Consider the following 169,379-nt stretch of genomic DNA (forward strand, 5'->3'; position numbering starts at 1 on the left):
TTCACTTCACATGCGCAAGTTCGTTAGCTCACACAGGATGGGCTAATGTTGAGGCGTTTGCGCTAAGGTCAGCACCTTTAGCTGACGGGTCCCTTTTTATCTTTTCCTCAATTTGAACATACACTCAACTTAAATCAATAACATTGCATCACCAAAGCTAAAAAAGCGATACTTCTCTCTAACCGCCTCTTTGTATGCATAGAGAACATGCTCTCGACCAGCAAGAGCGCTCACTAGCATAATTAATGTCGATTTTGGCAAATGAAAATTCGTTATCATTCCGTCGATAGCTTTAAATTCATAACCAGGATAGATGAATATATCTGTCCAGCCATTAGTCTCTACAAAGTGACCTTGATGAGAAGATGCAATTGTTTCAAGGGTTCTTGTAGAAGTCGTACCAACGGAAATAATTCTTCCGCCTTCTTCCCGTGTCTGGTTCAACAAATCTGCTGTCTCTTTAGACATTCGATAGAACTCAGAATGCATATCATGTTCCTCAATTTCATCAACATTGACAGGTCTAAACGTACCTAGTCCAACATGTAAAGTAATGTATGCAACCCGTATTCCTTGGTCCTGTATTTGCTTAAGAAGATCTTCGGTAAAATGCAACCCCGCTGTTGGAGCAGCCGCTGATCCTCTTTCCTTCGCATAGACAGTTTGATAGCGATCTTGATCCTCAAGCTGTGTCTTAATATATGGGGGAAGGGGCATTTTTCCAAGTTGATCAAGCACTTCATAAAAGATGCCCTCATATTGAAATTCAAGAATTCGGCCACCATGTTCTAATTCATCTAGGCATACAGCTTTTAATTGACCATCGCCAAAAGTTAGTGTCATGCCCTTTTTCAATCTTTTAGCAGGCTTTACTAATGTCTCCCATTGATCCCCATTTAATTGTTTCAATAATAATACTTCAACTTTCGCACCAGTATCAACTTTTAAACCAAATAATCTGGCGGGTAGCACTTTTGTATCATTTAAAACTAAACAATCCCCTTTACGTAAAAATGCTATCAAATTATGAAAAGTCTCATGCGAGATTTTACCTGTTTCCTTATCCAAAACCATTAATCGGCTAGATGAACGGTTTTCTAGTGGGACTTGTGCAATTAATTCTTCTGGTAATTCAAAATCAAACTGTTCTAATTTCACTACTGCTTAAACCTCCCAATTATAACAAAACGTATGGCTTGTTAAGACGTACAAATCCAAAGTTTAAAGGATGAACAGGAATATTAGCCCGGTCCTTAAAGGAACGGTATTCTGCTCCATATTTTATGAGCTTAGGTAAAAGGGAACTGAGAAGTATTGGTAAGGCCGTCAAACAAATTCCTGTACCTTAAGAAAAGTGGCTTTCTCATCACAGGATTTGGCCTCGGATCGATCTACTTTCAAGAGTTAGATAGCCTATAGGAGATAAAGGCGCCCCAGCCTTAAGTTATCCCCATAATAACGTAGATTTGTTAGACGCTAGAATTTAAAGCTAGGTGATAAAAAAAGTATTCAAACCTATTCATATCATACTATTTTATCATTTCCTAAACAAATACAAAACCACTGTTAATATTACACTTATTAATATAGATGTCACAATTGGGAAATAAAATGTGAAATTTTCCTTCTTTATGATAATATCGCCAGGTAGTTTGCCTATCTTCACAAATTGCGATAAAAAGCCAATCGCAAAAATAACTCCTCCTATAATCATCAGAAGCTTTGCTATCCCATTCATTTTTCCGGAACCTCTAAGTGAAAATAGTCATAAACAAGATCTGTCACCATTCTTCCTCTTGGTGTTCTTTGTAAAAAGCCTATTTGCATTAAATAAGGTTCATAGACGTCTTCAATTGTCATCGCTTCTTCACCGATGCTTGCAGCGATTGTATTTAGCCCAACTGGTCCGCCCCGAAACTTTTCAATCATCCCTTTTAAAAGTTTATGATCAATATTATCAAGCCCTAAACGATCGACTTGAAGTAATTCTAAAGCCTGATCCGCAAGTTGGCGAGTGATGATTCCATCTCCTCTTACTTGAGCAAAATCACGTACCCGTCGCAATAAACGGTTAGCAATACGTGGAGTTCCCCGCGAACGCCGGGCAATTTCAATTGCTCCTTGCCCATCAATCTCAGTATCCAATATTTCAGCCGTACGTTTGACAATGTTTGTTAATTGGTCCTCTGTGTAATATTCGAGGCGACTTAATACACCGAAACGATCACGTAATGGAGCTGAGACAGAACCTGCTCTTGTTGTGGCACCAACAAGTGTAAATGGTGGAAGATCGAGGCGAACAGACCTAGATTCTGGACCTTTCCCTATTACAATATCTAAGCAATAATCCTCCATTGCAGGATATAGCACCTCTTCAATCGCCCGAGGTAAACGATGAATCTCATCGATAAACAATACTTCGCCTGGTTCAAGAGAAGTTAAGATAGCTGCTAAATCGCCTGGTCTTTCAATTGCAGGGCCAGAAGTGGTCCGCACATTAACACCCATTTCATTAGCAATAACAACAGCTAAAGTCGTCTTACCTAGCCCTGGTGGTCCATAAAGGAGCACATGATCTAGAGTTTCTTTCCTCAGTTTTGCCGCTTCAATAAAAACAGCTAAATTTTTCTTAACCTCATCTTGTCCGATATACTGGGATAAAGTTTGCGGACGGAGACTTTGTTCAAAAGATAGATCATTGACAATCGCTTCGCTAGACAATACTCGTTCTTCCATCCTACCTCTTCCTTTCTAATGAGTGTTCAAAAAGGAGGATAAAAAGGACCAAGAAGTTCAAAGCGGCGCAGTTTCAAGCAGCGGACTTGTACAGGATGTACTGACTTCCGTGTTGCCCACAGGGCATGAGCGCTTTTAACGGAAGATCCTTGTCCCCTGATACATGAGTATTGGAGAAACAAGCCAACGTAGAAATTCGAAGCGTCATTTTTACCGGACTTTTTGAACGACCCCTTCTATCAACTCATTAATAATTGTAAAGCTTGTTTAATATATTGGTCTGTTGTTAAATCTTTTCCTTGAAGTTTTGGTTCAACCTTCCTTAACTCACGTTCCGAATATCCAAGTGATGCCAAAGCTAATAATGCCTCTTTCAATTCATCCTCTGGCTCATCGGGAATAAGGAATTCTTTTTGAACAGTACTAGCCACTTCCGGCAATGCAACGACATCATTTAATTTCCCTTTTAAATCTAAAATCATTTGCCTTGCTGTTTTCTTGCCTACACCAGGAAATTTAACAAGAAACTTTTCATCTTCATTTTCAATTGCGCGAATAACCTGGGCTGGCTCTCCATAAGCCAAAATGGCTAACGCTCCTTTTGGGCCAATCCCAGAGACATTCAAAAGTTTCTTAAACATGACTTTTTCTTCAAATGTCGCAAATCCATATAATGCGATAAGGTCTTCCCGAACATGTTGATATGTATAAACAACTGTTTCAACGTCCTGATTCTTTGAAAAAACAAATGGATTAGGTGTAAGAATTTGATAGCCTATTCCATTGTTTTCTAAAACGATATATTCGGGTCCAATTTGCTCTATCATCCCTTTTATATACTCGTACACAACTTTCTCTCCTCTTTCATGCTAACCATTATTGTATCATAAAACCTCCTTGGTTACCGCAAACTTAAAGCCTGAACCTTAAAAAGTCAGGCTTTTTTTTCCACCGTATTATTTTCAGTAGAATATTGCTTCATCGCTTCTAATACTTCTGTAAACGTCTCTTTTGTTTGAATTGGAATCCCCTTTTTAAGCTCTTCTCTTTTCTTTCCTTCTAATTTTTCCATATCAATTTGAAAAAAAGAATGGATAATGTCCGCTTCATCAGGACTTCCATTAAAAATCGACAATGTGCCGTCCTCTTGAAGGCCAAAGAATCCATTAACCTTTAATAAGGGAGAGATATCGTTTATTTCCATTTCAAAAGTGACTCGTTTTTCATCTATATCAATAAGCTGCCATTTTTCATATTTTGCCCAGAAATCCTCTAATGCCCATATTGTCTCGTTCACAACTTCTTCACTAATGTCACCATCTAGGTATCTCCTTTGTAATGAGACCTCGATCTCAAGAGGGCTGTCAGGAATATATACAGGAGATTCTTGTTGTTCCATAGCTGTTAATTGCGCTTGTGTCCTCTGAAATTCCCATATTGGCTGGTGCAATAAACTAACTATACCTAAAATCAAAAATGAAATAAGCAATTTTCCCGTGAATTTCATACGGATCACCTCTTTGCCTATAAATTTAATTCTTAGAATCTATATTGCCCAAAAAGTAATCTCTATATCCACTCTTCTATATTTTGATTCTTTTCATATAGTTACTCAAATTGTAAACAAATGCTCATATAGTTTTGTAAACATCCAGCATGATAATAAATTAAGTTTTCCTGTAAAAATGAGCATAGACAAAGTCCATATGACTTTGTCTATGCTTTGACCCTTTAATATTTAATTAAGTACCAATTTAACTTTCATGTGGGTTATGTGTAGTGGTTCAAGAAAATGAGTATTGCCCTATTAGCTTATAGGTTAAATTCTTATGAAATAAAAATTCCTATTTTTATTCTGAATCCGCAAAATTGTGATAAACTTCTTGTACATCATCATCATCTTCAAGCATTTCCAACATTTTTTGCATTTTCTCCGCCTGTTCACCCTCAAGATGTGTGTAAGTTTGTGGAACCATTGTTATCTCAGCAGTAGCAAATGTTAAACCTTGGTTTTCCAGATTTTCCTTTACCTCTATAAAACTTTCAGGGGCAGTATAAATTTCAAATGCTTCTTCACTTGCTTCCATTTCTTCGCCACCAGCTTCAATGACAGATAAAAGCATATCATCTTCATCTATATTTACATTTTGACGATCTACAGCTAAATATCCCTTTCGATCAAACATATAGGAGACACAGCCTGTTTCGCCAAGATTCCCATCATTTTTATTAAATGCTACTCTCACATTGGTCGCAGTTCTATTTTTATTATCTGTTAAGCACATCACCATTACTGCTGTACCATTAGGACCATATCCTTCATACACAATTTCTTCATAATGTTCCGTATCTTTGTTTCCTGTTGCCTTGTCAATTGCCCGTTGAATGTTATCATTGGGCATATTCTCTGCCTTTGCTTTTTCCACCACAAGTCGCAAGGAAGGATTTGTACTAGAATCAGGACCACCCTGTTTTGCGGCAACATAGATTTCCTTAGCTATTTTTTGAAATATTTTTCCCCGTTTAGCATCTTGCGCATTTTTCCTATTTTGAATATTTTTCCATTTCGAATGTCCTGCCATGTTATGAACCCCTTTCCCCTGACTTATCCCTTTAACTATACCGAAAGTAGGGGTGGTGGGCAATCTTTCAAACTTTATCTATATAGATTTGACCTTTTTCATGATTTCCTTACTAAATTTTATTCTTTCTTTAAATTGTTTAAGTAATAAAGCCTCCATCGTTGACCATCTTCTTCTTTGTTCGAGCGTGTGACTTCTAGTAAAGTGCAACCATTCTCTAAAAATATCAGTTGGATAGACAAGAGCTGTTAAAAATGCTTCTTTAGTTTTAAATGGTTGAAGAGTTTGAAAAGAAAACAAGCGTTCCACGTCCCAGCCTAGATGTGGTAAAACCCGATTGGAAAGCTGCAAATAATCTATATGGGGAGGTGCCAAAGCAATTAAATCAAAATCAATTAGCCATAATTGGCCGTTTTTATCTCTAATAAAATTATGACTAGCTACATCCCCATGAATAATACAGTTAGGCTCTTCTTTAAAAAAAGCAGCCTGGTTTTGCAGTTTATCTAAAGCCCATTCCCCAAGTTCTGCAAAATAATTTAAATGAGAACGTAGCGGATGCTGAGAATATAGAGGCAGTGTATATCGATAGTCGATTAATCTCTTCTTCCATTTATTTATTTGTTCAAAAACGGGTATTTGCTCTTTTACAACATTAGATAAATTAGTCGTTGCATGATGATATTTTCGCAGCAAAAAGCAGACATCCCTGATGTCAGATTCATGCGAATAACTAACTTTTCGCCCTTTTTTTGCTTCTATAAATTGAATGAGTCCAAAAACTTTATTTTCTTGTACAAATGGTTTTGGATGAAAAGAATAAATTTGGGTAAAACCACTTTTCTTTAATTGTTCAGTAAAGGATACCTGTCTTTTAAAAGTTTCTAATGAAGAAAATCCTTTCAAAATCCAATCCTGATTCTGTGTGCTCACTTTCCATACCATGTTTTTTATTGGGTTTATCCGAATAAAAGGAAGATCAAAATTCTCTTTTAATAAAAGAAGGAGACGGCGTTTCATTCCGTCTCTTTCTTCAAAAAAGTCTTTATTCATCTTCTTCCCCATTTTCATGGCGCATCGGCATTGCATAAGAAGGAGGCATCGCTGTTCCCATAGGTGGATACCCTTGGTACATCTGTCCCTGATGCATCGGCATTGGTTGAGCATGCATACCATAAGGTTGCTGAGGATAGTAAGATGTTTGATTTCCACATCCGCAATCCCCTACTGGATTCGCAAAATTAGCCTGTGGCATCATCGGTTGCTGAAATCCTGGTGCCGGCATACCCGTAAAAGGATAAGGCTGAGCCATTCCCGGCATCATTCCCATTTGCTGATAATCTGAGGAACTCTCTACTTGATTATACGCTTCAGCATAATGGGTGTGATGCATATCTAAAGACTCATCCCATTCCCAATACGTTTGTGGACCATAACCAGTCATTGGAGCACTAGCCATAGGTGCTGTATGGAAAGGCATCATAGGTGTAGACGTCATTGCTCCTTGAACCTGTGGCATCATATACCCTTGATATGGATGTGGTTGTGGGTATGGATAACATGGATCAAAACATGGTTGTGGAACAGGATAACATCCATACATAGGCTGCTGAATCGGCATTTCTGGTGAATAAGACGATTCCTCTTTATGATGATGAACAGGTTTCTCCTTTGGTGGCGCTGGCTGTGCCATTTGCTGGGTCTGCATTTGTTGCATATTCATCATATAATAATTGTTAATATCTATCTCCGGTAATGGCTGTGGCTGAGGCATTACAGGTTGATAGATATGATGTGGTTTCTCTTTCTTTGGTTTTTCCTTTGGTGGCTTTGCAACTGGCATTGGTGCTTCCTTTTTAGGTAAAAATGGATGTTCCGCCTTAGGCATTTCTTTCTTTCCTGTTGGGTGATGATGAATCGGTTTCTCTTTTGCGCCTCCACCAGAATGACCAGGTACTTTAATTTTCATTCCTGGCATAATCATTTCAGGATTAGACAATTGCGCATTTAATTTTTTTAATTCATCGAAATTCACGCCATACTTTTGGGCAATATTCCATAATGTTTCTCCTTTTTGTACAATATGGATTTTCACAAATTTTCCCTCCTCAAGCTCAGTCTATATAGTGTATGAATGTTTGGGCAAAATGCTAATAATCTTCATCAAAACTTATGAGATTGGGCGTTTATTTATGACAAATCGAGTTTGTCTAAGTTCAATAATGAAGGAAGAACTAGGAATATGATAAAATAGGCTTAGAATATGGAATGGAGGGATTGCATGAAGGAAGAAGGAAAAAAAATACTTGGGGAAGAAAGAAGAGAAAAACTGCTTTCCTTATTACAAGAAAGTCATTCTCCCATTACCGGAAGTGAACTTGCGAAAAAAACAGGGGTTAGTCGGCAAGTAATCGTTGGAGATATTAATTTATTAAAGGCGCGAAATATTCCTATTATGGCTACAAGTCAAGGCTACTTGTATATACGGCCCGCTCAGAATAATTTTCTTATTGAAAAAACGATCGTTTGCTCCCACTCACGTAGCCAAACAAAAGAAGAATTGAATATTTTGGTCGACCATGGGATTACCGTGAAAAATGTTGCTATCGAACACCCCATTTATGGAGATCTTACTGCCTCCTTGATGGTTTCGAACCGAAAAGAAGTTGAACATTTTCTAAATAAAGTCAAATTAACAAACTCTTCCCTTTTAGCTGATCTAACTTCTGGTATTCACTTACATACGTTAGCGGCGCCTAGTAACGAAGCGATCGAAAAAGCAGAGAAAGAATTGAAAGCAGCGGGAATATTAGTTGATGAAAATTAAATACCTTATCCAGACTAAGATTCTGGATAAGGTGTTTCTTTCACAACTTATATTTAGTTCCAAATAGAAATTCGATCGGTAATCAAGCATCTTAACGTATGGTAATCGCTTGGATAGAGATATCTAGAAAAGTTTGATTTTATAAACAGATTTCTTCTCTGTTTAACCTCCCGAACTCAATACATCGACTTTATCAACAAATTCCAATCGATTTAGCTCAGCAAGAAGATCGTCAATTTCAACATTCATACTTGCGATATCAAGTGAAAGTGTAACATTCGCTCGTCCTTGTAAAGGTATTGTTTGGTGTATGGTTAGCACATTACAAGCATAGTTGGCTACAGTGGCCAGTAATGTTGATAAAGCACCTGGGCGATCTTCAAGGTAAAAAAACAACGAAATAATTTTTTCTTTTACAACCCTGTGAAAAGGTAGAACAGTGTCTCGATATTTATAAAATGCACTGCGACTTAAATCAACTTGTTGGACAGCGTCCCAAATAGAAACAGACTTTTTCCGTTCAATCAATTCTTTCGCTTCCAATGTTTTTTTCATCGCTTCAGGCAAAACATCTTCACGCACTAAATAAAACTTTTTTTGATATTCTCTCTTCCCCAATATCCTCTCCCCCATTCACCACAGGTCCTATTCAACAAATTCAAATTCAAATTCGAGAATTCGAATAATATCTCCATCCTTCGCTCCACGTTCACGTAAAGCATCATCGACACCCATTCCCCTCATTTGCCTAGCAAAACGTCGGACCGATTCATCCCTTGAAAAATCAGTCATTTTAAATAATCGCTCGATCACATCTCCACTTATTACAAAAGCACTATCTGGATCTCTTGTGATCGTAAATTGATCGGGATCTTTCTCATGCCGGTAAACAACTCGATGAATTTCCGCATCAGTATCTACGATATCATAAAGTGGGAATTCCGGAGTTGTTTCTAATTGATTCGCTACTTCAAATAGTAAATCCCTGACCCCTTGTCTCGTAAGCGCGGAAATCGGATAAATCGGATACTCTTCCTTTAGTTTATTTCGAAATACACTTAAATTTTCCTCTGCTTCTGGCATGTCCATTTTATTGGCAACAATAATTTGAGGGCGCTCCATCAAGCGAAGATTATACTTTTCTAACTCTTGATTAATAGTCTGAAAATCTTCAAATGGATCTCTGCCCTCCATGCCAGACATATCAATCACATGAACAATGACTCTTGTTCGCTCAATATGTCGCAAAAATTGGTGACCAAGACCAACTCCTTCATGCGCTCCTTCTATTAGGCCTGGCAAATCAGCCATCACAAAACTACGGCTATCTTCTGTCTCAACCACACCCAGATTAGGAACAATTGTTGTGAAATGGTATTCGGCTATTTTGGGTTTAGCAGCAGAAACAACAGAAAGAAGAGTGGATTTGCCTACACTTGGAAAGCCAACAAGACCAACATCAGCAAGGATTTTCAGTTCAAGAACTACATCTCTTTCTTGACCTGGCTCACCATTTTCTGCCATTTCTGGAGCAGGATTTGCCGGTGTCGCAAAACGGATATTTCCTCTCCCCCCACGTCCTCCTCTAGCCACTACAGCTTTCTGTCCATGTTCTACAAGATCTGCGATAACCTCTTCTGTCTCAAGATCTTTTACAACGGTTCCTGGAGGAACTTTTACAACTAAATCTTCAGCACCTTTACCATGCTTACTTTTTGACATTCCATGCTCGCCTCGAGATGCTTTGAAGTGCCGCTGATACCGGAAGTCCATCAGTGTACGTAATCCTTCATCTACCTGGAAAACAACATCTGCACCTTTTCCACCATCTCCGCCAGCTGGTCCACCCATTGCCACGTATTTTTCTCTGCGGAAGGCAACCATTCCATTGCCGCCATCCCCACCTTTCACATAAACCTTTACCTGATCGACAAACACAATGATCACTCCATTTCATCAAAAATAACTTTACATATAAAATTTCTTTCACTTATTTCTTGAAGGTTAATGTGAATTTGCTCCTCTTTATGATGTAATAACCATTGCTCGAACGCCCGTAAATCTTTTAACTTTCCCACAAAATCAAAATGCAAGGAAAGGCTATTTTCCAAAGGTTCAATCGATATATATAATTGATTCCCATATAATGGATGAAGCGCATTTGAAATAGTTTGAAAAAAACCTTTCATCCAATTCGTCAATGCCCAATCATTTATGGAACGGGTAGGCAAATCATTCATAAACTCATACTCTATCTGAAATGTATGACCTTCCCCTCCCCAATTATGAAGTAGAAGTAATGTCGCAAATTCCGGCAATCCTAAATTTGTCAATTTCGTTTCTTGTTGAGATTCCAACACAATTTCTTCAATCACACGTTCAGCTTGGTCCACTTTTCCTAACGCCAGATAACCCTTGATTAATTGAATACGATTAAGCCAATCATGGCGTGAGTGTTGCAATAAAGTAAGTGTTTCTTCTTTACCTTTCATCATTATATCCTTTCCACCATTCTTCAATCGTTTCTATAATATATCAAAAAGAAGCTAATTAGTAGAAATACGTGTCAAAAAGGACGATAAAAAGAACCATGTTCAATAAAGGCCAGTGGCAACAATCCCATCATTTGCTGCCAGATCGACCTATCAGCCGACAGTTTAAAGTGAACATCAATATCCCAACTATACATGGCGACTCGCAATTAACTTAACAGGAAAGCCCTCTATCGTACACAAAGCTCACTTTATCATTTTGCTTGAAAATAAAAAAGCTCTAGCCAAATTTGGTTAGAGCTTTTCTGTGATCTATCTTATGCTACTGGGTATACGCTAACTTTTTTCTTGTTACGACCAACACGTTCAAAGCGAACCACACCATCAGTTTTTGCAAATAGTGTATCATCACTTCCACGGCCAACATTTTCCCCAGGATGAATTTTTGTTCCGCGTTGACGGTATAAAATTGATCCACCAGTTACAAATTGACCATCTGCACGTTTCGCACCCAATCGTTTTGATTCAGAATCACGACCGTTTTTAGTAGAACCTACCCCTTTTTTCGAAGCGAAAAATTGAAGATCCAATCTTAGCATTTGATTCACCTCCACGTTAACGCAAATGCCTTAGAGAGCCTAACAAGAAAATATTCAAAATCGAAAAAATTCGTTTTAGGGTTTTATCTTCTCAGATTATTTGACCTTGAGAGGCTAGGCACTTGCTAATTCTAGCTAAATTAAGTTTTATTTTATAAATTTGATTTTAACAAATTCAGGATATTCTCTTTCTATCGTCTGCAAGGAAACAAGCATACCTTCTAATAATAACTGAACCTGTTTTTTCACTTCTCCCTCTAATGAATGAGGAAGGAGACATTTTAGAAAACCATCTTCTTCAATTGTGATATTAGGTTCAATAGAAGTGAGAGCCATAACTGCATTTAAGCTGCCAAATGCAACAGCTGAAACTCCTGCACATACAATATCTTTGCCTTTGTCAGCAAATTGAGCATGACCTTCCATTGTAAAACCACTAATGTCGCCATCAGCTGAATGGCTAATTCTAATTTGAATCATAGAATCAACTTCACTTAAGCATTGATCTTTTCAATGACTAGTTTTGTATAAGGCTGACGATGCCCTTGTTTTTTATGATAATTTTTCTTTGGCTTATATTTGAAAACAACAATTTTCTTTTGACGGCCTTGTTTTTCAACTTTAGCTGTAACCGTAGCTCCCTCAACAAATGGGCTCCCTACTTTTACATCTTCGCCACCAACAAAAAGAACTTTGTCAAAAGTAAAAGAATCACCTTCAGTAGCATCTACCTTTTCAACGTAGATAACTTGTCCTTCTTCGACTTTAACTTGTTTTCCACCAGTTTCAATAATTGCGTACATAATCGCACCTCCCTATTAGACTAAGACTCGCCATTTGCAGGTGTTCTATCAGAAAAGGCACTGAAGCTAATTTCAAACTTCTTTTCAAAAATAGAAACTTCTAACGTTATACCTGTTATGTGCGGTTGTAGCTCAGGCGCTACAAACTAACATAAAAAATTTTAGCATATACAATTAGTATCTGTCAATAGCCGTTTGATGTTTAAGTTTACATGAAAAATAACCCGGGGCTATATAATAAAAAGACATGCAAAAGCCCAATCACATTTTCTCGATAGATATGCTATTTAGACTGGTGTAGGGGAAATCTGCGGCGGCAAATATAAATTGTTTAGTGAGTCAATTTCATCATTGCTTATAAATGATCAATAAACGATGTTAAAGGAGATTGAATTGTTAGTCCATGTATTTACTTAACTTAGTTGATTGGAGCGAAGGTGGCGACTCTTGGGGGATTAGCGTGACAGGTGAGATCCCGCAGGAGCACATATGAGCTGCCCCCCGGAAATCGTCCACCTGAAATGTAAATCAACGTTGTTCGGATTTGATTGCTAAAACCTCTATTATGCAATTGATTCTAGTAATTAAAGAATAAAGGTGATTAACTCGCATAAACAAGATCCATTAAACGAGCTCTAACTTTTTTCTCTGAAAAATATGCATAAAGGAGTTCATTCTCGTCCAATTGAAATTCTCCTTCCGAATTTCCATCAATATCAATTAAATGTTTATATCCGCGCTTGAATTTACTTAATATGTCAAAAACATAATCATCCCTATCTGCCTGTATTGTTTGTAAACGAGAAATACTTTGTTGCTCTCCAAAATGGCGTTCTAACAGGAAGCGCATTAGCATATATTTTCGCTGCTTCCATTCCGTCCATAAACAAGTATCTAAATAAATTAAAATAGCCCAAATATTGATATTGAAAGGATCAATCATAATAACAAGCATATGAAAAATCAACAAAATCACAAATGAAATAATAACAGACATACGAAGGGAATCAAGATAAGGTTTATAAGTAGAGAGATATAGATGAACTAACTTACCGCCATCAAGAGGACGAATTGGCAAAAGATTAAAAAACATAATCATCCAATTATATTGGACGATTTGCTGAGCATAATCTGCTGATATCAATCCTCCCATATAAAGAACTGGTATCAGTCCAGCTATCCATAGATGTTGAAGTGGACCTCCCACAATCACACAGAAATCTTCTAACATACTTCGATTTCCATGTTCATCTACATCACAAAAACCCCCAAATGGGAGAAGCATTACTCTTTTTATTTTCCAATTAAAAAACTGAGCGACAAGGGCATGACCCATTTCATGAATAAAAACGATCGCAAAGAGGGCGAGCAACTCCCAAAAGTATCCGGTCATCACACTTAGCCCTGCTATAATCCATAATAATGAATGGACTCTGATTTTTGTGAAAACACGCCCGTATTTATTCAAATTTCATCACCTGAATAGGATCAATAAACGTATCATGTTGCTTAATTGCAAAATAAAACTCTCCTGTTTCTCGATCCTCACCTGAAGAAACAGTACCTATAATTTGCCCTGCCTTTACTTTTTCCAGTGATTTCACAGAAATATGCTCCAACTTACCATACCATGTTTCCGAATAATCTGAGTGTTGAATAATAACGGTATTGCCAATGCCTTCCTTCTTACCAGCAAACGTGACCGTTCCAGCTGATATCGCCTCTACTTTAGCTTCTGTTCCCGTTTCCATGATGATTCCCTGTTGCTCTTCTGAAAAAGGTTCCAATATTTTTCCTGTTACAGGCATAGCGAAACTCTCCTGCTGACTCTCTCGTTTAGAATCTGATTGTACAGGAAACAGAGCAAGTGGTTGTCCAAATTTTTCTTCATACCAGTCCGCCACGACAGCAAATTGGAATTCACGTTCAAATGTTTTTTTAATACCAGCTCTTGCTTCTTCCATTTTTTGTGAAGGTGATTGAAAAATAATTGCAATAAGAAGAACGAGAATGGCAGAGATAAATATTTTCATAAAAAAGACTTCTTTTTTAAAAAGTGGATGGATCGATTCGTTAGGGTCTGATTCAAACACAAAATTTTCCCCACCATCCTGTTCAAAAAATGTCTCTTCCACTTTTCGATCACGTGTAACACCATATTGTCTCCTTCTTTTATTCAATTCTCTGCGAATTTGTTCCACTCTATGACGATCCATTCTCCTCCATCCCCTTTAACTATTTTTACTACCATATGACTTGTCCTGATTAAATATGCAAAAGAGATGGTTCTTAATAAAACAGTTGGATTACGGATAAAAAACAAACATAAACAATGCTTGGAACTAGGACTACGATCACGATTATCAATGTCATAAGGTCATTGATGCAGAGCAGCTAAGCGATTCTCCATATTTCGTAACACTACTATTCTGTCTTACTGTTGCCATGCAAAATAAAGATTGAAAATGTTTTAATTGCGAAGCTGCGATAGCCAACTTTAAAAAGGGGATTTAAACTGCTTTTGGAAAGTAAAAAGTATTAAGTTAACTTAGCAAATCCCAAGGGAAGTAAGAGATCGGCAAGACTTTGAAGTCTCAGTCTAGAATGGGTGTGACATTCCCACATTGAATGGGAACATATTCTGTTTGTAGTATTCAAAAGCTATATTTCATTTCATTCTATGTCCGAAGATCAAAAAAAGCTTCCACACCAAAAATGTGAAAGCTTTTTTAAGTAATATTATGATGAACTACTAAATAACTTCTTCAATTTTACAAAGAATCCAGATTTTTCACCATCAAGAGATTGTAAGGGAACTGACTCCCCTAAAATTCTTCTTGCTATATTCCTATATGCAATGGAGGCTTTACTATTAGGATTTAGAGCAATTGGCTCTCCTTGATTTGACGATTTAATCACTTCTGCATCATCTTGAACGATCCCCAGTAGATCAATCGATAAATGCTGAGCAATTTCATCAACATCTAAAACATCGCCATCTTTCATCATTTGACTACGAATTCGATTGATAATCAATTTCGGTGGTTCAATCGTTTCTTCCTTTTCTAAAAGCCCAATAATTCGATCCGCATCTCTGACAGCGGAAATTTCAGGTGTAGTCACAACAATCGCACTATCTGCTCCAGCGACAGCATTTTTATATCCTTGCTCAATCCCAGCTGGGCAATCTATTAAAATATAATCATAATCCAGTTTCATATCAGATACAAGCTGTTTCATTTGCTCAGGAGATACAGCGGTTTTATCACTCGTTTGTGCTGCTGGTAATAGAAATAAACGATCATCAAACCTTTTATCCTTCACTAATGCTTGATGTGGCTTACATTTTCCTTCCACAACATCAACAAGATCGTAAATAATGCGACTTTCTAAGCCTAATACCACATCTAGGTTTCTTAGTCCTATATCTGTATCGATCAAACAAACTTTTTTCCCTTGCAGGGCAAGGGCTGTTCCAAGATTTGCGGAGGTTGTTGTTTTCCCAACTCCTCCTTTACCTGATGTAATAACAATCGCCTCACCCATTCTAACGTCCCCCTTTGAATCTCGTAATATTCGGTCTAATATGTTTCAAATTTTGCAATCTATCAATCATAATTTGTTGTGAATCATCTATGTAGGCACATTCCATTTGATGGTGGCCATCCTGATCATGATAATCAGGGGCCCTTGTGATACATTCAGAAATTCGCAATTGTGATGGTGTCATAAAAGAAGCTACAATAACGGCTTCCTTTTTTCCTGAAAAACCAGCATGGGCGATTCCCTTTAATGCTCCCATGATAAAGATATTGCCACCAGCTCGAACGGTCCCACCAGGATTAACGTCTCCCACAAGTAATAAGTCGCCGGGAACTTCCAATACTTGTCCTGATCTAACTATTGTAGTAACTGAAGTGATAAATTGCTCATCGATAATCCGCTGTGATTCTTCCTTTGTTAGAACATTGCTCACAATCTCCTCAACTACGAGATTTTTTTGATAACATATTCGCTCTTTAAGTTCCTCTTGTTGCTCTTCCGTCAAAAAGCGATTACCAGCTTGAATGCGTACGGAGATAAGGGGACTATCATTTTCTCGTCCTTGTAAGTCCACTAACTTCTGATCCAATTCTTGTAGCAATGATTCATATGAACATGTATCGTTTAATTGTAATGAAAGACCATTTTTCGTTCCTTTTATCATGACATTTTGTCTATTTTTCATAAGTAGCGGGCAAAGGAGACGTTCTATCGTTGACTGTGCCCTATTATCTCCTTTCAACAACTAACTTCCATTGGTTCATTTATTATATTTTAACGCAAAGAACCAAAATCGTCATCTCTTGCTCATTCGACAAATCTTGAAAAAGTCCTCTTTTTAAGTAGGCGCTTAGCCTTAATAAGCAAAAAATTTAATTCCGTACAAGCATAGATGGCATTTTTTATAGATGATTTAGCAAAAAATACGATTCTGCCATGAGGTCGAGGAACTCACATCAAGTAAATTTCTAAAGTCGAAATGATTATAATTTCCTAGATCACATCATTTATTCGTGAAGTTCAATTTTTTTATGTTTTGACAATAGTTTCTTGAATGGAAAATAAATAACCAAGAAAAAGATTTGATTTATAATGAGTGTAGGCCATAATCTCTGATTAAGAAAAGTATGTGTGTCCACATTACGTTGTAGTACAAATACATTCATTCCATACACTACAAATTCAACCATTCCAACACATAAAAGGGAAATAAAAAAGGTGGTAATAATATTTGCTTGAACCACTCTTGCCATCTTAGAAGCTAAATAAACAGCAATTGGGAGAAGAAATAAATAAACACCAATTATCTCCGTATAATAAATATCAAATAACAAACCGAAAATAGCCGCATAAATCAGGGTTTGATTACGCAAATAGAAAATTCCCATGACAATGAAAAGGACTAATAAAAAATGAGGAACTAATAGGATATCTAATTTAAATAGACCTGGAGGTGTTAACTCTACAAAAACACTTTCACAATAAAAGCATAAGGTTAAAAGAAGAGGAAGAACCAAGCGTTTCATCATTCTTCCTCCTTATCTAAGTTAGATTGTTTCCCCATCGTCCGTGCAACAACCATAACATGTTCGAAATCATAAAAATGTGCAGATGGTTCAATATAAGCAATTTGAGTCAGCCCAAATCGATCCATTTCTACAGATTTTACTTTTCCGATATCAAGCGTTTTTGGGAAAACTCCGCCAAGACCGGAAGTTATCACATTTTGTCCTTCTTTAATTTTTTTATCAACAGGAATATCCTTCATTAATAATAATTTTTTCTCGGAATCATAGCCATTGATTAAACCAAAAATCTTATCTTTTCCTTGAATTTGCGCTGACACCCTATTCTGGGTGTTTTCTGATGTTAATAACTCAACGGTCGCTGTCATCGGGGAAACACTGATCACTTTACCAACTAATCCTTTTGCAGTGATAACAGCCATCTCCGTGTCTACACCACTATTCGTTCCCTTGTTAATAATAAATTTTTCATCCCATCTTTCTGGATTACGGCTAATAACAGTGGCTTGAATGGTTTCATATTCACGCAAATCATCCGTTTTCTTAAGGACATTTCTTAATTCCTTATTATCTTCTTTTAAATCGGCAATTTCCTTTTCTAACTTAGCCAAACCTTCTAATCGAGATTTCAATTTCTTATTTTCAGTATATGTATTTTTTAAATCTTCTACATTTCCAAAGAAATTAGCAATTCCATGAGCTGGTCTAGAAACGATCGATTGACCGAAACCAACCACATCTTTAAAGAATTGCTCAGGTTTTGAAATATTGTCCTTATCTCTCAAGGAAAAACCAATAAGTGAAACCAGGACAATAAGACTGACTAATAATATAATTAGACGTTTATTCAGAAAAAAATGGGGCATTCGATACACCTCTAACTTTCAAAACGGAATAACTTAACAGTAATAGGAGCCTTTTCGCTAAAGGCGCAAGGATGAATGGTAAAAAACCAGAGCAAAAAACACACCATTCTGAGGCATTTCTTGCAGGCTTAAAAGTAGAAGCGCCAGCAGTAAGAACCGGCGCATCTTTTCTTATCGAGAATCTTTTGCTTTATTCTTAAATAGATCGATATGGTCTAAAGCTTTTCCTGTTCCAATTGCTACACAATCAAGTGGCTCATCAGCAATTAATACGGGCATTTCCGTTTCTTTACTCATCACCTTATCTAGATTATGTAATAAAGCTCCGCCACCTGTTAAGACAATTCCACGGTCCATAATATCGGCAGCTAATTCTGGCGGTGTCTTTTCTAATGTATTTTTCACCCCATCAATAATAGCCGTTACAGTATCGCTAAGTGCACCAGAAATTTCTTCTGCAGAAATTTCGATTGTTTTTGGCAGACCAGTAAGTAAATCGCGGCCACGGATCTCCATCGGTGCAAGTCCCTCTGTTTCCCCCGCTGAGCCTATCTCAACTTTAATCGCCTCTGCTGTCCGATCCCCAATTAATAAATTATATTTTTTACGAATATAAGCGATAATTGATTCATCGAAGTTGTCTCCAGCAGTGCGAATCGACATACTTGTGACAATTCCCCCTAGAGAGATAACAGCCACTTCTGTTGTTCCACCACCTATATCTACAACCATACTTCCTGTTGGTTCCCATACTGGTAAATCTGCACCGATCGCCGCAGCAAAAGGCTCCTCGATTGGATAAGCATCACGGGCTCCAGCTTCTCTCGTAGCATCAAGCACAGCTCTTTGCTCTACAGCCGTAATACCTGAAGGAACACAAACCATAACATATGGTTTGCCACCCATACCCTTTCCTTTAACTGCTTGTTTAATATAATACTTCATCATCGCTGCTGTTGTTTCATAATCGGCAATAACACCGTCTTTCATTGGGCGTAAGGCAATGATATTCCCAGGTGTTCGGCCGATCATATTTCTTGCATCATTTCCCACTGCAACAATTTTCTTTGTATCTGTTTGTAATGCAACAACAGATGGTTCTCGTAAAACAATACCTTTTCCTTTTGCAAAAACTAGGGTATTAGCCGTTCCTAAATCAATCCCTAGATCTTTCGTTCCAAATCCAAACATTGTATGTATCTCCCTTTCTCATGCCATATGTCTCATAAGACATTTTCTATAATTCATTTGGCAAAATTCGCGATTTTTCGTATTTTACATAGACTTGCTCTACTAAATACTACATTATTATTCAAAATGCCAGTATTATTATATCTTAACCTTTTTCAAAATAACAGTCTCACATATACCCTTTTTCTTTCATACTGACATATTTTTTATCCCCAATGATTAAATGATCTAAAACTTCAATCCCTAGCATTTTCCCACACTCAGTTAAACGTCGGGTTACCTCAATGTCTTCACGGGAGGGTGTTGGATCTCCTGATGGATGATTGTGGAAGCAAATAATCGAGGCTGCAGCACGCCGGAACGCCTCTCTAAACACTTCCCTCGGATGGACGATCGACGCATTTAGACTTCCTATAAAAATAGTTTGGCGGTGGATCACTTGATTTTTCGTATTTAGATATAAGGCCACAAAATGTTCTTGAGTAAGAAAACGCATGTCATTCATCACATAATTGGCCCCATCTTCAGGACTTCTAATAACATAGCGATCATCATACGTTAAATTGCTTATTCTTCTCCCTAATTCGACAGCTGCCACTAATTGAACTGCTTTCGCTTTGCCAATTCCCTTAACACTTATAAGTTCTTCAAAAGCTGCGTCTTTTAACCACATGAGCCCATCAAATTTTGTTAAAAGACGATTGGCTAATTGAAGGACAGATTCTGACTTTGTTCCTGTTCTTAAAAGAATTGCAACTATTTCTTGAGTAGATAAGCTTTCTGGTCCTGTTTTAATCAAGCGCTCACGAGGACGGTCATCGACAGGGAAATCTCTAATCATTAACGCCTTTTTAGTTTCCAATATACTCCTCCTTATTATATAGATGTTTACGAATAAGGAACAAGCCTCTTTTCCATAAAAAGACGAAATAATCGGGAGATCGGTAGACCTACAACGGAATAATAATCCCCTTGAATAGATTTGACGAATAAGGAGCCCAAACCTTGAATGCCATATGCTCCTGCCTTATCAAAGGGTTCACCATTATCTAAATACTTTTCAATTTCTTGATCTGTTAATGGCCAAAAATCAACTGCCGTTTTCTCATAAAATGATTCTGTATGCTGTTCATTGACCAACGTAACACCTGTGTAAACAAAATGTCTCTTCCCAGAAAGTTCACATAGCATATCTTTCGCTTCTTTTCTACTTTTAGGTTTACCAAGTATCTTCTCATTCGAGACAACGATTGTATCTGCAGCAATAATAGTAGAAGAAGGAAATTGTTGAGCGGCTACATTCGCTTTTCGAGAGGATAACATAATCACAATCTCTCCAGGTGGTAATTTTTGATTAACAGATTCATCCACATTAGGTGAAAAAGTAGTAAATGGAATGTTTAATTTTTTAAGGAGATCTTTTCTGCGGGGTGATGTTGAAGCCAAGATGAGGTTCTTCATGTAGTTATCCTACCTTTCTCAAGAATGGGAGATACATGCTTTTATCCTACCAAGAAAAGAACAAAGGCGCAAGCACCTGTTCAATGACGTATAATTTATTAGATAATATGAATGAAGGGCTAAAAAAGACGCCTCGTCTTTGCAACAATGTCAACTGTGAGGTCATGTCGCTTCATCTGCACTAGTACATCCTGTACTACTCTAACATCTTGGTGACCCGAGATAATGGAAATGCAACACACTGAACGATGAAAAACGAAAAGCAGTTGCTAGGGGTTGACAGGAGTATTTGACTCAGGCTTCTACCGCCTGACTGCAGTCTATTATTACACCCATCCGCTAAGTACAAGGATTTGTTGTAAAAGTAAAGTCGTATTCGAATATTAGATAATACAAAGAAACAGAGAGGAAACTGATAGATTTACATAAAATAAGCAGCCACTCAAGAGGATTGGCTACTTATTTTATAATATATCGACATATAATCTAATAAAGCCTGTTGAACTTTTAATGTTTCAGCTTGATTACCAGAAGCTTGCTCAAGACTTTTGATAGCTGCCTGCAATTTTCCCTGCAAATTCACAGCTTCCTTATTTTCGTAAGACTCCTTATGCGAATCTATTAATTGTAAACCAGCTCGTAAAACATCCTCATTGGCCTCTCCGCCCAACTCTATCTTTACCATTTCCCCAGCAATATCTTTAAAGTAATTAACTTCTTTTGAGAATTGCTCAGCCTGTGCTTTGGAACCTAATGTGATGCTGCTTTCCCCTAATGGTAATTCTGTAGCCCACACATCTATTAAACCATTCTCCTTCTCATTTTTCTCCCAAGCCTTCGCCTCTTGAAGGTCCCCTGCTACCCCTAGGAACAAATAATATTTTCCATCCATTTCCAAAATTGTTGTAGCATAGTTTTGATTGGCCAATTCCTTTGCTACAGATTCAGCATTCTCATTAGAAGAAAAAACACCTGCCTGCAGAACAGGTAACGTCATTGCCGGTAATGTTGTTTCGAAATTCGTAGTAGCATCCTTCTTTTGTTCCCCTGTATTAGGTGCTGGAGCAGTTGGATTTTGTTCTACAGTAGTAGCTTGTATATCTTCTTTTTTCATAATTTCTAAAATAAAAGTCCCAAGTAACAATCCCACTGTTATGGCCAGTACAAAAGATACAATCAATTTTTTAATCCCCAATTTAAATGGGCCACTTCCAACTCTATGAATATTTGGACGTTTTTTTGTTTCGGTATGATGATTCACTTTAAATTCAGGAATTTCCGTTTCCTCTTCATTTGGTAGAATCCATTCAAACTCTTCTTCATCTAGCATATCCTCTGAGGAAGCTGCGGATGTTTCTTCTGAAGCCGCTTGCCAATCATGAACAACCGTTTTTTCCTCAAAAGGGCGTTCTTTACCATTTAATTTGATTTTAATTGTTGATTTTTGGCCATTTTCTTCTTCCATTCTGATTACCTCCCGCCCAGTAATTTCCCTCATGCTATCATACAAGCCAAAAAAAAAGACGAAACTTTTGTCGCCTAGCAAAAAAAGGTTTTCGTCATTTTTTTTAACAGACTTAATGATGTACAATGCTAGATATTTCTACGTACAATAATCAGATGAAAGGAAACTAGCAAACTTAATTTTGAAGAGCCTTAATACAATAAAGATTGATACCAGGCTAAGATAGGCTGATAATAAAAATAAGTAATAAGGGTTCCAATGGCTATAAAAGGGCCAAAGGGAATTGGTTTTTTTCTTTCAAAAATTCCGCAAGTCATTCCAATGATCCCAAGAACAGCTCCTAGAATATTAGCAAAAAAGAAGGAAATTAGCATGAATTTCGGCCCGATAACAAAACCTATCACTGTAAATAACTTAATATCTCCTCCCCCCATCCCACCTTTTGATAGAATTGCAATTAGTAATAATAGGAGAAATGCAATGGCCGCGCCTAGGAGTGAATTCCACCATGGTTGTAAGGGCTGAATGATACGTTCTATAATAAACAAAATCGCAAAAAAGAGGAGGATTTTATCGGGAATAAGCATGAATTTTATATCAGTAATAAAAATAATGACAAATAATGTAATTAAGGTCCAAGCAATCACTAATTCGAATGTCCAACCAATTTTTGCGAAAGCATAGACAAACAAAAAAGCTGTTGTCAATTCCATTATTGGGTAAAAGAGGGAAATGGGCTGTTTACATTGCTTACATTTCCCTTTTTGAATCACGAAAGACAATACTGGTATCAATTCTACAATCGTTAGCGATTTTCCACATCCAGGACATGACGATCGCGGCTTTATGATCGATTGCTTGGCGGGAACTCTTAATCCTACGACATTTAGAAATGACCCTAATAGAAGAGCGTAAATAAAAATAATGATTTCCATCGTTTTTAACCGCCTTTATTTCATTAGGTACACGGAAAATTATGTGAAATAAGAATCGTTTTTGGGTCCATCATCCATTGCCCCACTTATACATACTATACGCCGAAAATTCAGCAGGCATGGAGTATATCTACCTGAATCTGTATTACATATGGGTACGGTTCTTCTTAAACATCAAGAGAGGAAGATTCCTTTCTTAACCGAATCATATCTTTCAAATAAGGCTTTATTTCTGATATAAAGTAAAGTGATCCTGTAATCGCTAATATATCAGTCTCTTTTACCGATAAAACAAGCTTTTGGATCAGGTTTTTCCAATCTTTATCACAGTAAATCGCTTTACCACCAGATTGCAATTCTAATTCGTCCGTTGAAGCAGCTCTTGGAAAATCAAACTCAGTTAAATAAAGTTCAGCATTCATTGAATGTAAAATTGTAAACATTTCCGTTAAATCTTTATCTTTTAAAGCAGAGAAAACAATTTTGATTTCTTTTTCAGGGAAATGAGTTTCGACTGCTTCCTTGAAGGCTTGTAATCCTTGTAAATTATGGGCACCATCAATGAAGATCATCGGACGGTCGTTTAGGCGTTCCAGCCTCCCTGGCCAAAAAGCCTCTCGCAAACCATTACGATATGCCTCTTCTCGGATATTAAGTAATCCTTTAAATTGCAGATAAGTTAATACAGCTAAAGCTGCTGCTGCATTTTCAGTCTGATGTCGACCTAGCAGAGAAACATTTATGTGATCGTATGAGCCCCATTGCGATTGATAAGTAAATTGCTCACCATTTTCAATAGGATGATATTCCTTTATTTGGAACTCCTTGCCTATTTGATAAAATGGCGCTTTTTGCCGGATCGCTTCTTTCTTTAGCACAAATAAGACTCCCTTATCTTGTGCTGTTGTAAAAATAGGGATACCCTGCTTAATGATACCAGCTTTTTGATAAGCAATCTCCTCAAGCGTATTACCTAATATTTGCATATGGTCCATGCCAACATTAGTTATAATGGAGGCAATCGGGCGAATGACATTAGTGGAATCATACCTTCCGCCTAAACCTACTTCAAATAAAGCAAAATCCACCTGTTGAATCTCACTAAAATAATAAAATGCCATCGTCGTAATCACTTCAAATTCTGTTGCTGGCCCTAATTCAGTTTGTGCTAATTCCTCAGCAATTGGCTTTATTATATTTACTAATGAAGTGATTTCTTCATTTGCAACTGGCTTTCCATTGACACTAATTCGCTCGTTAAATTGTTCAATATATGGTGAAGTGAACGTACCTACCTGATAATCTGCTTCATTTAATATCGAGCGCAAGTAGGCCACGGTAGAACCTTTTCCATTTGTTCCACCTATATGGATCACTCGTAAATTCTTCTCAGGATTTCCCAGTCGAGCTAGCATCCATTCCATGCGCTTTATTCCTGGTTTTATTCCTAAACGAAGCCGTGAATGGATCCAGTGAAGTGCCTCTTTATATGTATGTACCATTCTCACACTCCCTGTTCTGAATAAAGTGGGATCGTTCCATTCATGTAGAAAACAATCCCACTCTATTTTTACATTTCTTTTAACTCAGTTATTCTTTTCTCAACTGTTTGTTTTTTCTCTAGGTAATCTTTTTCCTTTGCTCTTTCTTCGTTGACGACCGCTTCCGGAGCTTTAGCAACAAATCTTTCATTTGCTAGCTTTTTCTGCACTCTTTCTACTTCTTTGTTCCATTTATTCCACTCTTTTTGCAATCGAGCAAGCTCTTCTTCTATATTGATGAGATCTGCTAAAGGTAAAAATAACTCTACTCCTGTCACCACAGCGGACATCGCTTTTTCTGGCATTTCTATATTGGTTCCTAACTCTAGGTTTTGTGGATTACAGAACTTTTCAATATACTTTTTATTATTCTCTAAGGCTGTTAAGATCTTCTCGTCTTTTGCTTTTAACAGAAGTTTAATTTGTTTACTCATCGGCGTGTTTACTTCAGCCCGAATATTACGAACCGAACGAATAATGTCCATGAGTAATTTCATTTCATTGGCAGCTTCATGATCTGTATAACGAGTATCCACCGTAGGCCATTGACTAACTGTGATGGATTCCCCTTTATGAGGTAGATGCTGCCAAATCTCTTCCGTAATAAATGGCATGAATGGGTGAAGTAGTCTTAGTGTTTGATCCAAAACATGTGCTAGAACTGAGCGAGTCATCTTCTTGGCTGTTTCATCTTCACCGTATAGAGGTAGTTTTGCCATCTCAATATACCAGTCACAGAAATCATCCCAAATAAAGTTGTACAGTGCTCTACCTACTTCTCCAAACTCATACTTCTCAGCCAGTTTCGTGACAGCATCAATTGTGTCATTCAATCGAGTCAAGATCCACTTATCGGCCACAGATTGCTTACCTGTTAGATCAATTTCGTCATACGTCATCCCATCCATGTTCATAAGGGCAAATCTGGAAGCATTCCAAATTTTATTAGCAAAATTCCAGATTGATTCAATCTTCTCCATACTAAAACGTAAATCCTGACCTGGTGAACTACCTGTTGCCAAGAAATAACGAAGTGTATCCGCACCATACTTGTCAATGACATCCATCGGGTCAATCCCATTTCCCAGTGATTTACTCATCTTACGGCCATCTTCAGCACGGATTAATCCATGGATCAAAACATCTTTAAAAGGTCTTTGATCTGTAAATTTCTTCGCTTGAAAAATCATACGGGATACCCAAAATGAAATAATATCGTATCCAGTTACTAAACAATCGGTTGGGTAATAATGTTTGAAATCTTCCGCTTCGGTATCAGGCCATCCCATTGTGGAAAAAGGCCAGAGAGCTGAACTAAACCATGTATCCAATACATCTTGTTCTTGTTCCCAGTTTTCCTCATCTGCTGGTGCTTCATGTCCTACATAAATTTCACCAGTTTGTTTATGGTACCAAGCCGGTATTCTATGTCCCCACCATAGTTGACGAGAAATACACCAATCATGAATATTTTCCATCCAATGCATATAGGTTTTTTCAAAACGCTCAGGGACAAAATGAACTTTCTCTTCACTTTGTTGAAGTTCGATTGCCTTTTCAGCAAGAGGCTGCATTTTAACGAACCATTGTGTGGATAAATAAGGTTCTACTACTGCGCCACTACGTTCTGAATGGCCAACAGAATGAAGATGATCCTCAATTTCAAATAGCACTCCAGCTTCTTGTAAATCTTTAACAATTTGTTTGCGGCAATCAAAGCGATCCATTCCTTGATACTTACCGGCGTTCTCGTTCATTGTGCCATCTTCATTCATAACAAGTACACGTTCTAGTTGATGACGATTTCCTACCTCAAAGTCATTAGGATCATGTGCTGGCGTAATTTTTACGGCACCTGAACCAAATTCCATATCTACATAATGATCGGCTACAATTGGGATTTCCCGTCCTACAATCGGAAGTTTGACTGTCTTCCCAATTAAATGTTGATAGCGTTCATCGCTTGGATGTACCGCAACGGCTGTATCTCCTAACATCGTTTCAGGTCTTGTTGTCGCAATCTCAATAAAGCCTGAACCATCTGCAAGTGGGTAATTCATATGATAAAAGGCCCCTTGTACATCCTTATGAATCACTTCGATATCAGATAAAGCTGTTTTCGTTGCAGGATCCCAATTGATAATATATTCACCACGATATATGAGGCCTTCTTCGTATAAAGTGACAAATACTTCCCGTACGGCTTTAGATAGCCCCTCATCTAAAGTAAATCTCTCTTTTGTGTAATCTAAGCCAAGTCCTAGTTTTGCCCATTGTTTACGGATAAATGTGGCATATTCTTCTTTCCATTTCCATGTTTCTTCTAGAAATTTCTCTCTCCCTAGATCATACCGACTTTTTCCTTCTTCCCGAAGTTTTTCCTCAACCTTTGCCTGTGTTGCAATTCCAGCATGATCCATTCCAGGTAACCACAATACATCATAACCTTGCATTCTTTTCATGCGGGTTAGAATATCCTGTAAAGTTGTATCCCAAGCATGCCCTAAATGAAGTTTTCCAGTAACATTCGGAGGAGGAATTACGATTGTGTATGGTTTTTTATTCACATCATTTTGCGCTTCAAAAAATTTCCCTTGTAACCACCAATCATACCTTCCTTGCTCAATTTTTTGTGGCTCATACTTGGTGGACATTGTAATATTTTCCATTCCGATTCTCCCTTTCACTTTATATAAAAATCAAAAAGCTCCCATCGTCAAAAGGACGAAGGGAGCAGATTCGCGGTACCACCTTTTTACACGATCCCATCATTCATAGCAGGATCGGCACTTCAACAAGATAACGACTTTATAACCGACTTTCACTACTTTACTTTCATGAAAGCTGCTCAAGGGTGACTTCTCTTAGGGTCACTTAGAAAATCTCCCACCATTGATTTTCCTCTCTGAAAGTAACGATCCAAGATACTCTTCCCTATCTATGCATTTAATTCAATTTAATTTATTCTATAGTAGCGAATAAAGAGGGATGATGTCAATCATTTTTCACATTCATTTACATTTTAGGCTATTTTTAAGAAATTTATCCTTTGAAAATAAACTTTTTAGTGCAACGCTGACTTGAGAGGCATTCCACCGGGCTCCAACATAACCCAGAGTAAGGATTTTTTTCGATGTTACTTTTCACATGTACTCCGTCCCAAGCCAACGCCGGCAAACTCACAACATTGGTGGTTCCGAGATTAGTCAAATTACACTTTCTTATCCTACCAATAAGAAGGTGAATTTCCCTTGCTTCTTGAATATCCTTTGTTACTCTAATTTATTTGTCTCAAGAAGCTTTTTGACCCTCTTTGTATATTCGTTCTTGGGATATCCATTATAAAGGCCCATTGCCAAACGAACGGGGTCCCCGAAAAAGAATCGCTCATAATGAGTTTGCCTTGTACCGAATGGACTCATGCATAGGTCCCAAACTATTCGGAATAACATCACACGGTCTTCTGCAGTTGAATTGGCGCCTTGTAAGTAAGTATCAATATAACTCCGGACAGAAGATGCAAAACTATTTTCAGTTGGAAGTAAGATAAGCCCGCTTCCACCTAATAATTGCAAGATTTCCACCAATCGGGGGTATATTCTTGGGTAATAGTGAATAGCCACAAGTAAAGGCTTTGCATCTGGCGTCATCATCCCCCACTTATCTAATCTCGCGTTCACTTGGGAAGACAAGTGAAGTCCCTTCATAATTTCGAGTGTGGTAATTATTTCACTTACCTTATCTTGGATATGTTGGTACTCCCCAATATTAATCGCCTCGATTATGGATTCCGCCAAACCTAAAATAAATTCTGTTTTTACAATCATTCGCACCACTGCTTGAAATAGTAACATCGTATTAAAATTAGCTTCTGTAAAAAAACGATGGGCAATATTAAGATCTTTATATAAAAACACTTTTTCCCAGGGGACGAGAACATGATCAAACACGACAATTGAATCCATCTCTTCAAATCTTGACCCAAGTGGATAATTGAAAGACGAATCATCATCGTTTACAAACGATTCTCGGCAGATGAACTTTAAACCTTCTGTGTTCGAAGGGATTGTAAAACCATAAATATAAGCTTCTTCAATGAAATTACCACCAGCCGGTAAAACTAGAACTTCATCTGTGATCCCACCTTGTGTTGCTAACAACCTAGCTCCCTGAATAATGATCCCTTCGTGGTTCTCTCCAATGACTTTTGCTGCAATATTTTCTTCGGAATACGAATCCTCCAAATAGCTAATAGAACGGTTCACTTGTGGATTGATAAACGTATGGGTAAAAGTAAGATCTTGTTCCATCGCATTTTCGTAACTTCTAAGAATATGATCACCAAATTTTTTATCTTTTGCAGCAAAAATTTTATGAGAAGCTGCCAACACCATCATTCCTGTATTTACGTAATCTGGGGAGCGACCCAATAATCCAAAGTTCGTACGCGCCCATAGCTCTGTTGCTTTTTTACGAAAAAGCAAATCATCTTTCGTTTTAGGCTGTTGATAAGAAAAATTTACGTTCTTTTCTATTTGCGGGGAAATGAATGTAAGGATACTTCTTAATACTGGATCATTTTGCATATCAAAGAGTTGCGCTTTACTCTTAATCGCCCCACGAAATGCAGGATGCTTCGACACTTTTCCGGCTATTTGCTGACCATCCAACCATATATCACTTTTTAAATGATCGATTCTGTTCATATACTCTTTTCCAGAAATCGTCATTACTATCGCCCCTTCTTGATCAATTAGATATAATTTTATGCGGTGCGAAGCGATAGAATTACAAAAAATAAAAACCTTGAGGGATAGTTTGGGGAGAGAGATAGGCACGAAATAATCCAACCGAACATAATTTATGATAAATACTTCGACAGAAGGTGAAATAATGAAAAGAAGATTTAATACGTATGCCTTTCAAAATTCAATGAGGAATTTTAAAGCAGTATGCCGTCAACTTGTTGTACCAATTTGTATTTTCCAAGGCATTCGCACGTTAATTTTCCCAACCATTCTAGATGTTTTTTTATGCATAATATTGATTGCGGCAGCCCTAAGCTTACATTTTGAATGGATCTAAAACCCCTTCCTAAATTTACTCGGAAGGGGCTGAGGTATCCTGGTTTTTCTTTCGCTGTTCTCTTTCTTCTAACCTCATTACCACATATTCTGTGTTTTTCATTCGCCAATACTGTTTCTGTAATCTTTGAACAAATTTAATTTCATTTTTTTTCGTTTCGCTAGAAAAGTACTTTTCAATTATGGAAAAGATGGAGCTTGGATAAGCCAAATAACTTAAAAACAACTGCATCTCTTCATCTGTAAAGGGAAAATAGCGGAAATAAGCATCTAACCACTCCATCCCATGGTCAAATGCCTGAGGTCGTGTTTGGAATGCGCGATCCAGGAAAGGCAATAAATCATGAATTGGTGAAGCAATTCCCGTTCTTTCAAAATTAGTAAAATAACCTAATCCATTTTGATCATAAAGAAAATGTTCATTTGATAATTTCCCATGTATCACGACACTTCTAGCTTTGGTTTCCTCGGATGTAGACTCATGCCACTCCTTCAATTTATTAATTGCATAACGTTGGCCACCTGAAATTTCACTGTAAATAGTACACAATAATAATTGAAATGGCGACATATACAATTGTCTTTCACTTTGCTCAATGAACTTTTCTAATACATCTTGTTCTAACTCCCATCGTGTAGCCATTCTTTCAAAATGTTCTTCCCTTTCTTCCCCATTAACCGGCACTTCACGAACGGTTACCGTATGAAGTCGCGCTAATTCACGAAAGAGATCAAGATGTTTTTGGACATGTGCTTCTCGTTCTTTATTGTCTAACCATGGCATTAAATAATAAAGAGAATTCCCTCTCAAAATAGCATGGCGTCCGTCTAATGTGGGATATATGGGTACTATCCGATTGTAACCTTGTTGATATAACTGTTGTATATAGGATAAGAAATCTAAGCCCTGTTTAGCGTCCATTCGCTTTAAAGCAAATTCACCCTTATCTGTATACGCCTTATATACCTTGCCTTGTTTTTCTGCAAACCTTAAATTTAACCCATACATTTCTACTAAACTTTTTATTTTCTTTGATGATTCATTATCCATATCATCACCCATTTTGCTCTCATTCACTAAGTAAAATCACTTTTTCACAATCCACAAAGACATCAATCTTTACAGGCGAATTGAAATTAAAAAACTATGCTTAAACAATAGAAAAAGGGAGGACGACATATGCCATCCTCTACTTCCTTTTTAATGGATGAATTTTAGTGGGTATATACAGTACTTGCCCTTCATATACCTCATCACTTTCACCAAGTTGATTAGCTCTCAATAATTGTTGGGTAGTAATATTATAACGGTCTGCTAAGTTTTCAATGGAATCACCATGTTGCACTAAGCGAACTCTCATTTTAGTTACAGATTCTTCCTCTTTTCTAGCAAAAAAATCAGCAAATGAAATTGATTGGTATTTGTCTTTCTTTTTCTTTGTCTTTTGGCTCTTTTCTTCCTCGTATTCTATGAGGCTACTTGATTCCACCTCATATGATGAAGATTCTTGAAAATGAATTGACGAGGATTCTGGGACTCTTAGTTCATCTACCTGCACACTACTCTCTTCTTTAATCGAGTCTAGATTTAACTTTGGTACTTGCCGAAGTATAGTAGTAAGGAGGTTTTCTTCCTCCTCATCTTCACTTTTATTTTCCTCTACCTCAACTTCATTCTTATTTTCCTCAACCTTAATTTTTTCTTCTACTTGTTGCTCCTCTGCAGTGTTCCTTTCCGCTCTTGAGTTAACTACTGTCAAGTTGCTCGCATCTAAACTTTCAATGTTTTGCTCCTCTTCTGCTGCTTCTTTCACTTCTATCTCCTGATTTGACTCGACAGCGTCTTCTCTATTATCAGATTGCATTGGCAGCTGATGTTGAAATGGAGATGGTTTCTCATCATCCTCCTCAATCTTTTCCTCGAGTTCAGGTAAAATTCTCGCCTCTACCTCAAATGATTCATACAAGTCATTCTCACTATCTAAGGAAGGTTTTTGACTGTCTGTATTTATTGTTTCTTGAAATAATTCAATTTTAACTTCTTCTCTTTCCTCCTCCCCATCATCCTGATCAGTATTTTCCTCTGAAAAAGTTGCATCTGTTGCCACCTGATTCAGCTCTTGTCTGTCTTCTTCCTCTAATAATGGCTCAATCGAATCATTCGTTTCTTGTAATGTGGCAGCGTCGAGGATGACCTCTTCTTTATCCTCATAGATGCCGTTAATATGAATATCTGCTAGTACTTGAAGTCTATTATTTTCAGGTAATGCATAATCAAATGAGTAGATCTCGATCTCTAACTCCCCGATATCGACAATCCTTCTTTTTGGAATCGTGATATCAACGGGAAAACGATGAGAAAACTCGCCAATTTCATCATTCCTGATTTCTACATTTTGTATATAATGCCGATTGTTTTCAGGAATTTCCGGTACCGTATCATTTCCAGGAGAATGATTATATTCTCCGCTAAGTTCGAGGGTTCCTTTTAATACGACAAACTCTTCCTCATCCATTATGTTAATATTAGGATCCAATGATATGGATAAAAGATCCTCAACTTCATGTCCTTTTTCAAACCAAACCGTTTCCTCCAATGGAAATTTAAGTGATGTTTGTTGGCGATCAGGCAAATTCATTCCTCCTCTCGTTCCAATGAAAATATTACTCCCTATACTCTATGACTCTTCAAGGTTATTTATGAAAAAAGAAAAAGAATGGCACAATGCCATTCTTTTTCTTTTTAGCTTTTTAATTTTGCAAATGCCCGCTCAGCGGCTTGGATCGTTTTTTCAATATCCTTATCAGTGTGAGCGGTAGAAAGAAAAATCCCCTCAAATTGTGATGGTGGCAAAAAGACACCTAGCTCAGCCATTTCTTTATAATAGGCTGCAAATAATTGTAAATCAGATGTTTTCGCTTTTTCAAAATTATATACATCCTCATTTGTAAAAAAGAGACCAATCATCGAACCAGCGCGATTAATGGTATGCGGGATATCATGCTGTTCTGCAGCTGCTTTTAATCCTTCTTCTAACAAATCTCCTTTACGGATAAACTCCTTATAAGAATCAGGTGTTAATTGAATAAGGGTTTCATACCCAGCTGTCATTGCTATCGGATTTCCCGACAAAGTTCCAGCCTGATAAATCGGTCCACTAGGGGCAACTTTTTCCATAATCTCAGCCTTACCACCGAATGCCCCTACAGGAAGACCCCCACCAATTACCTTACCAAGACAGGTTAAATCAGGTAGAATATCGAAGTACCCTTGAGCACAATTATAGCCTACGCGGAATCCAGTCATCACTTCATCAAAAATAAGCAGTGAGCCGTATTCTATTGTCAGCTCACGAAGTCCTTGTAAAAATCCAGGTTGAGGTGGAACAACACCCATATTTCCTGCAACAGGTTCTACGATGACACCTGCAATATCTTCTCCAAATTGTTCAAAGGCCGCTTTAGCTCCTTCAAGATCATTATAAGCTACTGTAATCGTATTTTTAGCTATCCCCTCTGGAACACCGGGACTATCAGGCAAACCAAGTGTTGCTACTCCAGAGCCAGCCTTAATTAGCAAGGAATCACCATGACCATGATAACAGCCTTCAAACTTCAATATTTTATTTCGTCCTGTATACCCTCGTGCAGCCCGGAGTGCACTCATCGTCGCTTCTGTACCTGATGAAACCATCCTAATCATTTCAATGGAAGGTACTCTTTCAATGACAAGTTCTGCCAATTTATTCTCCATAATAGTTGGTGCCCCGAAACTTGTACCATTTTCCGCTGTTTTTTTCAAAGCTTCTACAACTTTTTCATTCGCATGTCCAAGAATTAATGGTCCCCATGAGAGCACATAATCAATATATTCATTGCCATCAAGGTCATAAATATAAGCTCCCTTTCCTCTTTCCATAAAGATCGGATCCATATCAACGGATTTAAACGCCCGTACTGGACTATTGACCCCTCCTGGCATCAAATGTATTGCTTTCTCATAAGCCTTTCGGGAATTTTCATAAGAACGCATGTATTGTATACCTCCATTATGATTTATTTTACTATTTCTAATCTATTTCCTATCTTTCCTCATGCTGATCGCCGAACAAGGCACTTACGCTTCTCTAAGCCATTGCGCTACATCTTTAGCAAAGTACGAAATAATTAAATCGGCACCTGCCCTTTTCATACTTGTTAATGATTCTATTACGATTGCTTTCTCATCAATCCAACCATTCGCGGCTGCCGCTTTCACCATAGAATACTCCCCACTCACATTATAAGCGACAATTGGCAAATGACATTCATTTTTTACATCGCGAATAATATCCATATAGGATAGAGCTGGTTTTACAATCAGAAAATCGGCGCCTTCTTTAATGTCTGAATGTGCTTCTCTTAATGCTTCTAAACGGTTGGCCGGATCCATTTGATAGGTTTTTCGATCTCCAAACTGCGGGGCACTATTAGCCGCTTCTCGGAATGGACCATAAAAAGCAGAAGAATATTTCACCGCATAAGACATAATCGGAATTTCTTTAAAACCAGCCTCATCCAAACCATGGCGAATAGCAACGACAAATCCATCCATCATATTAGAAGGAGCAATGATATCCGCCCCTGCCTGTGCTTGACTAACAGCAGTTTTGACTAATAGCTCCAAACTTTCATCATTAAGAACTTCTCCATCTTTTACAACTCCACAATGGCCATGATCCGTATACTCACATAGACAAGTATCTGCGACAACAAGTAGTTCTGGATAATGCTTTTTCACCTCACGAGTTGCTTCCTGTACAATTCCGTGATCATGAAAAGCCCCCGTACCACAGTCATCTTTCTCAACAGGGACCCCAAACAAAATGACCGCTTTTATACCAAGCTGGACAATCTCATCGAGCTCCTGCTTCATTAAATCTAGTGAGATTTGATAAATCCCTGGCATAGAGGAAATTTCTTGTTTCTGTTGTTCCCCCTCCACAATAAAAAGCGGATAGATAAAATCTTCTGCTCTTAAATGGGTTTCACGAACTAACGCTCTCATATTTGCAGAACTTCGCAAACGTCTATGTCGATCAAAATTCATGTCCATCATTCCTTTGCTCTTTTTGAAAAAAATTGTAAATCTCTTGAAACAACTCATCCATTGTAAACTTTTCTGGACAAATTTGGACGTGATATCCTTTATTTTCTATGACTTGTTTTGTTACTGTTCCTATTGCAGCCAAAGTCAAACGATGTACATGTTCGCTTGCTGGCTTTTTCACTATTTTCATAAAATGATTAAATGTAGAAGGACTTGTAAAGGTAGCGATATCCAAAGTATCTTCAACTAATAATTTTAGCAATTGATCACTCTGCACAACCGGAAAAAAAGTTTCATATACAATCCACTCATCCGCTAAGATTCCTCGACTGCGGAATCCTTCTGCGATCGTTTTTCTCGCTAAATTCCCCTTAGGAATAAGTATCTTCTTTGCCGAATATTTTGTTTGGAAGAACTCTCGAACGAAATCCTCTGCCGTAAAAACATGGGGCATAAAACATGAATCGATATGATAGCGATCTAAAGCCTCTTTCGTCTTTTCTCCGACAACTGCAAATTGAATAGATTGACTGAAGCTGTGAAATTCGTCCAATTGATTTTTCACCTGTTCAAAAAAGTAATACACACCATTTTTGCTAGTAAAAATGATCCAATCATATTCGCTAAGATGTTGCAGATAATGGGATTGATTGGGATCTGTAAAATGCCGAAAATCAATAAGCGGAATCATATGGGGGATTCCCCCCGCAGATGCCACATCCATGCAAAACTTCTCGCCTTGCTCTCCACCCCTAGTAATTAAAACATGTTGTCCTCTTAAGGGCTTTTGCCTAAGATTCATTAGCCAAATCTTCCCTTACTTGATCAATCAATGCCTTTGCTCCTTGTTCACTTAAAAGAGAAGCAGCTTGCTCTCCAACTAATTTTGGTTCCATCCCTTTAAGAGTTTCTTTGTAAATTTTTTTCCCATCCGGTGAAGCAACTAGTGCCGTTAATTGAACTTGTTTATCATCAAATAGTTCCGCTAAACCAGCAATCGGAACTTGGCAACTTCCCTCCATTTTATGGAGAAAGGCTCTCTCCGCTTCAACAGTTTGTGCTGTTTTTTCACAAGTTAGCTTGCTTAAAAGTCCAAGTAATTCTGCGTCATTTTCACGGCATTCAATCCCTAATGCACCTTGGCCAATTGCAGGTAAACAAGTTTCTGGCTCAAGGTATTCCGTAATAAGATCTTCATCCCAATCCATACGTTTTAATCCAGCTGCTGCCAGAATAATTGCATCATAATCACCTGTTTTTAATTTCGATAAACGAGTTTCAATATTTCCTCGTATCCACTTAATTTCAAGATCTGGACGCATCGCCAAAATTTGCGCACTTCTTCTCAGGCTACTTGTTCCAATTTTGGCACCTGATGGCAAATCTTTTAGGCGAATATGTTGGTTGGAGATAAAAACATCTCGATAGTCCTCTCGTTCTGGTATGCTCCCAATCATTAAGCCATCCGGAAGAACAGCTGGAACATCCTTCATACTATGAACTGCCATATCAATCTCTCCATCTAGAAGTGCTTGCTCAATTTCTTTTACAAATAAGCCTTTCCCACCAACTTTTGATAGAGTGACATCAAGGATCCGATCCCCTTTAGTCATAATTTCCTTAATTTCAAATTCAAACGGGCCACCTATTTTTTCTAACTGTTCACGCACCCAATTTGTTTGTGTAAGGGCTAGATTACTTCTTCTAGACCCAATTACAATTTTTCTCACCTGTATTTCCTCCTTAAAAAGCAAATTTTACTACAAATAAGTCTCTCTTTTGTTCAGACAATTCATAAATAGCTATTAACGCTATTATATTAGTGATACCAAATATGAAAAGTAGACATACGGCTAGCCAAAAAGAAATTAATCAATAAAATTAAAAAGGCTGCACAATTCCATATGGCTAAGCGTTTCCCATTGATTTCTTTTTTTAACCGTAAAAAAAGCCAAATACCATAAATTATGATTAGTAAAAACGAACCTACAATTTTGGGATCATACCATTGAAAAACGGAAAGCTTTATTAATGCCCATTGTAAGCCGAGAATTAAGCTTAATAATAGGATAGGCACTCCCGTGACATTTAAAACATAAGACATCTTCTCTAATCTCTTTAAATCTCCTAAACGCCACAAAGTTTTGAACCATTTTTTCTCTTTTAATAGTTTATATTGCAATAAATATAGGAGTGAAAATACAAATGACAGAGTAAAGGCTCCATAAGAAAAGATAGCCATTGTGACATGAATAAATAATAACTCTGAAATAAGTTGATCACCCATTGAAGGCATTTGTCCAGGGGCAAATGCATGTATCGTCATAATCGTGAATCCAACAATATTTGTAAAAAAAATTGTAAAATCGACTTTAGAAATTTTGTGAATAGCCAAGGATAAAGTAATTAATACCCAAGAATAAAAATAAAGCCCCTCAAAAAGGGTAAGGATCGGAAATCTTCCTGTATGGAACATATAGAAAAACAAAAAAATTGTTTGTAATAACCAAACAATTGATAACAGATAGAAGGCAAGCTGACTTGCCTTCCGGTTTTGTCCAATAAAATCAATAAAATAAAATAATATCGACAAGGCATAGAGGACAATTATAAGCTCAGGTAATCTAACCATCATAAGTGAAATCATCATTATTCCCTCTTATGATTGAAAAAGGGGAGCTTTTTTACTAGCTGCTTCTTTTGTTATTGGTTTAACCTTTGTTTCTTTTGTATATTCATCTTCATCTGTTTCTAATTGAAAGATTTGCTGAAATAGAGCTATTTTCTCCGCTGCTTGTGGTTCACTAGCCATTTCTTTAATTTGTAAAATTGGATCCTTCAATAGCTGGTTAATAATACTTTTTGTATGTTTATTGAGCACCTTTTTCTCTCTAGCTGATAAGGTAGGCATTTTTCGCTCAATACTCTCCATTGTTTCAGCTTGAATCGCAAGTGCTTTTTCACGTAATGAGGTAATCACGGGTACAACTCCCAGAGTATGAAGCCATTCGTGAAAATCATTTAATTCTTCATTAATCATGATATAAATTTTTTCTGCCGCTAATCTGCGTTCTTCTAGATTAGCTTCAACGATTCCTTCCAAATCATCTATATCATATAAAAATGCATTTTCTAATTGTCCAATCTCAGGATCCAAGTCACGAGGAACCGCAATATCTAAGAGAAATAAAGGTCTTGCTCTTCTCATTTTTTCCATTTCTTCAAGCATGTCTTTTTTGATGATATAACCATTCGCACCTGTTGAACTTATGACAATGTCCGCTTCCATCACGGCGCATTGTAATTCATTTAGTGACTTAGCTTTACCAGCAAATTTCTGTGCAAGCTGTTGGGATTTTTCAAATGTACGATTAATAACCGTCACCTGCTTGGCCCCGTTTGAATATAGATTTTTTATTGCCAATTCACCCATTTTTCCAGCGCCAATAACCAAGACATGTTTATCCCGTAGATCTCCAAAGATTTTCTTTGCTAGCTCAACTGCAGCGTAACTAATGGAAACAGCATTTGCCCCGATATCTGTCTCAGAATGAGCCTTTTTCGCAAGGGCAATCGCTTGTTTCATTAAATGATTAAAGACAGTTCCAGTTGTTTTATTTTCTTGGGCGCTCAAAAAACTATTACGAATTTGCCCTAATATTTGAGTTTCCCCAATGACCATAGAATTTAGACCACAGATCACTTTAAACAGATGTTCTACAGCCAGTTCTTTTTCATGAATATATAAATAATCCGCAAATTCCTCGGGATCCATTTGAAACCAATTCGCTAAAAAAGATTTTACGTAATATCGACCAGTATGGATCTGATCAACGACCGCGTAAATTTCAGTTCGATTACATGTAGAAACAATGACATTCTCAAGAATACTTTTCTGTTGCTTTAAGGATGCCATTGCTAAAGGCAGCTCAGATTCGGAGAACGCTAGACGCTCCCTTATTTCCACTGGAGCTGTCTTATGATTTAGGCCAACAACAATAATATGCATTTGAAAAATGGCACCTCCAGTTTAAGTCCATCAAAGACTGTTATCTTTATTATAACATGCTTATTTAGAAGAATTCTAAAAAGATGTGAACACATATTGAAATCCTATGCTATATTTATTTAAAAGACATTCAAAAAGAAGAAGAAAAGGACCCAATACATTCAAAATTCCATAATTTGTACAATGGATTCTTGTAAGCCCGCAAAGCGATTTAATTTTTCAGGAAATACGATATCACCATAAAAAATTGAGATGTCCCTTTTACTACTCTTTTTGGATAATCACTTTATGGAAGTTGAGGATGTTTCATGAAAAAGCCACCCTATCTTCTCTCAGGAATTATATTATTTGGATTCGGTATATATTTTCTTTTACAACAGTATCAGTTTTCCCTATTTAATGGTTTTTACTCTTGGCCAACCCTATTTCTAATTGTAGGAATAGCTTTTCTAATAAATGGCTATGGCGGAAAAGATTATTCATTTATATTTCCCGGAGTCTTATTTACTGGAATTGGTATTCACTTCCATATTGCCCAGCAATTAGGGGGAACGATCGATTTTCCTGGTATCTTTTTACTGTTAATTTCAATCGGATTATTACTTTCCTATATAAAAACTGGTAATGGTCTATTCCAAGGGATTCTATTTCTCGCCATTTCTTTATTATTACTGTTTTTTGATAAATTAAAAGAATGGTTGTTACATAGTGGACATAAGCTTGTCTGGATTGATCAAGCATGGCCATATCTTTTAATCGTTTTTGGTTTATATTTTTTATTTTTCCATAAAAGAAAATAAAGGGTATCCGAACTATCATGTAGAAAATATGTAGTCCTAGCTCGTCTAACAAATGGAATTGCAAGAAACCTACGGAGGTCAGCTAGTCGACGCCGATACTAGAACATTACGTATGCAAGACCCATAGTGTGCAACATTCCATTCGCGTTATTCAAATTTTTCCTTCATGCTACATTATTTCCGATTGTCTAAAATAAGAAAGCAACTTGAGATAAGGCCTTCCGTATGACTACGGAGGCCTCATGTTGTTCGTACATCTATAAGCTATCTTTTTCATTCGGAAATACTACTACCAGACAATAAAAGATAAACTACAGAAAATTGCAATACCCACTTTTTTTGATCTAATTATAATTTATGTGAATATTTTTCTAATATACGCCAAGCTTTGTCTTTTCCCATTCCTGTTTCTGATGAAAATAAAACAATCTCATCATCTTGCTTTAATTTCAGCGTTTCTTTCACTACCTTTTTGTGTTTTTCCCATTTTCCTTTTGGGATCTTATCCGCCTTTGTAGCAATAACCGCACATGGAATTTCATAGAATTTTAAAAAGTCGTACATTAAAACATCGTCTTTTGTTGGTGGATGTCTTAAATCAACTATAAGCAAAACCGCACATAATTCCTCTCTAGTTGTGAGATAAGTCTCAATCATTTCTCCCCATGCTTCACGTTCCTTTTTTGATACTTTAGCAAAACCATAACCTGGAACATCGACAAAATATAAGGCATCTTCGATTTTGTAATAATTTAATGTCTGTGTTTTTCCTGGTTTTGAGGAAGTACGTGCAAGACTCTTGCGGTTAATCATTTTATTTATAAAGGACGATTTTCCTACATTGGATCTTCCGGCTAACGCAAATTCAGGAAATCCTTCGCCAGGATACTGTTCTGGTTTTACCGCACTTATGATAAACTCTGCATTATTTACCTTCATTTTTTTCCCCCGATAATGCAATTTTCAATACTTCGTCTACATGAGAAACTGGGATAAAAGTAAGATCTTTTCGAACACTTTCAGGTATATCTTCTATATCTTTTTCATTTTCTTTCGGCATAATGATTGTTGTAATCCCTGCTCTATGAGCCCCTAGTGATTTCTCTTTTAATCCACCTATTGGCAAAACCCTTCCTCTTAGAGTAATCTCTCCAGTCATGCCAATTTCCTTTTTAACGGGATTTTTGGTTAACGCGGAGATAAGCGCAGTTGCAATAGTAATTCCAGCTGATGGCCCATCTTTTGGAACAGCCCCTTCAGGAACATGGATATGAATATCTGTTGTTTCATGAAAATCTCTCTCAAGCTTAAGTTCAGTTGCCTTCGATCTAACATAACTAAAGGCCGCCTGTGCGGATTCCTTCATTACGTCTCCCAATTTCCCCGTTAGTATCAATTTGCCCTTACCAGGAGATAAGGAGACTTCTATTTGTAATGTATCTCCTCCAACTGAAGTATAAGCTAGTCCTGTTGCTACTCCTATTTGATCCTCAATTTCAGCCTGTCCATAACTATATTTTTTCTTTCCTAATAATTCCATTAAGTATTTATCCGTTACAACGACTCTTTTCTTTTCACCAGAAACAATGATTTTTGCTGCTTTTCTACAAACAGAAGCAAGTTGACGATCTAATTCACGAACACCAGCTTCCCGAGTATAATAACGGACTAATAGTTTAATCGCATCATCTCTTAATTGGAGTTGAGCTTTAGTAAGCCCGTGATCCTCAATCTGCCTTGGCAATAGATGATCTTTCGCAATATGAATTTTTTCTAATTCAGTATAACCGGGAATTGAAATAATTTCCATCCGATCCCGTAGCGGACCTGGAATAGAAGCTAAATCATTAGCAGTTGCCAAAAACATTACCTTTGATAAATCATATGGTTCTTCAATATAATGATCACTAAAACTACCGTTTTGGGCAGGGTCCAATACTTCTAACATCGCTGATGAGGGGTCACCGCGAAAATCATTGGACATTTTATCAATTTCATCTAGTAGAAATACGGGATTAATTGAGCCCGCTTTTTTCATCCCTTGGATAATTCTACCAGGCATGGCTCCTACATAAGTACGACGATGTCCACGTATTTCTGATTCATCACGCACTCCCCCTAACGAAATACGAACGAAGTTTCTCCCCATTGATTCTGCAATTGATCGTGCTAAACTAGTTTTTCCAACTCCTGGTGGTCCAACAAGGCATAAAATCGGACTTCGTAATGAATTTGTTAATTGTTGTACCGCAAGATATTCTAGTACTCGTTCTTTTACTTTCTCAAGTCCATAATGATCTCGCTCTAATATTTTTTCTGCTTTTCGAATGTTTAAATCATCTTTTGTAGCGTTTAACCATGGTAGCGAGATTAGCCAGTCAATATAAGTGCGAATAACAGAACTTTCTGCAGAGGAGGAAGGGATCTTTTCATACCGGTCTAACTCTTTTAATGCAATCTTTTCTACGTTTTCTGGCATATGTGCTTCGCGGATTTTTTCCGATAAATCTGCTACTTCACCAGTTTTTCCCTCTTTGTCCCCTAGTTCTTTTTGAATAGCTTTCATCTGCTCACGCAAATAATATTCTTTTTGCGTGCGATCAATCGATTGTTTCACTCTTTGACCAATTTTCTTCTCTAAATTTAATACTTCTCTTTCATTATGAACAATATTGATCACTTTTGTTAATCTTTCTTTTACATCAATTATTTCCAGTATCTCCTGCTTATCTTGAATTTTCAAAGGTAAATGTGATGCAATAATATCAGCCATCCGACCAGGCTCATCTATATCAGCCACTGTTGCAAAAGTTTCTGATGATACCTTTTTCGAAAGCTTAATATATTGTTCGAAGTATTCAAGCATCGTTCTCTTTAATGCTTGAATTTCAACATCTTGACTTATATCTATATCTTCATCATATCGTTCAAGATCTACAGCATAATATAAGCCTTGGTCCTTTATAGTTTTTATCTTTGCGCGACTCAATCCCTCAACAAGAACACGGATTGTTCCATTAGGCAACTTTAACATTTGCTTAACCTTTGTTAATGTGCCTATCTCAAATAAATCCTCATCTTCTGGTGATTCAATCTCGATATCTTTTTGGGTTGTCAAAAAGATTAAATGATCATTTAACATAGCCTGTTCCAAAGCTTGAACAGAGCGTTCTCTCCCCACGTCAAGGTGCAGTACCATTGTTGGAAAAACGAGCATTCCTCGCAGTGGCAATAGAGGCACTAATGGCTCTATTTTTTTCGTCATATTTACTACCTCCGTGCTAATTTTTAGACAAATGCGGAAACCTCTAAAAGGATTAAACAACTATGGGTATAGGTGTATATCTTTATCACCGTGAATTACTACCGCCTTATTTCATCTTGCTTAGACAATTCCATTTTTACCTTTCCACCTAGCCAATTATTTCCCCAAAGTCTAAGAAAAGAGAAAGCGCCTTTAAGGGCGCCCTCCATTTTTTATTTTCCTTATTCGTTCTTGTGTCCATTTTAGCTTATCTAACCATATGATGTCGAGAAAGTGCTCTTATCATATTGATTTATACACTTTTTTTATTAGGGGGAGAAAATTCAGGTAGAATACGCTCATGCCCCGGCTTTTTAACCAAAGCTACATCTAAAGCTTCTTCTAAACGGCTAACAGGAATAACAGTAACTTTATCTATTTCTTTTAAATTGGATTGCATATTTTCTTCAGGGATTAGCACTGTTTTGGCGCCCGCGATTTGTGCCGCCTTCACTTTTGAATATACGCCACCAACAGGTTTTACATCCCCATGGATTCCTATTTCTCCTGTCATGGCCACTGTGTGTTCAACGGGTATTTTATAAATAGCCGAATAAATTCCTACAGCCATTGCAACACCTGCCGAAGGACCATCTGCCGGAATCCCTCCAGGGAAATTCACATGTATATCATACTGCTTAACTGGCACTCCCATTGTTTTCAATACCGTAAGCACATTTTCGATTGAGCCTTTTGCCATACTTTTTCTCTTAACTGTCTTTCCTTGGCCATTAATATTTTCCTCTTCTATAATCCCGGTAATTTGCACCGTGCCTTTATCAGATGGAAGAACCATTACTTCAATGTCTAAAAGCATTCCACTATTAGGCCCTGTCACTGCTAGACCATTTACGACCCCTGCTTTTGATTGTGAGTGGATGGATTTTTCATGCCGAGGGACAAGCTGACTTGAGCGAATGACCCATTCAATATCCGAGTCTTGAATATAATCTCTATCCTCTATGATTGCTAAACCAGCAGACGTCTGAATCATATTAACTGCTTCCCGTCCATTTCTTGCATAAGAGGATAGTAAAGCTAGGCCCTTCTCATCGATTGTAAAATTGATTTTGTCCACAGCCTTGTTTGCAACAATTTCAATTTCTCCCTTTTCAAGTTCATGGAAAAATACTTCCATACATCTTGAACGAATGGCTGGTGGAATTTCATTAGGGGTGCGTGTTGTTGCCCCGATCAAACGAAAGTCTGCGGGAAGACCACGCTTAAAAATATCATGAATATGAGTAGGAATTTGATTGTTTTCTGAACTATAATAGGCGCTTTCAAAAAAGACTTTGCGATCTTCTAATACTTTTAATAATTTATTCATTTGGATCGGATGGAGCTCACCGATTTCATCAATAAATAAAACGCCGCCATGAGCATTGGAAACAGCCCCTTGCTTTGGCTGAGGAATTCCCGCTTGCCCCATCGCACCAGCACCTTGATAAATTGGATCATGAACAGAACCGATTAGAGGATCTGCAATCCCTCTTTCATCAAACCTGGCTGTCGTTGCATCTAGTTCCACAAATACTGAATCCAGTTGAAAGGGTGAACGCTGATTTTTCTTAGCTTCTTCTAAAACGAGTCTGGCAGCAGCTGTTTTTCCTACACCTGGTGGTCCGTAAATAATCACATGTTGAGGATTTGGCCCACATAGGGCTGCCTTTAGCGCTTTAATTCCATCTTCTTGCCCTACAATATCCGAAAATTTCGCAGGTCTTACTCTTTCTGCTAAAGGTTCTGTTAATTTAATTCCGCGCATTTTTCTAAGATGATCCATTTCCTTTTTTGATTCCTTATCAATGGTAACCTTTTGAGATCTTTGATTCATTAATAAATTTAAAAAGTACAGTCCAATAATGATACCAAAAAACAACTGAACCATCATAATGATCGCTGTCCAATTCATACTTTTCCCTCCCGGAAGACACTAATAACGTCTATCTTTTCTCACGAATCTACTGACAATTGAATCCCACTTAAAAATTCGAAGAAGTAAAAATCATAAGGGGAGCAACTGTAGCTAAACTTACAATCAGTAAAGATGAAAGCATCCATTGATTGTAGTCTTACTTTATCTATTAGTATCTCCGCTTCAAAGAAGGAATAAACCATCATTTTCTTCACAATGTACGGTTTTTGTTATTGCATTTATAATAAACATTTTTTCTTTTTTAAGAAAAGGTGTTAAGGCCAGTTTACTTTTAAAGCTGAGATTTTTAGCTAAAAGGGAAAGGTCCTGTCACAACCCAATAAACTCGTTTTTTCTCGGATTAGGCTATAATTTACAGGCATGAAAAAGAGCTTGGATTTAATATCCAAGCTCTTCATAACTATTCAATTGAATTCATTTAAGCAGAATTTTTTTCTGATCCCTTAATAACAGTTCCATCCTCAAGTACAAGCTTAGGTGGATTATTATGCAAAACAGAATCTTTTGTAATAATACACTTTTTAATATCATCTCGTGATGGTAAGTCAAACATTACATCGAGCATAAGCATTTCAATAATGGATCTTAAGCCACGAGCTCCTGTTTTTCTTTCAATCGCTTTTTTCGCGATTTCATGAAGGGCTTCATCTTCAAATTCAAGATCAACTTCATCCATATCGAGCATTTTTTTATACTGTTTAACAAGTGCGTTTTTCGGTTGGGTTAAAATTTCAATTAGCGCTTCTTCATCTAACTGTTCTAGGTTGGCAATAACAGGTAGACGTCCGATAAATTCTGGTATTAAACCAAAACGGAGTAAATCTTCTGGAAGAATTTCAGATAAAATTTCTTTATTCTCCTCTTGACCTTTCACATCAGCGCCAAATCCGATTACTTTTTGACCAAGTCGGCGCTTAATAATCTGTTCAACACCGTCGAAAGCTCCGCCACAGATAAATAAAATATTCGTTGTATCAATTTGAATAAACTCTTGATGCGGATGCTTTCTGCCGCCTTGTGGTGGCACACTTGCTACTGTACCTTCTAAGATTTTAAGTAAAGCCTGTTGTACACCCTCACCAGAAACATCTCTTGTAATGGAAGTATTTTCGGATTTTCTTGCAACCTTATCGATCTCATCAATATAGATGATACCACGCTCTGCTTTTTCCACATCATAATCAGCGGATTGAATTAGTTTGAGTAAGATATTTTCTACATCTTCCCCTACATACCCAGCTTCCGTTAAGGAAGTTGCATCGGCAATCGCAAAGGGTACATTTAAAATTCGAGCCAATGTTTGTGCAAGCAAGGTTTTACCGCTTCCAGTTGGACCTATTAAGCAAATGTTACTTTTTGCTAGCTCAACATCATCAATCTTACTATTTGCATTAATACGCTTGTAGTGATTATACACTGCGACAGCTAAGGACTTTTTCGCCTGTTCTTGGCCAATTACGTATTCATCTAAAATTTCCCTAATTTCGCGTGGTTTAGGGATATCTTTAAATTCTACTTCTTCTTCAGTCCCTAGTTCTTCCTCCACAATTTCTGTACATAGCTCAATGCATTCATCACATATATATACACCAGGTCCAGCCACTAATTTCCTAACCTGTTCTTGTGTTTTACCACAAAAAGAACATTTCAACTGACCTTTTTCCTCGTTAAATTTAAACATGATCTCACCCCTATAATAAGCTATATCCTTCCATATAACCTTCATATTAACAAGCCATAGCTATGTATTGCATTGTACCACATTCCGTAATGTAATAACCATTATTCAAACTCATGCTGGATCCATAAAGGATCAATATGTATTCTTTTTGGCAAAACAAGGCACGGATCTTACCTGTGCCTTGTTTATCAATTCTTATATCTTATGTGTATGTTTATGTTTTTTATGCATTTGTTTTGCTATTTTCAACTAGAACATCAATTGCTTTTTGCAATTTCAAATCTGCTTTTAGACTGCTCATATTCGCACTCATTATCTTTTTAACTTCATCCACTTCCATCTTGTACATCTCAGCCATTTTGTTCAATTCTTCATCAACAGCTGAGTCATCTACCTCGAGATTTTCAGCTTTAGCAATTGCTTCTAAAGTAAGGGAAGTTTTAACGCGTTTTTCAGCATCTTCCTTCATTTGGCTACGAAGGTCTTCTTCGCTTTGACCAGAGAATTGGAAATAAAGATCAAGATTCATTCCTTGCATTTGCAAGCGTTGCTCAAATTCTTGCATCATTTGGTCCATTTCATTGTCTACCATTACTTCTGGAAGATCAATTTCAGCATTTTCTGTAGCTTTTTCTACTAAGTCATTTTTTAGCTTTTGTTCAGCCTCATTTTTCTTTTCTTCCGTAAGTCTGTTTTTGATGTTAGCCTTAAGTTCTTCTAGTGTTTCTGCTTCTTCGTCAACATCTTTTGCAAATTCATCATCAAGCTCAGGAAGTTCTTTCGCTTTGATCTCATGAAGCTTAACCTTAAATGTAGCTTCCTTCCCTGCTAATTCTGCCGCATGGTACTCCTCAGGGAATGTAACTACTACATCTTTCTCTTCTCCTGATTTTACCCCAATAAGTTGTTCTTCAAACCCAGGAATGAAAGATCCTGAACCAATTTCTAGAGAATAGTTGTCAGATTGTCCACCTTCAAAGGCTTCCCCATCAACAAATCCTTCGAAATCAATTACTACCGTATCGCCATCTTCCACAGCACCATCTTCTTTAACAACAAGCTCAGCTTGACGCTCTTGAAGTGTTTTTAATTCTTCTTCCACATCATTATCTGATACAGAATCATCTAGTTTTTCTACTTCAAGACCTTTGTATTCACCTAATTTTACCTCTGGTTTTACGATGACTGTTGCAGTGAAAATTAATTCCTTCCCTTTTTCCATCTGCTCAATGTCGATCTCAGGGCGATCTACAGGCTCAATTCCCGCTTCTTCTACAGCCTTAGCGTAGGACTCAGGAAGAATGAAATCAAGTGCATCTTGGAATAAACTTTCTACTCCAAAACGTTTTTCAAATAATGGACGTGGAACTTTTCCTTTACGGAATCCAGGAATATTAATATCCTTAGAAACCTTTTTAAAAGCCTGGTCCAAACCTTCATTAACAGTTTTTACGTCTACCTCCACTGTTAATACACCTTTATTACCTTCAAGCTTTTCCCATTTTGCTGACATTTTAATACCTCCAACAATATATACTCAGTTGTCTTACTGCTTATTTGCGGTTACTCGCTTCACTATGTATGTTCCACTATCTTATACACAATCCAGCATAACCATTACATTATAACATAGGATACCTTTGTTTCAAATATTGGAATTAAACAATAGTCGAAGAAATTTCCTCCAATTTTAAGATAAAAGCGAAAGTGGTGCTTAACTCCTCTTCACCTATATCGTAAAATTCCGCTAGTTTTTTTGAATTCCAACTTTCCCCATATATTTCATATCCCATCGCACGGTAAGCAGCTGCCCACACTGACGGATTAACCGGCTCCCATTCAAAAGGATAAAGACAATAGGAATGTCGTTTTATCATATCAAGAATCTGTTCCAGTAAAACAGGATTATGATCTCTTAATTCGGTTTCCACCTGTTCCTTTACTGTAAGAAAGAAGGGAATTTCCTCAACAGAAGGAAGCTCTATGGGACTCAATGTTTTTTCCACATCAAATTTTTCCACCAAAATAAATTGGTCAATTTTATTCTCTTGAAGAAGTGTGAGAATGACCGTTTTAATAAACGGATGAACCTTTTTAGCAGAAAGCATATCTATTAAAGAATCCAAATAAGGATGGATATTTTTATCCTTCAACATACCTAATCCAATCAATTGATCTTGAGAGCTTTGTTCTTGATGGATAAACGAAGTTTCTTCCTCTATATTTGCAGAATTTCCCACCCCTTGATTTCTAGCAGCTTTTTCACTTAATTGCAGTAATTGCAAAAAATGCTCTGCTTTTTCAGGAGGGATTTCATTTTCTTCAAATAACGGTTTTAAAGTCGAAACGACTTGTTGATAATCGTTTAATTGAATTAATATCATTAAATATATATCAAGAACGTCATAAAAACTGCCAACACCACTTTTTAGAAGCTCCTCAGCCATTTGCCTAGAATCATGATAATCCCCATTCTCATACAAAGCTGCAAGATAGGCTGCTGAAATCTGTGGATCGGTTGAATCCATTTGATACGCCTGTTTTAGCAAATCAACCGCTTCTTGAAATTGATGAGCTTCCAAGCTAGATACGCCTTTTTCGTAATAACGGTCCTTCAGTCCTGGAAAAGGGATAATAATTGCTGAATCACGATTGTTTTGATCTTTTTTCATGATAGAACCGCCCATCATTTAGGTTAGAAAATAGTTTAACAAAACATGACAAAGAACACAAATAGATTGAATGAGTATAAGCGCAAAATACGTAACCATCTTTTCATGTTTACTGAGCACCTTAGACTTTTGTGGTATAAATGAACAACTTTTTAATACTTTAAAATGTAGCAACCATCTTGTTTTTTGATGTAAGAAAAAGCACCTCATAGGGTGCCTCGATAAAATCTTCTGCAATTTATTCATTGATATTAAGACGTATTTCCTCCGACTCTTCTTGAATTTGCCCAATTAGTGATATAACAGATCCAGCTGCCTGAACCCAACTTCCAGCAACCCCAATTTGTTCTTGCTCAGAGTTACTACCCTGCAAAGCTTCAATACCACCTATAGCCTGTAAAGAGTTACCAATGCCTTGCAATAAGTTTCCAGTGATATTCTCTAATCTGCCATCTTCCGTGCTATCAAAAAATTCATCGGCAACTCCTACAAAACTCCCTAACGCCTGGATCCAGGTGCCCGTAATAATAAGGTTTTGTTCCGTTTCTTCATCAGATGTACCATAAAGTAAGATTCCAGCAATTACCGTTGAATTACCTGTAGCCTGGAGTTCATCGCCCAATTTTTCAAAGGATACTGTACCTTGTCCGTCAGCGGACAATGCACTCCCTAAAGCTTGCAATGTATTTCCCACCAAACGAAATAGGTAGCTTTGATTTTCGTTTAAATGAAATTGACTTGTGCTACCAATTGCCGCTTGGATAGTTCCGATTGCCGAGAGTAGAGAACCAATTATTTCCTTATAATGACTATTCATTTACGATCAAATCCAAATTACATTGATTTTGATTATTCTATTCAAATTTTATCGATCTGTGTTCTTTGTCATCATATCACATATTAAATGGAGCCAATAACAGAAGCAGAGGAAAGCCTTTTTGTAATCTTTGAATAAGGTTTATTAATTTAACAAAATAAAGCTTAATAAAAGAGCAAAATCTAAAATTTATCATTTTCCGACAAAAGACGCCCTCTTCAATTTTGTGCAGGGCATAGCCCAAAAATAAGTGGGAGATGAATGACGGTTGGGGTATCCAGAACGCACGTTTGTATGGTACATTATTCCTGTAAGTTGTTCTTTGAAAACTGAAGATATGAGGTTGTGACAGGAAAAACGTCTGTCACGTAAAATCTTCAACGTTCTATCGCCTCCACGCATTCCGAAGTTGCGAAAACCAAGCTAAAGTAGGGTGCGTGGCGAGTCAACGTATAGGATATATAAAGCTTTCACCGTAGGGACTACGGGTAGAGCCTGCTAAAATAACCGAGGGATGCCTTGGTATTCGCAGGAATCTCTCACTTCAAATTTCGTTAGAAATTAAGTGGTGAGTAGTTCAAATTTGCATAATGAGCCCTTTTCCCTTTGCCCGGGGCAAAGGGTGGTTTCAATTGCTTCGTTTCCATAATAATTTCATCAATATTCATTTGCCTATCTATATATACCTCTCCAATTTTTATTACAATACAGCTTTTGGCTAATGGAATCCATTCACTATCTGGCCCGTTTGCGTAACACAATTCATCTTGCCATTTAATTGTATTAAATATTATAATAATTAATTTCACTTTATTTCACCGCTACATTTTGACTAACTAACCGCCTATTTTACCTGTTTACTATAAAAAAGAATATATCCATTTTTTAAAGAAATAATAAGGCCATATTAAACAGTGGGGTTGGTAATATGACGGAAAAACAAATTGAAGATTTCGATAGGGTTATTTCTGCAGGCAAGGAATTTATTGCTGCGAATATTCATTATTGGAAAGAGTAACTTATATCGATACTTGGCAGTTTTGGCTCACATTATTTTTAGTTTTAGGCCCACTCATTGTATTGCTTTTTACGATTAACCATGAAAAAATATTTTTATTAGGATTTTATGGATGGAGTATTCATGTTTGGTTTGGATATATAGATACAGCTTATATCTATCTAGGCTATGTCAACTATCCTTACTACCTATTCCCTTTTTTCCATCTTTTTCATTCGAATCCTCATTAATACCTGTTTTTGCAATGCTAACGTATCAATGGACAATCACCTGAGGAGGCTTGACACTAGGGAACGCAGGCCTGCATGACCCACATCCTGTAGGCCTTCGGAAAGCGAAGTATATTTCCGGAGTGGGTTATTTTCACGCTAATAGTTCGGACTTTACCCAAGCGAAAACACTTTTGTCCCAGCCTCTCTTTTCTTATACGCAAATTTCCCATCTGCAATCAATACATAGATTTTTATTAATACCAATTTGAACTGGAGGTCTTATGAAAAAGAGATAACACAGCTTTAAGAAAACCTCTATCCCAAATGGATATTTTTTTGTTTATCAGGCATAGCTCCTCATTATAATCACTTAAGTTTTCACCTATAAACTTCTTCACTATCAGATTAAGCATGGACCCTTATCTAAGGTTGTGGCCAGCTATTATCTATTCTCCCTAAAAACCTTAAGCTTCTTTTCTATCTTGATGATATAAAGAATGTTGGACAATTTAAACAAACTGAATTTAGTGGCCTCCATAATATTTAAACGGTAGTGTGCCACTTTACTGGTAAAGCCATAAATGTTTTACCTTTTTATGTTTCGGGTACTTCATTCATAACTACTTATAAGGAGTGATAAAAATGAGTGACGGATATAAAGATAAGATTAAAGGTGCTACAGATAAAATAAAAGGTGAAGCTAAATCACAATATGGTAAAGCAACAGATGATACAAAGAAAGTGGCCGAAGGCGAATTTGATAAGGCTAAAGGTGAGGCAAAAACAAAATTAGGGGATATTAAAAATTCTTTTAGCAAGAAGAAATAAGACGGAAAATTCATATTCATATCGGTGCTCTTGAAGAGGAGATTGTTAGTCTTGGACAAGCAAAGGTTGAGACGAAAACTAAAGTGTTCAGCTTCAAAGACGAATAACAATGCATTACCTTAGCAAAATATATTTCCAATGCGGGTTAAATGTAACATAGTTGTTCGGCTTTCCCTTTGGCGAAAACACTTTTGTCCCAGCCTTTTATTAATCAGTTATCCATAAAAAAACTTAAAACTCCCTTTATTAAGCCTTAGATAAAACTATCAAACAAATCACAAGAGCCCCGAAGGACTCTCATTGGGATGTTGTCATGAAACAAACTCAGCTTTATTCATCGCGACTTGATCAGTATCTGCACTTACAAGTGAAGTAGCAGAAAATATTAAACCTAGTGCTAAAGCGCCTACGACAATTTTCTTCTTCATTATCTTACCTCCTCTCGATGAAGATAATATTCAGCAGAAGAGGATGATATCCTTTATTTACAACAAAAAGAGCCCGCTTTATTTAAACCCCTCAGGTTCTATATTTTTTCTCTTCCAAACTGGCCAATTCATTTGGATAAATTCCTGGGTTGTTAGGAATCAGAAAAAGAGGCGAAAATAAATAGGCTACTGTATTTGAAAAAACATAGTGTAATAGCTTGTGTAAAAAATTTTAAAAACCTATTCTTTCTCGTTCTATTAGTAAAGAATAAAAAATGCCGTCAACCTTGATATACAAAGATTGACGGCATTTCTAAGTTTTTATTTTTTGCTCGTTCCGACTTAATGACGTCCCAGGAGGGATTCGAACCCCCGACCCACAGCTTAGAAGGCTGTTGCTCTATCCTGCTGAGCTACTGGGACATTTTGTAAAAGACATTCTTAATTATATAGTCGGTTTAAGATAAAGTCAACAGTTTTTCTAAAACTTTTTTATTCTGTATCTCATTAATGGTGAAAGATACACCAATGAAGCAACTAAAACCTGATATACTAAGCATCTATTTTAATTTAAAAATTGGCCAATTGTAGTAATGACCAATTTTGTAAGGATTATTTTTCTTTTGATATTCTTTGAAATTCCCTTCGGAGAGATTTAACTTCTTCTTGTTGGTCATTAAAAAAACGAACTGTACATATATCCTCTTTTTGTTCGATAATGGCATAAGTTTGTTCATTTCCGCCTCTTGGGAGCAGAATGCTTCCTGGATTTAAAAATAACGTTCCCGCTATTTTTTCTACTCCTAGTATATGTGAATGCCCAAAAAAGACAAAATCCGCCCCAAATTCTTCGGCACGATAAGCTATATTTTGCAGGGAAGATTTAATTTGAAACAAATGGCCATGTGTCACATAAATTTTATATCCTTGTACATCCAATAATAACTCATCTGGAAATTGTTGATCCAAATCACAGTTACCTTTCACTATATGAAATCCTTTAAGAACTGGGTCTACTGCACGTAATTCTGAATCACCACAGTGGATCAATGCATCAACATCGTTTTCATAACTATTTTTCAATGTTTTTATCAGGGAGCGATCTCCGTGACTATCACTCACTATCAGTAACTTCATTTACATGCTCCTCTCGGAAGATTTTCAATATAATTTTATTTTAGCAAAGAAACATAGGAAAAGATATTGAACGACCATGACTTGTATAAAATATGCAAAAAAATTATAAGGAATAAGCGGGAGTAAAAATTCCCTACTTATTCCTTATAGATTAATCTATGTCGCCTACTTTTTCTTTCAATTCGTATAACTCTCTTTTTAATTCTTTGATGATTTCTTGATAGTTTGGATCACTATATACATTATTAAGTTCATACGGATCCTCTTGAAGATCGAATAATTCCCATTCAATCTCTTTTTTAATATTCTGTGTACCTGGTAGCCCAAATCCTTCACCATAATAGCAAATCAACTTATAGTGATGGGTTCTGATTCCATAATGTGCAGCAACGTTATGTTCAGGATCCATATGCTCCCAATATCGATAGTACATAGAGGTTTGCCAATCTTCAGGGGGTGCTCCGGTTAAAATTGGCCGCAAACTCGCACCCTGCATATCTTCAGGTGCTTGGATTCCAGCGAAATCTAAAAATGTTTGGGCAAAATCTACATTAAGCGCAAACGAATCTGTTACACTACCAGGCTTTATTTCTTTTGGGTAGCGAATTAAAAACGGCATCCGTAAAGATTCTTCATACATAAATCGTTTATCATACCATCCATGATCCCCAAGAAAGAAGCCTTGATCTGAAGTATAGATTACAATCGTATTTTCCCTGATCCCGTTTTCATCTATATAATCCAGCAGACGTCCAACATTATCATCAATAGAAGCAATGCACCGAAGATAATCTTTAATATATCTTTGATAATACCAACTTTTTAATTCACCTGGTGTTAAACCTCCAGGAGGATCTTCCTTCACATCTCTTTTGCGTAAATCTCGGCCCACTCGCATTTGCGCTTCTATAGCCGCAGAAGAACGAGTGTCATAATCATCATGAAATGTTTCAGGCTCCGGGATCTCAACATCTTTGTATAAGTCCATATATTTTTCGTCTGGATCCCATGGACGATGTGGTGCTTTATGGTGACACATCATAAAAAATGGCTTATTTCGATCTCTCTTCTCCAACCATTTTAAACTTAAATCAGTCGTAATTTCTGTCGCATATCCAGGGAATACTTTCTTCTCTCCCATTTCAATCATTTCCGGATCATGATAGGCTCCTTGACCAGGGAATATATTCCAATAATCAAATCCAGTTGGATCACTGTTTCCTCCATGCCCCAAATGCCACTTTCCAATCATAGCCGTTTGATAGCCATTCTCCTGTAAAATTTTCGCCACATGCTGTTGGCGTGCATCAAAGTCTTCGTATAATGTTCGCACACCGTTTAAATGATTATACTTACCTGTTAAAATTGCCGCTCGACTAGGTGCGCATATTGAATTCGTGCAAAAACAATTATCTAGTCTCATTCCTTCGTCTGCAATCCGATCAAGATTTGGCGTTTCATTAATACGGCTAGCATAAGCGCTAATCGCATGGGCCGCATGGTCATCACTCATTATAAAGATAATGTTCGGCTGCTTTTGTTCTTTCAATTGGATCACCTTTCTTTTATAGAGTTTTTTTAAATTAGCTTTCACCCTAGCATTCTAGTTTGTATCGAAGACTTACTACAACCTAAGCACCTGAAATCCGTGGCATAGGAAGCGGCTCTATTCCAAGTTCTGCCCAAGCATATTTCAATAATAAGTTGGCTTTTAAGTCGAGATACTTAGGATCATCCCATAGATTATTTAATTCTTGTGGATCAGCCTCAAGATCAAATATCTCTCCATATGTACGATTGTAATAAACGGTTATTTTATAACGTTCATCTACATAGGTTTTTTGGTGAACAGCAGTAGGCTGAGTCCGATATTCACAGATAATATGATCCCTTGCTGCTCGTTCTTTCCCAAGCCAGACATCTTTTTGATCTTCCCCCACCATATGGGCAGGAATAGATAGGTTCGCAAAACTTAAAAAGGTCGGTGCTAGATCTACCAGAGACTGCATAGAGTTAGAAACCTTCCCCGCCGGTATATGTCCTGGATAGCGGACGATAAATGGTAATTTCAGAACATCCTCGTAATGGAAACCACCCTTATCATGTAACCCATGTTGCCCAAAAAAATGACCATGGTCTGTTGTAAATACTATGATTGTCTGGTCAGTAAGACCCAAGGTATCTAATTGATCTAATATTTTCCCAATATAATGATCCATCATGCTAATCATGCCATAGTAGATAGCCATATTTTTCTTAGCTTCCTCTTCCGTCACATGGGAATGAGAATGAAATCCAATATTCCCAATTTCCGTTTCTTTGTAAGGAGAAAAGTCAGGATTTTCTTCTTGGGTCAAACCGAAGTGAGGTGGGTTTTTTTCATGTTCACCTGGAACTAATTTAGGAACACTGAGTTGATCAGGATCATACATGGAAGCCCAGGGTTCTGGTACTAAATAAGGTGGATGTGGATCAAAAAAACTCGACCACAAGAAAAATGGTTCATCATTATCCTTGTATTCTTTTAATTGATGATTTGTTTTTTCCGCAATCCAAGTATTGTAATGATATTTTTCAGGTATCTTCCACTCATATTTTTCAGCGGGATTCATTTTCCCAGTCCGAGGTAGAAAATAATCTCGCCAATTCTTACATCCATTTTCTTCAAGCCAAAGTGCATAATGCTGACCGACATGTGCTTCATTCGTGTGATTTCTAGTTAAATCCACATCTTGGAAACCATAAAAAGGCCCTTTAAAACGCTTCCAAAAATCAAAATCCTGCAAAATCGGATAAGATTCAAGAGACTTGTATTCTTCTGTTGAAGCAAGCGGTTGGAAATGGGCTTTCCCTATTAATGCTGTACGATAATTCCCCTCCTGTAGAAGTTCCCCTACCGTAATTTGATCCTCAGAGAGCTTTGTACCAATGCTCCAGGCTCCATGCTGACTAGGATAAGTACCTGTAATAATAGAGGCTCTAGAAGGAGTACAGGTAGGATTAGGACAATACGCTCTCTTAAAAGTAGTTCCTTCCTTCACTAATCGATCTAGATTCGGTGTAGAAATTTCATGATTAAAATGGCCAATCGTATTCCAATGCTGCTGATCACTTGTGATAAGTAGAATATTTGGCTTTTTCATAGACTCTCCCCCTTCACAAAACTCTTATTGATCAATCCATTCTCAATCATTTTCTATATAATATATTCAATATGTTATAGCTTATCATAATATTAATAAGGAAAAACAGGGGCGAAAATCGTCCCTGTCAGATTTATTCACCATCTTTAAAATTATCATAATACTTTTGATGCATCTCTAACAACTCATTTAAGCCCATTTTATCCAATTGTTCAATGTATCCATCCCATCCAGCATCTACATTGCCTTCAATTATAAATTTAGGGATCATTTCACTAATATATCCATCAATATCGGTCGCTAAAATTGATAGTCGCTCTGCATCTTCAGCACTATATAAAACATTTGGATAAATTTCTTCTGGTTGATATGGCGCATACATTTCAGCATAGCTTTCTTTTTCTTTTTGACCAGGGCTTTGGTTTACTTTTATCTCTGAATCTGCTAATTGAATGAATACTCCGTAGGAACCAGGTGTATTTTTATGTCTGAATTCTTCAAAGCTTGTCCCTTCAGGAGCTTCAATAATAGAATATGTTCCATCATCTTCCTCTTTCAAATTTTCACCAATCGGGCCTGACGATATTTGAATAGCGATGACAGGATCAAACATTTGATCAACCCATTTTATTGTCCGTACTGGATTTGCATTCGCAGAGGTAATAGAGAATCCAGAAACACTAAATGTCCCAGCATTCCGATTCCACATTTGATCACCATCTGGTCCTTTCAAAGGTGGAATAGCTACATATTCACTATCCAAAGTACCAAAATCAGACCACTTGGACCAACTAAAATAAGCTCCGAAAATCGGTGTTTTTGATTTAATCTTTGAATCATATACTGATGTATCATGAGTAAAGGCTTCCTGATCAATCAATCCCTCTGCATAAAGCTCGTGCATCCATTTCACATATTCCTTATATTCTGGTTGGACAGGTGCATAATATACTTTACCATCTTTCACACCAATATTCCGTCCTACTACACCGAATGATCCACTTAATGAATGTGGGCCACGAATGGCATTACTATACATAAAGCTAAAGGGTATCTCATCATTCTTACCATTTCCATTTAGATCCTTTTCTTTAAAAGCTTTTAAAACCTCCACAAATTCATCCGTTGTTTCTGGTATTGACAAATCCAATTCGTCTAGCCATTTTTTATTAATAAAAAAGGCATCATTTGACTGACTTGCTTTATCTTCAATGAATTGTGGTATCGAATAAATATGGCCATCAGGAGCAGTAATCATTTGCTTTATATCTGGGCGTTGATCTAGAATTGCTTTTAAATTTGGTGCATGCTCATCGATTAGATCTTCCAAGGCAATCAGTTGCCCGTTTGCGCCATATTTGACAATATCATTCCCACCTAAACTCCAAGCGGAATAAAAAAAGTCTGGCAAATCATCACTAGCAAACATTAGGTTAATTTGTTCCTGCTGGGTTTGCGGTGTGGCATTCGTCCATTTAATCTCCGCATTAACATTTTCAGCTAGCTCGTCTAGAAATGGCATCTCATCCCAGTCTGTTGTAGCAGCTGGTGCTTTTACACCAAAACCATTTAATGTAACCTTTTCTTCTCCAGAATCCTCCGGAATTTCTGCTGTACCACTATTTTCTTTGCCACTACAAGCACTTAATATAAGTAGCAATACAACACATAAAAAGATCCAACTTTTCTTCACTCAATTTCCTCCTCAAATTTATATTTATATGAACAGATCTATTAACCTTTAATTGATCCGATCATGACACCCTTTACAAAATGCTTTTGTACAAATGGATATAGGATTAGCATTGGAAGACTTGCAATTATTACTACACCATATTTAATTAGGTCGGAAATGTTTTGCATTTCTGCTTCCATACTAGCTAAAGCACCTGAATCCGTAACTTCATTCGCTTGTGATAAAACCAAAACATCTCTTAATACTAATTGAAGTGGATGCAACGCGGCATCACGCAAATAAATTAAAGCATTAAAATAAGCATTCCAATGCCCCACCGCGTGAAATAGCACCATAACGGCTATGATTGGCGTTGATAAGGGAACAACGATTTTCAAAAAGAATTTCCAGTTTGTACAGCCATCCATTTTGCCAGCCTCTAATAATTCATCTGGAATGGTGCCCTGGAAAAACGTTCTGACAATAATCAAATTATAAGCAGATATCGCATTAGGAATTACCATAGCCCAGATTGTATTCACCATTCCAAGATCTTCCTTTGAATGTAATATCCTTTGGCCATAACCAGATCTCACCATTATTTACTGCTTCTGGACTGCTGAAGGAAGCAATCACCATAAAATAAAGAGGATAAATGGTTATAAATAAGATAATGGTAAAAAATGTGGTATTGAAAAAGTCAAATATTTTATCGCCCTTCGTTCTAGCTGTTAGATTCATTAGGCAGCCTCCTTTCTACCATAGGCTTGATTGTCCAGACTTTTTGGCTGTCTGATTCACAATAATAAGTAAGATAAAATTAATGATAGAATTAAACAAACCTACAGCCGTCGCATAACTAAACTGAGCTCCTAAAAGTCCAGCTTTATAAACATGAGTTTGAATAATTTCCGAAGAAGAAATATTGACCGAGTTTTGCATTAAGTAAACCTCTTCAAATCCAACATTTAATAAATTTCCCATATTTAAAATAAGCAATATGATAACTGTAGGTAATATCCCTGGAATATCAATATGCCAAATTCTTCTTATTTTACTTGCACCATCCATAACAGCTGCTTCGTGTAAATCGGGGCTAATCGAAGTGAGGGCTGCTAAGTAAATAATCATTCCCCAGCCGAGATTTTGCCACACTCCAGAAAAAACAAACAACGGCTTAAACCATTCCGGAATACCGAAAAAGAAAATCGGATCTCCACCGAATAATGCAATTAACTGATTAATAATCCCATTGCGTGGGGATAAAAACAGATTAAGCATTCCTACTAATACAACTACCGAGATGAAATGGGGTGCATAGGTAACCGTTTGTACAATACGTTTGAACCGACGACTAACTAGCTGATTCAATAATAGGGCCATAATAATGGGAATTGGAAATACAGCTAATTCAAAAAGCGCCAAACCAATTGTATTTTTTAATACCGTCCAGAACTGATAGGATTGAAAGAAACGTGTAAATTGTTCAAAGCCAATCCATGGACTACCCATTATTCCTAAAGTGGCATTAAAATTTTTAAACGCAATTTGCACTCCATACATAGGAAAATAATGGAAAACTAGAAAATAAAGTAATGTAGGCAATAACAGTAGATAGAGATCATAGTTTTGCAATAACTTTTTCGTTTTCTCTTTTATTGTTCTTTTTCTCTGTATGATGGGTGCACTTTTTTGGAGTACTGCGTCCCCCTGTCCTTTCATATTCATACCTCCCTTTTCTTTTATGTAGATACATTGCTGCTGCAAACGGATTCACGATTTGAGTTTGTGACCCATTCGGTGCCTTCATGCTAAAATACTTTCCAGCTTTTGCGCAATCAGTAATTTCAGATTCTATATGCTAAACACAAACTGACGCATTAAAATAGATAACTTTCCTTATATGTCAAAACAAAACCAATATGCGAAATACAAACTCATCCAACTCTTGCTATATCAGGACTTAAGTCACTTTATGCAACAAAAAAACTTGGCAAACGCCAAGTTTAAATTACATTCTTATTCGTATATTTTTTTCTAAATTCACCGGGTGTCATTTTCTCTTGTTGTTTAAACTTCCTAATAAAACTTGAAACATCACTATATCCGACTCGAATGGCAATTTCTTTAATTTGTAGATCACTTGTCTTAAGTAAATATTTTGTTTGCTCCATTCTTAAACGATTTAAATGCTGTAAGATCGTTTCACCAGTATGCTTTTTAAAATAACGCATAATATAAGCCTCTGATAATGAATAATGCTCTGCTAAGGCTTGAATAGAGAATTGATACTCATGATAGTGATCTTGTAAATATTGCAGTAAATCATCCAATAATATATGATCCCTACCAGATTGCTCATAAACTTCCAACACTTCTTGGATAATTTTGTTGACCGTTTTTTCCATTTCTTCTAAAGAATGAAAATCATTGATTTTCAAAACATCTGGCATCATACCTTCAAGCTTACTTTGAATTGGTTGCATATCCTGAACAATCCGCATAATCACCCCTGATACATCAAACATTAAACACTTCGCTAAAAACAGATTACTATCTGGTGAACGGATAATATTTGTTATTTGTTCTAAGACCTTTTCAATCTGTTTCATATCCCTTTGCCGAATAAATAAGTCTAATTGCTCAACAATTTGTTTATCATACCATTTCATTTTCAAATTTTCCGCCGAGGTTTCCGAGAAAAAGATAATTTGATTCATACCTTTTATTAATTTATATTGCAGAGCTGTCGCAGCTTCCAAATGAGATTTACCGATTTGAATCGCCTCATCATAGCTATTTCCAACTCCGATCGTTACTGTTATTTCCCTATCTTGATTTAGTTTTTTATACCAATCAATTAGCATTGATTGGTCAGGTTCACCAGATAAAATTAAAATAAATGCAGATGCCCCAAATAAATCTATCTGATATTTTTCGGTACTGGGTAAACAACCAATCCATTCTTTAATCCTCTTGAGTGCAAGCGGATTAACCGTTTCATCCTCTTGTTTAAATTCCATAAGCATTACATAATAGCTCATTGCCTCTAAGTGTAAATCAATCTCTTTGCCCAATTTATTAAATGCTTGATAATCTGATATTTCCCCACGCAATAAACGAGTGAATAGGTGTTGCTGCATAAGCGGGCGGCTTTTTCCACACTTTTACTTAAAAGTTGATTTCTTGTTTCCGAATAGTTAATAGCTTCCCATATCTTTTCCACACCATGATGTTGATTTAAGACACGTGACCACTTTTCTTCCGCTCGTCGAATTAACCTACCAAGAGGTTTATAGTTTATTTGCATGCCTATATAGATTAATCCTCCGCCTATTAATAAAATAATTGCATAGGAAACTAAAACCTTATTTCGCACACTATTTACATCCTTCATTAATTCAGATTCAGGAGTGAGCGTAAAAAAACTCCAGTCTAAGAATTCTGATTTCACATGGGATACGTAATAGGTCTGATTATTAATCGTTATATTTTGTAGCCCCTCAGGTCCACTTACGTTCATATGCTTATAAATTTCCTGAAAATCATTATCCCTATTATATAAGCTCGCCACTACTTGGTGTTGGTTGTCTAAAATAAAAGCATTTCCACCAGGAGTATTGACAATGTTTTTTAACATATTTTGAATCATTCTCTCATCAATAAAAAATAGCAGAGTGCCATAAGGGTGTTTACTATTGAAAGGCACGGGTACTCCATAAATAATCATATTTACAGTATTGTTATTAAATATTTCTACTTCTTCTGAATTCCTTAAAAAGGGCTTTTCACTTTCATTGATCGCTTGGTAAAAATCATCATATGGCCAATTTTGAAATTGATAATAAGTAGACGTAAAGGCAGGGAATGAATAACTAGAATCTCCCGAAAATAAATAGTCATTTCCTCTAATATAGTAAAAGAGCTCATAGATAAAATCATTGCCTACCTTATAATTTAATAATTTTTTTGCTTTATATACATCAAAAAAATTATCAACATAATTAGGGGTCAATTCATGTTGAGATGAAACTTGTAAAGAAATTCTATGAAACTCTAATAATTTTGTGTCCACAATATCTTTCATTTGAATTAACTTTTTCTCATTCGAATCCATTACCTGTCCTTTTAAAGTCGCCAATAAATAAAAGTGAATGATCGTTCCTAAAAAAATAATCAGAATAATTAAAATAACAATATAGAATGATAAGTATTGAATACTAAGTGGTAACCTTATATGTTTCTTTTTCATTGACTTCCCTCTTCACTTCATATAATAAACAAGAATGATTTCCTTTATTTATATTGGGAAACCAATGATTTTTCATATAAAAAAACGCTTACAAACAAATGCAACAGTTAAATTAGGAAGATTAGATATATTATTCATATTTACACCCGTAAAATACTAAATGTAGAAAATTTTATCTAAATTCATTCAATGAATTGAATTTTAGCAATGACTAGTACGGTTGTCAATCAAGCAGAATTATCACAGTTCACTTTTATGAGATACTGCTAAATCTAAGAGTTAATTATGTATTTTAATCTCCTTATCAAAAATTGAACAGAAGGAGAAACCATCAATAATTATGTAGATTGTCTTCTAAACGAATCTTGTTTTCTATCATATATATTTCTGCTAATTATTTTTAAAGCATTAGAAGATGGAATTTTCAAACGTGAGGGAAGGAGAGAAAAAATGTATTGGGAATCTCTTCCTATTTGGTTTTGGGCTATTTACTACTTATTTTTATTGACAACATTAGGATTCGCCGCTTTTAACGTTGTAACAAAGCAACATAAGAGTTTGTCCATTTTAGGATCGGATTCACTGTAACGATTCCAATAGTTAGTCTGATAAATAGTATTAGCAGAGCAGAAGGTATGAACGAATTCGAGCACTTAGTTAGTCATTTCCAAGACGGCGCTGTTTGGTCTATTTTTATAATTGTTGGACTTTTATTCTTACTAGTATGGTGGGGACTATTCCTGTTCAAAAGTCGAGTCATAGATTCGAAATAAAAGAAACCTCGAAAATGGATTGACTTCTCGAGGTTTCTTTCATATAGAGCATTTTACTTTTGTATAAAGAGATCCCTTAATATAGGTTCTAAATTTTTTAAAGCTTCTGACCTATGGCTAATTTTATTTTTTTCTTTATTCGTTAATTCAGCCATAGATTTGCCGACTTCCGATGCGAAAAATATGGGATCATAGCCAAAACCATTCACACCATGCCTTTCAGTTAAAATCTTTCCTTCACATTTTCCAGAGACAAATATTGTTTCTTCTCCCGGAATTGCTAAGGCAAGGGCACAGTAGAACCGCGCTGTTCTTTTATTCTCCGGCACATCTCTCATTTCATAAAGTAACTTATCAATATTTGCCTCATCATTTTTTTCTACCCCCGCATATCGAGCCGAATAAATACCAGGAGCGCCGTCTAGTTCATCCACAATCAATCCAGAATCGTCAGCTAGAACCATTTCATTTAATTCTAAAGATAGGGTTTCTGCTTTAATCCTTGCATTTTCCTCAAACGTATTACCTGTCTCTTCGATATCAGGATGATTTTCTATATCTAATAATGTTGATACTTCTAATCCGAATTGGGAAAAAAGCGTTGCAAATTCAGACGCTTTTCCCTTGTTTTTAGTGGCAATCATTACTTTATTCGTCATGATTGTTTTTTCACCACTTGGTCAATCAAAGTCGCAACCTCACCAAGAGCTGTTCGCTGGATTTCTATTAATTGCTTAATCCCTTGAGTTGCTGCATCGAGCATTTCTTGCAGTTGACTAGTTGAAAAGGTTGCTTCTTCGCCTGTACCTTGTAATTCAACAAACTCGCCATTTCCAATCATAACTACATTCATGTCTACTTTTGCTTGGCTGTCTTCTTGATAGTCCAAATCTAGAATAACTTCGCCAGACTGGCTTATTCCAACACTAGTGGCAGCAAGAAAGTCTTGTAACGGGAATGTTGTCCATTTTTTTTCAAGAGATATTTTATGAAGGGCCATAGCTACGGCTACAAAAGCTCCTGTAATGGAAGCCGTTCTAGTTCCTCCATCAGCCTGAATCACATCACAATCAACCCAAATCGTTTTTTCTCCAATGGCTTCTAAGTCAACAACAGCGCGCAGGGAACGACCAATCAAACGTTGGATTTCCATTGTTCTCCCTGATACCTTTCCTTTAGAAGATTCACGAATATTTCTAGTTTCAGTTGCTCGTGGTAACATCGCATATTCTGCTGTAATCCAGCCTTTTCCTGTTCCCCTAAGAAATGGGGGGACACGATCTTCTATACTTGCAGCACAAATAACCTTTGTATTTCCTACCGTTATTAGTACTGACCCTTCAGGGTGTTTTAAATACTGATTCTCAATATGTACATTTCTTAAGTCCAATGATCCTCTATTTTGAGAGCGCAAAAGATAATTCCTCCTTCATAACCTGCTTCAGCTAAAAAGATACAAGAGGCTGCATCTTATCAGCCCCTTGACTAATGTATGTGTTCAAAAGGAGGAAAAAAGGACTAAGTTAATAGCAGTGTAGTCCCACCAGCAATCCCAACACTAGTTAGTACACCCTGCACGTCGAAAGTTCGGAGCGGTGCAGCTCTGAGCAGCGGAAAAGCAAGCCAGCGAACTTGCGCGTGTGGGGTGACTTCATATCTAGGAAAAGATCCTCCATCTCGAAGTGCCATGTTTATCGGAGGCCTGCAGAACGCAGGCCTCAAAGGCATTGCGATAGGATGTCGGGAATTTAGCCTTTGATCCTTCCTTTTTGAACATCCTCTATTATATAGTATAGCAAATTTTCCTTTTTAAAAACTACCAACGTTCACTTTTTCTGGGCGGTTGACTGGAGCTGTTAGAGCCTCCCCATCTTCCTTCACAATTTCATTATTCCCATTTACCTTAATAGAAACACTCTTAATATCTTCTTGTTCTGTTAAGGAAAGAACGATTGAGCTAAGAGCAGCATCAGAAATCATATTACTATCGCTACTTTCAAGAATGGATTCGTTGAAATCAAGTACTACATTCCCGTCTTCTACTGTAGGTTCATCCACCAATTTAACCCCATTGAATAAAGCTGTAGAGAGTGCCGTTTGCAGACCTGGTCCATCTACTAATTGGTTAATGACAGCCGCAACATCATCTTCTTCAGTATTGGAGATTCGTTTCGTAACAGGGACATAATAAGGATCTCCTTCAGCTTGAGATAAATAATAAACTGTCACAGGGCGAGTATTTGTAATATCTGCAACATTAGAAGCATCAGTATTAATTCCATCTGCTCGAGTTAGTCCATCTTCACTAATTGGTGTTCCTCCAACTGGCATTTCTTTAAGTGCGTATCCGTTTACTCTTAGTTCCACAGAATCAACACTATCAAATTGAGTTAAAGTCCATGTAACAGATTGAAGAATATTCTGTTCATCAGCTTCATTATATTCAGAAAACTCTTCAGAAAAGTCTACTACGGCGACGCCATCCTTAATATCTACATCCACTTCTGTTCCTGCTGGAATTACCGTTCTAAACCCATTGGGAAGGACTTCCGAAATGGGGCCATCTGTAACAAGATACGATAGAACTTGTTTGGCTACACTTTCCGTTTTTGGAAGTTGGATCGATTGTGCCACCACATAACCATTTTTGTCGACTAAATAAAGGTCCCACATTTGCGTATCAGCAGTTTCTTTTGTTGATTCAGATGTTGTTTCTAGTTCTTCTCCCTCCTGCATTTGGGTCACTTCTCCTGGTGGATCCACACTCTCTTTATCTTTTCCGAAAAGACCACAACCGGTTAAGACCATGCTTGCTGTTAAAATACCAGCCAACGTAAAGGCCATTTTTGCCTTTTTTGACATTCGTACCCCTCCTAAGACAGTTTGTACTTCATGTATACGAGCTATCTTTCAGGAATAGACCGGCTTGTCAAAACTTTTTATAAGAAAAGCGGAAGCGACTGTTCAGTGACGTACAAATTTAAAGACTTCTGACGAGATAAAGGAAACACGGCGACAAAGGAGCCAATGTTGACTTATCGCAGGAAGAAGGCGTAAATTTGCTAGTCGCTAGGCGCTGGAGCTGGACAAAAAAAAAGCGGAAGCGACTGTTCAGTGACGTACAAATTTAAAGACTTTCGAGCTGATAAGAAAACATAATGAAGCAATGTTTCAGCATCCTTTTATCATTGGAAGAGTGTAAACCCTCTAGGCGCATGAGGTGATAAATGGTAGCGCCTGCCTGAATGAAAAATAGCTAAAAGCTCGCATTTCTGGCATTATACTTTTTTGCCCAACATCCTTCCTATTACAAAAACGGAAGTATTAGAAAAAAGAAGAAGCTTCCAAAAAAGTCAGTTGATTGACCGTTTTTGGAAGCTCTAGTTTAGTTTCCTAATAGATACTCATGATTTCTAAGATTTACAAATTCAATATGTAAATCATCTATTTGCAACCAGTCTGAAGCAATTCGTCTAAAAATAGATTGTGACCCAGTTGTAAAAAAGCGATGTTTTGGAACGGCTAAAGATGGGTTTAACCAACCATTAAAATCAAGAATCGTGCTTACCTCTTGAGCAGTCTCTTCACCGGAACTAATCACTTTTACTTTAGGCCCCATTTCTTGTTGAATTAATGGTCCAAGCAAAGGATAATGAGTACACCCAAGCACAATTGTATCGAGACCTTTTCCTTTTATTGGAATCAGTGTCTCGGCAACAACTTTTTTTGCGACTGCACTTTGATATTCAAAACTTTCAACAAGCGGAACAAATTTAGGACAAGCTAATTGTTCAACTTCTATTTGCTGATTAATCATTTTTAATTCATGAACGTATGCTTGGCTTTTGATCGTCCCTATCGTGCCTAAAATTCCAATTTTTCGATTTTCTGTTACCTTTAATGCCGCTCTTGCACCAGGAGCAATAACTCCTACAACTGGAATATCTAAAGTTTCACGCAGCTCCTTTAATACAACAGCAGTAGCCGTATTACAAGCAATAACAAGCATTTTAATTTGCCGTTCCACTAAAAATCCAGCCATTTGCAAAGTAAATCGTCTAACTTCCTCTTCTGGTCTCGGTCCATAGGGGCAACGAGCTGTATCCCCTACATAATAAATAATTTCGTTAGGCATTTGCCGCATAATTTCTTTAGCTACGGTTAATCCGCCTACTCCTGAATCAATGACACCTATTGCATGTTCCAACTTTCCCGCCTCTTGTCTATCTAGTTTCGTTGCTATTATGAAATGAGCTTAATCTTAATTCAATAATATTACTTCATCCATGAGCAACTAATTTCATTTCTTTTTTTCACTTCATATCTCGATGTAATCGGGCTAAGTATCCCTTTAAATTCACGACGTCTTGATCAGAAAAATCAGTTAAAACTTCTTGCAAATAGTTTTGTCTTCTTTTGATCACTTCTGCAATGATGTTTTCTCCCTTTTCTAATAAATGAATTCTTACAACTCGTCGATCCTTAGGATCTCTAACTCTCATCACAAGTTCCTTTTTTTCCATTCTATCAATTAAATCCGTAGTTGTGCTACAGGCTAGATACATTTTATTTGAAAGCTCACCGATGGTCATATCTCCTTGCTCCACCAGCCATTGTAATGCAATAAATTGAGGTGGTGTAATAGAGTAATCTGTCAATATCACGCGGCCTTTTTGTTTAATAATCGCAGAAATATAGCGAAGATCTTTTTCTAGCTCTGCAATAACTTCTTCATCTCGCCGCAGGAGTTCATTATTAATCATAATAGGTAAGCAACTCCTTCCATCCTTTTTCCGATCCATAAACATTTAGCAATTAAAGTAGTAATAAAATGAAACTTCAATGAGTGGCAGTTCTTTTATCCCCACTGACAATTTCAGGATTTTCGCAAATTTTTGAAGGGGCCATATACCAGTTAATGAGAGATAAAATGATGTTTCACTATATTGCATTGTCTCTTTTTTTTCAAGAAATATCAAGATATTTTTTAATGTGGGCTAGCATAGATCGAAATATCAGGAGTGTTTAACCAATAGACTGATAAGTCTGATGAGGTATAAATGAATAGTTTTGCAGAAATCACGGTTTTTAAGCAGGAAGACTTTAAGTAAAAATATGGGCTAATTACGGCATTTTTAATGACAGAAAAAAGGTTGACTGGGGAAAATAGAAACATTAAGGATTTGTAAATTGCTTCTATTATTCTAAAATATGGAATTTAATTTTATACCTCAAATTGTGTATAATGGACACTTAAGACTCTAGAATTATATGAGTCAAGAGGACGTGGTTCGAAACCATCCCACGATAAAAAACTAAGGGGAGAATGAATTATGAAAACTAAAACATTGGTGATCAACAGTATTGTTGGTGCACTTTATATTGCAGTGACTGCTTTAATCCATCCATTTGGATTTACAAACATCCAGTTTCGTTTATCTGAAATATTTAACCATCTAGTAATATTTAATAAGAAATACATCTTTGGCGTTGGTATCGGTGTATTTTTAGCCAATTTATTTTTCTCAGAACTGGGACTATATGATCTTATTTTCGGTGTGGGTCAATCTATTATTGCCCTGTCGATTACAATCTTTTCAGGTAAATTTATTAAAGGCATTTGGAAAAGAATGATTTTTAATACATTTATTTTTAGCTTTACTATGTTTATCATTGCGATTGAATTAACTTTAGCTCTTGGTTTTCCATTTTGGTTTACTTGGATTACATTGGCAATTAGTGAATTTGTTGTAATGCTTATCGGGGCACCACTTATAATTGAGCTGAATAAGAGAATCAAGTTTGATAAATTGCTTTCTTAAATTGAGGCTGGGACAAAGGTTTTTTTCATTAAAGAAAAACCGAACTACTAAGTGCATATAACCCGCTCCGGAAATATACTTCGCTTTCGCAGGCGGCAGGTGATTCTTCAGGCCTACAGGATGTAGGTTACGAAGGCGGTTGCGCCACTTAGCCTTTGATCCTCATTTGCACTGCGGATCTCACCGATACCTTTCGACGAACGCGATGTTCTAGTGTGGGCATTGGTCACAGGACGTGCCCGTCACTAGCCGACTTCCCGCAGGAATCTTCATATATTACCCGTGCTATGGTTGTGCACCGTTCTCCTTTGATGCTGAACATTTTAATTCTGTCCCAGTCTCAATTATCTCTCATCACCAGTTCCAAAGAAGCAAATCGCTATTATCTTGCCGCCTTTTTAAAGAATAGGAAATGACTGTTAGAAACTATTTTTATATGATAAGGAAGATCGTGATTGCTATCCTCTTAGTAGGCCTGATCGATCGGGATGGCTTGTCCATCCCATACTTTTTTCGCTGTCCAATCTGCTTGGCCGTTCCAAAATGGGTCAGTTGCTTGTAAACCAAGTGGCAGGAAGACAGTAGAACACAAATAAAGACTACCTGTTGAAATATATCCTTCTCCCAACTCTGGCTGATGGCCGCAAAGACCAATCTGTAACCATCCTTCCCTATCAAATGTACCGCCCATTTCCATGACTCTACGGATAACTGCCGTGAGAGCGCATCTTACTTGCGTAGGTGAAAGATCATGAGGAAGACTTTGCTGCAATGCCATCTGGGCTAGATGGTGAAAGGCACCAAAACGGTATGCAATCGACCTGCCGATAACTGGAAAAGTCCCTTCAGGAGAGATACTCCTTTCTAAAATGCCGGCAAACCTTTCGGCACGTTGCATAATTTTCGCCTTCATTTGTTGCCAATCTTCTGCTTGATGTCCAATCGTATTAATGATGTCGACCAACATGGGTTGGATGACATAACTATTATAATAATCGGCATGATACTCAGGACCATCACCATATATGCCATCTCCTAAATACCATTGCTCATGTTGTTTTAATGCATAATCAACGCGCATAGGATCCCATTCTTCACCAAGCTTATAGAAAGTCACTTCTATCATGGCCGAAAATAACAGCCAATTACTAAAAAATGGTTTACGGGAACGAGTTTGTTTTAGCGCTGTAATGATATTTTTCCGAACCTTTTCTGGAAGCGTATGAAATAATTGATGTGGAGCTCGAATGATTGCGTGAGCAAGAAATGCTGCATCAACAATTGGTTGGTGTCCCTTTGAAAAATTCATATAATCTGGAGATTGAGGATCAGTTGCTGCATCCATTCCCTTTTGCACAAGCTTGATATATTGTTTCCGCAGTCTCCCTTCCTCACCAGTCTCTGGCCCAGTTTCCAACCATGGTGCCATTCCACATATCAATCTAGCAAATGCTTCTAAATAAGTATATTCATGTCGATCAGACAGTTTTCCTTCAATGGGCATCTTTTCTTTTAATTGTTGATTTGCTAATGAATGAAGGACAGGCTCAGCTATTTGAAGCATTTTATCTATCCAATAATTTCGATCTGTAATTGACTGACCCATTTATTTTTTCTCTCCTTATTACGCCATAATTTTAGATCTTTCTTCTGTTACCAGCCATTTTAATTCCTTCCCATCAAGGAATCGTTTTAATTCCGCCAACATATAAGCACCCATTCGCTGACATTCATTTGCCATTGAGCCACCAATATGAGGAGTTAAAATAACATTCTCTAACTCATAAAGTGGAGAGTCTGCTACAGGGGGTTCTGGATAAGTGACATCTAATATTGCATAAAGATCAGGACGCCTTTTCAATACATCTATCATCTCATCTTCTCGTACAATCGCTCCACGCGAAGTATTAATAAAGGTTGCATTTTCTTTCATTGAAGTAAAATGTTCACCAGTAATAAGGCCTTCCGTTTCTTTCAACCATGGAGTATGCATGGACACAACATCAGAGCGTTGGAAAACCTCCTGTAAACTACATAATTCAACATTAAGCTTTCTTGCATCCTCATCTGAAACATATGGGTCATAAGCAATCAATTTCACATCAAATGCTTGCAGCTTTTCACACAAGCTTTTCCCGATCATCCCTAACGATACAATACCAACTGTCGATCCATAGGCCCCTGGTACATCTGTCTTCGTGATTAAGTTTTTCTCCTTTTTTGTTTGTAAAACATAATGCCAGCCGCGCTTTAAGGAGAATAAAATCTGTGATAAAGCGTATTCGACAACCGGAACACCATTCGCGGCATAGGCACTTGTCATTTTAATATCACGTTTCCAAAATTCGTCTGTTATCATATATTTAATGGATCCTGCTCCATAAAAAATAGCTTTTAGATTTGGTGCAGCATTCAAAAATTCCTCATCTAATAACGGGCCACCCCACCCGGAAAAAATAATATCCACATGTTCAAGTAGAGATAAATTTTCACGAATTGTTTTTCTAGTTTGCGGTGGACCAGAAATATGAACATATTTCTTGATCTCCTCATATGTACTTCCGTAAATAAGTTCAACATCATCTAGTATAAATAAACCTTGTAACATTTTATCCCCTGCTTTCAATGGAAATAGAAACAGGGAGAGAGGATTTCCCCTCACTCCCAAACATTATACATATTGTAAATAACGTTCCTTCATCAAGGCTAGAACATCGTCCCCTGGCATATCCCAAATTTTTTGATTAAAGATTTCCACCTCTATCGGACCAGCATAGCCAGCTTTTTCAACTGCTAAGCGAATTGGTCGTAGATCAATGACACCATCTCCCATCATTCCTCGCCCCATTAATAAATCTGGTGTCGGAACAAGCCAATCTGAAACATGATAGCCTAAAATTCGACCTTCTGCCCGAGAAATTTGACGGTAAAGATCTGGGTCCCACCATACATGGAAAACATCAACAATTACTCCGACTTCATTAGGTGAATATTTTTCTGCCAAATCATTCGCATGCGCCAAAGATACAATGACAGATCTCTCTGCCGCATACATTGGATGGAGAGGCTCGATTCCGAGCTTGACTCCTCGCTCTTTCGCATAAGGTACAATTTTGTCAATTCCCTCTGCAACCATTTCACGTGCAGCGACAAGGTCTTTATCAGGTGCAGGACCACATACTAAAACAAGAGTTTCTGCTCCTAACTCGGCAGCTTCATCAATCGCTCTACGATTATCTTCAATTCTTTGGTCACGCTCAAGCTTTGTTGCTGCAGGAAACATTCCGCCACGGCAAATACTTGAAACTTTTATCCCCGCATCTTGGATGATTTTCTTACTCTCTTTCAAACCAATTTCCTCAATTTTATGACGCCATATAGCAATCCAAGGAACTTCCGCGCGAACACTTCCTTCAACAGCTCCTTTTAAACTCCAAGGATCTGTTGTAATTTGATTTAAACTTAGTCGATCAATATTTTGTAATGAACTCATACTCTACCTCCTAAACAATCCCGGATAATTCCGTAACAAGTTTCATTCTTTTGACTGCTAAATCTGGATCTGTAAGTAAACCGGCCTGATCTGCCAATACAAACAGTTCGGATAAATGAATCAATGATCTTGACCCTTCTGCCCCACCTATCATTCTAAAGTGCGATTGATGTCCATTTAAATAAGCCATAAATACAATTCCTGTCTTATATGCATAGGTTGGTGCTTGGAAAATATGCCTTGATAAAGGGACAGTCTTTTCTAAAAGCTTATGATAGGTTTGTAAATCCCCTTCATCTAATGTATGCAAGGCAGCAGAGGCAGCAGGAGCAATCGCATCAAATATACCTAATAAAGCATGACTATGCCCCAATTCATCTCCCTGAATAAGACGCGCGTAATTAAAATCATCCCCAGTGTACATTTTTACCCCTTCTGGAAGCTTACGTCTCATTAAGATTTCCTTCTCTTCATCTAATAGAGATATTTTAATCCCATCTACTTTGTCCGCATTTGCTTGAATAACTCGTAAGCATACATCCATTGCCTGATCCAAATCCGTATGTCCCCAGTAACCAGTTAAAGCAGGATCAAACATATCGCCGAGCCAGTGTAATATAACAGGTTTTGAAACCTTCTGTAATATATGGTTATAAACCCTTTCATAATCTTCCGGACCTTTGGCACAAGCTGCTAGAGCTCGACTTGCCATTAAAATAATTTGGCCACCAGCTGATTCAACAAACTCACACTGTTCTTCATAAGCTTGGATGCAATTCTCGATTGTCACTTCTTTCCCGGGTAATAAATGATCCGTTCCAGCTCCACAGGCAATTCTTCCATTTACTGATTTTGCTTCGGCAACTGATCTTAAAATAAGTTCCTTCGCCATTTCCCAGTTTAATCCCATACCTCTCTGTGCTGTATCCATCGCCTCTGCAACCCCTAAGCCAAGGGACCATAAATGATGGCGATAGGCAAGTGTTCCTTCCCAATCGATTTGAGCATTATTCAATGGGTCAGTATTAGCAAATGGATCACTAACCACATGTGCTGCTGAAAAGGCTATTCTACTTTGAAATGGCCTATCAGGAATCACAAATGTCGACCCCTTGGAAGGTTTATACGTATATAAAGTGCCATCAGCTGTAGGTAATTGTATTGAAGCCATTTATATCCTCCTTAAATTGATAATTCTGGAACATCAATCCAGCGTCTTTCCTCTGAAGATTTTAATCCTAGATCAGATAATTGGGTTCCTTTTGCTCCCTCTAACAAATCCCATGGAAACTCTTCATCTACAACAACATGCTTTAAAAATTGCTCCCATTGGATTTTAAAGGCATTTTCGAACTCTTGATTAGCGGGTACTTCCTCCCATTGCTCTAAGAAGTTAAATGGATTTTCGATATCTGGGTTCCAAACTGGTTTTGGCGTATTGACACGATGTTGTGACTTACAATCTCGCAATCCAGCAACTGCACTTCCTTCTGTTCCATCCACTTGGATTGTTAATAAATCATCTCGATTCACTCTAACTGCCCAAGACGAATTCACTTGTGCGACAATTCCTCCCTCAAGTTCAAAGGTCGCATAGGCCGCATCATCTGCCGTACATTCGTATTCTTTTCCCCCTTCATCAATTCTTTTAGGAATATGAGTCGTCGCATACGCAGATACTGCTGTGACATTGCCAAACAAGTTATCAAGAACATATCGCCAGTGCGCAAACATATCGACAACCATACCTCCACCATCTTCTTTACGATAATTCCAAGATGGGCGTTGAGCATCTTGCCAGTCTCCTTCAAACACCCAGTAACCGAATTCCATACGTACGGATAAAATTTTTCCAAAAAACCCAGAATCAATTAATCTCTTCAACTTCAATAATCCTGGTAAAAAGAGTTTATCTTGAACAACCCCGTTTTTAACTCCCGCTTCTTTTGCAAGCTTTGCCAGTTCCAGTGATCCTTCTAGACTTGTCGCTGTTGGCTTCTCACAATAAATATGTTTTCCTGCTGCAATTGCTTGTTTAATAGCTTCGGCTCTCCGAACTGTTGTTTGAGCGTCGAAATAAATAATATCATTTGGATTAGCAAGACAGGCCTCCAAATCTGTACTCCATCGCTCGATATTATACTTGTCTGCAAGTGTTTTTAACTTTTCTTCGTTACGACCAACTAAAATCGGATCCGGCATAATTACGTCACCATTCGCTAGTTGCACTCCTCCTTGCTCGCGTATTGCGATAATAGAACGAATTAAATGTTGATTCGTGCCCATTCTTCCCGTTACACCATTCATAATGATTCCAATATTATGCTTCATCTTAATCCCATCCTCTATGCTTTATTTACATATAGTTTAAACGTTTTCAACTCTCACTTCTTATGAAATTAGGAAAAAGATTCTTAATTTCGGAACTGTTTTCACGCTAATATATGGTAAACTTAACAGTAGAATGACAGCGCTTTTAATAAGAACAATTCAAAATTCGCCAATAGCCGATATTTGTAATTCCCGTTCGGCCAAAGTTCACAAGACTAATCCGTAAAGAATGCTAGATTACTTTACCTTTTGAAATAGAGTGTTTTTAGTAATAATTCGCTGCTCTTCTGCTATATCGTGATTTTTACTGAACATTATCAACATCGTCTAAAATGATGTTACTTTTTAGCTATCCAAGGAGAGAAGAGTATGACATTAAAGAAAATCCCCTTACCTCATTGGGGCGCATATCTTTATGAAAGTAGACATAAAGCAGGTGATCTAGTAAAAATACATCACCATGATATCCATCAAATCCTTTATGCCATAGAGGGAGATGGAATCATTCTTATTGACGATCAAAAACATAAAATAGCAAAAGACCAAGGAACTTTTCTTGCTCCCTACACATCACATTCTATTTTCTCACAAACAAGTCTTACCTTACTTGTATTAGCTTTCGATATTCATTCATTAAAAGATTTTGGAGATCATAAGCTCAATAATCAGTTTTTCAAATCTTCTAGATTTTTCACTCCTGATCTCATCGCTAGTAGTGAGTTGAGGCAACAACTAAGGAAAATGCTTTATGAACAAACAACTGATGATCCTTTATCTAGTTGGGCATTGAAAATTCATTTATTACATATCTTATTAACTCTTATAAGACTAGCAGAAAGAACAAGAATTTTAGATAAAAATAGCCTGCGTACAGAGACAATCAAAAGTTATATTGATACCCATTACTACGAACCACTTACTGCTAACGATATAGCTGATAAGCTAGGTATTTCTGTTCGCTATGTAAATACGATTTTTAAAGAATCCTATCAAAAAACACCTATGCAATATCTGATGGAAATACGAATTGAAAGAGCCAAGAAATTATTAAGAGAAACCGATAAAGAAATTATTACGATCTGCTTTGAAGTCGGATATGAAACATTATCGACTTTTTATCGAACATTTAAAAACGAGACAAATTTGTCACCAAAACAATACCGTGATCTCGGACAATCAGAGGCATAAATACATGCCTTTAAAAGGGGTTTTACATTTCTCATCAGCTTGATGATGCGCAAACAGGCAGAGCCTTAAAGATGGCTCTGCTTGTATTCTCCTACTCTTCTTTAAGTTGTTTCATAAATTGAATATATTGAGGGATAGCCACCTCGGGTTCTTCAATCTCTGGACACCATACTTTTTCCCACTCCAATGTGTAATAGCCCTCATAGCCATTTTGCTTAAGTAAATGAAGGATTCGTTTCAATGGGATATCCCCTTCCCCCATTAAGCAAAGTTGATAGCCCCTTGGTGCCGTCTCATCAGGATAAGAATCCTTCCAATGAGTATACTTAATACGATCACCGAGCAACTCCCACGTCTTTTCCGGTTGCTCTCCTTCCGTCCGATATGGGTGATGAATATCCCATAATACTTGTACATGCTTGGAATCTGTAAGGCGTAAAATATTTTCTACATATTCGCACTTAGTCCACGAGTCATGAGTCTCTAATATTAACGTCACCCCATATTGCTCTGCAATTGGAAGTAACTCTGCTAAATTATTTTTTACGAAGTCAATAGCTTCCGCTCGTGATATCTCTCCAATCCCCCCTCCAAAAACACGAATAAATGGGGTGTTAAATTCTTGGCATAACCGACCATACTGTCTTAATTCCTCCTTAAAACTTTCCAATTCTTTATTCGAAGTTGTAAACAAACGTATAGAACTAGAAAAACAAGGGATCTCAAGGTCTGCTTCATTAAATTTTCTCTTCGTTGTTTCAATATCACTGGAAAATTCAGGTAGTTTGTAGATTTCCATTTCCCCTAAGTAGCCACGAAAATCCACCCCATCATAGTCAAATTCCACTGCCTTTGAAATAATCGTATCCAGATTCCATTCTGGACAACCGAGAGTTGTAAATGCAAGTTTCATTGAATACCTCCTATTTATTCTTTAATAGACCCGATCATTACACCTTTAACAAAATATTTCTGTAAAAATGGATAAAGGAAGAGTATAGGTATTGTTGCTACTATAATTGTAGCGTACTTAACTGTTTCTCCAATTGGATAACGATCTCCTCCTCCGACTCCTGTAATAAAGTTATCTGTGCTATTTTCAATTAATATTTCACGGAGTACTAATTGAAGCGGCCATAAATCATTATTTCGTAAATAGATCATCGCATCAAAATAGGCATTCCAATGTCCGACACCATAGAATAAAACCATAACGGCAATAACAGGCAACGAAAGTGGAAGTATAATTCTAAAAAGAATTGTCCAATCATTCGCTCCATCAATACGTGCAGATTCCTCTAAACTATCCGGTATGCCTTTAAAAGAGGTCCTCATGATAATCAAATTCCATACACTAACAGCATTGGGAATAATGAGGGCCCATCGTGTATCAATCATTCCCAGCTGCCCAATTAATAGATAAGTAGGAATTAATCCCCCACTAAAAAACATTGTAAAAGTGATAAACATCATGATTGGTTTGGTTAACATAGCATTTTTCCTTGATAAAGCGTATGCCCCAATGCTTGTTAAGAAAATATTAATTATTGTCCCAACAATCACATAAAAAATGGTGTTTAAATAACCAACTATGATCATTGGATTTTGAAAAACCAATTCATAAGCTTTGACTGTAAAGCCAAGTGGTAGAAGTAATATCCCTCGATTTTTTGCCAACAACCCTGGATCACTTAATGAAGAAAATAAAACATATAAAAAAGGATAAAGAGTGGCAATTATGAGGCTAACCATAAACAAAACATTGAGAAAATCAAAGACCTTCTCTCCTAAACTAGCTTTTATTTTCATATAATCAACTCCTTATCCTTACCAAAGACTTGTTTCACTTACTTTTGCACTAATTCGATTCGCCAAAACTAAAAGTGTTAAATTTATTACCGCATTGAACAACCCGACTGCGGCACTAAAACTAAAATTAGCCTCTAAAATACCTTTACGATAGACATAAGTTGAAATAACATCAGCAGTATCATATGTTAATGGATTATACATTAAAATGATCTTTTCAAAGCCAACACTCATCATTGAACCGATTTGAAGTATAAGCAGAATGATAATGATAGGCGCAATACCTGGGATGGTTACATGTAAAGCTTGCTTAAACCGATTTGCGCCATCAATTTTTGCTGCTTCATAAAGTTCTGAGTTAATATTAGACATTGCGGCTAAATAAATAATCGACCCCCAACCAATACTCTGCCAAATTCCTGAACCAATATAAAGCGTTCGGAACCACTCAGGCTTTTGTAGAAACGAAATGGGCTCTATGCCAAATAGGATAAGAAATTGATTAATTAAACCATCTTGAGTAGTAAAATCAACCAACATTCCTACAACAACTACGACAGATATAAAATGTGGTAAATAACTAATTGTTTGGACAATCCTTTTAAACCACATTTTCCTTAATTCATTTAATAATAGAGCCAATATAATGGGAGCAGGGAAGGCCAGTAATAACTCATAAATATTAATAAGAAAAGTATTCCTAATTAAGCGCCAAAAGTAAAAACCTTTAAAAAAATCAAGAAAGTGCTTAAAACCAATCCACTGACTCCCCCATATGCCTTCTGTCAAACTAAAATCTTTGAAAGCAATTTGGACTCCGTACATTGGTCCATAATGAAATATGATGTAATAGATGACCACCGGTAAAGCCATAATATAAATATATTTATTTCTTTTTAAGTCTTTGCCGAGACGGCGCCAATAACTCTCTTTTTTGAGCATTAACTCAGTTTTCGTTTTTATTTCGCGATTTTTCGTAACAGTCTCCATCGTGGGGCAGTCCCTCCATTTCCTTTATCACTAGATCATCCACCTGAATAGGAAGGTAAGCGCTTTACTCACCATCAAAGCGCTTACCATATTAATTATCGGTCATTATAACGTTTTAACGCATTTTGTTGAATTTCAGTTGCCCGGTCAATTCCCATAGATTCAATTGTTTTAACAAAATCGTCAAACTTCGAAAGGGGTTCTTCTCCCATAATAAATTTATTGATCATTTCAGACTTAAAAGTATTAATATCATTCATAATCGAAGCATATTCAGAGCTTTCATCTTGAGTTGGTGTAACAAGTGGCATTGCTCGCTCATTTGAACCCTTTTTCCAATTTTCTAAAGCTTCTAGTTGCTCAGGCAAATTATTATATTGCTCTGCATATTCCTTCGCTTGGATAAAAGGTCCGCTCCAACCAGCAGGTACATACATAGCCAGTCCTTCTGACATGGACTTGCCATCCGGATTATCTGTTATCACTTCCTTGTAGGTTGGATAACCATCTATCATTTCATAGCTTTCTCCCTCAATACCAAAGTTAAAAAGCCTGAAACCTTCCTCACCATACTTATAATCCAACCATTTTACTGTTTCCTCTATATTTTCATTATCAGCCGTAATCGCAGCACCAACACCGTTATAATTCACTTCTGCTAGATTGAAAGGTGGTATTTCCCCTTTTTTAAGCACCGGATATGGAGCACCAGTTAAGGCAAAATCAGGATCGTCCTTCTTCAGTTGCATATACCGTAAAATACTGCTTCCAGAATACCCCATAAGAGCACCAAGTTGATCATTCGTTACTTTTGCGTCTTTCAATTTATCATCTGTTGCAACATATTCCTTATCAATCAAACCTTCCTCATACCATTTGTTCATCAAAGACAAAAATTCTTTATATTCCGGTTGAATGGGTCCATATTTAACCACACTATCTATATGATAAAATCCATTTGTAATCCCCCATGCTCCAACAAAAGCATTAGATGTGATGGCATCTTTATCAATTAGTAATGGTATTTCATCATTTTCGCCATTTCCATTTGGATCCTGTTCTTTAAAGGCTTTTAATACAGTGTGCCATTCATCAATTGTCTCAGGAATTTCTAAATCTAGTTGTTCTAGCCAATCTTTTCGAATCACTGGACCATAAAAAGTTAAATTCAATTCATCTTGACGTAGAAACGGAAAAGAATAAATACTGCCTTCATCAGTAGAAATCATTTTTTTCCATTCTGGATGTTCTTCTAATATCTTCTTAAAGTTTGGAGCATATTCATCAATATATTCATTTAAACGAACAATTTTCTTATCTTTTATATACTTCTCAGGCCCTCCGGGAACAGATGTCCAAATTCTTTCTATGACATCAGGTAGCTTACCTGATGTCATCATTAAATTAAATTGTTGATCTTCTTCTCCTGAGGCTGGATGATCAAATTTTACTTTTACACCAGTAGCTTCTTCTAGCTTTTTATAAGCGGCCATTTCGTTATAATTTTTTAACGTGTCTGGGCGATTATTTGATACCCAATAAGATAAAGAGAGTGAGCCATCCTCTGCTTTACCACCGGAAGTTTTTTCGCTCTCAGAAGAATTACTACAACCTGATAAAGCGGTTACAATTAGAAGTAAAGCAATAAGACCTAATATAACCTGTCTTTTCCATTTAAACTTATCCATCTAATATTGACCTCCCTTAATATACTTTGTTCAAAATAAAGCACCTTTTTCCTCCCTTCGCCTAGCTTATTCTCATACTTACATATCCCTCTAAGCGTGTTAATCATTAAAATATAAGATAAACTATCCAAATTTAAGAAACGAAACTATCAATATTTAATATTCACTATCATATATTCATAATGAGCATGGGATTTTTAAGTGTTTTAGAAATAAAAAGTGATTAGCTAGTCATTTCGCCAGCTTTTTAAGAAGAAGTATCTAATTTATTCTTCTTTTGACTGGCACGATATTTTCCAGGTGTAATGCCCTCTTGCTTTTTAAAAATCCTAATTAAACCCACATCATTTGCATAGCCAATACGATTGGCTATTTGGGCAATGGTTAATGTCGTCTCGTCAAGATACTTCTTTGCGACCTTTATACGAATCTTGGCAATAAATTCAGTTATATTTTCACCTTGTTGTTTTTTAAAAAAGGTTGATAGATATTGAGGTGTAATATTCATTTCTTCCGCAATCGTTGTCAAACTAATCATTGGATCATTATAGTGGTTATGGATATAGTCTAGGATCATAAGTAGCAACCCCTCACTTTGATCTGATCTATTCCCTCTCATTTCTTCACAGAGTTTTTTATATATCATTTTAATTTTTTGGTGAATTTCTTCCATCGTCTCACAATCAAGTACTTGTTGAACTGGATCTTGTTCTTCACTAAACACATTTTGGTGTTTTATCTTTAGGCTGTTCAGAATTTTCACATGTGTACTCATCATATTAAAAAACAAACATTTTCCTAATGATAAAGAGATACGTCGAGAATGGAAATTTTCCACAAAAACATTATCAAGAATTGTTTCCGCTTGCTCATAATCAGCTATTTTAATACAGTTCATTAATTGCATTTCAATTTCTGCAGGATAATAATAATCATGAGCATTTTCACTCGTCTCATTAAAAAAGATTACGCGATTATTCCCTTTAATCATACGATAATTTAGTGCCTGTACAGATTCACGATAAGAATTTACAACTTGAGTTAAACCTTTGTAAGTATTTCCTATTCCAACTGAAATAGCGATTCCAAATTGGTCTTTTAAAATGACCTTTAACTGCTGAGTTACTGAAGATAAGGCATTAATCTGCTCCTTCTTCGCAATATTTACTATACTCGCAAGTCTCCTTTGCCCCAGTTCTACAACAAATCCATGATGATTTTCATTTATTAACTCATTAGCGATATTACTAATCATAAACCGTGTTATCGCCCAATCTTTTTCTGAAATTTCTTTAGCGTCAGCATCGTTTTTCTCAATATCAATAAGTATGACTAGAAACTCATCACTAAAAAAAGAAATTCCCATAAAGTTTAGTGATTCTTGGTTAACTGTCGAAGTATCTATAAACCCATTCAATAATCGAATAAAGAAATTCTCTCGAACCTTAGGTATTTGCGCTTCTAAAGAACCCCTTAATTTTCTTTCTGTATTCCATGAAAAGTGAAGACTTTCTTGAATAAGCTGATATTCATTTTCTTCGAGTTTATCTTTTCCATTAACATTTTTAATTATTGATTCTACTAAATTTCTTACTGGAATATAATGATAACGAGCTAATAGATAGCAAGCTATAAATCCACCAATCAAACAGGTGAACAATAGAAAAACAGCTAAATTTTTCACAGTATTTACTTCTTTCATAACAAAGCTTTTTGGAATAATTGACACATACTTCCACCCTGAGTCATCAGTAACAATATAAGAAACGATAATATCCTTATTTTTAACCCGTTGCTCCAATATCCCTTCACTTTTATTAAGATCTAAGTTCAATTGCTTTAATTTTGCACTATCTTTAGCTGTTGTTGTAATTACATTATTTTGCTTATCTAAAATAAATATACTTCCCTGCTTTTCCCATTCAAGAGTTCGTAAGATGTTTTGAATCTTCTGTTCATTAATTAAAATGGTTAGATATGCTTTGGGATTTTTTGTTTCTCCTGGCGGTAAGGGTTGGACATAACTAATTGTTTTTATTGGTGAGGCTGTGACGCCCTCCAATAGTGTACTAACTGGAAAGTATTTGGGTGAACTTTTCACTTGGGTTATACTATTCTTCCAATTTACATAATCCAATTCCTTATCATTGTATATATCATTAAAAAAAGTAGATGAATCGGTTTTAAACGTGGGGCTAAGCAAAATATCTCTTTCAGGTATGTAAAGATAATAATCATAAATGAATGTATTAGACAGAGAGTACTGTTGCATATCTTTCATAAAAGAATAATAATCATTGATATCAAATTCATCTTTTTCCGAGTGTTGCCGCAGAATGTAACTAAGTTTAGGATGAAAGGAGATTTGAGAAGAAAGTGTTGTAACTTGCTGCAATTCGTGATCAATTACATCACTCGCCTGTTTAAGCAATGTTATATTGGATTGGTCTGTATTGTCTTTTAAAATCGCTTCCATTTTCTTATACAGTAGGGTTTCAAATATAATAGGAATTAATAAAATTAAGATAAATGATAATAATAATGTTATAAATACACTTTTTCGATTATACTGTCTTTTCACTAGTTCTCCCCCTATGCATGTACTAACAATATAAAAAAAGATACATGACATGATGACCATGTATCTTTTCTATATTAATTTTGCTCACTAATTTTCAATTCCACTGAATACTCCCTCAAAGGCTTTACCCGATTTTTCAGCTAATACTTCAGCAGTTTCTTGTGGCTGTTCAGGTGATAGGATTTCCTGAGCGACAACCCCTTTATAACCGATAGTAGACAAGGCTTTCAAAAAGGCATTTAAATCAATGACACCCTCGCCTGGGTATAGTCGATCATTATCTAAGACTTCAACTACAGGGATATCCTTAGCATCATTAATATGAACATGAGTAATTTGCGCCGGATCTAGTGCCAATAAATCTTCTACTGTTCCATTTGTTGTATACCAATGATAACTATCTAGTAATAAACCAACATTCGGCTCACCAATCACATCAATCCACTCTACTGTTTCCTGCATGGTCCAAATAAAAGGATATGTCCAAGCTTTTCTTAGGTGATGAGGGCCAACAAATTCCAAGCCCAACTTGACACCGTATTCTTTTAATATTTGGGCACATAATCGTAATCTCTTTGTTGCCTGAACCATATAATGTGCTGGTTTTTGATCTGTTGCAGGCAAAACATATGTACAACAACTTTTACAGTCAAATGCTGCTGCAATTTGAGCATCTTGTAATAAGGTCGACAATCCCTCCTTAAATTGTTCATCAGTTCCTCTCCATTCTACAGATAACCCAATAGAGCCTATGATGACCCCATGTTTATGTAAGAAAGATTTCGCTTCTTCTAATCCCTTCGTTTTAACCCAATTATTTAACTCATTACCTGATGTATCTATGGCTCCAAAGCCGTTTTCTGAGGCCAATTGAATCAGTTGCTCTATATCTTTTACTTGACCTAGCCCCGCTGTACTTAAACCTTTTATCATTCTAATTCCCTCCATTAACTTTTTATTGAATCTATTATTTTATTGTTCGACAAGATCCTTTAATTTCCTTTCTTTTTGTAAAAGTAAAAACTGACAAACATGAATAGCTTGTCAGTTTTGATTTCTTATTTATTTAAATATGGAAGTTTACCTTTAAGGTAATTAATACTAATTTCAATACTTTCAAAAGGTGTCTTACGCGATTGGTCTTGTTCAACAACCCACCATTCAACATTTGCTTCTTCCCCTAAGGCTAGTACACTCTCTAAATCAACTCCACCAGTTCCTAGCTCTGCAAAGAACTGTTCTTCATCTACAGTCATATCTTTTAAATGCACTAAAGGGGTTCGGCCTTTATAACGCTTGATCCATTCAGTTGGCTGCTCTCCAGCTTTCGTAAGCCAATAAATATCTAGCTCTGTTTGAATATTTTCTGATGGCACATCATCAAAGATTGTTTCCAAAGCTGTTCGGCCATCTGCAAGTTTTTCTAATTCAAAATCATGGTTATGGTAACAAAGCGTTAATCCTTCTTTTCTACAAGTTTCGCCAGCATCATTAAAGAACGTTAACAAAGATTGATAGGTTTCTTCATTTCTTTCATCTGGTAACAAGAAAGGGCATACAATATAACGACTTCCTAAAACTTTCTGTTCTTCAATCACCTTTGCTAGATCATTTTTTAAATCAGCTAAGGGTACATGACTCGCAGCCGCTTTCAAACCTACTTCATCTAAAATTTTACGGACTTCTTGAACAGATAAATCTCCATACCCGGCAAATTCAACACCATCAAAGCCCAGTTCAGCTACCTTTTTCAAAGTTCCAGCAAAATCTTGTGCACTTTCCTCACGCAATGTAAACATTTGTACAGCAACAGGTATTTTTTTCATAATGATCCTCCTTCATTACAATTGAAACGTTTCGATAATTCTATTCTAGTTGACTATTGCTTATTATTCAAGTATTTTTCCACTTTTTCTGATAAGTAAATAGATTTAATAAAAACTACAACATTTTAACTTATTACACAAAATCAACAATTAGATTATATTTATTCTTTGGAGAGGAAGGGGAAATATAATTGTTAAAGTTGATTCTCTAGACTTTTCCTTCCTCCTAGAATTCAAAATAGATTATAAGTTTTTTATGACGTGAGTTATTTTCCAACTGCTTCAAGCTTTACTAAAAATGCTTGGCCCGAGCTAGTGAAGCTGCTCCGATTAGTCCTGCAGAATCCCCCAGTTCTCCCGTTACAATAAGTGGTTTTTTTTCATTAATATAATATTTTTCAAATATCTCCTTTATCGGGTCCGTTATAAAGTGTCCTGCTGCTGCTACCCCACCTCCAATAATAATGACTTCAGGATTTACTAAGTATGTAGCCGAGAGTAATTTAAACCCTAATGTGGTTGCTACTTCCTTAAAAACTTCAATCGCTACTTGATCCCCTTTTACGCTAGCCTCATAAACTTCCTTTGCATTAATTTCTCCGGCTAAGCCATTTAAAATGGTTGGTTTCCCCGATTGAATCGCTTGCTTTGCTAACCGAGCAATTCCACTAGCAGAGGCAATGGTTTCTAAACAGCCAATATTTCCACAATTACATACTGTATCATTACCAGGAACTGGATCGTGGCCAATCTCTCCAGCAAAGTAATTGGCACCAGGAATCATTTTTCCATCGATCATAATCCCAGCTGCCATTCCTGTTCCTAAAGTGAGGCAGATAACATTTTCTAAACCTGCACCTGCTCCCACTGCTACTTCTCCCCTTGTGTAAGTCCGTACATCATTATCAATAAAAGTTGGTAAAGCTAACCTACTTTTCATCTCTTCCGCAAACGGAACATCCTGGTATCCTAAATTAACAGCATTAATAACGATACCGCTTTCAGGATTAACAATACCTGGTACTCCAATTCCTACACATTCCACCTTATTTTGATAATCATTTTTTACTATAAGCGCATTAATCTCTTCTGCTAATTCATCTAAAAATTCTACAGGTTTATTCGTTTTAGCAGGAAAATTCGGTTTTAAAGTAGGCAGACTTTTCTTTTCCAATAATGTCAAATCTTGATTAAACAACCCTATAACGGTATTTGTCCCGCCTATGTCCACTCCAACGATCCCCTTGATCATTTGATCACTCCTATAAATAACCTTTTATTATCACATTTCTATTATACTATTATTTTCAAATTTATAAAAAGAGTGGAAATAGCACCATTTCACACTCTTTTTAAAGCATCATTTTATTTTAAGACTTTAGTGAACTTGGGGAAGCATCGGTAGGGAGCGACTATTTGTCAAAGGCGGAATGGTTCAACTAACACCTAGCGGAATACCACCGATGATTGATTTGTTCATCCTATTCCTCTTTGACGTCTTTTAAAATAGGACGTTTTCTTAACTCATCCCATTCCCAAATCGTTTCAAAATTCCAACCTAAACGTTCTTCATAGGTTGTTTTCACTTCAATTTCATCCTGTGAAAGCCCTCGGCCTTTAATCGTTGTTGGAGATTCCTCTTTTACACCTTCTACGTCCACATTCATCTCATCAAATGCATAATTATTTTCTAATGTGGCTGTATGACCTGCTAATACCCTGCCCATTACCCTATTTGCACTAGTAGGAGTTGTAACAGTTGCATTTAGGGCGATCGAATTTTTCAATACCGTACCATTATAACCATAGCCACTAATTCCTCCTGCATTACTTTTCAGAGCTTTAACATTTCCGGTTGCATAGACATTTTCTGTTGTGCTGCCAGTATTTGTTATACCAATCACACCACCAGCTTGACTGACATTTGCAATTATATCTGCTGTAGAATAGCTGTTGCGAATAATTTTATTCGAATACCCTACAAGACCACCAACTGTATTTGCTCCACTAACCTTTCCAGTTGAGAAACTTTGTTCGATCTTCCCATTATTTAAATCAACCAGTATTCCTGTTTGTGGTGAACTATTATCACCTGTTACATCTGCTTCCAGTATGCCAATATTTTTGATCGTTCCTCGATTCATATGGAACAATCCACCGGAGATTGATCTATAATCACGAATTACTTTTCCATTGCCATCAAAGATACCCATAAATGGAATATCGGTGGCGACGGGCTGAACAGTTTTCCCTGCCAAACCCAAATCTTTCTGCAAAATGTAATTCTCAGAAGGAAATTGATTGATGACTTCTAAATCCTCAAAGGATTGAATCCAATAAAAGCCTTGCTCATTTTTCTCAAGGGGCGGTTGTTTTCCTCCTCCTATATCCAATTTTTCTTGATTCTGAGCTAGTAAAGGGCGACCAGCTTCTTCATTCCAAATCCAAATTTTATGAAAATCCCAGCCAAGTTCTTCTTCAAATAATGTTTGACTATTTAATTCTTCTTGCGCTTTTCCAAGTCCTTTTTCGTTTTGAGGATCTTCTTTCGTGATCCCTTCTTTACTGACAATCATATTTTCATCTGCTAAATTATTATTTAAAGTTGCCGTCTCTCCAGCCAATACGCGGCCAACGATTCTATTTGCTGAACTAATCGTCACTACCGAAGGATTAAGGGCGATACTATTTTGAATGGTGGTTGCATTATACGCATAACCACTTAAACCCCCTGCATTACTTTGGCCCGCTGAAACACTACCCGACGCATAGATATTTTCTGTTAAACTTTCGCGATTAGTTATGCAAATCACACCACCAGCTTGCTTTCCTCTCGCTTTTACTCTTGCCGTTGAATAACTATTCTTAACCGTGCCATTTGAATAGCCAACCAATCCACCAACGGTTGAATTTCCGATAATTGATCCAGTGCTATATGAACTTTCAACCATTCCATCATTTTGATCAACCAACATTCCAACATTGCTGCGCTGAACATCGATATCTGTGTTAATAAGTCCAACATTTTTAATTACCCCTGCATTTACCGCAAATAAACCAGCTCCACCTGTTGAAACAATGAGTCCCGAGATTGTATGACCATTTCCATCAAATACTCCTGTAAATGAAGGTCCATCTACTCCTACTGCTGGAAACAAATTTCCCTCCCCGAGAATATCTTCTTCCAAAATAAAATGTTTGTCTGGAAACTCGTGAAGTTTATTTAACCCTGCCACTGATTTAATTTTATACGGATTTTCTTCAGACCCATCCCCTATCATTCCTTCCTTGACAATTCTTGTAGGGATGAGAGGTTTCTTATTTTCATCATAGATCGTCACTTTCAACATATGTTGATCTTCGAAGGGGATTGGCTTGTCAAACAATATCACCTGTTCTCTTCCTAAATGCTCTAGCTTCATTTCTTTTACTTGTGTTTCTAAAAGCTTTTCCCCTGCATAATCATATTTTTCGCCAACCACTACTACCTTATCAATAGGGCCAGGATAATTTAACAAGCCAATTCCTTTAAACTTGGTATCATCTACTTCAAAACTTGTTAAATCCAAGTAATCTTGCGGTTGCTTAATTGTAAACTGATCAATTTCTTCCCCTTTCACATTGTATGCCTTGAGGCGAAGAGAATCTTGATCAGCCTCGAGAATAATCCCTGTTTGCAGTTTCTCATCGTAGACAATATGGTCCCAATTAAATTCTTTATTACCATAAAAATGGGTTCCTGCTGAACCAACTGTCACAAAGGTGGTACCTAAATTCATAGCCTGTTCTGAAGTATCTTTTTCACCATCTCGAATAGTCGTTCGTTTATAAATACGATCCTGACCACCTAAATAAAGACTAATGCCCAGTTGCTGAAATTTCTTTGCAACTTTTGTTCGATTTATATCCATTCCAGGTTCATCACTGAATTGTCCGCCAAAATATGGATAATGTCCCATCACGACTTTCCATTTTTTGTCCGTAGCACGCATATCTTTCTCAAGCCATTCCAATTGCTCATCTAGATGAAGAAGTGAATGCAACACAGCTACGTGGACTTCTCCATCATCAAATGAATAATTCGTTTCCTGATAGCTACCTTCTCCATTTTTGGGGAAGTTATGGAAACCTGAAAATGCCCCTAACTTTCTATCTGTAAACCGCTCTTGCTCTCCAACAACATGCGCAATCGGAATATTTATATCTTTATAAATATGCTTGAATAAATTATTCCAAGCTGATATATGACCACCGTTACCAATAAAATTGCCCGTTTGTATAAGGAGTTGCCCATCTGCATTCTTTTCCTTTAATACTTCTAGCATTTGGTTGAATGTTTGATATTCCTCTGCTCCCTGATTTTGGATATCAAGATCTCCCATTATATACATAGTAGCTTCATTCGAATCGGCTGTCTTAAATTCGTACTCGTTACTCCAAGGTCCATTTGGGCCAGAACCATAACGATATTTATAAACAGTTCCTTTTTGTAAACCGGATAATGTAGCTTCATGAGCGGACATAACACGGTAATTACTTTCTTCAAATGTATCTCCATATGCCACTTGAAAATGAGAAACTTCTGTTTTTACATTTTTGGCTTTATTCCATTTTTTACTTGTTTGCTCTGTTTTTGGCTGAAATTGCACATAGGATTTCTCTAATACATTATCCGTTACTAAATTCAGTCTAATTTCATCGCGATCTTCACCGACATGAACAGTAGGTTCAAATTCATTTAATAGTTTTTCCGCATCTAAGTTTTTATTATCGACTACTATTCTTTTTAATTCTACACGCGTATTTCCCCGCGAATCCGTTGCTGTGTAACGAATAAAGTATTCTCCGTATTCAGATATTTTAAAACGATTTTGCGTCACATCAACCGTCCTTTTTGCATCAAATACATCTACTTTGACATCCGGGGATTCTCCACGATCATCCATTGCGGAGGCTTCTGGAACCAATACAGTATCTCCCATTTTCACTTTATCGGGAATATTTCCACTGATTTTAATTTCTGGTGCGGAATCCGTACCACGTGTATGTTCTCCTATCCATATTGGTGCTGTGATGGCTTCATCGCCATCCTTTTGAAATACGCGTACTAGGAAATAATCACCATCTTCACTTGGAAAAGTGTCTTTTTGGCTAAATTCCGTTGCAGCGATATTTTTATACTCCTTAACTACCTCACCCTTATTTTTATACACCACTACTTTATCAATTTCATCTGTAGGATCAGGATCTTTCATTTCGATATGAATGTTTATCTTTTTTGTTTCCACAGGTAAAATAGAGCCCATTATTTGATTATTTGCTGAAAAAGCTAGTTCGAGATTGCGGTCAAAAGAGCTGAAAGTACGACGATTCTTCATGGCATCGTATATTCCATTCCTTGAGAACTGCTTTGTCCATAATCCAGTAACATTTGGCTGAACAGTCCCCCAACTACCCTTATGCTCGTCCCCTCCAAATGTAGGAGCTATATGCCATCCCTTATCAAGGGCCATCATAAAAGTATCGAAATGACTGGAATATTTGTATTCAAATAGATTCATATTTTCGTCAACATCTGGATTATAATGTTTAAAATCAAAAAAGTTCCCCTTTCCTGAAGCGGATGGATGATTAAATTGACCAATGGCATCTGGATCTTGTGCCAATCTAGCATAAAAGGTAGGTAAATCATATTTCCGATTTCCCCATCCCCAGGTTCCGTCCGCTCCTTTCCCATAAGTTCTTGGAAACCAATCGGCATTAAATAAATTTATATGACCAGCGTCATCATACCAAGTAACCTCTGTACCCGGTAATGTAATAAATTGATTGTTTTGATTATGATCGTTCGATTGCTCATGAAGTAGTTTATATTCATCTGAATAGGAATCCAGGTAATCATCAATATAGTCGCTACCAGTGCTTATATCATAGGTGACATCATGTTCGGTTACTGCGTAAAAATCTAAATTAGTATTATTCTTGACGTATTCATACGCATCGCTTGGTAGTTTAATTCCATCACTTAAAGAAGTATGGGTATGAAGATGCCCTTTATATAAACTCATCCCCAAATATTCCGCGCGGTCTATCTTGCTTGGAGGTTGCGTGCCTTTAGTCTTTGATTCATTTTGGCCAGCTGCTATGGTAGGTGCTAGTTGAAGCACCAAACAAATGATAGCAAAGATACATAGATATTTTTGTACAGCCTGGATCACTTTCCTCACTCCTTTTTCTCCTCGCAATATTTCAAACAGAAATAAACACGTATTTGTCACTATGTTCAAAAAGCTAAACTGTTTAATTTTATCCATCTCCGCCCATCAATTAAATTTATGTCTTATTAACTTGATCGCGATTAGCACCTCCTCAAATAACAAACTGCTAAAACCTCAAACAATATTTTGTATAAATCAAGTTGATTGATTTAATTTTACACTAAACAGATTACCTATAACAGTTTTTACTTGAAATTTCACAAAATTTAGTCCTTGGTTGCAGTGCCATATACCTACTCTTTCGATGACAGGTTATCGCATAATACTCTGGTTACATTAAAATTGGATAGATATGAGAAGATAAAGCAAATTCGAACGAAATATAATATACGAGAAAAAAGCCCTAAAAAAACGAAAGAGCATTTTTAAAGGGCCATTTCCTATGGGGATCAGCTCGGCTCTACCTCATCGTAAGATAAATGCGTAACTTCCGTATACTCCCCTTCTGCTACCTCATTTTTTGTAGCACTTTCCTCTAATTCTTTTTGGTCATCCATACCCGAAGCAATAGTCGGTTCTTTATGTTTTTCCTTTTTCCTAGCCATGCTTTCACACTCCTTCTTGGATAGCATAGCCAAATGGCTAAATTAGAATTCACATAATGATGGAGTTTGTAATATTAGACATATATTATCCATTTACCACTTTTACGCTTTTCCGTAATGAAGTATCGTGCTAAGATAGTCTCGTATGTTAACAGGAAAAAAAGAAAGAGAAAGGAAAGATTCTAGTGAATCTCTATTATTTGCCTGTCTTGGAAGCTATTGACAGGAGTGTGTTCCTATAATAATATAATTTTTTATAATATCTTAAAATTTCAACTTTTATTAAGAAGATCGGAGAGAATTTTAGTGGCAAATCAAGCTGATACATCACAAGATTTAATTGAGAAGGTAGACAGTGAATCACGTATACGAACTTATATTGGAAAAACAGCAAAACTAATAACTGGTATCGCCATTATATGGTCAATATTCCAAATCTTTTCAGCTGGTTCCGGTATTTTTGACGCCATTACCTTAAGAAGCTGGCATTTATTATTTCTATTAATTATGACCTTTCTTTTGTATCCTATTTCAAAGAAAAGCAAACGAAACATACGTTATCCATCTGCGGTTGATATTATTTGTATTCTATTATCGATTATTTCGATTGGCTACTTATTATTGAACTATAAAACCGTCGTTCTCCGTGGTGGTTTCTTACTTACACCAGATTACATATTCGGAGCAATCGGAATTATCCTTGTTTTTGAAGCTGCTAGGCGAGTAGTAGGGAATCTTGCTATATTGGCTTTTATATTTCTCCTTTATAATTTTCTCGGACCCTTTATTCCAGGTATATTCGGACATAATGGCTTTACCGTAAAAAGAATCATTGATTATTTATTCTGGGGAAGTGAGGGCATTTTCGGAATAGCCATTGGTGTATCATCAACATTTGTCTTTTTATTCATTTTATTCGGTGCTTTTTTAAGTAAGAGTGGTTTTAGCCAATTTATCAATGATCTGTCCTTAACTATTGCTGGCCGTACTCCTGGCGGACCGGCAAAAGTTGCTGTGATTGCCAGTGCTTTAATGGGAATGATTAACGGTAGTGCAATTGCTAATGTCGCTACAACAGGTACTTTAACTATCCCTTTAATGAAAAAGAATGGCTATAAAGCTCGTTTTGCAGCTGCTGTAGAAGCCGTTGCTTCAACCGGAGGACAATTTGCCCCTCCAATTATGGGAGCCGCAGGATTTGTAATGGCAGAATATTTAGGCGTATCTTATACCATTGTTATGGTTGCCGCCATTATTCCTGCATTCTTATATTATCTTGCCTTAATCATGGTCGTTCATTTCGAAGCAAAAAGATTAGGATTAAAAGGTATCTCTAAAGATAATATTCCTAATGTTTGGGAAGTGCTGAAAAAGCAGGGACATTTGTCCCTCCCACTCATTGTTCTATTAGCTCTTATGTTTATGGGCTATACTCCTCTGTATGCTGCTGTGTTTTCGATACTAGCTTGTGTTATTGCTAGTTGGTTTCGCAAGGAAACACGTATGGGATTAAAGGATATTTTAGCTGCCCTAGCAGAAGGAGCGAAGGGAGCAATTGGTGTTGCTGTCGCTTGTGCTCTTATCGGAGTCATTATTGGTACAGTTTCGTTGACAGGATTAGGATTAAATTTCGGTTATAGTGTGATGAACTATACAAATGATGGTATCTTTATTGCTGCCTTTCTTGTTATGTTGATGAGTATTATTTTAGGTATGGGTGTCCCGGGAGTTGCAGCCTATGTAATTGTCGCAACAGTAGGAACTCCGGTCCTCATCGATCTGGGGATTACTCCACTTGCTGCCCATATGTTTGTTTTAATCTATGCTTGTTTATCCAATATTACTCCACCTGTTGCACTTGCTTCTTATGTTGCTGCAGGACTTGCAAATACGAATCAAAATCAGGTTTCTTTAACTGCCGTAAAATTAGGAATTACTGGGTTTATTTTACCGTTCTTCTTTATTTACCAACCGGCATTACTATTAGGAGGAAGCAGCTATACAGCAAGTATTATTCCAGCTCTAACTGCGACAATTGGTGTTATTGCCTTAGCTGGCGGCTTACAAGGATGGCTGTTTGGAAGAGCTAATGTAATACAGAGAATTTTATTTATCGCAATCGGTTTGTTCATGATTGCACCTGATCATATAACAGATATTATCGGAATTTCTCTATTAGTCATTGTCTCTATATGGCAATTGATCCAAACAAAAACAATAGGGCCAGAACAGAAACAAGTTGTAAATAAATAATTTTTTACTATAGAAGGGATTTGAATTCAAATTATGAACAAACAATGGCGTGTCCTGTTAGTTGCAGGAGTAATGACACTTTTAATGCTTCTTGGCGCTTGTGGTAAGAACACTGGAAATGAATCTGGAAAGCAAGTGAACTTGAATTTCCCAACCGCTTCTACAACAGGCACAATCTATCCATTAGGTTCTGCAATGGCAAATCTATGGAATAACAATATAGACGATTTACGTGTAAATGCTCAAGCCTCTAATGGTGGAGTAGAAAACTTAAATCTTATGAAGGAAGGCGAGGCAGAAATTTCCTTTGCGACAGCTGGTATTATTTGGGAAGCGTACAATGGAGAGAGAGGGTTTAAAGATCGTAAATATGATAATGTCCGTATCGTTGCCGGTCTTTATTTAAATCCAAACCAAATTGTTGTGCGAAAAGGTTCAGAAATTGATTCCCTTGCTGACCTTAAAGGGAAAAAGTTTGCCCCAGGATCTGTTGGTAGCACACCTGAAGTTGAATCAAGTATTATTTTACCAGCTTATGATATCGCCTATCCTGACGATATTAAGGAAAACTATGTCGGTTTTACCGAGGCAATTGATTTAATGCGCAATAAACAAATTGATGGTGCTCTTATTCAAGCTGGACTTCCAACAGCCGGTGTAACAGAAATGATCTCAACAGCGAATGGACAATTGATTGGTATTGAGGAAGATATCCGCAAACAATTAATGGAAGAATATCCATGGTATACCGAGATGACGATTCCAGCCGATACATATGATGGGCAAGACAAAGATGTTGAGACACTTGCTATTAAAATGATGCTTATGGCTGATGCTTCAGTTGATGATGACACGATCTATGAAATGACAAAAGTATTTTGGGATAATCTTGGTGAGCTTGAAGATACTCATGCTATCGTAAAACAAATGAAATTAGAAGAAGCTGTTACTGATCTCGCCGGGATTCCATTACATGATGGAGCTAAAAAATATTATGAAGAGCAAGGCGTATTAAGCGAATAACTGAAGGTCACGTTAAAAATGAAATAGCTAAGAGCATATCTACACCAGATTAAATCCCCCGATCCTTAGGGATCGGGGGATTTTTTTACATTTCAATTTCTTCTGCTTGTTCGATTGCTTCTGCAGGCACTTTAATTTCTTTCACTTCATTATAGTTCATATATTCACTTTGAACATCTTGTACAACCCTTACAGAGTCACCATCCATCTCCGTATTATAATCCATGATCATCTTTAAATTGGTTAAACGATATGTTTCTTTATCAATATGGATCTCATAATCTACTTTATTAAATTTCATTTTATCGAAGTAGTCCGCTCCCACTTCCGTAGTCTGAGACATCTGAGCTTTTGCAATTTCTTTTAAATATTTTTCAATTTCTTTAGATGTATTTAAAGTTAGAATATAATTTTTGTCATTTTGATCAATTGAGAAATCTTCTATAAAATCCTCAAACTGTTTTAATTGTTGAGCCGGATTTTGTTGTCCGTTTTGCGTTTGGAAAAGTTGTTCAGTATTTTCAGCAGGTAGCTTCACCCACATATCTTGATTAGACTGATACATATAAAATCCATCATCTGTTAAAAATGCTTCAACTGTATATCCTTCTTTCTCTTCCCCCATCTCCATCGAAATTACCATATTTTGTTGAAGATTGAAAGGTTCTAAAATGACTTTCATTGCTGTATCAGTATCCATCGTTACCTTCTTTTCCCCGTCTTCTGTAATCTGTTTCAACTTCATATTATTTTCAAAACTATCTATATCCCCATTAGCTTCTTCTATTGTTTTATTAAATACTTCTAATAAATTAAGCTCGTCCTTATTGCTCGTATCCTCTTTTGATTGCTCTCCTTCTATTTTGGCATTCGTTCCTTTTGCTTCCTCCTGTTCCTTTTCCTCAGTTCCTTTCTCAGCTGTAGGAGGATTCTCATCTTTCTTATTCTCAACTGTCTTTTCTCCCTCATTGCACGCAGCCAACATTATAACTAATAAAAAGCCGAGCACAATCGCCATATATTTCTTCATTTTTACAACAACCTTTCTAGGATGAATATCCATCTTTATCTTTCATACGACATAAACAATAATATAGTTTCATCTTTTTATCAAAATATGACATTTGTTCAGTAAATAAATCTAGCATTCTAGAAACTTGTCTATAGCTTTCATCAATAATTAAGTTAAACTTAGAATAAAGATAAATTTCTTCGATAAGAAAGTTTGCAGCTTTGTTATAATTCAATTAACATACAAATTAAGTTAGAAAATAATTACTGAAAAAGTGCTATAAATGAAAAAGAACAGAACTAGAAAAATACAATTACCAGATTTACCAGGCGACTTGGATACCTTAACTATTGATCAAATCGACGATCGTTCTACATATGAATATGGTGAACTCGAAAGCTTTCCCAGTTCTGTTTATGCGGAGCATGTTCGTTTTCAAGAAATTCGTATAACAGGAGTCATCTTCGATAATATCCAACTTCCTTCTTCTTCATGGAGTGATGTTGTTTTCGAGAATTGCGATCTTACTAATCTAGATTTTAGTCTAGCTAGCTTCACCCGGGTTAAATTTGTTCAATGCAAATTGGTTGGCACTAATTTTGATCAAGCTCGTTTTAATGATGTAATATTTTATCATTGTCAAGCTCCCTATGCCCTGCTTAATTTAGCCGAGCTTCAAGATGTACGTTTTGATCAATGCATTTTAAAAGGGGCCAATTTTATTGATTCAAGTCTAAAATATACAGATTTCACTACCTCTGTTATTGAGGATGTTCAATTTACCGGAACGTCTTTGAGAAATATTGATCTTAGTCACTGTGACTTTACTTTTATTCATGCAGAAGAAAACGACCTTCGTGGCACGATTATTTCGCCTGAGCAAGCTGCTGGATTTATAGAGGTATTTGGTTTAAGAGTGAAATATGATTGAAGAGGCTTGCATTATTTCCGCATTCGGATACTAACTAAATAATACAAAAATATAAAATGACTTGTCCTTATCTTTCTCCTAAATGCATATAAATGTGAATAGCACATTTAGCAGGAGGAAAAAATGTTTATTTATTTAGAGAAAACCATTATTATCATGGCGTTACTAAGAGTATTATCAGGCAGTATTGATATATTTGCGGCATATCTAATGCTGCGATTTAATGATGTTGAAAAAGCCCTGATCGTTAATAGTTCACTTGTATTAGTCGGACCGATCGTATTCATTATTGCAACAACAGTAGGATTAGTTGGCTTAACAAGCCAAATTTCCTTCTCCAAAATAATTTGGGTGTTCATTGGCGTTGGCTGCATTTTGTATGGTGTAAAAAGCTAAATGCCGAAGCATATATTCTCCCCACCTTTTTAGATCAGTAAAAATTACTATTACCATCACAAAAACCGGCTTCCCATATAGATAGCCGGTTTTGCTTAGTCCCACTATAACAGACCGTTTATTTCCTTCTTAAAACTTTCGGGGATCGAAGAAGTTAATAGCAGTCCACTAATACCTAATCCTTCAAAATAAAGACCAGATGTGACTTAGGCTTACTGTAAAAATAGTGAGTTTCCCCAAAAAGCTTTATTTGAGGGGAAAGTCCCACTGATAGATGGTACACTTTATAACTTTAATTCCCCCATACGTAGAAGTTCCACGACAGCTTGGGATCGACCTTTCACACCCAATTTTTGCATGGCGTTGGTCATACATTCCTTTTGCATGGAGGTATGGGCATAATTATTTAGCGAACGTATAAGTTATATCCAATTTACCATCAGGGTATATAATGATTTCATCAAGCAATTGTTTAAATATGTGGTGTAGATCTTCTTCATTTCGCTCAAATTGTTCAAAAGCTTCTTTAATGTTTTTGATTGGCATTTGTGTATTATTCTCCTGTTTAAAAATAAACAATTTATCTTTTATTGTAGCAATTTCATTTTCATATTCTTTTCTCTTCAATTGGAATTCTTGTTTAGAAATCAATTTATCTTCCAGGTATAGATCAACAAGTCCTCCATTCTTCTTTTCAATAAGCATGAGTTTAGTTTCCAATGAGGCTATTTCTTTTTTCTTTTGCTGTTGAATTGTGTTTTGAAAGTTCAATTCAATATCATTGGCTTTTTCTTTTATTTTTTTTAACATTAACTCTCTGAAATCCTCATACATAATCGGAGCATGATTTACGCATAAATCTTTCCCTCCGCGCCGATATGCACTGCACTTAAGATATTTCCACTCCACTCTAACATTATCTTTTTTACGTATCCGATATGATTGCATAATTACCATGCTTGAACCACATTCAGAGCACTTCAATATATTTCTAAATTCGTTCCAAGGAGTAATTTTCTTTCTATGATTCTTGTGTATTTTGCTGTTGGCTAATTCCCATTCTTGAATAGGAATGATGGCCGGATGATGATTTTCATAGATCATCCATTTTTCCCGTGGATTTTGAATTTGTTTTTTTCGTCCATCTATCTTGACGGTTGTATATCTATTATGAATAAATGTGCCTGTATAACTTGCATTTTTTATAATAGACTGAACGGTTGTCAACTGCCATTTTTCCGTTCTTTGCGGAGGAACTACATTCCCCTTCTCAAGTTCTTCGTTAAGTTTATACATAACAGACTTAAAACCTAAACCATGATGATTGTACCAGTGAAATATCTTTCTAATCGTTGGAGCCACTTCCTCATCAATTTGGAGTTTCTTATTTACACTCTTATAGCCATATGGAATTTGCCCTAAATGTTCCCCACGTCTTACTTTGGCTGCAAGCGCACCAGTAACCGAAACAGATAATGTCTTTGGATATTGAGCTGCAAACATAGAAAACATTTCAAATTTCATGTCGTTTTTACCTTCGTATAGGCTATCATATCCTTCTTCAATCGTAACTAAGCGCACGCCATGAGCGATAAGCGTCTCTTTTATTTCAAGAGCGTCTCTCATATCTCTTGCTAAACGGTGGATCGATTTAAAAACAACCATCTTGATCTCGCGCCTTCTTGCTTTTTCAAGGACCAGCTGCATTGCTGTACGATCAAGCAAAACAGTACCGGAAATACCATCATCAAAGACAACAGACTTTTCTTCCCACTCATAATTGTTTCTTTCCAGCCAATATCGACAAATGTCAATTTGGTTTTCTGGAGATGAAACTTGTTCATCTTTATCAGTTGAAACCCGAACATACACCATATAAGGACTTTCTTGCCAAGGAATTTGAACAATTTCTCCTTTATCATCATTAAGAAGCAATACAATCCTCTCCTTTATTTGATGTATATGCAGGAAAGTGACTGCTTATAATTACAGCGAACATTCGTGTTATTAGCTATAGTCTATTTTATTGCCGTTTTACTTTCTCTACCAACCTAGCATAAAGTATTTAAGGATTTTGTCGCAAAATGGTGAATCTATTTATAGAAGATATAAAAGAGGGAATAAGATTACATTAGACTGCATCCCGAATAGCCCTTTCCATCCCCATGAGACACTTTAATTTAGAATCTGTGAAAGGCTCTACTTTACGCTTTTTCTTCTTCGTGGCTATATGGTCTTATTTCAAACTTTTAAATGATCTTTTCAACTGCTATTCATAAACTCACTCCCCCTTTTTCAAAAAAATAGGACATCAAACAACGCTTATTGCGTCATTCAATGTCCTCCAGTGGGGTAGTAAAACTAAGTTTTGTATTTAATAATCTACTTCTTATAATATATCATTGCGTTCCTTAACTATATTAATTATTTCTTCCTGGGTAAGTTGAAATCCATCATTATTTTTTTAAAAGAGTTAAAACTTAGTAGATCTCTGTCCACCAAATCGAATGTTTTAGCCAATCTAAAATATTTCGCTTATAACATACTCTCTTTATAAGGAAAAAACAATATTTTCCTATTCTTTGATGATTTCGTCCGCTGGGAAATTCACCAGAGTAGTATGCTATATTCATCCCCTATAACTTCTATACCTGATAAGGTTTTTGATATTCACTTGTAATGGAGATTAGCCAATCGATATCCTCTAGTTTAATATAACGCTATTCCCAATTGCCTTTAATATCTTTTAATCTTTCATTCAAGGATCTTGCATTCTTTCCCCTTTGAATAAATTCCTCATTTATCCAGCCTATTGTATATATTTTTTCAAAAGATAATCAAACTGTTCATTTAACGCGTCCATACGATATTTTACCCACTTCCATATACCGAATTTAAATTTCACTCCTAATCAAATAGTTTTGTAATTGTCTACATCTACATCATCTTCCACTTGAATTCTTTCCCTTACGAGTAAAAACATTAAATTACCTCCTTTAGCTGTGTCATACACCGAAATAAATGAATAATATATCTTAGAAGCCCTCATAATAAATTCTGAGGTGATTGACATGGAGATTTTTAACAAAATAAATAACAGAATAACTGAATGGAACGCCACTCAAACTAAAAAGAAGATAAATATTCACCGTCGCAAAGGTACTTGTCCTGACTGTTCCGGCAGAGGATTTTTTACCACGGATGCGCTTATTGATCCGACTTGTTCTAGTTGCAACGGCACCGGCTCATTTTCGGACTGGGCTGAAACTACTCTGCAACAGTTAGAATAGTATTACTAGCTATATCGCTATTTAGTCGAATCGTATATTAGTTTTTTGTCTGCCATCCCTTAGCCTCACCCATGACGAGTATCTAGGGAACTTTCCCTTATGCTTCGTATTAACCGTTTAGCCAGCAAAGTGAAATGGTCCCTAAATGTTATTTCTATCCGCTAAATGTCTCCCATCAATGTATTGTAATAAGCATTGAACAGACAACAGCCTCACCATCTAGTAAATTTAAGTGAAAAAGCTTGTACTTACCAAAAAAAGAGGAAAAGAAAAATTGTTACTTTGTCGCTTGAAATTGTTTATCTTTGTTGAAATATGGTTCAAGCGCTTTTTTAAAAGCCTCCTCCATGGGAATGGATCCGTAATATTCCTTGCCAATGTACAAAGGGGATTTTTTCTTTTTCTTTTTCTCTGTCACTTAAATCACCTCGATATACCTTATGTAGATGGGACACAAGGACGACCCTATATATTTTAGTTTTAAAATATGCGTCTCTACATTTGCAGATATTAACCCACAGAAAAAGCAATTGGATAAATAATTTAGTACCATTCCAACCAGTTTCCTTCTCCAGACAAGATATTTACTAATCCACTGAAGAATTAAAATTGATTAAAAAGCTAAAACCCCCCTGTTCTTTTTCCACGACTTAGCGACTGATCGAGAAGCAAACACGAAAGAAGTTATCAAACTTTTTAAATTGAAAGAGATGCTATTGGAAGAAGAGGAACAAGATTATGGGGAATAAGACGATTAAGCCCAAGTATGACAATAGTCAATACACGATCGCAATTTGATCGTGTTTAATTTCTACATATGCTATAGTTATATTTTACCATTACAAATGTAGGGGGATTCAAATGAAGATGAAGTGGTTAGTGTCACTATCATGCCTCATGATCATATTGTTAGGGGCCTGTGGCACCGATGGCAAGACGGCTAGTAAAGTAGAAGAACCTAAGCCAGGAGAAAGACAATCGTCTAAGGAAAACGAAGAAGGAACTGGCCTAGAAGCATTTGAAGATAAAAACTTTGAATTTTTAACTGCGGAAGATTGGGAAAATATCAATCTATCAAAAAAACAATTTGATCTGTTCCTAAAAGATCTGAGCGAAGGAGATGAAAACGGAGAAATGGTTTTTAACAAGGCAGAGATGGTTAATGACAGTACTATTGAAATAATATTTAACAATTCCGATGGTGATGCATTAGTAAATACATTTACGGCTCCTATTTTAGATGCGTCTATACGTGAACTTTATAAGCATTCAGCCTATTTTAAAAATGAGGAACCTACAATTATTTATTCTGATTTAACAGGATTTGAAATAGCTAAAATTACTGAGCAAATTGATTTAGATGACATTGAAGAAGGAGACTCAGGAGAAGATCTAGGCACCTTCCAATTAGGAGATAAAATAGATGTTGCTGGGACTATCATCACGTTAAAAGAAGCAAAATACACGGATGAAAGAAACGAATATGCAGATGAGGATCCAAAAGAAGTGTTAGTCATTGACATGGATATTCAAAATGCTACTGATGAAGAAATTTATTTTGATACTTATGATTTTGAAGTCTATGATGCCGATGGAACTAAGATGTCGAGTTATCCAATAGATTCCTTATCAGATACATTGCAACCAGGTAAGAACATATCAGGGTACGGAGCTTATGGTGTATCAGGTAAAGGACCTTATGAAGTTTATTATAAGGACTTTATGACTAATACAAAGGCTATGTGGAAGATTGAAGTAAAATAAGGAATAGTCCTTTTTGGGGCTCTTCCTTTTAAGATAATATATCGGAAGCGATCGAATGCAACTAGATAAATTACATGAGTATCCAACTATTGAGAAGAACGTGCAAACAAAGTGCTCTCCCACTTCTCGTATAATTATCCAGATGAGGTTGACTATCTAATATTTGCTAGAATTAAACAACTGGACCCTAACTATGTTGAAGGTTATGAATCTATCAAACACTTGAAGGCGTTCTATTCCAAGTACAAAAGGTAGAGTAGGAAAATCTATCTCAAGCCAGGTCTAGGCAGCATTGAGAAGTAATTAATACTTGCTGAAAAATTCAGCTACTTATACAGTCACTTTCACTCCCAATAAATGAGTAACGAAGTTGCTAATTCAGAAAAACAAGCCAAAGAATGGCTGCTTGCCTGCTCATGCGAACACAATTTCGAAGGGAACATGTCGCAATAGTTAGCAATATAGCCGATTACTTTGTAGTTATAGAACAACTTGCTCAATATAGATTTAGCATGAATGTTCATGCATCCATAAATGCGCTAAGGAGTACATGTAGCATGGAATGATACACATATCCCTGAATTAAAGCCTCTTATTTTTTATAATGCAAGTGGTTATTTTATTATCAGCAATAAGTATGTATAGCATTGGATATATGATTCCGAACTGTTTTTTCGCTAATAAATAATTCTTGTGCTATTTCTCTTGTTGTCTTATCTTGGACGAGCAGTTCGAAAACTTCTCTTTCTCTTTTCGTTAGTAATGGTTTATGTGTGAATTCATTCTCCTTCAACTATTATAACCCTCCTTGCCTTCGCCAGCTTTGAACCGCGGGGATGGGTATTTTTGATTGTCACCTTATCATATGTGAATGAAATTAATGGAGTGACACCCAAAAGGCAAGAAATAGCTAAATAGGCGGAAATCAGGCTTTCAACTATACAACTGGGGACTTCTTAACAGAATATCTATAGACACTGATCCATAATCACCTTTTCTACCCATTTTTCATTTCTTAAGTTGATGAAATTCTGAAGAATTCCATCGCTCCCCATCCGGAAAATCTGTTTGCTTTATTCTCATATAATGCAATTATTTACTGAATGTTCCTGCTAACAATTTAATTTAACCTTAATTAGATATTTAAAAAGTGAACAGCCCCTCTGCCCTCAAATAAGTATGTCATTGGACATGGCTTTAGGCTTTGCTATAATGGAGTCAACTTGTGAAAGTCCCATAACTTAAGCTGATACTATATACTTTTGGTATTCTATCTAGATTAAATAAATAGAGGAGGAGTAAAAATGGATTTTATCGCGATAGATTTTGAAATTGCCAATAACAAACTTGATAGCGCTTGTTCATTAGGTATGGTCTTTGTTCAAGAGAATAAAATAATTGCAGAAAAATATTTTGTTATTCAACCTCCAAGTTTGTTTATGGAGCGCGAATTTACAAAGATACATGGACTAACTCAGCAGGATTTAAAAGATGCCCCTAAGTTCGATGAAGTCTGGAATGAAATATCCCATCATTTTACTGAAGAAAATTATATTATTGCTCATAATGCTCAATTTGATATGAGTGTTCTTAAAAATTGCTTGCTTACTTATTCTTTTGAGCTCCCTACTTTTCCATACATATGTAGTATCCCAATTAGCACACGTGCATGCAGGGGGGAAGGAATTGGTAGCTCTTTAAAGGCGCGGACTGAACATTTTGGAATTACATTAAATGACCACCATCATGCTCTTTCTGATGCTAGAGCATGTGCCGAACTAGTCATCAAATCCATACAAATCAAAAGTAGGAAGTCCATTGGTACATATTTAAGCACTTTTTCCTCCATTCCCATCAAAAACTTTAAAGATTTAAAAGCACAGACAAGCTTTAAACAAAGAAAAAAGAAATTTAATAAAATTAAAGTATCAGATATTATCCCGAAAACTAAAGATTTTGACCCGACCCATCCACTCTACAGTAAGAATATTGTTTTTACAGGAGAACTCAGCACATTAGATCGCAAGGATGCCATGCAAAAGGTTGTAGATCTTGGTGGCCATATAAAAAGTGGTGTTAGTGGTGTCACTGATTATCTTGTGATCGGTACTCAAGATGAAAACGTAGTAGGTAAAAGTGGAATAAGTTCCAAGCAGAAAAAGGCATGTGAACTAATTGAAAAAGGAAAAAACTTAAAAATATTAAGTGAAGATGAATTTAAATTATTATTGACGGAAAAAGTAAATAAACTTTCAGGGCATGGCCTATAATATGTTTCTACGTAAAAAATGTGATATCACTTGATCATAATACAACTATTTCAATGCTTATCTTAAGCGAATGGATGAATTTATCTTTCTGTACATCAAAAAAGTCAGTAGATATACTACTGACTTTTTTTGTTCACCTGTATTATTGCTATTGACATCCTGCTCAAGTATTTATCTTCTTTACCCTTGATAACATACTGTCGGGCAGAATGGCATCACGCTCCAAGACGGAGCGCCCTGCCATTCATCCATACACATGCAGACACTTTTTTGTTTTTAATCAACCATATGGTCGCTTCCAAAGAAGTTTTTAAACATTTGAACATTGGTAGCACGGTTCATGGCAGCGATCGATGTTGTAAGCGGAATACCTTTCGGACATACTTGAACACAGTTTTGTGAGTTCCCACAATCAGCAATCCCACCATCATCCATCAATGCCTCTAAACGTTCATCTTTATTCATCGCACCTGTTGGGTGGGCATTATAAAGACGAACTAGTGATAAGAATGCAGGTCCTATAAAATTAGACTTTTGATTAACGTTCGGGCATGCTTCAAGACAAACCCCACATGTCATACATTTTGAAAGTTCATAAGCCCACTGGCGCTTCCTTTCAGGCATACGTGGTCCCGGACCTAAATCATAAGTTCCATCTATAGGAATCCATGCTTTGATTCTTTTAAGGGAATCAAACATTCTACTCCTATCTACAATCAAATCTCGGACAACTGGGAAAGTAGCCATTGGAGCAAGTCGAATCGGTTGTTGCAACTTATCAATCAGCGCCGTACATGACTGACGTGGTTTTCCATTGATTACCATGGAACAAGCACCGCAAACTTCTTCTAGACAGTTCATATCCCAAGCAACTGGGCTTGTTTTCTTTCCTTCCGCATTAACTGGATTTCTCCGAATCTCCATTAATGCAGAAATAACGTTCATATTAGGACGGTAATCCAAAATAAATTTTTCTTCATAAGGTTCCGATTTATCGTCTTTTTGACGGGTAATAATAAAAGTTACTTTCTTTTGTTCGGCCATCCTTATTTCACCTCTTTCTTCTTAGCATAATTCCGTTCACGAGGTTTAATAAGTGAAACATCTACATCTTCATAACTAAATTCAGGAGAGTTCGTGCTAGCATTATAATTTGCTTTTGTAGTTTTTAACCATTCTCCATCATTACGATCAGGAAAATCTGGTTTATAATGAGCGCCTCTACTCTCATTCCGGTTCAAAGCTCCAATAGTAATAACACGAGCTAAATGGAGCATATGTCCCAATTGTCTTGTAAACATAGCACCTTGGTTACTCCAACCAGATGTATCATTAATATTAATATTTTTCCATCTTTCCATAAGTTCAAGGATTTTATCATCTGTTTTTTTCAACTTATCATTATACCGGACAACTGTTACATTATCCGTCATCCATTCTCCAAGTTCTTTATGGAGGACATACGCATTTTCATCGCCGTCCATGGACATAATATCAGCCCATTTTTCTTGTTCTTTCTTTGCAGCTGAATCAAACAAAGCGGAAGATAAAGCATCAGCGCTTTTTTCAAGTCCATCGATATACTTAACAGCCTCTGGCCCTGCGACCATTCCACCATAGATAGCTGATAATAATGAGTTTGCTCCAAGTCGGTTTGCACCATGCTGAGAATAATCACATTCCCCTGCAGCGAACAGTCCTTCAATATTTGTATGTTGATTATAATCTACCCAAAGGCCGCCCATTGAATAGTGAACAGCTGGGAAGATTTTCATCGGTACTTTCCTTGGATCTTCTCCAGTAAACTTCTCATAAATTTCAATGATCCCACCAAGTTTTACATCAAGCTCATGAGCATCCTTATGAGATAGATCAAGATAGACCATGTTTTCACCATTAAGACCTAATTTCATATCTACACATACATGGAAAATTTCTCGTGTTGCTATATCACGAGGAACTAGATTTCCATATGCTGGATATTTTTCTTCTAAGAAGTACCATGGTTTTCCATCTTTATATGTCCAAATCCTTCCACCTTCACCACGTGCAGATTCACTCATTAAACGTAGTTTATCATCTCCAGGGATTGCCGTTGGATGAATTTGAATAAATTCCCCGTTAGCATAGGTTGCACCTTGTTGATAAACAACAGAAGCTGCAGATCCTGTATTGATAACTGAGTTAGTTGATTTTCCAAAAATAATACCAGGACCACCTGTTGCTAGAAGGACAGCATCAGCCGGAAAAGATTGGATTTCCATTGTTGTCATGTTTTGTGCAACAATCCCTCGACATGCACCTGTATCATCTTGGATAATCCCTAGAAAATCCCAACCTTCATATTTGTTTACAAGTCCAGCTACCTCATGACGGCGAACCTGCTCGTCCAATGCATACAAAAGCTGTTGACCTGTTGTAGCACCTGCATAGGCAGTACGGTGATGTTGAGTTCCACCAAATCTACGAAAATCTAATAATCCTTCTGGTGTTCGATTAAACATAACACCCATTCGATCTAATAGATTAATAATTCCTGGTGCTGCCTCACACATCGCTTTTACTGGTGGTTGGTTAGCTAAGAAATCTCCACCATAGACCGTATCGTCAAAGTGAATCCAAGGCGAATCTCCTTCCCCCTTTGTATTCACTGCTCCATTGATTCCCCCTTGAGCACAGACGGAATGTGAACGTTTTACCGGAACAAGTGAAAAAAGATCCACTTGTTTACCTGCTTCAGCTATTTTTATTGTTGCCATTAAGCCGGCTAAACCTCCACCGACCACGATGACTTTACCGTTATTCATCGTTGCGATCCACTCCTTTTTTCCCCATTGTTCAATTGCCTTTCACTAACCTACGAAAAAGTCAGGAAAAACAAATGCAAATGCTGCACGTACACCAATGATGGAAAGTACTACAAAAACCGCACCCATTACCCATGAAGAGATTTTTTGAGATCGAGGTGATTGAGTAATTCCCCATCTAACTAAGAAAGACCATAAACCATTCGATAAATGGAATGTCGCTGAAAGGATACCTAGTAGATACAAGATCAAAACAACCGGATCAGATAAAATATCCTCCATCATTTGGAAATTGACTTCAGCTCCAAAAGCAGCTTGAATTCGCGTTTGATACACATGCCAAGCAATAAAGGCTAATAAGATAATTCCTGTTATCCTTTGAATCGTAAACATCCAATTGCGAAACCAACCCAGTTTAATTGGATTGTTCTTTGCTACAAACGCAATGTAAATCCCGAGAATCCCGTGAAAAAGTATTGGTATGTATATAACTACGAATTCAAGGAAAATGACGAATGGCAATTTCCCCATAAAACCTGCAGCCGTATTAAAAGCTGCTTCTCCTTGTGTAGCAAAGTGATTGACTACAAGATGCTGCACTAAAAATAATCCTACCGGAATGACGCCCAATAAAGAATGCAGCCTGCGCCAATAAAATTCATTTTTTCCCGCCACAATTTACCCCCCTTAGTCATTTACATCTGTACCAGAAATCTATCAAAAGTAGATTTCAGTAGCACAAAATTTAATATAGTTACAATTTTGTGGACATATTCATTTTACTCTTCCCTACATAAAGCGTCAAGATAACGGTTTCCTAACTCCAAATTTGAATATTTTTCATTTTTTTAGCAAATTTTTTCAAAATCGAGCTCTTTTTGTATATAATAGGGATGAAAGAAAAGAGGGAGATAGGACCGTGAAACCTTCATCAACACATACCTTTGAAAGAGAAGCAAAAACTGACCAAATGGTCCCAATGTTTGCTTATGAATTACTTCGGGATATTTTAATTCCTGAAATGCTCGGAAAAGATACCGACGAAATATCCTATTGGGTTGGCAAACATATAGCTAGGACATTCCCATTGCTTTCAGTTGAAGAAATTTCTTCTTTTTTTAAAGAAGCTGCATGGGGACATTTAGAATTGGTCGAACAGAATAAAAAAGAAATGAAGCTAGAACTTACCGGTGAAATCGTTGAGAGACGATTGCTGATGCATGATGAGCCTTCTTTCCGTCTGGAAGCTGGATTTATTGCAGAACAGATCCAATCGCAAAAAAATATTATCACTGAAGCACATGAAGAAATTGCCAAGCGGAAAAAGAAAGTGTATTTTATTGTGCGTTGGGATTTAAAAGACCATGTCCAAGGTGAAATATAAACGCCAATGGGTGATTGAACATGCTTTAATCTTTCGCATTACATATGAACATTCGGCTCAATTTAGCGAATTCACCAAGTTGTTCAAGCTCATGACATGAAATTTCCCAAAACCGAGAAAGAATATTCGGTCTCGGTTTTGGGCACTTGTCAAACTGCCACTTGGGTTTAATAGTTCAGACCATTCAATTTGTCGCTTCTGCTGGAACAGCACCTAAATCATATTCTTCGTGTAATGTTTGAGCAGCAAGCTCCATTTGATCTTCATTTACAACAACAGATATTTTAATCTCAGAAGTACTAACCATTTTCACTTGAATTTGCTTTTTAGCAAGAATTTGGAACATTCTGGCTGCAACACCTGGATTAGACACCATGCCTGAACCAACAATAGATACTTTTGCTAACTCTGCCTCATGCTCTAAGCCTTCATAGCCAATTTCTTGTCTATGTTGTTCTAATACTTCAATCACATTATCTAAATCCTTTGTTTTAATCGAAAAAGACAGATTCGTTTTATTTGTATCTGTTTGACTTTGAATAATGATGTCTACATCGATTTGATGATCGGCTAGGACAGTAAATATGGAAGATAATCCATTTAATTCGTTATTTAAGCCTAAAATCGTCAGTCTTGTCATTCCTTTTTCAAATGCTACACCACGTACAATCAGATTTTGTTCCATTGATACTTCCTCCTCAATTACTGTTCCTTCTTCGTTTTCAATACTTGATCGAACTTCAAGTGCTACACCATAATTTTTCGCAAACTCCACAGCACGCGGATGTAAAACACCAGCTCCAAGATTTGCTAATTCCAACATCTCATCATAAGAAATAGAAGATAGTTTCCGTGCAGTTGGGACAAAACGCGGGTCAGATGTATAAACACCTGTTACATCAGTGCAAATCAAACAACGTTTGGCATCTAATGCAGCCGCAATCGCAACCGCTGTTGTATCTGATCCACCGCGTCCTAAAGTGGTGATTTCACCTTCTTCAGTTACACCTTGAAAGCCGGCGGCTACTACTACCTTTCCCTCATCCAATCGCTTACGCAGCATAGCTGTTTTAACATCTAATATTCTCGCATTCGAGTGGATATTTTCGGTCACAATTCCCGCTTGCCAGCCTGTTAAGGAAATTGCTTCCATACCCTTACTAGTAAGTGCCATCGTTAGAAGTGAGATGGATACTTGTTCTCCCGTAGTAAGAAGCATGTCCATTTCTCGTTGAGCAGGTTTATCTGTAATCTGCTCAGCAAGTGAAAGTAATTGATCTGTTGTTTTTCCCATTGCCGAAACAACGGCTATAACATTATTACCTTGTTTGCGTATCTGGATGATTCGATCCGCAGCATTTTTAATTTTGTCTGTAGTACTTAATGAAGATCCACCAAATTTAATTACAATTGTATCCATTATCCAACCTTCCCTTTCTCCATAATCAGCCTTGATCGAAGTAATAAGAACAACAGTCTATGATGCTGCTTTTTTTCCACATAAAAAAGCAATGAGCTTTTTCCTCATTGCTTGTGAATTTGACTTATAAACACTTCAGATCACAACATGGGATAGCTCTCCAAAATGGCTTTTACCATTTTGACAATCCTACATTTCTTAAACGTAGGACCAGCAGAAAAAATGACGGTCATTTCTCCACTTCGGCAAATCTCCCCTTTCAGAACCCTTCAAGGAAGCCCGTACTTCTCCAAGCCCTTACTCTTAAAGATTTGCGCCTCTATCTTTTTGAAATTTTCTATATTATAGCACTCCTATTATTTCTTTTCAACTTGCTTTTGCAAATTTTCCTTTAATAGTTCTGCCGTTTTTGTTGGTAAGCCAATTTGAATTAACTCCTCAACACTTGCTTCTTTCATTTTTTTCAATGAACCAAAATGGCGATGTAAAAGTTTTTTCCGCGCTGGTCCAATACCTTCTATCTCATCCAATATCGATTGAAAAGCAGATTTCCCCCGTAATTGTCGATGAAATGTGATCGCAAAACGGTGCACCTCATCTTGAATTCTTTGCAATAGATAAAATTCTTGTGATGTTCTTCCTAATGGGATGACCTCTAGCGGATCTCCAAATAGTAACTGGGAGGTTCGGTGCTTATCATCTTTTGCAAGTCCAGCAATGGCAATATCAAGATTTAATTCATTTTCAAGTATATCTCTCGCCGCCTCAATCTGTCCCTTTCCTCCATCAATTAAGATGAGATCTGGTAAAGGTAAACCTTCTTTAAGAACTCTCGTGTACCTTCGTCTCACAACTTCTCGCATTGATTCATAATCATCTGGCCCCTGAACGGTTTTAATTTTATATTTGCGATATTCTTTTTTCGCTGGCTTTCCGTTAATAAAGACAACCAGCGCCGATACAGGATTAACTCCCTGTAAATTGGAGTTATCAAAGGCCTCAATTCGATATGGCGTATAAATCCCCATGGCCTCTCCAAGTTTTTCAACCGCAAGAACAGTTCGTTCCTCATCTTTTTCAATCAGAGAAAACTTCTCATTAAGTGCCACATGGGCATTTTTCGTTGCAAGATTGACAAGATCCCTTTTTTGGCCTTTTTTCGGTTGGAGAACTTTGACATTTAAAAGTTGTTCAGCCAACACTTGGTCGGCATTTTCCGGAATCAAAATTTCCCTTGGTTTAAAATGATTCGGCTGGGAATAAAATTGTCCCATGAAAGTGAGAAATTCTTCTTCTTGCTCACCATAAATTGGGAAAATAGAAACATCTCGTTCAATCAGTTTTCCTTGTCTCACAAAGAATACTTGAACACACATCCAGCCTTTATCAATCGCATACCCAAATACGTCTCGATTAATAAAATCAGCTGACATCATTGTTTGTTTCTCAATTGTAGTCTCTATACTAGAAATTTGATCACGATATTCCTTTGCCCGTTCAAATTCTAATTTTTCCGCTGCCTCTTCCATTTTCTGTTGTAAATCAACTTTTATTTCTTTATACCCTCCATTTAAAAATTTTGTAATTTCACTTGTGATATTTTTATATGTTTCCTGTGGAACTTCATTCACACAGGGGGCCAGGCATTGGCCAAGATGATAATATAAACAAACACGATCAGGTAAGCTCTGACATTTTCGAAGAGGATATAACCGATCAAGTAATTTTTTTGTTTCATTTGCGGCTTGGGCATTAGGATAAGGACCGAAGTATTTCCCCTTATCCTTTTTTACTTTGCGAGTGATAACGAGGCGGGGATGCCGTTCATTTGTTATTTTAATGTAAGGATAACTTTTATCATCCTTTAACATAATGTTATATTTCGGATCATGTTTTTTAATCAAATTCATTTCTAAAATTAACGCTTCAATATTAGAAGATGTAATAATATACTCAAAATCCTCAATCTCATTTACAAGACGCTGGGTTTTGGTATCATGAGAACCTGTAAAATAAGAGCGCACTCTATTTTTTAAAACTTTAGCTTTGCCCACATAAATAATGGTTCCTTGTCGATCTTTCATTAAATAACAACCAGGTTGATCAGGGAGAATTTCTAATTTATTTTTTATATGATCATTCACAACCTATCCCCTCCTTTCTCCTAAGAAAAACGTAGGTGCCTTAATATAAGGATGAACGGCTATGTGGGAATACCATTCCCAATACTATTTACCAATAGTTCCCCAATGTTACACACAGGCGCGTTCTTAGTGAGCCTGGCAATATTCCGATTAAAAAATCCGGACGCTGGGCCCGGATTTAGTTCATTAGATATGTTTATTGATTAATTCTTGCAAAGCTTCTTTAGGTTGGAAGCCTACTGTCTTATCTACTTCTTTCCCATCTTTAAAAACAATTAAAGTCGGAATACTCATGACACCATATTTACCAGCAGTTTCTTGATTGTCATCCACGTCTAGTTTGACAATCTTTGCTTTGCCGTTAAGTTCTCCATCCAATTCTTCCAATACAGGAGCAATCATTTTACATGGACCACACCATGGTGCCCAAAAATCAACCAATACTACGCCTTCACTAATCTCAGAGGCAAAGTTTTGATCTGTTGCATGTGAAATAGCCATTTCATACACCCTCCTAATATACATTCAAAACTTAAAGTCAGTATATCATTAGAAAGAGGTACTTGCGAATTTTTTGCTTAACTTTTTAGCTTTTAAAAATGGCTGATTTAGATATTAAGCTAACTTTTATTGCTTGCCTTAATTTTTTTGAATTCTTCAGTGAGAAGTGGAACCACTTCAAATAAATCCCCAACAATCCCATAATCGGCCACTTGAAATATATTGGCTTCTGGATCTTTATTAATCGCCACAATGGTCTTTGAATTCGACATTCCAGCTAAATGCTGAATCGCACCCGAAATTCCACAAGCTATATATAAATCGGGAGTAACAACCTTTCCTGTCTGGCCAATTTGCAAAGAGTAATCGCAATAATCGGCATCACATGCCCCACGCGAAGCCCCTACTGCCCCACCAAGAACATCTGCTAGTTCTTGTAATGGTTTGAAACCTTCGGCACTTTTCACGCCACGTCCTCCAGCGACAACGACTTTTGCTTCCGCTAAGTCAACTCCAACACTAGCTTTTCTAATCACTTCTTTGATTGTTAAAGCAATGTCGTTTATTTCTATATCCAAAGCTGTAACAGTACCAGAACGAGAATCATCTTTTTCTATTGGCTCGATATTATTAGGACGGAGAGTAAGAAAGATAAAATCCTCAACCAGCTTTTTTCTTTCAAAAGCTTTTCCCGAATAAATTGGTCTGATAAATGACCATTGATTATCTGTCTTCTCAATGGCTGTAATATCTGAAATAAGTCCAACATTCAATCGGTTTGCAATTTTAGGCGAGAGATCTTTTCCTATTGCCGTGTGTCCCATGATCAGGGCGTCTGGTTGTTCTTTTTCTATCGCTGTAAGCAAACATTGGGAATAGCCATCAGAAGTATAATGTTTTAATTGATCACTTTCTATTGTGATTACTCGGTTAGCCCCGTAAGCAATCAATTCTTGTGTATGGGCTTGCACAGAGTTCCCTAACAGCAACGCAATAATTTCGCCACCCTCAGCGATCTGTTTTCCAGCAGCGATCGCTTCAAATGACACATTTCGTAAAGTTCCCTCTCGTAACTCAGCTAATACGAAAACTTTTTTCCCCACTTTTACTCCCTCCCAACTTGTATTTTTGCTTATATTACTTTCGTCAATAATGTTCCTAACTCTTTAACTTGATCTTTTAATTCTCCTTGTAAAATTCGCCCCGCTTCTTTTTCAGGAGGTAGGAAAATTTCAATCGTTTCCGTTTTTATTTCTACATCCTCTTCTTCTAAATCCAAATCCTCTATTTCAAGCTCATCCAATGGTTTCTTTTTCGCTTTCATAATCCCTGGGAGTGATGGGTAGCGGGGATCATTTAAACCTTGTTGAGCTGTTACTAATAAAGGTAATTTCGCCTCAAGAATTTCTGAGTCACCTTCTACATCCTTTGTAATTATTACATTTTCTCCTTCAATCTTTAACTTTGTAATTGTCGTTACATAAGGGATGTTTAATATATCCGCTACCCGCGGACCAATCTGACCTGAACCGCCATCAATTGCCACATTTCCGGCCAATATTAAATCTACCTTTTTGTCTTGTAGAAACTTTGCAATGATCTTACTTATGGAAAAAGCGTCTGTCTCCTCTAAATCATCTTCAATATTAATAAGAGTGGCACGATCTGCCCCCATTGCGAGAGCGGTTCTTAGCTGCTTCTCAGATTCTTCATTCCCAACTGTCAGGACATTAACCTCCCCACCATGCTCATCCCTTACACGAATCGCTTCTTCAATGGCATACTCATCATACGGATTAATAATGAATTCAGCATCATCTTCAATAATTTTGCCTTCTGAAATCACAATTTTTTCTTCTGTATCGAAGGTTCTTTTTAATAAGACAAAAATATTCATATTTGCTTCAGCCTCCTTTTTTATCTTAACCTCAATATGGATCCGCTTTATAAAATAAGATAAAGCAAGAGTATTAGTATAATGGAATTCCCCATGAAGGGGGAGTTAAAGAAAAACGTTATGAACTTTACAGCTCCTCTAGGATCTTTACTTCCCCCGGAATTTTGGTTCTCGCTTTTCTATAAATGCTTGAATACCTTCTTGTGCATCTTGAGTATTGAAGAGAACTCCAAATTGTTTCATTTCTTCTTCTAGTCCAAGATAGTATTGGCCTGAATGAGAAAATTGCAACTGTTTAATCGCGGCCTTAAGAGCAATAGGGCTTTTTTTCGCAATCTTATGAGCAAGTTCTTTTGCTCTGTTGAATAACTCTTCTTCCGGATATGCGTGGTTAGCAAGTCCCCATTGAACTGCCTCAATTCCCGAAAGGGGCTCACTTGTAAACAACATCTCTGCCGCTTTCCCTGGACCAAGCAAATGAGGAAGACGAATAGTCCCACCAAACCCTGGAATAAGGCCTAATTGCAACTCAGGTAAACCCAATTTTGCCTCATTACTAACAAGTCTTATATGACAAGCCATAGCAAGTTCAAGCCCTCCACCAAGCGCAGCCCCATGTATCACAGCGATCACCGGCTTTGTAGAACTTTCAATTTTCGCAAATGTTTGTTGTCCAAGCTGTGAACTATTCGAAAAATCTTCTGCAGATTGAAGCGCTGAAAATTCTTTTATATCGGCCCCTGCTGAAAAGAATTTCCCTTCCCCTTGCAATAGGATAACTCGTATATCCTGATCTTCTGCTAATTGATCAAATATTTGACTTAACTCTCTGATCAACTCTTGTGATAAAGCATTAGCTGGTGGGCGATTGATTGCTACAATTCCGATTTGGTTTTCTTTCATAACCGTTATATTTTTCATAATTCTATCCTTCCCTCACTTACTTATTGTTGCTTACAACCTTGTAGTAATAATTCATGTACTTGAGGTGCAAGTGAAACGAGGTCATACTTTTGCTCGTTCATAACCCAGGTTGTTACAGTTTCATCCATTGTTCCAAAAATCATTTGTCTCACCAATCTTACATTAAGGTGGCTAGCAAACTCTTTCTTTTCTTGCCCATGGCAAATAATATGATCAATTAAGCGCAAATAGTCTTTCAGTACCTCATTTATTCTTTTTCTTAACTCCTTATTGGATTGCCTTAACTCCAATTGAGTAACAATTGCCAGATGACGATCATGCGATAATATATTGAAATGGTTTTCGATGAGAACAAATAACTTTTCAGATGCAGTTGCTTTTGTTTGAATAGCTTCTTCCATCTTTTCAATAAACAACCCCATTTTCTCCTGAAAAACCGAGATTAATATATCCTCCTTATTTTCAAAATAAAGATAGATAGTTCCATCCGCTACTCCAGCTTGTTTAGCAATCTTAGAAACTTGCGATTGATGATAGCCATTTTCGGCAATAACGGTTACCGCTGCATCCACTATTTGTTTGTACTTTGGTTTATTTCTCTTCAATGACTTCACCTTTTCTAAATAGTAAATGAATGATTATTCATTCATAATTCCATGATAATCATCTGACTGAATTCTGTCAATCAATATTAAGCGTAAAATAATAAAGCGAGACTGCCATCAGTGGGGTTTTTCTTCATCCCCCACTGATGGTTAGCGAGACTTATCGGGGTGTTAACGTCCGTTATCCCCCACTTAGACTTCTTAAACTTCTTGGAAATCTCCTAGTTTTGAAGCGGACGGTTGCACCGGGATAAATTGTTTTTGGATTCAAAATGTGATAATCACTCTAACATTTTAGAAATGCTCTTTATCTTTCGTAATAACTTTGTCTGGATCTAGCTTGTGTTTGATTTGTGTAATAATCAATGCTTCTCAACACCCTAAGAGGCCAAATGTACACTTTTCATTTGGCCTTTACCTAAATTATTGCTGCACCTTTTTTCTTTCTTCATCTATTAATGTCCTTCGCAATATTTTTCCGACAGCTGTTTTAGGTAATTCTTTACGAAATTCATACACTTTTGGAACTTTATATGGCGCGATAAATTTTCTTGCATATTCATCTAATTCCTGTTCTGTGACAACTGAACCTTCCTTAAGAACTACATATGCTTTCACTGTCTCTCCCCTGTAAGGGTCAGGGATACCAGCTACAACTAGCTCTTGAATCGCTGGATGTTCATATAAAACTTCTTCAATCTCCCGAGGATAGATATTATACCCACCTGCAATAATCATATCTTTTTTTCGATCTACAACGAAAAAGTATCCATCTTTATTCATATACCCCATATCTCCAGTAAAAAGCCATCCATCTTTCAAAGTCTCTGCTGTATCATCCGGACGGTTCCAATAACCTCTCATGACTTGCGGTCCTTTAACAGCAATTTCACCAATTTGCCCGTGTGGAGCTTCTTTTCCTGTTTCCGCTGAGACAATCATAGCATCGGTATCTGGCCAAGGAACGCCGATACTACCTGTCACATACTCTTGCCCCCAAATAAAATTGGCATGGGTAACAGGTGAAGATTCCGTCAAACCATATCCCTCCACAAGCTTTCCACCCGTAATTTTTTCAAAATTTTGTTGAACTTCGACTGGAAGTGGTGCGGAGCCACTTATACAGGCTTCTATCGAGGAGAGATCATATTTATTACGTTCAGGATGGTTTAGCAAACCGATATAAATTGTCGGTGCTCCAGGAAAAATCGTTGGTCTTTCCTTATGAATGGTTTTAAGAGTTGTCTTGGCATCAAATTTCGGTAATAAAACCATTTTGTAGGCTTGCATTATAGAGAGAATTAAAACCGTTGTCATACCATAAACATGAAAAAAGGGCAGAACCCCGAGAATCGTTTCTTCAGCAGGTTTTGCTTTATAAATCCATGCTTGGCAAGCAGTTGCATTCGCAATTAAATTTTTATGAGTTAGCATAACTCCTTTAGGATATCCAGTTGTTCCACCTGTATATTGGAGAAGAGCTAAGTCATTTTCATAATCAAATTCTAGTTCAATTGGTGTTAAGGCTCCAACTTCTAAAATTTTTTTGAACAGATGTGTATTTCCCTCATGATTTAATTGGATGACGATGCCTGTATCTTTTTTCTGTATAAAAGGATACATTAGATTTTTTGGGAATGGCAGATAATCTTTGATAGCGGTTACAATAACGTGTTCAATTTTTGTTTGTTTGATCACTTTAGAGATGCGCGGATATAATATATCTAGAGCAATAATGATCTTTGCACCAGAGTCTTTCATTTGGTATTCAAGTTCCCGTTCAGTATACAGTGGATTTGTTTGGACAACGACAGCACCTGTAAATAGACTGGCATAGTAGCTAATTACGTATTGCGGACAGTTTGGTAACATAATCGCAACTCGATCACCTTTCTTTACACCTATACCCTGTAAGTAATGAGCCATTTTCAAAACACTTTCATAAAGTTCGTTGTAGCTTATTTCCTTTCCCATAAAATGGATAGCTGTTTTCTTGGGATACTTTCTGGCTGTATCGATTAAATAAGATTGCACTGTTCTCGGTTCATAATCTAACTGCGTTGGAATGGATTTAGGATACATTTTCAACCAAGGTTTACTTTCCATACAACCCCTCCTATTATTCAGTAAGCCTTCAACCAAATCGCGCCTTAGACTGCAAAGAAAGCTCATGCTGAATTCTCTATTTCTAAAAGAAGCAGAGACTAATAACAAACTCCATATCGTCCAGCCATTAAATAAAATCAAAATTTTCTTTAATACTATTTTCAGTGTAAAAACATTAGGTTTGTTATAATTCCTTCTCAGTATATTATATTGCTGTCAATCGTACAAATGTTAATATTTTATATTTAAGATTAGGGGCCAAGGTAGATAAATAAATATGCATAAATCTTTATATATAAAATGAATATTGACAGCACCTTTATGTATAATTATAATAATAATTATATAAATATACATTGTTGATTATAGATTTTTAGGGGGAAACAAATGGAACATATGGGATTTTTATCATTAGTACCACCATTATTGGCAATTATCTTAGCTGTTTTTACAAGAAATGTTATTATTTCATTATTTTCTGGTGTATACATAGGTGTGCTTTTCATCGTAGGTGGACGACCACTTGAAGCAACTATGACGACAATTGGGGATTTTTTATTTCCACAGCTAACCGATAGTTACAATGCTGCAGTTTTAGTTCTTCTCTTTTTCATCGGAGGCTTTGTTGCGTTAATGGAGAAATCAGGTGGTGGGGCTGCATTAGCAGAGAATTCAACAAAACTAATTAATACACGTGCTAAGGCTCAAGTTTCCGCATGGTTAGGCGGGATTATTATCTTCTTTTCAGACTTAGGTACACCTTTAATTGTTGGACCGGTTTTCGAAAAGATTTTCGATAAATTGAAAGTTTCCAGAGAAAAACTGGCTTGGATCATTGATTCAACCTCATCACCTGTTGCGGTTTTAATCCCATTCATTGGTTGGGGCGTTTATATTATGGGATTAATGAAGAAAGAATTCGACCAATTGAATCTAGCGATTTCGGAATTTGATGCCTTTCTTCAAGTTATTCCGTTCCAATTTTATGCGATTCTTACAGTATTGATGGTGCCTTTAGTGGCCTTCACAAAGCTTGATTTCGGCCCAATGGCGAAAGCTGAGCACCGTGTCCAAACGACTGGACAACTTTATTGGCCTCATTCAACGCCGCTAAGAAAAACAGAAAAAGAGAAAGTAGGAAAGCAACAAAACAGTCGAGCTATTATGGTCTGGTTACCTTTATTAATTTTGTTTACCACTTTATTCGGGTTACTGATTTCAAAGGGATTTCCTATTAAACCTGTCGATGGTGAAGATTTTAGAGTTGCCCTAAGTACGGCTTACTTATTTGCTGCTGTTTCATTAGCTTTACTAATGATCGGTTTGAAAGTGAAGAAGTTTGGTGAAGTCGTTAATATTTATACTGGTGGCATGCAAAAAATGGTTTATGTAACGGTAACATTAGTTTTGGCTTGGGCGCTTGGAAAAGTTATTGGTGAAATGGGGACCGCCGAGTACGTGGTTGAAATATTACAGGGGAGAATTCCGGGCTTTATTATTCCAGCGCTTTTATTTTTAGTAGGAGCGGGAATGTCACTTGCTTCTGGCAGTTCATGGGGAACTTTTGCCATCATGTTACCAATTGCGATTCCAATGGCTGTTGGCCTTGATGCCCCAATGATGGTCTGTATTGGCGCTGTTTTATCAGGAGGAATTTTCGGGGACCATTCCTCTCCGATTTCAGATACAACGATCCTTTCTTCAACTGGAGCGGGAGCAGATCATATTGATCATGTGAAGACACAAATTTACTATGCCAGTGTTAATGCTGCCATTGCTTTAATTGGTTTTATTATAGCCGGCATCACGGAAAGTTCCTTTACAATCATTATCACGATTCTTCTATTAATTATAACTGTTTTTGGTTTATCAAAATATCAGTCTAAAAAAGTGATGATTTAAAAATTAAAAAGAGTGTCATAAAGTATGAAAACTTTTATGACACTCTTTTCTATGGAAAGGGGCAAAGTTTTGTTCGTGCCACTTTATACATGCTATTTTTGTGTCCTAACTTACGTTCTGCAATTCCCTTATCTTGATATTTTATTTACATTCGTACTACATATACAATACCAAGTATAAAGAAGAGTGCACCTACTACAAGGAGCACCTTAGCCAACTTTTCCACCTAATTTTCCCCACCCTTATTGAATATTTGCACCAATGATATAAGAGAGACCAATTGAAATTACCATCGAAAGAAATCCAACTGCACGATTATCATTTTCAATCTCTTTATCGATATTGAATTTTGGTGTTAAAAATTCAAAGATAAAATAACCTGTCAACAATAGAAAGAACCCATAAACTCCCCAACCGATCATAACAAATAATGTATCATGATGCAGGATGGAATGCCTGAAAACATTTGCAATCCCAAAGATCTTTCCGCCAGTTGCCATAGCTATGGAAATATTACCGTTTTTAATTTCTTCCCAATTTTTATACTTTGTCACGAGTTCAAAAATAAATAAGAATAAGACCATACATAGCACTGAAACTGTATAGTAACCTGCCGTTTGTACTACCGAATTTTCCCAAAATGAAGTCGCCATTCTCTATCCCCTCCTTAGAAAGCACAAGCGCCCACTTATAGAAAAACGAATAACATTGCCAATTGTTATGCCGCTTTGACTCAATTCGTGGTAACTTCAACATTTATAACTTGATAGATGAAAGATTGTTTGAATATAGGGCTTAGACCCGATCCTAAAGCTATGCCCGGGGCTAACGAAGTTTGAACATTATTTAAACTCCACTACTGTAACTCCACTACCTCCTTCTCCTGCCTCTCCCAATCTTATACGTTTCACTGCACGAAGTTGTTTCAAATAATCCGTAATTCCTTTGCGTAAGACCCCTGTTCCTTTCCCGTGGATGATAGATACACGTGGATAATTAGCCAATAAAGCATCATCAATATATTTTTCTACTTTTAGCAAAGCATCTTCCAAACGCTCTCCGCGTAAATCCAATTCCAAACCAACATGGTGGTCCCGCCCTTTTATGGTGGCCATAGGTTTAGTTTCTTTCTTCTGCTCAGATTGAATAAACTCCATATCTCTTTCTTTTACCTTCATCTTCATAATACCAATTTGAACATTCCACTCTTTTTCCGCTACCTTTTCAATCAAATGTCCCTTTTGGCCAAAACTCGTTACTTTTACTTCATCACCAGGCTGGAATTCAAAGTTCTTCTTTTCTTTTTTTGTCTTGCCAATTTGTTTATCGAGTGAGGGGATAGCCTTTTCCAATCGATGTCTAGCTTCAATTAATTCATGTTCTTTGATTTGGGCACCGCTTTGAAAGCGGAGTTGTCTTAAGTCTTTCATGACTTCTTCTGCTTCTTTTTTCGCCTTCTCAATCACTTCTGTCGCCCTATTTTCGGCACGATCATACATTTCTTGTTTTCTTTCATAAAACTCGATCATTTGCTTTTGCATATCTTGGTGAAGTTTTTCTACAGCTTTTAAATACTCATGGGCTTCCTTATATTCTTCTTCTGCATCGTGCCGACTTTTCTCTAAAGAAGCGATCATATTTTCTACTTCATTACTTTCAGCATCTATTAATTTTTTCGCATTTTGAATTGTCCATTCAGAAAGTCCCAAGCGCTTAGAGATTTCAAAAGCATTACTTCGCCCTGGCACACCTATCAATAATCTGTATGTCGGACGTAATGTTTCAACATCAAATTCCACACTTGCATTGATCGCACCTGGCCGATTAAATCCATATGCTTTTAGTTCCGGGTAATGAGTAGTAGCTATTACATGGGCGCCACGTTGATAGACTTCATCGAGAATGGAAATAGCTAGAGCTGCTCCCTCCTGTGGGTCTGTTCCCGCACCTAATTCATCAAATAATACGAGACAATCATGATCAACTTCTTTTAAAATATCAACAATATTTACCATGTGGGATGAGAATGTGCTTAAACTTTGCTCAATCGATTGCTCATCCCCAATATCAGCAAATACTTCGGCAAACACAGCTATTTCTGAACCTTCTGCTGCTGGAATCATTAATCCCGCTTGAGCCATAAGTGTTAACAGCCCCACTGTTTTGAGGGTAATGGTTTTTCCACCCGTGTTGGGACCAGTAATAACCATTGTCGTGTACTCGCCGCCAAATTCAATATCATTTGCAACAGCTTCCTCAACCTTTAATAAAGGATGGCGTGCCTGAAATAAACGAATGACTCCCTCCTGATTCATCACTGGCTTGGTTGCTTTTATCTCTTTACCAAAACGGGCTTTTGCAAAAATGAAATCTAAATCTCCCAGCACTTGTACGATATGCTGCAATTCTTCCGCTACCTCTGCAACATATCCTGATAACTGAGCTAGAATCTTCTCGATTTCTTGTCTTTCCTTTAACTGCAATTCCTTTAATGAATTATTTAAATCGACCACAGCTTGTGGTTCAATAAACAAGGTCTGGCCTGAAGCCGATTGGTCATGCACAATCCCACCATAATGAGCGCGGTATTCCTGTTTTACCGGGATCACATAACGATCATTTCTAATGGTAATGATTGCATCAGAGAGCATTTTTTGTGCATTTTGACCTCGAGTAAACCCTTCTAATCTCCCACGTATACTTCCCTCTGTTCTCCTTAATTGCTGGCGTAAACTTCGCAACGTTTCACTTGCGGAATCTAGAATTTCTCCTGATTCATCAACCGCATTTTTGATCATTTTTTCCAGTTCACCTAATGGAATAATCTGTTCAACTTTCTTTGCTAAAATAGGTATTTCCACTTCATTTTCAAGCAACTCCTCAATAAAACGTTTTATAGAACGCGAAGCATGAATCGTACTAGCAACATGCATCAGCTCGATCGGGTTTAATACCCCACCAATGACTGACCTTTTAACATGTGGTTTGATATTGAAAATCCCGTCTAAAGGAGCATGACCTTTTAAACGAAGAACATGTGCAGCTTCATCTGTCTCTGACTGTCTTTGAACGACTTGTTCAAAGGAGCTTATTGGACGTAAACCCCTTATTTTTTCCTCCCCTAACACAGAAGATGCATAGCTTTCTAATTGTAATAAAATTTTATCGAATTCTAATGTTTTCAATGTCTTATCATTCATGGAGTTTGACTCCCCTTTCTAAGAAAAGCGCAAGCGCCCGTTTAGTGACGTACAAACTTTGTGGAGAATAAGGATCAAAGGCTAAATACACGCCGTCCTAGCGCAACGCCTTTGTGACCCACATCCTGTGGGCCTGAGACAAAGCGAGACTGCCATCAGTGGGGGGGTTTCTTCATCCCTCACTGATGGTTAGCGAGACTTATCGGGGGTGTTAGCGTCCGTTATCCCCACTTAGACTACTTAAACCTCTTTGAAATCTCCTAGTTTTGAAGTGGGGGTCTTACGGACGGTTGCAGCGGGATAAAGAAAACACCATGAGCTTGAAAAGCGAATGGATGTTGATTTATCGTAGGTGGGCACCGAAAGTTTGCTAGTCGCTGGGTGCTGGAGCTAGATAACACTAATCCCCTGTCATCAAAGCAATCCTAAAAAACTCTATACTTTCTTAGCTATTTAAAAACTCTCGTAATTTCTCTAATGGCCATGCATTTAGCACTGAAGAAGCTGAAAGCCACCCCTTCCTTCCGCTGGCTAGGCCTACTTTCATATATTCTAAGTTTTCCTTATTATGGGCATCCGTATTGATCGCAATTTTGACCCCAGCCTCATGTGCCATTCGAATATGTTTGGCGGATAGATCTAAACGTGCAGGATTCGCATTTAATTCCAGTGCTGTATTTGTCTGCTTAGCGAGTTCAATTAGTAATTTTATATCAACATCATATCCCTCTCTTCTACCAATAAGACGTCCAGTTGGATGGGCAATAATATCGACATGTGGATTTTCCATTGCATTTTTGAGTCGCTCCATTATTTTAGCTTGTGACTGTGAAAAACTTGAGTGAATGGAAGCAATGACAATGTCTAGCTCTGCTAATAAATCATCATCATAATTGAGGCTCCCATCTGGCAGTATATCCATTTCAGTTCCAGCTAAAATCGTGATATCGTTATACTTTTCATTTATTTTTCGAATTTCCTCTATTTGACTTCTTAACCGATCAGGAGATAGCCCATTGGCCACTTTCAGAAATTCGGAGTGATCTGTAATCGCCATATATTGGTACCCTTTTCTTCGACATGCCTCAACCATTTCTTCTATCGAATAAGCACCATCAGACCAAGTTGTATGCATATGCAAATCACCTTTTATATCATCCAATTCAATAAATGAAAGCTCTGAACGATATTCATCGATTTCCTTGCCATCCTCTCTAATTTCAGGAGGAATTAAAGGCAATTGAAAATGTTGATAAAACTCGGCTTCTGAATTGAAAGTCAGCACTTTACCTGTCTCCGTTTGCTCAACTCCATATTCACTTATTTTTTCATTTCTTTCTTTCGCAATTTGCCGCATCCGAATATTATGATCTTTTGAACCTGTAAAATGATGCAATGCTGAAGCAAATTCTTGTGGTTGTACAATGCGAAAATCAACTGAAACTTTGTATTGTCCTAATAAGGTAAGGGTAATCTTCGTATCGCCACTGACTGTTGCATCTTGTACATCTGGCATTGATAATAAGCGTTCCTTCACAGCCTTGCCGTGTTCAGTTGCAATAACAAAGTCTAAATCTTTCATCGTTTCCTTCATCCGACGTAAACTACCAGCACGGGAGAATTCAGTAATCTCTTCAATTTTTCCTAAATAATGTTCTATATTCTTCGCTAGAGGAAGCATATAAGCTATAGGTAGTCGATCTGGTTGACTTCCCGCTTCTGCAATCGCTTCTAAAATGCGCGTTTGCGATTTTTCCCCAAAACCTTTTAAACTAGCCACTTGATTACTTTCACATGCTGCTTTTAAGGTCTCAACATCAACAACAGCTAATTCTTGATACAATCGTGATATCTTTTTTCCCCCAAGGCCCGGTAACTGTAATAGGGGAATCAGTCCCCCAGGAACCTCTTCTTGTAAATTAGCTAAAACACTTGAATGACCTTCAAATATATATTCTTCAATCACTGCTTCCGTTCCTTTTCCAATTCCTGGAAGTTCACTAAAATGAGAGATTTCGGATAGGCTACGATCATCTGCTTCTAAAGCAAAGGCTGCCTTACGAAAAGCTGAAATTTTAAATGGATTTTCTCCCTTTAACTCCATATATATAGCTATCTGTTCTAAGAGACGGATCACATCTTTTTTGTTTATTTTCATATTTTTCACCAACCGCTTTACATTCTTCTTTACATATTCTATCAAAATCAATTGTAAAAAGAAAAACTTCTCTTTCAAAAGAGAAGTTTTCCATATTAGCCAAGAAGAGAACTAGATAACGAAAGAACTGTTATACATACTGTGTCCCTTGGAACTAGTTCTAATGTTAGCTTCCCTATTCCTTAAATAACTTAATTCTGGACAAAGTCAATCCACCATTTTTTAATTTCTGCCGAAAAATAAGGTGTATGATTTAAAACCAAATCAGATAAAATAGAATCTGCCAGAGCTGTTTGAATAGAAGCCGTTGGAACTAAGGCCGCAATGTACAAGAGAATAAAAATAAATAAATACATTTCAATTGTTCCTAAAGCTCCACCAGCAATAATATTAAGCCATCTAATTACAGGCAAACTAGCAACAATATCTAAAGCAGAACCAATTATTCCTAAAATAATTCTTGTTGCAATAAAAATAAGCACAAAGGCAATTGCACGATAAAAAGCTTCATCAAAGTTGGCACCATCTAAAAACATTTGAAAACTATTTTCGGCCCCTAAGTCAGGGTATGGGATCCAAAGTCTTAACTTTGGAGCAACTGTATCATAATACACATAGGCTACAACAAAGGAAACAACGAACCCGATCATATGAATCAATTGTAAAATGAAACCTCTCTTCACACCTATGAAAAAACCTAGTAATAAAAGCACAATCAAAGCTAAATCTAACATAATTGGTCATTCCTTTATTCGATTAAGTTCTTGCAGAATTCGTTCATACTCTTCTTGTAATTTCATATATTCATGAATTGAATTTACTGCCGTTAATACTGCTAAAGTTTCAGTATTCAAATTAGGATTAATCGAGTTAATTTCTCGCATTTTTTCATCTACAATTCCCGCAACTTCTTTCATATGATCAGGGGATTCCGTTCCAGTGATTGTATATTGTCTACCATGAATCAAAACGGAAACTCTTACTTTTTCTTGACCAGACATTTCTTCCCCCTCTTTTCGATAAAATCCTACAACATATCATATCATGAATGAAAACGGATGGGAATAAGAAAAAGTTCAAGCCACTCGGTAGGAACCACTTCTTGACTTGAATGTAAGCTTGCTATTGTGTAGTTTTGAGCCACTCAAATCATGGTGTATTCTTAGGTCCATATCAGCTAAACCTTTAACCTATTTACACGATAAAATGACCATAAGTCTTCCTCATATTCCATTTTTTTATGTTAAACTTAATCTTGGAATTCAAACGTATTGTATGATATTTAACATGAGGAAGTGATCGGTTGGCGAATACAGTTATTCAAGTAACTCAAACAGAAATTGAAAAAATGAAGAGCTATTATGCACAATATTTAAAAACAAACAATCCGCCAGGCAGTGTGTTTTCCGCTAAAAAACAAGGCTGTACGATTACTGCCTATCGTTCAGGGAAAGTCATGTTCCAAGGAACAGGAAATGAAGCAGAAGCCAAACAATGGGGAGGGGCATTACCAACCAAGAAAGCAGCACCTGCTAAAAAGAAATCATCTGGTATTCCTCTGCCGTCTAATATTTCATCTTTATCCGTGATTGGTTCTGATGAAGTGGGAAAAGGTGATTATTTCGGACCGTTGACCGTTGTTGCAACCTATGTGAAAAAAGAACAGATACCTCTAGTCAAGGAATTAGGTGTACAGGACTCCAAAAATCTTTCTGATGTAGAAATAGTAAAGATTGCAAAAGATTTAATAACTTTTTTACCCTACAGTCTTTTGACATTGCCAAATGAAAAATATAATCAGCTTCAGTCTTCTGGTATGACGCAAGGAAAAATTACGGCTAGACTGCACAACCAAGCTCTCAATTATTTGCTTAAAAAAATCGAACCTGAAAAACCAGATGCTATTCTTGTCGACCAATTTGCAGAAGCGCCAGTCTATTACCGCCATCTTCAAGGTGTCAAAGAAATTTGCCGTGAGAATGTATATTTTAGTACAAAAGCGGAAAGTATTCACCTTTCCGTTGCGGCTGCATCGATCCTAGCTCGTTATGCTTTCTTAAAAGCGATGGATCAATTAAGTCAAAAAGCAGGGTTCAAGTTAACAAAAGGTGCGGGCCCTAAAGTAGACCAAGATGCCGCACGTCTGATTCAAATTCAAGGGATACAAGCACTTAATACATTTACAAAAACGCATTTCGCAAATACAGAGAAAGCTAAAAAAATAGCCGGAATATAAGCAACTTCTACAAACAATTAAAACGACAGGATGTATAGACTGTCTATACATCCTGCCGTTTTATAAGATTCTTACAGTTGTTTTAAGTTTATTTACTACCAACAGTTACCTCTGTTTTTATCCTCTTAATTCGGCACCTGCTTGATCCTTTACCGCTGCCAATACTTTATCATGTACTTTGATTATTTCTTCATCTGTTAGGGTTTTTTCAGGATTAGCATATGTTAGTGAAAAAGCAATCGATTTTTTCCCTTTTTGCATATGTTCACCTTCATATAGATCAAATACCTTAATTGATTTTAGAAGTTTCCCACCTGCTGCTTGGATAATCCCTTCCAAAGTTCCTGCTGTGACTGTTGTATCAACAACAAGAGCAATATCTCTGGAAATCGACGGGAATTTAGGGATTGGTACATATTTTAATTCTGGGAGATCATAATGGAAAATCGGTTCAGCTTTGATTTCAAATACATAGGTATCTTTAAGATCTAATGCTTTTTCCATTGTTGGATGTAACTCACCAACAAAACCAATTACCTCACCATCTAGGACTATTTCCGCTGTTCTACCAGGATGCATATTATCTATTTTTGCTGCTCGCCATTCCACTTTGTCAGCAACACCCATTCTCGCAAAAAGTCCTGCTAAGATCCCTTTCGCTACATAAAAATCAACTGGTTTCTTTTCACCTTGCCACGCGTTCTCAACCCATAAACCAGTTAAGGCTCCTGCAATATGTTCCTGTTCATCAGGTTGTTGATTTTGTCCATTATTAAGAAAAATCGAACCTATTTCATAAAAGGCTACTGTTTCTTGTTGCCTGGCAATATTATAAGAGACAGATTCTAATAGTTGTGGAATCATACTCATTCGCAAACAACTATGTTCTTCACTCATTGGCATCGCTAGTTTTACGGGTTCTCGGGTTTCAAGTGCAAAGCGCGCCGATTTTTCTTCGGAAGTTAAAGAATAAGTGATTGTTTGAAAAAGTCCTGCCCCTTCTAGGAAATCTCTTGCTGAGCGGCGCTTTCCCTGCCCTTTAGTTAATCCACCGGAAGTAGCTGCACCCTTCGGTAAAGTCTTAGGTAAGAGATCATAACCATAAAGACGCGCAACTTCTTCGATCAAATCCTCTTCAATCTTAATATCCCCCCGACGTGGAGGTACTGTCACTGTAAAAGTGCTTTCTACAACTGAAACTTCAAACTGTAATCTTCTAAAAATTGCCATGACCTCAGACTCGATAATATCAGTTCCTAATACACGGTTGATTTTTTCTAATGTGATTGTAAGTGTGACAGGTTCAAGTGTTAAATAATCAGCCTCTACCCGTCCTGCTAATACTTCTCCACCTGCAAGTTCTGCCATTAGCTTAGCCGCTCGTTCAGCAGCAGGACGAACACGAGTAGGATCTACACCTTTTTCATATCTAGTGCTAGCTTCACTTCTTAAACCATGATGTTTAGAAGTTGCCCGGACAGATGGACCAGAGAAATAAGCTGATTCAAGCAAAACAGTTGTGGTTTCATTACTTACTTCAGTATATTCTCCACCCATTACTCCTGCTAAAGCTATCGGCATAGAGCCATTTGTGATGACCATTTGCTCACTTGTTAATGTTCGTTCCATACCATCCAGTGTCACCAGTTTTTCCCCTTCAGCAGCAAGCCTGACAACTATTTCTTGCGAACCCAATTTATCATAATCAAAGGCATGAAGTGGTTGACCATATTCTAATAAAATATAATTGGTAATATCCACAACATTATTATGGGGACGAATTCCCGCAGACATGAGACGGGCTTGCATCCATAATGGAGAAGGGCCAATTTTAACATTACGGATCACTTTTGCTGTGTATAATGGATTTTCCTCGCTTGCCTCAACCTTAACTGCAATATAGCTTTCCGCCTTTTCTGAGGAGGACTCTAGTTCTGTTTCTGGTAATTTGATCTCTTGATCAAGGATTGCCGCTGTCTCATAGGCCATTCCCAGCATACTCAGTGCATCTGCCCGATTCGGAGTAAGGTCAAGTTCTAATACCTTATCATCCAAGTTCAATAATTCTAGAACATCAGCCCCTATTTCAGCGTTACCAGGAAATACAAAGATTCCCTCTGCGAATTCCTTAGACACTAACTTGCCTTCTATTCCTAGTTCTTGAAGAGAACAAATCATACCATTTGAAACTTCGCCACGCAGTTTTGCTTTCTTAATTTTAAAATTACCTGGCAAGACGGCTCCTACCTTTGCTACAGCTACTTTCTGCCCCTTCGCGACATTAGGTGCTCCACAAATAATTTGAATAGGTTCTTCTTCGCCTACATCTACTAAACATTTATTTAATTTATCTGCCTCAGGATGTTTTTCACATTCCAGCACATGGCCAACAACTATATTTTTTACGCCAGCACTTTTTTGTTCTACACCATCGACTTCAATTCCACTTCTTGTTATTTTTTCCGCTAATTCATTTGCCGATATTCCCGCAAGATCAACATATTCTTGCAGCCATTTATAAGAAACAAGCATTTTTTATCCTCCTACCCTTATTCTTGCACCGCAAATTGTTGTAAGAAACGAATATCATTTGTATAGAAATGACGAATATCATCAATTCCATACTTCAGCATCGCAATCCGTTCAGGTCCCATTCCAAATGCAAATCCGGTATACTTCTCCGGATCAAACCCAGACATTTGGAGAACATTCGGATGAACCATCCCTGCGCCTAATATTTCAATCCAGCCCGTTTGTTTACAAATTCGGCATCCTGAACCTGCACAGATTTTACAAGAAATATCCATTTCTACTGATGGTTCTGTGAATGGGAAAAAGCTAGGACGAAGACGAATTTCGCGATCTGCCCCAAACATTTTCTTAGCAAAAACATCTAAAGTTCCTTTTAAATCTGCCATAGTAATATTCTCATCCACAACAAGCCCTTCAATTTGGGTAAACTGATGGGAATGAGTCGCATCGTCATTATCACGACGATATACTTTACCAGGGCAAACAATTTTGATGGGCCCTTTTCCCTCATGTTTTTCCATCGTGCGTGCTTGAACTGGTGAAGTTTGTGTGCGCATTAACAATTCTTCTGTAATATAGAAAGAATCCTGCATATCCCTTGCTGGATGGCCTTTTGGCAAATTGAGCGCCTCGAAATTATAATAATCTTTTTCCACTTCTGGACCTTCCGCCACTTGATAACCCATGCCAATAAACAGATCCTCAATCTCTTCAATAATCTTCGTTAAAGGATGGCGGCTCCCTGTTTGCACAGGTCTACCAGGTAATGTGACATCAATTGTTTCAGCTTCCAACTTTTTCTGTATGGCCGCTTTTTCTAAGTCATTTCGTTTCTCAGCAATCACTTCAGAAATACTTTCTCTAATTGTGTTTGCTAAAGCTCCAATTTTGGGGCGTTCCTCAGCAGATAATTTCCCCATTCCTCGCAAAACCTCTGTGATAGGACCTTTTTTCCCTAGATACGAAACACGAAGATCATTTAGTTCTTTTAAATTGGACGAGCTTTTAATCTTATCTAGTGCTTCTGTTTTTAGCTCTTGCAATCTTTCTCTCACTTTGTAGACTCCTCCTTATGTTTTTTCTAAAATAAAAAACCTCCTCCCTAAAAAGGGACGAGGTTTGTCGTCGCGGTACCACCCTTATAAACATGTTAGACATGCTCACTTCATTCTGATAACGGCAAGTGCCGATGCATCTTTACGTAACGATGTGCAAAAATGGAACTTCAAGTTTTTAAACACATAGTAGAACGGTCCTGATGCCGACTCAGGAGGTGAACTTCATTTGGCTTTGGCAAAAAATGCTTCCAGTCAAGGCATTTTCTTCCTAAATGCTTCCACCAAACTACTTTTCTCCGTCGACGTCTTTCGATTATTTAGATATACACATTATAGCTGTTTCCCCATCTGAATTCAAACCTATTTTCTCAAATGATATAGCAATATACCAGTAGCAATGGAAACATTGAGTGATTCACTTTGCCCATAGATGGGTATGTATAGGTTTTTTTCTGTTTTTCCGAGCGCTTCTTTTGAAACACCTGCCCCTTCATTCCCTACCACAAGTGCGAATGATTCCGTTGGCATGATAGTTTTAAAATCCACTGCTCCTTCTAAAGCCGTTCCAAAAAGCGGTATTTCATTTTGTTTTATTTGTTCTAACCATTCAATTAAATCTCCGGTTTCAATCGTAAGGTGGAAATGACTCCCCTGAGCCGACCGTATGACTTTCGGATTATAAAGATCCCCAGTTCCCTCGCCTAAAATGACAACTTCCACCCCGGCCGCATCTGCAGTACGAATAATCGTACCGATATTACCAGGATCCTGCACACCATCCAGTAAAAGAAAACGAGAATGTTGAACGAAGTCTACTTTCGTATTTCTTTTTTTACATACTGCAAATATTCCTTGAGGGGTCTTTGTATCAGAAATATGTTCACTAACTTCTTTTGAAATTAACACAACTGGAATTTCCTGGTGATTTATTGCCCAACCAGTTGATAATTCCTTATCCTCTTGAATGATCACTTCTAAAACCTCATTTGTTTTGAAGGCCTCTAAGAGTAAATGCTCTCCTTCAATTAAGTAAGTCCCTGTCTGATCGCGGAATTTCTTAGTGCGTAATTTTTTCCATAATTTGACCTTTTCATTTTTAGTTGATTGTATCACTTCCATATTTTTTTCAGGCCTTTCTAATGTCTTATTTCATTTAATCCCCTTCAAAAAGTAAATCAAGAAGCAAAATAAAAACTTCTCCCTATCCATTAAGATTTGCTTTACAATCTTTAAATGGTTGAACAATTTAGCTTTTATTACTTTTTGAAAGATCCCTCATACATATTACAACTCTTTTGAGAAAAACTAAACATCACATCTATTATAAAGGAGCCATGATCATGGATTTAAATTTACGTAAAGCAGTTATTCATAATGTTTCAGGCAATGACCAAGCCCAATTAAAGGATACCATTGTGGATGCGATCCAACGTGGAGAAGAAAAAATGTTACCCGGGCTAGGGGTTTTATTTGAAGTTATCTGGCAAAATGCAGACGCAAAAGAACAAAATATGATGCTAGAAACGCTAGAACAAGGTTTAAAATAAGCAGATATTAGCGAGCAATTTCAAGCGTAAGAGTAACCTGAGTCCTGTTAAGGATTCGGGTTTTTTCAATGGATTTTCTCTATAATCGTAGCATTTCTTAATAGCATTTTTCCTCCTTAGTCTCATTGAAAATAAAACAGCCATTAGCTCTGATGATAAGATTCGAAACCGCTCGCAATTTCTCTCTCCTGATTGAAAGCCAACTAAAACGGGTAAGCCATTTTATACAGGTATTGAACATAGGAGGAGTTTATTATGGACACTAGTATTACAGTGAAAGTCATTTCAGGATTAATTATCTTATTATTAATCATTCGTTTGTTAGGAAAAAAGGAATTATCTCAATTCACCCCATTTGACTTTGTTTATTTGCTAGTCATTGGCGGTTTCTTAGAGGAATCTGTTTATGATGAAAAAGTTAGTGTCTGGGAAGTACTTTACACCATTATACTATGGGCTATTTTAATTTATTTCATTGAAACAATTGTACGTAAATTCGATAAAATGAAGCCAATCATAAAAGGAGAGCCTGCTATTATTGTGAATGATGGAGAACTAGATATTAAAGAACTTAAAAGAAATAAATTAGAATCTGAACAACTTAGAACGATGCTCCGTCAACAGGGGATTTTTTCAATCAAAGAATTAAAATTTGCCATCCTAGAGCCGAATGGACATTTAAGTGTATTGAAAAATGAGAACTACTCCCCGGTAACAGCTGAAATGTTACATCTTCACCCAAATAAATCTTCCTTATCCCACTTGCTTGTTGATGAAGGAAAAATAAAAGAAAAAACACTGAAACTGATTGGCAAGAATAAAGAGTGGCTAATGAACCAATTGAACAATGAAGGTTATGAGAATATTAAAGAAATTTTTTATGCCGAATGGTCTGAAGTGAATGGTTTTACCATTAAAGCCAACTCGTAACTCCTTATCGCTTTGTTCGGTGAAGGCAAAGACCCGCAAATGCGGGCCTTATTCCTATTGATACGTAATTTTATCAACTGTTTCTCGATCCAAGCGCTTGATCACTTCTGTAATAAGCTTTACAGCATTTTCAAAATCATCCCGATGAAGAATTCCCGCATGCGAATGAATATAACGAGTCGCAATGGTCATTGCAATCGAAGGAGCACCTTCTGCCGCTAAGTGGATTGAACCAGCATCTGTTCCCCCACCTGGAATCGCATCAAATTGATACGGTATATTCAATTCATCTGCAACATCTGTGATTAGTTCACGCAAACCTTTATGGGAAACCATTGAAGCATCATAAAGGATAATTTGCGGGCCATCCCCCATTTTCGATTGCGCCTCTTTTTCTGAAATTCCTGGTGTATCCCCAGCAATCCCTACATCAACCGCAATCGCGATATCTGGTTGAATTTTATTGGCTGCTGTTTTGGCGCCACGCAGACCTACCTCTTCTTGAACAGTTCCTACCCCATAGACAATATTTTGATGGTCCACATTTTGCAGATTTTTCATTACATCAATAGCAATTGCACAACCAATACGGTTATCCCATGCCTTCGCAAGAAGCATTTTTTCATTATTCATCACAGTAAACTCAAAGTATGGAACCACCATATCACCTGGTCGGACACCCCATTCGACCGCTTCCTCTTTATTAGAAGCACCAATATCAATAAACATGTCTTTTATATCAATCGGTTTTTTTCGGGCCTCAGCTGACAAGATATGAGGCGGTTTAGACCCAATGACTCCTGTAATATCACCCTTTGAAGTAACGATCGTTACCCGTTGTGTAAGCATTACTTGCGACCACCAACCGCCAACAGTTTGAAAACGCAAAAAGCCCTTATCATCAATTTGCGTAATCATAAAGCCTACTTCATCTAAATGACCAGATATCATAATTTTCGGGCCATTTTCTGCTCCTATTTTTTTAGCGATTAAACTACCTAATCCGTCAGATTCCACCTCATCAGCAAAAGGGGTTATGTATTGTTTCATCACTTCTCTCGGCTCTTTTTCATTCCCAGGAATTCCCTTGGCATCGGTTAAATCCTTTAACATCGTTAATGTATTATCTAACTTTTTCAATTTGGTCCCTCCTTCACAATTTCGAAACTATTTCCATTATAATAAAAAGGAAAGATGGAATGCTACTAATAAAAAAAAGAAGATAAAAATGGCCAAAAAAGTTCGCAGTTTCACTTTTATCATGGCCTGTAGGATGTAGATTATAAAGTCGTTGCAGCAGGACGTCGCGTATTTAGCCTTTGATCTTTACCTTTTGAACATTCTCTGTTAATAGCCTTCCTCTTGACGTTTATAATTCACTTCATTTTTTTCAATATAAGCTTTTTGGGTATCATCAATTGTGAACCCAAGCGATTGTCCCAAAATAAAATATTGCCGTAATAAATCTTCGTAATCATTGAGTGAGCGTGATTGCCTTAGTTCACCAATTTGGTGATAAACTTTTAAGAAACTTGTAACTAAATCCTCATTACCTTCATAAGAAACAATTGAAAATGTGTTTTCGTCAAAGCCCAGTTCCAATCCTAAGGAGAGTATGAAATGGATCCCATCTACATATTCCTCCAAAATCACCTTACTATCTGAAGCTGGCTTTTTACTCCAGAATTTAAAACATCTTGTCTCATTTGCTAACTCGCCAATTTCTACAAATAAAGCGAGAGTTTTTTCTTCAAATAGAGAGCGATCTTGTAAACCATGTTCCTTCTCAATGTATTGATCTAATTTTCGTTGCATTTCAAACCATTCTTTCATTGTCATTGTAAAAATCCCTCCTAAAAAAATTATAACAAATAATGAAACTTTTTCTAAGCTCGTTCGTATAGCCAGTTGAGATGTTCAAAAAATGATACTCAAGTTTCTTCGTTCGCTTGTTGCTCCACTGCTCGTCCAGGACGTATTTGTCGACAGTAGCGTCTTTAATCGACTCGGTCTTTTTTGAACACGAATTATTAGATTATCCGATCGGAGGCTGTGTCATGCTTATTCTGCTAAGAATCGCTATTTTCGCCCTTATTATTTATTTGATTTATAAAATCATTAAATTTATATTAGATCCGAAACGAAAACTGGAAACCGCTCATGAACAGAAAAAGTATTTTTTCTATGATGTACCTGATAATATTAGAAAAAATTTCCTGATTACCTTTAATGGCGTTATGTTTGAAGGTGAAAAATATCTCGGTACAACCGATCGCTCCTTTGAAGTTGTTTCTATTTTCGTTTGGCCGCGGAATCCTAATCTACTTAAGGGTCTATCTTATGAAGATTTTCGATTTATCGAAAATGAAATTCAACTCCGTTATCCTGATAGCGCTATTGATTGGAAAAGTCCAATTAAAGAACTAATGGAGAAAAATAAAAAATAATATTCGGTCAGAAAGGGTCTACGAAAAATCGATTTATGATTTTTCGTAGACCCTTCTGATCGTACACTATTGATTTTCAATAGAGAATAGTGTATTTCTACATACGTGTCTTTTATGAACAGACATTTTTCGCCTTTTCTTCTTGCGAGAAAAATTCATTCCAAGCGACGGTTGACATTTTTTCGCGTAAAATATATACCAATGCAAGCAAAGCCAATAAAATAATAACACTAATCGTAGGAGTAAAATGTGTGATAAATTCCCCAAATACAGTGTAAAAAAAAGCCAACGGAAGATTAGTTGCGAACGCACCCTTCATAAATCCCTTGAAATCGGGCCTTCTTTCTAATAGACAAAGATTTAATAAATGATAGTGAAAAAAAGGAATGAGTCGAAGGATCGCAATTTGACCTACTGTCATTTTAGCATAACGACCAAACCACTTATTTTTTATCTTTAATAATTTTTCATAAGTATTAGGCATTCTGCGAATACAAAAATAAAATAAAGCCGATAAAATAAGTAAACCTGTCATTGAAAAAAGGGTTCCTAAGACACTACCAAATAATATCCCACCAACCATGCAGACCATTATAACCGGTATAAAAATAAATTGACGTATCACATGGAAAAAAATGAAGATGATCGGAGCCAATGTGCCTGTTCCTTGCACAAATGTCAGTATGATCAATAATTGTTCATTCAATTTGATCCCCTCCGCCCTCTTTATAGAGCGTGTTCAAAAAGGACTAAGTCGGCTAAAGGCGCTGACGTCAATCGCAAATGTCCGACACTAAGTATATCCTGGACCCTTGAAAGTTTGAGGCTATCTAACGGCTTTCACTTCAAAGTTCAGCACAGAAACGTCTTGGTATTTAATCGAAGAACATATGTCCCACAGTATCATTTTTACCAGGCTTTTTGAACATCCTCTTATAGTCTATGGGATCGAGAAATTCGTTATGACAGGCGGTCAAGCACCAAATAAAAAAGAAAACAATCTACAACCGCCAATAATGGGAATCCAAATTTAAATGCTAAATGTTTGGTTTTATGGCGAAAGATCCACATTCCAATCGTTGTTCCAACTGCGCCTCCAATTACCGCGATCAACCATAAGCTTTTTTCGCTAATACGCCATTCTTTTTTTTCAGCCCTTCTTTTATCAATCCTCATTACAAAGATTCCCCATAGATTAATTATAGCAGTGTATATTACTATTATTGGGCTAATCATGCTCTTCCTCCCATCTATAACAAAAGCCATTCTCCAAAATAATGGAGAATGGCTTTTTGCCCAGCTACAGCGCCTAGCAACTAGCAAATTTACGATCCCTTCCTACGATAAGGAAGCCAAGCTCAACCTTCACCGTGTTTCCTTTATCCCAGGCCTACAGAATCTGGTCAGAACAGAGTTGCGACGTAAAAGAATGTACTAGTGCAGACGAAGCGCCAGGACGGCGCGTCTTTTAACTGTTCATCCTTATTATTTAAATTTCTACCTCACTAGACAGGCGCTTTCGCTTTTCTAATTATAGAGCTGCTTTTGCTTTATTAGCTAATTCTGCGAATGCATTTTCATCAGATACAGCTAGATCAGCAAGCATTTTGCGATTCACTTCAATGCCAGCCAATTTCAAACCATGCATTAAACGGCTATAAGAAAGACCGTTCATACGAGCAGCTGCATTAATACGAGTGATCCAAAGCTTACGGAAATCACGCTTTTTATTACGACGATCACGGTAAGCGTACATATAAGATTTCATTACTTGTTGATTGGCTACTTTAAATAGTCTATGTTTTGAACCATAATAACCTTTTGCTAATTTTAAAACTTTCTTGCGACGTCTGCGTGTAACTGTACCGCCTTTAACACGTGGCATATTAATTCCCTCCTAATTGGTTCCGGTTTATTTCAAATTGTCAAGTAGGTGACGAATTCTTTTAAAATCACCTTTTGAGACAATAGCAGATTTACGTAGTTTACGTTTTTGTTTTTGTGATTTATGAGCGAACATGTGGCTTGTATAAGCATGTGAACGTTTCAGTTTACCACTACCTGTTTTCTTAAAACGCTTAGCTGCGCCACGGTGAGTTTTCATTTTTGGCATAGGGTTTTTCCTCCTCAAAACTTTACTTTTCGGTTTTTGGTGCCAACACCAAGAACATGCTACGGCCATCCATTTTCGGCTTCGATTCAACAGCTGCTAAATCACTGCATTCTTCAGCGAATTTATTCAATACACGTTGACCGATTTCCTTATGGGTAATGGCGCGCCCTCTAAAGCGGATCGAAGCTTTCACTTTGTCCCCTTTTTCCAGGAACTTACGTCCATTCCGAAGCTTCGTATTGAAATCATGATCTTCAATGGTTGGACTTAATCGAACTTCCTTCACATTGATCACTTTTTGATTTTTACGTGCTTCTTTTTCTCTTTTTTGTTGCTCAAAGCGATATTTTCCATAGTCCATAATTCTGGCTACTGGTGGTTTAGCATTTGGGGCAACAAGAACAAGATCAAGATTTGCACGAGTAGCCATTTCCAATGCTTCATTGCGGGATTTGACTCCAAGTTGATTACCCTGATGATCAATTAGACGAAGTTCACGGGCACGAATGCCTTCATTTACCAACATATCTTTGCTAATAGTTAGCCACCTCCAAGATATTTTCGGAATACATCTGTTTGGAAAAAGATAAGCGCAGGCGCTTTACTCATCATCAAGCTATCGCTGTAAAAATGCGCAATAAAAAAAGCGGGCACAAAGCACCCGCTTTTCATTCAAGTTATTTAATGAATGATTAATTTAGATCTAAAACCTGCCAACAACATATAGCGTCGATCAGGCGAGAAGCGGGCAGCTCCTTCTTCCATCAACAAGTATTCAATTCACTTATGAATATATCACATGATCATAATTCTGTCAATCAATGCCTCTTACATAAGAATTAATTATAGCAAACAAAATCATATAACACAATCCCTTTTTATACTTTTATATCCTATATATCAATAGAATGTTTAATTTCACTAATATCGGTAAAACTTATAAATTAGAAGGCCATATACTGGAGGTTTGAGAAAATGAATAAATGGTTCATATCTGTATTAGCATCGAGCTTACTATTAGGACTAGCTGCTTGCTCAGATGATCCTTCCGTTGATAGTCATCCGAAAGAACAAGTTGTGCCAGATGACAATCAAGATAGGGAGAAGACACCAGATACGATTCAAAAAGAAGATAGTGGAAATAAGTCTCATGAGGGACAAGTTCACAATGATCAAGATGTAGCTGAAATGATGCAAGACCTTAATTTTACTGAATTTGAACTTGAGGTAAAATATGGTCCCAATGAGGAAATAGACTACGAATATAAACAGAAAAGTGATGATGGAGATTACGAAGCTGAAATGAAAGACACAGTAAAAAATGTTATATACAAAGGGACGGAAGCTTTTACTGCTTTGTATACACAATTAAAAGATATTGAGCTTGATGCTAATGCCGACAATGAAGCAACAATCAAAGGCATACTCGATCGATTTGATCTTGATTCAGATTATAGTAAATTTGATTTAGATATGACTTTTAAAGATGATAGTAAATTAGATATTGAAGATCGAAAATAAAAGTGCCTACATTAGGCATTTTTATTATTTCATTCCTTTCCCGCTAATTTATATGGGATATTTTAAGTAGCCAAAATGATTTAAGGGAGGCTTAAATATGAAACGCATCTCAGTTGTTTTCTCTGTCTTTTTCTTGATGAACCTTTTAGTTGCATGCACTAGTACAGATCCGAATAAAAATAGCTCTACACCAAACAATGCATCTCAAGATACTACCACTAATAATGAAACAGAAAGCAATTCGTTGAAGGGTGAACCAACAAATTCTTCGAATGAACAAGAAGAAATGAAATCACAAATGGAGAAACTCGATTTTTCTGAAATAGAAATAGAAATTTCTTATGGTAATAATCAGGAATATGAAGCTGAAATTGAACAGGACAAAAATCAACCAATTGAAGCCAAGGTAGAAGATGAACTGAATAATAAATTCCTAAGGGGAAAAGAAGCTTTTGACAGTATCTACTCAAAAGCAAAGAAACTCACTCTCACGAAGGATAGTAGTGATCAAGAGACAATTAAACAAGTTTTGCAAGCCTTTGACCTAGGCAATGATTACAATAAATTCGAGATCGAAATCACCTTTAATGACGGCTCTAAACTTGATGTGGAAGATCGAAAAGGAGTTTAAACGATTATCTACTGAGTGTTTACTTGGACAAGACTGGGACAATAGTTTTTTCACCAGAGAAAAAACAAATTACTATGTGCACGTAACCCGCTCCAGAATTATAATTCGCTTTCGCAGGCGGCTGGTGATTCCTCAGGCCTATAGGATGTAAGTCACGAAGGCGTTGACGACGTACAAGGACGTACTAGTGTAGGTGAAGCAACGGGGGAGTTGCGCTTTGGGCCTGCCGCCAGGACAGCGCGTACTTAGCCTTTGATCCTCATTTGCACTCCAGGATCTCACCGATGCCTTTCGACGAACACGATGTTCTAGTGACGGCGTTGGTCATAGGACGTGACCGTCACTACCCATCCGATAAGTTTGTAAACGCTCGGCAATTTTACCGACTAATATCCATCTCATCTTTCTTGATGATTCAACCATTTAACAGCATCTAATACATCTGTGGCGATGTAATCGGGAACTACTTCTGCCCACTTCCCAAAATATTGTTGTTGGAGATAACGCTCATAGGCTTCTTGCCCCGCCCCAGTTCTCACTAAAATCTTCAAGCATCCCACCTCGTTTGCGGCAATCAAATCTGTCCAGCGATCACCAATAACAACACATTTCTTTAAATCTAATTGATGCTCATTAGCTGCTTTTTTCAGCATACCTGGAGTAGGTTTTCGGCAAGAACAGCCTTCCTCATGACTATGAGGACAAAGATAAACAGCATCAAAGCCAAAGTCCTTAAGCTCATTATAAAACGCTTGTGCCGTACTATTTCCTGCAGCAATTCCAGGCTGATTAGTAAACGAATAAATTTTGATTTCTTTTTCTTTTAAACTATTAATCGCCTTCATTGCATTGGGATACAGTTCAAATTCACCAGGAAATACAACATGATCATGACCGCCTATCGTACCATCACGATCTAAAAAAACCGCCTGAATTGAACCTTTCATAGTAATCTTCCTCCCTTTAACTGTCATTTGACAAAGACTTGTTTAATTACGCTCTGTCTCCGGATTATGGGTGACTACCTAAAGTGTTATTTCATCTTCTTTGTTATTTCCCCATCGAAAACCCAGCAAATAACAAGCCACCATAAGGAGCGATAGCTTCCTCGACAAACTGAATAATTTTTCCTTTTTCGTTTTTCTGATAAAAAGTTTCAAGAGCCAGTATGAAATCTTTGGCAAGGTCTTCATCAAAGTTCTTCAGCGCTCGAATCGTCCATTTTGACGAACCGATCCATTGCCGATTCATTCGGAGTATAAACTCGATTGTTAATTCCGCAAGTGTGTTAACAAGAAAAATGGCTTCTTCCCTTTTCGAACAGCCTTTAAAATCATCTAAAACATCAGTCAGAAAGTATCGCTTCATATCGATCGTTTCCTTTGACCATTTATCTGGTCCTTTCTTCAATAGATCATTCGCTTCTTTTTTTATCGTTTTTATTATGGGGGCACCTCTTAATACTATCCCTTCGGAAACCATTTTAGGCATTGAAGGCTTAGCACTTTTGCAATCACTTTCAAAAAACTTTTTATAAGAAGAGAGATTATGAACAAAACATTCTATGTACCAGCCAAAATCAATAAATGACTCACGATATGAAGATGTAAGCTTCTGTTCAAAAATCACAATATCTAAATCTGATGTCGATGTTGCTTCCCCGCGTACCACACTTCCTGCTAATAGTGCAGCCTGGCAATCAGGAAAGCGCTTTTCAATGACGAGTTGAGCAGCTATTTCTGGGGCTGGTCGCGAATTCGTCTCCATAAACTCTTCTCCTCCCAATAAATCTAGTAAGTTAACAGTTAAATCGTTTCATCTGTAAATATGATTGTTTATAAAACTATCTTGGACTTTTCATGTTTGGTAATTTCACTATATATTTCTTCCGTTATAGGAATTCCATACTCTTTCAGAGAAATTAATACAGCTCCAGCCACTGGCGATAATTTCGGCTCGATTAACTGATATTGCTTATTTGCGCTTTTTTTCAATATATTATTTAATTGGAATCGAAAATAGGGACTTTGTATAACACTACCAACAAATGAAATCTTAACTTGTTCCTCCCTAAAATATTGGCCAATTAATCGAATCCCTGTTTCTAGTGTAAGAATGGCTTCATCACAAACACGCTTTGCTAATGGTTGATTGTTAGCAGCAGCCCGCGTTACAAGTGGAGCCATTAATCCAAATTGACGGTCCCTCTCAGCCTTATCCATATAAAAATGTTTCAAATTCAGTTCCCGTAATCCTTCTATATCCATTACACGCCAAAATTGCAATACTTCTTGGATAAACGCCTGATCTTCCAACTGTATTTGTCCGGCTAAAATTGCGTGAACCGCTTGATATGATAAAAACCGCGCAGCTGTCGGAGCGTAATGCCCAAAGGTAGAGTTAAATAAAACTTTCCCCTCCTCTGTAAGCCCCATCACAATAGATCCAGTTCCCGAAACAACCATAATTCCTGGTGCAAATAGAAAAGCACCTATATGTCCTACTTCAGCGTCATTCATAATCCGTTTGGAACAACACAGTCCTTCAATAAGAAGCAAGGAATTTGCTAAAGGGAGATCATCTTCTTGTTGATAACACGGAAGACCAGCCGCTAAATAACAAACATCTTCCAAAGATCTGTCAGCAGCGGTTAACGCTTCTAAAATAGCCATTTGTATATTTTCCTTTGCCTTAGAATCTTTATTAGGATGGGCACTGCCTGACTCTTTATAGGCTAGAACACGCCCTTGTATGTCTGCCACCATTACACGGGTACTCGTTCCTCCACCCTCTAAACCAATCACACAAGTTTTTTTCATTCATTTTCTCCAATCTTTTTTCAGCTCTGCTTATTGAGCTACAATTTTTATTAGGCCCCTACAAAATTTAGGTAATTGGAACATAATATAGTTTTTGAATACGCAAATGGAATATGCTCCTTTCCACCGTCAAGTGTCAAGTCTCCTCAATTTTCACCTTCTGGGCTCTTGCCAATCTAATCTTTAACTTTCCAGCAGGAGTGATGCCTATTCCATTTGCTAGGATGGCTTATCGCTTCATATTTTCCATACGCTCATCCGAATACCCTAAATTTTAGCCAAAGTCTTAATATTATTGATTTCCGCCCCACAGTACCACATCTATGGATCTTCCTCCCGAGCTATCCTCCTAGTTTCACTAATAAAACATCTTTAAATTTGATTAAGATTTTTTGATTCTTATAAGGTCATTTCATTGCACTCGATTCTCCCTACCTTTTTCGCCTCACTGTCTTTTACTTTGTCTTTCTACACTATTTCTAGTTCCTAGACGAAAAATTACCCAAAAAAATAAAAACAGAAAGAAAGCTACAAACTCTAACGAGAAAAGATACCATGGATAAGGCCCTAGATAATCCAAAAGGCTTCCACCACTCGGTTTAGCTCGTAGAAACATATAATTCCCATCAAATAGCCCGTTCATCATAAACACAATGGGAAGCAATAAATTTAAGAGCAATAAAGTTTTCATAATCCCTTTAAAGGTAGGGAGATACCCTTTATACCAAGTAAAATAGCAGGCGGTGAAAATGATACCAAAATGAGTATAAAAGAAATGAAAATAACGAAAATGAGGAAAGCCTAGTTCTAAATCTGGTGTCATGATCGCCTGAAGCGCCCCACCCATTCCAGCATAAAAAACAAAATCATATAAATATTTGCTTTCTGTCCATAAGAGGACAATCGCGAGGATTACGCTAATACTACATAATTCTAACGGTAAAGAATAACTCATATCCCAACGATTCGTTTTCCATAACCACGTTTGGTAAAGTATTTCCATAATGAATAGTGAAAGAGCATAGCTTTTCTCGATTTGCTTATACCCTTCAATATAATGCCATTTTCTTCTCATAAAAAACAAACAAGAAATCAACATACCCCCTATAAGAACAGCTACAATATGTGCGGTAGAAAACATGACAAAAGGGGATTCATGACTAAAATTCAAATTCCATCCCCCTTTTTAGAGAAATATATTTAATGTGTCTTCCTTCCCTCAACAGCTTTTAAATACATTATTTGTGTTTCAGCCTTTTCTTGGATCCACTTTTCATACTCTTCTCCAACTTGTGTGCGTTCCTGCTCCGTTAAAAATCCATCCTTCACCATCTGTAGCCCTCTCGAAGCTACAACACTTGCCCAAACGGAGATATGCGTTTGGAAATCTTCATCTTTTCTCTCCGTTTTTTCATTTTGGGAAGTGACAACAATATTATCTAAACCAGAATGCTTCATCATTTCAGCTAAATGATCAGCGATTTCATTATCCATTCCCGCTTCATCCCGCCAGCTTAGAAAAGTTTGATAGAACCGTTGCATAGAATTGGGAGGCTCTGGGACCCAAGAAATCTTTGGATGATTGTAATCGAGAGCTATGACATACCCATCTATTTTTGCAGCGCGAATCATTTGCTCTAATGCAGCATGTGGATTGGAAAGCCATTGCAACACTCTTGCAGCTGTCACAATATCAAATTTACCTTCATAGGGAATCTGATAAATATCGCCAACTTCAAATGTCACCCAAGGCATATGTTGACAGAGTAACTTGGCTTGATTGATAAAATTTGGATTATGATCGATTCCAATCACACGGCCTTGTGGCCCCACCTTCTCAGCAATTCCGGCAGTAATCGCTCCTGTTCCACACCCTAAATCTAATACAGTCATTCCTGGCTTTAGAAGTAATGCTAATCTTTTGTGTGATTTCTCTAATGAACGGGCATGAATCACTTTAGAATCTGCTAAAACCGCTCTCTGTTTGGCTATATCCATCTCTATCCCTCCGCTTATTGAGAAGCTACAATCTAAAAGAATTCATCCAAAAGTTGATAATAACGTAATTTATTTTGATTTAGTTCTTTCAATCCATATTCCGTTAAAAAAAGTGGGATATGCTGTTCTCCCACGTTATATGTAATACTGCGAACAGCTAGAGCAATATCTTGATAACGATCAGCTATCCCTGCTCTACCTAAATCAATAAAACCATTTATTGATTTATTATGGAGAATAATATTTGGTAGACAATAGTCTCCATGAGTAAAAACAAGTTCTTCATCTAATGGATGTTTCTCAAGCAGCTCCTGATATAACTCTTCAGCATCCTTTCCCTTGCGTTCCTCGTCAAAATCTTCCCGATCAACAAGTTTTTTTTCTACCCTTTCTTGGGCTTCCCTTATCGTCATATCCAAATTACGTTGAAAGGGGCATCGATCTATGGAGATACTATGTATCTCTCTTAATCCTTTAGCCAATAATTTGATTAGTTGTGTCAGATCAGCATGATTAAAAGGGTTAGATGCGTCCATTCCTGTTATTTCTGTCATGAGCAAGAACTCTTTTTCCTCATTTCGTTCATAACAAAGAACCCCCGGAACAGACAATTTTCCATGCAGCCATTCCATCTTCTCTTTCTCTTGTCGTAAAGTTTCTATCGCACTTATCGCCTGGATTTTTAAATAGAGATGATGATTTCCCTTTTTCAACAGAAAAGTACTGGCTTCCGAATGACCAATTGTTACTTGTGTCCATGTATAGCCATCGATCATTTTTTCCAGTCGTGTGGGAATTCTATTGATGATCATGCAGTCCTCTCCTTTCAATTAAATCATTCAGGGGATGAAGCATTGTCGAATCGTTCCTTGTCCATTGCCTACCTTTACTTCGGCAAATGCACCATTTATAAATGTTATTTGTGGAGGAACATGACCGCAATCAACATCATAAATAATCGGAATATTTAGCTCTTTTGCGAGTTCTTGATAAACATCCTCTACTGTGTAGTTTTGGACCGCTTGATTGGCGGAGCTTCGTCCAAATAAAATACCGGCACTTCCCTCAAACCAACCAGCTAATTTCATTTGGACCAGCGATCTCCTTAAATCGACTGTTGATAGCTCGCAATTCTCGAGGTACCATATTAGCGGATCATCAGCAAGGAACTGTTCTTTAAATCTTTGCACATCTCCATAGGGTGTACCAATTAAATGGCGGATCACATCGATGCATCCGCCTAATAAGCGACCTTTGATCGTAACATTAGGTGAGTGAGCTATCGTTTTCCAGATAGTTTGTTCCGTTAGATGGTAAACACATGAAGAGGGGCGATCATGCTGCCATTCCTTTTGATATTTCAAAGAGGAATGCTGCACAACACTTTCTCCAGCCCTTGTAGCTAACATCTTTTCCCACATAGCTGTTGTCTCATCCGAATATTCTCCCCGTAAATCCAGCAAGTTCGTACCATGGGCAGTGGCCATCCCACTTGTCAATGTAATCGCCAATAATAAAAGGCTAATATCGGAATAACCTAAGATCCACTTATTTGGCAATTGTTCAAAATCGATATATTCCAAGACTTCTATTAATAATTCTCCACCCCAAGGTGGTATAAGTAAATCGACCGACTCATCCCGCAACATTTGCTGCAATTCGGTGGCCCGATCTTTTGCTGATGCCGATTTGGCCTTATTTTGAGTCCAAACGGTTGCACCGCATTTCACCGTAAATCCCCTCTGCCCTAGACGTTGACATGCTTGTTTTACAATAGGATGAAGCTCAGCTCGCACCCCTGACGAAGGAGCGGTTACTCCAATCGTAGCTTTATTTCGCAAAAACGGATATCGGATCATTCAATCCCCTCCCCTTAGTGCTAAATATCCCTTTTCACTTTCAATTCAAACTCCGGCTTCGTGATATAGTCCATATACTGAACGGTACCATCAAAATTCAAGTAGGCTTGGAAACGAGTTCGAATGGCTGGTGCTTCGACCATATCCAAAACATGTTCCTTCGCTACCCAACGACTATCCGAAGTTTCCTCTGATGTTGCTAATTCTCCTCCTATCGGATTGCAGACAAAATCAAACATCACCTTTGTTGGAATATTAGTGACACCGTCAAACCATTTATATGTACCTGTATTGGAATACACTCCTATTAAGTGAGAAACAATGATGTCGATCCCACTTTCTTCCTTTACTTCCCTCGTAACCGCATCAATCACATTTTCTCCGACTTCCACTTGCCCACCAGGGAATTCCCAGCCACGATGGCGAGTTTTGACAAGAAGAATATTCCCTTGACCATCTTCGACAATTCCACCAGCTGCAACAATATGTGTTGGCATTTTCATTATCTCCTCACCTCTCACTGTGCTTACTCTTTAATATTCTATAAGAATACAAAATTGCCCTGCCGAAAAGCAGATATTATGATGAAAGAAAAATAGCGAAATCAAATAGATTTCCAAATACACAAAAATACCACTAATTGATTACCATCCAATTTTCTAAGGAAGATACGATCTTGCTCGCTCCATTCCGATTACTAAGTTAAGCAATTGAACTGTCTAGAGAATTACACCTGTTTTCAAGGCAGTTTCGCCCAACAATAATACTTGCAATTGTTCCTCGGGAAGCTGCCGCTTTTCCCATTCTCGATATAAGCGCTTCAATGCCTCCGGACCAGTATCATCTGCCAATCGATAAGCTCCATAATGCATTGGTACAAATATTTTTGCCTTCAACTCGAGAAATGCTTTAACACTGTCCTCTGGATTAATATGGGAGTCACTCATAAACCATTCCGGCTCATAAGCCCCGATTGGCATAAATACTGTGTCAATCTCAAACAGGTCACCAATTTCCTTAAATCCGGAAAAGTATCCTGTATCTCCAACAAAATACAATGTTTCCTTATCACCTTGAAAAATAAATCCTCCCCAATGGGAAGTATTTATATCTGTGAGTGTTCTACGTGTCCAATGCTGGGCTGGAACAAAATCAATGGTAAGCCCTTTAATTTTTGCACTCTCCCACCATCTCATCTCTGTAACTTCTCGATATCCTTTCCGTAAAAATAATGATTTTAACCCCACTGGCACAAAGTAATGTGGATTTCCTTGCAATTTTTTTAATGTGGGAAAATCCAAATGATCATAGTGCCCATGAGAGATGACAACCACATCAATTTCCGGCAAATCCGCAAGCGGAATTCCAGGTTCTGTCAATCTTCTTTGAAAGCCCATCCGTTTTGCCCACACAGGGTCCGTTAAAATATTCAGACCTTTTAATTGAATTAAGAACGTAGAGTGCCCAATCCATGTATATGAAGTCTCATTTCTATTCCCTTTGATCTTTTCAATCTGTTTAAGCGGACTTTGTTCAATATTCACAGTTAAATCCTTGATCTTACTCCGTCGTTCTTTCGTCCATTTCAACATATCTGTAAACGACTTAATGTTTTTTATATTATTTAAGTTCTCATACCTTTTTTTCATAGGCTCCCCCAAAATTAATATATGTTTGAGCTTTTTCTATAATCGTTGTTATCAAATTACCAACAGAAATTGCAGTCTAAAGATTGTTTAGTGGAATTTAGATAAGTTCTGCTTACTTTTGTTGTTATAAATCTCTTATAGATCGTTTGTTTTTTTATAAATATAAAGACCGCAAGTCATGAAGTACACTAGCGGTCTCATCATATCTATGGAGTTAAAAAGTTCTCAGTAAAATAAGGTTGTCGCTCCTGATTAAAACCAACACCGATACCCAATGCTTCAAAATCCTTTTGCAAGATATTTTTTCGGTGACCAGGTGAGTTCATCAGTCCTTCGTGGGCGAAAATGCTACTGAATTGTCCCATCGCTATATTTTCACCAGCCATTTGATATTTAATATTATCTGCTGACATACGATCAAATGGTGATTTACCAGCGAGATTTGTATGATTAAAATAGCCATTTTCAGCCATATCGGTACTATGGCTGCGTGCTGTTTCCTTTACATCTTCATCCCAGTCAAGGGTAGGAAGACCGTTTTTGACTCTTGCGGCATTTGTTAAGTCAAATAACTGATATTCAAACCCTTCTTTCAGTTCATCACTAGGTTCTCCATATATTTGTTCTTTTCTTTGTTCAAGTTCTTCATTAATAATCAAAATAGCTGTTACAGTATTGTTTTCTTGCTGATCATAAAAGATTGTGACATACTGATCACCAATTAAGAAAAGATCATATTCATCATTTGAATTGAGTTGATAAGAAACCCACCCCTTTCGTATATACTCCAACGGATCTTGCTGAGTAGCAAGCACTGTCTCCCTCGCTGTTCCATAGTGAACTCCAATGGAGGAGGAAATTAAATCTTGGTTTGTATATAATCCGGCGACACGATCATTTTCATCGTAAGCTACCATCAAAAAGTTCTGATATCTTTCATGATATGCTACCCAATCTACACCATATTCATTTGTAGTAGAGCGTTGTGGTGCACCGGTTTTCTTTTCTACCTCTGACCGTTTGTGACCTATCTCAATATTATGAATAGAAAAAGTTTGATCAACTGGATCTTTTAATTTCGGCTTTTCTACAGACTTTTGTTTTAATTCTAGCTGTTCTTCCTGGGAGGACATTTTGAATAAGTCTTGAACCTGAGACTGAAGTGATTCGATCGTTTCATTGATTTTCGGATTTTCTTTTATCGAATTAAAATCTGTTTGCATTTTCCCAAAAACACCCGGAACACCAGATGCTCTTAAGGTATCCCCATAAAAATGCCAAAATCCAAATCCAATAACAACTAATAAAAGAATATTTCGTAATTTCGGCAAGCTGACACTCCTGTCTTTATCCGTGTTATTCATATTGTAACAAAACTTTACGGATAGGGACAATGAGCAAGACGAGTTACCGGATTTTGCCAAGATAGTATTTACAGTTCCTAGCTTGCATTTTTAATTCTATGTTTGGACCTTTCCCCCGCCAAACCTTCTACCGTTATTTTACTAATCTGTTAAAGTAAGTGATCAGCAAGGCCCCTGAAGAGATTTGACACTCGACCGCGGAAAAGGAGCTTATTTCATTTGCCGTATTCAAAAACGATCACTCATTTCACTTTATTTTCCGAATATCGTAAATTAGTTTGAAGCGCTATTTTACTTTTTCACCAAAAACGATATGCCAATGTAAATGCTTGGAATCTTGATATGCACCGAGGTTAGTAATGACACGGCAAGCGCCATGCTCTCTTTCAATTTTGGTTGCAACCTTCTGTACTACTCCCATTAATTCTAATAATAATTTCTGGTCCTCTATGGTCGTCAAAGATGGAATATGCTTTTTGGGGATTGCTACAATATGAACTTCATAAAATGGTTTTGTATGATAGTAAGCTAAGACATTCTCTGTTTCATAAACTTTCTCTACTTGTGTATTTCCACTTAAAACTTCATCACAATAAAAATCACTCGTCATTTTATTTCCTCTCCTTTACAGCCAATCTTGTTTTTAGTTGATAATTTGGCTTCATTTCCCATGTCTCATAGGGTACAAAATTGGTTGCCCTGATCGCATCAAGTGTACGAGACCTTTGTTGTGGGCGAGTAATATACTGATCAATATTTTCTTCACTAATCGCTATATAACGGACTTCAATAATCTCTTCCGGTTGAGGGGTTATTTCCCCGCCGACATACTCCCCTCTAAAGACTACACCTAACGTAGCTTTCGTTTGATTAAAATAAAGTCCCGTTACACCAATTGGTCGAATCGTTACCCCTGTCTCTTCTTGAACCTCCCGACAAACAGCTTCATCTAATGGTTCGGCCACCTCAACATTTCCACCCGGCATTTCCCATGTTTCTGACCGCCAATGTGTTCGTACGAGTAAAACTTCGCCCATTTCATTTGTCACATACGCTGATACTGCAATTGTTTGTTTTGGTGATGCATAGGTCAACTTTTAACCCCCTCTTACCTTTTATTTCGAAAAAAGCCCATAGCGATAAAACCTACCCCAAGACCGATCAACGAACCTGCACCTGTTTTATCAAATAAAATTCCCAAACCAACACCAAGGATGATACAGCCAATAAAAACGACACCACCGCTTTCATATTTCATTCCGGTCACTCTCCTTGATATTATCCCTCTATTAAAATCTCTTTTACCTCTTGTAGATGTTCAATTGTATAAGTTGGACGCATTTCTTTTTCAAGCAAAAGCCCTTTTGGATTATAAAAACAAAAATCAATTCCAGCATTAATCGAACCATGGTAATCATCATGCAATGAATCACCAATGAACAAGGCTTCCGTATGATGAATATTTAATTGAGCAAGGGCTGTTTCGAATATTTTCTTATCTGGTTTCCAGTAACCCACTTCATCCGAAATAATCAATTCATCAAAATAATGGGCGATCTTTCCTACTTGGAGTCGGCTTCTTTGCGCTTCTCCGATCCCATTCGATATAATCGCAAGCTGATAATTCTCATGTAAATTGGCTAAGAGATCCTGTGCATACTCCTCAAAATGACATGTATGACAAAACAACTTCCAATAACGATTTGCTAATGCATTTGATATCGAACAGTCAAGTTCTAATTCTTTTAATGTATCTCTAAAAGAATATTCAAGTACCTCTAATATATGATGTCCCGCTTTATTTCTCTCGTTCCAATAACGCATATTAATTTTTTGAAAGCTCCCCCAAAATTGTTCCCAAGTAAATGTCTCACTTTGACTAATCTCATGGCCATTTACAGTATTTTGCATCGATTCCCATTCACTTGAGGAATAATTGAGCAGCGTATTATCCAAATCAAAAATAACCGCCTTATACACCTAACCACGCTCCTTTCACAGTTTTCACTCTTAGTATACACTAGAAAGGAAAGTAAATTAGATATATTCAGAAAATTCCTTAGTGTTTTCCTGAGATTTTAAAGGAGCAGTCTCTTTACTTACTTTTATCACATTAAATAGAACGACTAACAAACCAGTCAGCTCACCAACGGAAATGGAAGCGGCACCGATAATACCATTCCAATGCGGGAAAAACGCTACGAAAAAAATGAGACAAATAACGACTGTTACTAAATTTGCGATTTGCCCAACGAGCATTTTTTTCGTTCTCTTTTTAAGCATTAAATAACCATTTAAAAAGTCTACCCAAGGAAATAATAAAGCGCGGAAAAGGAAATAAGTCAGTACTAGAATTGTCACGTTTGATAATGATGGATCGGCCCCCATAATGACTTTCATGAACCATGGCCCCACCTTTGTTAGACATAAAATTCCTAATAGTAAAGTTGGAATTAAACTAATAATGATCATAAACCGCAGCACTTTTTCCTTATTTTCATCGTAAAATTGCAAAACAATCTGATGAGTAAACATAAAAAAACTTAAAACCAATTGGCAAATACTATAAGCCAAGGCAAATGCAGCGATCCCGACCTCAATATCATTCGTTTTCGCTAAAAAAGCGTACACAACTGGAATGAGTAATGTCTGAATAACAAAAAAGAAAACTAGCGGGGTATAAAATCCAAGCATTTCCTTTTTTTCAACAGCTGGTTCTCTATTATCTTTTTGCTGTCTCAGAAGCCGTTGACCTCTCCAGACACTAATTCCCATTTCTACTAGCATCCCTACTAAAAAAATTAATGCCCCTACCATGCTTGTTACACGGTCAGTTGCGATAAATAGATAGGCTACAACTAGCATGGCAATCAGGCGAAGCACAACACCAATCGTGATCCATTTTGTTTCTAATTGATTAATCATAAACCCTTGGTAAATTCCCCGAACCCCTGAAAAAATCACCACAAGAGTAATGACTTTAAATGTTTGAGAAATTGTGTAAACCATATCCTCACTTGCGTTAAAAAAAGTGACAAATAACCAATCTCCTAGTTTGGTATAACTAATTAGTAAACTAATAAAAACAATAATACCTGTTACCTGTAAAAAAAGAATGGTAATCGTTTTAAAGGAGCTAGGATTTTTTACTAGAGCTGAGCTTGTTTGTCGCAGGCTAATAATGGGCCGTTCAATAATCCCAAATAGTGAAAAAGCTACAGCATAACAGGCAATAATAAAGGTTGCATTTTCACCCCTACTTAATGTTCCATTGATAATAATATGTGTTAAAGATGTCAAGCTAGATGATAACGCTAACGGAATAAAAAAAGCGCTTAGATGTTGGTATGTAAGTTTATTTTTCTTCAAGGTACTAATAGTAACACCCTCATTTTTCGATACTCGAAAGATTTTCTTTGCTTCTCACCTTCAAGTACCTCATTATTTTAATAATACTTATTAACAACGTTGTTAAATTAAAAAGATTGCTTTATGCTATAGTGTCGTACTTTACTCTTTTTAATTATTATATTAAATCAACCTCGCTTTCAGCACATTAAAAATTAAGGACTATTTTCAATCTTTCCGGGAACATTATCTATAGTACTTATATTATTCTAAGAAAAGGATGGGAATCATATGGATAAAGAGCAATCTAATCATGAGACCAATATTGAAAATGACAAAACATTAACCAATCGACAAGGGCACCCGGTCACTAACAATCAAGATATTCGCACAGTTGGAAACCGGGGTCCAGCTACGCTAGAGAACTATGATTTTATTGAAAAAATTAGCCATTTTGACCGAGAACGAATTCCTGAGCGCGTCGTTCATGGCCGCGGCGCTGGAGCACATGGGTATTTTGAGGCGTATGGAACTGCTGGTGATGAACCAATTTCAAAGTATACTCGTGCCAAGCTCTTCCAAGAAAAAGGGAAACGAACTCCAGTATTCGTAAGATTTTCAACCGTAATTCACGGAGGGCATTCTCCTGAAACATTACGCGATCCCCGTGGATTTGCCGTTAAATTTTACACTGAAGATGGAAATTGGGATTTAGTTGGAAATAATATTAAAATTTTCTTTATTCGCGATGCCATCAAATTCCCTGACATGATCCATGCCTTTAAACCTGATCCTATTACCAATGTCCAAGATAGTCAACGTTTTTTTGATTTTTGCTCTAATTCTCCTGAATCTTTTCACATGGTTACATTTATTTATTCCCCTTGGGGCATTCCAGCGAATTATCGGCAGATGCAAGGTTCTGGGGTCAATACGTATAGGTGGATCAACAGTGATGGAAAAGCCGTATTAGTAAAATACCACTGGGAACCAAAACAAGGCATTAAAAACCTTACCCAAAAGGAAGCAGAAGAAATCCAAGCAAAGAACTTTAACCATGCCACACAAGACTTATATGATGCTATTGAACGTGGTGATTATCCAGAATGGGAATTATTTGTCCAAATCATGAGTGATAACGAACATCCAGAATTAGACTTTGATCCATTAGATGATACAAAATTGTGGCCTAATGATCAATTCCCTTGGATTCCCGTTGGAAAAATGGTCTTAAATAAAAATCCTGAAGATTATTTTACTGAAGTAGAACAAGCCGCATTCGGGACAGGTGTCCTAGTTGATGGTCTGGATTTTTCCGATGATAAAATGTTACAAGGACGGACATTCTCTTATTCAGATACTCAACGTTATCGCGTTGGCGCCAACTACTTACAATTACCGATTAATGCGGCAAAAAAGCGAGTTGCTACGAACCAAGAAGGCGGGCAAATGCGTTATGCCCCTGAACGGGCCCCAGGAAAAAATCCACATATTAATTACGAGCCTTCTATTTTGGGGGGATTGGAAGAAGCGAAACAGCTTGGGAAAGAGCACACTCCCGAGGTAAAGGGGAAACTTGTGAGAGAGCCGATCAATCGTCCCAATAACACAAAACAAGCAGGGGAAACCTATCGTATGTTTGAAGACTGGGAGAAAGACGAGTTAATCAGCAATCTTGTCAACGATCTTTCTGGCTGTGATCAACGTATTCAAGATAAAATGATTGCCTTAGCTGAAGAGGCAGATGAAGAGTATGGTCGTAGATTAAGGGAAGGCCTTGAAAGCATGAAAAAAGAGCATGACGCAAATCCGCTTGGAGCCAAAGATGCTGATAAAGTGTCTAAGGAAACGATGGATGACAGTCATGATGCTGATCCATATTAGAAAGAACTTTTATGAAGCAAGAGAATAAAGCAACAAAAAACGACTCAAAAATTCAGATATTGAATTTCCGAGTCGTTTTTTCTCATTATGCACTTTGTTTTGATGTCACAACCACCGCTTGTTTCCTTTTCCCCGGTAGCATATTAAATAGAATGTTTAAAATAATAGCTGTTATACTTCCGGCTACAATTCCATTACTTGTTAAGATTTGTAAGCCCGTTGGTAACGCAGCGAATAAATCAGGTGCTACTGTAACACCAAGACCAATTCCAACAGAACAAGCAATGATCATGGAATTTTCCTGAGAGTCCGTAATGATTTTACTAAGCATTTTAATCCCTTGAGATACGACCATTCCAAACATCGCGATCATCGCTCCACCTAAAACCGATTCTGGGATTATCGTTGTAACAGCAGCAAGCTTAGGTAAAAATCCTAATCCAATCAACATAGTAGCCGTGATAAAAATCACCTTTCTAGAACGAACACCTGACATTTGGATTAATCCAACATTTTGCGAGAATGTTGTATAAGGAAATGCATTAAAAATTCCACCTATTAGTGATGCTAAACCTTCTGCTCGGTACCCTTTAGCCAAGTCTTTCTCTGTTAATCTCCGTTCACAAATATCACTAAGTGCAAAGTAAACACCTGATGATTCTACAAGGGATACCATCGCCACTAATGTCATCGTCAAAATAGCTGACCATTCAAATGTGGGATAACCAAAATAAAAAGGCTGAACCATATGAAAAACAGATGCCTCTCCAACAGGCGCAAAGCTAACTTTGCCCATGATAATAGCTGCAATCGTTCCAACACCTAGTCCTAATAAAATTGAAATAGCTCGAATAAAACCAGTAGAAAAGCGATAAATAAGGATGATTAAAATCAACGTCCCAAATGCGAATGCGATATTGGAAAGCGAACCGAAATCTGCTGCTCCTTGTCCACCACCCATATTTTGAATTGCTACTGGGATAAGTGTAATTCCAATAATTGTCACGACTGAACCTGTCACAACAGGTGGGAAGAATTTAACCAGTTTGCCGAAGAAACCACCAATAAGGACGATGATTACGCCAGAAGCGATAATAGATCCATAAATAGCCGAAACTCCATATTCTCCTCCGATTGCAATAATCGGACCAACAGCTGTAAATGTACAGCCGAGCACAACAGGTAATCCAATTCCTGTAAATCGATTGCTAAATAGCTGTAAAATCGTCGCAATTCCGCACATTAAAATATCAATAGATACTAAATAAGTCAATTGTGTTGGATTTAATTGCAAAGCTTTCCCGATCGTTAGAGGGACTATAATCGCTCCTGCATACATAGCTAATAAATGCTGAATACCTAGTGTTGTCGACTTTAATGCATCCTTCATTTAGGCCTGCTCCTCCTCCGTAAAGACGACTTTTCCATTTTCTAATGAAGATACTATAGCTAAAGATTCAACGCGGATACCTTGTTTTCGAAGGAGTTCTCCCCCGTTTTGGAACCCTTTCTCAATTACGATGCCAACCCCTGATAGACGAGCACCAGCTTGTTCAATAATGTCAATCAAACCAAGTACAGCCTGTCCGTTAGCTAAAAAGTCATCGATGATAAGGACAACATCATCTGGCTGTATAAAATCTCCTGAAACGGAAATTTCACTTGTTTCTTTTTTGGTAAAAGAATAGACACTTGCTGAATAGAGATTTTTTGATAGGGTTAAAGATTTGCGTTTACGCGCAAACACAACTGGAATATCCATAATCAAGCCTGCCATTGTCGCAGGTGCAATCCCAGAAGACTCAATCGTAATAATTTTGGTAATTCCTTCCTCACGAAAAAGTTCGGCAAATTCTTGTCCAATTTCCTTCATAAGCTGTGGATCGATTTGGTGATTTAAGAAAGAATCTACCTTTAACACAGTATCGGATAATACTTTTCCTTCTGCTCTAATTTTATGTTTTAATACCTGCACTGTGATGTCCCCTTTCGTCATTTACAATAAATAAAAAAATAAAAACCCATAAACCTTGCTTCCCGAATATGAATGGGAGCAAAGCCTTTGGGTTTTCACAATTCAAAAGGAAAAAGAAAACACGCCTAACGGCTCACGTTTTCTTCAAAGCTTTGCACCCATAGTCGATTTATTTACGGTAAATCGGTAGAAACTTACAGGCCATATCCCTGTGATTATATGAGTGTACTATAATGTTGTCGAATAATGTAATTATAGCATGTTATCGGCAATTTTCAATGTAAAATCTTGCTATTAGCAACTTTTTTATACGCTCGGGATGACTAAGTGTTTCCAAAAGGAATGTGTAAGGTTTAGCAAATAAACGATGCCTTCCTTTTCGAAACTGTGTTGTGCTTGCCACTGCCGATCAGAAATCCCGATTTTAAGGGTTCGTTACAAAGATGTCTACTTGCCACTGTTCCCTTATATTAGATAATGAATACTCCCCATAAGGTAATCTATCCTTTAATTGGTTGACTGTGTCTTGAAATATAGTCGGCGACATTTCTTCTACATGAAGACTTACATAATAATGAGCCGGAGCATTATTCACAATGTCCTTCCATTTCTCAACCGTCTTTTCTATCTTTTGAACGGTCGCACCCCTTGGTAGGTCTACTTGATTACTAAAATCGGAATAAGCAAACGTCCCTATATTCTCAATTTCTTCCTCGGCAAAATAATCTAACAGAACCCCCTTTATCCCTTCTAAGTCTATTCCTTCAGAGAAATACGTTTGAGCGTAATCCTCCGCTATACTCGGTGCTTCGACTGCCCCCTTTTCTGGACTTTTATAATCAATCCTTACTTTACTTTTAAAGGGAATAGCTTCTTCCCCCGTATATTGAAAAGTAAATTCATAAGAATGAGGAGCAAAGGCTTCTCCTGCTGCCCCTTTGTTTGTTATTTTATATTTCGTATAATCCCTTATACCAAATAACTGCAATTGTGTTTCGATCGCTTCTTTAATATCTTTTTCACGTTCATTATATACATCATTCGCTTTACACCCACTTAGTAAAAAGCGGCTAAAATAATAAAAATCCAACTAGTGCGTTTTAACATTATTTCCCCTCCTTATGGAGTTGAAATGTATCAGGAGATTTACTGATGGCTTCAAATTGTGAATCATAAATGGGGCCAAATGAATATGAAAATGATTCCGCCTTCTTCCATTCCCGTTCATCTACAATAAAAACAAGGTACTGGGTTGTCATTTCATCTTTTTTATTTAATACAGTAAAGTTTCCATATGTACCAAGAGAACGGACATCTCTGTATACTTCGCCATTCATTTCCATAGTGGGTAATGACAGAAAGAATAAGTTCTGATTACCTAAAAAGCGAATCGAAACTTTAAAAGTTAAAGCAATTTTACCAGGTGGTATATCAGTCAAAACATTATCTTTAGTACTATGAATTTCTGATTCAAGTAATCGAGCAACTTCGACACCATGTAAAGTGAAAGCAGCAATATCATTCATTTCTTTCTTCTGTTCTAGTTCCATTAAGGTAAGTCGTTCTTTTTGAAAAATCGCATCCTTTTGAATCCGATCCGGATAACTTCCAGGCTGGAAGTCTCGCATGATATTCAACCCTTCCTCTGAAGTGGGGAGATTATGCTCCTCCCTCTTCGGAACACCATCGTTCATAAAAGTTGTCAATTGTACGACCTTTACATCTTCCAATGGGATAGCATTATTCCGTGGTACAAAGGTTAGTTGTAGTTCCTTCGTTTCTCTCGGTTGAAGTTCAAACTCTTTTTCATCCAGTATCAGAGTAACTTTTAACTAAAGAGAATTCGGTCTGCCCTGTCACCGTTGTCAAATTCGGTATTGAAAAAGATAAAGGCTCATCCTTCGCACGAACTTTTATCTGAAGCGTAAGAAAGGTTGTATTTTCTATTGAATCATAAGTCACTTCCTCTTTCTTTGAATCACCAACACGAATAAGTTGCAATTGATCGACAGCGACATAGTTGCCTTTCTTCGCTGTAATGGTGTCCTCTCCTTCATAAATAACAGTTGCATCTCCATAATCACTTGCCTTGAAATTAGGTGTTAAAAAAGTTTCTTTTGCCATACTTATACTAGAACTTCCGAGCAATAGAAGCAAAAGTAACACTACTGTATAGCTAAGCCTTTTCACTTATATCAACTTCCTTCTCTGAAAAGTAACTTAATGGTTTATACGTTTTAGGATATTAAAAGTTTCTTTTGCAGCTGCTAAAATCAACGGTTGTGAGAATTTCTTTTTTTGTTTCTATGAGTGTGCTCATTGGCCATTTTGGTCTCCTCCTACAACGGAAATGGTTGCGCAGGACCTGCTCCTGACTTTCATATGATCTTTGAGATTCTTATGTTCGACCCCATGTAGATGGTTCGCCAAATTCCCCATAATCTTAATTTATAATCGTTTCTTGTTTTTACACGTTTTTAGACGATGATGACATATATCGCTCCATTCCTTTATTAAAAAAAGCGCGGGCGCTCGATGCACCCACGCTTTGCTATATAATGTCAACCTCTTCTTTTAAAGCCTTTAAGAAGGTTGCAAATGAAATTGTCTCTGATTTCTTCTCGCCATATTTTCTTACATTTACAGCTTGCTCTTTAATTTCATTCTCTCCCACTACTAGCATATATGGGATTTTCTTCATTTGCGCTTCACGGATTTTATAACCCATTTTTTCGTCTCGTGTATCCAATTCTACACGGAAACCTGATTTCTTCATTTCATCTACAACATGTTTCGCATAGTCAAAATGAGCTTCAGGTGAAACAGGAATAACAGCGACCTGAACTGGAGCAAGCCATGTTGGGAATGCACCTTTATATTCTTCAATTAAGAAAGCGACAAAGCGTTCCATTGTTGAAACAACACCACGGTGGATCACAACAGGGCGATGCTGCTTGCCATCTTCCCCAACGTAGGTAAGATCAAATTTCTCAGGTAACAAGAAATCTAATTGTACGGTTGATAGTGTTTCTTCTTTTCCAAGCGCTGTTTTCACTTGAACATCTAGCTTCGGACCATAGAACGCTGCTTCTCCATCAGCTTCATAATAGTCTACACCAAGCTCGTCCATTGCTTCTTTTAACATGCTCTGTGCTTTTGTCCACATTTCATCGTCATCGAAATATTTCTCCTTATCTTCTGGATCACGGTAAGATAAACGGAAACTATAATCTGTTAAATCAAAATCCTTATAAACTTCTTCAATCAACTGGACAACACGAATAAATTCTTCTTTAATTTGATCTGGACGGACAAAGATATGGGCATCATTCAACGTCATACCTCGAACACGTTGCAAACCAGATAAAGCTCCAGACATTTCATAACGATGCATCGTTCCAAGCTCAGCAATTCGGATTGGTAATTCTCGATAGCTATGGATGTCATTTTTATAGACCATCATATGATGCGGACAGTTCATAGGACGAAGAACAAGTTGCTCGTTATCCATATCCATAATTGGGAACATATCATCATGGTAATGATCTAAGTGTCCACTCGTTTTATAAAGATCCACGCTACCTAATACAGGTGTATACACATGGTCATAGCCTAATGATACTTCTTTGTCGACGATATATCTTTCAATAATCCGACGGATCGTCGCCCCTTTTGGTAACCAAAGTGGAAGACCTTGTCCAACTTTTTGCGAATTTGTAAAAAGACTTAGTTCTTTACCAATCTTACGATGATCTCTTTCTTTCGCTTCTTCCCGGAATTTAAGATATTGTTTTAAATCTTCTTTCTTGAAGAAAGCTGTACCATATACACGCTGCAACATTTTATTGTCACTATTTCCACGCCAATACGCTCCTGCAATACTTAGCAATTGAAATTCCTTAATTTTACCTGTTGAAGGCACATGGACGCCACGGCAAAGATCAATGAAATCTCCTTGTTCATATACAGTAACTTTTTCATCTTCTGGAATCGCGTCAATTAACTCTAGTTTATATTTATCATTCGCAAAAATTTGCTTTGCTTCCTTACGAGAAACTTCCTTCCGAACAACCTCAATATTTTCACTAATGATCTTTTTCATCTCTTTTTCAATGACAGGAAGATCATCAGGACTAATCGCATGTTCAAGATCCATATCATAATAAAAGCCATCTTCAATAACCGGTCCTACACCAAATTTAGCATCAGGGTAGAGACGTTTTACAGCTTGGGCCATAAGATGAGCCGTGCTGTGCCGTAATATCTCTAATGCTTCTGGGCTTTCTTGTGTGATGATTTCTATAGTACCATCTATGTCAATGGGAGTTTTAAAATCGATTAACTTTCCATTTAGCTTACCAGCTAGAGCTTTTTTCCTAAGGCTTGGGCTAATGGATGCTGCTATTTCTTCCGTTGTTATCTGCTTCGGAAACTCCTTTACAGAACCATCAGGAAATCTAATTTTCAATTGATCTGACATTTGACTGCACTCCTTTTTTCTTCATTCGAGGACATTTTTAACAAAGCACAAAGCGCCGCCCTTTGGCAAAGCAAATGTAATTCGCCTGCACCGGCTCAGCTTATGGGGCGAACTTAAGGAAACAATATATTTTCCTATCTATAACTTTGAAAAAAAAAACAAAAAACTCGCCCCTGGGAAAGGGACGAGTTTAATACACGTGGTTCCACCCTAGTTTTCATAAAGCTTAAATGCTTATGACTTTGGATTTTTTTTAACGGAATTCTCCGCCAATCATTACTGACAATGTCACATTCATGATTGGAGTTCAAAGGTGGTAAGGATTTCGCTCGTGTTGGAAAGCTCTCAGCTTTAACTTTCCTCTCTGGGTACCGTGACGAAACGCTCATGTCCTTTTCATTACATGTCCTCATTTTGTTCTGTAGTTATTATAGCTACAATTTTACAGAAAATCAAGAGTGCCTAGTATAAGCATTAGATAAACTATAGAAATAGCTTGTCGAAAATACAACTAGTCTTTCTTCAAAAATATTTTTTAATGTTCGAACTAATGGCTGATCTTCATGCTTTGTATATAGAAATATTTTATTAGGAGCCATCGAAAGAAGTGGTGCAATTACAGCAGAGTCTACATAAACAGGATGATTTGATAAAAGCCTAGGATCCAGTAACCCTTGAACCTCTTCCTGTTTCATTTCCCTCAATGTTTCATCGTAGAATGTTTCAGGTCGCTCTAAAATGAGATGTACAATCGACTGCCTTGTTAAGCGGTCACGGAGATAATCTCGCAATGTTTGGATGAAAATTTGGTAATCTTGTTCCATTTTATATTCATCAATGGCAATGCCTAAATATGATGTGACCTGTTTAAAATATTCCCTTAATCTAAATCTCAAAAAAGAGTCAAACGCAACCGCACCCTTAAAATCTAGTAAGTCTAAAATCGCTTCATGAAGGAGTATTTCTTCCTTGATCACATCCGTTAATGCGGTTAATTCCTGTCTCTCACCATCAAACATTTCGGATACAATCTCAATAATATCATGTCGTTCATTTTCACTTTCATACTTGTACTTCTTTTGGAGAACTTGATCTAGCCATTCATTTCGTTTCACAGTTTGGATATATTGAATAAGAGCGGATACGTATTCGTCTTTGTTTGTGCCACTTGGTTGAAATGAATATATAAAACGGCCCCGTTTTTCCTGAAAGGAATCCTGCAAGCCATTATTTGCTAAAAAAGACTTTAAGCGGATTGCCTCTTTAATGGATTTGAACATTAATTCCAAGCCTGCTCCCCCTTTACTCCGCATTGGTACATATATATGAAGTTTAGGTGGGACTAGACCATAAAAATAAAAAAGGGAAATTCGTTTAATAGCCAATTGCACCATTTCTCTATTGGATTAGCAAAGTTTCGGATACAATTTTACAAATTTTAAAAACTTCTTAGGATTGTCGTTCATCCAAATTGTGTTTAATTATGTCTCCGGTTAGTGCCTGTTAATTTTATCGGTGAAGCCAAATATTTAATTCTTTCCATTATGCGTGCAGCTTTCATTTTTTCCTCTTCTCCACGCTGAGAATATGTTAAATGATGCTGCAAATCATTAAAGTTAAAATTGGAACTAAAAAAAGTTGGTAACTGTTCATGCATGCGGAATTGCAGGATAGATCCTAATACTTCATCCCTTGTCCAACTTGTCATCGACTCTGCTCCAATATCATCCAACATTAAGATCGGTGCTTTTTTTACAACCTCTAATTTCTCATTCATTGTTTGGTCACCTAAAGATTGTTTCATTTCTCTGAAGAACTCGGGGACATAAACAATAAGAGAAGAAATTTCCTTTTGTGCAAGTTGATTGGCAATAGCTCCTAATAGATAGGATTTCCCGACGCCAAAATTGCCATATAAATACAAGCCCTTCATTTTCATACCTGGTTGATAGGCTGAAGCAAATTGTTCTGCAAATTCAAATGCATCTATTCTACTTGGCTCATCTAGGGCAAAATCGGCAAAATTGGCTTGCAGTATTTCCTTTGGTACATAAATGCTCTTTATTAGTCTCTCTGTTTTCCGTCGCTCATCTTCCATCAATTTAGTGGGGCATGGTCGATAAAAAAGATCAATTTTTCCGTTATCCAATGTAAGAACAGGCTCATAGCCAGGCATAATATTGTGACAGTTATTTAATCCGGAACAGTTAGCACATTTTTTTGTCTGTGATACATATTCATGGAGTTTCATTAAACCCTGTTCAAGGATACGATCATTCATCTCATCTTGATGCATCTGCAGAAAGGCTTGCACATCCTGGTCGGACAATACTTCTTTTTTTAATTGATCATACCTATTTTGAAAATTAGGTGAACGAGAAAGTCTACCTAATGTTCTATTGATTCGCTCCATTCCTATCACCTCCATGTTGGCGATACTTCTGTTGAATCGCCTCTAATCGTTTCCTTTTCTCTTCCTGCTCCTCATCAAAAACAACTTTTTCAGTTGCTTGCGGTTCTATAAACCAATCAGGCAATCTTTCCGTTCGAATTGGCTTATTCCTTTTCTGAGCTGGGGTTTTACGATCATTTGCCCATTCTTGGTATTGACGATGTTCATTTTTGGCTAAATCCATCGCTTCCTTCACGGTTTTAATTTTCTTCCGGGACCAGTGTGAAGCAATTTTAGCTAAATAACTTTTGGAAAGTTTCATATCAGTTTTTAACATCACATAATGAATCAAAACATTGATAACACCAGGCGGAAGCTTTTGATGAAATAAAACATCCTCTACGGCCTGCAAATCCGATAAAGCTGGCTCCCCACCATCTGCTAAATCAATTAAAAATTGTCGTGGTGAAATTGTTTCTAAATAGGAGATTAATTGTTCTTCCTTAGTTTGCGGCTCCATTACATTTCTAGCATAAACAGGTTGCACACGATCAACCAGTTGTGGCAACTGATTATCATGTTCTAATTGATACCAATCACGAGCCGCTTTTCGTAGTTCCTCTATATCAATCGTTTGATCAGCATCCAAACTCGCTAGAACAATGTTTTTCATATTGACAGCATCAATCGAGTATAAAAAGGCTAATTTAGAAATAGCCTCTTTTGCTTCTTGAGTAAAAACTCGTCTAGGAACCATAATTTCTGATAAACCGGAAAATAACACCTCAAAATTAAATTGTTCCCCACCTATTTTAATAAGGTTAGGTTCTGACCGATGGAAAAACTCTTGCTGTTCACCCGGTTGGCTAGCTAATTGAGCCTCTTGATCCGTTAAAGCTTCAGAACCTAATGATGAAAAAACATCTTGAAAGGAACGAGTCCATTCTTGATATCCACTTAAGTCTACTTTCTCATCAATAAATAACCGTTTTAACTTTAAAAACTGCGATTTCCCGATTTTTTGATATAAATATATATTTAACATACCATCTGTAAAGAAACCTTCTGCAGATAAAGGTGGTTGCAATTCATATAAAAAGGAACGATTGTCAGCTTCTGTTTTTACATATGTTTTTAATAAGCCAATTCCTTCCAGTTTTAGACGCGCCTGATAAATTTCATCTAAATTTAGATCAAGAAAATTCATTAAATGATAATGATTCAAGGTTTCAGACCAGAGGCGATTTTCTTGCACTCTATTCCAAAGAGTATAATACAAAGCAGAACTAACTGGACCAATAAGGGGTTGATATAAACAATCAACAATCTTTTGATCTTGTTGATGCAACAAACCATTCATTTTCACAACAAATGTATCAATAGGCTGAATTTCACTCCAGTATGGCTTCAAGACAAACACACTTTCATCAATCTTTTTTAATTAAATCTTTCAATTCATCTAAGAAAACATTAATATCTTTAAATTGTCGATAAACAGAGGCAAAGCGTACATAGGCAACTTCATCCGTTTTAGATAATTTATCCATAACCTTTTCCCCAATGAGTTCTGAATTTACTTCAGCTTGTCCAAGTGCACGAATTTCCCTCTCAATTTCGTGCGTAATTTGTTCTAGCTGATCAAGTGAGACTGGCCTTTTTTCACAAGCGCGAATTAGCCCTCTCAAGATTTTCTCGCGACTAAACTCTTCCCGAATTCCCTCTTTTTTTACAACTATCAGAGGTGTTTCCTCCACCCTTTCAAAGGTTGTAAAACGAAAAGAACATTCCTCACATTCTCTTCTTCTTCTAATTGCCCTTACATCATCAACCGGCCTTGAATCGACTACTCGAGTTCCGTTATGCTTGCAGGATGGGCATTTCATCTTACCAGCTCCGTTCAAATCAATATATTCTATTTTATCATTATACCTTAATTCGGCACTAAAAAACAAAAAGTGACTTTTGCAAGAAGAACAGATAACGCTTGTTTAGCGACAGACAAACTTATTTTGTATGTGATTAATAATGCTCCGAAAAAGGGCACGGGTCAAAGCATGCTACAACCTGTTGTTTCGTATATCCTCCTGCGCCGTAACACCCCTTTGGTCTGAGCTTATCGTGTGTAGGCAATTCCTGCCCTACGCGACTTAGAACTTTGTGGGGTACTGAAGCTAGGCCTAAGATCCTCCCTTACTGCAAAAGAAAAGAAAACCTGATATTAAAGGTTTTCTCGCTTATGGACAAAGAGCCCATTTCTTTATAAGTTGCTCTATCTGTGATCTAGTTTCATCCATTTCTCCATTATTATCTATAATAGCATCTGCCATTTTTACTTTTTCAGTGAGCGGCATTTGTGAAGTAATTCGTGCTAATGCTTCGGATTCAGATAAGCCATTTCTTTCCATCAATCTTTCTAGCTGCACTTGTTCTTCAACAAAGACAACGATCGTTTTTTCCACAAGATTTGTCAATCTACTTTCAAATAATAACGGAATATCATAAATAACGGTCTGGCTTCCGGCTGCTAAGGCTTCATTTTTCCAAATTTCCATTTGCTTTCGAACTGCTGGATGTACAATTGAATTTAATTTTTGGCGTTTCGTTTCATCGGAAAAGATAATTGCTCCCAGTTTAGCTCTATCTAACATTTGGTTTGGTAAAAGAATCACCTCGCCAAAAACCTGCACAATTTCTCGATATGCAGACTGATCTGGTTCAACTACTTTTCTTGCCGCAACATCTGCATCAATAATCGCGAATCCTCTTTCTTTAAACATTTGTGAAACTGTACTTTTTCCACTTGCAATTCCACCGGTTAAACCGACCATCATGAAATAGTTCGCCTCTTTCAAATCGTACTTTAGATTTTTAATATACCGATCAAAATTAATAAAACACCTGGCATAAAGGCAAAATGTTGAATCCAATTAGTTTTTGAGAACAAATTCCCTATTTGCAGGCCTGATTTAAGAAAAATAGCACTCATCAGCGCAGCAGAGCCAGCAAGTACCCAAGGGGAATAGCCTAACATTGCAGCTCCTATTCCTGCTCCAAACGCATCCAAAGATAATGCCGCCCCCAAAAGCAAAGCCTCAATGCCGGTGATGGTCCCAGATAGATCAAAATCCGCTCTTGTTGGCTTTTTAAGAATATGGATCACAATTCCTAATGATTTAATTTCCCAGTTCACTACCATCTTTTCTGCATGTTCATGATGTCCTTTTTCCGTTCTGAAAAATTGAAATATCACCCAAGCACCAATCAATATTAAAATAATGCCACCAATCCGGTTGGCAGCTGTTGGCGACAAAACTTGCACGATCATACTCCCCGCAAACATTGCGATAAGCAAAGATATTGCCGTACAAAGAGCGATAATCAACAGTGACTTATACGGAATACTCATCTTCCGTAATCCATATGCTACCCCTGTACTAAAACTATCGAGACTAATGGCAAAAGCAAGCAACAGGAGTGATAATGAAAAGCCCATAACTTCACACCTTCCCATATCAACAGTGACTACATCAGTATATGAGAATAAAGCATGGGTGGTTAAACTATTTGAATAAACCATTGCCTATTTCTTTATGCTGTTATGAAAAAAAGCATAATTTGACAGGAAGCAATCATTTAGAGACTTGAATTGGCTACCACTCGACAGCAACAATTTGCGCTTCATATATTATCGAATTTGACATTGCGGACAAAAATGAGTTCCCCGTCCTGCTACCTTCGTTTTCTCTATTTCAGTTCCACAAAATGAACATGGTTCACCCTTTTTACCATACACTTTCAATTTTTCTTGATATGTGCCATTAAGCCCATGGGAGTTCATGTACGAATTAACAGAACTTCCGCCCGCTTCGATAGACTCTAATAAAGTAGCTTTCATTTCTTGCAAAAGTGGTAATATTTCAGCTTTATTTAGTGTTTTTGCAACACGCTCGGGATGAATGCGAGAACGTATTAGTACTTCATCTACATAAATATTTCCAAGACCTGAGACAATTGTTTGATCAAGTAAAGCGGCTTTAATGCAACGATCTGTTTTACTCAATTTCTCGACTAAATACTCTAGTGTACATTCATCAGAAAATGGCTCAGGTCCCAATTTAGAAAGAGGTAATTGATCATTCTCCATACCTTTCGAAAATAAGTGCATTGTGCCAAACTTACGGACATCTCGATAAAAAAGGGTATATCCATCAGTAAAATGAAAGAGGATATGTGTATGCTTATCAGGAGTATCCTCATTATGGTGTAAACTATAATTTCCTTCCATCCGCAAATGTGATACAAGTGAATAATCATCCAATTGGAAAATTAAGAACTTTCCTCTCCGCTCTACAGCGTGGATCAATTGGCCTTGTAAAGCATCTTGAAATTGCTCGACTTCCAATGGATGTTTAATAATCTTAGGCCAGTGAACCGATACATTTTTTATATTTTTCCCAGCCACCAATTCATTCAGTGACCTTCGTACTGATTCAACCTCTGGCAATTCAGGCATCTTCTTTCCCCCTTGTCTAGCTACGTATTGTCAAATAATCTATAGTAAAAAGTTAATAACCCCTTGATTTATAGGGGAATGAATGCAAAAAACTTGCCACCCCCTGAATTTTAAGGT

General features: G+C 37.0%; 150 protein-coding genes, 1 tRNA gene, 3 pseudogenes, 3 riboswitches and 5 other annotated features. Of the genes and pseudogenes, 22 read left to right on the forward strand and 132 right to left on the reverse strand.

Annotated elements, in window-relative coordinates:
• Positions 1 to 129: 129 nt before the first annotated feature.
• From queA to safA, 8 genes are all read right to left on the reverse strand, one after another.
• Positions 130 to 1,158 (reverse strand): tRNA preQ1(34) S-adenosylmethionine ribosyltransferase-isomerase QueA, encoded by a 1,029-nt coding sequence (gene queA, locus J2Z23_RS09005; RefSeq protein ID WP_057986839.1) that lies wholly within the window; start codon positions 1,156 to 1,158, stop codon positions 130 to 132.
• Between the two features lie 379 nt (positions 1,159 to 1,537).
• Entirely contained in the window at positions 1,538 to 1,738 is a 201-nt protein-coding gene (locus J2Z23_RS09010; protein ID WP_057986841.1) for a DUF2905 domain-containing protein, read from the reverse strand.
• Positions 1,735 to 2,736 (reverse strand): Holliday junction branch migration DNA helicase RuvB, encoded by a 1,002-nt coding sequence (gene ruvB / locus J2Z23_RS09015; RefSeq protein WP_064467734.1) that lies wholly within the window; start codon positions 2,734 to 2,736, stop codon positions 1,735 to 1,737. Before ruvB ends, J2Z23_RS09010 begins: the two co-directional genes overlap by 4 nt.
• Positions 2,737 to 2,975: 239 nt before the next feature.
• On the reverse strand, positions 2,976 to 3,584 hold the full coding sequence (gene ruvA / locus J2Z23_RS09020) for a Holliday junction branch migration protein RuvA (RefSeq protein ID WP_057986846.1): 609 nt from the start codon (positions 3,582 to 3,584) through the stop codon (positions 2,976 to 2,978).
• Positions 3,585 to 3,670: 86 nt separating this feature from the next.
• Entirely contained in the window at positions 3,671 to 4,243 is a 573-nt protein-coding gene (locus J2Z23_RS09025; protein ID WP_057986847.1) for a BofC C-terminal domain-containing protein, read from the reverse strand.
• 343 nt (positions 4,244 to 4,586) lie between these two features.
• A complete protein-coding gene (locus tag J2Z23_RS09030; RefSeq protein ID WP_064467736.1) occupies positions 4,587 to 5,318 on the reverse strand; it encodes a YebC/PmpR family DNA-binding transcriptional regulator in 732 nt (243 codons plus the stop codon).
• Between the two features lie 78 nt (positions 5,319 to 5,396).
• Positions 5,397 to 6,371, reverse strand: coding sequence for a phosphotransferase (locus J2Z23_RS09035; RefSeq protein WP_209973705.1), 975 nt, complete (start codon positions 6,369 to 6,371; stop codon positions 5,397 to 5,399).
• On the reverse strand, positions 6,364 to 7,413 hold the full coding sequence (safA, locus tag J2Z23_RS22575; protein ID WP_057986853.1) for a SafA/ExsA family spore coat assembly protein: 1,050 nt from the start codon (positions 7,411 to 7,413) through the stop codon (positions 6,364 to 6,366). Before safA ends, J2Z23_RS09035 begins: the two co-directional genes overlap by 8 nt.
• Positions 7,414 to 7,599: 186 nt before the next feature.
• On the opposite strand from safA, the gene J2Z23_RS09045 reads away from it, so the two are divergent.
• Complete coding sequence (locus J2Z23_RS09045) at positions 7,600 to 8,145, forward strand: transcription repressor NadR (RefSeq protein WP_209973706.1); 546 nt, start codon at positions 7,600 to 7,602, stop codon at positions 8,143 to 8,145.
• 162 nt (positions 8,146 to 8,307) lie between these two features.
• On the opposite strand, the gene J2Z23_RS09050 is transcribed toward J2Z23_RS09045, so the two are convergent.
• The 21 genes from J2Z23_RS09050 to hpaB all read right to left on the reverse strand — a co-directional run bounded on the left by J2Z23_RS09050 (position 8,308) and on the right by hpaB (position 29,297).
• Positions 8,308 to 8,778, reverse strand: a complete 471-nt coding sequence (locus J2Z23_RS09050) for an ACT domain-containing protein (protein WP_057986856.1) — start codon at positions 8,776 to 8,778, stop codon at positions 8,308 to 8,310.
• Between the two features lie 12 nt (positions 8,779 to 8,790).
• Complete coding sequence (gene obgE, locus J2Z23_RS09055; protein WP_064467739.1) at positions 8,791 to 10,083, reverse strand: GTPase ObgE; 1,293 nt, start codon at positions 10,081 to 10,083, stop codon at positions 8,791 to 8,793.
• A 5-nt stretch (positions 10,084 to 10,088) separates the two neighbouring features.
• Complete coding sequence (locus tag J2Z23_RS09060; protein ID WP_057986859.1) at positions 10,089 to 10,640, reverse strand: Spo0B C-terminal domain-containing protein; 552 nt, start codon at positions 10,638 to 10,640, stop codon at positions 10,089 to 10,091.
• A gap of 71 nt (positions 10,641 to 10,711) precedes the next feature.
• Positions 10,712 to 10,834: a hypothetical protein gene (locus J2Z23_RS22580; RefSeq protein WP_274387264.1), complete on the reverse strand. Its 123-nt coding sequence runs from the start codon at positions 10,832 to 10,834 to the stop codon at positions 10,712 to 10,714.
• Between the two features lie 120 nt (positions 10,835 to 10,954).
• On the reverse strand, positions 10,955 to 11,236 hold the full coding sequence (gene rpmA / locus J2Z23_RS09065) for a 50S ribosomal protein L27 (RefSeq protein ID WP_057986861.1): 282 nt from the start codon (positions 11,234 to 11,236) through the stop codon (positions 10,955 to 10,957).
• Between the two features lie 147 nt (positions 11,237 to 11,383).
• A complete protein-coding gene (locus J2Z23_RS09070) occupies positions 11,384 to 11,716 on the reverse strand; it encodes a ribosomal-processing cysteine protease Prp (protein WP_057986863.1) in 333 nt (110 codons plus the stop codon).
• Positions 11,717 to 11,730: 14 nt separating this feature from the next.
• On the reverse strand, positions 11,731 to 12,039 hold the full coding sequence (gene rplU, locus J2Z23_RS09075; protein WP_057986865.1) for a 50S ribosomal protein L21: 309 nt from the start codon (positions 12,037 to 12,039) through the stop codon (positions 11,731 to 11,733).
• Positions 12,040 to 12,052: 13 nt separating this feature from the next.
• Positions 12,053 to 12,176 (reverse strand) — a sequence feature (ribosomal protein L21 leader region).
• A gap of 464 nt (positions 12,177 to 12,640) precedes the next feature.
• Entirely contained in the window at positions 12,641 to 13,507 is an 867-nt protein-coding gene (locus tag J2Z23_RS09080) for a M50 family metallopeptidase (RefSeq protein ID WP_209973708.1), read from the reverse strand.
• Positions 13,500 to 14,255 (reverse strand): M23 family metallopeptidase, encoded by a 756-nt coding sequence (locus tag J2Z23_RS09085; protein ID WP_064467740.1) that lies wholly within the window; start codon positions 14,253 to 14,255, stop codon positions 13,500 to 13,502. Before J2Z23_RS09085 ends, J2Z23_RS09080 begins: the two co-directional genes overlap by 8 nt.
• A gap of 523 nt (positions 14,256 to 14,778) precedes the next feature.
• Positions 14,779 to 15,585, reverse strand: coding sequence for a septum site-determining protein MinD (gene minD, locus J2Z23_RS09090; RefSeq protein WP_209973710.1), 807 nt, complete (start codon positions 15,583 to 15,585; stop codon positions 14,779 to 14,781).
• Position 15,586: 1 nt separating this feature from the next.
• Positions 15,587 to 16,267: a septum site-determining protein MinC gene (gene minC / locus J2Z23_RS09095; protein ID WP_057987004.1), complete on the reverse strand. Its 681-nt coding sequence runs from the start codon at positions 16,265 to 16,267 to the stop codon at positions 15,587 to 15,589.
• Positions 16,268 to 16,589: 322 nt separating this feature from the next.
• Positions 16,590 to 17,108 (reverse strand): rod shape-determining protein MreD, encoded by a 519-nt coding sequence (mreD, locus tag J2Z23_RS09100; RefSeq protein ID WP_057986870.1) that lies wholly within the window; start codon positions 17,106 to 17,108, stop codon positions 16,590 to 16,592.
• Positions 17,108 to 17,974, reverse strand: a complete 867-nt coding sequence (gene mreC, locus J2Z23_RS09105; protein WP_057986872.1) for a rod shape-determining protein MreC — start codon at positions 17,972 to 17,974, stop codon at positions 17,108 to 17,110. Before mreC ends, mreD begins: the two co-directional genes overlap by 1 nt.
• A 171-nt stretch (positions 17,975 to 18,145) precedes the next feature.
• A complete protein-coding gene (locus tag J2Z23_RS09110) occupies positions 18,146 to 19,165 on the reverse strand; it encodes a rod shape-determining protein (protein WP_057986874.1) in 1,020 nt (339 codons plus the stop codon).
• Positions 19,166 to 19,334: 169 nt separating this feature from the next.
• The gene (gene radC, locus J2Z23_RS09115) at positions 19,335 to 20,006 is read right to left on the reverse strand and encodes a RadC family protein (RefSeq protein ID WP_128738470.1); all 672 of its coding nucleotides are present in this window, start codon (positions 20,004 to 20,006) and stop codon (positions 19,335 to 19,337) included.
• Between the two features lie 47 nt (positions 20,007 to 20,053).
• Positions 20,054 to 20,626, reverse strand: coding sequence for a Maf family protein (locus J2Z23_RS09120; protein ID WP_057986877.1), 573 nt, complete (start codon positions 20,624 to 20,626; stop codon positions 20,054 to 20,056).
• Between the two features lie 442 nt (positions 20,627 to 21,068).
• Positions 21,069 to 22,091 carry an SPOR domain-containing protein gene (locus J2Z23_RS09125; protein WP_057986879.1) on the reverse strand — a complete coding sequence of 341 codons (1,023 nt, stop codon included), beginning with the start codon at positions 22,089 to 22,091 and terminating at the stop codon, positions 21,069 to 21,071.
• A 191-nt stretch (positions 22,092 to 22,282) separates the two neighbouring features.
• Entirely contained in the window at positions 22,283 to 23,026 is a 744-nt protein-coding gene (locus tag J2Z23_RS09130) for a prepilin peptidase (protein WP_064467741.1), read from the reverse strand.
• A gap of 167 nt (positions 23,027 to 23,193) precedes the next feature.
• Positions 23,194 to 24,528, reverse strand: a complete 1,335-nt coding sequence (locus tag J2Z23_RS09135; RefSeq protein ID WP_057995532.1) for a bifunctional folylpolyglutamate synthase/dihydrofolate synthase — start codon at positions 24,526 to 24,528, stop codon at positions 23,194 to 23,196.
• 68 nt (positions 24,529 to 24,596) lie between these two features.
• Complete coding sequence (locus J2Z23_RS09140) at positions 24,597 to 27,236, reverse strand: valine--tRNA ligase (RefSeq protein WP_057986885.1); 2,640 nt, start codon at positions 27,234 to 27,236, stop codon at positions 24,597 to 24,599.
• 48 nt (positions 27,237 to 27,284) lie between these two features.
• Positions 27,285 to 27,517, reverse strand: a binding site (T-box leader).
• Positions 27,518 to 27,839: 322 nt separating this feature from the next.
• On the reverse strand, positions 27,840 to 29,297 hold the full coding sequence (gene hpaB / locus J2Z23_RS09145) for a 4-hydroxyphenylacetate 3-monooxygenase, oxygenase component (protein ID WP_064467744.1): 1,458 nt from the start codon (positions 29,295 to 29,297) through the stop codon (positions 27,840 to 27,842).
• Between the two features lie 163 nt (positions 29,298 to 29,460).
• On the opposite strand from hpaB, the gene J2Z23_RS09150 reads away from it, so the two are divergent.
• Positions 29,461 to 29,652, forward strand: coding sequence for a hypothetical protein (locus J2Z23_RS09150; protein WP_057986889.1), 192 nt, complete (start codon positions 29,461 to 29,463; stop codon positions 29,650 to 29,652).
• A gap of 15 nt (positions 29,653 to 29,667) precedes the next feature.
• On the opposite strand, the gene ysxE is transcribed toward J2Z23_RS09150, so the two are convergent.
• The 8 genes from ysxE to hemA all read right to left on the reverse strand — a co-directional run bounded on the left by ysxE (position 29,668) and on the right by hemA (position 38,749).
• A complete protein-coding gene (gene ysxE, locus J2Z23_RS09155; protein WP_238482681.1) occupies positions 29,668 to 30,714 on the reverse strand; it encodes a spore coat protein YsxE in 1,047 nt (348 codons plus the stop codon).
• Positions 30,715 to 30,841: 127 nt separating this feature from the next.
• Positions 30,842 to 32,284: a LysM peptidoglycan-binding domain-containing protein gene (locus J2Z23_RS09160; protein ID WP_209973712.1), complete on the reverse strand. Its 1,443-nt coding sequence runs from the start codon at positions 32,282 to 32,284 to the stop codon at positions 30,842 to 30,844.
• A 110-nt stretch (positions 32,285 to 32,394) separates the two neighbouring features.
• Entirely contained in the window at positions 32,395 to 33,684 is a 1,290-nt protein-coding gene (gene hemL, locus J2Z23_RS09165; RefSeq protein WP_209973714.1) for a glutamate-1-semialdehyde 2,1-aminomutase, read from the reverse strand.
• An 84-nt stretch (positions 33,685 to 33,768) separates the two neighbouring features.
• Positions 33,769 to 34,749: a porphobilinogen synthase gene (gene hemB / locus J2Z23_RS09170; protein WP_064467746.1), complete on the reverse strand. Its 981-nt coding sequence runs from the start codon at positions 34,747 to 34,749 to the stop codon at positions 33,769 to 33,771.
• The gene (locus J2Z23_RS09175) at positions 34,730 to 35,542 is read right to left on the reverse strand and encodes a uroporphyrinogen-III synthase (protein WP_209973716.1); all 813 of its coding nucleotides are present in this window, start codon (positions 35,540 to 35,542) and stop codon (positions 34,730 to 34,732) included. The genes hemB and J2Z23_RS09175 overlap by 20 nt, the downstream gene beginning before the upstream one ends.
• Positions 35,532 to 36,470: a hydroxymethylbilane synthase gene (gene hemC / locus J2Z23_RS09180; protein WP_057986899.1), complete on the reverse strand. Its 939-nt coding sequence runs from the start codon at positions 36,468 to 36,470 to the stop codon at positions 35,532 to 35,534. Before hemC ends, J2Z23_RS09175 begins: the two co-directional genes overlap by 11 nt.
• Before the next feature lie 89 nt (positions 36,471 to 36,559).
• Complete coding sequence (locus J2Z23_RS09185) at positions 36,560 to 37,387, reverse strand: cytochrome c biogenesis protein (RefSeq protein ID WP_057986901.1); 828 nt, start codon at positions 37,385 to 37,387, stop codon at positions 36,560 to 36,562.
• Positions 37,388 to 37,399: 12 nt separating this feature from the next.
• Positions 37,400 to 38,749 (reverse strand): glutamyl-tRNA reductase, encoded by a 1,350-nt coding sequence (hemA, locus tag J2Z23_RS09190; RefSeq protein WP_057986903.1) that lies wholly within the window; start codon positions 38,747 to 38,749, stop codon positions 37,400 to 37,402.
• A 308-nt stretch (positions 38,750 to 39,057) separates the two neighbouring features.
• On the opposite strand from hemA, the gene J2Z23_RS09195 reads away from it, so the two are divergent.
• Positions 39,058 to 39,549 (forward strand): LiaI-LiaF-like domain-containing protein, encoded by a 492-nt coding sequence (locus J2Z23_RS09195; protein WP_057986905.1) that lies wholly within the window; start codon positions 39,058 to 39,060, stop codon positions 39,547 to 39,549.
• A gap of 348 nt (positions 39,550 to 39,897) precedes the next feature.
• Here the strand turns inward: J2Z23_RS09195 and yihA are convergent, their stop codons facing one another.
• From yihA to J2Z23_RS09235, 8 genes are all read right to left on the reverse strand, one after another.
• Complete coding sequence (yihA, locus tag J2Z23_RS09200; protein WP_057986907.1) at positions 39,898 to 40,488, reverse strand: ribosome biogenesis GTP-binding protein YihA/YsxC; 591 nt, start codon at positions 40,486 to 40,488, stop codon at positions 39,898 to 39,900.
• Entirely contained in the window at positions 40,475 to 42,814 is a 2,340-nt protein-coding gene (lon, locus tag J2Z23_RS09205) for an endopeptidase La (protein WP_057986909.1), read from the reverse strand. Before lon ends, yihA begins: the two co-directional genes overlap by 14 nt.
• Positions 42,815 to 43,106: 292 nt before the next feature.
• Entirely contained in the window at positions 43,107 to 44,768 is a 1,662-nt protein-coding gene (lonB, locus tag J2Z23_RS09210; protein ID WP_064467747.1) for an ATP-dependent protease LonB, read from the reverse strand.
• A 442-nt stretch (positions 44,769 to 45,210) separates the two neighbouring features.
• Positions 45,211 to 46,473, reverse strand: a complete 1,263-nt coding sequence (gene clpX, locus J2Z23_RS09215) for an ATP-dependent protease ATP-binding subunit ClpX (RefSeq protein WP_057986913.1) — start codon at positions 46,471 to 46,473, stop codon at positions 45,211 to 45,213.
• Positions 46,474 to 46,696: 223 nt separating this feature from the next.
• Positions 46,697 to 47,986 (reverse strand): trigger factor, encoded by a 1,290-nt coding sequence (gene tig, locus J2Z23_RS09220; RefSeq protein WP_057986915.1) that lies wholly within the window; start codon positions 47,984 to 47,986, stop codon positions 46,697 to 46,699.
• 145 nt (positions 47,987 to 48,131) lie between these two features.
• Complete coding sequence (locus J2Z23_RS09225; RefSeq protein WP_057986917.1) at positions 48,132 to 49,145, reverse strand: tetratricopeptide repeat protein; 1,014 nt, start codon at positions 49,143 to 49,145, stop codon at positions 48,132 to 48,134.
• A 238-nt stretch (positions 49,146 to 49,383) separates the two neighbouring features.
• Positions 49,384 to 49,962, reverse strand: a complete 579-nt coding sequence (locus J2Z23_RS09230; RefSeq protein ID WP_057986919.1) for a DUF6944 family repetitive protein — start codon at positions 49,960 to 49,962, stop codon at positions 49,384 to 49,386.
• 554 nt (positions 49,963 to 50,516) lie between these two features.
• Positions 50,517 to 50,771, reverse strand: coding sequence for a hypothetical protein (locus tag J2Z23_RS09235; RefSeq protein ID WP_057986921.1), 255 nt, complete (start codon positions 50,769 to 50,771; stop codon positions 50,517 to 50,519).
• A 1,063-nt stretch (positions 50,772 to 51,834) separates the two neighbouring features.
• Between J2Z23_RS09235 and J2Z23_RS09240 the strand changes: the two genes are divergently transcribed.
• Positions 51,835 to 52,020: a CsbD family protein gene (locus J2Z23_RS09240; RefSeq protein ID WP_057986923.1), complete on the forward strand. Its 186-nt coding sequence runs from the start codon at positions 51,835 to 51,837 to the stop codon at positions 52,018 to 52,020.
• A 777-nt stretch (positions 52,021 to 52,797) separates the two neighbouring features.
• Here the strand turns inward: J2Z23_RS09240 and J2Z23_RS09245 are convergent.
• The 9 genes and pseudogenes from J2Z23_RS09245 to J2Z23_RS09285 all read right to left on the reverse strand — a co-directional run bounded on the left by J2Z23_RS09245 (position 52,798) and on the right by J2Z23_RS09285 (position 62,655).
• Positions 52,798 to 52,871: transfer RNA gene (locus J2Z23_RS09245), tRNA-Arg, on the reverse strand.
• A 189-nt stretch (positions 52,872 to 53,060) separates the two neighbouring features.
• Positions 53,061 to 53,585, reverse strand: a complete 525-nt coding sequence (locus tag J2Z23_RS09250) for a metallophosphoesterase (protein ID WP_057986983.1) — start codon at positions 53,583 to 53,585, stop codon at positions 53,061 to 53,063.
• 151 nt (positions 53,586 to 53,736) lie between these two features.
• Complete coding sequence (locus tag J2Z23_RS09255; protein WP_420795701.1) at positions 53,737 to 55,143, reverse strand: sulfatase family protein; 1,407 nt, start codon at positions 55,141 to 55,143, stop codon at positions 53,737 to 53,739.
• Positions 55,144 to 55,216: 73 nt separating this feature from the next.
• Positions 55,217 to 56,728, reverse strand: a complete 1,512-nt coding sequence (locus tag J2Z23_RS09260; protein WP_057986985.1) for a sulfatase family protein — start codon at positions 56,726 to 56,728, stop codon at positions 55,217 to 55,219.
• A gap of 133 nt (positions 56,729 to 56,861) precedes the next feature.
• Positions 56,862 to 58,421: a type 2 periplasmic-binding domain-containing protein gene (locus J2Z23_RS09265; RefSeq protein WP_057986987.1), complete on the reverse strand. Its 1,560-nt coding sequence runs from the start codon at positions 58,419 to 58,421 to the stop codon at positions 56,862 to 56,864.
• Between the two features lie 41 nt (positions 58,422 to 58,462).
• Positions 58,463 to 59,144 (reverse strand): annotated as a pseudogene (locus tag J2Z23_RS09270) (carbohydrate ABC transporter permease).
• A gap of 15 nt (positions 59,145 to 59,159) precedes the next feature.
• Complete coding sequence (locus J2Z23_RS09275; RefSeq protein ID WP_209973718.1) at positions 59,160 to 60,125, reverse strand: ABC transporter permease; 966 nt, start codon at positions 60,123 to 60,125, stop codon at positions 59,160 to 59,162.
• Between the two features lie 284 nt (positions 60,126 to 60,409).
• On the reverse strand, positions 60,410 to 61,546 hold the full coding sequence (locus J2Z23_RS09280; protein ID WP_209973720.1) for a helix-turn-helix domain-containing protein: 1,137 nt from the start codon (positions 61,544 to 61,546) through the stop codon (positions 60,410 to 60,412).
• Complete coding sequence (locus J2Z23_RS09285) at positions 61,453 to 62,655, reverse strand: cache domain-containing protein (protein WP_209973722.1); 1,203 nt, start codon at positions 62,653 to 62,655, stop codon at positions 61,453 to 61,455. Before J2Z23_RS09285 ends, J2Z23_RS09280 begins: the two co-directional genes overlap by 94 nt.
• Before the next feature lie 450 nt (positions 62,656 to 63,105).
• Here J2Z23_RS09285 and J2Z23_RS22275 point away from each other — a divergent pair.
• Positions 63,106 to 63,428 (forward strand): annotated as a pseudogene (locus J2Z23_RS22275) (hypothetical protein).
• Positions 63,429 to 63,481: 53 nt separating this feature from the next.
• Here J2Z23_RS22275 and J2Z23_RS09290 read toward each other — a convergent pair.
• The 5 genes from J2Z23_RS09290 to J2Z23_RS09310 form a co-directional block, all read right to left on the reverse strand.
• Complete coding sequence (locus J2Z23_RS09290) at positions 63,482 to 64,087, reverse strand: XTP/dITP diphosphatase (protein WP_057985009.1); 606 nt, start codon at positions 64,085 to 64,087, stop codon at positions 63,482 to 63,484.
• Entirely contained in the window at positions 64,084 to 64,842 is a 759-nt protein-coding gene (gene rph / locus J2Z23_RS09295) for a ribonuclease PH (protein ID WP_057985011.1), read from the reverse strand. Before rph ends, J2Z23_RS09290 begins: the two co-directional genes overlap by 4 nt.
• Before the next feature lie 395 nt (positions 64,843 to 65,237).
• Positions 65,238 to 66,290, reverse strand: a complete 1,053-nt coding sequence (locus J2Z23_RS09300; protein ID WP_057985015.1) for a GerMN domain-containing protein — start codon at positions 66,288 to 66,290, stop codon at positions 65,238 to 65,240.
• Positions 66,291 to 66,813: 523 nt separating this feature from the next.
• Positions 66,814 to 67,635, reverse strand: coding sequence for a glutamate racemase (gene racE / locus J2Z23_RS09305; protein ID WP_057985017.1), 822 nt, complete (start codon positions 67,633 to 67,635; stop codon positions 66,814 to 66,816).
• A gap of 106 nt (positions 67,636 to 67,741) precedes the next feature.
• Entirely contained in the window at positions 67,742 to 68,191 is a 450-nt protein-coding gene (locus J2Z23_RS09310) for a MarR family winged helix-turn-helix transcriptional regulator (protein ID WP_057985018.1), read from the reverse strand.
• A 517-nt stretch (positions 68,192 to 68,708) separates the two neighbouring features.
• Positions 68,709 to 68,753, forward strand: a riboswitch (PreQ1 riboswitch).
• Positions 68,754 to 68,761: 8 nt separating this feature from the next.
• Between J2Z23_RS09310 and J2Z23_RS09315 the strand changes: the two genes are divergently transcribed.
• A complete protein-coding gene (locus tag J2Z23_RS09315; RefSeq protein ID WP_209973725.1) occupies positions 68,762 to 69,250 on the forward strand; it encodes a QueT transporter family protein in 489 nt (162 codons plus the stop codon).
• 466 nt (positions 69,251 to 69,716) lie between these two features.
• Here the strand turns inward: J2Z23_RS09315 and J2Z23_RS09320 are convergent, their stop codons facing one another.
• The 5 genes from J2Z23_RS09320 to J2Z23_RS09340 all read right to left on the reverse strand — a co-directional run bounded on the left by J2Z23_RS09320 (position 69,717) and on the right by J2Z23_RS09340 (position 75,074).
• Entirely contained in the window at positions 69,717 to 70,856 is a 1,140-nt protein-coding gene (locus J2Z23_RS09320) for a DUF2264 domain-containing protein (RefSeq protein WP_057985022.1), read from the reverse strand.
• A gap of 18 nt (positions 70,857 to 70,874) precedes the next feature.
• The gene (locus tag J2Z23_RS09325) at positions 70,875 to 71,858 is read right to left on the reverse strand and encodes a hydroxyacid dehydrogenase (protein ID WP_057985024.1); all 984 of its coding nucleotides are present in this window, start codon (positions 71,856 to 71,858) and stop codon (positions 70,875 to 70,877) included.
• A 63-nt stretch (positions 71,859 to 71,921) separates the two neighbouring features.
• On the reverse strand, positions 71,922 to 72,743 hold the full coding sequence (locus tag J2Z23_RS09330; RefSeq protein WP_057985026.1) for a sugar phosphate isomerase/epimerase family protein: 822 nt from the start codon (positions 72,741 to 72,743) through the stop codon (positions 71,922 to 71,924).
• A gap of 10 nt (positions 72,744 to 72,753) precedes the next feature.
• A complete protein-coding gene (locus tag J2Z23_RS09335; protein WP_082881227.1) occupies positions 72,754 to 73,914 on the reverse strand; it encodes a dihydrodipicolinate synthase family protein in 1,161 nt (386 codons plus the stop codon).
• Positions 73,915 to 73,925: 11 nt separating this feature from the next.
• Entirely contained in the window at positions 73,926 to 75,074 is a 1,149-nt protein-coding gene (locus J2Z23_RS09340) for a Gfo/Idh/MocA family protein (protein WP_057985028.1), read from the reverse strand.
• Positions 75,075 to 75,443: 369 nt separating this feature from the next.
• Between J2Z23_RS09340 and J2Z23_RS09345 the strand changes: the two genes are divergently transcribed.
• A complete protein-coding gene (locus J2Z23_RS09345; protein ID WP_057985030.1) occupies positions 75,444 to 76,262 on the forward strand; it encodes an AraC family transcriptional regulator in 819 nt (272 codons plus the stop codon).
• A gap of 91 nt (positions 76,263 to 76,353) precedes the next feature.
• Here the strand turns inward: J2Z23_RS09345 and J2Z23_RS09350 are convergent, their stop codons facing one another.
• The 10 genes from J2Z23_RS09350 to J2Z23_RS09395 form a co-directional block, all read right to left on the reverse strand.
• The gene (locus tag J2Z23_RS09350) at positions 76,354 to 77,175 is read right to left on the reverse strand and encodes a sugar phosphate isomerase/epimerase family protein (protein ID WP_057985032.1); all 822 of its coding nucleotides are present in this window, start codon (positions 77,173 to 77,175) and stop codon (positions 76,354 to 76,356) included.
• A 14-nt stretch (positions 77,176 to 77,189) separates the two neighbouring features.
• A complete protein-coding gene (locus J2Z23_RS09355; protein ID WP_057985035.1) occupies positions 77,190 to 78,071 on the reverse strand; it encodes a carbohydrate ABC transporter permease in 882 nt (293 codons plus the stop codon).
• Between the two features lie 18 nt (positions 78,072 to 78,089).
• The gene (locus J2Z23_RS09360) at positions 78,090 to 79,013 is read right to left on the reverse strand and encodes an ABC transporter permease (protein WP_238456084.1); all 924 of its coding nucleotides are present in this window, start codon (positions 79,011 to 79,013) and stop codon (positions 78,090 to 78,092) included.
• A 143-nt stretch (positions 79,014 to 79,156) separates the two neighbouring features.
• Positions 79,157 to 80,749 (reverse strand): extracellular solute-binding protein, encoded by a 1,593-nt coding sequence (locus tag J2Z23_RS09365; RefSeq protein ID WP_057985039.1) that lies wholly within the window; start codon positions 80,747 to 80,749, stop codon positions 79,157 to 79,159.
• 247 nt (positions 80,750 to 80,996) lie between these two features.
• Positions 80,997 to 83,330, reverse strand: a complete 2,334-nt coding sequence (locus J2Z23_RS22715; RefSeq protein WP_057985040.1) for a helix-turn-helix domain-containing protein — start codon at positions 83,328 to 83,330, stop codon at positions 80,997 to 80,999.
• Between the two features lie 87 nt (positions 83,331 to 83,417).
• Complete coding sequence (locus J2Z23_RS09375) at positions 83,418 to 84,263, reverse strand: sugar phosphate isomerase/epimerase family protein (protein WP_057985042.1); 846 nt, start codon at positions 84,261 to 84,263, stop codon at positions 83,418 to 83,420.
• A 125-nt stretch (positions 84,264 to 84,388) separates the two neighbouring features.
• The gene (locus J2Z23_RS09380; RefSeq protein ID WP_057995466.1) at positions 84,389 to 85,156 is read right to left on the reverse strand and encodes a sugar phosphate isomerase/epimerase family protein; all 768 of its coding nucleotides are present in this window, start codon (positions 85,154 to 85,156) and stop codon (positions 84,389 to 84,391) included.
• A 292-nt stretch (positions 85,157 to 85,448) separates the two neighbouring features.
• On the reverse strand, positions 85,449 to 86,408 hold the full coding sequence (locus J2Z23_RS09385) for an ROK family protein (RefSeq protein ID WP_057985046.1): 960 nt from the start codon (positions 86,406 to 86,408) through the stop codon (positions 85,449 to 85,451).
• 229 nt (positions 86,409 to 86,637) lie between these two features.
• Positions 86,638 to 91,383, reverse strand: coding sequence for a CehA/McbA family metallohydrolase (locus J2Z23_RS09390; protein ID WP_338018419.1), 4,746 nt, complete (start codon positions 91,381 to 91,383; stop codon positions 86,638 to 86,640).
• A gap of 440 nt (positions 91,384 to 91,823) precedes the next feature.
• Positions 91,824 to 91,979 carry a hypothetical protein gene (locus tag J2Z23_RS09395; RefSeq protein WP_165589606.1) on the reverse strand — a complete coding sequence of 52 codons (156 nt, stop codon included), beginning with the start codon at positions 91,977 to 91,979 and terminating at the stop codon, positions 91,824 to 91,826.
• Between the two features lie 306 nt (positions 91,980 to 92,285).
• On the opposite strand from J2Z23_RS09395, the gene J2Z23_RS09400 reads away from it, so the two are divergent.
• Positions 92,286 to 94,232 (forward strand): TRAP transporter permease, encoded by a 1,947-nt coding sequence (locus J2Z23_RS09400; protein WP_209973729.1) that lies wholly within the window; start codon positions 92,286 to 92,288, stop codon positions 94,230 to 94,232.
• A 33-nt stretch (positions 94,233 to 94,265) separates the two neighbouring features.
• The gene (locus tag J2Z23_RS09405; RefSeq protein WP_209973731.1) at positions 94,266 to 95,255 is read left to right on the forward strand and encodes a TAXI family TRAP transporter solute-binding subunit; all 990 of its coding nucleotides are present in this window, start codon (positions 94,266 to 94,268) and stop codon (positions 95,253 to 95,255) included.
• Positions 95,256 to 95,340: 85 nt separating this feature from the next.
• Here J2Z23_RS09405 and J2Z23_RS09410 read toward each other — a convergent pair whose 3' ends face one another.
• A complete protein-coding gene (locus J2Z23_RS09410) occupies positions 95,341 to 96,285 on the reverse strand; it encodes a DUF6612 family protein (protein WP_128738459.1) in 945 nt (314 codons plus the stop codon).
• Positions 96,286 to 96,550: 265 nt separating this feature from the next.
• Between J2Z23_RS09410 and J2Z23_RS09415 the strand changes: the two genes are divergently transcribed.
• Both J2Z23_RS09415 and J2Z23_RS09420 read left to right on the forward strand, forming a co-directional pair.
• Entirely contained in the window at positions 96,551 to 97,198 is a 648-nt protein-coding gene (locus tag J2Z23_RS09415) for a pentapeptide repeat-containing protein (protein WP_064467757.1), read from the forward strand.
• A 123-nt stretch (positions 97,199 to 97,321) separates the two neighbouring features.
• Complete coding sequence (locus J2Z23_RS09420; RefSeq protein WP_057985054.1) at positions 97,322 to 97,594, forward strand: YqhV family protein; 273 nt, start codon at positions 97,322 to 97,324, stop codon at positions 97,592 to 97,594.
• A 284-nt stretch (positions 97,595 to 97,878) separates the two neighbouring features.
• On the opposite strand, the pseudogene J2Z23_RS09425 reads toward J2Z23_RS09420, so the two are convergent.
• Together J2Z23_RS09425 and J2Z23_RS09430 are read right to left on the reverse strand one after the other, a co-directional pair.
• Positions 97,879 to 97,965, reverse strand: a pseudogene (locus J2Z23_RS09425) (helix-turn-helix transcriptional regulator); the annotation flags it as partial.
• A 31-nt stretch (positions 97,966 to 97,996) separates the two neighbouring features.
• Entirely contained in the window at positions 97,997 to 99,529 is a 1,533-nt protein-coding gene (locus tag J2Z23_RS09430; RefSeq protein ID WP_318249146.1) for a recombinase family protein, read from the reverse strand.
• 2,216 nt (positions 99,530 to 101,745) lie between these two features.
• Between J2Z23_RS09430 and J2Z23_RS09435 the strand changes: the two genes are divergently transcribed.
• On the forward strand, positions 101,746 to 102,648 hold the full coding sequence (locus J2Z23_RS09435; protein WP_209973734.1) for a DUF4352 domain-containing protein: 903 nt from the start codon (positions 101,746 to 101,748) through the stop codon (positions 102,646 to 102,648).
• 625 nt (positions 102,649 to 103,273) lie between these two features.
• Here J2Z23_RS09435 and J2Z23_RS09440 read toward each other — a convergent pair.
• Positions 103,274 to 103,441 carry a helix-turn-helix domain-containing protein gene (locus tag J2Z23_RS09440; protein WP_057985061.1) on the reverse strand — a complete coding sequence of 56 codons (168 nt, stop codon included), beginning with the start codon at positions 103,439 to 103,441 and terminating at the stop codon, positions 103,274 to 103,276.
• Positions 103,442 to 103,952: 511 nt separating this feature from the next.
• Here J2Z23_RS09440 and J2Z23_RS09445 point away from each other — a divergent pair.
• Positions 103,953 to 104,918: an exonuclease domain-containing protein gene (locus tag J2Z23_RS09445; RefSeq protein ID WP_057985062.1), complete on the forward strand. Its 966-nt coding sequence runs from the start codon at positions 103,953 to 103,955 to the stop codon at positions 104,916 to 104,918.
• Between the two features lie 276 nt (positions 104,919 to 105,194).
• On the opposite strand, the gene sdhB is transcribed toward J2Z23_RS09445, so the two are convergent.
• From sdhB to J2Z23_RS09460, 3 genes are read right to left on the reverse strand one after another with little or no spacing between them, the layout of a single operon-like run.
• A complete protein-coding gene (gene sdhB / locus J2Z23_RS09450) occupies positions 105,195 to 105,962 on the reverse strand; it encodes a succinate dehydrogenase iron-sulfur subunit (RefSeq protein ID WP_057985065.1) in 768 nt (255 codons plus the stop codon).
• Between the two features lie 2 nt (positions 105,963 to 105,964).
• Entirely contained in the window at positions 105,965 to 107,725 is a 1,761-nt protein-coding gene (gene sdhA / locus J2Z23_RS09455) for a succinate dehydrogenase flavoprotein subunit (protein WP_057985067.1), read from the reverse strand.
• A 45-nt stretch (positions 107,726 to 107,770) separates the two neighbouring features.
• Complete coding sequence (locus tag J2Z23_RS09460; RefSeq protein WP_057985069.1) at positions 107,771 to 108,400, reverse strand: succinate dehydrogenase cytochrome b558 subunit; 630 nt, start codon at positions 108,398 to 108,400, stop codon at positions 107,771 to 107,773.
• A 244-nt stretch (positions 108,401 to 108,644) separates the two neighbouring features.
• Between J2Z23_RS09460 and J2Z23_RS09465 the strand changes: the two genes are divergently transcribed.
• Positions 108,645 to 109,109: a YslB family protein gene (locus J2Z23_RS09465; protein WP_420795727.1), complete on the forward strand. Its 465-nt coding sequence runs from the start codon at positions 108,645 to 108,647 to the stop codon at positions 109,107 to 109,109.
• Positions 109,110 to 109,293: 184 nt separating this feature from the next.
• On the opposite strand, the gene J2Z23_RS09470 is transcribed toward J2Z23_RS09465, so the two are convergent.
• From J2Z23_RS09470 to J2Z23_RS09505, 8 genes are all read right to left on the reverse strand, one after another.
• A complete protein-coding gene (locus J2Z23_RS09470; protein WP_057985070.1) occupies positions 109,294 to 110,529 on the reverse strand; it encodes an aspartate kinase in 1,236 nt (411 codons plus the stop codon).
• A gap of 145 nt (positions 110,530 to 110,674) precedes the next feature.
• A riboswitch (Lysine riboswitch) is annotated at positions 110,675 to 110,859 on the reverse strand.
• 26 nt (positions 110,860 to 110,885) lie between these two features.
• Positions 110,886 to 112,673: an excinuclease ABC subunit UvrC gene (uvrC, locus tag J2Z23_RS09475; protein WP_057985072.1), complete on the reverse strand. Its 1,788-nt coding sequence runs from the start codon at positions 112,671 to 112,673 to the stop codon at positions 110,886 to 110,888.
• Between the two features lie 186 nt (positions 112,674 to 112,859).
• On the reverse strand, positions 112,860 to 113,198 hold the full coding sequence (gene trxA / locus J2Z23_RS09480; protein WP_274380131.1) for a thioredoxin: 339 nt from the start codon (positions 113,196 to 113,198) through the stop codon (positions 112,860 to 112,862).
• A gap of 95 nt (positions 113,199 to 113,293) precedes the next feature.
• Positions 113,294 to 114,277, reverse strand: coding sequence for an electron transfer flavoprotein subunit alpha/FixB family protein (locus J2Z23_RS09485; protein WP_209973736.1), 984 nt, complete (start codon positions 114,275 to 114,277; stop codon positions 113,294 to 113,296).
• A gap of 29 nt (positions 114,278 to 114,306) precedes the next feature.
• Positions 114,307 to 115,071: an electron transfer flavoprotein subunit beta/FixA family protein gene (locus tag J2Z23_RS09490; RefSeq protein WP_209973739.1), complete on the reverse strand. Its 765-nt coding sequence runs from the start codon at positions 115,069 to 115,071 to the stop codon at positions 114,307 to 114,309.
• 147 nt (positions 115,072 to 115,218) lie between these two features.
• The gene (locus J2Z23_RS09495) at positions 115,219 to 115,992 is read right to left on the reverse strand and encodes an enoyl-CoA hydratase (RefSeq protein WP_064468577.1); all 774 of its coding nucleotides are present in this window, start codon (positions 115,990 to 115,992) and stop codon (positions 115,219 to 115,221) included.
• A 23-nt stretch (positions 115,993 to 116,015) separates the two neighbouring features.
• A complete protein-coding gene (locus tag J2Z23_RS09500) occupies positions 116,016 to 116,600 on the reverse strand; it encodes a TetR/AcrR family transcriptional regulator (RefSeq protein ID WP_057985081.1) in 585 nt (194 codons plus the stop codon).
• Between the two features lie 423 nt (positions 116,601 to 117,023).
• Positions 117,024 to 118,706: a long-chain-fatty-acid--CoA ligase gene (locus J2Z23_RS09505; RefSeq protein WP_057985082.1), complete on the reverse strand. Its 1,683-nt coding sequence runs from the start codon at positions 118,704 to 118,706 to the stop codon at positions 117,024 to 117,026.
• 387 nt (positions 118,707 to 119,093) lie between these two features.
• Between J2Z23_RS09505 and J2Z23_RS09510 the strand changes: the two genes are divergently transcribed.
• On the forward strand, positions 119,094 to 120,608 hold the full coding sequence (locus J2Z23_RS09510; protein ID WP_057995480.1) for a Na+/H+ antiporter NhaC family protein: 1,515 nt from the start codon (positions 119,094 to 119,096) through the stop codon (positions 120,606 to 120,608).
• Positions 120,609 to 120,850: 242 nt separating this feature from the next.
• Here the strand turns inward: J2Z23_RS09510 and J2Z23_RS09515 are convergent, their stop codons facing one another.
• The 5 genes from J2Z23_RS09515 to zapA all read right to left on the reverse strand — a co-directional run bounded on the left by J2Z23_RS09515 (position 120,851) and on the right by zapA (position 126,967).
• Complete coding sequence (locus J2Z23_RS09515; protein WP_057985086.1) at positions 120,851 to 121,261, reverse strand: DUF350 domain-containing protein; 411 nt, start codon at positions 121,259 to 121,261, stop codon at positions 120,851 to 120,853.
• 189 nt (positions 121,262 to 121,450) lie between these two features.
• Entirely contained in the window at positions 121,451 to 123,808 is a 2,358-nt protein-coding gene (locus J2Z23_RS09520; protein WP_057985087.1) for an endonuclease MutS2, read from the reverse strand.
• 445 nt (positions 123,809 to 124,253) lie between these two features.
• Positions 124,254 to 125,966, reverse strand: a complete 1,713-nt coding sequence (gene polX / locus J2Z23_RS09525; protein WP_057985332.1) for a DNA polymerase/3'-5' exonuclease PolX — start codon at positions 125,964 to 125,966, stop codon at positions 124,254 to 124,256.
• 191 nt (positions 125,967 to 126,157) lie between these two features.
• Positions 126,158 to 126,700: a CvpA family protein gene (locus J2Z23_RS09530; protein WP_057985089.1), complete on the reverse strand. Its 543-nt coding sequence runs from the start codon at positions 126,698 to 126,700 to the stop codon at positions 126,158 to 126,160.
• Positions 126,701 to 126,706: 6 nt separating this feature from the next.
• The gene (gene zapA / locus J2Z23_RS09535) at positions 126,707 to 126,967 is read right to left on the reverse strand and encodes a cell division protein ZapA (RefSeq protein ID WP_057995483.1); all 261 of its coding nucleotides are present in this window, start codon (positions 126,965 to 126,967) and stop codon (positions 126,707 to 126,709) included.
• A 302-nt stretch (positions 126,968 to 127,269) separates the two neighbouring features.
• On the opposite strand from zapA, the gene rnhC reads away from it, so the two are divergent.
• Complete coding sequence (gene rnhC, locus J2Z23_RS09540; protein WP_057985094.1) at positions 127,270 to 128,202, forward strand: ribonuclease HIII; 933 nt, start codon at positions 127,270 to 127,272, stop codon at positions 128,200 to 128,202.
• A 117-nt stretch (positions 128,203 to 128,319) separates the two neighbouring features.
• Here rnhC and pheT read toward each other — a convergent pair whose 3' ends face one another.
• From pheT to J2Z23_RS09555, 3 genes are all read right to left on the reverse strand, one after another.
• The gene (pheT, locus tag J2Z23_RS09545) at positions 128,320 to 130,734 is read right to left on the reverse strand and encodes a phenylalanine--tRNA ligase subunit beta (RefSeq protein WP_057985096.1); all 2,415 of its coding nucleotides are present in this window, start codon (positions 130,732 to 130,734) and stop codon (positions 128,320 to 128,322) included.
• A 17-nt stretch (positions 130,735 to 130,751) separates the two neighbouring features.
• Positions 130,752 to 131,789, reverse strand: coding sequence for a phenylalanine--tRNA ligase subunit alpha (gene pheS, locus J2Z23_RS09550; RefSeq protein ID WP_057985098.1), 1,038 nt, complete (start codon positions 131,787 to 131,789; stop codon positions 130,752 to 130,754).
• Between the two features lie 50 nt (positions 131,790 to 131,839).
• Positions 131,840 to 132,104: a binding site (T-box leader), on the reverse strand.
• A gap of 48 nt (positions 132,105 to 132,152) precedes the next feature.
• The gene (locus tag J2Z23_RS09555) at positions 132,153 to 132,911 is read right to left on the reverse strand and encodes a TrmH family RNA methyltransferase (protein WP_209973742.1); all 759 of its coding nucleotides are present in this window, start codon (positions 132,909 to 132,911) and stop codon (positions 132,153 to 132,155) included.
• Positions 132,912 to 133,132: 221 nt separating this feature from the next.
• On the opposite strand from J2Z23_RS09555, the gene sspI reads away from it, so the two are divergent.
• Together sspI and J2Z23_RS09565 are read left to right on the forward strand one after the other, a co-directional pair.
• Positions 133,133 to 133,339 (forward strand): small acid-soluble spore protein SspI, encoded by a 207-nt coding sequence (gene sspI / locus J2Z23_RS09560; protein ID WP_057985102.1) that lies wholly within the window; start codon positions 133,133 to 133,135, stop codon positions 133,337 to 133,339.
• Between the two features lie 255 nt (positions 133,340 to 133,594).
• On the forward strand, positions 133,595 to 134,269 hold the full coding sequence (locus J2Z23_RS09565) for a DUF421 domain-containing protein (protein ID WP_064468572.1): 675 nt from the start codon (positions 133,595 to 133,597) through the stop codon (positions 134,267 to 134,269).
• A gap of 54 nt (positions 134,270 to 134,323) precedes the next feature.
• Here J2Z23_RS09565 and J2Z23_RS09570 read toward each other — a convergent pair whose 3' ends face one another.
• Together J2Z23_RS09570 and J2Z23_RS09575 are read right to left on the reverse strand one after the other, a co-directional pair.
• Positions 134,324 to 135,409 (reverse strand): M42 family metallopeptidase, encoded by a 1,086-nt coding sequence (locus J2Z23_RS09570; protein WP_209973744.1) that lies wholly within the window; start codon positions 135,407 to 135,409, stop codon positions 134,324 to 134,326.
• Between the two features lie 207 nt (positions 135,410 to 135,616).
• Entirely contained in the window at positions 135,617 to 136,108 is a 492-nt protein-coding gene (locus tag J2Z23_RS09575) for a dUTP diphosphatase (protein ID WP_057985107.1), read from the reverse strand.
• Between the two features lie 218 nt (positions 136,109 to 136,326).
• On the opposite strand from J2Z23_RS09575, the gene J2Z23_RS09580 reads away from it, so the two are divergent.
• On the forward strand, positions 136,327 to 136,716 hold the full coding sequence (locus J2Z23_RS09580) for a hypothetical protein (protein ID WP_057985109.1): 390 nt from the start codon (positions 136,327 to 136,329) through the stop codon (positions 136,714 to 136,716).
• 112 nt (positions 136,717 to 136,828) lie between these two features.
• Here the strand turns inward: J2Z23_RS09580 and J2Z23_RS09585 are convergent, their stop codons facing one another.
• The 5 genes from J2Z23_RS09585 to infC form a co-directional block, all read right to left on the reverse strand.
• Positions 136,829 to 137,422, reverse strand: coding sequence for a TVP38/TMEM64 family protein (locus tag J2Z23_RS09585; protein ID WP_064468571.1), 594 nt, complete (start codon positions 137,420 to 137,422; stop codon positions 136,829 to 136,831).
• Between the two features lie 254 nt (positions 137,423 to 137,676).
• Complete coding sequence (locus J2Z23_RS09590) at positions 137,677 to 137,952, reverse strand: DUF1294 domain-containing protein (protein WP_057985114.1); 276 nt, start codon at positions 137,950 to 137,952, stop codon at positions 137,677 to 137,679.
• 295 nt (positions 137,953 to 138,247) lie between these two features.
• Positions 138,248 to 138,601 carry a 50S ribosomal protein L20 gene (gene rplT / locus J2Z23_RS09595; protein ID WP_057985116.1) on the reverse strand — a complete coding sequence of 118 codons (354 nt, stop codon included), beginning with the start codon at positions 138,599 to 138,601 and terminating at the stop codon, positions 138,248 to 138,250.
• 27 nt (positions 138,602 to 138,628) lie between these two features.
• On the reverse strand, positions 138,629 to 138,829 hold the full coding sequence (rpmI, locus tag J2Z23_RS09600) for a 50S ribosomal protein L35 (protein ID WP_057985118.1): 201 nt from the start codon (positions 138,827 to 138,829) through the stop codon (positions 138,629 to 138,631).
• Positions 138,830 to 138,851: 22 nt separating this feature from the next.
• A complete protein-coding gene (infC, locus tag J2Z23_RS09605) occupies positions 138,852 to 139,355 on the reverse strand; it encodes a translation initiation factor IF-3 (RefSeq protein ID WP_057985120.1) in 504 nt (167 codons plus the stop codon).
• A gap of 106 nt (positions 139,356 to 139,461) precedes the next feature.
• Positions 139,462 to 139,596 (reverse strand) — a sequence feature (ribosomal protein L20 leader region).
• Between the two features lie 208 nt (positions 139,597 to 139,804).
• On the opposite strand from infC, the gene J2Z23_RS09610 reads away from it, so the two are divergent.
• Positions 139,805 to 140,350: a YusW family protein gene (locus J2Z23_RS09610; protein WP_057985123.1), complete on the forward strand. Its 546-nt coding sequence runs from the start codon at positions 139,805 to 139,807 to the stop codon at positions 140,348 to 140,350.
• 97 nt (positions 140,351 to 140,447) lie between these two features.
• Entirely contained in the window at positions 140,448 to 140,981 is a 534-nt protein-coding gene (locus J2Z23_RS09615) for a YusW family protein (protein WP_057985125.1), read from the forward strand.
• A gap of 398 nt (positions 140,982 to 141,379) precedes the next feature.
• Here J2Z23_RS09615 and J2Z23_RS09620 read toward each other — a convergent pair whose 3' ends face one another.
• From J2Z23_RS09620 to J2Z23_RS09690, 15 genes are all read right to left on the reverse strand, one after another.
• Positions 141,380 to 141,928 (reverse strand): HAD-IIIA family hydrolase, encoded by a 549-nt coding sequence (locus J2Z23_RS09620; protein ID WP_057985127.1) that lies wholly within the window; start codon positions 141,926 to 141,928, stop codon positions 141,380 to 141,382.
• A 103-nt stretch (positions 141,929 to 142,031) separates the two neighbouring features.
• Positions 142,032 to 142,748 (reverse strand): nucleotidyltransferase domain-containing protein, encoded by a 717-nt coding sequence (locus J2Z23_RS09625; protein WP_057985128.1) that lies wholly within the window; start codon positions 142,746 to 142,748, stop codon positions 142,032 to 142,034.
• A gap of 68 nt (positions 142,749 to 142,816) precedes the next feature.
• Positions 142,817 to 143,800: a BadF/BadG/BcrA/BcrD ATPase family protein gene (locus J2Z23_RS09630; protein ID WP_057985129.1), complete on the reverse strand. Its 984-nt coding sequence runs from the start codon at positions 143,798 to 143,800 to the stop codon at positions 142,817 to 142,819.
• Between the two features lie 445 nt (positions 143,801 to 144,245).
• Positions 144,246 to 144,971: a YwaF family protein gene (locus J2Z23_RS09635; protein WP_238456193.1), complete on the reverse strand. Its 726-nt coding sequence runs from the start codon at positions 144,969 to 144,971 to the stop codon at positions 144,246 to 144,248.
• Positions 144,972 to 145,000: 29 nt separating this feature from the next.
• Positions 145,001 to 145,798, reverse strand: coding sequence for a methyltransferase domain-containing protein (locus J2Z23_RS09640; RefSeq protein WP_238482684.1), 798 nt, complete (start codon positions 145,796 to 145,798; stop codon positions 145,001 to 145,003).
• 32 nt (positions 145,799 to 145,830) lie between these two features.
• Complete coding sequence (locus J2Z23_RS09645) at positions 145,831 to 146,610, reverse strand: APH(3') family aminoglycoside O-phosphotransferase (RefSeq protein WP_209973746.1); 780 nt, start codon at positions 146,608 to 146,610, stop codon at positions 145,831 to 145,833.
• Positions 146,611 to 146,637: 27 nt separating this feature from the next.
• Positions 146,638 to 147,657, reverse strand: coding sequence for a S66 family peptidase (locus J2Z23_RS09650; protein ID WP_209973748.1), 1,020 nt, complete (start codon positions 147,655 to 147,657; stop codon positions 146,638 to 146,640).
• 20 nt (positions 147,658 to 147,677) lie between these two features.
• Positions 147,678 to 148,160, reverse strand: coding sequence for an NUDIX hydrolase (locus tag J2Z23_RS09655; protein WP_209973751.1), 483 nt, complete (start codon positions 148,158 to 148,160; stop codon positions 147,678 to 147,680).
• A gap of 216 nt (positions 148,161 to 148,376) precedes the next feature.
• A complete protein-coding gene (locus J2Z23_RS09660; RefSeq protein ID WP_057985139.1) occupies positions 148,377 to 149,306 on the reverse strand; it encodes an MBL fold metallo-hydrolase in 930 nt (309 codons plus the stop codon).
• Positions 149,307 to 149,512: 206 nt separating this feature from the next.
• Positions 149,513 to 150,637: a CAP domain-containing protein gene (locus J2Z23_RS09665; protein ID WP_238482685.1), complete on the reverse strand. Its 1,125-nt coding sequence runs from the start codon at positions 150,635 to 150,637 to the stop codon at positions 149,513 to 149,515.
• A 319-nt stretch (positions 150,638 to 150,956) separates the two neighbouring features.
• On the reverse strand, positions 150,957 to 151,280 hold the full coding sequence (locus tag J2Z23_RS09670; RefSeq protein ID WP_209973755.1) for an HIT family protein: 324 nt from the start codon (positions 151,278 to 151,280) through the stop codon (positions 150,957 to 150,959).
• A gap of 1 nt (position 151,281) precedes the next feature.
• Positions 151,282 to 151,764, reverse strand: coding sequence for an NUDIX hydrolase (locus tag J2Z23_RS09675; protein WP_209973757.1), 483 nt, complete (start codon positions 151,762 to 151,764; stop codon positions 151,282 to 151,284).
• Between the two features lie 14 nt (positions 151,765 to 151,778).
• Entirely contained in the window at positions 151,779 to 151,928 is a 150-nt protein-coding gene (locus J2Z23_RS09680; RefSeq protein ID WP_165589607.1) for a hypothetical protein, read from the reverse strand.
• A gap of 20 nt (positions 151,929 to 151,948) precedes the next feature.
• Complete coding sequence (locus tag J2Z23_RS09685) at positions 151,949 to 152,650, reverse strand: YjjG family noncanonical pyrimidine nucleotidase (protein ID WP_057985147.1); 702 nt, start codon at positions 152,648 to 152,650, stop codon at positions 151,949 to 151,951.
• 57 nt (positions 152,651 to 152,707) lie between these two features.
• Entirely contained in the window at positions 152,708 to 154,039 is a 1,332-nt protein-coding gene (locus J2Z23_RS09690) for a hypothetical protein (RefSeq protein WP_057985149.1), read from the reverse strand.
• Between the two features lie 270 nt (positions 154,040 to 154,309).
• On the opposite strand from J2Z23_RS09690, the gene J2Z23_RS09695 reads away from it, so the two are divergent.
• A complete protein-coding gene (locus tag J2Z23_RS09695; protein WP_057985151.1) occupies positions 154,310 to 155,902 on the forward strand; it encodes a catalase in 1,593 nt (530 codons plus the stop codon).
• A gap of 85 nt (positions 155,903 to 155,987) precedes the next feature.
• Here J2Z23_RS09695 and J2Z23_RS09700 read toward each other — a convergent pair whose 3' ends face one another.
• From J2Z23_RS09700 to mutM, 13 genes are all read right to left on the reverse strand, one after another.
• The gene (locus J2Z23_RS09700) at positions 155,988 to 157,292 is read right to left on the reverse strand and encodes a nucleobase:cation symporter-2 family protein (RefSeq protein ID WP_209973759.1); all 1,305 of its coding nucleotides are present in this window, start codon (positions 157,290 to 157,292) and stop codon (positions 155,988 to 155,990) included.
• Positions 157,293 to 157,877 (reverse strand): xanthine phosphoribosyltransferase, encoded by a 585-nt coding sequence (locus J2Z23_RS09705; RefSeq protein ID WP_057985155.1) that lies wholly within the window; start codon positions 157,875 to 157,877, stop codon positions 157,293 to 157,295. It abuts the gene before it with no gap.
• Between the two features lie 141 nt (positions 157,878 to 158,018).
• Positions 158,019 to 158,120, reverse strand: a riboswitch (purine riboswitch).
• A 181-nt stretch (positions 158,121 to 158,301) separates the two neighbouring features.
• Complete coding sequence (locus J2Z23_RS09710) at positions 158,302 to 158,967, reverse strand: hypothetical protein (RefSeq protein WP_209973762.1); 666 nt, start codon at positions 158,965 to 158,967, stop codon at positions 158,302 to 158,304.
• Positions 158,968 to 158,983: 16 nt separating this feature from the next.
• The gene (locus J2Z23_RS09715; protein WP_209973764.1) at positions 158,984 to 159,607 is read right to left on the reverse strand and encodes a hypothetical protein; all 624 of its coding nucleotides are present in this window, start codon (positions 159,605 to 159,607) and stop codon (positions 158,984 to 158,986) included.
• Positions 159,608 to 159,683: 76 nt separating this feature from the next.
• Positions 159,684 to 160,067, reverse strand: a complete 384-nt coding sequence (locus J2Z23_RS09720) for a hypothetical protein (protein WP_209973766.1) — start codon at positions 160,065 to 160,067, stop codon at positions 159,684 to 159,686.
• Between the two features lie 361 nt (positions 160,068 to 160,428).
• A complete protein-coding gene (thrS, locus tag J2Z23_RS09725; RefSeq protein ID WP_209973768.1) occupies positions 160,429 to 162,357 on the reverse strand; it encodes a threonine--tRNA ligase in 1,929 nt (642 codons plus the stop codon).
• 177 nt (positions 162,358 to 162,534) lie between these two features.
• Positions 162,535 to 162,766 (reverse strand) — a binding site (T-box leader).
• A gap of 43 nt (positions 162,767 to 162,809) precedes the next feature.
• Positions 162,810 to 163,637, reverse strand: coding sequence for a putative sporulation protein YtxC (locus tag J2Z23_RS09730; protein WP_238482700.1), 828 nt, complete (start codon positions 163,635 to 163,637; stop codon positions 162,810 to 162,812).
• Positions 163,638 to 163,834: 197 nt separating this feature from the next.
• Positions 163,835 to 164,770: a primosomal protein DnaI gene (gene dnaI / locus J2Z23_RS09735; protein ID WP_209973773.1), complete on the reverse strand. Its 936-nt coding sequence runs from the start codon at positions 164,768 to 164,770 to the stop codon at positions 163,835 to 163,837.
• Positions 164,754 to 166,160, reverse strand: coding sequence for a replication initiation and membrane attachment family protein (locus J2Z23_RS09740; RefSeq protein ID WP_209973774.1), 1,407 nt, complete (start codon positions 166,158 to 166,160; stop codon positions 164,754 to 164,756). Before J2Z23_RS09740 ends, dnaI begins: the two co-directional genes overlap by 17 nt.
• A 16-nt stretch (positions 166,161 to 166,176) precedes the next feature.
• The gene (gene nrdR / locus J2Z23_RS09745) at positions 166,177 to 166,632 is read right to left on the reverse strand and encodes a transcriptional regulator NrdR (RefSeq protein WP_209973782.1); all 456 of its coding nucleotides are present in this window, start codon (positions 166,630 to 166,632) and stop codon (positions 166,177 to 166,179) included.
• 351 nt (positions 166,633 to 166,983) lie between these two features.
• Entirely contained in the window at positions 166,984 to 167,580 is a 597-nt protein-coding gene (gene coaE / locus J2Z23_RS09750; protein WP_209973776.1) for a dephospho-CoA kinase, read from the reverse strand.
• Positions 167,581 to 167,609: 29 nt separating this feature from the next.
• The gene (gene ytaF / locus J2Z23_RS09755) at positions 167,610 to 168,242 is read right to left on the reverse strand and encodes a sporulation membrane protein YtaF (protein WP_209973778.1); all 633 of its coding nucleotides are present in this window, start codon (positions 168,240 to 168,242) and stop codon (positions 167,610 to 167,612) included.
• 192 nt (positions 168,243 to 168,434) lie between these two features.
• Positions 168,435 to 169,262: a DNA-formamidopyrimidine glycosylase gene (gene mutM / locus J2Z23_RS09760; protein WP_209973780.1), complete on the reverse strand. Its 828-nt coding sequence runs from the start codon at positions 169,260 to 169,262 to the stop codon at positions 168,435 to 168,437.
• Positions 169,263 to 169,379 lie beyond the last annotated feature (117 nt).

Origin of the sequence: Lederbergia galactosidilytica, assembly GCF_017873565.1 — a bacterium.
GTDB lineage: Bacteria > Bacillota > Bacilli > Bacillales > Bacillaceae_C > Lederbergia > Lederbergia galactosidilytica.

Bases quoted from the DNA above. Each gene is read 5' to 3' on its own strand.
- J2Z23_RS09010 (WP_057986841.1), bottom strand. From the start codon at position 1,738: ATGAATGGGATAGCAAAGCTTCTGATGATTATAGGAGGAGTTATTTTT.
- ruvB (WP_064467734.1), bottom strand. From the start codon at position 2,736: ATGGAAGAACGAGTATTGTCTAGCGAAGCGATTGTCAATGATCTATCT.
- J2Z23_RS09025 (WP_057986847.1), bottom strand. From the start codon at position 4,243: ATGAAATTCACGGGAAAATTGCTTATTTCATTTTTGATTTTAGGTATA.
- J2Z23_RS09030 (WP_064467736.1), bottom strand. From the start codon at position 5,318: ATGGCAGGACATTCGAAATGGAAAAATATTCAAAATAGGAAAAATGCG.
- J2Z23_RS09035 (WP_209973705.1), bottom strand. From the start codon at position 6,371: ATGAATAAAGACTTTTTTGAAGAAAGAGACGGAATGAAACGCCGTCTC.
- J2Z23_RS09045 (WP_209973706.1), top strand. From the start codon at position 7,600: ATGAAGGAAGAAGGAAAAAAAATACTTGGGGAAGAAAGAAGAGAAAAA.
- J2Z23_RS09050 (WP_057986856.1), bottom strand. From the start codon at position 8,778: ATGGGGGAGAGGATATTGGGGAAGAGAGAATATCAAAAAAAGTTTTAT.
- J2Z23_RS09060 (WP_057986859.1), bottom strand. From the start codon at position 10,640: ATGATGAAAGGTAAAGAAGAAACACTTACTTTATTGCAACACTCACGC.
- J2Z23_RS22580 (WP_274387264.1), bottom strand. From the start codon at position 10,834: ATGTATAGTTGGGATATTGATGTTCACTTTAAACTGTCGGCTGATAGG.
- rpmA (WP_057986861.1), bottom strand. From the start codon at position 11,236: ATGCTAAGATTGGATCTTCAATTTTTCGCTTCGAAAAAAGGGGTAGGT.
- J2Z23_RS09070 (WP_057986863.1), bottom strand. From the start codon at position 11,716: ATGATTCAAATTAGAATTAGCCATTCAGCTGATGGCGACATTAGTGGT.
- rplU (WP_057986865.1), bottom strand. From the start codon at position 12,039: ATGTACGCAATTATTGAAACTGGTGGAAAACAAGTTAAAGTCGAAGAA.
- J2Z23_RS09085 (WP_064467740.1), bottom strand. From the start codon at position 14,255: ATGGATCGTCATAGAGTGGAACAAATTCGCAGAGAATTGAATAAAAGA.
- minD (WP_209973710.1), bottom strand. From the start codon at position 15,585: ATGGGTGAGGCGATTGTTATTACATCAGGTAAAGGAGGAGTTGGGAAA.
- minC (WP_057987004.1), bottom strand. From the start codon at position 16,267: ATGAAAAATAGACAAAATGTCATGATAAAAGGAACGAAAAATGGTCTT.
- mreD (WP_057986870.1), bottom strand. From the start codon at position 17,108: ATGAAACGCTTGGTTCTTCCTCTTCTTTTAACCTTATGCTTTTATTGT.
- mreC (WP_057986872.1), bottom strand. From the start codon at position 17,974: ATGCCCCATTTTTTTCTGAATAAACGTCTAATTATATTATTAGTCAGT.
- J2Z23_RS09110 (WP_057986874.1), bottom strand. From the start codon at position 19,165: ATGTTTGGATTTGGAACGAAAGATCTAGGGATTGATTTAGGAACGGCT.
- radC (WP_128738470.1), bottom strand. From the start codon at position 20,006: ATGATTAGAGATTTCCCTGTCGATGACCGTCCTCGTGAGCGCTTGATT.
- J2Z23_RS09120 (WP_057986877.1), bottom strand. From the start codon at position 20,626: ATGAAGAACCTCATCTTGGCTTCAACATCACCCCGCAGAAAAGATCTC.
- J2Z23_RS09125 (WP_057986879.1), bottom strand. From the start codon at position 22,091: ATGGAAGAAGAAAATGGCCAAAAATCAACAATTAAAATCAAATTAAAT.
- J2Z23_RS09130 (WP_064467741.1), bottom strand. From the start codon at position 23,026: ATGGAAATCATTATTTTTATTTACGCTCTTCTATTAGGGTCATTTCTA.
- J2Z23_RS09135 (WP_057995532.1), bottom strand. From the start codon at position 24,528: ATGGTACATACATATAAAGAGGCACTTCACTGGATCCATTCACGGCTT.
- J2Z23_RS09140 (WP_057986885.1), bottom strand. From the start codon at position 27,236: ATGGAAAATATTACAATGTCCACCAAGTATGAGCCACAAAAAATTGAG.
- hpaB (WP_064467744.1), bottom strand. From the start codon at position 29,297: ATGACGATTTCTGGAAAAGAGTATATGAACAGAATCGATCATTTAAAA.
- J2Z23_RS09150 (WP_057986889.1), top strand. From the start codon at position 29,461: ATGAAAAGAAGATTTAATACGTATGCCTTTCAAAATTCAATGAGGAAT.
- ysxE (WP_238482681.1), bottom strand. From the start codon at position 30,714: ATGGGTGATGATATGGATAATGAATCATCAAAGAAAATAAAAAGTTTA.
- hemL (WP_209973714.1), bottom strand. From the start codon at position 33,684: ATGCGTTCTTATGAAAATTCCCGAAAGGCTTATGAGAAAGCAATACAT.
- hemB (WP_064467746.1), bottom strand. From the start codon at position 34,749: ATGATGGACATGAATTTTGATCGACATAGACGTTTGCGAAGTTCTGCA.
- J2Z23_RS09175 (WP_209973716.1), bottom strand. From the start codon at position 35,542: ATGAATCTTAGGCAAAAGCCCTTAAGAGGACAACATGTTTTAATTACT.
- J2Z23_RS09185 (WP_057986901.1), bottom strand. From the start codon at position 37,387: ATGATTTCACTTATGATGGTTAGATTACCTGAGCTTATAATTGTCCTC.
- hemA (WP_057986903.1), bottom strand. From the start codon at position 38,749: ATGCATATTATTGTTGTTGGCCTAAATCATAAGACAGCTCCAGTGGAA.
- J2Z23_RS09195 (WP_057986905.1), top strand. From the start codon at position 39,058: ATGAAAAAGCCACCCTATCTTCTCTCAGGAATTATATTATTTGGATTC.
- yihA (WP_057986907.1), bottom strand. From the start codon at position 40,488: ATGAAGGTAAATAATGCAGAGTTTATCATAAGTGCGGTAAAACCAGAA.
- lon (WP_057986909.1), bottom strand. From the start codon at position 42,814: ATGACGAAAAAAATAGAGCCATTAGTGCCTCTATTGCCACTGCGAGGA.
- lonB (WP_064467747.1), bottom strand. From the start codon at position 44,768: ATGAATTGGACAGCGATCATTATGATGGTTCAGTTGTTTTTTGGTATC.
- clpX (WP_057986913.1), bottom strand. From the start codon at position 46,473: ATGTTTAAATTTAACGAGGAAAAAGGTCAGTTGAAATGTTCTTTTTGT.
- tig (WP_057986915.1), bottom strand. From the start codon at position 47,986: ATGTCAGCAAAATGGGAAAAGCTTGAAGGTAATAAAGGTGTATTAACA.
- J2Z23_RS09225 (WP_057986917.1), bottom strand. From the start codon at position 49,145: ATGAAAAAAGATCAAAACAATCGTGATTCAGCAATTATTATCCCTTTT.
- J2Z23_RS09230 (WP_057986919.1), bottom strand. From the start codon at position 49,962: ATGAATAGTCATTATAAGGAAATAATTGGTTCTCTACTCTCGGCAATC.
- J2Z23_RS09240 (WP_057986923.1), top strand. From the start codon at position 51,835: ATGAGTGACGGATATAAAGATAAGATTAAAGGTGCTACAGATAAAATA.
- J2Z23_RS09250 (WP_057986983.1), bottom strand. From the start codon at position 53,585: ATGAAGTTACTGATAGTGAGTGATAGTCACGGAGATCGCTCCCTGATA.
- J2Z23_RS09260 (WP_057986985.1), bottom strand. From the start codon at position 56,728: ATGAAAAAGCCAAATATTCTACTTATCACAAGTGATCAGCAGCATTGG.
- J2Z23_RS09275 (WP_209973718.1), bottom strand. From the start codon at position 60,125: ATGAAAGGACAGGGGGACGCAGTACTCCAAAAAAGTGCACCCATCATA.
- J2Z23_RS09280 (WP_209973720.1), bottom strand. From the start codon at position 61,546: ATGCAGCAACACCTATTCACTCGTTTATTGCGTGGGGAAATATCAGAT.
- J2Z23_RS09285 (WP_209973722.1), bottom strand. From the start codon at position 62,655: ATGAAAAAGAAACATATAAGGTTACCACTTAGTATTCAATACTTATCA.
- J2Z23_RS09290 (WP_057985009.1), bottom strand. From the start codon at position 64,087: ATGACGAATAAAGTAATGATTGCCACTAAAAACAAGGGAAAAGCGTCT.
- J2Z23_RS09300 (WP_057985015.1), bottom strand. From the start codon at position 66,290: ATGTCAAAAAAGGCAAAAATGGCCTTTACGTTGGCTGGTATTTTAACA.
- J2Z23_RS09310 (WP_057985018.1), bottom strand. From the start codon at position 68,191: ATGATTAATAATGAACTCCTGCGGCGAGATGAAGAAGTTATTGCAGAG.
- J2Z23_RS09315 (WP_209973725.1), top strand. From the start codon at position 68,762: ATGAAAACTAAAACATTGGTGATCAACAGTATTGTTGGTGCACTTTAT.
- J2Z23_RS09320 (WP_057985022.1), bottom strand. From the start codon at position 70,856: ATGGGTCAGTCAATTACAGATCGAAATTATTGGATAGATAAAATGCTT.
- J2Z23_RS09325 (WP_057985024.1), bottom strand. From the start codon at position 71,858: ATGTTACAAGGTTTATTTATACTAGATGATGTTGAACTTATTTACGGA.
- J2Z23_RS09330 (WP_057985026.1), bottom strand. From the start codon at position 72,743: ATGAGTTCATTACAAAATATTGATCGACTAAGTTTAAATCAAATTACA.
- J2Z23_RS09335 (WP_082881227.1), bottom strand. From the start codon at position 73,914: ATGGCTTCAATACAATTACCTACAGCTGATGGCACTTTATATACGTAT.
- J2Z23_RS09340 (WP_057985028.1), bottom strand. From the start codon at position 75,074: ATGAAGCATAATATTGGAATCATTATGAATGGTGTAACGGGAAGAATG.
- J2Z23_RS09345 (WP_057985030.1), top strand. From the start codon at position 75,444: ATGACATTAAAGAAAATCCCCTTACCTCATTGGGGCGCATATCTTTAT.
- J2Z23_RS09350 (WP_057985032.1), bottom strand. From the start codon at position 77,175: ATGAAACTTGCATTTACAACTCTCGGTTGTCCAGAATGGAATCTGGAT.
- J2Z23_RS09355 (WP_057985035.1), bottom strand. From the start codon at position 78,071: ATGAAAATAAAAGCTAGTTTAGGAGAGAAGGTCTTTGATTTTCTCAAT.
- J2Z23_RS09360 (WP_238456084.1), bottom strand. From the start codon at position 79,013: ATGCTCAAAAAAGAGAGTTATTGGCGCCGTCTCGGCAAAGACTTAAAA.
- J2Z23_RS09365 (WP_057985039.1), bottom strand. From the start codon at position 80,749: ATGGATAAGTTTAAATGGAAAAGACAGGTTATATTAGGTCTTATTGCT.
- J2Z23_RS09375 (WP_057985042.1), bottom strand. From the start codon at position 84,263: ATGATAAAAGGTTTAAGTACAGCGGGGCTAGGTCAAGTAAAAGATATA.
- J2Z23_RS09380 (WP_057995466.1), bottom strand. From the start codon at position 85,156: ATGAAAAAAATACCTGTTGCTGTACAAATGTTTACATTGCGTGAGGAA.
- J2Z23_RS09385 (WP_057985046.1), bottom strand. From the start codon at position 86,408: ATGATCAAGGGGATCGTTGGAGTGGACATAGGCGGGACAAATACCGTT.
- J2Z23_RS09395 (WP_165589606.1), bottom strand. From the start codon at position 91,979: ATGGCTAGGAAAAAGGAAAAACATAAAGAACCGACTATTGCTTCGGGT.
- J2Z23_RS09405 (WP_209973731.1), top strand. From the start codon at position 94,266: ATGAACAAACAATGGCGTGTCCTGTTAGTTGCAGGAGTAATGACACTT.
- J2Z23_RS09410 (WP_128738459.1), bottom strand. From the start codon at position 96,285: ATGAAGAAATATATGGCGATTGTGCTCGGCTTTTTATTAGTTATAATG.
- J2Z23_RS09415 (WP_064467757.1), top strand. From the start codon at position 96,551: ATGAAAAAGAACAGAACTAGAAAAATACAATTACCAGATTTACCAGGC.
- J2Z23_RS09420 (WP_057985054.1), top strand. From the start codon at position 97,322: ATGTTTATTTATTTAGAGAAAACCATTATTATCATGGCGTTACTAAGA.
- J2Z23_RS09435 (WP_209973734.1), top strand. From the start codon at position 101,746: ATGAAGATGAAGTGGTTAGTGTCACTATCATGCCTCATGATCATATTG.
- J2Z23_RS09445 (WP_057985062.1), top strand. From the start codon at position 103,953: ATGGATTTTATCGCGATAGATTTTGAAATTGCCAATAACAAACTTGAT.
- sdhB (WP_057985065.1), bottom strand. From the start codon at position 105,962: ATGGCCGAACAAAAGAAAGTAACTTTTATTATTACCCGTCAAAAAGAC.
- sdhA (WP_057985067.1), bottom strand. From the start codon at position 107,725: ATGAATAACGGTAAAGTCATCGTGGTCGGTGGAGGTTTAGCCGGCTTA.
- J2Z23_RS09470 (WP_057985070.1), bottom strand. From the start codon at position 110,529: ATGGATACAATTGTAATTAAATTTGGTGGATCTTCATTAAGTACTACA.
- trxA (WP_274380131.1), bottom strand. From the start codon at position 113,198: ATGTATATTAGGAGGGTGTATGAAATGGCTATTTCACATGCAACAGAT.
- J2Z23_RS09490 (WP_209973739.1), bottom strand. From the start codon at position 115,071: ATGAATATTTTTGTCTTATTAAAAAGAACCTTCGATACAGAAGAAAAA.
- J2Z23_RS09495 (WP_064468577.1), bottom strand. From the start codon at position 115,992: ATGAAAAATATAACGGTTATGAAAGAAAACCAAATCGGAATTGTAGCA.
- J2Z23_RS09505 (WP_057985082.1), bottom strand. From the start codon at position 118,706: ATGGAAAGTAAACCTTGGTTGAAAATGTATCCTAAATCCATTCCAACG.
- J2Z23_RS09510 (WP_057995480.1), top strand. From the start codon at position 119,094: ATGGAACATATGGGATTTTTATCATTAGTACCACCATTATTGGCAATT.
- J2Z23_RS09515 (WP_057985086.1), bottom strand. From the start codon at position 121,261: ATGGCGACTTCATTTTGGGAAAATTCGGTAGTACAAACGGCAGGTTAC.
- J2Z23_RS09520 (WP_057985087.1), bottom strand. From the start codon at position 123,808: ATGAATGATAAGACATTGAAAACATTAGAATTCGATAAAATTTTATTA.
- polX (WP_057985332.1), bottom strand. From the start codon at position 125,966: ATGAAAATAAACAAAAAAGATGTGATCCGTCTCTTAGAACAGATAGCT.
- J2Z23_RS09530 (WP_057985089.1), bottom strand. From the start codon at position 126,700: ATGTTAGATTTAGCTTTGATTGTGCTTTTATTACTAGGTTTTTTCATA.
- zapA (WP_057995483.1), bottom strand. From the start codon at position 126,967: ATGTCTGGTCAAGAAAAAGTAAGAGTTTCCGTTTTGATTCATGGTAGA.
- pheT (WP_057985096.1), bottom strand. From the start codon at position 130,734: ATGCTTGTTTCTTATAAATGGCTGCAAGAATATGTTGATCTTGCGGGA.
- J2Z23_RS09555 (WP_209973742.1), bottom strand. From the start codon at position 132,911: ATGGAAGTGATACAATCAACTAAAAATGAAAAGGTCAAATTATGGAAA.
- sspI (WP_057985102.1), top strand. From the start codon at position 133,133: ATGGATTTAAATTTACGTAAAGCAGTTATTCATAATGTTTCAGGCAAT.
- J2Z23_RS09565 (WP_064468572.1), top strand. From the start codon at position 133,595: ATGGACACTAGTATTACAGTGAAAGTCATTTCAGGATTAATTATCTTA.
- J2Z23_RS09575 (WP_057985107.1), bottom strand. From the start codon at position 136,108: ATGACAATGAAAGAATGGTTTGAAATGCAACGAAAATTAGATCAATAC.
- J2Z23_RS09580 (WP_057985109.1), top strand. From the start codon at position 136,327: ATGCTTATTCTGCTAAGAATCGCTATTTTCGCCCTTATTATTTATTTG.
- J2Z23_RS09590 (WP_057985114.1), bottom strand. From the start codon at position 137,952: ATGATTAGCCCAATAATAGTAATATACACTGCTATAATTAATCTATGG.
- rplT (WP_057985116.1), bottom strand. From the start codon at position 138,601: ATGCCACGTGTTAAAGGCGGTACAGTTACACGCAGACGTCGCAAGAAA.
- rpmI (WP_057985118.1), bottom strand. From the start codon at position 138,829: ATGCCAAAAATGAAAACTCACCGTGGCGCAGCTAAGCGTTTTAAGAAA.
- infC (WP_057985120.1), bottom strand. From the start codon at position 139,355: ATGTTGGTAAATGAAGGCATTCGTGCCCGTGAACTTCGTCTAATTGAT.
- J2Z23_RS09610 (WP_057985123.1), top strand. From the start codon at position 139,805: ATGAATAAATGGTTCATATCTGTATTAGCATCGAGCTTACTATTAGGA.
- J2Z23_RS09615 (WP_057985125.1), top strand. From the start codon at position 140,448: ATGAAACGCATCTCAGTTGTTTTCTCTGTCTTTTTCTTGATGAACCTT.
- J2Z23_RS09620 (WP_057985127.1), bottom strand. From the start codon at position 141,928: ATGAAAGGTTCAATTCAGGCGGTTTTTTTAGATCGTGATGGTACGATA.
- J2Z23_RS09625 (WP_057985128.1), bottom strand. From the start codon at position 142,748: ATGGAGACGAATTCGCGACCAGCCCCAGAAATAGCTGCTCAACTCGTC.
- J2Z23_RS09630 (WP_057985129.1), bottom strand. From the start codon at position 143,800: ATGAAAAAAACTTGTGTGATTGGTTTAGAGGGTGGAGGAACGAGTACC.
- J2Z23_RS09640 (WP_238482684.1), bottom strand. From the start codon at position 145,798: ATGGATATAGCCAAACAGAGAGCGGTTTTAGCAGATTCTAAAGTGATT.
- J2Z23_RS09645 (WP_209973746.1), bottom strand. From the start codon at position 146,610: ATGATCATCAATAGAATTCCCACACGACTGGAAAAAATGATCGATGGC.
- J2Z23_RS09650 (WP_209973748.1), bottom strand. From the start codon at position 147,657: ATGATCCGATATCCGTTTTTGCGAAATAAAGCTACGATTGGAGTAACC.
- J2Z23_RS09655 (WP_209973751.1), bottom strand. From the start codon at position 148,160: ATGAAAATGCCAACACATATTGTTGCAGCTGGTGGAATTGTCGAAGAT.
- J2Z23_RS09660 (WP_057985139.1), bottom strand. From the start codon at position 149,306: ATGAAAAAAAGGTATGAGAACTTAAATAATATAAAAAACATTAAGTCG.
- J2Z23_RS09670 (WP_209973755.1), bottom strand. From the start codon at position 151,280: ATGACGAGTGATTTTTATTGTGATGAAGTTTTAAGTGGAAATACACAA.
- J2Z23_RS09680 (WP_165589607.1), bottom strand. From the start codon at position 151,928: ATGAAATATGAAAGCGGTGGTGTCGTTTTTATTGGCTGTATCATCCTT.
- J2Z23_RS09695 (WP_057985151.1), top strand. From the start codon at position 154,310: ATGGATAAAGAGCAATCTAATCATGAGACCAATATTGAAAATGACAAA.
- J2Z23_RS09700 (WP_209973759.1), bottom strand. From the start codon at position 157,292: ATGAAGGATGCATTAAAGTCGACAACACTAGGTATTCAGCATTTATTA.
- thrS (WP_209973768.1), bottom strand. From the start codon at position 162,357: ATGTCAGATCAATTGAAAATTAGATTTCCTGATGGTTCTGTAAAGGAG.
- J2Z23_RS09730 (WP_238482700.1), bottom strand. From the start codon at position 163,637: ATGTTCAAATCCATTAAAGAGGCAATCCGCTTAAAGTCTTTTTTAGCA.
- dnaI (WP_209973773.1), bottom strand. From the start codon at position 164,770: ATGGAGCGAATCAATAGAACATTAGGTAGACTTTCTCGTTCACCTAAT.
- nrdR (WP_209973782.1), bottom strand. From the start codon at position 166,632: ATGAAATGCCCATCCTGCAAGCATAACGGAACTCGAGTAGTCGATTCA.
- coaE (WP_209973776.1), bottom strand. From the start codon at position 167,580: ATGATGGTCGGTTTAACCGGTGGAATTGCAAGTGGAAAAAGTACAGTT.
- ytaF (WP_209973778.1), bottom strand. From the start codon at position 168,242: ATGGGCTTTTCATTATCACTCCTGTTGCTTGCTTTTGCCATTAGTCTC.
- mutM (WP_209973780.1), bottom strand. From the start codon at position 169,262: ATGCCTGAATTGCCAGAGGTTGAATCAGTACGAAGGTCACTGAATGAA.